Genomic DNA, 227,516 nt, shown 5'->3' with positions numbered 1-227,516 from the left:
CGTGCCGTCGTCGCGAATGCACATCCACCGGCCGCCCGCATTGGGGTTCGGGAAGGTGATGTCGATCTCCCGAGCGCCATGCGACAGGCTGTTATCCACTAGGTCGGCCACGGCGCTGGGCAGGCTGTGCCCGGCACGAGCCAGGATCTTGAAGAGACCGAGCGGGTCCGGTGCGGCGTCATCGTCGTCGCGGTTGTTGTCGTTTTCTTTTTGTGACGTCACGGACACGGTTTCTGCCTCCTGGAATACCTGCGGGAAGTGATCCGAGAGCACTGCTTGGCAGTGCTGGCCTTCATCACCGTACAACGCGATCATTGCGGATTTGCCGAGACGGGTGCTCTCTCCATGGCCGAGGATCGAAGAGCAGGCTGGGTGGTCTGCTGGGATGACAACCCAGGATGCATTGGCCGGGGTGGTCGAGGCGTCAACCACCATTGCGAACAGAACGCCTGGGTCGACGAAACTGTAGAAGCAGCTTTTCGGGCAATCGCCCTCGAATCTCCAATTTTTGTGCTGCCGCTTGAGCCATGAAGCAATCTCAACCACGGTAACTTCGTCTTCGAGACGCCGGCAGGTGATTGCGATGGTGTCAGGGGTCTCTGCTGAAGGAAAAACCCTGTTGACGACGTCCAAGTCGAAGTTGATGGAACGCTGCTTGGCGCGTTCCTTCCCCTGACGGCGGTACTCATGAAACATGCCGAGTTCGGAATGAGTCAGCAGTCGGAGAATGGTGAACTTCACTTACTGCCCTCAGTAGTCTTGATTTGTGATTGCTCCAAATCGAACAGTGCTACACGCATGTCCAGTGTCTCCGGCGCCCCCAAGCACTCCCGCATTCCACGAGCGATAGCATATGCAAAGAGCGGTGGCACGGCGTTGCCGATCTGCTTGAATGCCGGGTTCATCGTTCCTTTGAAAACGAAACCGTCAGGGAATGACTGGAGCCGCGCAGCCTCACGGACGGTGATGGTGCGTGCCTGTTTCGAGTCGAAGTGGATGTGGGAATAGGAGTCCTTGCCGAGGTGCGCCATCAGCGTACGTACCGGGGCATCGGGGCGGAGCTTCCACCACTTATTCGGAAACTTTCCCGGATCATACGGGATGCGCCAGGACTTAATGTATGTGCTGACGTCTGCGTTTCTCGGGTCGGTGGGCAAACCGAGTCTCCTGCGGTCGGCAAGCCAGTTCGCAATTTTCTGCTCTACATAGGCATGCACCTGCGGGTACTCCCAGCCAGGCTGAATCTCGGCGAAGATCTTGTAGTCGCGCGGCAGATACCGAAAAACATGGCCAGTCGTAGCCTTGGTCGTAAATCCTTGCCACTCCCGCATAAGGCGCGAATAGGCAGTCGACGGTTTTTTTGCTGTGTACTCGACAGGTTCTGACGGGTCTTTCGCCCCGCGACGAATGGCTCCCGAGCGAAGCATTTCTTCGGCGTACAGGTGCGGCAGATCCGCTAGCGCATCAGAGGCTGATGTGGCCGCGGGAGAGTCGGGAGCTGGATCGGGAATCCAGCGGTGGTGCGCTGAGCCTTCGGCTTTGATAACACGCCTCGCAGCATTCTTGGAGCTGGTGTAGCCGGATGGCAGAACCAAGTGGTGCGTTGGCACCGGAAATTTTGGCTTGATGCCGGTCGAACGATGGAAGCCTACCAAAATCATGCGTTCCCGTATCTGCGGAACGCCGTACCAGACGGAATTCAGCAGTGTGTAGGCTACGTCGTAGCCTTCTTCGGCAAGGCTTTTGGAAACAAGCTCGGCAACATTGGTGCCGCCATGGTTGAGGATGTCTGGTACGTTCTCCATCAGAAGCGCAACGGGCTTTGTCGCCCGGATGAATGCGACGTAGCGCTCCCACAGGCTGACTCGTCCATCCACCAGGAAGGCTTCGTCTGCGGTCACCTCTTCGCGCAGGCGGGCCTGCTCGCGGAGCTTAGCCCGGCCTACACGGGCGAACGCCTGACAGGGTGGCCCGCCGACGAGGACATCGATCTGATGGTCCGTGGCGCCCTGCAGTCCGAGATCGCCAAAGACGGTTTCTGCGGTTTCGGCTACCGCGTCGCGCGGGGCGTGATGCGCTTCCTTGTCACCCCCGACCGAGCGCGAGCCGAAGTTGGCTCCGTGCGACTTCGCAGCCCACGGGTCCATTTCGATCGATGCGACCGGTGTAAATCCGGCGGTCAGGAAGCCAAGAGATATGCCGCCACAGCCTGCGAACATGTCCATGTAGCGGATTTCGCCGCTTTCCTGAATATGCTGCAGCTTGCTACGGATCAGCTCGTCGTCTGGGGTAGAGGCGCGGGAATTCTTGCCAGTCGAGGTGGACAGGTCTGCATCCAGAGTAATGGGTTTTTCGTAGGTATTGCTGGGCTGCGATTTGTGCAGCTCGGTTTGGATGGACATCCGGTATCTCTCATAGGGAACATGCGCCAAGACCAGCTGCACGAAGCGCAGAAGGACGGCAGCTCAGGCCTGCTCATACCACACGGCGCAGCCCGACTTGACGAATTGTCAACCGGACGCCAAATGCTACATCGTGTCAGAGTGTAATGAAAATGCCGCGAGGTGTCGCCTTTGCAGGTTGCGTGAACCTTTATGAGTACATCAGTTTTGCCCGTATATTATCTGTTTTCCGTGTTCGCAAGTCGTGTGTCAAGCTCGATTGATTCAACGCGGATGGTGCCGAGACTAAATTGATCACGGAACACCCGTCCGACAGGATTAGGAGCTCGGCACCGACATCCGCGGATATTTGGTCCCGGAAAAGGCTCTGATGGATATCGTTTCTGCTGATACCAAGAAGGTATCCTGCGACAAGGGCAAGGTTACCTTGGGTTGTTCATGGACATAGTCAGCAGAGAAGTCAGGTCTCGAATGATGGCGGGCATCCGCTGCAGCGATACATTGCCAGAGATGAAGGTCAGGAAGCTGCTTCATCGGCACGGCTTCAGGTATCGCTTGCATCAGCGAAATCTTCCTGGCAAACCCGATATCGTACTCCCTCGTCACCGGGTCTGCATCTTCGTTCATGGTTGCTTGTGGCACAGGCATCCGGGCTGCAGATACGCCACGAACCCAAAGACCCATGAGGACTTTTGGCAGACGAAATTCGATCAGAACGTGAAGCGTGACATCAGGAACCGAGATGAACTGCTCAGGTCAGGCTGGCGAGTAATCGAGCTCTGGGAGTGCGGAATACGCGGACCGGAAACAGGGATGAACTGGCTTCTGGAAACGATCATGGACTACACCCAAAAATACGTCTCTTGGCCCAATTTCTCCGGCCTGCTAGTCCCGGGCGATCAGCTTACAGTAATCTGAGCCTGTCGGTTTTCAGCACTCGATCTCCAAACACTCCAACAAATAGTCTTCAAAGCAGTCTTTTCTCCTTGCGATAAGGGCGATGGTGTCCAAAATTTCGGCGCAGATCGATTCTTGGCCAACCAAGCTATCTCTTAGCTACCCAGCCATCTGAGTGCTCAAGAATTCGGGCGAATAGCCATCATGGCAGGCAACCTTTATGATGTCAGATTGGTTGCGCCACCTATCCAGGCCGAGTCGCCACCTCATTAAGATCGAGAAAAATCATAGGTGAACGGAAACACTCCAGTACGCCTTTACCCCCAACGAAATCCGAAGGATCTGATTTATGCGTCGCACTGGTACCCTAAACTTTTTTGAAATCGAGAAGTGCGGCCTGTACGGCTTTGTTTCGGACAACTGTTATGGGCTCGAAGCGGAGGTCGTACTTGAGGCCATCAAAAACTGGGTGAGCGGTCGATCTTTCAAAACCACAGTGCCGTGGGACGACTCTGCAAAATCGAAAAGCGTGAATTGCTACTGTCATGACGTCTATAAAGATGAGGCAACCGGAGACTTCCTGTTCGTTCTATGGAAATCTGATCCAGAAAACGACAAGTCCATGGTCGGAGTCAAATTAGACAGCAGTGGAAATTTGAGTAAGTTCCTCAAGCCAGAAACCGGTGCAGACCAAAAGGATGTCATTTGGGGGCACCCAAGCTATTATTGGTTCATACCAAGTAAAAAATACATGGTTTCTGTAAAATTTGAAAATTCGCGCTGCGACTCAGAAATGGTTCACGACTGGCTGAATGGCTGTGTAAACTTCAGAGTTAAGTTTCCCGGCATCAAGACCAAAGAGGAAGTCAAAGCGTCAGGTCAAGACAAAGCGTTTACCAGGGTATACTTCGATGTAAAAAGACAGGTGATAGAGGCCGCCGAAGGCACAGGGGCGAAACCTACCCAAGACACCTCACAGGATGCTGCTAACAAAACTACCACCAAGGCAGATGACGAGTTTAAATACAAGGTGACATTTAAATACAAAGCAGCACTAAAAATATTCTCCACCACCGACGCCAAAATTAACGAAATCGCACATACCACAAAATACGTACTAAATAGAAAACTCGTTCCTACTTATGCAAAAGATGAAGTTCTTGAGGGATGGGTTGGCGGTATGTCTCGTATCCCTGTGGTATCAAAATTATTCAGTCGCCCCAGACAAAAAATCAAAGAAAACTTAAAAGTAGAGCTTAAGATAGAGACATCACCGAGCAAGGCTGAAATTCTAGATATTATTGCTTCCAGTGGAGATATGGATGCAGACGGCTGGGAAAAAGTTGGATTCATGGATCAGAACTCACGTGTAACATGGGCACAAGAGTATCGCCTCACCGACTCAATTTCGATCGAGGACGGCGGCAGGGATGTTATTCCAGCGGCAACCTTGTTTGACTACTTAGCGCCTAAGCGAGCAGAATATATAGCAAGCATTGCCAAGCAAAAAGAACTTGAAGATGCAGCACAAGCGGCCCTGGTGGCTGAAGACCAAGCCTCAGCGGAGGTAAACAGTGCAGAAACGGCATGAGTGGTCACTCTATATAGCCATCCCTGTTCTTGTATTTTTTGGACTATTTTTCCTTGTAAAATGGTCTGCGATATCTGTTAGTTATGCCGATATAAAAGACTATGGTGGAGCACTGCTAAATGTGTCTGGATGCGTATTCACCATTATGGGGATATGGGTAGCATATTTATATCCGGACGCGTTAATCCGAATAACTTCCGACAACGTTTCCAGTGCGGACTTCAGCGAAGCACAGGAGAACTCCGCCAGACTAAAAACTATGGTAGGGAGCATAATAATTTCCGCCTTAGTCGCAATGGCAATCATCTATGTTCTTCTCGGAAAAACGCTTATATCCAGCACCGCCTTCTATCACACCCATCGTATGGATATAAAGTATTTTGCAATAACGATCATAATTTACGCAACTCTATTGCAAACCCTATCGGTCTTCTACGTCATCCGTTCAAACTTTCTGTTTCTCATAGAGTTTCATGAGAAAAGAGTTAGACGCGAACGGGACGACGACGCCTGAGGCTTGCGTCTTCGCGGCACCTGCGACGCAACTGCTAGCTGGTAGTCAAGGGCATAAAGGAGGCCGCAGCCCGCGCAACGTGGTGAGCAGAAACGGGGGGACTTCATGGCGACGCGACTCTTGACCTACACAGAAAGCGCAAACTACTAGAAGGGTATGGGGACTCCCCATACCCTTCGTATCTAGGGCGATCCCTAGGCTAAGGGCGCGCGATTTTGATCTTGCCAGCGTGTTGACACTTACAGAAGAGTTTTAATCGAAAAATGGCTATGTAGGCCACATGACCGCGACTTTTTGCGGAATAGGTTTACGAGCAGGCTCGTACAGCCCTCAGCAATCGCTATCAGAAGCCTAGGTTCCGCTGATCCGAAGTACGACTATCGAATTGAGCTTTGATCGATGTAAGGACAGGAATTATAAAGAAATTCGCGAAAAGGTATTCCAATAAAAATTCAATCATAAATAATCGATTAAAATCATAAAGTTACGCAAGCAGTTCAAATTACCCCGGTCCCAATTCGAAGCATCAACAAAACCCGCCAAGTGCGGGTTTTGTTGATGCTTCCGTTTGGAAAAGCGCCGCCCAAGGGGCTTCGGAATTTTCCTGCAAGATATCGCGCCATTGGTGAACTGGCGCAGCCAACCTCACAACGCTACCTTCTTTCAGCCGCTGCTCATCAGCGACTGGCTTTGACAGGCCGAAAAGTGTAACCTTTCACACCCTTTGATAAGACGGCATGCTCGGCATGTCCGGTCTCGTTCATGGTGGCTGTGCGTGGGGCATCTTCGGGTGCGCCGGGTTCCTACACTTCCGGTCTGTCAACCCGCGTACAGCTGCCACCCAATCCTGTTTGACAGCAGGGGGCGGTAGCTCCTTAAACAGTGTGGGAGCTTCACTATGAAAAAGATCAACCCAAATCCCCCTTCAACCACCCTCTTCACCCTCGCCCCCGACATCCCCTGCGAAACCCTGCTGATCCAGGCCAGCGAAACCCTAGCCTCAATCAACGCCATGACCACCGACCTGGCCTTTGAATTCGAAGGGGCCAACCGTCACAAGCTACTGGCCACTCAACAATTGGTGGTGCTAGGCGAGTTGTTGGTTGAGCGGGTACTGGTACTCACCCAAAACACCCAAACGCCCCAGTAATCAAAAAAAGGCCGAGGCCCATTCAGCGCCTTGGCCTTTTCGTCCTATTTGCACACCCATTCACAAAATATTCAGAAACACCAACAGATACTAGCCTATTGCAATGACCACTCCCCCAAACGGTCCTCCTGCCCTGGTAGCCACACCCTATGACGCGCCCCGCTCCCCTACTGTTCTTGCTGGTTGGTTTGCTGTTCTTCTTCGCCCTAGGCAACCACGAACTCCAAGGCTCCACCGAAGCCCGCGTCGCCGGGATCGCCATGGCCATGCATCTGGACAATGACTGGGTAATTCCGCGCCTGTTTCGCGAGCCTTTCCTAGAGAAACCACCCCTGAGCCTATGGCTCGACGCCGGTGCAATCCGTCTGTTTGGCGGCACCACCTGGGCCGTGCGCCTGGCATCGGCGTTTGCCGGGTTGTTCAGCGTGATGCTGTTCTACGGGATGCTGCGCCAATTCGGCCGGCCCAAGACGCTGGCGTTCAGCGCCGCGCTGGTCCTGGCGACCATGGCCAGTTTTTGGGGCAATGTGCGCGGTGTGGGTGAAGACGCTTTGCTCACCCTCGGTGTGACGACCGCGTTGCTGGCGTTCTACCAAGCCATGCGGCCCGAACGCCAAGGCGCTAGCGTGTGGCCGTGGGCGCTGTTTACTGCCGGGATGGTGATCGCCACCCTGAGCAAAGGAGTGCTGGGCCTGGCGATGCCGGGCATTGTGATTTTTGTGTACCTGGCTGTGACCAGTGTGATGGACAAGCGCCTGCGCATCGGTGACTGGCTCAAGCCTGGGTTGTTCACCTTGTTGGCGTTGGTGCCGCTGATGATCTGGCTGGCTTTTTTGTTCCAGCGCGGTGGCATGCAGGCGGTGGGCGAGGTGTTGTGGACCAATAGCGTCGGGCGGTTCAGCGGCTCGTTTGTCGAGGCCGGGCATTACGAGCCGTTTTACTACTACATCGCCAAACTACCCGAGGCGTTTCTGCCGTGGAACATCCTGGTGTATCTGGGCCTGTGGCATTTCCGTAAAAGCCTGATGCGCAATCGCTACCGCCTGTTTTTCAGCCTCTGGCTGGTGGCGCAGTTCACCCTGCTGACGCTGGCCTCCAGCAAACGTACCGTCTACCTGATGTCACTCACCCCGGCCGCCGCGGTGCTGGCCACGGAATATGCCTATGTGTTGCTGCAATGGCTGAAAGATCGCAAGCTAGGCCTGTACCGCTATCACAGGCCCGTGATCGTAGGCGTATTCACCGTGCTCTTTGCCAGCTACCTGAGCGCGGCGTTCTGGTTTGCGCCCAAGGCCGACAAGCGTGAGTCATTCGTGCCGGTGATCAGCCAGATCCAGGCATTGCAGGCAGAAGGTCGAGAAGTGGCGATGTTCCAGCCGAACGAACGTATCTCCGGCGCTGGGGTGTTCTACATGCAGGGCTACGTGCCGATTCTGCAAACCGAGCCCGAACTGCGTGCCTTCCTCACCGCCAGGCCGGGCAACGTTGCGTTGCTCGATCACACCAATGGGCTGAATGAGAAGGTAACCGTCATCAAGCAGATGGCGATCAGCCGCCAGCCTTACTACTTCGTCGAACAGTAAGGCCGGCGCGGTGCATCAATGCTTGGTGAGCTTGTCGAGGTAACCCATGGCAAACGCCGATACCACGAAGGTCATGTGGATGATCACGTACCACATCAGGTGATCCGGATCGACGTTCTTGGCATCCATGAAGATGCGCAGCAAGTGGATCGAAGAAATCGCCACGATGGAGGCCGCCACTTTCATCTTCAGGGACGAAGAGTCCATGGTGCCCAGCCAGTTGAGCTTTTCTTTGTTTTCGTCGATATCCAGCTGCGAGACGAAGTTCTCGTAGCCCGAAATCATCACCATCACCAGCAAACCGCCCACCAGTGCCATATCGATCAACGACAGCAGCAGCAGGATCACCTCGGCTTCCAGCATGGTGAAGATGTTAGGGATGACGTGGATGATTTCCTGGAAGAATTTCAGCGCCAGGATCAGCAACCCCAGGGACAACCCGAGGTAGATCGGCGCCAACAGCCAGCGTGAAGCGTACATAGTATTTTCGATAAAGCGTTCCATGGGATCTCACACAGCTTGGCTAGAAATGGCGGCGAGTATACCAGCCGCTACAAGTCACCTGTAACCACGACAAAACTGACCCAGGCAGCATCTGTAAGAGAATTTTTCTGATAGTGTCGAGCCCATCAAATCGGCTCAATGACGTCGAACAGGAAAACTCAGATGATGGATGTGCGATCCCCTTTGGCCAGCATCGGCCTGTTCGCGGCGTTGTTGATTGCCAGTGGCTGCTCCCCCAGTGATGAGAAAAAACAAGCCAGCCTCGAAGAGAAAACCGCCAAGTTCGAGCAGTCGCTGGACGCCATCCAAGACCCCAAGCTGCGCGACGCCATCGGCGACCTTGGCGGCTCGCTGTTGTTACTGGAACGGGCGCAGGCCAAGCTCGCGACCAAACCCATCGAGGCCGAGTACGGCGAAGACACCCTGGCCCTGCTCAAGCACTACCCCACGCCCCAGGCGCTGGTGGACACTTACATCAATGGCCTGTTCGTGCTGCGCAGGGCCTCGCACTCCGACTATCTGACGGATTTGCAGCCGGTCTTTCCGTTCAGCTTCAACACGCTTGAGCAGTTCCCGTTCCCCCACGGCCTGGAATGGCAGTCGGTGACCTTGAGCAACAACAAAGTCATCCCCTTTCAGCCGGAGTGGTCGGAAACCGATCCCGGCATCCAGCTCAGCCCCAGCAGCTCCAACCTGACCAACCCCGATGACCTGACGGTGACCTACCCGTTCATCGAAGGCATCGAGACGGAGAATAAAAGCCAGCCGCAACCCGTCAGCCTCAAGGGCGCGATCGAGGTGGTCGCACCGGGCAAGGTGCTGACCTTCGACTTATCGAAAAAGGACGTAGGCCACACGCGCACCGAGGGCACTATCACCCTCAAGCTGCTGCTGCTTGAAAAGAACTACGCCGAAATCGAGCTGACCAATAGCGCACCGTTGGCCCCGGACGTGGGCGATGAGTCTCCCAACCCATTGCTGCTACAGGCGCGGGACAGTACCGGGCAATTCCTCACCCGCTCAGGTTCGATCAATGAAAACGCCGCACAGGTGACGTTCTATGAGAAGCAACTGGCCGAGATGCAGAAGCAGAAGGTCTGGTCTGACGCGTTCGAAAAACAGCTCACCGACGCGCAAAAAGCCTTCGAACACAAACAGAGCAGCCATTACGCCAAGGTGTATTTCAATGGCCTGATCGACAACCTACAGGTCAACATGCTGGATTTTTCCACGGCCACCCTCACCCGCAAGGACCTCGACCTGCCGGTGATGCGTTTCGACAAAAACAGCCTGCAACAAACCGTGCAGGCCTTGCCGATGCCGGTCACCGTGTATGACGACGGCGCCGCCAGCTGGCTCAAAGACGCGTCGATGACCGAAGACCAGCTGAAAAACAGCGTCACCATTAGCCAGTCCACCGAAGACGCCAGCGCAGCGCATATTGAGTTCGATCACCCCTTCACTTTCAACGACGACCTGGTGGGCGCCGAACGCAACAGCAGCGAATCACCGGTGACCTTTTTCACCGCCGACGACAAGGGTGAGCGCGGCGAGCCTATCGAGTTGCCCACTGAGGCCTTTGAACTGAACCCGAGCCGGGGCACCCTCACCTACGACCTCAACCTGTTCCCGGAGAACCCGGCCTTTGTGGTCGGCTCGATTCCGTTGTTCCTGGCCAATATCGAGAAAGCCACGGTGGACGTGAGCAAGTTGCCCAAGGGGCTGACACTCAAGGACAACGCGCTGGTCGTCGACCAGAAGGACTTCCCGTCCGACAGCTGGCGCTTCTACGCCAAGGACGCCAGCGGCAACTACCTCAAGGAAATTCTCGGCGTAAGCCACCGCGCCGAGGAGTACGGCACGGCCACCTTTGATGTGCATTATTTCTACGGCCAGCCGACGACGCTGGAAACCTACCAGCGCACCGACCTGACTACCGTGCAATATGGTTTCGAGGTCAAGCTGGACAAACCCCAGGCTCAATAGCCGTCAGTGCTGGGTGTCACTGAGGCCCTGCGAGCGCCCACCGTTGAGCTGTCGCAGATGGGCCTGCATGTGCAGGCACCAGATCTGCGGGTCGCCCGCTTTCTCATAGCCGTGCAGCGTCAGGTTGTCGACGATGGATTCGAGCATGGTTTCTGCCACAAAAGGCCCGGGGAACGGGCCTTGGGACTTGATGGTGGAAGGCTGTTCGCCGGTCATGCCGGCGGCAAACAACAGCGTCCACATCCCGTTATCCCCCGCGAGAGGGCGAATGGAGCATTCGATACGGGTGATCAGGCCCAGGCACTGGCGGGTAAGGCAAAGGCTGCGCGGCATGGCGGCGACCCTCGGTAGATCGGTGTTCAACCTCAACGCTCGGCGAGGCTGTCTCTATCCTGCGACTCCTGTAGAGATCCCTTGAGCAGAGAATAGAAGAAAACCGCGATAAACCAAGGTTGTAGGGACCAACGGGCGTTGGCCCTCAAACCCTGAGTCAATTTCATGACAGCTGCACCCGAAAGCACTGCTGTCCCATTGTGGGAGCTGGCTTGCCTGCGATAGCGGTGTGTCAGTCAACAGAAGTGTTGGCTGTGAATCCGTCATCGCAGGCAAGCCAGCTCCCACATTGGTCCTGCATCACGCCAAAAACTCAGGTGGGCTTGGCTTCGGCCAACGCCTGCTGCGCCAACTCCTTCTCCGCCTCCTTCAAGTCTTCTTCGCTGATCATCTCCGCAATCACCCGCAAACGCTCCACCACCCGCGCATTCACCGAGCCTTCCGGGAATTGCCCTTCAGCATCCGGCTCACCCGCCGGCTCGCCCACCAGCAGGCTCAAGGCCTCGTCCGCCTGGCGTACCGCGTAGATATGGAACTGCCCAGCGCGCACGGCCTGTAGCACCTTCTCATCCAGCATCAAGGTAGCGACGTTGGCCTGGGGAATGATCGCCCCTTGCTCACCGGTCAAGCCGCGAGCCTCGCAAAGACGGAAGAAGCCTTCGATCTTCTCGTTAACCCCACCCACCGCCTGCACTTCACCAAACTGGTTGATCGAGCCGGTAATGGCAAAGCACTGCTTGAGCGGCGTCTTCGACAGAGCCGAGATCAGGGTGCACGCCTCGCCGAGGGACGCACTGTCACCGTCCACATAACCGTAGGATTGTTCCAGCGCGATACTCGCCGAGATCGCCAGCGGGAATTCCTGGGCATAACGGCTGCCCAGGTAACCGGTGAGGATCATCACGCCCTTGGAGTGGATCGGCTGGCCGAGGTTGACCTCACGCTCGATGTCGACGATACCGCTGCCGCCCGGGTACACCGTGGCAGAAATGCGCGCCGGCACACCGAAGGCCGAGTCCCCGACTTCCAGCACTGTCAGCCCGTTGCACTTGCCCACGGCGGCACCGGCGGTGTCGATGAGGATCACGCCAGCGAGCATGTCGTCGAGAATCCGCGCCGACACCCGCCCGGTACGCGTGGCCTTGGCCTTGAGCGCCCGTTCGATATGGCCGGCATCGGTCATTTCGTCACCTGCCAGGTGGCGAATGAAATCCGCCTCGCTGACCAGTTGGAACAAATCCCCAATACGCGCCGACAAACGGCCCTGATGCTCCGCCAACCGTGCGCTGTAAGTCGCCAGGCGCGCCACCGCATCCGAGGTCAGCGGCGCCATGCCTTCTTCCGAGGTGCGGGTTTTGAGCAACTGGGCGAACTGCTCCAGGCTTTCGTCGACCATCGGGATGTCTTCGTCGAAGTCCACCAGTACGCGGAACATCTCCTGGAAGTCCGGGTCGGCGTCCTGCAACGCGTAGTACAACTGGCGCGAACCGATGATGATGACCTTGACCTGCAACGGGATCATCTGCGGGTTGAGGGTCACGGTGGCCAGGCGGCCCAGCTCGCCCAGGGGCGATTCCATCTTCAGCTTGCGCGATTGCAGCGAGCGCTTGAGGGCGTCCCACACAAACGGCTCGCTGAGCATCTTCTCGGCTTCCAGGATCAGGAAACCACCGTTGGCGCGGTGCAGAGCCCCCGCACGCAGCTGGCGATAGGTGGTGTACAGCGCGCCTTGGTCGGTGCTGTATTCGATACGGCCGAACAGGTTGTCGTAGGTCGGGTGCGGTTCGAATACCACCGGGGCGCCGCCGTTGACCGGGTGGCCCACCACCAGGCTTGGGCAATATTGCTCTTCGAGCAGCTTGCGGGCCTGGGCGTCGGTCTTGGCGTCATCCACCAATTGCTCGACCACGGTCTTGAGCAGGTACACCTGCATGGCTTGCAGGTAACCGCACACGGCGGCGTTCTCGGCGTATTTTTCCGACAACGGGGCGAGCAAAGGCTGCAGGGCGAGGGTGATGGTTTCTTCGTTGAACTGCCGCAGTTGGTTGTTCGACTCGCGCTTCCACTGCGGCAGGCTGGCCAACTCTTCGTTGAGGCGTTCTTCCAGCTCGGAAATATCCGTGTGGAAGCGCTCACGATCGGCTTCCGGCAGTTGCGAAAACTCGGCTTCATCCAACGCCTTGCCGTCGAGCATAGGGGTGAAGGCGATGTTGGTGCTGTCGCGATACAGCGCCACGTCCTTTTCCAGCGCCAGGCGCTCGATCACGTCCAGGGCCTTGTCGTAACGCTGGTTGAAAGCACGGTCGATGGCGCTTTTGCGCTGTTGGTAGGTCGGGTGTTCGAAGACCGCAGGGAAGGTCGCCACCAGGTTATCGATCAAACCGTTGATGTCGCTGATGAACGCCGCTGCGCCGCCGGCCGGCAACTCCAGCGCACGCGGCTCGCGAGGCTCATCGAAATTATTCACGTAGACCCAGTCGGCCGGGGTCTGCAGGCGTTTGCCTTCGGCTTTCAGGTAGCGTTTGACGAACGAAAAGCGACCGGTTCCCGGTTCGCCCATGACAAACACGTTGTAACCGGGGCGTGGCATCGCCACACCGAACTGCAAGGCTTCAACCGCACGTTCCTGGCCAAGCACACCGCGAAAGGGCTCCAAATCATTGGTGGTCGAGAAGCTGAACTGTTCAGCGGAGAAAGGGCGAGTCAGCGCTTCGGGCGCTAGACGCAAGCTGGCAGCAACAGGATCAGGCATCGGGCTTCCTTACATCAGGCGGGGCAGATGACGGCATTCTGGCTCCCGGTCACGCGCTCTGGCAAGGCGCGCCTTGAGGAAAGCGTAGACCGGGGTTCCGTCCTACAAAAAAATCGCGATAACTCTGATTGTTTTATAAAAACACACGGAACCCTTGGAACGTGCCTAAACTCCAAACTGCGCGGGTTGGACTAATAACCGATCCCTCAGGGCGCTGCGACGCGCCTGAACCCTTGTCCATTGGTTTGCACACAAAGAGAACAAAGCTATGAAACGGATCCTTCTCGGTACTCTCTTCACCGTCGTCTCCCTCAATGCAATGGCAGAAGCACCAGGTGGCCCGAACTGCGGTTGGGGCAACATGTTGTTCGAAGGCCAGCGCGGTACTCCGGCTCACTTCCTGGCTTCCACCACCAACGGCACTTCGGGTAACGCCACCTTCGGCATGACCTCGGGCACCAACGGTTGCAGCACCAACAGCGCGCTCTCCTATGGCGGCAAGTCCTGGATTGCCATGAATGGCATGATGAACGAGCTGTCCGAAGACATGGCCAAGGGTAACGGCGAAGCGCTGACCACCTACGCCGTGGTACTGGGCGTGGCTCCAGAAGACCGCGAGCACTTCGCGGCCGTGACCCACGAACACTTCCAGCAAATCTTCAGCAAGGCTGACGTCACCGCTGACGACGTGCACAACAACACCATTGCGGTACTGAAAAGCGATTCCCGCCTGGCGAAATACGCTACCCAGGCTTAAGCTCGACCGACCCGCGCCTGCCCAGGCGCGGGTTTTATTTTTGGGCCCGCCTCCCCTTTGGGTCTCACTTTTTCCGACTTAAGTTGCCCCTATGCTCAAACGCTTTGCCTGGATGGCACTCTTCGCCTGCGCCCCGCTGTACGCGGCACCGCATATTGATGATCAACGTTTGCAGCAATTGGCCAACGATCCGTTCTGGCTTTCCCTGGGTCATTACGAGGCCGGCAAAATCAGTGGCTGGCGCAGTTATGTCAGCGAAAAGAAATTCTTCCTTGCCGCCGACGGTGCCCACCACCCGGACGCCGAACTCAAGGCCACCGTTGAAGCGCTCTACGCTCCGGCGAGCCTCGGTGAAAAACACGCCCAATGCGTTTACCCCGCCCGTACCCGCTGGCTCAAGGATCAGTTGCACCTCGCTGACCTGCCCGCCGTGGACTGCGCAGAATTCAAGCAATGGTTCAAAGACGTCGCCCCTCACAGCGCGGTGATGATCTTCCCGGCGGCCTACCTCAACAGCCCGTCGTCGATGTTCGGCCATACTCTGCTGCGTATCGACCAGGCTGATGTACAGAGCAACAATACCGCCCTGCTCAGCTATGCGATCAACTTCGGCGCCTATATCGAAGGCTCGGACAACAGCATCCTGTACGCCTGGAAGGGCCTGATGGGCGGCTATCCCGGTCTGTTCGCGCTGGTGCCATACCAAGAGAAACTCTCCGAATACCGTAGCCTTGAGAACCGCGACCTGTGGGAATACCGCCTCAACCTCACCCAGGTCGAGACGGAGCGCATGGTCGAGCACGTGTGGGAACTCAAGCAGATTCAGTTCGACTACTTCTTCTTCGACGAAAACTGCTCCTATCGCCTGCTCGAACTGCTGCAAGTCGCCCGCCCCGGCCTGCGCCTGACCGAGCAATTTCCGCTGACCGCCATCCCTACCGACACGGTCAAGGCCGTCAAGGAAGCAGGGCTGGTGGAAAAGATCGACTACCGCCCCTCCCGCGAGCGCGAGCTGCTGGAGCGTGCCAAGCCGCTCGACAGTGACGAACAACAGTGGGTACTCAAGGTCAGCGATGACCAAAAGCAATTGCAGGAACCCGCGTTCAAGGCCCTGCCCCGCGAGCGTCAGGCTCTGATCATCGACGCCGCCTACCGCCTGGGCCGCTACCGCGCCAATGGCCTGGAGCGCGACACCGCTCGCTCCCAACGCAGCTTCGAACTGCTGCGTGCCATCAACCAGAACCCTGCGCCCGACTTGAAGATCGAGCCGCCCGGCCTACCTGAAAACGGCCACGAGTCGCGCACCTGGCAAGCCGGTATCGGCACCCGAGGCGACAAGGCTTACGGCGAATACGGCCTGCGTATGGCCTACCACGACCTCAACGACAACGCTGAAGGCTTCCCCCTCGGCGCGCAGATCGAAATTCTGCAAATGAAGCTACGCCAGTACGAAGGCAACCACTGGCAACTGCAACAACTGGACCTGGCCACCATCCGCTCCCTGACACCGCGCAACGCCCTGCTGCAACCCTGGTCATGGCAAGTCACCGGCGGCCTGGAGCGCGTACCCGGCAAACACGACGACGAAACCCTCGTCGCCCACGTCAACGGCGGCGCCGGCGGCACCTGGCAACTGCGCGACGACATGCTCGGCTTCGCCCTGGGCACCGTGCGCGTTGAACACAACAACGATTTCAGCGAGGCCATCTCACCGGCTGCCGGGTTCAACACCGGCGTGCTGTGGAGGAACCCACTGGGTAACCTGAGCCTGGAAGCCAAGGGGGACTTCTTCACCAATGGCGAAGTGCGCCGTAGCATCAGCCTGAACCAGCAGTGGGAGCTGTCCCGCAACCTGGGCTTGCGGCTGAGTGCACAGCGCGAGTACAGCCACTTGTCGACACCGGTAAATGAAGTGATGCTTGAAGTGAAGTGGTATCACTACTAACTGATGCCTCCCACATTTAGTCCGCATTTATTCAGTTTCATCCCAAGGAGCTCCACCAACATGGTTGTTACCTGCACCACCCTCGAACAAGTCCGCAGCAACATCGACCGCCTCGACCAACAAATCGTCACCCTGCTGGCCGAGCGCGGCCAATTCGTGTCCCAGGCCGCCCATTTCAAAAAAGACACCGACAGCGTCAAGGCGCCCCAGCGGGTCGAACAGGTCATCGCCAAAGTGCGGGGCCTGTCCCACACAGTCGGCGCCAATCCAGATGTCACTGAGCAGGTGTACCGCGCAATGATTTCGGCCTTTATCCAGCAGGAACTGGCTGAGCATGCGGCTATTCGCAAATCAGTCGAAAATTAACAAATTTATTCTTTGAGAAAGAAATTCTATACGCCACCTATAAGTCACTGATTAAAAAGCCAGAAATCCCTGGGGTTTTTTTAGCTTTTTCAAGGGGCTGTAAGTTAGCGCTGCTGGCACCTCGCTTTATGAGGATTTGTGTCTAGTCTCGGGTAGCAATCAAATTGCCACCACCTCTAAACACGGATCCTTACAGGTAAGAGGCTTGCCATGGAATTTTTTGAAAAGCTCATCAGTCTGGCAGCAAAAGTTCGGCTGCAAGGCCCCGCCATTCAAACAGAAGAAGCGACAAAAAATGCTTTCGTAATGCCCTTTATCAATACCGTACTGGGTTACGACGTATTTGATCCGCAAGAGGTGATGCCTGAGTTTGTCTGCGACGTCGGGACAAAAAAAGGAGAAAAAATCGACTACGCGATTATGAAAGACGGCGAAGTTCAAATACTCATTGAGTGCAAAAAGATCGGTGAGTCACTCAGCATCAATCACGCCTCACAGCTCTTCCGATACTTTCACGTCACCAGCGCAAGAATCTCAATCCTCACCAACGGCCAGGTCTATCGATTTTTTACCGACTTGGACGCCCCCAACAAAATGGACGAGAAGCCATTTCTTGAGCTGGACCTGTTAGACATCGACGAATACTCCGTGCCTGAATTAATCAAGCTCACCAAGTCAGCATTCGACGTTGATTCAATCATCAATGCTGCTGGAGAGCTGAAATATGTCAGCCAGCTGAAAAAGCTCATAGGCACGCAGGTCAGCAAGCCAGAAGATGACTTCGTAAAATTCTTCGCATCCCGCGTTTACGAAGGCGTCATCACACAAAAGGTACGAGAGCAGTTTTTCGAACTGACACGCAAAGCGCTGGCGCAGTTTCTGAACGACCAGATCAACGATCGACTCAAGTCCGCGATGAGCGGGGCCATCCAGCCAACTATGGCCTCAATGCCCGTCGCAAACAGCGCAAATTCAGACGCACAAGACAGAGATGAGTCAGAAGACAAGATTCTGACGACCCTGGAAGAGCTGGAGGGTTATCACATTGTTCGAGCTGTTGTGCGTTCGGTAGTCGATGCCAAACGGATTGTTCAGCGAGATACCCAAAGCTATTTTGGAATACTGTTGGACGACAACAATCGCAAGCCGATTTGTCGTCTTCACTTCAATCGCAGCCAAAAATACCTCGGCATCTTCGATGAGGAGAAAAACGAAACTCGGCATGCGATTTCATCCATTGATGACATTTACGAGTACTCCGATCAACTGAAAAAGACCGTGGGTTATTACGAGTCATAAAACCCGGCACAGATCAAAATGTGGGAGGGGGCTTGCTCCCGATAGCAGAGTGTCAGTCAATAAATACTGGGCTGACACACCGCCATCGGGGGCAAGCCCCCTCCCACATTTGGTCTGCGTGTATCCAGACACTCATCGCCGCCCAACACCTTTCTCACCTCCCTTTCACACCTCCCCGACAAATCCCCATCTAGACTCTCCCCATCAGCCGTGAAACGGCTAGGGAGTACGCCATGTGGCGGTATGCGGTATTGCTGTGTGCGGTGATGTGGCTGGCGGGTTGCCAGTCGACCCATCAGGATTTATTGGCCAAGGGTTATCCCCCGGCCTTTGCCGATGGCTTTGATGACGGGTGCAGCAGCGGTCGCCAGGCCGCCGGGGTGATCACGGGTGAGTTTCGCAAGAACGTACCGCGCTATCTGAAGGACCGTGAGTACGTCGAAGGCTGGGAAGACGGCTTTCGCCAGTGTAAGGCCATGCGCGAAAACGAAGAGCTGCGCGACTACAAAAACAACCACTGGGACGACCGTGAACGCGCCTGGCAACAGGAAAAGGACCGCGACGCCGCCAAGGCTTATCGCTCGCAATAGGTCGCTTTCAGACATCCATCGAAACTAAAGCGCGGCGAACATGGCCCAAACTCCATTGAGGGAGATCACCATGAGCCGAGCTTTTGTAAACGAGGACAACGCCGCCGCCCAGGCTGACCAGCCGGTGGAGCGCCAAGTCAGTGAACAGCCCAACCGCGTTACCGCGCAGGGGTTGGCGCAGTTGCAGGCCAAGGTTGCGCAGTTGCAGCACGAATACAGCATCGAATCCGCCAAGGACGATAAACAGCGCCAGGCTGACCTTGAGCGGGATTTGCGTTATTTCAACCAGCGAGTGCAAAGCGCTCAGGTGGTGGCACCGGCCACGTCCACCAACAAGGTGCAGATCGGCAGTTGGGTGACCTTCGCCAACGAGCAGGATGAGCAGCAACGCATTCAGTTGGTGGGCGAAGACCAGGCCGATGCCACCGCAGGCCTGATCAACTGGGGTTCGCCTCTGGGCCGCGCATTACTGGGGGCCCAGATGGGTGACGAGGTGCTGTGGAAGCGCCCCGTCGGCGATCAAATGATCGAAGTGCTGCGCATCGAGCCCGAGGTTTAGACGATGCCTTGGGCCAGCATCGCATCGGCGACTTTCACGAAGCCTGCGATGTTCGCGCCTTTTACGTAGTTGATGCGGCCGTTTTCTTCGCCGTAGTGTACGCACGCGTGGTGGATCGACTGCATGATGTGGTGGAGCTTGCTGTCCACCTCACCGGCGGTCCACAGCAGGCGCATGGCGTTCTGCGACATTTCCAGGCCACTCACGGCGACGCCGCCGGCGTTGGAGGCCTTGCCCGGTGCGAACAAAATACCCGCCTCGATAAAGATATCCACAGCCTCCAACGTGGTCGGCATGTTGGCGCCTTCGGCCACGCAGATGCAGCCGTTGCGCAACAAGGTACGGGCAGCTTCGCCGTCGAGTTCATTTTGGGTCGCACACGGCAGCGCGATGTCGCAGGCCAATTCCCACGGCGTTTTGCCTTTGCGGAATTCCAGGCCAAAACGTTCGGCCAGCTCGCTAATACGTCCGCGCTGGACGTTTTTCAGCTCCAGCAGAGCCGACCACTGCTCTTCGGTCAAACCGCTTTCGGCGTACAGGGTGCCCTCGGAGTCAGACAGCGAGATCACTTTGCCGCCTAGGTCCATGACCTTGCGCGCCGCGTATTGCGCCACGTTGCCAGAACCGGACACCGCCACGCGCTTGCCTTCAACTTTCTGGCCGTTGCGCTTGAGCATTTCTTCGGCGAAGTACACGCAACCGAAACCGGTGGCTTCCGGGCGAATCAGGCTGCCGCCGTAGGTCATGCCCTTGCCGGTCAGCACGGAGGTGAACTGGTTGCTCAGGCGCTTGTACTGGCCAAACATAAAGCCGATTTCGCGGGCGCCCACGCCGATATCGCCTGCTGGCACGTCCACGTCTGCGCCGATATGGCGATACAACTCGCTCATGAAGGACTGGCAGAAGCGCATCACTTCGGCGTCGCTCTTGCCCTTGGGGTCGAAGTCCGAGCCGCCTTTGCCGCCGCCCATGGGCAGCGAGGTCAGGGAGTTTTTGAAGGTTTGCTCGAAGGCGAGGAATTTAAGTACGCCCAGGTTCACCGACGGGTGGAAGCGCAAACCACCTTTGTACGGGCCAATGGCGCTGTTCATCTGGATGCGGAAACCGCGATTGACCTGGACCTTGCCGTGATCATCCACCCACGAAACCCGGAAGGTAATCGCGCGTTCCGGCTCGCAGATGCGCTCCAGGATGCCCGAGGTCAGGTAGTGGGGGTTGGCTTCGAGAAACGGCCACAGGCTGCGTAGGACTTCTTCCACCGCTTGGTGGAATTCAGGCTGGTCAGGGTCGCGTTTCTTGAGGCGGGCGAGGAAGGATTCGACGGATTCGATCATGAAAAGTCTCGGCAGATTTTTAGTTTTTAACGGAGATTGAGCCGGACTTTATCAATTCGTTTCGCACTGCGACAGGGCGGAATGTCGCTTTTGTGAATTTAAATGGTGCATTGGATATAACTGTATCCAGTTTTACAGGGGTTTATGCACTTAAAAGGGGATTTCAAAGTCAGGTAATGCACCAGCAAATAAATCGCTATCGGGAGCAAGCCCCCTCCCACATTTGACCGAGTATATCCGCAGCGACGCGATCAAATGTGGGAGCTGGCTTGCCTGCGATAAATACACCTCGGTCCATCTGAAAAACACGCAAAAAAAACGGAGCCCGAAGGCTCCGCTCTTTCAAACCAACCTAAATCAGGCCAGTTTCTTGTGACGCACGCGGTGCGGCTGGGCAGCAGCTTCACCCAAGCGCTTCTTACGATCCGCTTCGTACTCGGTGTAGTTACCTTCGAAGAACACCGCTTGGGAGTCGTCTTCGTACGCCAGGATGTGGGTCGCGACGCGGTCAAGGAACCACCGATCGTGAGAGATCACAATGGCGGCGCCCGGGAAGTCCAGCAGGGCTTCTTCCAGCGAACGCAGGGTTTCAACGTCGAGGTCGTTGGATGGTTCGTCGAGCAGCAATACGTTGCCGCCCTCTTTCAAGGTCAAGGCCAGGTGCAAGCGACCACGCTCACCGCCGGACAGGTCCTTGACGAACTTCTGCTGATCGCCGCCCTTGAAGTTGAAACGACCTACATAGGTGCGCGACGGGATTTCATAGTTGCCGATGCGGATCTGGTCGGAGCCGTCGGAAATCTGTTGGAACACAGTCTTGCTGCCGTCGAGGTCTTCGCGGCTCTGGTCTACACAAGCCAGTTGCACGGTTTCGCCGACTTCGATGGTGCCGGAGTCTGGAGTTTCCTTGCCCATCAGCATGCGGAACAGCGTGGATTTACCCGCACCGTTACCACCGATAACGCCGACAATCGCGCCTTTTGGCATGGAGAACGACAAATTGTCGATCAGCACACGGTCGCCATAGCCTTTGGAAACGTTCTTGAACTCGATGACCTTGTCACCCAGGCGCGGGCCGGCCGGAATGTAGATCTCGTTGGTTTCCGAACGCTTTTGGAATTCCTGCGATTGCATTTCTTCGAAGCGTTGCAGACGAGCCTTGGATTTGGACTGGCGGGCCTTGGCGCCTTTGCGCACCCACTCCAGTTCTTCCTTCATGGCTTTTTCGTGAGCCGATTGCTGCTTGGATTCAGCCGCCAGACGATCGGACTTGGCTTCCAGCCAACCGGAGTAGTTGCCCTCGTAAGGGATACCGGCGCCACGGTCGAGTTCCAGAATCCAGCCAGCGACGTTGTCCAGGAAGTAGCGGTCGTGCGTGATCGCAACCACGGTGCCTGGGAAGTCGTGAAGGAAATGTTCCAGCCAGGCGACGGAATCGGCGTCCAAGTGGTTGGTCGGTTCGTCGAGCAGCAGCATGTCAGGGGCCGACAGCAGCAGGCGGCACAGGGCCACACGGCGCTTCTCACCACCAGACAGGAATTCAACCTTGGCGTCCCACGCTGGCAGGCGCAGGGCATCGGCGGCGACTTCCAGTTGGCGCTCCAGGTTGTGACCGTCGCCAGCTTGCAGGATGGCTTCGAGCTTGGCCTGTTCGGCGGCCAGCTTGTCGAAGTCGGCGTCTTCTTCGGCGTAAGCCGCGTAGACCTCGTCCAGGCGGGCCTGGGCGTTCTTGATCACGGCGACGGCTTCTTCAACCACTTCGCGCACGGTCTTGGTTGGGTCCAGGATCGGCTCTTGCGGCAGGTAGCCGATGTTCAGTTCGGGCATCGGGCGGGCTTCGCCTTCGAACTCGGTGTCGACGCCGGCCATGATTTTAAGCAGCGTGGACTTACCCGAACCGTTGAGGCCGAGCACGCCGATCTTGGCGCCGGGGAAGAAGGACAGCGAAATGTTTTTCAGGATTTCCCGCTTCGGTGGAACAACTTTTCCCAGCCGATGCATGGTGAAGACGTATTGAGCCATGGTAAACCTAGCGTCAGTGACTGATGAATTAAGTGGGGCAAGCCCGTGCCAGGCCATGCGCCGCGCGGGCCGTTGACGATGATCAATGCCTGCGTGCGGAAAAAGCCTGAGTGTCTGGGGCTGGAACGCCCCCGCGTAACCGGCAAAGCTACCTGAATGCGCTTGGTCAGTCCAGCCAAGCGGGGCTGGCACTTTGCCACAAGTCAAGGCATGCTAGCCGCCCTCCGGGCGTCCGGCTTATAGTGCACGTCGCGCGCCAGTCCAGCCAAACCGCAGGATCACAGCTTGTCCAAAGTCACGCCGCCAACTCCCTTGCGCGCCGCTCATATTGCGCCGGGAGCGCCCCTGCACGGCACCCTTAAAGGCGCATTGGCGACGCTCGTCCTCATGTTGCTCGCGTTATTGTTCTGGCAACTGCTGGATCAACTGCAACAAAACCAGAAAAACCAGCAGCAATACACCATCGACTACAGCGCCGACCTGGCTGAACAGATCAGCCTGAACATGGCCCTCAGCGCAAAAATCGCCCTGAACCTGCTGCCGATGGTCGAACCGCCGCGCGACAGCGAACAGCAACAAGCCCTGATGCACACCTTGCAGCGCTCGCTGCCGGAACTGCGCAGCATCGCCCTGCTCGCTCCCAGCGGTGCGATGATCAGCGACAGCGCTACCGACAGCCAGGACAGCGCCTGGCTTGAGGAGTTGGTACAACGCAGCCACTCCCAGTCCTATTACCTGAGCAACAACAGCGACGGCACCCTCATCTATTTATTGCTGCACCAGCCCAGCGGTGGCTCAAAAGTGTACTGGGTGCTGCGCCTGGCCCCCAACTACCTGGTCAGCCTCACCCGCCAGGACGGCCAGGGCCAGCGCCCGATGTGGGCCATCGAGAATCGCCTTAACCACCGCGTCATCAGCCGTGACAGCGGCATGCCAGCCCAGTGGGCCGGCGCCCTCACCCCGGATGAGCTGAATAAAAGCGTACTGGTCACGCCCCTGAGCAAAAGCGACTGGCAATTGCGCGGGTTGTTTGACCGTACCGCCGTGCTGGAGCAACTGTTGCCGGCGTTTATCGGTAAATGCCTGCTGGGTCTGGCGTTTTCGCTGATCCCCGTGATCGTGCTGCTCAACATGCGCCGCCGTCAGCGCCAGGTGCATGAGGGCCGGCGGCGTTATCAGGATATTTTCGAAGGCACCGGCGTGGCGCTCTGCGTACTGGACCTGTCGGGCCTCAACGCGTTCTTCGCCAAGGCTCACCTCCAGACCCGTGCGCAACTGCACGCCTGGCTGGAGGATAACCCCCTCGCACGCCGGCAACTGCTCAAGGAACTGCGCATCACCGAGGTCAACCAGGTCGCGGTTCGCCTCTTGAACGTAGGCTCCTGCGAAGAAGCGTGGGAACGCCTGATCGATGATTGCCCGCGCAACGCGACGTCCATTGGCTACCAGATACTGGAAGCCTTCCTGAGCCAACAGAACCAGCTTGAACTGGAAATCCAGCTCAAGGACCTGGCCGGCAACGATCAATACCTATGGCTCGTGATGCGCCTGCCCGAGCAGCAGGATGACTTCAAGGCAGTCATCCTCAGCATCAGCGATATCACCAGCCGCAAGCTGATCGAGCTGTCGCTGGTGGAGCGTGAGAGTTTCTGGTCGGACGTGGTGCGCACCGTGCCCGACCACCTCTATGTGCAGGACGTGATCAGCCAGCGCATGATTTTCAGCAACCACCATTTGGGCCACACCCTCGGCTATAACAAAGCCGAACTGCAACAAATGGGCGAGTACTTCTGGGAAATCCTGCTGCACCCCGAAGACGCCGAGTATTACCACGACTTGCGCCAACAACAGCGACAAGCCGGCTACGCCACCCAACTGCAATGCCAACTGCGCTTTCGTCACCGCAACAACCAGTGGCGGCGCTTTGATATCCGCGAGCAAGCCTTGGCCCGCGACAAGTCGGCCCAGGTCACTCGCATCATCGGCGTGGCCAAAGACATCACCGACCAGATCGAAGCCAGCGAATCCCTGCGCGACAGCGAGCAGCGCTACCGGATGCTGGCCGAAAGCATCAGCGACGTCATCTGCTCCACCGACAGCAAGCTGGCGCTCAACTACATCAGCCCGTCGGTCAATGCCGTATTGGGCTATGACGTGGACTGGGTGTTCAAGAACGGCTGGCAGTCGATCATCGCCAACCCGCAGCAACTGAGCGGCATCTACAGCTTGGTGGAGCAAGTGAGCCGCGCACTCAGCGATACCGAGGCACTGAACAAGCTGCGCGATGAAGTGCACACCCAGCTGTATCTGTTCGACTGCCTGCGCGCCGATGGCCGCAAGGTGCCGATCGAGTTGCGCCTGGTGCTGGTGTGGGACGAGCACGGCGCGTTCGAAGGTATCCTCGGCGTAGGCCGCGATATCAGCCAGCAGCGCCGCGCCGAGAAAGACCTGCGCATGGCCGCCACCGTATTCGAGCACTCCACCTCGGCGATCCTGATCACTGACCCGGCGGGTTATATCGTGCAGGCCAACGAGGCCTTCAGCCGAGTCAGCGGCTACGCCGTGGCGGACGTGCTCGATCAGTTGCCCAACATGCTCACCGTCGACGAGCAACAGGAAGCCCACCTGCGCTACGTGCTCAAGCAATTGCACCAGCACAGCACGTGGGAAGGCGAAGTGTGGCTCAAGCGCCGCAATGGCGAACATTACCCGGCCTGGGTTGGCATTACCGCCGTGTTCGACGACGAAGGCGACTTGGCCAGCTACGTGTGCTTCTTCAGTGATATCAGCGAGCGTAAGGCCAGCGAACAACGCATCCACCGCCTGGCTTACTACGACGCCCTGACCCACCTGCCCAACCGCACGCTGTTCCAGGACCGCCTGCACACCGCGTTGCAGTCGGCCGAGCGACAGAAGTCGTGGGTGGTGTTGATGTTCCTCGACCTCGACCGCTTCAAGCCGATCAACGACTCCCTGGGCCACGCTGCCGGCGACCGCATGCTCAAGGAAATGGCCACGCGCCTGCTGGGCTGCGTCGCCGAAGACGACACCGTGGCGCGCATGGGCGGCGACGAGTTCACCCTGCTGCTGCAACCGCGGGTCAGCCGCGAAATGGCGCTGAACCGTGCGATCCACGTGGCCGAGCAGATTCTCGCGAGTCTGGTGAAACCGTTTGTGCTCGAAGGCCGCGAGTTCTTTGTGACCGCCAGTATCGGCATCGCCCTGAGCCCGCAAGACGGCAACGAGCTGAGCCAACTGATGAAAAACGCCGACACGGCGATGTATCACGCCAAGGAGCGCGGCAAAAACAACTTCCAGTTCTACCAAGCGGACATGAACGCCAGCGCCCTGGAGCGCCTGGAGCTGGAAAGCGACCTGCGCCATGCCTTGGACCAAGACGAGTTCGTGCTCTATTACCAACCGCAATTCAGCGGCGACGGCAAACGCCTGACCGGCGCCGAAGCCCTGCTGCGTTGGCGTCACCCGCGACGCGGCCTGGTGCCGCCGGGGGATTTCATCCCGGTGCTCGAAGAACTGGGCCTGGTGGTGGACGTGGGCGACTGGGTGATCCGCGAGGCCTGTCGCCAGCTCAAGACCTGGCACCAAAACAAAGTGCGCGTGCCGAAAGTGTCGGTGAACATCTCAGCGCGGCAGTTCTCTGACGGCCAACTGGGCACACGCATCGCCACCATCCTCAAGGACACCGGCCTGCCGCCGGCATGCCTGGAGCTGGAGCTGACCGAAAGTATTCTGATGCGCGAAGTCAACGAAGCCCTGCACATCCTCGACAGCCTGAAAAACCTGGGCTTGAGCATTGCGGTCGATGACTTCGGTACGGGTTACTCGTCGCTTAACTACCTCAAGCAGTTCCCTATCGACGTGCTGAAGATCGACCGCACCTTCGTCGATGGCCTGCCCTCCGGCGAGCAGGACGCGCAGATTGCTCGGGCGATTATCGCCATGGCCCACAGCCTCAACCTGGCGGTGATCGCCGAGGGTGTGGAGACCCATGAGCAGCTCGACTTCCTGCGTGAGCATGGTTGCGACGAAGTGCAGGGTTACCTGTTTGGGCGGCCGATGCCGGCGAGTCAGTTTGAGGCGCAGTTCAGCAATGATGCGCTGTTCATGTTCGACTGATCCTCTGCTGTGGGGCTGATGGCCTCATCGCAGGCAAGCCAGCTCCCACACTTGGAATGCGTTCCCCTATGGGAGCCGGGCTTGCCCGCGATGAGGCCCTTACAGCCACCGCCCATCCCCAGATGAGCCCCACTTGTCCGCGACATGATGTCCTTTCATATGCCATCTAAAACCCATTGGGTTAGAATGCCCTCCTTTTCTGCCCCCGATCCTTGAGGACCGCCATGTTCAGCCGTGATTTGACTATTGCCAAGTACGACGCCGATCTCTTTGCCGCCATGGAGCAAGAAGCCGTGCGCCAGGAAGAGCACATTGAGCTGATCGCTTCGGAAAACTACACCAGCCCAGCGGTCATGGAGGCTCAGGGTTCGGTTCTGACCAACAAGTACGCTGAAGGCTACCCAGGCAAGCGCTACTACGGCGGTTGCGAGTACGTCGACGTCGTTGAGCAGTTGGCCATCGACCGTGCCAAAGAGCTGTTCGGCGCCGATTACGCCAACGTTCAGCCGCACGCCGGCTCCCAAGCCAACAGCGCCGTGTACCTGGCCCTGCTGCAAGGCGGCGACACCATCCTGGGCATGAGCCTGGCCCACGGCGGTCACCTGACCCACGGCGCCAGCGTTTCGTCCTCGGGCAAGCTGTACAACGCCGTTCAATACGGTATCGATGCCAACGGCCTGATCGACTACGACGAAGTCGAGCGCCTGGCGGTTGAACACAAGCCGAAAATGATCGTGGCCGGTTTCTCTGCCTACTCGCAGATCCTGGACTTCCCACGCTTCCGCGCTATCGCTGACAAGGTTGGCGCTTACCTGTTCGTCGACATGGCTCACGTAGCCGGTCTGGTCGCCGCTGGCGTCTACCCGAACCCGGTGCCGTTCGCTGACGTCGTGACCACCACCACCCACAAGACCCTGCGCGGTCCACGTGGCGGCCTGATCCTGGCTCGCGCCAACGCCGAGATCGAGAAGAAGCTGAACTCCGCGGTATTCCCAGGCGCACAGGGTGGCCCGCTGGAGCACGTGATCGCCGCCAAAGCGATCTGCTTCAAAGAAGCCCTGCAGCCTGAGTTCAAGACCTACCAGCAACAAGTGGTCAAGAACGCCCAGACCATGGCCAGCGTGTTTATCGAGCGCGGCTTTGACGTGGTGTCCGGCGGTACTGAAAACCACCTGTTCCTGCTGTCACTGATCAAGCAGGACATTTCCGGTAAAGATGCTGACGCTGCCCTGGGCAAAGCCTTCATCACCGTGAACAAAAACTCCGTGCCAAACGACCCACGTTCGCCGTTCGTCACCTCCGGCCTGCGCTTCGGCACCCCGGCTGTGACCACTCGTGGCTTCAAGGAAGCAGAGTGCAAGGAACTGGCTGGCTGGATCTGCGACATCCTGGCAGACCTGAACAACGAAGCCGTGATCGACGCAGTACGTGAGAAGGTCAAGGCCATCTGCAAAAAGCTGCCGGTGTACGGCGCTTGATTGCAGTTGCTTGAATGAAAAGCCCGGCTCTTGAGCCGGGCTTTTTTATGCCTGAAAACACTGCTTTGCCAACCTGAAATGCAATCAAACATGTGGGAGGGGGCTTGCTCCCGATAGCAGAGTGTCAGGCACTTACCTGTCACTGACACACTGTCATCGGGAGCAAGCCCCCTCCCACATTGGATTGCATTTCAAGTCAGGGTTGATAGAGGCGCTGGAAGCCTTCGCGGATTTTGTCTTCCGGCAACTCATCGGCAATAAACACGATCACACTCTCCCGCGCCTCGCCCTCTTCCCATTCCGTGTCCCAATCAAAACCGTACAGCTTCAGCACGCCCTGAAACACCATGCGCCGATCTTCCCCGGCAATGTTCAGTACGCCTTTGTAGCGCAGCAGTTGCTTGCCATGGTCTTCCAACAGCTCGTTCATAAACTCGCTGAGGCGGTCGATATCCAGCGGCTGATCGGTGCGCAGCACCAGGCTGGAAATACGGTCGATGGACGGCGCAGCGCTGACCGGGCGCAGGCTCATGCCGGCGTTGAGGTTGAAGCCGCGCACGTCGAGCAGTTCCGCCAGATCGATGTTGCCGTGATCCGCCACACGAATCGGCGCGCGGCGGTTGATGCGGGTCAGGCGCTCACTCAGCGCATCGAAGGTCGCGTCGTCCACCAGGTCACGCTTGCTCACCAACAAACGGTCGGCGAAGCCGATCTGGGCCTGGGCGATGGTTTGGGTCAGGTGGTGCTCGGCATGGGCCGCGTCTACCAGGGTGATGATGCCGTCGAGGATGTAGCGCTCGCGCAGTTCCTCGTCGATGAAAAAGGTCTGCGCAACGGGCGCAGGGTCGGCCAGGCCGGTGGTCTCGATCACCAGGCGGTCGAAGGCGATCTCGCCGCTGTCCAGGCGTTCGAGCAGCAGGTACAGGGCTTTGGTCAGGTCGGTGTGGATGGTGCAACACACACAGCCGTTGGACAGGGTCATGACTTGCACCGGCTCAGCGCCCAGCAGTTGGGTGTCGATACCGGCGTCGCTGAATTCGTTTTCGATCACGGCGATTTTCAGGCCGTGCTCGGCTTTGAGCAGGTGGCGCAGCAAGGTGGTTTTGCCGGCGCCGAGGAAGCCGCTGAGGATGGTGACCGGGATGGGAGAGGACAAAGAAATTCTCCTTGAAGAAACACAGAAACAAATGTGGGAGGGGGCTTGCCCCCGATAGCAGTGTGTCAGGCACTTATCTGGCACTGACATACCGCTATCGGGGGCAAGCCCCCTCCCACAGGGGATATAGCATTAACTCAACAGCACTTAGGCCCACCCTTACCACCGTAACGGGCTTCCTGACGCTCCCGGAAGAACGCCTTGTAGTCCATCATCGGCTTGTCCGGGTGCTTGGTTTGCATATGCTCGACGTACGTGTCGTAGTCGGGCATGCCGACCATCAGGCGGGCGGCCTGACCGAGGTATTTCCCGAGACGACTGATGTCATTGAACATGATTGCAATCCTCTATCACGCGTCCGGCTGGGCCTGGAACGGGGCTTCTTTATCCGTACGTTCTTTGTTGCCCCAGGCAGCGACGCCAACCTTGAGCGCATAGAACAGGATGCTGAACACCACGAACAGGAACAGCGCCGTCAGCGTTGCGTTGGTGTAGGCGTTCCAGATCACGTGCTGCATCTGGTCGATGCTCTTGGCCGGGGCCAGGATCTGGCCGTTAGCCAGCGCATCGCTGTACTTCTTGGCCAGCGACAGGAAGCCAATCGCCGGGTTGGCGTCGAACAGCTTGATGAAGCCCGCCGTGGTGGTGCAGATCAGCAGCCATACCGCTGGCAGCATCGTCACCCAGATGTAGCGCTGGCGCTTCATTTTGATCAGCACAACGGTGGCCAGCATCAGCGCGATACCTGCCAGCATCTGGTTGGAGATACCAAACAGCGGCCACAAGGTGTTGATCCCGCCCAGTGGGTCGATCACGCCTTGGTACAGCAGGTAACCCCACATCGCCACGCAACCTGCGGTGGCGATCAGGTTGGCCGTCCACGACTCGGTGCGTTTGAGCGCAGGCACGAACGAACCCAGCAGGTCTTGCAGCATGAACCGGCCAGCACGGGTGCCCGCGTCAACTGCCGTCAGGATGAACAGCGCTTCGAACAGGATCGCAAAGTGGTACCAGAACGCCATGGTGTTTTCACCCGGCAGCACACTGTGCAGGATCTGCGCGATACCTACCGCCAACGTCGGCGCACCGCCGGCACGCGCCAGGATGGTGGTTTCACCGATGTCATGGGCAACGGCAGACAGCGCCTCAGGCGTAATCGCAAAGCCCCAGCTGCTGACGGTTTGCGCAACAGTGACGACGTCAGAACCGACGACCGCAGCCGGGCTGTTCATGGCGAAGTACACGCCTGGCTCGATCACCGACGCGGCAACCATGGCCATGATGGCGACGAACGACTCCATCAACATGCCGCCATAACCGATGTAACGCGCATGGCTTTCGTTGGCCAGCAACTTCGGCGTAGTGCCCGAAGAGATCAGCGCATGGAAACCCGAGACCGCGCCACAGGCGATGGTGATGAACAGGAACGGGAACAGACCGCCCTTCCACACCGGCCCGGTGCCGTCGATGAACTGGGTCAACGCAGGCATTTTCAGGTCTGGCATGGTGACCAGAATGCCGATCGCCAGGGCGATGATGGTGCCGATTTTCAGGAACGTAGACAGGTAGTCACGCGGTGCCAGGATCAGCCATACCGGCAGTACTGCGGCGACGAAACCGTAACCGATCAGCATCCAGGTGATTTGAATGCCGGTAAACGTGAAGGCCTTGGCCCAGACCGGGTCAGCGGCAATCTGCCCGCCCAGCCAGATCGAACCCAGCAGCAACAGCACGCCGATGATCGAAATCTCACCGATGCGGCCCGGGCGGATGTAGCGCATGTAGATGCCCATGAACATCGCAATCGGGATGGTCGCCATCACCGTAAAGATGCCCCACGGGCTCTCTGCCAGGGCCTTGACCACGATCAGCGCCAGCACCGCGAGGATGATGATCATGATCAGGAAGCAGCCAAACAGCGCGATGGTCCCCGGGATGCGGCCCATCTCTTCGCGAACCATGTCCCCCAGGGAACGGCCATTGCGACGAGTGGACAGGAACAGCACCATGAAGTCCTGCACCGCACCGGCCAGCACCACGCCGGCAATCAGCCAGAGCGTGCCGGGCAGGTAACCCATTTGCGCAGCCAGTACCGGGCCGACCAGCGGGCCTGCACCGGCAATCGCCGCAAAGTGGTGACCGAAAAGAATGTGTTTGTTGGTCGGCACATAGTCCAGACCGTCGTTGTTGATCACTGCGGGGGTGGCCCGCCGTGGATCGAGTTGCATCACGTTATTGGCGATGAACAGGCTGTAGTAGCGGTATGCAACCAGGTAGATGGCCACCGCAGCGACCACAATCCACAAGGCGTTGATCGCCTCGCCGCGGCGCAAGGCCACTACGCCTAGGGCGCACGCTCCTACGATTGCCAGCACCAGCCAGGGTAAGTGGCGTAGCAGGCTATTATTATTTTTCATTTTTATATTCCAGCCAGGGTGGACAGAAAGGACAGCCGTTCCGAGTTTAGCGCTGTTGGCCCTAAAGGCCACCCCCCTACGTTGGTCTAGAGCCTTCTGCGGGCAAAAAAAGCAGAAATAAATGCTGGGTAATGGCTAATAGCTACAATCCCCTTATCCACAGAGGGTTTGACCATGACCGAACACGCGTCTGATCGTCGCCGTTTCCGCAGGATCGCCTTTGACGCCACGACCGAACTTGGGCAAAACGGCCGGGAATGGCCGGTGCAATTGGTGGATTTGTCGCTCAAGGGCTTGTTGGTGCAACGGCCCGAGCCGTGGCTTGGGGACAGCACCCAGCCATTTGATGTGGATATCCACCTGGATGCCGAGACCGACGTGCGAATGCAGGTGCGACTGACCCATGATGATCACGGGCAGTTGGGGTTTGTGTGTGAGCACATTGATTTGGATTCGATCAGTCATCTAAGGCGCTTGATCGAGTTGAATCTTGGAGATGAGGAAGAGCTGCACCGGGAGTTGGCGGCATTGCTGGAGATCTAGCAGCCAACATAGGTCAACATGTGGGAGGGGACTTGCTCCCGATTGCAGTGTGTCAGTCAATATATATGTGTGACTGACACCCCGCTACCGGGAGCAAGCCCCCTCCCACATTAGTATTACGGTGTTGCTAAGTTATTCGAACAACGCATCCAACGCCTGCTCCAGGCGCGTCACGCCGATAATCTTGATCCCCTGCGGCGATTCTTTCGGCGCATTACCCTTAGGCACGATGGCCCGCTTAAAGCCATGCTTGGCCGCTTCCTTCAAGCGCTCCTGCCCGCTCGGCACCGGGCGCACTTCACCCGACAAACCCACCTCACCAAACACCAGCAGGTCATGGGGCAATGGCCGGTTGCGCAAACTCGACATCACCGCCGCCATCAACGCCAGGTCGGACGCGGTCTCCAGCACCTTGACCCCGCCCACTACGTTAAGGAACACGTCCTGGTCGTGGGTGGGAATGCCGCCATGGCGGTGCAATACCGCAAGCAACATCGCCAACCGGTTCTGATCCAGGCCCAAGGTGACACGCCGCGGGTTGGCCAAATGGCTGTCATCCACCAGCGCCTGCACTTCCACCAGCATTGGGCGAGTGCCTTCCCACGTCGCCATCACCACACTGCCTGGCACTTCTTCCTGGGCGCGCGTCAGAAAAATCGCCGAAGGGTTGGAGACTTCTTTCAGCCCCCGGTCCGTCATGGCAAATACGCCCAACTCGTTGACCGCGCCAAAGCGGTTCTTCACCGCTCGCAACAAGCGCAGACGGCCATCGGACTCACCCTCGAAATACAACACGGTGTCGACCATATGCTCCAGCACCCGAGGCCCGGCCAGCGCGCCCTCTTTGGTCACATGGCCTACCAGGAAGATCGCCGTGCCGCTCTGCTTGGCATAGCGCACCAGCAGCGCCGCACTCTCACGCACCTGAGACACGCCACCCGGCGCCGATTGCAGTTGCTCGGTAAAAATCGTCTGGATCGAGTCGATCACCATGACCTTGGGCTTTTCGATACGCGCCGTGGCGATGATGCTTTCAATGCAGGTTTCGGTCATGACCCGCAGTTGGTCCTGGGGCAAGCCCAGGCGACGGGCGCGCATGGCCACTTGCTGCTGGGATTCCTCACCCGTGACGTACAGCGCCGGCATGCGGCTGGCGATGCTGCACAGGGTTTGCAGCAGGATGGTCGACTTGCCGATGCCGGGGTCACCGCCGATCAGCACCACCGAGCCGTCCACCAGGCCACCACCGAGTACCCGGTCCAGTTCACCAGAGGCGGTGGAGAAGCGCGGGATCTCTTCGACGCTGACTTCAGCCAGGGTCTTGATCTGCGCCTGCTGCCCGGTCCAGCCAGCACGGCCGGTGGGGGCCGCCGCGCCGCCGCTTTCGATCATGGTTTCAGTCAGGGTGTTCCACGCACCGCACTCGGTGCACTGGCCGGCCCACTTTGGAAAGGTCGCGCCGCACTCTGTGCAGCCGTACATGCGCTTGGCCTTTGCCATTTGAGAACCTCCAACCGAAAAACCGCGATGATAGCTCAGCGCGGCGCCTGGGTCCGGATTTCACCGCTGGCCAATCGTGAAGCACTGTTGCCGATGGGGTCTTCGGCGTTGAGATCGGCGCCCTTGGCCTTTAACGCATCCAGCAACTCGACACGCTTGAACAGCCCGGCGTACATCGCGGCGGTCTGCCCGGCGCCATTGCGTTGATCGGGGTTGCAGTCGGTAGCGAGCAGGCGCTGGGCGATTTTAAGCTCGCCCTTGAAGATAGCGCCCATCAATGCGGTGTTGCCGCGTTTGTCCTGCACGCAGGCGTCGGCTCCCGCCTCAAGCAGACGGGCCACAAACGGCCCCTGGCCGTGGTAGGCCGCGAGAATCAAAGCGGTGTAGCCCTTGTCATCCTGGGTGTTGAGGGCATAGCCGGAGTCGATAAAGGTGTTGAGCATGTCGAGGTCGCCACGGCGGGCGGCGTCGAAATAGTAGTCCTGTAACTGGGCCTTGAGTGCCACCGGGTCAGGAGACTCGGCATGGGCAATAAAGGCCAGCATGGCCATCAGCAGGCCGATAGAAATGCGCATGGTTGTTTCTCCTGCCAGGACCGACGCCCGATCAAGGGCGCCGGCCGTCACCGACGGATCAGTCCGTCAGTTTGTCTGCCAACGCTTTCACACGCGCAAGGTCACCCTTGGCGACCTTGGCCACGCCGGTGCCGTATTCCGGGTCTGCCTTGTAGAGGAACGACAGAATGATGTGCTTGCTCTCGTCATCGGTGGTGGCCAGGGAGCCGCCGAAGTTTTCGATCAAGTCCTGACGCTCTTTCTTACTGTAGGAGCGGTACAAATCACCGGCCTGCTTGAAGTTCTGCTCAAGCTGGATCTTCGCCTGCTGGGTGCTGCCCGACAGTGTTGATTGGCTGTAACGCGCCGTTTGTGGCTCTTCCCGTGGCTCAAGACGGCTTGGCTGGTAGTTCACGCCGCTGCTGGTCTTGCCCAGGTTCATCGCCCCGTCCTGATTACCGTTGTTCACCGTCACCCGTGGTGCATTGATCGGCAGTTGCAGGGCATTGGCGCCCAGGCGATACATCTGGGTGTCGGCATAGGAAAACACCCGACCTTGCAACAGGCGGTCTTCTGACGGCTCGATGCCCGGCACCAGGTTGGCCGGGGCCATGGCCACTTGCTCGGTCTCTTGGAAGACGTTGGCCGGGTTGCGGTTCAGCACCATTTGCCCGACTTTGCGCTCGGGCACGTTCGGCCAGATTTTGGTGGCGTCCAGCGGGTCGAAGTCGAACTTGGCCAAGTCTTCAGGCTTGAGCACTTGCACGTACAAGTCCCACTTGGGGAAGTCGCCTTTGTTGATGTGCGTGACCAGGTCGTTGGTCATATGGCTGTAGTCGCGGCCCTGCACCTCGGTGACTTGCTTGGGGTCGAGGTTGTTGATGCCTTGCAGGCTCTTCCAGTGGAACTTGACGTAGTGCACCTCACCCTTGGCGTTGATCAACTTGTAGGCGTGCACGCCGTTGCCGTCCATTTCCCGGTAGCTGGCCGGGGTGCCGGAGTCGGAGTACAGCTCAGTCAACGTGCGGGTGGCTTCGGGTACATGGGAGAAGAAATCGAAGCGCCGGGAATCGTCATCCAGGTTGGTGCGCGGGTCTGGCTTGAAGGCGTGGACCATGTCCGGGAACTTGATGGCATCGCGGATAAAGAACGTTGGGAAGTTGTTACCTACCAGATCCCAGTTACCGTCAGCAGTGTAGAACTTGGTGGCGAAACCCCGTGGGTCGCGCAGGGTTTCCGGGGAATGGTTGCCGTGCACCACAGCCGAGAAACGCACGAACACCGGCGTCGCCTCACCTGCGGCAAACACCTTGGCCTTGGTCAGGTCGCTCAGGTTGTCGGTGACGGTAAAGGTGCCGTGGGCGCCGGTGCCACGGGCGTGCACGACGCGCTCGGGGATGCGCTCGCGGTCAAAACGCTGCAGCTTCTGGATAAGCTGCACATCCTGCAGCAGCACCGGGCCATTGGCGCCGGCGGTTTGCGAGTTTTGGTTGTCACCTACAGCGGCGCCGTTATCGCGGGTCAGGTTGGCGGCTTGCACCGACAGGGAAAGCAGGCTGGCGGTGACCAATAGCAGCGCAGTTCGCGCTGAAACAGGCCCACGGCTCATTGGGTTCTTCATCGAGATTTCCTCTGGTTTTTCTAGTGCACATTCAGTTGTGCTTACCAGAGGCTAGAGGCCCAGGCCGCAGAAGATAAATAGAAAAGCCGTACCAGCCCGATTAATAAAATAGTGTGGTAACCCACTGAATTTACGCGTAATTCGCGCGCGATTGATGGCACTTTGCAAACTATTTGCGATTTAATGTGTCGATAAAAACTAACAGTGTTAACAGTTGTTTCGGGCAAGCCCTCTACGACTGAATTACACTGAGCCCCACCCTTCTCATCTGTAACAAGGAATAACCTATGGGCGTGATCAGTGAGTTCAAGGCCTTCGCGGTCAAAGGTAATGTGGTCGACATGGCCGTCGGTATCATCATCGGCGCCGCCTTCGGCAAGATTGTTTCCTCGTTTGTAGGCGACGTGGTGATGCCACCCATCGGCCTGTTGATCGGTGGCGTGGACTTCGGCGATTTGGCGATAACGCTCAAGGCAGCGCAAGGCGATGTGCCTGCGGTGGTGCTGGCGTATGGCAAGTTCATCCAGAGCGTGATCGATTTTGTGATCGTCGCGTTTGCGATCTTCATGGGTGTGAAGGCAATCAACCGCCTGAAGCGTGAAGAGGCTGTGGCGCCAAGCCTGCCGCCGACGCCGACCAAAGAAGAAGTGTTGCTGGGTGAGATCCGTGATCTGCTCAAGGCACAGAACGACAAACCGCTTTAACCAAAGCGAGTTTGGAAAAGGCGCCTGCATGAGGCGCCTTTTTTATTACCAGTAGTTTTCCACCGCCACCTGGCCAGGTCGTCGGCTCAGGCTCAGTTGCAGGTCGCGCTGCTTGAGCAGTTGGCGCGTGTCATCGACCATCTGTGGGTTACCGCAAATCAGCACGCGGGAATGTTCCGGAGTCAGCTCGACGCCAGCGGCACGTTCCAGCTCGCCATTTTCGATCAGCGTGGTAATGCGCCCATTCAGCGCGCCGGGGTGTTGTTCGCGGGTGACGATGGGAACGTAGGTGAACTTGTGCGCGTACTCGGCCAAATACTCGCGCTCGCCCAATTCATTGATCAGTGATTGGTAGGCAAGCTCCTTGGCCTCCCTGGCGCTGTACACCAGGACGATACGCTCGAATTTCTCCCAGACCTCGAAGTCCTGCAGGATCGACAGGAACGGCGCCACCCCGGTGCCGGTGCCAAGCATCCACAAGTCGCGCCCGTCGACAAACCGGTTCAATGTCAGGAACCCAGTGGCCTGGCGCTCAACCATCAAGGTATCACCCACGCGCAGGCGACTCAGCTCGCTGGTGAACTCCCCGCCCGGCACGACAATCGAGAAAAAGTCCAAGTGTTCGTCAAACGGTGAGGACACCACGGAATAGGCGCGCCATACGGTGCTGCCATCGGCCTTGGTCACGCCCAGACGCACGAACTGGCCCGCGGTGAAACGAAAGCCCGGATCGCGTGTGGTGCGCAGGGTAAACAGGCTGGGGGTCAGCGATTGCACATCAAGCAAGGTCTGGCGGGTAAATTTCTCAGCACTGGCCGTCATGGGGGCCTCCGTTCTACAGGTGCCCTAGTGTCCCTCAAAGTGGCTCGTGGAAACACCTACGGTTGGTAGTGGCATCATGCAAGCATTCAATAGTGGCTTTTTAGTTGCACTGCAAATCAATTCGCTATTAACGCTATCACTCGCATTACATACACTCCGTCATTTGATGCTTGCAAACGACTCAAGCTACTAATAACTCTCCACATTCAACTAAACGCTTACCAAGCCAACTAACGTTCGCGCCAAAAAACATTTAAACCGTGGTTCACAATAACGAAATTTTCCTCTCGCAATGTAGCCGTTGTCCTACACTCATTTCCGTGCAGCTTTGGGGTTAAGGACGTACCCAAATCGCGGAAATCCATGGAGAGTTACCGATGCTTAACTGGCGCAATACACGGCTCCCCAAACTGGAAGGCGAGAACGAGATCACCAGTGTATTTGAAATGGTCATCAACAAAACGTATGAGCTTGGCTTCCAATACTGTTCCTTCAAGATGAGTTCTCAATTACCCCAAAAACAAACCAAACCGATTGATCTCAACAACTACCCCAATGAATGGTCCGCACTGTATAGCCAGGCACACTTTTTCGATGTGGACCCTGTCGTCAAACACTGCAAGAACTCGGTACTGCCGATTGTCTGGGAGGAAAACACATTCAAAGACACCCCAAGCCTATGGTCCCTGGCGAATACCTTAGGCGTAAACGTGGGATGGACCCAAGCCGTGCATGATTTCCAGGGGGTGTTCAGCATGCTGACCCTGGCGCGTCGCGAGGGGCGGGTCAGCCCGGAAGAACTGTACGAAAAAGCCGGCCATGTATTGTGGTTGTGCCACGCAATGCATGCGGTTGTGGTGCGCAAATATGCTGAAAAACCCGACGCCAGCCCTGCCTGTAAATTGACGCCTAGAGAACGGGAAATTCTCATGTGGTCAGGCATGGGCAAGACGGCTGCGGACATTGCCAGAATCCTGTGCCTGTCCGAACGCACAGTGGGCTTTCATATCTGCAGTTGTTTCAAAAAGTTGGGCGTCAACAACAAGATCGCCGCAGTACTCAGTGCCGCTCGCAGCGGGATTATTTAAACGGCGCAGAAACACTGCATGTAATCCCTCTGAAAAAAACGTAACATTTACGGCCAATTCTGAGTGTTGAGTAGCCCCACCAGGGTGCAACCGTCGTTCACTCAGACTGTCCGGCTGGCCGCCGCCGGGCCCCCATCGTTGACCCAGAGCCTCCCTCGCCATGCCCCTGCTCGAAAGCCCCTTCGCCCAGCTCGATCTGATCCGCCAGCCAGAGCAACATAACGATCCGCTGCAAGCCTTCGATGCGGCCGACGAGTATTTGCTCGCCTACCTGGCCGAGCAGCAACCAAACGCCACCACGCGCGTGCTGGTGCTCAACGACAGTTTCGGCGCCTTGGCTGCCAGCCTTGCAGACCACGTGCAGGTAACCTCCAGCGGCGACTCATGCCTGGCGGCCCTGGGCCTGGAGAAAAACCTGGTGCGCAACGGCAAGGCCTTTGATGCCGTACCGTTCGTGCCTGCCAGCCAAGCGCCGAGCGGGCCGTTTGACCGGGTGCTGATTCGCGTCCCCAAAACCCTGGCGTTGCTGGAAGAACAACTCATCCGCCTGCAAGGCCAACTGGCGCCAGGTGCCGAAGTCGTCGCCGCAGCGATGATCAAGCATTTGCCACGCGCAGCAGGCGAATTACTGGAACGCTACATCGGGCCGATGCACGCCTCGCTTGCAGTGAAGAAGGCGCGCCTGTTGATCGCCACCGTCGCCGATCGCCCCGTGGCAGTCTCGCCCTACCCGACCCGCTACACGCTGGACACGCCAGCCATCGAGCTGCTTAACCACGCCAACGTGTTCTGCCGCGAGGGCCTCGACATCGGCACCCGCGCCTTCCTGCCGCACCTGCCAAACAACCTGGGCAGCGCCCGTGTGGCCGACCTGGGTTGCGGCAATGGTGTATTGGCGATTGCCAGCGCACTGCAAAACCCCGACGCGCAGTACACGCTGGTGGACGAATCCTATATGGCCGTGCAATCGGCGACCGACAACTGGCTGGCGGCGCTGGGTGAACGCGATGTCACCGTGCGCGCTGGCGATGGCCTGGCCGGCCAGGAAGCCGATTCGCTGGACGTGGTGTTGTGCAACCCGCCGTTCCACCAACAGCAGGTAGTGGGTGACTTCCTCGCCTGGCGTATGTTCCAACAGGCACGGGAAGCCCTGGTGGTGGGCGGCGCGCTCTATATAGTCGGCAACCGTCACTTGGGTTATCACACCAAGCTGGCGCGCTTGTTCCGTGGCGTCGAGCAAGTGGCCACCACGCCAAAATTTGTCATCCTCAAAGCGCGCAAATAAAAAAAACCCTGCCGCTCTCGCAAGGGGCAGGGTTGAAAGCCGGGCCACAAAGCCCGGGTGGGATATCAGTGGGTGGTCAGGCCTGCCGCATTCATAAACATGCGCATCAGGCTGGCCACGACAAACAGGGCCAGCACGCTGCCGGTCCAGATCATCGCCAGCCACCCCAGGCGCCGCCACAACGGCTGTTTCTCGGCCTGTTCGATCTCGTGCAACGTAGGTTTGCCAGACATGAGACGCCCCTCCTAGTGGTAACCATCTTCGTGGGTAACCTTGCCGCGGAACACGTAGTAGCTCCAGAAGGTGTAGCCCAGGATAAACGGGATGATGAATAACGTGCCCACCAGCATAAAGCCCTGGCTTTGCGGCGGCGCGGCGGCGTCCCAGATCGAGACCGATGGCGGGATGATGTTCGGCCACAGGCTGATCCCCAAACCGCTGTAGCCCAAGAAGATCAACACCAGCGTCAGCAAAAACGGCGTGTAGTGCGCATTACGCGCCACGGCGCGAATCAACCCGTACAAGGTCACCAGCACCAAAATCGGCACCGGCAGGAACCAGAACAGGTTCGGCAAGGTAAACCAGCGCGAGGCGATTTCCGGGTGGGTCAGCGGTGTCCAGATGCTCACGACGCCGATCACTGCCAGCAGCGCATAGGCCAGCGGCCGCCCCAGGTTGTGCATCTTTTCCTGCAACGGGCCTTCGGTCTTCATGATCAGCCAGGTGCAGCCCAACAACGCGTAAGCCACGATCAACGCCACGCCGCAGAACATCGTGAACGGCGTTGCCCAATCCAGCGAGCCGCCAGCGAACTGGCGATCCACCACCGGGATGCCATCGATAAACGCCCCCAGTGCCACGCCCTGGAAGAACGTCGCCGCCAGCGAGCCGCCGATAAACGCTTTATCCCACAGGTGCCGCTTGTGGTCTTTGGCCTTGAAGCGGAACTCAAACGCCACGCCCCGGAAGATCAGGCCGATCAGCATCAAGATCAGCGGCAGGTACAACGCCGACAACACCACCGAATAGGCCAGCGGGAAGGCGCCGAACAGCGCCGCACCGCCCAGTACCAGCCAGGTTTCGTTGCCGTCCCACACCGGGGCGACGGTGTTCATCATCACGTCACGGTCGACTTTGCCGGGGATAAACGGAAAGAGAATGCCGATACCCAGGTCGAAGCCGTCCATGACCACGTACATCATGATGCCGAAGATGATGATCACGGCCCAGATCAGCGGAAGATCAATACCCATCTCAATTCCCCTTGTGCTGGATGTCAGCGTGATCGTCTTCGGTGCCATCATCGGCAGCCGACAACGGACGGGCTGGCGTGCGTTTCTGGCCAGGGCCACCGTGGGTTGGCTCGGTCACGTCATGGGCCACAGGGCCTTTGCGCACCAGGCGCATCATGTAGCCAAGGCCCGCGCCGAACAGCGCGAAGTACACCACCACGAACAACACCAGGGTAATAGTCATCTGCGCCAGGCTATGCCCGGACGACGCATCCGCCGTGCGCATCAAACCGTAGACCACCCACGGCTGTCGGCCGATCTCGGTGGTGAACCAGCCGGCGAGAATCGCGATCAGGCCGGACGGCCCCATCCACAGCGCCAGGTACAAGAACGGCTTGGACGTATACATCTTGTCGCCCCGGCGCAGCCACAGGCTGAACAAACCGGTGAAGATCATCAAGAAGCCCAGGCCGACCATGACCCGGAACGACCAGAACACGATGGTCGAGTTGGGGCGGTCTTCAGGCGGGAACTCCTTGAGGGCCGGCACCTGTTTATCCAGGGAGTGAGTGAGGATCAGGCTGCCCAGGTACGGAATCTCGACAGCATATTTGGTTCTTTCCTCTTTCATGTCCGGCCAGCCGAACAGGATCAACGGGGTCGGCTCATTGCCGATGTTTTCCCAGTGGCCTTCAATCGCGGCGATTTTCGCCGGTTGGTGCTTCAAGGTATTAAGGCCATGGAAGTCACCGATCACCGCCTGGATCGGCGCGACGATCAGCGCCATCCACATCGCCATCGAGAGCATTTTGCGGATGGCCGGGCTGTCCTTGCCGCGCAGCAAATGCCACGCTGCCGACGAGCCGACGAAAAACGCAGTCGCTACGAACGCCGCTGTGGCCATGTGCGCCAGGCGGTAAGGGAACGACGGGTTGAAGATCACCGCCAGCCAATCGGTAGGAATCACGCGGCCATCGATGATTTCAAAGCCCTGGGGCGTCTGCATCCAGCTGTTGGACGCCAGAATCCAGAAGGTCGAAATCAACGTACCGACGGCCACCATGACCGTGGAGAAGAAGTGCAGCTTGCGCCCCACCTTGTTCCAGCCAAACAGCATCACCCCGAGGAAACCCGCCTCAAGGAAGAACGCCGTGAGCACTTCATAGGTAAGCAGCGGCCCGGTGACGGCGCCGGCGAAGTCCGAGAAGCGGCTCCAGTTGGTGCCGAACTGGTAGGCCATGACCAAACCTGAGACCACGCCCATGCCGAAGTTGACGGCAAAGATCTTCGACCAGAAATGGTAGAGGTCACGGTAGGTGTCGTTGTGGGTCTTGAGCCACAAGCCTTCCAGCACCGCGAGGTAACTGGCCAGGCCGATGGTGATCGCCGGGAACAGGATGTGGAACGAGATGGTGAATGCAAATTGAATTCGGGCGAGATCTAGCGCCTCCAAACCGAACATATGTCTTCCTCTGTCAGGTAATACCGGCTGCTGGCGGGAGCCTGCACCCACTGCCCCCACGGATATGGAGTCTGGCGAATTTCAATTCGTTTCTTTTTTAACTCACCACGTAGGGAATCTGGCCCTGAGGCCGCCAGAGCAATCCCTGGGGAGGTTTTGATCTGGATCAAGCATTGCTGAAAGAGTAGTCCGGTTTTCGCTGTAGGACGGCGTGGTCTTTTGCCGCGTGACAGACTGCCTCAGCTCAGTTGTTGCAACTATCTGTTACAACTTAGTGATAATCTCGGTGCTCCCTCCGGCCTTGACCTGAACTCCCGATGCCTAGTGAACCCGTGTTGCTGTTGCGTCACCACCGCCCTTTCATCGCGTTCTGGCTGGCACGTATCTTCACCGCCAGCGGCTTCCAGATGCTCACCGTGGCCATTGGCTGGAACCTCTATCAACTAACCGGCAATGTGCTCGACCTCGGTTTGGTGGGTTTAGTGGAGTTCGTACCGCGCGTGCTGTTTATGCTGCACACCGGGCATGTTGCCGACCGCTATGAGCGACGCAAGGTCGCTGCCATCTGCCAGACCGTGCAGGCGCTGATTGCGCTTTCGCTGGCCATCGGCGGCCTGACCGGCAACGTGACCCGCGAGATGATATTTATCCTCGCGTTCCTGCTTGGCGCTGCGCGCTCATTTGAAATGCCTACCACCCAGGCCATGCTGCCAAGCATTGTGCCCAGTGCGTTATTCCCGCGGGCGGTGGCCTCGTCGCAATCGGCCCAGCAGTTGGCAACCATCGTCGCACCGGCCTTGGGCGGTTTGCTGTATGCGTTTGGCAGCGTGTGGGTGTATGGCCCCACCGTGGTGCTGTACCTCATTGCCTGTGTGCTGACCCTCAACCTGCCCGCCCGCCAGACCCCGCTCAACAAAGGCAAGGCCACCCTGGATTCGCTGCTGGCCGGCATCCGCTTTATCCGCAGTCGCCCGGACATCCTCGGCGCCATCTCCTTGGACCTGTTCGCCGTGCTGCTGGGCGGCGCCACTGCATTGCTGCCGGTGTTCGCCAAGGACATCCTGCTCACCGGCGCCTGGGGCCTGGGCCTGCTGCGCTCGGCGCCAGCGGTGGGGGCGTTGTTGATGTCGCTGTGGCTGGCGCGGTTCTCGGTGGACCGCAAAGTCGGTCGCGTGATGTTCACCGCCGTGGGTGTATTCGGCGTGGCGACCATTGCGTTCGGCCTGTCCACCTCGTTCTGGTTTTCATTGGCGGTGCTGGTGGTACTGGGCGCGGCAGACATGATCAGCATGGTGATCCGCGCGTCGTTCGTGCAGTTGGAAACGCCCGATGAAATGCGCGGGCGGGTCAGTGCGGTCAACGGCTTGTTTATCGGCGCGTCGAATCAGTTGGGGGAGTTTGAATCGGGGATTACCGCCCATTGGTTTGGCACGGTGCCCGCGGTGGTGATGGGTGGGATTGGTACGTTGGTGGTGACGGGGGTGTGGATAAAGTTGTTCCCCACCTTGGCGAATCGGGATCGGATGCATGTTCCGTTGGAAGAAACCATCAAGCCCACCACCTAACTCAATATGGCAATAAGGCCAATGTGGGAGGGGGCTTGCTCCCGATAGCGATGTGTCAGTCAGCATTTGTGCCAGCTGACCCACTGCAATCGGGGGCAAGCCCCCTCCCACATTTGGATCTCCATAATCTGGAAAATCGGGTTACAACACCTTATCCAAGGTGATGGGAAAGTCCCTTACCCGCTTGCCAGTGGCGTGATACACCGCATTCGCCACCGCCGCCGCCACCCCGACAATGCCGATCTCGCCCACGCCCTTTGACCCCAATGCATTCACGATCTCGTCGTGTTCCTCCACAAAAACCACGTCAATCTCGCCGATATCGGCATTCACCGGGATGTGGTATTCCGCCAGGCTGTGGTTCATGAAACGCCCCAATTGATGGTCGGCCTGCGTCTCCTCATGCAAGGCCATGCCGATGCCCCACACCACGCCGCCGAGAATCTGGCTGCGGGCCATCTTCGGGTTGACCACGCGCCCCGCTGCAATGGCGCTGACAACACGGCTGACCTTGATGGTGCCCAGGTCTTCGTCTACCCGCACTTCGACGAACACCGCCGAGTGAGTGGCGGTTGAATACCCTTCGCGTTTTTTGTCGGGCTCGCTGTCGACCTGTACTTCAAGCGCGTCTTCGCCTGCGTCCTTGACCAGCTGTGCCAGCGACACACTCACATCGCCGGTATGCAGTTGGCCGTCTTCAAAGCGCAAGGCCTCGACGTCCTTGAACACGGGATAGGTCTGCCTGGCGACTTCCAGCAACTTGGCATTAAGCGCTTCACAGGCTTGTTGCACAGCCGTACCGACCGAAGAAACGGTAAACGAGCCGCCCTGCAAGGGTGCGGTCGGCAATGAAGAATCGCCGAGCAGAAAGGTGACGTCTTCGACCGCCACGCCGCTGGCCTGCGCGGCAATCTGGGTCATCACCGTATAAGTGCCGGTGCCGATATCGGTGGTGGCGCTGCTCACCGTCAGCTTGCCTTGGGCGTCGATACGCGCCTTGGCGCTGGCCTTCATCTGCATGGCTTCCCACACGCCGCCGGCCATGCCCCAGCCTATCAACTGGCGGCCGTCGCGCATGCTGCGCGGTTCCGGATTGCGCTGCGACCAACCAAAGCGCTCGGCGCCTTCGCTGTAACACTCGCGCAGGGCCTTGCTGGACCAGGGCTGGTCTTCGTTTTGATTGCGCTCGGCGTAGTTGATCAGCCGCAGCTGTACCGGGTCGAGCCCTAACGCGCAGGCCACCTCGTCCATGGCACATTCCAGGCCGATTACGCCGAGGGCGGCACCGGGGGCGCGCATGTCCAACGGCGTGAACACATCCAGCGGCACCAGGTTGTAGGTCAGCTGCACGTTATCGCAGTGATAGAGCATGCCGCTCCATTCCACCACGTGCTCGCTAAAGTCCTCGAAACGCGAGGTCTGGCCGATGGCGGTGTGGCCGAGCGCGAGTAACGTGCCGTCGGCCGCGGCACCCATTTGCAGACGCTGCAAAGTGCGCGGGCGATAGCCGAAGGTGAACATCTGCTGGCGAGTCAAAGTCACGCGCACCGAGCGTTTCAGCGCCAAAGACGCCATCACCGCCAACGGCAACTGGTACTGCGGGCGCAGGCCAGAGCCAAATGCGCCGCCCACGAAGGCGGCAAAGATGCGTACCTGGCTTTTATCCAGGCCGAAGACTTTTTGCACATAGGCCTGGCAGTTCTGCGGGCCTTGGGTTTTGTCGTGGATATGCAGGCTGCCATCGGCTTGATACAGCACGGTGCTGGCGTGGGGTTCCATGGGGTTGTGGTGTTCGACCGGGGTGCTGTAGTGCAGATCGAGGCTGACGGCGGCCGCATTCCATTGGGCCTGGAAGTTTCCACGTGGCGCGGGCGGCGTTTGCGGCGAGGGGTGCGCGTGTGACTGTTGGGCGACCAAATCGGTGTCAAAGGCTTCGGCTTCGTATTCGATCTGCACCAGGGAGCCCGCATGCCGCGCCAGCTCCAGATTGTCAGCAATCACCAGCGCCAGGGGCTGGCCGCTGTACAGCACGCGGTCATTGTACAGCGGGCGAAACGGCGAGCCATCCGCCGCATCGTCATCAGCGAAGGCCTCGTCGTAACTGGCGATCTTGGGGCGATTGAGGTGACTGAGCACCCTCACCACGCCCGGCAGCGCGAGCGCCCTGGACGTATCGATACTGATCACGCGACCCTTGGCAATGTTGCTGGACACCACACTGCCATGCAGCAAGCCCGCTTCGGGAAACTCACCGGCATAGCGTGCCTGGCCGGTGACTTTGAGCAGACCGTCGACACGGTCCAATGGTTTGCCGATGGCAGTCATGGGCGGTCTCCTGCGACAGCGGCGTCACTTAATGCACGGATGATTGCGCGGCGCGCCAACTTGATCTTAAAGCCGTTGTGTTCCAAGGGCTCGGCGTCTTGCAGCAGGGCGTCGGCGGCGTGGCTGAAGGTTTCGCGGCTGACCGTCTGGCCAATCAGCGAAGCCTCTACCGCACGGTCACGCCAGGGTTTGTGGGCCACACCGCCAAGGGCCAGGCGCGCGTCGATAATCTGGTCGCCGTCCAACTCCAGGGCGGCGGCGACAGACACCAGGGCAAAGGCGTAGGAGGCGCGGTCGCGAATTTTCAGGTAATTGCTGTGAGTGGCCAGGTTGTCGGCGGGCAACTCAATGGCGGTGATCAGTTCATCGTCGGCCAGCAGGTTGTCGCGCTGGGGCGTGTCGCCGGGCAGGCGATGGAAGTCGGCGAACTCCATAACCCGAGCACCTGCGCGGCCTTGCACATGCACGCGCGCCTCCAGCGCAGCCAGGGCCACGCACATATCCGAGGGGTGAGTGGCGACGCATTGGTCGCTGGCGCCGAGAATCGCGTGGATGCGGTTCAGGCCGGTACGCGCCGGGCAGCCGCTGCCGGGCTCGCGTTTATTGCAGGGCACGGCGGCGTCGTAAAAGTAGTAGCAACGGGTACGCTGCAACAGATTGCCGCCGGTGCTGGCCATATTGCGCAGTTGCGGCGAGGCGCCGGCGAGGATCGCTTGGGACAACAACGGGTAACGCTGCTCGATCAGCGGGTGCCAGGCCAGGTCGGCATTGCTGACCAATGCGCCGATGCGCACACCTCCGTGGGCGGTTTCTTCCACTTCGTGCAACGGCAGGCCGGTGATGTCTATCAGGTGCTCGGGACGGCTGATGTTTTCTTTCATCAAGTCCAGCAGGTTGGTGCCGCCGGCGATAAAGCGCGAAGCGGCGCTGCTCAGGTGCACGGCTTCGTGCACATCCACGGGCTTGCTGTACTGGAAGGGGTTCATTGCTCACCTCCCAACACGACATCTTCAATGGCGTCACGGATGTTGCCGTAGGCACCACAGCGGCACAGGTTGCCGCTCATCAGTTCCTGGATTTGCGCAGTGTCGTGGGCGCGACCTTCGTTCATCAGGCCCACGGCAGAGCAGATCTGCCCGGGGGTGCAGTACCCGCATTGGAAGGCGTCGCGCTTGATAAAGGCTTGCTGCATCGGGTGGAGCACGTCGCCGCTGGCCAAGCCTTCGATGGTGGTCAACTCAGCACCGTCGCACATCACCGCCAACGTCAGGCAGGCGTTGACGCGTTTGCCATCACGCAGCACGGTGCACGCGCCGCATTGGCCGTGGTCGCAGCCCTTTTTGCTACCGGTCAGGTCGAGTTGTTCACGCAGCAGGTCCAGCAATGTGGTCCAGGGCAACACATCCAGTTGGCGATCCTCGCCGTTGAGGCGCAGGCGAATCGGGTGACTGACGAACGGCTGGGCCGCCGCGCCGTTGGGAGTTGCGCTCATAAACACCTCACGGGTTGGTGTACATCCGCGGCGTTCAGGAAAGTCGCCGTCTCAGGGGTACGACTGCCCGGTGTTATGAGCGTTCAAGGGGATTGATCAGCGGATATTGAGCATCGTCTTCAAGGTGTTCTGCGGGCCGTTGATGGACGAATTGGTGTATTCGAACCAGCCCGGGGCCTCGACATTCAGGTCAAATACATAGATGTAGCCCATCAACGTACCCGCGCCGTTGCACACCTGGCTGATGCTGCCGACCTGGCACACCGGCGTGCGTTGCCCGTTGAGCACGGCGCCATCGAATTTGCCCACAGGGTTATTGCCCAGGCCCACTTCCATCACCGACACCTTGGTGGGCCCACGGTGCGTGCACATTTGCGTGCCCTGCGCTCGCTCCGGAATGGTTTCGGTGCAACCCGCCGATTCGACCTTGAACACCCGCACCTCGCTCAAAGGCGGTGCAGTCGCGCTCCACGCCGGTGCTGCGCCGAGCCACAGGCCAATAATGGGGATCAGAGCTAGACTCCACGCGGTGGCTTTTTTCATGTGGGCGGCGACCTTGGTTTAAACGTCGGCGCAGTATGCCTCAAGGCCCCGGCTGCTGGTATCATGCGCCGCTTTTTCCGATCCTCTCTGAAACCAAAGGCGCTTGGCGCAGTTTGTGCTTTGACTTAGAGGTCAACAAATCACGACGCAAAATAGCGTCACAGGGAGCCGGCATGCTGGAAAAGCTGTTTCAACTCAAAGCCCACAACACCAATGTGCGCACCGAGATTCTCGCGGGTATCACCACATTCCTGGCCATGGCCTACATCCTGTTCGTGAACCCGAGCATTCTGGGTGAGACCGGCATGGATAAAGGCGCGGTGTTCGTCGCGACCTGCCTGGCCGCCGCCATTGGTTCGACGGTGATGGGCCTGATCGCCAACTACCCGATCGCGCTGGCACCGGGCATGGGCCTCAACGCGTTTTTCACTTATACCGTGGTGCTGCACATGGGCCACACCTGGCAAGTTGCGCTGGGGGCGGTCTTTATTTCGGCGGTGCTGTTCTTCCTGCTGTCGATCTTCCGCATTCGCGAGTGGATCATCAACGCCATCCCCCTGCCCCTGCGCTCGGCAATTGCTGCCGGTATCGGCCTGTTCCTGGCGCTGATCGCGCTTCATAACGCCGGTATCGTGGTGAGCAACCCGGCCACCATGGTGGGCATGGGCGACCTGAAACAACCGGCGCCGATCCTGGCCACCCTCGGTTTTGTGCTGATCGTCGCGCTGGAAGCCCTGGCCGTACGTGGCGCCGTGCTGATCGGCATCCTGGCGGTAACCATCGCGTCCATCGTGCTGGGCTTCACCCCGTTCATCGGCGTGACCTCGATGCCGCCATCCCTGGCGCCGACGTTCTTGCAGCTGGATATCAAGGGCGCGCTGGACATTGGCCTGGTCAGCGTGATCTTCGCTTTCCTGTTCGTAGACCTGTTCGATAACTCCGGCACCCTGATCGGCGTCGCCAAGCGCGCCGGCCTGATGGGCAAGGACGGCCACATGCCGAAAATGGGCCGTGCGCTGATCGCCGACAGCACCGCCGCCATGGCCGGTTCCCTGCTGGGCACCTCGACCACCACCAGTTACATCGAATCGGCTGCGGGCGTGAGCGCCGGTGGCCGTACGGGTTTGACCGCCATCGTGGTGGCGATCCTGTTCCTGCTGGCCTTGTTCTTCTCGCCACTGGCTGCCAGCGTGCCGGCCTACGCCACCGCACCAGCGCTGCTGTTTGTGGCCGTGCTGATGACCCAAGGCCTGGCCGAGATCGACTGGGATGAAATCACTGTTGCAGCGCCGGTGGTGATCACCGCCCTGGCGATGCCCTTCACTTACTCCATCGCCAACGGCATCGCCTTCGGTTTCATCGCCTGGACCGCCATCAAGCTGCTTTCGGGCCGCTACCGTGAGCTGAACCCGGCGCTGGTGATTCTGTCGATTCTGTTTGTGATCAAGCTGGGCTGGTTCAACGCATGACTTTTGACGCCGCAAGCTACACCGCTCAACTGCAAGACAAGGTCACGCGCTTGCGTGACCTGCTCGCCCCGTTCGATGCACCCGAGCCGCAGGTATTTGACTCGCCGCTGCAGAACTTCCGCCTGCGGGCGGAGTTCCGCCTCTGGCGCGAAGGCGGTGAGCGCCACTACGCGATGTTTTCCAAGGACGACAAGCGCACGCCGATCCTGATCGAAGAGTTCCCCATCGCAAGCCTGCGCATCAACCAGTTGATGCCGCAACTCAAGGCCGCCTGGCAAGCCAGCGCCGCCCTGAGCCACAAGCTGTTCCAGGTGGAGTTCCTCACCACCCTGGCCGGCGATGCGATGATCACTCTGTGCTATCACCGCCCACTGGACGAGCACTGGCACACCGCCGCGAACAAGCTCGCCGCTGACTTGAACGTGAGCATCATCGGCCGCTCCAAGGGCAAGCGTGATGTGATCGGCCATGACTATGTAGTGGAAAAGCTCGACGTCGGCGGGCGCACCTTCAGCTATCGCCAACCCGAAGGCGCGTTCACCCAGCCCAACGGCACGGTGAACCAGAAGATGCTCAACTGGGCGTACGAGGCCCTGGGCGATCGCCCGGATGACTTGCTTGAACTGTACTGCGGCAATGGCAACTTCACCCTGCCGCTCGCGACCCGCGTGCGCAAAGTGCTGGCCACCGAGATCAGCAAGACTTCGGTGAACGCAGCACTGAGCAACCTCGATGAAAACGCGGTAGATAACGTCACCCTGGTGCGCCTCTCTGCCGAAGAACTCACCGAGGCGCTCAACGAAGTGCGCCCGTTCCGTCGCCTACAGGGCATCGACCTGAAAAGCTACGAATTCGGCAGCGTGTTCGTCGACCCGCCGCGCGCCGGCATGGACCCAGACACCTGCGAACTGACCCGCCGCTTCGACAACATCCTGTACATCTCCTGCAACCCGGAGACGTTGGCGGCGAACATTGCGCAGTTGCATGACACGCACAAGATTACGCAGTGCGCGATGTTTGACCAGTTTCCGTGGACGCATCATATGGAGTCTGGGGTTCTGTTGACCCGCCGATAAATCCGCCAGACGCCATAGGTCAAAAATGTGGGAGGGGGCTTGCCCCCGATGACGGTGTACCAGTCTATATATTCGGTAACTGACACACTGCAATCGGGGGCAAGCCCCCTCCCACATTGGATCTTCATGCATCCGTTGGATCGGTGTTTTCAGGAACATCCTTGCGCGGCCGCCCGCCTTTTTTACCATTGGCTCGTGCAGCGGCAGCCTTGGCCGCACTGCTCTTGCGACCGTTGCGCGCTGCTACAAGGCTGGTGGCCAGGTCCATCAGGGGTTTGCTGGTGGCGATCAGGCCCGTGACCGAAACATCCAGGTCCTTGGCCTCACAGCACAGTGCCTTGCCGCCAAAGCCGACCTCCAGTTGCTCAAAGTCCTCCAGGGAAAACCCCTCGAACTCGGGCAGGCCGGCCACCGGGAGTACAACCCGACTGCCGTCGCTGAAGCCGATGGAAATGCAGTTGTCTTCATAACGCACGGAGCTGGCGCGGGCATAGAGGTGCCGTGTCTTGCGCCCACGGGCGATTGCCTTGTCGATGTCGGCCTCAGTGATCGGTCTACTGGGCACAACCTTGGCTTTTACGATTTGTTTCATAAATCAATCTCCACAAAACCCGGTGCCCTGACGAGGTTCAAAATTGTTTTCTGCCTTACAACATCGTGCCGGGCACGTGCGATCACATAAACACCACGCCGAATGATCAACCCGGGCAATACCTCGCGGGTTTCCCAATCCCAGGAATGATTCTCCAGGCAAACCGTTTGCAGTTTTTCCCACCAGATCCTGCGTGCTCGCGCCAAGTAGTGCCGCTGAGCTATCGCCTCGCATAGTCCCACCAGCACCGCAGCGGGTGGCCGCCTCCGTTCTGGGTCCACATCCCACAACTCCACATCGGCATTCAGAAAACTGAAACGAAAACGCGCATCCCATTCGTAACCCCTCACGTGTACATGGGGCGGGCAATGCTCATCCCTGAAAAAGACTGAAATCACATATCCTTTGTAAGCGCCTACTCGCATCGTAACCCATCTGTTAGGTTATTTTCCGCCAGGTAACAATTTCCCTCTGCCACCCGACAACCGGCTCCATTTCCCCGAACCTGTTTCACAGACTAGTAAGCACAAAAAACCCGGCGAATGCCGGGTTGTAACCACTCATGCCGATGGCTGGAAATACCCTGCCAACGCCCGCAAGTCCTGCTCGCTCAGCAACCCCGCGTAATACTTCAACTGAATCCTCGCCAATAAATACGCATGCCGCGCAGTGGCCAGGTCGCGGCGGGCGGTGAAGAGTTGTTGCTCGGCGTCGAGCACGTCGAGGTTGACCCGCTCACCGCCGCTGACGCTCTTTTTGGTCGCGGTGACCAGTGCGGTGGCAGAGCTGACGGCCATTTCATAGGCGCGCACTTTGGCCGCGCCGCTGGTGTTGAGGTTGAACTGTTTGCGCAACTCCACCAGCGTGGCCGAGGTGTGGGCGTCCAGTTCAAACTGGGCCTGGGACAGCTGGTTCGCCGCCTGGCGCGTGGAGGCCGACACCGAGCCGCCGGCAAACAGTGGCAGGCTCACCTGGATGCCGACGCTGTTGGTGTCGTACTTCTGGTTGTAGCTGCTTTCTGAATCGGAATTGGTCTGTCGGCTGGTGGCGTACAGACTGACCTTGGGCAGGTGGCCGGCGCGCTTGCGCTCGACCTCATAAGAAGCCACGTCCAACGCATGGTGCTGGGATTTGAGCTCGGGGTTGTTGGCCATGGCCATTTCGCGCCAGGTTTCAAAACGGTTGGGTTCCAGGGGCGCAATCTCAAACTGCCGGGTCAGGGGTGCCAGTTCTTCGATCTGCAAGGGCTGGCCGACGATGGCTTCCAGTTCACGCAAAGCGCTGTCCTGGGCATCCTGTGATTCGATTTCTTCAGCCTGGGCCAGGCTCAAGCGCGCCTGGGTTTCCAGCACATCGGTACGCGTGCCTTCGCCGCCTTTAAGCAGCCGGTCATTGAGTTGCAGGCGTTCGGCAAAGGCGCGTTTCTGTGCACGGCTCAACTCAATGCGCTCCTGGGCCAACAGCGCCTGGCTGTAGGCACTGAGCACACGCACCGCCAACTCCTGACTCTTGCCGCGAAAGCGCTCATCGGCCATCAATGCCTGGGCGGTGCCTTGGCGAAAGCGCGCATAGGCTTCGTAATCCACCAGCGGTTGCTGCAAGGTCAGGGTCGACGCATAGCTGCGGTAGTCGCGGTCGCTGGTGACATCCCCCGCCGTCACTTCAGACTCATTGCGCGAATTGTTGTAGCTCCATGACAGGTTCGGCAGCAACGCCGAGCGGCCAATCACACGGTTCTCTTCGCCGGCCTCGCGCTCCTGGATGGCCGCCTGAAAGGTCGGATCATTGCGTAGGGCTAAATCATAGGCGTCCAATAAACCCAGGGCGTGCACCGCCGGGGTACAGCTCAGACACAGGGTAAACAGCAGCGCCTTCATTCTTCCACCAAGGCCATGTGAGTACGGTCCAGCAGGGGTTTGAACAGGTAGTTGAGCATCGAGCGTTCGCCGGTCTTGATGAAGGTTTCCACCGGCATACCAGGGCGTATCTGCACACCGTCCAGTTGCTGCATGCCGGCCGCGCTGACCTGGGCGCGCACGGTGTAATACGGCTCGTCGGTGCGCTCATCCACTTGGCGATCGGCAGACACCAGCGTCACCTCGCCGGCGACGCGGGGCGTGGTGGCCTGGTTGAACGCCGGGAACATCAGCTCCACCGCCAGGCCTGGATGCACTTTGTCGACCATCTGCACGGGCACCCGCGCCTCTACCAGCAGCGCTTCGCCTTGGGGCACGATGTCCATCAGGACCTGACCGGGCTTGATCACGCCACCTTCGGTGTACACATCCAGGCCAACGACAACGCCGGACGCTGGCGCACGCACCAGGCTGTTGGCCAGTTCGAACTCGGCCGAGGCCAGGCGATTGCGCAAGTCATCGCTGCGGGTGCGGGTTTCGGCCAATTGGCCGCGCAGGTCTTTCTGAAAGTCTTCGCCGAGCTGGCGGATGCGCAGGCGCAGCTCCGTGATTTGGCGTTGCAACAGGCCGATGCGGCCGTAGTCCTCGGCGATTGCGCCGTCGATCTGCGAGTACAGGCGCTCGCTGTCGAGCAGGCGATTGCGCGGAATGTAACCGTCGCGCGCCAAGTCCCGCAGGCCTTGCAGCTGCTCATTCAAGGCCGCCCGTTGCTGCACCTTGCTGGCCTGGGAATCCCGCGTGCCGCGCAACTGCGCCTCGGCACCGGCGATGGTTTCGCGCAGGCCTTGTTGCTCGGTGGCCAGGGCCTGGGCACGGCTGCTGAACAGCTGGCGTTGCAGGCTCAAGGTGCCCGCCGCCTGCGGGTCGTTGAGCAGCGCCGGCTCGAAGGTGATAGCCGACAACCCTTCACTTTCCGCACTCAAGCGCGCTTCGCTGGCCAGGGATGCCAGGTACTGACTGCGCAGCGACTGCATCTGCCCGCGCAACGGGGTTTCCTTCAAGCGCAGCAACACTTGGCCGGCACTGACCACGTCACCGTCACGCACATCGATACGCTCGACGATGCCACCGGCCGGGTGCTGCACGGTCTTGCGGTGGCCCGAGACCATGACCTTGCCCGACACCGCCACGCCCTTGTCCAACGGCGCCAACGCAGCCCAACCGATAAACCCGGCAAAACCACCCAGCACCAACCACCAGCCCAGCCGTGAATACTTTTTGTCATCCAGCGCCAGCACATTGCTTGGCGGGGTGCTGACAGGCACCGGTTTACTCACGCTCATGCCTGTTTTCCTTCACCGAGGCGATAGCTCATGGTCGACACCGGTTTGGTGGCGGCCGGTTTCTGCCGTGCCTCCAACACCCGCGCCGTCGGCCCAAAGGCCTGCAACTGGCCTTCCTTGAGGATCAACAATTGGTCGGTCAGGCTCAGTACGTTGGGTTTATGGGTGATCAAAATCACCGTGCGGCGCTGCTGCTTGAGCTGGGCAATGGCCTGCAGCAAGGCCTGTTCGCCCACTTCGTCGAGGTTGGAATTCGGCTCATCCAACACAATCAACGCAGGCAACCCATACAGCGCACGGGCCAGGGCCACGCGTTGCCTCTGGCCGCCGGACAAACCGGCGCCGCCCTCCCCCAGTTGGGTGTCGTAGCCTTGGGGCAGTTGCAGGATCAGCTCATGCACGCCAGCCATGTGTGCGGCGCCAAGCACCTTGTCAGCGTCCACCTCGGCAAACCGCGCGATGTTGTCAGCGATGCTGCCGGCAAAGAGTTGGATGTCCTGGGGTAGGTAGCCGATGTGCGGGCCGAGTTGCTGTTTGTCCCATTGGGCAAGGTCGGCACCGTCCAGCCGCACCTTGCCGGACAACGGCGCCCAGGCCCCCACCACGATGCGGGCCAGCGTAGATTTGCCACAGCCCGACGGCCCGATCACCCCCAGCACCTGCCCCGCCGGCAGAGTGAAACCCAGGTTCGCCAGCGCCGGTCGACGGCTGCCGGGGGCGCAGGCGCTGACTTGCTCCACGCTCAATTGCCCCTTGGGCACCGGCAGGCTCATGCGCGCCGGCCGTGCCGGGCTGGCTTGCAGCAATTGCGACAACCGATCGAAGGCCAGGCGCGCCGAACCCCATTGCTTCCAGACGCCGATCAGTTGGTCGATGGGGCTGAGCACCCGACCCATCAGGATGGAACCGGCGATCATCATCCCCGGCGTGATATCACCCTGCACCGCCAGCAACGCGCCCAGCCCCAGCACCAGAGACTGCAATGCCAAGCGCACGCCCTTGGACCACGCGGTGACGGCGGCGGTCTTTTCACTGGCCAGGTTCTGTTGGGCGAGAAAGGCCTGATGCTGTTCGAACCAGCGGGCGCGCAACGTGGCAAGCATGCCCATGGCCTCGATGGTGTCGGCATTGCGCAGATTGGTCGTGGCCTGCTGGCTGGCGCTGATCGACAGCTGGCTCGCCAGGGCCATGGGCGCCTGGCTTACGCGATGGTTGATCCACGCCAGCACCATCAACATCACCGCGCCGCCCAATGCCAACAGGCCAAGCCACGGGTGGAACAGGAAGATCACCAGCAAGTACACCGGGAACCACGGCGCATCGAAAAACGCGAACAACGCCTGGCCGGTGGCGAACTGGCGCAAGGTCGTCAGGTCATGCAGGGCCTGGCCCGCCGCCTGGGTGCCGCCTTTGAGTTGCGCTTCGAACGCGGCGTCGTACACCCGCTGGTTCAAGCGCATGTCCATTTGCGTGCCGAGGCGGATCACCACCTGGCTACGCACCCACTCCAACGCCCCCATCAGGCCGAACAGGCCAAGGATCATCAGCGTCAGCATCAACAGGGTCATCTGATTGCCCGAGGCCAACACCCGGTCGTACACCTGCAACATGTACAGCGCCGGGGCCAGCATCAGCAGGTTGATCACCGCCGAGAACAGGCCGATGTTGAAGAAGCCACTTTTATAGGCCGTGAGAGCGGCCAGGGTTTCGTTGCCGGCGTGGCGCATCTGGGGATTCTCGAAGGGTTGAGCGGGCAGCGTCGCCGCGTTGACAGGCGAGACGGCGCTGCGCAGAATTCGGCACCGCTGCGGCCTGAAGTTTTAGAAGGCTCGGCCGCAGCGGTGTGTCATGCGGCGAATGGGAGAGCGATCTTCCATTCGCTTTTTTATGGCATCAGGCGGCCAGGGCGAAGTCCTGAGGCACGTCTTGCACGCCCACCAGGGCTACGTCGGAAGCAGCGACCACAGCCGTGTCCAGATGCGCCACGCCGGCTGTCGCCAGTTGATCGAACGTGGAGTTGATCGACAGGCTTGGGTCGATGTCCTTGAGCAGAGCATCGATCGCCGAGGCCAGTGCCGAGCTGTCGCCGCTCATCAGGCCATAGATGATCTGGTGCACCTGGCCATCACGGCCTTCGGATTGCAGGCTCGACAGGCCCAGGTCAGTGAAGCTGACTTCCTGGTGAGTGATGGTGTAGCCACCGGTGGTAGCGCCGCCCGCCAGAACACTGCCCAGGTTCAGGGCATCGAGCGAACCCCACAGGGTGTGCGCAGGCGGGTTGAACAGGGTGTAGTGCAGGTCGCCATCAGCGACAACGGCCGCGTTGCTGACCGTGCTCGACACGCCATATTGGGTGCCGTCAAACGGGCCAGGGTTGAAACCACCGGTATTGGTACCCTCTTTGACCGAACCTTCACGGTGGTTCAGGTCACCAAAGAACGCCGACCAGTCGCTCAGGTACTCGGCAACCGTGTTAGCGCCGTAGGTCGTGCTGTATGAAATAGAAATGCTCATGCAAAACTCCAAGTCATGGGGTGGTATCTACGCAGCAAGCCGGTGCCTGCTGCGGTTTGCCCTTCAGTGGGCAAATTCGCTCAGAACTGATATTCAACGGTGCCTTGCAGCGTGCGCCCGCGGCCCAGGGTGAAGGCCAGCACATCGCCCAGCGGCACCAGGTAGGCGCGGTCGGTGACGTTTTCCATGGCTAGGCGCAGGGTCAATTGGTCGGTGGCGCGGTAGCTGCTGTAGAGGTCGTAGACGGTGTAGGGCTTCCAGTCGGCGGGGTAGACCCCGGTTTGCGAGGTGGTCACACCGACGCCGCCTTTGACGTAATAACCGGCGCTGTAGCGGGCACGCACGCCGATATCCAGCGAGCGCTCGAAGAAGCGCGCACCCAGCGTCGCGGTGCCGCGGTCCATCGGCATGTGTTCGGAGGAGCCCAGGATGGCGTTGCAGCTCTGGGCGCCATTGGCCACATCATCGGGCACCATCGCCACCACCGGCGGACGGGGGCCTGTCCCGCTCTGAATCTTGGTAACACCGCCCAACCACGCGGTCTGGCTACAGAACTTGTTGCTGCCGAGCATGCGTGTGTAGTTCAACTGGCCGTAGGCAAAGCCTGCGTCGTAATCGAATTGGTACTCGAGGCCGCGAAAACGGGTGGTCTCCAGGTTGTTGACGTACGCCGCGTTGCCGATATTGGCGATGCCATAACCGGGCGGCTGCACGCCGAGGGCCATATAGGAGAAGTCATCCACGCGGGTATTGAAGTAGGACACCTTCATGCCCACGCGGTCACCGGCCAGCAGCAGGTCTTCCTTGAGCACATTGAAGCCGAGCTCCCACGCCGTGGATGTCTCGGGCTTCAAGTAGGGGTTGGGCAGAATCGACTCCGAGCCCCCGCCATGGGGCCGCCCGCTGACCAGCGACTCGGTGACCGCCGGCGGGCGCCAGCCCTTGCCATACGTGGCGAAGAGTTGCAGCCACTCGACACCCGGCTTGACCGACAGGCCAAAGGTCGGCGAGAAATGCCCTTCTTCCCGGTCCACGTCATAGGTCATGGGTAAACCGATCTGCCGGGTGGTGCCAATGATGAACGTACGGGTGTTCAAGCCGGTTTCCCCCCGCAGCCGATAGCGGTCGTAACGCAGCCCGGCATTGAGGTTCAGCCAGTTGTCATAGTCGTAATCCAGGCGCGCAAACAGGCTGCCCATCGCCCGATCACCTTCGGGGGTGATGCTTTCGGCGGCCGACGCTTCCACCGCCGAATCGGCGGCGACCGCTTGGTTGGAGTCTGGCCGAACCTTGTCGTAGAAAAACTCCAGCCCGTAGTTGGCCTTGAGCACAGACAACTCACTCAAGCCAAAGGTCGAGGTGTTCTGCGCCTGGAAACCATAGGTATTGGTTTGATAGGTGACCTCGTAGCCCTTGGTGCTGCCACGGGTCAGCGTGGTCTGGTCATTGCGGGTATCGACGTAATAGAGCTTGGCCTTGAAATCGATCAGCGGGTTGTCTGGCGTGTAGCTGTAGTCCAGCGCGAAGTTCTGCGCCGTGACGTTGCTGCTGCCGAGTTTTTCCCATAACTGGGCTTTTTCGGCGCTCATCATGTTGACGTCGTCGTAGCCCACCTCGGTGGTCAGGTAGCTCAGTTGCAAGCGCTGATCGACCGGCAGATTAATGCCAAGCTTGAGCAGGCGTGAGCGCATCACCGAGCCGGTGTATTCGACGGTGGAGTTCTTGATGCGGTCCTGGCTGGCCGGCAGGAAGGAGCTGCCCGTGCGCAGGTCGCCAATGCTGCCTCGGGTACCGGGGTTGTAATCACCGAGGTGGCGCTCACTGGCAGCCACCAGCATGTCCCACACATCGGTGCCTACGGCAAACGCCGAGCTGCCGATAAAATGCGTGCCGTTGCTGCGCCCGCCAAGCCCCGTGGTCATGCGGATGCGCCCGCCGACTTCCTTGCCATCCTTGAGCAGGTCGGCCGCCTCGATGGTGCGAAAGTTGGCCACGCCACCAATCACACCGGCGCCGCCCATTGTGGACGTCGCACCCTTCTCGATGACCACCTCGGAGAGCAATTCCGAGTCGACATACAGCGTGCCATTGCGCTGTTGGTGACCACTTTGCTGATAATTCTGGCGCATGCCGTCCACCGACATGTTGACCCGACCGTAGTCCTGGAGGCCGCGAATATTTACCGACAGGCCTGGGTCTTGCTGGCTGACCGCCGAGTACACGCCCGGCGCTTCTTCAAGCATCTCGGCGGCATGGCGCGGCGGGTTGCGGTCCAATTGCTCGCGCCCGACCACGCTGACCGAATGGGGTGATGAATACACCCAGTCGTTGGGGCGCATGCCCGTGATCGTGGTGGTCGCCAGGGCCAAGGCCGCGCCGCTTTCTTCGACGCGGGTCAGGGTGACCTGGCGCTCGCCAGTGAAGCGGTATTCCACGGGCGCATTGCCCAACAACCGCGCCAACCCTTCCTGTACGCCGTACTGCCCCTTCACCGCCGTGCTGTGCAAGCCTGCCAGGCGCTGGCTGTCGAACAACACTTGCAAGCCTGCTTGATCGGCAAACGTCAACACGGCACTGCCGAGGGCTTGTGCAGGGATATCGATCATCAGCACCGCGGCTTGGGCAGCATTGGCCTGCGGCTGCGCGGCATACACGGGAGCGGTTGCGGCAAATAGCCCCAAGTGGATGGCCAGGGCCAACCGGCTACCGGTGATACGCCCCCTGTTGAGTGCTGACATTTCTTGTTTCCCTGCGCTAAGCGATTTTTGTTTATGCGAATGCTTCTCACCTAGCAAGACGTGCGACGCGCAGGAAGTCAGTAAGGTTTTTTGGAAAGTTTTTGAGAAAGGGGTTTTGAACAGGTGGGAGAAGGCCTCCCACCGGGGTGTTTCAATAGATCAGGCTAAGGCCTGCGAGGTCCAAGCGTTGCACTTGAAGCTCCTGGGTCAGGGTGGCAAGCGCTGTGTCGAGCATGTCGAGGCGGAACACGCCGCTGACTTCGCGCTCGCCCAACGCCGAGTCGGTCAATACGACGCGGCCTGGGCGGTAGTGGTTGAGTTGCTCGATCACCTTGGCCAGCGGCTGGCGATCAAAAATCAACACACCGCGTCGCCAACTGGTGGCGCGCTCCACATCGAGTTGATCAAGGGGCACCACGCCTTCCTGCGGGCTGTAGCGCGCCGCTTGACCTTCCTTGAGCACCCTGTCTGCCGGCCCCTTTTGGGGAGTGGCCTGCAACGTGACCTCCACGCTGTGCTGCAACACACCGACCCAGGCCTGACGATCCGCCTCGCGCTCCACCACAAACCGCGTACCCAGCGCCCGGGTCTGGCCCCCAGCGCTCTGTACCACGAACGGCCGGGTTTCCTGGCCCACCATGGGCGCCACATCAAAAATTGCCGAGCCTTGGATCAGGCTGATGCGCCTTTGCACGCCGTCGTAATCCAGGCGGATGGCGCTGGCGGAATCGAGCTCGACCTTGCTGCCATCGGCCAGCTGCACGGTGCGCACTTCGCCTTTTTGGGTCACGTAGTCGGCTTGCATGCGCAGCAAGGCATCCGGCCCGCGCACCCAGCCAACGCCGGCCACCACCACGACCAACGCAACGGCAGCCGCTCGCTGCCAAGGCTTTCGGCGTTTGGAGCGACGCACGGGCATCGCTGCCGCCGCCGGGCGCTGGCGGTGTACCGGCTCATCTTTATGCACCTCGCCCAAGGCCGCCCAGGTCTGCTCGGCAAAGCGCAACGCGGCTTCGTGACGGCTGTCGCAGGCGATCCACTGCCGCAGCTCGGCCTGCTCCTGTTCGGTCAGGGCACCGGCGTGCAGGCGCACCGCCCACTCGGCGGCCGCCTCGGTAATGCTGTGCTGTTGCGGACCCTGGCTATTCACGTGTGAATCTCGAATTTTTCGTTATGTAACGCTGTGACGTCTGACCTGGCGTATTTCGGTAATTCATTCGTCGGATGGCGCCACCTCGCCTTCCTGCAAGCGCTGCATCACATAGGCCAGGGCCTTGGCCAGGTGCTTCTGCACGGAGCTGTCAGAGATGTCCAGGTGCCGGGCGACCTGGGCGTGAGTCATGCCTTCAATGCGGTTAAGGCGGAAAATCTGCTGGGTGCGTTCTGGCAACTCTGCCAATGCCTGCTTCAATGCCTGCCGCTGTTGCTGCGCCATTGCCTGAGCCTCCAACCCGGCCACGTCATCTTCAATCTCGGCCAGCGCCTCGTGGGGCACGGAGTCTGTCTTGCGCCGCGCTTCCTGGCGAATATGGTCGATCAGCAGATTGCTCGCCGTTCGATAGAGATAGCCCTGGGAGTTGTCGATGCGCTCGCCGGCCGGTTTTTCTGCCAGGCGCAGGAAACTCTCCTGCACCAGGTCTGCGGCCAACTGCGGGTCCCGTACCTTGCGGGCCAGATACCCGCGCAGGGTATCGGCATGCTTGAGAAACAGGCCCTTGAGATCCACGTCCGACAAACCGACTCCCTGGAACGTAAAGGAAACAGGCGGGCATCTTAAGCGTTGTCGAGAATGATTTTCAATTGATATCTAATCTGATTCTACCGTATGAAAGGTCTGATTAGGTGTTCGGTAATCGAACAGATCCGCCGTGACCAATTGACCAAATTAACTAACCAGTACATTTTATCCCCACAACAAACAAGAACAGTGGAGATACCCCCATGCAGCCCATCGTGCTGGTGCTCAACGGCCCCAACCTCAACCTGCTCGGCACCCGCGAACCCGCCACTTACGGCCATGAAACCCTGGCCGACGTCGCCGCCCTGTGCGGGCGCAGCGCAGAAAAACTCGGGTTGAACATCGAATTTCGCCAAACCAACCACGAAGGCGAACTGTTGGACTGGATTCACGGCGCCCGTGCCCGTTGCGCCGGTATCGTGATCAACCCGGCAGCTTGGACCCACACGTCGGTGGCGATTCGCGACGCGTTGGTAGCCAGTGAAGTGCCGGTGATCGAAGTGCATTTATCCAACGTGCATGCCCGCGAAGCGTTCAGGCATCACTCGTTTGTATCGCCCATCGCCAAGGCGGTGCTGGCCGGGTTTGGCAGCCATGGCTATCACCTCGCCCTGGAGCATTTCAGCCAGGTGTTGAAGGGATGAAGCCGCGCATTCTCGCGGGCCTGATCGGCGCCGGCATCCAGGCCTCCCGCACCCCGGCCCTGCATGAGCAGGAAGGCGACGCCCAAGGCCTGCGCTACCTGTATCGCCTGATCGACCTTGAGCCCCTGCACCTGGACATCAACGCCCTGCCCGATCTGCTGGACGCCGCCGAGTTGATGCACTTCACCGGTTTGAATATTACCTACCCGTGCAAGCAGGCGATCCTGCCGCTGCTCGATGACTTATCTGACGAAGCGCGCGGCATTGGCGCGGTCAACACTGTGGTGTTCAAACACGGCAAACGCATTGGCCACAACACCGACTGCCTGGGTTTTGCCGAAGGTTTTCGGCGCAACCTGAATGATGTGGCACGCCGCCGCGTCGTACAGATGGGTGCCGGTGGCGCAGGCGCGGCGGTGGCCCATGCGCTGTTGGCAGAAGGCGTGCAGCACTTGAGTATTTTCGACGTCGACCCCGCCCGTGCCCACGACTTGGTGGATAACCTCGCCCAGCGTTTCGGCAGCGGGCGCGCTCAGGTCGGCAAGCACTTGGAAAATGCCATGGCCGAGGCCGATGGTTTGGTGAATACCACACCGATGGGCATGGCTAAATTGCCAGGCACGCCGGTGCCAGCGGCCTTGCTAAGACCCGAACTGTGGGTGGCTGAGATTGTGTATTTCCCGCTGGAAACCCAACTGCTGCGCGACGCCCGCGCCTTGGGTTGCCGCACGCTGGATGGCGGCAATATGGCGGTGTTTCAGGCGGTGAAGGCGTTTGAGCTGTTCAGCGGTGAGGCGCCGGATGCAGGCAGGATGTTGGCGCATTTTCAGAGCATGAATACTTAGCTGGCGAAATGAAACTCAAAATGTGGGAGGGGGCTTGCCCCCGATGGCGGTGGGTCAGCCAACACATCTGGTGACTGACACACTGCAATCGGGGGCAAGCCCCCTCCCACATTTGATTGCATTTCAATGCCGAGATTTTCAGGCCTGCAGGTAACGCATCACCGACTCACAAATCATCTCCCGATGCCGCTGCTTAATCACCTCATCCGACAGCTCGATCTGAAAAATCTCACTGAACGTATGGCGGTTGGACACCCGGTAAAAGCTGAACGAGTTGATCAGCAGGTGCACGTCCAAAGGCTCCAGCCCTTCCCGGAACAAACCCAGCTCGGCACCACGGCGCAGCGTTTCCCCCAGCCCTTCAAGGATCTTGCTGTTCATCGCCTTGATCGTGTCGGTGCGCTTCACGTACTCGGCATTGTGGATATTCTCGATGCTGACAATGCGCACGAAATCCACATTCTGGTCGTGGTGATCAAAGGTGAACTCCACCAGGCGCCGGATCGCTTCGCGCGGTTCCAGGGCGGTGAGGTTCATGCGGGTTTCGGTGTTGCGAATGTCGCCGTAGAGCTTCTCCAGCACCTCGACGTACAACTGCTCCTTGCTGCCGAAGTAGTAATAGATCATGCGCTTGGAAGTGTGGATGCGCTCGGCGATGGCATCCACGCGAGCGCCGGAAAGGCCCTGCTGGACAAACTCGACGATGGCTTCCTGGAGTATGTTTTCGCGAGTCTTTTCCGGGTTGTTCTTACGACTCTTACGGGGTGCCTCGGCGGTCATGGTGCGCTCACAGCCAGTGTTATGCAGGCGCTGATTATGGGCCGCGATGCTCCCCGAAGGAAGCACCCGGCCAGCCCTTATAAACGCGCCTGGCGCGCCGCGCCGCTGCGCGATTTGGCCATCGCCGCCAAGCGCACCGCCACGTTGGCCGCACCGTAACCGGCATAGCCGTTCTTGCGCTGGATGATCTCGAAGAAAAACCGCCCTTCGAACGGCTCGGTGTACACATGAAACAGCTCACCGCCCTGGGCGTCGCGGTCGTACAGCACGTTGTAGTACGCCAACTCGCTGAGGAACTCATCGTCGAAATCGAAGCGTGCCGCCAGGTCGTCGTAGTAGTTGAGCGGGATATCCAGCAACGGCACACCCGCCTCTTTCGCCCGGCGCACCTCGGCGAAAATGTCCGCGCAGTCGAAGGCAATGTGGTGCACGCCCGAGCCGCGATAGCTCGATAGGGCGTGGGAAATGGCCGTGTTGCGGTTCTCGGAGATATTCAGCGGCAGGCGAATCGAGCTGCAACGGCTGCGCAGTGCGCGGCTTTTCACCAGGCCGTAGGGGTCGGGCAGCACCACTTCGTCATCGGCTTCGAAATCCAACAGGCTCTTGTAAAACAGCACCCAGCTGTCGAGGCTGTCGGCCGGCAGGGCCATGGCCATGTGGTCGATGCGCAGCAGGCCACCGCTGGAAGCTGAAGAGGCTTGCAGGTTGAAGTCGGTGTCATAGATCCCGCCTTCGTTCTGGTCCACCAGGTAAATCAGGCTGCCATCCGGCGCACGTACGGCGGCCAATTCCAACTCGTTCGGCCCGACCAACCCGCGATAGGGCTGCCCCTTGTAGGCCACCGCTCGTTCCAGGGCCTTGGCGCTGTCTTTGACCCGCACGGCCGTGGCGCACAACGACGGCCCGTGGGCTTCAAAAAAGTTGTGGGCGAAAGAATAGGGTTCGCAATTAAGGATCAGGTTGATATCGCCCTGGCGAAGCAGGCTTACGCTCTTGGAGCGATGCTGCCCGGCCTTGACGAAACCCAGGCGTTCCAGCCACAGGGTCAGCTTGGCGCCCAGGCTCTCATCCACGGCGAATTCGAGGAACTCAATGCCGTCGTACTCGCTTGCGGCCGGGGTATCAAACAGAATCTCGACCGGTTGCGCTGGCGCTTCCTGTTTCAAGCGCTCGCGGGTTTTCTCTTCCAGGTACAGCAAGGAACGCAGGCCGTCCGCCGCATTCGCACGGGTAGGCGCGGCACGAAAACCGTCGTTGAAAATCTCCAGGGACAACGGCCCGGTGTAGCCACTCTTGATGATCGGCGCCAGGAAGCCTGCCAGGTCAAACTCGCCTTGCCCTGGGAAGCAACGGAAATGCCGGCTCCACTCCAGCACATCCATGGCCAAAATCGGCGCGTCGGCCATTTGCACAAAGAAGATCTTGTCGCCCGGGATGTCGGCGATGGCGCTCGGGTCGCCTTTGAGGGACAGGGTGTGGAAGCTGTCGAGCAACACACCAAGGGCCGGGTGATCAACCTGACGCACCAAATTCCACACCTGCTGCCAGGTGTTCACATGCTTGCCCCAGGCCAGCGCTTCATAGCCAATGCGAAGGCCACGGCGGCCAGCGTGTTCGGCCAGCAGGCTCAAGTCATCGAGTAGAATGCGCTCGTCGCCGACACTGTCGGCCGACGCGTTGCTGCACACCAGCACCAGGTCAGTGCCCAGTTCCTGCATCAGGTCAAACTTGCGCTCGGCACGCTCCAGGTTGCGCGCCAGGCGGTCGCGGCGGCAGCCTTCAAAGTCGCGAAACGGTTGGAACAAGGTGATGGCGATGCCGAGGTCGGCACACATCTGCCTAACTTCGCGCGGGCTGCCGTCGTAATACAACAAGTCGTTTTCGAAGATCTCAACCCCATCGAACCCGGCGGCGGCAATGGCTTCGAGCTTTTCTGGCAGGGTGCCGCTCAAGGACACAGTGGCAATGGAACGTTGCATGGGCGACTCCCGGCAATTGTTGTTTATGGCAAATTATTCGCCCCCAGCCTGGCGGCAGCAATTAAAATGTACGAACCGGTTAGTTTTTGGTGCGATTATCGAACACTTTGCCTGTTTGGCGAATTGACGATTTTTTAACCACTGCGCACCATCCACCCCGTAACCAGCGTTAAAAAAAGACCCAGAACACACCATAAAAATTTCAAAAAAAACGGGTACGACCTCATGCCTCTGCAAAATTCCGCCCTGGCCGCGCGCCCCGGCACCCCGCACGCCGGCATCGGCGACAAGATCCGCGGCGCCCTGGCCGTGGGTAAAACCCGCTGGGGCATGTTGGCCCTGGTGTTCTTTGCCACCACCCTGAACTACATCGACCGCGCCGCCCTGGGCGTGATGCAACCGATCCTGGCCAAAGAAATGAGCTGGACGGCGATGGACTACGCCAACATCAACTTCTGGTTCCAGGTTGGCTACGCCATCGGCTTTGTGCTGCAAGGCCGCTTGATCGACCGGGTAGGCGTCAAACGCGTGTTCTTCTGCGCCGTGCTGCTGTGGAGCCTGGCCACTGGCGCCCACGGCCTGGCAACGTCGGCGGTGGGTTTTATGGTCTGCCGCTTTATCCTCGGGCTGACCGAAGCCGCCAACTACCCGGCCTGCGTCAAGACCACACGGTTGTGGTTCCCCGCCGGTGAGCGTGCGGTGGCCACTGGTATCTTCAACGCCGGCACCAACGTGGGCGCGATGATGACGCCGATGCTGCTGCCGTTGATCCTGCACGTGTGGGGCTGGCAGGCGGCGTTCCTGTGCATGGCGTCGCTGGGTTTGATCTGGCTGGTGTTCTGGGGGTTGAAGTACTACAACCCGGAAGACCATCCCACCGTTAAACAATCCGAATTGGACTACGTGCAACAACACGTCGAGCCAGAACAACCAGGCGTGCCGTTCAGCCGCATCCTGCGCATGCGCGGTACCTGGGCGTTCGCGATTGCCTACGCGCTGACCGCGCCGGTGTTCTGGTTCTACCTGTACTGGCTGCCACCGTTCCTGAACCAGCAATACAACCTGGGCATCAACGTGACCCAGATGGGTATCCCGCTGATCATCATCTACCTGACCGCCGACTTCGGCAGTGTAGGTGGGGGCATTCTGTCGTCGTTCCTGATCGGTCGCGGCATGAACTCGATCAAGGCGCGGCTGCTGTCGATGCTGCTGTTTGCCTGCTGCATCGTCGGCGTGGTGATGGCGGCCGGTTCGAGCCAGCTGTGGGTTGCAGTGTTTGCCATCTCCCTGGCGATTGGCGCGCACCAGGCCTGGACGGCCAACATCTGGAGCCTGGTGATGGACTACACGCCCAAGCACATGATGAGCACGGTGTTTGGCTTCGGCGGCATGTGTGCGGCCATCGGCGGCATGTTCATGACCCAGATCGTCGGCCACATCCTCACCGTGACCAACAACAACTACACCGTGTTGTTTACGCTGATCCCGGCGATGTACTTCCTGGCGCTGACCTGGATGTACTTCATGGCGCCGCGCAAGATCCCTACCGTAGACCTTTGATCTACCGACGCCGCTGCTGCCAGGCAGCGGCCAACCCGCTCATGCAAATCACCCCGATGCCGACCACCGTGGTCACGTCGGGGGTATGACTGAACACCAGCCAGCCCAACAACCCCGCAAACACGATCTGGCAGTAGCCAAACGGCGCCAGCAAGGCCGGTGCCGCGAAGCGGAACGCCTGGGTCAACATCAAGTGCGCGGTCATCCCGCAGGTGCCCAGCGCCAGCATCAATACGCCATGCCACAGCGTGGGGATCTGCCAGAAGAACGGCACCATCGCACTCATCACCAAGGTATTGCACAGCCCGGCAAAGAAGTTGCTGGTGGTGGGCGTGTCGACCTTGCTAAGGATGCGCGTAAGCAATTGGTAAAAGCAGAAGAACAACGCCGAACACAGCGGCAGCAATACCGCAGGCGTGAACAGCTCGCCGCCGGGGTGGATGATGATCAGCACACCGACAAAGCCGCAGATCACCGCCAGCCATTGGCCACGGGTGACGTGCTCGCCGAGCAGGGGCACCGACAGGGCGGTCACCAGGATCGGCGCCAGGAAGTTAACCGCCGTGGCTTCCGCCAACGGGATGTAGTGCAACGCCGCCGTAAAGAACAGGCTTGTGCCCAGCAGGCATAAAGCCCGCACCACCTGCATGCCCGGCCGCTTGCTGCGCAGTACGCGCAAGCCCGATTGCGGCAGGAAGATCCCGGCCATCAGCAAGGTGTGCACCATGTAGCGCGCCCACACCACCATCACGATCGGGTAGAACCCCGCGAGGTATTTGGACAAGGCGTCGTGGCTGGAGAACAAAAACGTCGCCAGCACAATCAACAGGATGCCTTTGAAAGGGTGGTTGACGCCGGAAAGCGGGGTACTGACTGTCATCGAATTCTCTGCGTGGCGCACGATGGGACTCAACCCGGTAATCTAGCAGCCGGGCGTGGGTCTGCCCCAAGAGCATAACCAAACACCGTGCGAACAGCGCACTAAATCACGGGAGAGAAGTCCAACGGTTCACGTTGATCGCCCTATTGCACACTTTTTAACCAAGGCCTTGCCGCGATGAAAAAATTCCTCTTTGTTCTGTCTGCCCTTGCCCTGCTCACCGCTTGCGACAAAGCAGCGAAAGAAGCCCCTAAACCTGCGCCCGCTTCGGTGCAGGCGACCCTGGTGCCCGAAACCCCGCCCACCGATAAATGGGTCGGCAAGTGGATCGGCGTCGAAGGCCTCAACCTGACCATCGCCAAAGACGACAGCATCGGCCGCGGGCACTACATCCTCACCATGCAGTACGGCCTCGACGCCGATGACTCGGGCACCTTCAAAGGTGAAGCGGCCGAAGACGGCATCGCCTTCACCCGCCCGGACGGCCCGCAACTGCTGCGTGCCGGTGACGGTGCTGACACCGGCCTGAAATGGCTGGCCGATAAAAAGGACTGCCTGGTCGTGGCAAGCGGCGAAGGCTACTGCCGCTAATAGCGTCCATACTCAACCCTTGTGGTGAGGGAGCTTGCTCCCTCACTACACGACACAGAACGCACATCAAGAGGACCGCCCCCATGCTATGGAAAAAAGGCCGACGCAGTGACAACGTGGTGGATGCCCGCGATGGCGGCGGCGGTGGTGGTGGCATGCGCTTTGGCGGCGGCAAGGGCCTGAGCCTGGGGGCGATTTTGCTGATCGTCGGCATTGGCTGGATCACCGGCCAAGACCCGCTGCAGATTCTCGGCCAGCTCACCGGCCAGATGGAGCAGGCACCGTCCGTCAGTACCCAGACCCGCCAGGCACCACCAGCCAACGACGAACAAGCGGATTTCGTGCGCGCGGTGCTCGGCGATACCGAAGACACCTGGGCCCAGGTGTTCCAGGAAAACGGCCTGGCCTACAAGAACCCGAAACTGATTCTGTTCCGTGGCCGCGTGAATTCCGCCTGCGGTGGCGCTACCTCGGCCAGCGGCCCGTTTTATTGCCCGGCCGACCAGCAGGTGTACCTGGACCTGGATTTCTTCCGGGAAATGTCCCAGCGCTTCCAGGCCGCCGGCGATTTCGCCCAGGCGTATGTGATCGCCCACGAAGTCGGGCACCACGTGCAGACGCTGTTGGGTATCTCGTCGAAAATCCAGGCGGCGCGCCAGCAAGGCCGGCAGATGCAAGGCGACGGCGGCCTGTTGGTACGCCAGGAACTGCAAGCCGACTGTTTCGCGGGTGTGTGGGCCAACCGCGCGCAAAAGCGCCTGAACTGGTTGGAGCCCGGCGACATTGAAGAGGCACTGAATGCGGCCAACGCCATCGGCGATGACCGTTTGCAACAACAGGGTCAAGGCCGCGTCGTGCCAGACTCGTTTACCCACGGCACCTCGGCGCAACGCGTGCGCTGGTTCAAGACCGGCTTCGCCCAGGGCCAGATCACTCAATGCGACACCTTTTCCGCCAAGAGCCTTTAAATGAAGAAACGATTGGGGTTGTTGCTGGGCTTGCTGGTCACCGGCTCCGCCTTGGCCGGCGGGCACCACGTTAACGAAACCGGTCTCGATCGCTTCCCCCTCAAGGCTGGCGATCTCAGCCTGGGGTTGAGCCAGGACTGGCGCCAGCCACTGCCCAACGTCACACGGGCGTTGATCATCGTGCATGGTCGCCTACGCGACGCGCAGACCTATCTGGAAAGCGGCGAAAAGGCTGCGCAGAATGCCGGGCAAGCAGCCAACACCCTGGTGATCGCGCCAAGGTTTCTGATTGAGGCGGATGCAAAGCACGAGCATCTGGACAATCAGTTGCTGCGCTGGACCGACAACGGCTGGATGGCCGGCGAGCCCTCCACCGGCCCGGGCCACATCAGTTCCTACGGTGCCCTTGATCAAATCATCAAGCACCTGGGCAACCGCAAGCTGTTCCCGGCGTTGAAAGAAATCGTGGTGGCTGGGCATTCCGGGGGTGGCCAGGTGGTGCAGCGCTTTGCCCTCACCAGCCACGAGCATCCCAAGCTGCAAAGCGAAGGCATTGGCCTGCGGTATGTGGTGGCAAACCCCTCGTCGTACGCCTACTTCACCCCGCAGCGCCCGGTGAAGTTCGACGCGGCCACCTGCCCCAGTTTCAACGACTGGAAATATGGCCTGAACAACCTGCCCGCTTACGCCAAAGGCCAGAGCCCGGCGCAGCTTGAGCAGGCGTATGTGTCACACGACATCACTTATTTGCTGGGCCAACAGGACACCGACCCGAATCATCACGCGCTGGATAAAGGCTGTGAGGCAGAGACTCAAGGCGCGTATCGGCTGATTCGTGGGCACAACTATTTTGACTACCTCAAGCAGCGGCATCCGCAGTTGGGGCAGAGGTTGGTGGAAGTGCCGGGGGTGGGGCATAACGGGGATGGGATGTTTACGTCGCCTGAGGGGCAGAAGGTGTTGTTTCCCCAGTAATCCCTGAAGAAACCGGCTCAAAATGTGGGAGGGGGCTTGCCCCCTCCCACATTTGATCTTCACTGATTGGGCTGGATCATCCGACGCAGCACCGAGCAGTCCTCGGCATGCCAATCCGCCAACTCCGGCCACGGGTTCTGCGGCAAGTTGACCAACACCGTCCGCGCCCCCGCCGCCCGGCCGCAATCCAGGTCAAAGCGGTAATCGCCGACCATCACCATCTCGCTCGGCGCCACATCCCACGCCGCTGCCAGTTTCTGCAGCCCATCCGGGTCGGGCTTGGGCTGCGCATCATCACGGCCCAACACATCCTCGACGGCAAAGCAGTCCGCCAGGCCAATCGCTTGCAGGGTCACGTGGGCCAACTCCCGCGCATTGCGGGTCAGGATACCCAAGCGATAACCCCGTGCGGCCAGCTCACGTACCAGTTCCACCGCGCCTTCGGCGGCGACCGAGCCCAGCGCCAACTCGCGCTCATGCTCCAGCAACCACGCATGCTTGGCCGCCGCCACGTCCGCCGGCAGCGCCGCCAGATGGGTGAGGATGTCATCCTCGGGTGGAATCTCCAGCGCCACGCGAATCGCCGCAAAGTCATGCACGGCAACCGTGAGGGTGCCGTCCATGTCAAATACCCAATGTTTAACGTCGGTCAGGCTCATGCCCAATCCTTGCGATGACGGATCAAGCCTTCCTGGGTCACCGAGGCCACCAGTTGCCCGGCGCGGTTGTACACGCTGCCACGGGAAAACCCACGGGAATTGCCGGCCCACGGGCTGTCCATGGCGTACAGCAACCAGTCGTCGGCGCGCAGGTCGGCGTGGAACCACAGTGCATGGTCGAGGCTGGCGACCTGCATATCTTTTTGCCACACGGTCTTGCCATGGGGCAGCAGCGAGGTGGTCAACAAGCCGAAGTCGGAGGCGTAGGCCAGCAGGTATTTATGCAACGCAGGCGTGTCGGCCAGCGCGCCGTCAGCACGAAACCACACGTACTTGACCGGGTCGGACGGCTGCGGGTTGAACGGGTCTTTTTCGGTCACCGGGCGCACTTCGATCGGTTTGGGGCACAGCAGCTTGTCGCGCATATGCTCGGGAATCAGGTGCGCGCGCTGCTGGGTCAGTTCCAGCTCCGAGGGCAGGTTTTCCGGGCCGACCACCACGGGCATGGTGGTCTGGTGGTCAAACCCTTGCTCGTCGTATTGAAACGACGTGGTGCAGGTGAAGATCGGGTGGCCCTTCTGAATCGCCGTCACGCGGCGCGTGCTGAAACTGCCGCCGTCACGCACGCGGTCCACCGAATACACCACCGGCAACGCCGCATCGCCAGGGCGCAGGAAATAACCGTGCAGGGAATGCACGTGCCGCGCTTCTTCTACGGTCTGGCTGGCGGCCGACAGCGACTGGCCAAGCACCTGGCCGCCGAACAGTTGGCGAAAACCCAGGTCCTGACTGCGGCCGCGAAAGAGGTTTTCCTCGATCGGCTCCAGGGTCAGCAGGTCAACCAGATCTTCCAATACTTGGCTCATAGAGCAACTCCTAAATCTATGGGGCATTCCGGGCTGCTTATCCGTGCAGCGTGTCCAACCATTGGGCGCGGGTGATGCAATACAAAACATGATGGCGCAGCGGGTCATCGGCTGCGACCTTGGGGTGTTCAAAATCTGCCTGGGGATCGTAATGCATACCGATGGCCTGCATGACTTTTTGTGATGGCAGATTGGCCTCGGTGGTGAAGGCGACAATTTCATCCAACTGCGCGCGGTCAAAACCACAGCGTAATGCCGTCCAGGCCGCCTCGCTGGCGTACCCCAGGCCCCAGTGCTCGCGGGCCAGGCGCCAGCCGATTTCCACCGCAGGGGTGAAGGCTGCGTCGAAGCTGACATGCTGCAAGCCGGTCAGGCCGATAAATTCGCCAGTGTCCTTGCGCTCCAACGCCCACAAGCCAAAACCGTACTCGGCGAAGTGCCCGCGAATGCGGCCGATCAACGCAGCACTCTCCAGGTGGCTCAACTTGGCCGGGAAATAGCGCATCACCTGCGGGTCGGCGCACATGCGTGCAAATTCCGGCAAGTCGCTGTCACGCCATTGGCGCAGCACCAGACGTGCGCTTTCAAGTTCCAGTATCGGCTCCATGGGTCCCCTCCCTTGCCATGTGCGTGAGTGTACAACGCGGGTAAGATGCGTCGCAGGTTCCCGTCAGAAAATCCCATGCCTTTGCCACTGATCTACCACGATGACTACAGCCCTGAGTTCCCGGCGGACCATCGCTTCCCCATGGACAAGTTCCGCCTGTTGCGTGACCACTTGGTGTCCAGCGGGCTGACCGAAGACAGCCAACTGCTGCGACCGCAGGTGTGCCCGCCCGAGATTCTGGCCCTGGCCCACGACCCCGGCTACATCGAGCGCTACATGGGCGGCGAATTGTCCCGCGAAGACCAGCGCCGTCTCGGCCTGCCGTGGAACGAAGCCCTGGCCCGGCGCACTGTGCGTGCTGTGGGCGGCTCGATCCTGGCCGCCGAACAGGCGCTGGAACACGGCTTGGCCTGCCACCTGGCGGGCGGCACCCATCACGCCCACTACGATTACCCGGCCGGCTTTTGCATCTTCAATGACCTGGCGGTGATCAGTCATTACCTGCTGGCCAGCGGCCGGGTCAACCGCGTGCTGATCTTCGACTGCGACGTGCATCAAGGCGACGGCACTGCACGTATCCTGCACGACACGCCCGACGCCATCACCGTGTCGCTGCACTGCGAGAAAAACTTCCCCGCCCGCAAGGCCCAGAGCGACTGGGACATCCCACTGCCCATGGGCATGGGCGATGCCGACTACCTCAAGGTGGTGGACGACGCCCTCAACTACCTGCTGCCGCTCTACCAACCCGACCTGGTGCTGTACGACGCCGGCGTCGATGTGCACAAAGATGACGCGCTCGGTTACCTCAAGCTGACCGACCAAGGTGTGGCCGACCGCGACGAACGCGTGATGCGTCACTGCCTGGGCCGCGACATCCCGGTGATGGGCGTGATTGGCGGCGGTTACAGCAAAGACCGACCGGCCCTCGCCCGCCGCCATGGCATCCTGCACCACAGCGCGCAGCGGGTGTGGGCGTCATCAGGCTGTCATTGAGCTGTGGGTGTTACCCACAATGCCTGTGGAACGGCCTGTGGATAACTTGAGCGTAAGCGTCCAAGAGGCAACACCCACATGGTCTGTAGGAAGTTGTACGTTTTTTGATCAGGCGTTTGCGCTCTCGTCGGGTAGAATGCTCGCCCTGTTTATTCGACCGTAGCCCTCGCCATGCCCCAGACCACTGCTCACCACGTCACCATCATCGGCGGCGGCCCCGCCGGGCTGATGGCCGCCGAAGTCCTGAGCCAGGCGGGCGTGCGGGTGGACCTGTACGACGGCATGCCTTCGGTGGGGCGCAAATTCCTGCTGGCGGGCGTGGGCGGCATGAACATCACACACTCCGAAGCCTACCCGGCGTTCTTGTCGCGCTACGCCGAACGTGCACCGCACATGGCGCCGTTGCTGCGGGGGTTTGGCGCCGAAGCGTTGTGCGAATGGATACATGGGCTGGGCATCGAAACCTTTGTCGGCACCTCTGGCCGCGTGTTTCCGACCGATATGAAAGCCGCTCCCCTGCTGCGCGCCTGGCTCAAGCGTTTGCGGGACCAAGGCGTGGTTATCCACACCCGGCATCGTTGGGCAGGCTGGAATGCGCAGGGTGATTTACTTATCCACAGCCCGGACGGCGAAAAAACCGTCCGCAGTGATGCAGTCCTGCTGGCCCTCGGCGGCGGCAGTTGGTCGCGCTTGGGTTCCGACGGCGCTTGGCTCAAGTCGCTGGAAGACCGAGGCGTGCCCTGCGCCCCGCTGCAACCAAGCAATTGCGGTTTTGAGGTGTCGGGCTGGAGTGAATTGATGGTCAGCAAATTCGCCGGTGCCCCCCTGAAAAATGCGGCGATCGGTCTGGGCGACGACAAACCGCGCCTGGGCGAATGCGTGATCACCGCCACCGGCATCGAAGGCAGCCTGATCTACGCACTGTCGGCGCCGATTCGTGAAGCGATCAACCAAACCGGTTCGGCCGCGGTGCATATCGACCTGTTGCCGAGCAAGCCTGTGGACAAAATCCAGGCTGCCTTGGCCAAGCCACGGGGCTCACGCTCGATGAGCAAGCACTTGCACAGTCAATTGGGGTTGGATGGGGTGAAGGCGGCGCTGTTGCGTGAGTTGGCACCGGCTGAACATTTCAACGATCCGGCGCAACTGGCGGTGGATATCAAGGCGCTGCCCCTGACCCTGGTGAAAACCCGGCCGATGGATGAGGCGATCAGTACCGCGGGCGGCGTGCCATTTGAGGCGCTGGATGAACGCTTGATGCTCAAGCAATTGCCGGGGGTGTTTTGTGCGGGGGAGATGCTGGATTGGGAGGCGCCGACCGGGGGCTACTTGCTGACCGGGTGTTTTGCCAGTGGGCGGGCGGCTGGGCGGGGGATGCTGGAGTGGCTTAAAGGCTGAGATCTTTGTTGGATTCAAGGCCGCCATCGGGGGCAAGCCCCCTCCCACACTTGATTTGTGAATACCTTCAAATGTGGGAGGGGGCTTGCCCCCGATGGGGCCATCAGCCCCACCGCAACATCACTTCTTCTTACGCGGCCCAGTATTAAACACCGGCACCTTGCGCACCGGTTTGATCGAAGGCTCCACTGGCGCCGACTCCCCGCTGTCCACCCACTTGCCCAGGTTGCGCTTACCGCCACCGCCGGACGTTTTAGGCTTCTTCGGTTTTTTCGGCTTCTTCACCACCTGCCCGCTGGCATCGGTGTCGGGCACGCGGTGTTCCGGTTCGAAATCCTGCTCCATGTGGCGAGCCAACGTCTGACGGGTCAACATCTCGATGGCCGACAGCATGTTCACTTCATCAGCGCACACCAGGGAAATTGCCTCACCGGTGTTGCCCGCACGACCGGTACGGCCGATACGGTGGATGTAGTCCTCGGCCACAATTGGCAGGTCGAAGTTGACCACCAGCGGCAGGTCTTCGATATCCAGGCCACGGGCGGCCACGTCGGTGGCGACCAGGATCTGCACATCGCTCGACTTGAAACGGTCCAGCACACGCTGGCGCGTGGCTTGGGGTTTGTCGCCGTGGATGCCATCGGCGTTGATGCCCAGGCCCTGCAACTTATCCACCAGCGCATCTACGCCGTTACGGGTCTTGGCGAACACCAGCACTTGTTTCCAACGGCCTTTGCGCATCAGGTGCACAAACAGCTCCGGCTTGCGCTTTTTGTCGACCGGCACCACCCACTGCTTCACGGTGTTGGCGGCGACGTTGCGCGGGCTGACTTCGATGCTCAGCGGGTCGTTGAGCATCTGCCCGGCCAGCTGGCGGATGTCATCGGAGAAGGTCGCAGAAAACAGCAGCGTCTGGCGCTTTTTCGGCAGCATGCGGTAGATGTTTGCCAGCTCTTCCGAGAAGCCCAGGTCGAGCATGCGGTCGGCTTCGTCCAGCACCAGGGTTTGCAGCTGGTTGAGTTTCAGCGCGTTCTGGCGGAACAAGTCGATCAGGCGACCCGGCGTGGCGACCAGAATGTCGACGCCCTTGCGCAGCTTCATCATCTGCGGGTTGATGCTCACGCCGCCGTACACCGCGTAAGTGGTGAGCGGCAGGTTTTGCGCATACTCGGCGACGCTGGCGTGCACCTGCTCGGCCAGCTCGCGGGTTGGGCACAGAATCAGCGCGCGTGCCGAGTTGGCGGCGACTTTCGGCCCTTCCATGGTCAGCAGTTGCAGCAACGGCACGGCAAAACCTGCGGTCTTGCCGGTGCCGGTCTGGGCCGCAGCCATCAGGTCGCGACCGGCCAGCACCGCCGGAATGGCTTGCGCCTGCACCGGCGTCGGGGTCTGGTAGCCAAGCGTCTCAAGGGCGCGCAGCAAGGGTTCGATCAGGCCAAGGGTGGCGAAAGTCATGTGTTTACCGTAGGAAAATTCAGCGCAAGGAACGCAATGGGGCGCAGTTTACCTTATTTCCGGCTTCGGCTTGCGCCACTGGGGCAGGCTGATCAACAGCACCGCGCTGATGATCACCAGCATCGCCAAGGCCTCTTCCATACCAATGGTTTCGCCCACGAAGACGATACCCAACAACACCGCCACCGCCGGGTTGACGTAGGCATAGCTGGTCGCCGCCGCCGGGCGCACGTGCTTGAGCAGGTACATATAGGCGTTGAAGGCGATGATCGAGCCGAATACCGCCAAGTAGGCCAAGGCCAGCCAGCCTTCTATCGGCGGCATGGCGTGCAGACGTTCGCCGCTCAGCGCGCTGCCGATCAGCAGTGTCACACCGGCCACCAGCATTTCTGCGGCACTGGCCATGGCGCCCTGGGGCAGCGGCAGGCGTCGGCTCCACACCGAACCAAAGGCCCACGAGGCCGCAGCAAATAGCAGCAAGGCCGCGCCGGTCGGGCTTGATTGCAGGGTGCTGCCCATGTTGAGCATGGCGATGCCTGCAATCCCCAGAATCACCCCGGCCCATTCCAGACGCGTATTACGCGCCCCCCAGAAATAGCCGCAGAGCAAGGTGAACAACGGCACGGTCGCAACCGCCAGCGCGGCCACACCGGACGACACCCCGGAGTGCTCGGCCAATGTCACGCCGCCGTTGCCGAAGGTCAGCAGCAAAATGCCGATCTTGGCCGCGGCCTTCCACTGCTCCCAGGTCGGCGCCGGCGCCCCGCGCCAGCGCAAAAATACGTACATCGCCGCACCGGCCATCAGAAAGCGAATCCCGCCCAACATCAACGGCGGCCAATACTCCACGCCAATGCGGATCACCAGGTAGGTGGAACCCCAAATCACATACAGCGCAAAAAAAGCGGCGATCAACGGTAAGGGAAAGCGACGTGGGCCAGGCATTGGGTGGCTCTATGGCAGTAGAAGAGATGCATATTCTAAAAAGGCAGGTGATTAAACATAAGTTACAAAACCTGTTTAAACCGCCAATACACTTTTCAAAGCATGGTTATGAAGGCTATAAACCATGCTTTCGAAAGCCACGCGCAACTGGAGCCTTATCATGGACAAATACGACCGCATGCTCCTAAGCGCCCTGCTCGAAGACGGCCGGGCTTCTTTCGCCCAACTGGCGCGTACGGTAAACCTCTCGGCCCCGGCCGTGGCTGAGCGGGTGGCTAAGCTGGAAGCCAGTGGCGTAATCACCGGTTACCAGGCCAAGGTGGACCTGTCCAAAGTCGGCTTGCCGATCCAATGCGTGATCGAACTGCGCCTGACCAATCACGGCAGCCAGAAGGTCTACGACGAATTGAGCAAGATCCCCGAGCTGACCGAATGCCATCGGGTCACGGGTGATCCGTGCGTGATCATGCAGGCGGCGGTGGGGTCGATGCCGGAGTTGGAAGACCTGATTAACCGGGTGGCGAAGTTTGGGTTCAGCAAGACCTCGATTATTTTGTCGAGTGCGATAGAGCGGCGGGTGCCATTGGGGCAGTTGGAGGCCAATGGCAAAAGTGGCAACTGACCCGCCACCATCGGGGACCGCGTAGGGCATGAACAACGCGGTCAAATGTGGGAGGGGGCTTGCCCCCGATGGCAGTGTGTCAGCTAAAGATGAGCTGACTGATCCACCGCTATCGGGGGCAAGCCCCCTCCCACATTTAGAGCTTTATCATTCTTGAATGCGGGCTCGGGCTCAGAACCCGCGATGTTTCTTGAGGTGCTCGTTGATCTTCGCCGCCGGCACTTTCTGCAAGGTGCACAGCAGGTCATGGGACAGTTCGCGCAAGCCGTGGGTGCCGCGCAACTCCTGCGCCAAATGGGCGGTCAAGTTCGCGGCCATCTCCGCATCCGCCATCGCCCGGTGAGCCTTGCCGGTGTGGGGCAGCTGGGCAAAGGTGTTCAGCGTGCCGAGCTTGTGGTTCGGCGCTGTCGGCATCAAGCGTCGCGCCAGTAACAACGAACAGGCAAATTTCTGCAGACGGGTGCGGCGGATCAGGCCCAGTTCGAAGTCCCAGAACTTCTGGTCGAACGCGGCGTTGTGCGCCAGCAATGGGGTGGTGCCGACGAACTCGTTGACTTCGTTCATCACCCGCTCGGCCGGCGGCGCAGCGCGCAGCATGGCGTTGCTGATGCCGGTGAGTTGTTCGATGAAACCGGGGACGCGCACGCCTGCATTCATCAGGCTCTGGTAGCGGTCCACGATCTGACCACGTTCGAGGATGACCACCGCGATTTCCGTGGCGCGACAGTGGCTGCTCGGGGTAATGCCAGTGGTTTCAAAGTCGATGACCGCTATACGTTCCAAACCTGTTCCAACTCCGTCTAATCAATTTATTTGAGCAGCAATGCGCCTTCAATCGGCACGTAGCGGCTGGCGGCGCGTATCAGTGAGTTCGCCGTCAACCCCGGTACGCCATAGGCCACGGCTTCGACGCCATGTTTTTGGATGATACGGTCGAGCAGCATGTCGAAATCACCGTCACCTGAGGCCAGCACGATCTCGTCGACATGGTCGGCGGCGTCCATGATGTCGAGGGTGATGCCCACGTCCCAGTCGCCCTTGGCCGAGCCGTCGCTGCGCTGGATGTAGGGCTTGAGCTTTACCGTAAAGCCCAGGTTGCGCAGGATCTGCTGGAACTGCTGCTGCTTACTGTCGCCACGGTCGATGGCGTAGGCATACGCCTCGACGATCTGCCCGCGCGAGCTGATGTCAGCCCACAGGGCGGCGTAGTTGAAGTGGCAGCCATACGCCTGGCGTACGGTGTAGTAGAGGTTTTGCACATCGGCGAACACTGCAATTTTTTTCACCGCACTTCCCCATGACAGCCACTTGGACGCCGGGCGCAAAGGCCCGCAAAGGCGCCAGTATGCCAGCCATGGGAACGTTTCCGAGAAAAATCAGCCCGAAGCGACGAAGCGCCTCGGGCCTCATCGTGTCAGACGAAGGAATCGTCGTCGCCGAAAGAAGAGGAGTCGTCGGAATAATCGCTGTCGGCGAAGCTGTCCGAGTTGTTGCTGCCCCAGTTGTCATTGCCGGCGAATTTCTGATCATCGTTGCCCCAACCGCCTTGGTCGCTGGCCGGTGCGGGTTGCTCGATGATTTCTTCTACGACCTGCGGTTGCTGGTTGTGGTGGAACAGGCTGCTGATGCCTTCGGCCAACAACACACCACCCGCCACGCCAGCGGCGGTTTTCATCGCGCCGCCGAGAAAGCCGCTGCCAGCCGGTGCAGCAGCGGGAGGCTGTTGATAACTTTGTTGCGGCGCAGGCTGCTGGTTAAACGATGGCCGCGTCGGCTCACGCCAGCCGCCGCCAGAAGCTGGGGTTTGTGCCGGTTGCGAATCGCGAGAAGCCCCGCCGCCAAAAATGCTCGACAAGAAACCACCGCCGCTCGAAGGCGCCGGCGCTGAGGACTTGGCCCGCTGCAACTCGTCTTGCAACTGCTGGATCTGCTGCGCCTGCTGCTTGTTCTGCGCGTCGAGGCTCTTGAGCGCGTGTTCCTGCACCAAAATCGACTGGGTCATGTAGTACCCGGCCGCCGGTTGGCGCGTCATGTGCTCCTTGATCCGCGCTTCTGCCTGGGCGTCGCGGGGGGCTGAATCCGTTTCGGCTTGTTGCAACCGTGAAAACAGTCCATCGATCAGGGTTTGCTCTTCGCTGTTCATGGCGACCTCGTTAGATTGCCGGTAAAAATCGTGGCCCCGCCTGCAATCAGGCTAAGGTGCAATCCAGTTATGGGGGTGTTACCAGTTGTTTCAATAGTCTTTACTCAAGGTTTACGTTTGCGTACCCAAGGTCACGATCGGTTAAAGTGTCGCCCTTGCATTTAGGCCTGTGATGAACCTGATGAATCCGTTAGACGTACTGCGCGACTCCTTGCGTTTCACCCTCGGCAACCTGGGCGCTATCGTTCAGTTGTGCCTGCCGTTGGTGATCCTCGAAGCCCTGCTTCAACAGGTGCTCAACCACGTGGTCGGCGCGGATGCCTTCCCCGGCTATAGCGTGGTAGTGGGGTTGTTGGTGTACCCGTTGTACACCGGCGCGCTGATCCTGTTTCTCGACGCCCGCACCCGTGGCGAGTCGCCGCGCACCAAGGATGTGTGGGCCATGGCCCTGACGCTGTGGCCGCGTTTCGCCCTGCTGACGGCCATGAGCACGCTGCTGATTTTGCTGGGGCTGTCGCTGTATTTTCTGCCGGGTCTGTTTCTGATGGTGGTATTGGCCTTTGCCGAATACCTGCTGGTGCTGCGCGGCATGCCGGCGCTGGAGGCGATGAAGGAAAGCATCCGCCTGAGCCGTGGGCATTTCTGGCGAATCCTGCTGTGCCTGCTGTGCGTGATGACGCCGCTGTGGCTGCTCAAAGGCGCCAGCGTCGCGGCCTACCCTACCCCGGCGCCATTGCTCGGGCTGGTGATGGACAGCGCCCACAGCTTCCTGCAACTGTTCACCAGCGTGGTGCTGTTCCGTTTATTCATGCTGATCGGTGGTGATGCCGACGCACGGTGATATGCTCCGTGCCACCTCTGAAACGCTATAAGCCGAGCCGATGACCCGTTTATTGCGCATAACCTTGTTGGGCCTGTTGATTATCGCAGGCCTACTCGCCACTCTCATTTACAGCCTGACCTGGCGCCCCGAGCCCAAGCAAACCTTGCCCGTGAGTTGCGTGGCGCCCCGTGCGCCGACGCTGTTGCCGGGCCAGGCGCTCAAGGTCATGACCTGGAACGTGCAATACCTGGCCGGTAAAAACTACGTGTTTTGGTACGACACCGCCGATGGCAAAGGCCCCGACGACCGCCCCACCGTGGAAGACATGGCCGCCAGCCTCGACGAAGTGGCGCGGGTGATTCGCGACGAACAACCCGACATCCTGCTGCTGCAAGAACTCGACGAAAACGCCAAGCCCTCCCACTACCAAGACCAGCTTGCCCTATTGCAAGAACGCTTGGTCGACCTCTACCCCTGCAGCGCCCAGGCCTTCGACTGGAAAGCCGATTTCGTGCCCAACTGGCATATCTTCGGCAGCGTCGGCCGCAAACTGGCGACCCTCAGCCGCTACCAGATCGAACACGCCGAACGCCTGCAATTGCCGGTTTCGCCCACCAACGTCATCAGTCGCCAGTTCCAACCCAAGCCCGCCTTGCTGCTAACGTACCTGCCGCTGAGCGATGGCGGCCAGTTGGCCGTGCTCAACACCCGCCTGGACGGCGATGCCCCGGGGCGCAGTGCCGTGTTGGAGCAAGTGCAAACCACCGTCAAGTTGCTGGATAAATTCGAAGGCCGTGGCACACCCTGGCTGATCGGCGGGGATTTCAACCTGCTGCCCCTGGGGCAATTCCTACGCCTGGATGCAGGCAAACGCGGGCAGTATTCGCCGGACAGCGAGCTGCACCTGCTGTGGGACAAATACCCGATGATCCCCAGCAACAGCCAATCGAGCGGCATCGACCGTGAGAAATGGCTGACGAACTTCCCCAACGACCCCAGCGTCGATGGCCCGGATCGCACCGTCGACTATCTGTTCTACAGCCCGCGCATCAAGCGGGTGGAAGCCAAGGTGCGACAGGACGACACCCTGCGCATTTCCAATCATCTTCCGGTGATTGCGCGCTTCCTACTGCCGACCTTGTAATGCACCGCACATTGTCCTCTAAAAGGGGACAATGAATCCCGAACCAGCCTAATTGTCTCTCACTCGATCAGGCCGTAAATTTACTCCCAAGCCAGCACGCAGACAGCCAGAGGCGCTGAAGCGGCCTCCCCCTTCCAATACTTCAAGTGAGCGCAAACCACATGAACACTTTCAAAAAAGCCCTGACCGCCACCCTGCTCGCCCTGTCCATCGGCAGCGCCTATGCCGCCGACACCGCAGTGCCCGAGCACCAGACCCAAGCGTTTCTCAACGCACTGGCCGCCGGCGGCGGTCGCCCGCTGGAGCAACTGAGCCCCAAGGATGCCCGTGCGGTGCTGACCGGCGCGCAGAACTCGGTGAAGGTGGACATGTCGGGCATTGAAGTCCGCGACAAGACCATCAAGGCCGATGGCCAGGACCTCAAGCTGACCATCGTGCGCCCCGCCAACGTCAAGGGTGAGCTGCCGGTGTTCATGTACTTCCACGGCGGCGGCTGGGTGCTCGGCGACTACCCAACCCACGCCCGTCTGATTCGTGACCTGGTAGTAGGCTCTGGCGCCGTGGCGGTGTATGTCGACTACACACCATCGCCAGAAGCGCACTACCCGACGGCGATCAACCAGGCCTACGCCGCGACCCGTTGGGTAGCTGAGCATGGCAAGGAGATCAACGTCGATGGCAGCCGCTTGGCGGTGGCCGGCAACAGCGTCGGCGGCAATATGGCGGCGGTGGTTGCGCTGAAGGCCAAGGAACAGAACGCGCCGAAATTGCGCTTCCAACTGCTGTTGTGGCCGGTGACCGATGCCAGCTTCGACACCCCGTCGTACAAGCAGTACGCCGAGGGCCACTTCCTGACCAAAAACATGATGAGCTGGTTCTGGGACAGCTACACCACCGACGCCAAGCAACGTGCCGAGATCTACGCCTCGCCATTGCGGGCCACCAATGCGCAACTGACCGGCCTGCCACCGGCACTGGTACAAACCGCTGGGCTGGATGTACTGCGCGATGAAGGCGAGGCCTATGCCCGCAAGCTGGATGCGGCCGGTGTGGACGTGACGGCGGTACGCTACAACGGGATGATCCATGACTACGGCTTGCTCAACCCGCTGAGCAGTATTCCGGAAGTCAAAGCAGCCATGCGTCAGGCGGCGGGTGAGTTGAAGGCTCACCTGAACTGATAGCCCAGTTAAAAATCCCGCGTTGATCGCGGGATTTTTTATTTGCGCGGTTTTATTCGCGCAGTGGGTTCGGCAATCAACGGATCATCCGGCCAGTAATGTTTCGGGTACCGCCCCTTCAGATCCTTCTTCACCTCGATGTAGGTACTGCGCCAGAAGTTCGCCAGATCTTGCGTCACCTGCACCGGCCGGCGCGCCGGGGACAGCAGGTGCAATTTCACCACCTGGCGCCCGCCGGCAATGCGCGGGGTGTCTGCCAGGCCGAACAGTTCCTGCAAACGCACCGCCAGAATCGGCGGCATTTCGCTGTAGTCCAAACGCACCGATGAGCCCGACGGCACTTTCACATGCTGCGGCGCCAGATCATCCAGGCGTTGGGGCAGCGGCCAGGGCAGCAGGTTGTGCAGGAAGCTGGAAATATCCAGATTACTGAAATGGCTCAGGCGCGAAACTTTACCCAAATAGGGCATCAGCCAGTGTTCGAGGCTGTCGAGCAAGGCGTTGTCGCTGATGTCAGGCCATTCGCTGGTTTTGCCGCTGTCGAGGTGGCGTAGCAGCATGACGCGAGCTTGCCATTGGCGCAGTTCGGGCGTCCACGGCAGCAGCTCCAGCCCTTTGCGGCGCACCAGGTTGACCAGCGCCTGGCTGCGGGCGGATTCGTCCAGGCCCGTGAGCGGTTCGCGGCTGAGCACCAGTTCGCCGACTTTGCGCTGGCGCTCGGCGCGCAGCACGCCTTCGCGTTCGTCCCAGTCGAGCTGATCGACGTTGCGCACTTGCTCGGCGAGTACCGTGTCGAACAGCGCGGGATCAAAATCCGCTGCCAGGTAGATACGCTCTTCGCGCTGGCCCTGGCGGCTACCGAGGTCGGCGATGACCAGCCAGGGTTGTTTCATCAGGCTGTCGGCTTCGGCAAACAGCGCGGCGCGGCCGTTGGCCAGGCGATATTCAGCGCCGCCGGGGCGACGCTGTTGAGCGACGCGGTCGGGGTAAGCCAACGCCAGCAAGGCCCCAAGCCATCGTGGGTGATCAGGGTCGGTCACGGGTTGCTTGGCCTGACCTCTCAGATAGCCGCGATATTGCCGCGCCAGTTGTTTGGCCCGCTGCACACCGCCTTGGGTGCCGCGTGCACGCTCCTCACCGGACATCAGCGCCAGGCGACTGTGCAGGTCCGCGCCGCCACCGCGCAAGATATCGCGCTCCCCCAGCAGCGCGGCCACATCACACGCCGTCGCCGCCAGGCCCAGTTCCTGGCCGCGTAACAATAGATGGCCGATACGCGGATGGGCCGGCAGTTCGGCCATTTTCTGGCCATGGGCGGTGAGTTTGTCGTCATTCAGGGCGCCCAGTCGCACCAGCAAATCCTGGGCCTGGGCATAGGCGGCGGTCGGCGGCACATCGAGCCATACCAGTTGATTAGGCGTGACGCCCCAGCGCGACAACTGCAAAGCCAAACCTGCGAGGTCGGCGGCCAGGATTTCTGCACTGCTGTAGGCAGTCAACCCTTCATGCTGGTCTTCGGACCACAACCGATAACACACTCCCGGCTCCAACCGCCCTGCCCGGCCAGCACGTTGGGTGGCGCTCGCACGGGAGATACGCTGAGTGTCGAGGCGGGTCATGCCGCTGCCGGGGTCGAAACGCGGCACCCGCGCCAGCCCGGCATCGATCACCACGCGCACGCCGTTGATGGTCAGGCTGGTCTCGGCGATGTTGGTGGCCAGCACCACTTTGCGTTTGCCTGCGGGCGCTGGGTCGATGGCGGCGCGCTGGGCATTCAGGTCCAGCTCGCCATGCAGCGGGCATAACAATACGTCAGCGCGATCGCCAAGGGCGTCAGCCAACTGCTGGTTGACCCGACGAATCTCCGCCTGACCCGGTAGGAAAACCAACACACTGCCGGTTTCGTCCTGCAGGGCGTCGAGGATGGTTTGCACCAGCCGTGGCTCGATAAACTCCCCGGCCTGATAAGGCCGGCCCCAGCGCATCTGCACCGGGAACATGCGCCCTTCACTGCGCAGGATCGGCGCGTTACCCAGCAAACCGGCCAGGCGCTCGCCTTCGAGGGTGGCGGACATCAGCAGGATTTTCAGCGGTTGCTCATCACGAAACAGGTCACGGCCGTTGAGGCTCAGGGCCAACGCCAGGTCGGCGTCGAGGCTGCGTTCGTGGAATTCGTCAAAGATCAGCAGGCCCACGCCGTCCAGCGCGGGGTCATCCTGCAAGCGCCGGGTGAGGATGCCTTCGGTGACCACTTCGATGCGGGTGTTGGGGCCGACTTTGCTGTCGAGGCGAATGCGATAGCCGACGGTTTCGCCGACCTTTTCACCCAACTCGCTGGCCAAGCGTTCGGCAGCCGCGCGGGCAGCGAGGCGGCGGGGTTCGAGCATCAGGATGGTCTGCCCGGCCAGCCATGGCTCGTTCAATAATGCCAAAGGCACGCGGGTGGTTTTACCGGCGCCGGGCGGCGCTTCCAGCACGGCTTCATGGCGACTCGCCAAGGCGTCACGCAGGGCGGGTAAAACATCATCGATCGGCAACGAATTCATACTGGCTCCAAAGCAGAGCGGCGAGTATAACGGCGAACTGCTGAGTGCCGGCGCTGGTCATAGAAACACCGCTGAGCCGGGCGGTGAACACTGTCCTAATGTGGGAGGGGGCTTGCTCCCGATAGCGGTGTATCAGTAACAAATAAGTTGCCTGACACACTGTCATCGGGAGCAAGCCCCCTCCCACATTGGTTCAGTGTCGCCCGGTAGATCTAGCTTATAGTCACCTTTAAACATGTTCTGGAGATTCCCCCATGCGTATCGCTTCCCGTGTCATCGGCGGTGTCCTCGCCGTCACCCTGTTGAGCCAACTGACGGCCTGCGGTTCGATCTTCTTCCCCGACCGCCGTGGCCAGATCGACGGCAAGATCGACCCCACCGTAGTCGTGCTCGATGCCATCGGCCTGTTGTTCTACGTGATCCCTGGCCTGATCGCCTTCGGTGTGGACTTCGCCACCGGCGCCATCTACTTCGAGCCGGGCAAGACTGCCCAGGTCGACCCGGCAAAACTCCATGAAGCCATCGGCGCCGACGGCAAGGTCGACAACGTCAAGCTGCAAACCATCATCCAGAAAGAAACCGGCCACCGCCTGCCGCTGGACGACCCGCGCATGATCCAGTTCAAGGGCAGCGTGCAACAACTGGCAGCCCTCGGCCTGAAGTCGGCTGCCTAAGCCATGACCAGCAGCCCCGAACACGCCAGGCTGTTACGCCTGGCCACGCGCGCTTCGGTGGGCGTGGCCTGTGCGCTGATTATCACCAAGGCCATCGCCTGGTGGCTCAGCGGCTCGGTGAGCATGCTCGCCGGGTTGACCGACTCGCTGCTGGACGGCGTGACCTCGCTGCTGAACCTGGTCGCGGTGCATTACGCCCTGCGCCCGGCGGACGACGATCACCGTTACGGCCATGGCAAGGCGGAATCGTTGTCGGGCATGGCCCAGGCGCTGTTTATCGCCGGCAGTGCGGTGTTGATCGCGTTCCAGGCCTATGACCGCTTGCAGCATCCGGAGCCCGTAGGCGCACCGTGGTTGAGCATTGGCGTGATCATCTTTTCGCTGGTGCTGACGGTCGCGCTGCTGATGCTGCAACACCGGGTGATCCGCGAAACCGGCTCCAACGCGGTACGCGCCGACTCCCTGCATTACCGATCGGACTTGATGCTCAACGGCAGCATCCTGGTGGCCTTGGTACTGGCGGGTTTCGGTTTTCATCAAGTGGACGCCTGGTTCGGCCTGGGTATCGCCGCCTACATCTTGTGGAGCGCGATCCAGATCGCCCGTGAAAGCTTTGCGGTATTGATGGACGAGGAACTGCCGCCAGACGTCAGCCAGCACATGCTGGAACTGGCCCGTGGCGTACCCGGAGTGTTGGGCGCCCATGACTTGCGCACGCGTATTTCGGGCAGCCACTGGTTTGTGCAGCTGCACCTGGAGTTGCCGGGGGAATTGACCTTGTCAGTGGCCCACGGCATCAGCGACCAGGCCGCCGATGCCATTCACCACGCCTACCCACGTGCCGAAGTGCTGGTGCACGCCGACCCGCGGGAAGTGGTCACTGGCAACACGCCTTAGTACTGCACCTGATAACCGCGACTGCTCAGGCAGTTGCCCTGAGCCTGGCGGTAGGTTTGCACCACCGCCGGGTCTGGGGCGTAGGTGACTTGCTGCGGGTCGAAACCGCTTTGCTGCACGGCCCAGCGATAACAGTCGTAACCATCCTGCTGCACCTGGGCCGGTGATTGGCCGTTGGCGGGGTAAGCGACCACGTCATAGCCATTGCCTTGCGGCGCCGGTTGGGCCACCGGCACTTCGGTCGGCGGTTGCACCACCACGTACTGCTGGGAGCTGGTTTCGTAGGTGTAATAGGCACCGGCGGCGAGGAAGAACAGCGCGCTGCCCACCCACACTTCCCGCGCGTAATCGGGCAGGTATTGCACGCGAATGCCATACGGCGGCCTTACCACGACATAACGCGGGCCTTGCGGGCGATACCAATAGCCGCCAGAGAAGAAGTAGTCCTGGCCACGGTAAGGCACGCGGTAGTTGCGGTCGGGGAAGCGGTCGATCACGTAGCCGGGGCGGTGCTGCGGGCCAGGGCCCCAGCCATTGCCGTGACCATCCGGGCGGCCCGGCCAGCGGTTGTCGCCAGGACGGTTATTGTTGTAACCGCCGCCATTGTTACCCGGACGCGAACCTGGGCCCCCGGCTTCCCAATGCTGATTACCGTCATTGCGGCGCGGGATATCGCGGTAGTTGCCCTGACGCGGCTCCTGGGTTTGGCGCACGGTATCGGGGCGACTCTGGATCGGCAAATTGTTCGAGGGCTGCGGCGCAGGTCGCGGCTGTTCGGCATTTTGTGGGCGGCCTTGCCACTGCCCGCCGTTGCGCTGCTGTTGCTCGGCCCGCTCAAACTGCTGATTCTGCGGGCGCGCCTGGGCGTTCTCGGGGCGAGGCGCTTGCTGCTGGCGCGGCTGATTGTTGCCTTGCCCTCTTTCATGCTGACCACCGCCTTCAGGACGCGGCGCGTTATCACGCTCGTCGGCCAACACGTGGTTGCCAACGGCGGCCATCAGCAAACCTACACCTGCCAAACGCCAGATGCGCTTCATGCTATTCCTCACTGCGGTTTAGGGCCTGTTCATGAGACTGGAAAAGCACGGCCCGGTTCTCGGACAGGTTATCAGTCACGCGAAACTTTTTCGCAGGCATAAAGAAAGGGGTGACCCGTCGGCCACCCCTTGAGAACTTCGTCCTGGCTCAACGCTTGTGGCGTTGGCTCACCTCACGCCGCCTTCTGGGCAGTGTGCAGCCTGGAGGCCGGCTCAACCCTGCTGGGGTGGCGGCCGCAGCGGGCCTGATTGGGCGAGCTGCTTTGGACTGTTGTCCAGGCGGTGATTCTGTTGATAAAGATACCTGCCCGCGCCTGACGGATGATTGCGAAGATTGCGTCAATAAACAGTGCTTGCGCAATTTTTAACCCTTCATGGATAATTCACCGCAATAGTTACGACAAAGGCCAACCCAATGAGCAAGCTTGACCGATACGACCTGAGTATTTTGGCGGAATTGCAGCGCGACGCGAGGATCTCCAACCAGGAGTTGGCTGAACGTATCGGCCTGTCGCCGTCACCGTGCTCGCGCCGGGTCAAGCAGCTGGAGGACGATGGCTACATCGCCCGCCAGGTCGCCCTGCTCGACCGCAAGATGCTCGGCCTGAGCCTCACCGCCTACGTGCTGATCGGCATGGACCGGCACACCCCGGAGCGTTTCGAGAACTTCGAAGCGGCCATCCGCACCCTGCCCCAAGTGCTGGAATGCAGCCTGGTGACCGGGATGGATGCCGACTATCAGTTGAAAGTGGTGGTGCCGGATATGGATCACTACCAGAAGCTGCTGCTGGGGCATTTGACGCGTATCGACGGTGTGACCAGTGTGCGGTCGAGTTTTGTGCTGAACCAGGTGCTCAATAGCACCGAATTGCCACTGACTCACCTGCGCACTTGAAATCAATGCAGGACAAATGTGGGAGGGGGCTTGCCCCCGATAGCAATCTGTCAGTTGATGCATGTGTTGACTGACACACTGCAATCGGGGGCAAGCCCCCTCCCACATTTTGACCGTGCACGACGTAGGTCAATATAGCGCCTGCCACGCTGCCTTATACTTCCCGTCTGTATTGTCGGAAAAATACCCCATGAACAACATCGACCCCGCCCTCTTCGAAGAATGGATGATGACCGGCCTGGTCACGATCCTGATCATTTTCATGGGCTTTATCGTCTGGGACCTGGCAAAGAAGTCCAAAGCCGGTCGCTTTGGCTCGTTCATCCTGTTTTTCGTGCTGGGGCTGGGCGTGGCCGCGTTCATCATTAAAAGCGTGGTGATTGGCCTGATCGAGTCCGGCGCACTATAGGCGCGCCGGTACTTCCTTCCACTGGCCCTGGTCCAGGCCATCGATTGACCAATCCCCAATGCGCACGCGCACCAGGCGCAGCGTCGGCAAGCCCACCGCTGCGGTCATGCGTCGTACCTGGCGATTGCGCCCTTCACGAATCACCAATTCCAGCCAAGACGTGGGCACGCTTTTACGAAACCGTACCGGCGGGTTGCGCGGCCATAACTCGGGCTCATCCAACTGCCGAGCCTCGGCAGGCAAGGTCATACCGTCGTTCAATTCCACGCCATCGCGTAGGCGCTGCAACTGTTCTTCGGTGGGTTCGCCTTCGACTTGCACCCAGTAGGTTTTCGCCAGTTTGTGCTTGGGGTCGGCAATCCGCGCCTGTAGCTGGCCGTCATTGGTCAGCAGCAGCAAACCTTCGCTGTCACGGTCCAGGCGGCCTGCCGGGTAGATGCCGGGGATATCGATAAAGTCCTTGAGGGTCGCGCGCCCGCCTTCGTCGCTGAACTGGGTCAGCACGTCGAAGGGTTTATTGAACAAGATCAGCTTGGGCTCGGCCGGCGGTGCCTTGGCAACGCGGCGCGCAGCGGAGTACGGGGGTTTCACGCCAGGGCGGCGCGAATCGGGGCGAGTAGGACGGGACATGGCAAAGGAACATCTAACGGTCAGGACCGACAATGCTAGTGGCCTGACCGTTAAATAACCATCCCAACCGCTTAGCGGAACGGCGGCTCGTCGAAGCTGCGCAGTTTGCGCGAGTGCAGCGAGTTGAGCTCGGTGCGCAACAGATCCACTGCCTCGATGCCGATCTTCAAGTGCTGGCTGACCGCACGCTCATAGAACGCGTTAGCCGAGCCGGGCAGCTTGATTTCGCTGTGCAGCGGTTTGTCCGACACACACAACAAGGTGCCATACGGCACGCGCAGTCGATAACCTTGGGCCGCGATGGTGCCGCTTTCCATGTCCACGGCCACGGCGCGAGAGAGGTTGATCAGCGGTCGTTCCTGGGCCCAGCGCAGCTCCCAGTTGCGGTCGTCGTAGGTCAGCACGGTGCCGGTGCGCAGGCGCTTTTTCAGCTCTTCGCCTTTTTCGCCGGTGACGTTGGCCGCCGCTTGCTGGAGCGCCATCTGCACTTCCGCCAGGGCCGGGATCGGGATGTTCGGCGGCACCACGCGGTCGAGAATCCCGTCGCGGCGCATATAGGCGTGGGCCAGTACGTAGTCGCCGATGGTCTGGGATTGGCGCAGGCCGCCGCAGTGGCCAATCATCAACCAGCAATGCGGACGCAGCACGGCCAGGTGGTCGGTGATGTTCTTGGCGTTGGACGGGCCGACGCCAATGTTTACCAGCGTCACGCCGTGGCCGTCGGTGGCTTGCAAGTGATACGCCGGCATCTGGTAACGATGCCACACCACGCCTGCGGCAATGGCCGACGCTTCGCCGTGGTCCATGCTCTTGTCGATCACCACGTTGCCCGGCAGCACCATGCGGATAAAGCGCGGGTCGCTGCGCAGTTGTTCAAGGCCATGCAGGATGAACTGGTCGACATAACGGTGGTAGTTGGTCAGCAGAATCCACGGCTGCACATGGCGCCAGTCGCTGCCGGTGTAGTGCACCAGGCGGCGCAGGGAGAAGTCCACACGAGCGGCATCAAACAATGCCAGGGGCAGCGGGTCGGTGTTTTCCCAGTCGTACAGGCCATCGGCGATGCCATCGGTGGCGGCCGACAGGTCGGTGCTCGGGAATACGCGGGCCAGGGTGGCGGCGGTCACGCCGGAGCCGGCCAGTTCGTCGCCCTGCTCCACCACATACGGGTATGGAATGTTCTGTTGGCTGACGCCCACTTCCACCGTCACGGTGAAGTCGTGCATCAGCGGCACCAGTTGTTCCAGCAGGTATTTACGGAACGCGGCGGGATGGGTGACGGTGACGCTGTAGGTGCCCGGCAACTGGACCTTGGCATACGCCCGGGTGGTCTGTGGGACTTCGCCGTGGCAGTGGTAGGTCAGGCGCAGCTCTGGGTAGCGAAACAGCGCGCGTTGCTCGGCGTCGGGCTCGACGCGGTCTTTGAGGTATTGCTTGAGGGCCTGGTTGAGCGCGCCGGTAGCCCGCTCATGCAGGGCCGCCAGCCGGTCGACGGCTTCTTCGGCGGTTTGAACGACAACAAAAGCTTCGGTCACGGTAAGCATCCTGTGTTCTGACGTGCAGGCCTTTATCTTGCCTGTATCCCGGCCCTACTGAAACACCGGAGTTGGAATGCAATTATTAATGTGGGAGGGGGCTTGCCCCCGATGGCTGAGTGTCAGCAAGCCTATACATAGCTGACACACCGCTATCGGGGGCAAGCCCCCTCCCACACTTGGACCACATTTACATAGACACAGTGGGCGTGGCGCGAGCGACGATAGCCTCAACATTCACCCCGCGTGGCAAGGTGCCATACACGCGACCAGACGACTCACCAAGACGACTGGCAATAAACCCATCACTCACCGCCCCATTCCCCGCCTCCAGCAATAGCTTGGCCTGCAATGCCAGCGCAATATCCTCGGTCAACTGCCGCGCACGGTACTGAATATCCTGGGTATCCATAAACGCCGACTTCAACTGCTCGATATGCCGCGCCAGACGCTTGTCACCATGCCCATCCCCCAGTTCGACAAACAACGCTTCCAACACGCCCGGCTCTTTGGACAGGGCCCGCAGCACGTCCAGGCACTGCACATTGCCGGAACCTTCCCACGTCGAATTCACCGGCGCCTCACGGTACAGGCGCGGCAGGATGCTGTCCTCGACATACCCGGCACCGCCCATGCACTCGGCCGCTTCATTGATCATGGCCGGGGCACGCTTGCAGATCCAATATTTGCCCACCGCCGTCACCAATCGAGCGAACTTGGCTTCTTGTTCATCCCCCAAGTGGTCCAGGGCGCGACCCATGCGCATGCTCAACGCCAACGCGGCTTCGCTTTCCAGGGCCAGGTCGGCCAGCACGTTTTGCATCAACGGTTGCTCGCTGAGTACACGGCCACCTACCGAACGGTGAGCACAATGATGGCTGGCCTGGGTCAACGCCTGGCGCATCAAGGCGCTGGAGCCGACCATGCAGTCGAAGCGGGTCATGGCGACCATTTCGATAATGGTCGGTACGCCACGGCCTTCTTCGCCGATCATCCAGGCCAGGGCGCCACGGAACTCCACTTCGCTGGAGGCGTTGGAGCAATTGCCGAGCTTGTTTTTAAGGCGCTGGATGTAGAACTCGTTGCGCGTGTCATCCGGGCGATGCCGGGGCAGCAGGAAGCACGTGAGGCCTTTGTCAGTCTGGGCCAGGGTCAAGAACGCATCACACATGGGCGCCGAGCAGAACCATTTATGGCCCACCAGCTCATAGGCTTGGCCCGGCCCGCCAGCACCCACCGGGTAGGCACGGGTGGTGTTGGCGCGCACATCGGTGCCGCCTTGCTTCTCGGTCATGGCCATGCCGATAGTGGCACCGCTTTTATAAGCAATGCCGACATTGCGCGGGTCGTAGTGCGTGCTGAGGATTTTCGGCAGCCAGGTATCAGCAAGGTCTGGTTGCAGGCGCAGGGCCGGCACGCAGGCAAAGGTCATGGTCAGCGGGCACCCGGTGCCGGCTTCGGCTTGGCTATGCAGATAGGTCAAGGCGGCGCGCGCCACATGGGCGCCGGGTTGCGGATGGGCCCAGGGCAGCGACGGCAGGCCGTGCTCGACGGCGGTGCGCATCAACTCATGATAGGCCGGATGAAACTCCACCAGGTCGATACGATGGCCGTAACGGTCATGGCTGCTGAACACCGGTTTGTTCTGGTTCGCCAGGAACCCGGCCTCCATCAGCGGCCCGCCGGCCAGTGCACCGTAAGCCTCCAGGCGCCCTTCGGCCCAGCCCGCGCCAAAGCGCCGCGCCCAATCTTGAAGGGGCACGTCAATGCGGTAAAGGTTGGTGCCGTCCAGGGACGGGGGCTGGTTGGTGACGTCGTGGGTTTCGGCGAACTGATGCAGGTTCATGACGGGCCTCCTGGAAAAAGGCCGCATTCAGTTGAGGCCCGAATTTCAGTTAAGCACCGTCACCCGGCTTAAAAAAGTGACATACGCGCCTAATGTCCGGCGCTTTCGCCCTCTATCGAGCACAGCAAGCGGCGCTCCAGCACGGCTTGCAACGCGTCGAAACGCACCGGTTTGGCCAAGCGGTCAGTAACGCCAATACCGTGGCAGTGTTCACGCTCCGACACCGTCAGCGACGAACTCAAGGCAATCACCGGCAACTCGCCGCAGCCCGGCAACGCACGGATCTGACAGCACAACGAGAAGCCGCCTTCAGGTATGTCCAATAACACTGCGTCGAATCTTTCCGCCTGCAAGGCCGCCAGTGCGTTGGGGCCGCTGTCTGCGGCTTTCACCCGGTACCCGAGCTTGAGCAACATGCCGCGCACCACTAATTGGCTGACGCTGCTGTCATCGACCAACAGCACTGCGCAGTCCTGGGGGGCGCGCTGCTGGTCGAGCGCCTGCTTAGGCTCCGGCGGTACAGGGCTGGCCTCCATTTCCAGCTGGAAACGGCTGCCCTTGTGCGGCTCAGAATGATGGGTGAGGCGCCCGCCCAGCAGTTCGATCAGTTGTCGGCAGATGGCCAGGCCGATTCCCAGCCCGCCGTATTCGCGGGTGGTGGAGCCATCGAGTTGGAAGAAACGTTGGTACAGGGTCGCTTCATCGAGGTACGCAAAGCCGATACCGGTATCGGTCACAATAAAACTCAGGCGCAGGCCACCATCACTTTGGGGCACGCCCACAACGCGCAGGCGCACAGAACCTTCGTGGGTGAACTTGAAGGCATTGTCCAAGAGGCAGTCGAGGCACTGCGTCAGCTTGTCGGCATCGCCAATCATGCGATCCGGCAGCTCAACGGCGACATCGATGGAAAACTCCAGGCCCTTGCTTTGAGCGCTGGCGGTGAACTGCTGGCGCAGGGTATGGAGCACACCGCGCAGGCTGAACACCTGAGGCTGGGCACTCAGACGCGCGGCCTGTAATTCGGTGAGGGTGAGGATGCCATTGACCATGCGCATCATGTCCCGGGCCGAACCGGCGGCGGTTTGCTGGTACTGCGCAAGGTCAGTGTCCAGGGGCACGGTCTGCATCAGTTCGAGGGAGCCAATCACCCCGTTCATGGGCGTACGCAGTTCGTGGGTCAAGGTGGCGAGGAACTCATCCTTGAGCCGGTTACTGCGGGCCAGCTGCTGGTTGAGCACTTCCAGTTTCTGGCTGGCGTCAAACAGGATCTGCGCCTGTTGCTCGCGCATGCTGTTGATGCGGTCTGCCAGGGCCAGGGACAGCAATGCGACTTCGATGGCCGAACCGATCTGGCTGGCGTACATGGTGAGGAACACGTTGGGCAGGTAACCCAGCACCATCAACGTATTGACCACCCCGCCCAGCAAAAACGCCGACCAGGCAATGATGAAATACCGCGCCATGCGCTGGCCACACAGCCAGGCCTTGATGGCGGCAATGAAGATGGTCACGGTAAACACCAGCGCCAGCCCGGTGGCCAGACGCAGGGCCACCGCGTAGCTGGTCAGCAGGGCCAGGGCCATCACCACTGCGCCACAGGCCGCCAGGGCCAGCAGAATGCGATCAAGCCAACGACTGTGCTGCGCGGTGTGCAGGAAGCTGCGGGCGAACAGGCTGCCGAACAGCGCCGCCGAACCGATCAGGAACGGCACCGCCGCGTTCGTCCACCAAGGGTTATTGGGCCAGAAGTACTCGGTGGCAACGCCGTTGACTGAGAGCTGGTAGAGACCAAACGAGGCGATATAGAAGATGTAATAGAGGTAGCTGGTGTCGCGCACGCTTAGGTAGATGAACAGGTTGTAGATCAGCATCCCCAGCAATACGCCGTAGATCGCGCCCAGCACATACAGGCGCAGGGGCTGCTCTTCGAGGTAGGCAGTGCCGGCCCAGAGGGTCAATGGCGCCTGGATGGAGCCTTGGCTTTGCAGGCGCAGGTAAACCGTTTCTTGCTGATTGGGTACGAAGTTGAGCTTGAACAGGTAATTGCTCTGACGCACCTCACGGCTGGAAAAAGGTAACGCGCTGCCGGTGCGGGTAGCCAGCCGATAGGTGCCCGTGCCGTCATTTTGGTACAGGTCCAAATGATTCAACGGCGGGTAGGCCAGCTCCAGAAACCACGTGCGTGGTGCACGAGGGTCTTTGGCCATGTAATGCAGATCGACTTTGAGCCAGAACACCGAGCGCGAATAGCCGGCGTTAAGGGTGGCTTTGTCATGGGGTTTGAATTGCCCGGCATACGTGGGGGAACTGACTTCGGCGATGGTGAGGGCGTCAGTCGGGTCTTCGAGCACTTGCATGACTCGGCCCAGCGGCAGGCTGCGCGTGTTCTGGTCGAACTCGACGGCGCTGGCGAGCATCGGCAGCCCGCACAACAATAAAATCAGCAAATAGCGCATAGAGCCCCAGCGTGGCCTGCCCGGTCATGTCAAAAAGCCCCCCATTCCTTTTGAGAAGACGTAAACCGGCAATACAGTTAATGGTGGTTTGGATCCACTCTAGCATAGCCACTAAAGGCTATTGGACACCATCGAAATAATTTTTTGAAAGGCTCTAGATCGGGGCTTTCAGCGCTTTTAACCACCCCTGAAAAGCGCCAGAAAAGCGTCACCCCACACGTAAAATTCAACCATCGCCAGACATCCACGCAAAAAGCGTTTGGTGGTAAGCTCGCGCACCATGAATATCTACAGCTCTCGCCCCGTTGTTCTATGTCTCTCCGGCCATGATCCCAGTGGTGGCGCCGGCTTGCAGGCAGATATCGAAGCCCTGCTCGCCCAGGGCTGCCATGCGGCTCCGGCCGTCACCGCGCTGACCGTGCAAAACACGGTCAATGTCAGCGATTTCCGCGTACTCGACCGCGAGTGGGTACTGGCCCAGGCCAACGCCGTGCTTGGCGATTCCGAAGTGGCGGCGGTCAAGCTGGGCATGCTCGGCTCCACCGCGATGGTCGACACCGTGGTCGAGCTGCTGCAGGCGCACCCGCACTTGCCGGTGGTGTGCGACCCGGTGCTGCGCGCCGGTGGCGGTGGCAGCCTGGGCAAGGATGAAGTCGGTTATGCGATGCGTGAGCGGTTGTTCCCGCTGTCGCTGATCGCCACGCCGAACCTGCCAGAGGCGCGCATCCTCGCCGAGCTGCCCGAAGGCACGGCGGACGAATGCGCCGCCAAGCTGCTGCCGTTCATCAAGCACCTGCTGATCACCGGTGGCCATGGCGACGAGCACGAAGTGCACAACCGTCTCTACAGCCGCGATGGCACGCAGCAGACCTTTACCTGCCAGCGCCTGCCCGGCAGCTATCACGGTTCAGGCTGCACGCTGGCCAGCGCACTGGCCGGTCGCATCGCCCAAGGCGAAGGCCTGGTGAGCGCGGTGCAATCGGCGCTCAACTACACTTGGCGCACCCTGCGCGACGCCGAACAACTCGGCCAGGGCCAGTTTGTGCCGCGCCGATTGCCGCTGGATTTCTGCTCGTAAGACTTTAAGAGGCCTGCCCGATGAAACTACGTGGCCTTTACGCCATTACCGACAGCCAACTGTTGTCCGGCAAATTCCTCGCCTACGTCGAAGCGGCGTTGGACGGTGGCTTGACCCTGCTGCAATACCGTGACAAGAGCGGCGACGAAGCCCGGCGCCTGCGTGAAGCCGAGAAGCTGCGAGAACTGTGCTCACGCTATAAAACCCAGCTGATCATCAACGACGACGCCGAATTGGCCGCGCGCCTGGGCGTCGGCGTGCACCTGGGCCAGACCGACGGCCCATTGACCCCAGCCCGTGCGCTGCTGGGTTCCAAGGCGATCATCGGCGCCACTTGCCACAGCCAGATCGAACTGGCCGAGCAAGCTGCCAAAGAAGGCGCCAGTTATGTCGCGTTCGGTCGCTTCTTCAATTCAAACACCAAGCCTGGCGCCCCGGCTGCCACCGTCGAGATGCTGGCCCAGGCCCGTGCGCGGTTGCAGCTGCCAATCTGTGTGATCGGCGGCGTCACCCTGGAGAACGCCGAGCCGCTGGTGGCCCATGGTGCTGACTTGCTGGCGGTGGTCCACGGCCTGTTTGGCGCCGACAGCACCCAGGAAGTCACGCGTCGTGCCCGCGCCTTTAACGACCTTCTTAAGATTTGATTTTAGAGAGCCTCCTCATGTCCCGTTCAGAAACCCTGTTTGCCAATGCCCAGAAACACATCCCCGGCGGTGTGAACTCCCCCGTGCGTGCGTTCAAGAGCGTGGGCGGCACGCCGTTGTTCTTCAAGCACGCCGAAGGCGCCTATGTCACCGACGAAGATGACAAACGCTACGTTGACTACGTGGGTTCCTGGGGGCCGATGATCCTCGGCCACAGCCACCCGGACGTGCTGGACGCGGTACGCAAGCAGCTGGAACATGGCCTGTCCTACGGCGCCCCGACCGCTATGGAAACCGAAATGGCGGACCTGGTCTGCTCAATCGTGCCATCCATGGAAATGGTACGCATGGTCAGCTCCGGCACCGAAGCCACCATGAGCGCGATCCGTTTGGCCCGTGGTTTCACCGGCCGCGACAGCATCATCAAGTTCGAAGGCTGCTACCACGGTCACTCCGACAGCCTGCTGGTCAAGGCCGGCTCCGGCCTGCTGACCCAAGGCGTGCCAAGCTCGGCGGGTGTACCGGCCGCCTTTGCCAAACACACCCTGACCCTGCCGTTCAATGACATCGCAGCCGTCGAGCAGATGCTCAATGAAGTGGGTCAGGACGTGGCGTGCATCATCGTCGAACCCGTGGCCGGCAACATGAACTGCGTACCGCCGGCGCCGGGCTTCCTCGAAGGCCTGCGCGAGCAGTGCGACAAGCACGGCGTGGTGCTGATTTTCGACGAAGTGATGACTGGCTTCCGCGTGGCCCTCGGTGGCGCCCAGGCACACTACGGCGTCACGCCAGACCTGAGCACCTTCGGCAAGATCATCGGTGGCGGCATGCCGGTGGGCTGCTTTGGCGGCAAGCGCGAGATCATGCATCACATCGCGCCGCTGGGCCCGGTGTACCAGGCGGGCACGTTGTCGGGTAACCCGCTGGCCATGGCTGCCGGCCTGACCACCCTGCGCCTGATCAGCCGCCCGGGGTTCCACGCCGAGCTGACCGACTACACCACCCGCCTGCTGGATGGCCTGCAACAACGCGCCGACGCGGCCGGTATCCCGTTTGTTACAACCCAGGCGGGCGGCATGTTTGGCCTGTACTTCAGCGGCGCCGACGATATTGTCACCTTTGATGACGTGATGGGCAGCGATGCCGACCTGTTCAAGCGCTTCTTCCACCTGATGCTGGAAGGCGGCGTGTACCTGGCGCCAAGCGCGTTCGAAGCCGGTTTCACGTCGATCGCCCATGGTGAAGCTGAATTGAAGCTGACCCTCGATGCCGCCGAGCGCGCGTTCGCCGCACTGAAGTAAAAAGGCTGCAAAAATCAGACACCGCGCCGAACGGTGTCTGATTTGCTACTTTGCTGACAGAGATTTCCGAGTTTTTTCGAGAAATCACCTGCAATCCGGCAGATAAGTTGCCCAACCAGCAGAAAAACGAGTAAAGACTTTGTAAGCAGAGGCCTGCTTATTTCATAATGCGCGCTTATTGGACCCCCCGAGGGTCCGCGTGCCCCGTCAGAGGTAAGTCGATTCCCATGAAACGCACCGGCCGCACCCTGGTTCTGGGCTGCCTGTTGCTCCTTCAGCCGCTGCTGGCACATGCACAAGCAGGCGGCAACTCGTTGTTAATCCCAGCGATGGGTCGTTGCACCCTCAATACCCAGCCAGACAGCCAGGCCGAAGCCTTGAGCGCGTGCCAGAAACAGGCCGACGGCGGGGATGCGCAGGCGCAATACGAGTTGGGCGAGTACTACCACGACGCTAAAAACCCCGCCCGCGACCTCAACAAAGCGTTGAGCTACTTCGAAAAAGCCTCGTTGCAGGGCCACGCCGAAGCTCAATTCAAGCTGGGCACCATGTTTTTCCATGGCGAAGGCGTGCCGGCCAATAACGTTCAGGCGTATATCGTGCTGAAGATGGCGGCGGTCAATGGTGCAGAGGATGCGCTGGATACGGCCGATGAAGTGGCCGAGCATATGCAGCGGGATGAATTGGAAGTGGCGACCCAGGTGCTGGGGCAGATTTTTCGTAACTATTTGCAGGAATTGCAGAGTGCGGATGGGCGTTCGCCGTTCTCACCCTTGCCTTGAATACAGCTAAACCCTTCTACCGCTATCGCAGGCAAGCCAGCTCCCACATTTTGATTTGTGAACACAATCGAATGTGAGAGCTGGCTTGTCGGGTCGCCGCATCGCTGCGATGGGCACACTACTGTCTTAAGCCCTACTTCTCAGGCATAGGCATCGGAAACGGCATCACATTGCTCACGCCCCGAGCCTCGCTGATCTTCGGCGTCCCCAAACGCTCCACCTCATCAATGCGCACAATCGAATGCATCGGCACAAAACTGCGCACCACACCTTCGAACTGCGCCTTGAGCTTCTCTTCGCCCGGGTCGACGACCAACTGAGTGCGCTCGCCAAAGACGAACTCTTCCACTTCCAGAAACCCCCACAGATCGCTCTGATAGATCTGCTTGGCGTACATTTCGAACACCTGGCCCTGGTTGAGGAAAATCACCTTATAGATTGGAGCTTCACGTTTGGTCATGGTGGGCGGATAACACATCGGGGATATAAAAGAGGGCGCGAACTATAGCATGGCACCCGATGCACAACGCTAGGAACCAATGGGCATGCCCCCTATAATGCGCGGTTCTTTACCACCAGTTGACGATCCCCATGGCCAAGAAGCTTTACATCGAAACCCACGGTTGCCAGATGAACGAGTACGACAGCTCGCGCATGGTCGATCTGCTGGGCGAACATCAGGCCCTGGAAGTCACCGCCCGCGCCGAAGATGCCGACGTGATCCTGCTCAATACCTGCTCGATCCGCGAGCGGGCCCAGGACCGTGTGTACTCCCAGCTGGGCCGCTGGCGTGAATTGAAACTGGCCAACCCGGAGATGGTGATTGCCGTCGGCGGTTGCGTGGCCAGCCAGGAAGGCGCCGCGATCCGCGACCGTGCGCCCTATGTCGACGTGGTCTTCGGCCCGCAGACCCTGCACCGCTTGCCGGAAATGATCGACGCCGCCCGCGCCACCAAGCTGCCGCAAGTCGACGTGTCATTTCCTGAAATCGAAAAATTCGACCATTTGCCCGAGCCCCGCATCGACGGGCCGAGCGCCTATGTGTCTGTGATGGAAGGTTGCAGCAAGTACTGCACCTTCTGCGTGGTGCCCTACACACGTGGTGAAGAGGTCAGTCGGCCATTTGACGACGTGCTGTCAGAAATCATCCACCTGGCCGAAAACGGCGTACGCGAAGTGACCCTGCTGGGCCAGAACGTCAACGGCTATCGCGGCCAGACCCATGACGGGCGTCTCGCTGACCTGGCGGAGCTGATTCGCGTGGTGGCTGCGGTGGACGGTATCGAGCGCATTCGCTACACCACGTCCCACCCGCTGGAGTTTTCCGACAGCCTGATCCAGGCCCACGCCGAAGTGCCGGAGCTGGTCAAACACCTGCACTTGCCGGTGCAGTCGGGCTCGGACCGCATCCTGGCGGCAATGAAGCGCAACCACACGGCCCTGGAGTACAAATCCAAACTGCGCAAATTGCGTGCGGCGGTGCCGGGTATCTGCATCAGTTCGGACTTTATCGTGGGTTTCCCTGGCGAAACCGAGAAAGACTTCGAGCAGACCATGAAGCTGATTGAAGACGTCGGTTTCGACTTCTCCTACTCGTTCGTCTACAGCCAGCGCCCCGGCACCCCGGCCGCCGACCTGCTGGACGAAACCCCGGAAGCGCTGAAAAAAGAGCGCCTCAACGCGCTGCAACACCGGTTGAACCAACAGGGTTTCGAGATCAGCCGACAAATGGTCGGTTCGGTGCAGCGCATCCTGGTCACCGACTACTCGAAGAAAGACCCGGGCGAGTTGCAGGGCCGTACCGAGAACAACCGGATCGTCAACTTCCGTTGCGACAACCCGACTCTGATCGGCCAGTTTGCCGATGTGCACATCGATGCGGCCCAACCGCACTCGTTGCGCGGGTCGTTGATCATCTGATCTCACAACCCGGCAGACAAATGAAGATCAAATGTGGGAGCTGGCTTGCCTGCGATAGCGGTGTAACAGCCAGCATCTATTTTGGATGTGCCGGCCTCATCGCAGGCAAGCCAGCTCCCACAGGAGTTCTTCATTGTTATTGAGAACAAGGCCAGCCCATTTAAGTGCTTTCGCACACCGGCGGCTGGCGTTATTCTCTATTTCACTTAAACAGCCAAAGGGCGGCTAAAAGCGACCTTGAACGCACCCACAGTAGAACCCCATCGTTTTCTCCTCGAGCCGTTTGAGGCTCGCCGTTTCGCCAACCTGTGCGGACAGTTCGACGAGCACCTGCGCCTGATCGAACAACGCCTGGGCATCGAGATCCGCAATCGCGGCAATCAGTTCGAGCTTATTGGTGAGACCCAATCCACTCAATCCGCAGAAAACCTGCTGCGCCGCCTCTACCGCGAAACCAAGGGTAGCGAACTGTCGCCAGAAACCGTGCACCTGTATTTGCAGGAATCGGCGGTGGAAGACTTGGCCAACAACCCAGTGGCCGAAGCCAGCGTGGCCCTGCGTACCAAAAAAGGCATGATTCGCCCAAAGGGCTTGAATCAGCAGAAGTACGTCAAGGCAATCCTCGGTAACGATATCAACTTCGGCATCGGCCCCGCCGGTACCGGCAAGACCTACCTGGCCGTTGCCTGTGCAGTGGATGCCCTTGAGCGCGAGCAAGTGCGCCGCATCCTGCTGGTGCGCCCGGCAGTCGAAGCGGGCGAAAAGCTCGGTTTCCTGCCCGGCGACCTCGCACAAAAGATCGACCCGTACCTGCGCCCGCTCTACGACGCGCTTTACGAGATGCTTGGCTTTGAATACGTGGCCAAGCTGATCGAGCGTCAGGTGATCGAGATCGCCCCGTTGGCCTACATGCGCGGTCGCACCTTGAGCAACAGTTTCATCATCCTCGACGAAAGCCAGAACACCACGGTCGAGCAGATGAAGATGTTCCTGACCCGCATCGGGTTCGGCTCCACGGCCATTATCACCGGTGACATTACCCAGGTTGACCTGCCCAAGGGCACGAAATCGGGTTTGAGCCATGTGATTGAAGTGCTTAAGGACGTGCCGGGCATCAGCTTCACGCACTTCTCGCCCAAGGATGTGGTCCGCCACCCGCTGGTGCAGCGTATTGTCGAGGCCTATGAGCGCTTCGAACACCGTGACGATGGTTTGTCCAAGGACGCTCGCCGCGATGCTTGAGCTCGACCTGCAGATGGCCACCGAAGCGCCCGCCCCCAGTGAAGAGCAGTTCCGCCAATGGTGCGCCCTGGCACTGCGCCAGCGCACCGCGGACTCGGAACTGACCATTCGCCTGGTGGACGAGCCCGAAGGCCGCGAACTGAACCACACCTGGCGCCAGAAAGACTACGCGACCAACGTGCTGTCCTTCCCCGCTGACGTACCCGATGAGTTACTGGATATTCCCTTGCTGGGTGATCTGGTCATCTGTGTCGAGGTGGTCGAGCGCGAGGCGAGGGAACAAGGCAAGGAACTTGAGGCCCATTGGGCCCATCTAGTCATCCACGGCTGCTTGCATCTCTTGGGTTACGACCATATAGACGATGACGAAGCCGAAGAGATGGAAACACTGGAACAAACGTTGCTTGCAGAATTGGGTCATCCAGACCCTTACGCAGATGACGAAAACTAAGACACTCAACTGAAACAACAAAGGATTTAGAGTAATCGCTATGAGCGAAGACCGATCGAGCAACGGGCAGAAGTCATGGCTGGGTAAACTGACCCAGGCTTTTGCCCACGAGCCGAAAAACCGCCAGGAGCTGCTTGAGCTCTTGCGCGAGGCCCATCAGAACAAGTTGCTGGACAGCGAAGCGCTGGCCATCGTCGAGGGCGCCATCCAGGTGGCTGACCTGCAAGTACGGGACATCATGGTCCCGCGCTCGCAGATGATCAGCATCAAGGCGACCCAGACTCCACGGGAATTCCTCCCGGCCGTGATCGACTCGGCGCACTCGCGCTACCCGGTGATCGGTGAAAGCCATGACGACGTCATGGGCGTCCTGCTGGCCAAGGACCTGCTGCCGCTGATCCTCAAAGAGAATGGCGACAGCTTCAACATCAAGGACCTGCTGCGTCCTGCCACTTTCGTGCCCGAATCCAAGCGCCTGAATGTGTTGCTGCGTGAATTTCGCGCCAACCACAATCACATGGCCATTGTGATCGACGAATACGGCGGCGTGGCCGGCCTGGTCACGATTGAAGACGTGCTGGAACAGATCGTCGGCGACATCGAAGACGAACACGACGTCGAAGAAGACAGCTACATCAAGCCACTGCCCAGCGGTGACTTCCTGGTCAAGGCCCTCACGCCGATCGAGAACTTCAACGAGTTCTTCGACAGCGAATTCTCCGACGATGAGTTCGACACGGTCGGTGGCCTGGTGATGAGTGCGTTCGGGCATCTGCCAAAACGTAACGAAACCACCGAGATTGGTGCTTATCGCTTCCGCATTCTCAATGCGGACAGCCGTCGTATCCACTTGATCCGCCTGACCCCAATCGCCCGTTAAGGACTGAAATGCGCCGTCTCACCGCTCCCGGCTGGCCCGGTAATCTGCTGGCCGTGGTGGCCGGTGCTATCACCACCCTGGCGCTAGCGCCGTTCGACTTGTGGCCGTTTGCACTGGTGGCCGTCGGATTGTTCTATATCGGGCTGCGGGAACTGAGCCCACGCCAGGCCTTGGGCCGTGGCTGGTGTTTTGGTTTCGGCCTGTTTGGTGCCGGTACCAGTTGGATCTACTACAGCATCCACCACTTCGGCGGCGCTTCGGTGCTGCTGGCGGGGTTCCTGATGCTGTTGTTCACCGCCGCCATCGCCTGGTTCTTCGCCCTGCCCGCCTGGTTGTGGGCGCGCTGGCTGCGTCGCAATGAGGCACCGTTGGCGGATGCGCTGACCTTCGCTGCCCTGTGGGTGGGCCAGGAAGCGTTTCGTGGCTGGTTCCTGACCGGCTTCCCTTGGTTGTACTCCGGCTACAGCCAACTTGATGGCCCACTGACTGGCCTCGCGCCACTGGGCGGGATGTGGCTGATCTCCTTTGCCCTGGCGCTGACGGCGGCCTTGCTGTGCAACCTGCCGCGTCTGTTGGCGGGCAAGCGCAACGCATTCATCGGTGCGGCCCTGGTGCTGCTGGTTGCGCCATGGGTCATTGGCCTGGCACTCAAGCACCACGCCTGGACCGCCCCTTCCGGCGCCCCACTGACCGTGGCCGCGATCCAGGGCAACATCGAGCAAAGCATGAAGTGGGACCCGGAACAGCTCAATGCGCAACTCGCGCTGTACCGCGACATGAGCTTCAGTTCCAAACCGGTTGACCTGCTGGTATGGCCAGAAACGGCAGTGCCTGTGCTCAAGGAATCGGTGGAAGGCTACCTGGGCATGATGGGCAAATTCGCCGCCGACCGGCATACCGCGCTGATCACTGGCGTGCCGATCCGCCAGGAAGTGCATCACCAGAAGCGCTACTTCAATGGCATCACCGTATTGGGTGAAGGCGATGGCACTTACCTCAAGCAAAAACTGGTGCCGTTCGGCGAGTACGTACCGTTGCAAGACATGCTGCGCGGCTTGATCGCCTTCTTCGACCTGCCCATGTCCGACTTCGCCCGCGGCCCTGCGGACCAGCCGATGCTGCAAGCCAAGGGCTATCAAATTGCGCCATTCATTTGCTACGAGGTGGTGTACCCGGAATTCGCCGCCGGCCTGTCGGCCCAGAGTGACCTGCTGCTGACCATCAGCAACGACACCTGGTTCGGCCGCTCCATCGGCCCGCTGCAGCACCTGCAAATGGCGCAGATGCGTGCACTGGAAGCCGGCCGCTGGATGATTCGCGCCACCAACAATGGCGTGACCGGGTTGATCAACCCGTTTGGGCAGATCACTGCGCAGATTCCGCAGTTCGAACGCGGGATTCTTTATGGTGAAGTGGTGCCGATGCACAACCTCACGCCGTACCTGCAATGGCGGTCGTGGCCGTTGATTATTGTGTGTTTGGCATTGTTTGGCTGGGCGCTGCTCGCATCGCGCATGTCCAAAACTGTCTAACAGACCAACACAAAACCACATGTGGGAGGGGGCTTGCTCCCGATGAGGGCGTGTCAGTGATACATCTTTGACTGACACCCCGCCATCGGGAGCAAGCCCCCTCCCACATTTGCCCTGCGGCGTTACTTATAAAAGAGTCGGTAACCCACCTGCCCCACCGCTTCATTGATCAACTGCCCGCTGCGCCAAACCGATACGAACTCCGGCATCCAACCGCCCAGCGGCCGTGCGTTGTCCACGCCTAGGAAACCCACTGGCGCCGGTACAACGGTGAAGCCAGCCTGTTCAAAACTCCACACCGAACGCGGCATATGCCAAGCCTGCGTCACCACCACTACGCGCTTGATGCCCTGGGGCAATAGAATCTCAGCACTCATCTGCGCGTTTTCCCAGGTGGTGCGGCTGCGCTCCTCTTTCCAGCGCACGGTCACGCCGAAGTCGTCCTGCATCGATACCGCCATCAACTCTGCCTCGCTGGGTGGCGTACCGTAATGCAAACCCCCGGTGGTCAGCACCGGCAGGCCAGACGCCTTGGCCAATCGCGCAGCATAACGCTCACGTTCAAGGCCTACGCCGGTGGGCTGGTCAGTACCCCACGCCGGGTCGCCGCGCTCACGGCCCGAGCCCAATACAACAATGGCGTCGGCGCGCTGGGCGAGCGTTGCCCAGTCTTCTCGGGCCAACGCAGGCTCTGTCTCCAGGGCACGCGCGCCCCACTCCACCATGACCGGCAGGCTCATCAACCCCATGCCGCCAAAGCCAAGGGCAAAGCACAATGCTGCCAAGCGCGGCCGACTGCGGCGAAACCACCAGGCAAGCGCCAGCATCAGCAAGAGGATGCCGGGCGGCAAGAGCAATTGTTTGATGAAATAACGAATAGGCATCGGGCATCTCCATTGATGCCCGAAGCCTAAGGTGTAACGGGGTTTAGCGACAATCTTTACAGTGACATGGTGCTGTTCAGGGGGGAGTGAATTACTTGTAGCGGGCGGACCGGAGCTTTTCCGGGCCACGACCGGCCGACAAATCCTTGAGCCACACCACCTTGGCTGAGTGCGTAGGCTCCTGGATTGGCGGGGTTGCCACCCAGGGAGACGCACCGCGCCCATTGCGTTCCAGATAAGCCTTGATCAGTTCCAGCTCTGCGCGACTCAAGCCACGCAGTTCCAACTCCACAGGCCGCTCATCACGCAATCGGCCTGCCGTTCTGGCTGCATCCAATGCACGACCCAATCGGTCGATCAGTCCTTCGTAGATTTGCGGTTTCGTTGCCATTCGCTGCGATTCAACCATCCCCTCACCTCATTGAAGAAAGACTTGCTCCCCAATAAACAGCGTAGTCCCCATGGCTGCGCGCGCCTGATGCCGCGACAGACGGCCCATGCCGTGTAATCAGGGTTTCCCTCGATAGAGTGGGGTCATGTATGCTACGGCGCTTCCTGTAACTCCACTTCCCGCAGGGTTTGGGCACGGACGCGCCGCTTTTTGGTGTCGATCAACCCGAGCACTGCACCGAAGAGGATTAGGCCACCCCTATTCAGTTCAAAAGTAGCCATGCACGAACAATATCAGCCCCGTGAAATCGAAAATGCCGCCCAAACCTTCTGGGACGAGCAAAAGTCCTTTGAAGTCAGTGAACAGCCAGGCAAGGAGACTTTCTACTGCCTATCGATGTTCCCTTACCCCAGCGGCAAGCTACACATGGGGCATGTGCGCAACTACACCATCGGCGACGTGATTTCCCGCTACCAGCGCATGCAAGGCAAGAACGTCCTGCAACCCATGGGTTGGGACGCCTTCGGCATGCCGGCAGAAAACGCCGCGATGAAAAACAACGTAGCGCCCGCCAAGTGGACCTACGAAAACATCGCCTACATGAAGACCCAGCTGCGCAGCCTGGGCCTGGCGGTGGACTGGTCCCGCGAAGTGACCACCTGCAAGCCGGACTACTACCGCTGGGAACAATGGCTGTTCACTCGTCTGTTCGAAAAAGGCGTGATCTACAAAAAAAGCGGCACCGTAAACTGGGACCCGATCGACCAAACCGTACTGGCTAACGAGCAAGTGATCGACGGCCGCGGCTGGCGTTCCGGCGCGCTGATCGAAAAGCGCGAAATCCCGATGTACTACTTCAAGATCACGGCCTACGCCGATGAGCTGCTGTCGAGCCTCGACGACCTGCCGGGCTGGCCTGAACAGGTCAAGACCATGCAGCGCAACTGGATCGGCAAATCCAAGGGTATGGAAGTGCAGTTCCCGTACAACGTCGATTCCATCGGCGTGGCGGGTGAGCTGAAAGTCTTCACTACCCGCCCCGACACTTTGATGGGCGCGACTTACGTCGCCGTGGCCGCCGAGCACCCGCTGGCCACCCAAGCCGCACAGAACAACCCTGAGCTGCAGGCGTTCATCGCCGAATGCAAAGGCGGCAGCGTGGCCGAAGCCGACGTCGCCACTCAAGAGAAAAAAGGCCTGCCGACCGGCCTGTTTGTTGAGCACCCACTGACGGGCGAAAAGTTGCCGGTATGGGTCGCCAACTACGTGCTGATGCACTACGGCGATGGCGCTGTAATGGCAGTGCCGGCCCACGACGAGCGCGATTTTGAATTCGCCGTCAAATACAGCCTGCCGATCAAGTCCGTGGTGCGCACCAGCTCCGGTGACACCAACCCGGCGCCTTGGCAGGACGCCTACAACGAACACGGCACCCTGATCAATTCCGGCGAGTTCGACGGCCTGGACTTCCAGGGCGCCTTCGACGCCATTGAAGTCGCGCTGATCAAGAAGAACCTGGGCGCCTCGCGCACCCAGTTCCGCCTGCGCGACTGGGGCATCAGCCGCCAGCGCTACTGGGGCTGCCCGATCCCGATCATCCACTGCGAAAGCTGTGGCGATGTGCCCGTGCCAGAAGACCAATTGCCGGTCGTGCTGCCAGAAGACGTAGTGCCGGACGGCGCAGGCTCGCCATTGGCGCGCATGCCCGAGTTCTACGAATGCAGCTGCCCGAAATGCGGCCAGCCTGCCAAGCGTGAAACCGACACCATGGACACCTTCGTCGAGTCCTCGTGGTACTACGCCCGCTATGCCTCGCCGCATTACGAGGGTGGCCTGGTCGAAAAATCCGCAGCTGACCATTGGCTGCCGGTAGACCAGTACATCGGCGGTATCGAACACGCCATCCTTCACCTGCTGTACGCACGCTTCTTCCACAAGCTGATGCGTGACGAAGGCCTGGTGAGCTCCGACGAGCCGTTCAAGAACCTGCTGACCCAAGGCATGGTGGTCGCCGAGACTTACTATCGCCGCGAAGCCAACGGTGCCTTCACCTGGTTTAACCCTGCCGATGTCGAGCTTGAGCGCGACAGCAAAGCCAAGGTTATCAGCGCCAAGCTGATCGCCGACGGCCTGCCGGTAGAGATCGGCGGCACCGAGAAGATGGCCAAGTCCAAGAACAACGGCGTTGACCCTCAATCGATGATCGACCAGTTCGGCGCCGACACCTGCCGCCTGTTCATGATGTTCGCTTCGCCACCAGACATGAGCGCCGAATGGTCCGACTCCGGCGTCGAAGGCTCGCACCGCTTCCTCAAGCGCGTCTGGCGCCTGGCCCACGCTCACATCAGCCAGGGCCTGCCGGGCACACCTGACGTAGCCGGCCTGGCTGACGAGCAGAAAGTCATTCGCCGCAGCATCCACCTGGCCATCAAGCAAGCCAGCCAGGACGTGGGCCAGAACCACAAGTTCAACACCGCCATCGCCCAAGTGATGACGCTGATGAACGTGCTGGAAAAAGCCCCGCAAGTGACTGAGCAAGATCGTGCGCTGATTCAGGAAGGCCTGGAAACGGTCACCCTGCTGCTGGCGCCAATCACGCCGCACATCAGCCATGACCTGTGGAACCGCCTGGGCCACACCGGCGCCGTTATCGACGCCCGCTGGCCGGTACAGGATGACAGCGCCCTGGTTCAGGACACGCTGCAACTGGTGATCCAGGTCAACGGCAAACTGCGTGGCCAGATCGACATGCCTGCCAGCGCTACCCGTGAAGAAGTCGAAGCCGTCGCACGCGTCAATGAGAACGTGCTGCGCTTCACCGAAGGCCTGACGATCCGCAAAGTGATCGTGGTGCCTGGCAAACTGGTCAATATCGTCGCTAGCTAATCGGATCGGGCGTGGGGCTCAAGCCCCGCGCCGAACAAAGCCTTCAGGGCCTCGATAAGGCCCACATGGTTTCAAGGGGAGCAACAAAATGATCAAACGCAACCTGTTGGTTATGGGTCTGGCCGTCATGCTGAGCGCTTGCGGCTTCCAGCTGCGCGGCACCGGCACCAACGAACTGGCGATCAAGGAACTGGACGTCAGCGCCCGCGACGCCTACAGCGAAACCGTGACCCAGCTGCGCCAGGTACTTGAGAACAGCGGTGTTCACGTTTACACCGGCGCGAGCTACAAGCTGTTCCTGGCAAACGAGAAACTAAGCCAGCGCAACCTGAGCTACGCCAGTGCCGGCCGTGCGTCTGATATCGAACTGAGCACCGTGCTGAGCTTCGAAATCCAGGGCCGCGACCACCTGCCGCTGATGAGTGACAATATCCAGGTGCAGAAAGTCGTCAGCCATGACGGCAACAACCTGGTGGGCTCGGACACCGAAATACTGCAAGTGCGCAAAGAAATGCGTCGTGAACTGGTGCAACGCATGGTCCTGCGCCTGTCGATGCTGACGCCTGAGCAACTGGCAACCTTGCAGCAGCGTGCTGACGACAAGGCCAAGGCTGACGCCGATGCGGCGAAAGCGGCTAAAGAGTACGAAGACAACACGCCGAAACAATCGCCTGTTGAAGTCCCTGTCGAGTAAGCCAGACGGGGCGCCCCAAGCGCCCCGTTTACCCCGCCTATGAAACTCGCCCCCGCCCAACTCGCCAAACACCTGCAAGGCGCCCTTGCGCCTGTCTATATCGTCAGTGGGGATGACCCGCTGCTGTGCCAGGAAGCCGCCGACGCTATTCGCATCGCCGCACGCCAGCAAGGTTTCGATGAGCGCCAGGTGTTCGCTGCCGACGCCAGTTTCGACTGGGGGACGCTGCTGCAAGCCGGTGCGAGCATGTCGCTGTTTGCCGAAAAACGCCTGCTGGAACTGCGCCTGCCTTCGGGCAAGCCAGGCGACAAGGGCGCGGCCGCCTTGATGGAATACTGCTCGCGCCCCGCCGAAGACACGGTGCTGTTGATCAGCCTACCCAAGCTCGACGGCAGTGCGCAGAAAACCAAGTGGGGCAAAGCCCTGGTGGAAGGCGGGCAAACCCAGTTCATCCAGATCTGGCCGGTGGACAGCAACCAGTTGCCGCAATGGATTCGTCAGCGCCTGTCCCAATCGGGGTTGTCGGCCACCCAGGACGCGGTAGAGTTGATCGCTGCCCGGGTCGAGGGCAACTTGCTTGCCGCCGCCCAGGAAATCGAAAAACTCAAGCTGATGGCCGAAGACGGGCAGATCACCGTCGAAACCGTCCAAGGCGCAGTGGCTGACAGTGCACGTTTTGATGTGTTCGGGCTGGTGGATGCGATCCTCAACGGCGAGCCCGCCCACGCCCTGCGCATGCTTGTAGGCCTGCGCGGCGAAGGCGTGGAGCCGCCGGTGATCCTATGGGCCCTGGCCCGTGAGCTGCGGGTACTGGCCAATATTGCGTTGCAATACAGCCAGGGCACGCCGCTGGATAAATGCTTCAGCCAGGCCCGACCACCGGTCTGGGACAAGCGCAAACCCTTGATGAGCAAAGCCCTGCAACGACACTCGGCGCAACGCTGGGCGCAACTGTTGCTGGAAGCGCAGCGCATTGATGCGCAGATCAAGGGTCAGGCGGCGGGCTCGCCGTGGATGAGCTTGAGCCGTTTGTCGTTATTGATGGCCGGGCAGCGGCTGACTCTGCCTGCCGAATAAAATCGTCCAGACAATGCATTTCCCTGTGGGAGCTGGCTTGCCTGCGATAGCGGTGGGCCAGCTTGCATCTATTGCACTGACACACCTCAATCGCAGGCAAGCCAGCTCCCACATTAACTGTGCCCACTTCATATTGTGAAAACGCCTACATATCGCCGGGCTTTACAGCCGCCAAACTTCGGCAGATCATTTGCGCCGCTACCCCCACCCAAGCGAGTACAAACCATGAGCAAAAAGCCATCCAAGCATGGCCCCAACAAGGCCAAATCCATCATCGCCCAGCCACTGTTCCGCAGCCGCCAAGAACGCGCCGGCAAGGGCAAAGGCAGCTACCGCCGCGAAGCCTTCCAGTCTAATAGCTGGGAGGCTTCTTACTTTCTGGCTGCCTGAAGGCAAGCGCCCCTCTGGCATGATAAGGTCTGCACCTGATTTGTAATCCCTGGACCTGTGCATGCCCTCTTGTCTTTCCCGTCGTTGGCACCTTCGCCAATTGATCGCTGCCTCCAGCCTCATTCTGCTCGTCGCCTGCGCGGAAAAACCTACCGCTGCCGACGCTCAACCCCTACCCAAGCTCCAAACCGCCCCCGTGGTAGCGCCCGCTGTCGTGGCCCCACTGGCTGTGGACAATCTTGATATCCAGCCGACCCAGACCTTCGCCGAATGGCAGGCGGGCTTTCGCGAACAAGCCTTGAAAGCCGGGATCACCCCCGCGGTCTTTGACAACGCCTTCGCCAACGTCACGCCCGACATGGCCGTGATTCGAGCCGACCGCAGCCAACCGGAATTTTCCCGACCGGTGTGGGAATACCTCAACGGCGCGCTCTCCCCGGTGCGGGTACGCAACGGCCAAGCGCTGCTGGTGAAATACGCCGATATCCTGCAAAGCATCGAGCAACGGTATGGCGTTGATCGCCAGGCGCTGGTCTCGGTGTGGGGCATGGAAAGTAACTTTGGGCAGTTCCAGGGTAATAACTCGGTGATTCGCTCCCTGGCGACTCTGGCCTATGAAGGTCGTCGCCCAGCGTTTGCCCAAGCGCAACTGCTGGCGGCGTTGCAGATCATCCAGCACGGCGATATCCAGGCCGACCAGATGAAAGGCTCCTGGGCCGGCGCCATGGGCCAGACCCAGTTCATCCCGACCACCTATAACACCCACGCCGTGGACTTCGATGGCGACGGTCGCCGCGATATCTGGAACAGCCCGTCCGACGCCCTCGCCTCCACCGCACACTACCTGCAAAGCTCCGGCTGGCAGAAAGGCCAGCCGTGGGGTTTTGAGGTGAAGCAACTGCCGTCGAATTTCGATTACGCCCTGGCTGATGGCGGCGTGCGCAAGACCGTGGCCGAGTGGATGAAGCTGGGTATCCAGCTGCCATTTGGCGCCAGCATGCCGCCAAACGTCGACCAATTGTCAGCGGCTCTGCTGCTGCCAGCGGGTTACCGTGGCCCTGCGTTTCTGGTGCTGGATAACTTCCGCGCGATCCTCAAGTACAACAACTCGTCGTCCTACGCGTTGGCGGTTGGGCTGCTGTCGGAACGCTTCGGCGGCGGCGGTGTGATTCGTGGCGATTGGCCAAAGGATGAGCTGCCGCTGAGTCGTTCCCAGCGCATTGATTTGCAGACGGCACTGAGCGCCAATGGTTATGACGCGGGCAACCCGGATGGGATTATCGGTGCCAATACGCGCAAGGCGATTCGGGCGGCGCAGCAGGCGCTGGGTTGGCCGGCGGATGGGTATCCGACGGTGAAGCTGTTGGAGTCGTTGCAGAACCGTTAGTCCGCTGTAAGGCGACTACCGCTATCGCAGGCAAGCCAGCTCCCACATTTGATCGAGTTCCAAGTTTGGAATGCAGTCAAATGTGGGAGCTGGCTTGCCTGCGATAGCGATCTAACGGGCAACAACTATTTAAAGACCACATCCTGCTCCAGCACCAACTGCTGCTCCCCCGCATCCAACCTCACCAACGCCCCCATCGGCAGTGTCAGGTTCGGGTCACAATGCCCACTGCGCCACCCCGCCAACACCGGAATGCACAACGGCTCAAAGGTTTGCTTGAGCAAGTGCTCCAACGCCGCTTTATCCACACCCGCCACATCCCCCACCAACACGCCGGCAATCTGAACCAGCTTGCCCGCCAAGTGCAGGTGCGTCAGTAGACGGTCTATCCGATAGATCGGCTCGTTGACGTCTTCGATCAGCAAGATGATGCCTTCTGCGTCGATCTCAAAACGCGTGCCCATCACCGCCGCAATCATCGACAGGTTGCCCCCCAGCAAACGCCCACAGGCGATGCCTGGCGCAAGGGTGGTCAACGGGTAGGCCACCGGGTGCGCAAGCACGCTGCCAGCACGCAGATCACCACGCAGCATGCTGAGCAGCGAGTACTCGGTAGGTTGCTGTTTATCGCCCAGCAGGTCGGCATTGAGCATGGGGCCGTGGAAGGTCACAAAACCGGCGTACCGGCTGATGGCCAGGTGCAGAGCGGTGATGTCGCTGTAACCCACGAACGGCTTTGGGTTGGCCCGCAGCAGGTCGAAGTCCAGACGGTCGAGCAGGCGTGGCGTACCGTAACCGCCGCGCAGGCAGAAGATCGCGTCGATTTCAGGGTTGGCGAAGGCGGCATGCAGGTCGCGCAGGCGTACTTCATCGCTGCCGGCGAGGTAGCCGTCGCGTTCGTAGACGCCGGTAAAGATGCGCAGGTCGTAGCCACGGGCGCGCATCCATTGGCCGGCTTTTTCGACGTCCAACGCGGCAGGGCCGGCGGGGGCGATCAGGGCGATGGTGCCCTCGGCACGCAGTGCGGGTACGGCAGCGGACATACACGAATCTCCTGATCAGCACTAAACCAAATGTGGGAGGGGGCTTGCCCCCGATGTCGGTGTATCAGCACCAAATCTGCTGACTGACACACCGCTATCGGGGGCAAGCCCCCTCCCACATTGGACCTGCGGTGTTACGCAAATCGGTGTTAAGAAACCAAACTCGCCTTGACCAGCTTGGCCTGCTCGTCAGCGTGGTACGACGAGCGTACCAGCGGGCCCGACGCCACGTTCTTGAAGCCCATTTTGTAACCTTCCTCGGCGAACCAGGCGAAGGTGTCCGGGTGCACAAAACGTTGCACCGGCAAGTGGCTGCGGGACGGTTGCAGGTATTGGCCCAGGGTCAGCATGTCGATGTCGTGTTCGCGCATGCGCTTCATGACTTCGATGACTTCTTCGTCGGTCTCGCCCAAGCCCAGCATCAGGCCGGATTTGGTCGGGATGTGCGGCATCATCTGTTTGAATTTTTGCAGCAGGGTCAGCGACCACTGGTAGTCCGAACCCGGGCGCGCGGCCTTGTACAGGCGCGGCACGGTTTCAAGGTTGTGGTTGAACACATCCGGCGGCTCGGCGGCGGTGATTTCCAGCGCGACGTCCATGCGGCCGCGGTAGTCCGGCACCAGGGTTTCGAGCATCACGTTCGGCGACAGCTTGCGGATTTCGCGGATGCAGTCGGCAAAATGCTGGGCACCGCCGTCACGCAGGTCGTCACGGTCTACCGAGGTGATCACTACGTATTTGAGTTTCAGGTCGGCGATGGCGATGGCCAGGCTTTCTGGCTCGTTGACGTCCAGTGGCTTCGGTCGGCCGTGGCCAACGTCGCAGAACGGGCAACGACGGGTGCAGATGTCACCCATGATCATGAAGGTGGCGGTGCCGCCGGAGAAGCACTCCCCCAGGTTCGGGCAGGAGGCTTCTTCGCACACGCTGTGCAGCTTGTGTTTGCGCAGCAGGGCCTTGATACGGTCGACTTCCGGCGAAACCGGGATGCGTACGCGAATCCAGTCTGGTTTCTTCGGCAGTTCGGTAGTCGGAATGATCTTCACCGGGATGCGTGCAACCTTCTCGGCGCCGCGCAGCTTGACGCCGGCTTCGACCTTGGCACGCGGGGCCGGGGCCGGACGGTCAGTAACGTCCACCGTCGGGATCATGGTTTGCACTGCATCAGTAGTCATAATCAGTCGATTCCGCCCGTAAGGGTCGTCTGCTCAGCATAGTCGAGGTGTTTGACGAGCTGCGCACGCAGCCGGGCACTAACCTCGGCAAATTTAATCGGTGTGGCGTGTTCGCTCAGTTGGGTCATTGCCAAACCGGCGTACCCGCACGGGTTGATGCGCCGGAAGGGCGCCAGGTCCATGTCCACGTTCAGGGCCAGGCCATGAAAGGAACAACCGTGGCGAATCCTTAAGCCCAGGGAGGCGATTTTCGCGCCATCCACATAGACACCGGGTGCATCAGGCTTGGCCGCGGCGCTGACGCCGTAACTGGCCAACAGCTCGATCAGGCAAGCCTCCATGCGACTCACCAAGTCGCGCACGCCGAAACCCAGCTTGCGCACATCCAGCAACAGGTATGCGACAAGTTGTCCGGGGCCATGGTAAGTCACTTGGCCACCTCGGTCGACCTGCACCACCGGAATATCCCCCGGAACCAACAGGTGCTCGGCCTTGCCGGCCTGACCCTGGGTGAACACCGGCGGGTGTTCCACCAGCCAGATTTCATCGGGGGCCGAACTGCCGCGCTCGTTGGTAAAGCGCTGCATGGCGTGCCAGACGGGCTCGTAGGCCATCTGGCCGAGCTCGCGAAAGCCCAGTACCTGAGGCATCACAACACCATGTGCACGAAGCCGGTGGCCCGCAGTTCGCTGTTGATGTTGTAGAGCTGGTCTTGATCAATCGCAACGATGTGCAACTGGATCGTGGTGTATTTGCCGGTCGAGCTGGAACGCTCATCCACACGGTTGTCGTTGATCGTGGCGTGTTTACGCACGATCGCAAGGATCAGGTCTTTGCGACCTACGCCAGTATCGCTGATCACCTTGATGGGATAGTCCACCACCGGAAATTCGATTTTAGGCGCCTTTACTTCGGTATCGGTCATGGCGTAACGGCCTCGTAAGCGTATGCCTTGGCGACGACAAAACCCCGCGCCTGTTCAACGCGGGGCCTTGCAGATGCACTGTATCAGTTGAACAAGCCGTAGAAGAATAGACGGATGCTATCCCACACGCGGCGGAAGATACCACCTTCGTCGACGGCGTCCAGAGCGATCAGGTCGGCGCTGTGCACCACCTTGTCGTCCAGCTTCACTTCGACTTTACCGATCACGTCACCCTTGGCAATCGGGGCAACCAATTGTGGGTTCATGGTCATGCTGGCAGCGAGCTTTTTCAGCTGGCCTTTAGGCATGGTCAGGGTCAGGTCTTCAGCCAGGCCGGCCTTGACTTGGGAGGTAGCACCCTTCCAAACCGGCGCGGTCGCAAGCTCTGCACCCTTCTGGTAGAAGGTCTGGGTTTCGAAGAAACGGAAGCCGTAAGTCAGCAGTTTTTGCGTCTCGGCCGCACGGGCCTGCTCGCTGTTGGTGCCAAATACCACGGCAATCAGGCGTTGGCCGTCACGTACCGCGGATGACACCATGCAATAGCCGGCCTCGTCGGTGTGGCCGGTTTTCAGACCATCGACGGTCTTGTCGCGCCACAGCAACAGGTTACGGTTAGGCTGCTTGATGTTGTTCCAGAAGAATTCCTTCTGGGAGTAGATCGCGTAGTGCACCGGGTCAACGCGGATGATCGCGCGGGCCAGGATCGCCATGTCGTGAGCCGACGAATAGTGCTCAGGGTTTGGCAGGCCGGTCGGGTTCATGAAGTGGCTGTTGGTCATGCCCAGGTCGGCGACCGTCTTGTTCATCATGTCGGCAAACGCGTCTTCGCTGCCGGCGATGTGCTCGGACAGGGCCACGCTGGCGTCGTTACCGGACTGGATGATGATGCCGTGCAGCAGGTCGCTCACAGTTACCTGCGAGCCCACCTTGATGAACATCCGCGAACCGCCGGTGCGCCAGGCGTTTTCGCTGACGGTAACCGGGTCGTTTTCGCCGATCTGGCCGCGACGGATTTCCAGGGTCGCGATGTAGGCAGTCATCAGCTTGGTCAGGCTGGCTGGGGGCAGACGCTGGTCACCGTTGCTCTCGACCAACACGTTGCCGCTGGCGGCATCCATGAGGACCCAGGCCTTGGCAGCCAGTTGCGGGGAGGCTGGCACCATTTCAACCGCCCAGGCGGCCGGGGTGATGATCAGCGAAAGAAGCAGGCACGTGCGTTTGGCTAAGGTGGTGATGTTCATCCGTCTCTCGAAATTGCTTATGGAAACTTGCCCTCGCGGGCAAAACTATTCAGACAGCCCGCTAGCAGACTGTCACGTGTTCGGTTGCCCGCTCACCCCTTGCCCCTGGGTTTTTATTGTTCAACGAGCCAACAACCACAGTTCAAGCCCGCGCACGAGCCAGAACCATCAATCTTTTTTATTCGGCGGTGACCACGCTGGGTTGCCCCAGGTTGGCCATGCGCACGCTGTTCTGCACTTGGGCGACTTCACTTGGCGAACCGATCGGGCCCATGCGTACGCGGTGCAGGGTCTGCTGGTTACGCACGATGGAGCTGATGAAAACCGGCGCGCTGACCATGCCGCTGAGCTTGGACCTTAACAGTTCTGCCGCATCCGGGTTGGCGAATGCGCCGACCTGCAGGTATTGGCCACCAGCCATCGAAGCGCCAGGCGCTGCACGGGGCACGGCCACCGTATCCGGCGCGTGCTGTGCCGGTGGCGGCGTCCACTGTTCGATCTTGCCGGTGGAAGCGGTCACTTGTGGCTGCTGGGTCTGCGGCTCGTTAAGCATCAACGGCGCCGGCTTGCCACGCTGGGCCCAGTACTGCGCCGGGTCGATGCCTTCGACCTTGACCCGCGCTGTGCCCGTTTCGGCGTAGCCGAGTTTCTTCGCAGCGGCGTAGGACAAGTCGATGATGCGGTCCGAATAGAACGGCCCACGGTCGTTGACCCGCAGGATCACGGTGCGGTTGTTGTCCAGGTTGGTCACCCGTACATAGCTGGGCAGCGGCAAGGTCTTGTGGGCCGCGCTCATGCCATACAAGTCATACACTTCGCCATTGGCGGTGTTTTGGCCATGAAACTTGGTGCCATACCAGGACGCCGTACCCGATTGCACGTAGGTCTTGGATTCTTGCAGCGGGAAGTAATTCTTGCCCAGCACGGTATACGGGTTGGCCTTGTACGGCCCGGTGTGCAGGGTCGGCGTGGCATCCGGGATCTTCGAGACGTCCACATCCCACCACGGCGCGCCGTCTTTGTGAGCGCGGTTGATGTCCAGGCCCGGCTGGGAACGTACGGCGGTGCCGCCCTTCTGGGCCGGAGCACGGCTGGTGGAGCAACTGACGATCAGCAGGGACAACGCGGCGAACGCCACCAGCTTGAGCGGTTGTTTGATCGGCGATACCCGCATTACTTGTTGCCCCGTGCTTGGACCAGCATGTCTGACAGCTGATGCACGGCCATGGCGTACATCACACTGCGGTTATAACGCGTGATTGCGTAGAAATTCTTCAGGCCCATCCAGTATTCAGGGCCGTTTTCGCCTTCGAGGCGAAACGCCGTGACCGGCATATCGTCAGGCAGCGCATTCTGACTCGACCAGCCCAGCGCCCGCAACTCCCCGACCGTTTTGGCCGGCTCGATGCCCTGGGTCAAGCCTTCATCGGCGCGATCACCGGTGACATCGGCGCGGATCACCACCGGTTCGCCCGCTACCCAGCCATGGCGCTTGAAGTAGCTGGCCACGCTGCCGATGGCGTCGTCGGGGTTGCTCCAGATATTGATATGGCCGTCGCCGTCGAAATCCACCGCATAGGCGCGGAAGCTGCTCGGCATGAACTGCGGCAAGCCCATGGCACCAGCGTAGGAGCCTTTAAGCGTCAGCGGGTCGACTTGCTCTTCACGGGCCAGCAGCAGGAATTCGCGCAGCTCTTTACGGAAGAAGTCGGCGCGTGGCGGGTAATCGAAGCCCAGCGTCGACAACGCGTCGATCACTCGATAACTGCCGGTATTGCGGCCGTAGAAGGTTTCGATGCCAATGATTGCGACGATCACCTGGGCCGGTACGCCGTATTCCTGCTCGGCGCGGGCCAGCACGGCTTCGTGCTGGCGCCAGAAATCCACGCCACGGGCCACGCGGGCGTCGGTGAGGAACATCGGGCGATATTCCTTCCACTGTTTGACGCGCTCGGCCGGCCGGGAGATGGCGTCGAGGATCGCCTGTTTTTTCTGCGCCTCGCGGAACACGCCCATCAGTTGTTCACCGGCGAAACCGTAGTCGCGGGTCATCTCGCCGACAAACTCGGCGACCTGGGGTGAACCATCGTAGTCACCGGCCTGCGCCTCTTGCGTTGCACCCAGCAGGCCAATCAGGCCCATCCAGGACGCATGCCGAGTCGCCCAGCCGCGCATTACTTGCATTGACATCTTCACCTTATTCAAACCTGTGCGATCCATTTGCGATGCGTATGAATCGACATCAAAACCCCAAACGCTGACAGCAATGTCACCAGCGAAGTTCCGCCGTAGCTAATGAATGGCAACGGCACCCCAACCACCGGCAGCAGGCCACTGACCATACCGATGTTGACGAAAACATAAACAAAAAACGTCATGGTCAAGGCACCGGCCAGCAGTTTGCCGAACAGCGTCTGCGCCTGGGCGGTAATCACCAGGCCACGACCAATCAACAGCAGGTAGATCAGCAGCAGTGCGCAAATGCCCACCAGGCCGAACTCTTCGCCCAACACCGCAATGATGAAGTCGGTATGGCTTTCTGGCAGGAAGTCCAAGTGCGATTGGGTACCCAGCAGCCAGCCCTTGCCGAACACGCCGCCCGAACCGATGGCCGCCTTCGACTGGATGATGTTCCAGCCGGTGCCTAGCGGGTCGCTCTCAGGGTCGAGGAACGTCAGGATTCGCTGCTTCTGGTAGTCGTGCATAAAGAAGAACCACATGGCGATGGCCACGGGCACGGCGGCTGCCAGCACGCTGAGGATCCAGCGCCAGCGCAAGCCCCCCATAAACAGCACGAATGCACCACCAGCCAGAATCAGCAGCGATGTACCCAAGTCGGGCTGGCGCACGATCAGAATGAACGGCACGCCGATCAGCATCAGGCTGATGCCCACGTGCTTGAGCTGCGGCGGCAAGGTGCGCTTGGACAGGTACCAGGCGATGGTCGCCGGCATCAAGATCTTCATGAATTCCGACGGCTGGAAGCGGATTACCCCCGGAATGTTGATCCAGCGGGTCGCGCCCATGGCGTTGTGGCCCATGACGTCCACCACCACCAGCAGCAACACACCAGCAACGTAACCCAGCGGCACCCAGCGCGCCATAAAGCGCGGTTCCAATTGGGCAATCACCACCATCGACAGCAGGCCCAGGCCGAACGACGAGGCTTGCTTGATCAGCAGGTCCCAGTTCTTGCCACTGGCGGAATACAGCACGAACAGGCTGCCGGCCGCCAGGGTCAGCAGCAGGATCAGCAACGGGCCATCAATGTGCATACGCTGCAACAACGTCGCACGGCGACGCATCACATCTTCGCTTGAGAGGATGCGGTCAAAATTACTCTTCACTGGCCGTAACCTCGGTGCTTGAAGGGGGGCCGCCATATTCGGGCTTGAGCCGGCCGTCGTCGGCCAACAGCCAGGCGTCGAGGATCTGACGCACCACAGGCGCGGCAACGCCGGAGCCGGACTCACCGTTCTCGACCATCACCGCCACGACGATTTTCGGGTCATCCGCCGGGGCAAAGCCGACAAACAAGGCGTGGTCACGGTGACGCTCTTGAACCTTGGTGCGGTCATATTTCTCGCCCTGCTTGATCGCGACGACCTGGGCGGTACCGCTCTTGCCGGCAATGCGGTATTGAGCACCGATCGCGGCCTTGCGCGCGGTGCCACGGGCACCGTGCATCACCTGCTGCATACCATGGTTGACCTTGGTCCAGTCGGACGGGTCACGCAGCACGATGTCCGGGATCGGGTTGTCATCCACCGGCTTTTCGCCTTCGATGGTCTTGGCCAAGTGCGGGCGGTTCCAGATGCCTTTATTGGCCACCAGTGCCGTGGCCTGGGCCAACTGCAATGGAGTGGCCTGCATGTAGCCCTGGCCAATCCCAAGGATCAGGGTTTCGCCCGGGAACCACGCCTGACGACGGGTTGCGCGTTTCCACTCCCGAGATGGCATCAGGCCAGGGGATTCTTCGAACATATCCAAAGAGACTTTCTGACCAAGCCCGAACTTGCCCATATAGGCAGACAGGCGGTCGATGCCCAGCTTGTGGGCCAGGTCATAAAAATAGGTGTCGTTGGAGCGCATGATCGCGGTGTCCAAGTCGACATAGCCGTCACCGGTGCGGTTCCAGTTACGGTATTTGTGATCGTAGTTGGGCAGCATGTAGTAGCCCGGGTCGAACACCCGGCTCGATGCGGTCACGACGCCTGCGTCGAGGCCGGCAATCGCCACCGCCGGTTTGATCGTCGAACCCGGCGGGTACAACCCGCGCAACACCCGGTTGAACAACGGCCGGTCGATGGAATCGCGCAACTCGGCGTAGGCCTTGAAGCTGATGCCGGTGACGAACAGGTTGGGGTCGAAGCTTGGCTGGCTGACCATCGCCAGTACTTCGCCAGTTTTCGGGTCCAACGCAACGACGGCGCCACGTCGACCACCGAGGGCCATCTCGGCGGCCTCCTGCAGCTTGATGTCCAGGCTCAGCACGATGTCTTTGCCCGGCACCGGGTCGGTGCGTTTGAGCACCCGCAGCACGCGGCCACGGGCGTTGGTCTCGACCTCTTCGTAACCCACCTGGCCGTGCAGCTCGGGCTCGTAGAAACGCTCGATGCCGGTCTTGCCGATATGGTGGGTGCCGCTGTAATTCACCGGATCGAGGCTTTTAAGCTCTTTCTCGTTGATGCGCCCCATGTAGCCGACGGAGTGGGCAAAGTGCGGCCCTTGCGGGTAATGCCGCACCAACTGCGCCACCACTTCCACACCCGGCAAACGGAACTGGTTCACCGCGATCCGTGCGATCTGCTCTTCAGTCAGCTCAAACAGGATCGGCACCGGCTCAAAAGGCCGGCGCCCCTGCTTCATGCGCTTTTCGAAGATCACCCGATCTTCCGGTGTCAGTTGCAGCACCTCCACGATCACATCGAGGATCTGCTGCCAGTCGCCAGACCGTTCGCGGGTCATGCTCAGGCTGAAGCTTGGCCGGTTGTCTGCCACTACCACGCCATTGCGGTCGAAGATCAGCCCCCGGGTCGGCGGAATCGGCTGCACATGCACCCGGTTGTTTTCCGACAACGTGGAGTGATACTCGTACTGGATCACCTGCAGGAAATACAGGCGCGCAATCAACACCCCGATCAGGCCCACCACCAAAAACGCACCAAATACCACGCGAGCGCGTACCAGACGTGCGTCTTTCTCGTGGTCCTTGATGCGGATCGGCTGGGTCATCGAAAGGGGCGCAGACTATTTGTGGTAAGGGTGCCCGGACAGGACTGTCCAGGCGCGATACAGCTGTTCACCGATCAGAATCCTTACCAACGGGTGCGGCAATGTCAGCGCCGACAGCGACCAGCGCTGATCGGCCCGCGCACAGACTTCCGGCGCCAGCCCCTCGGGGCCGCCCACCATGAAGTTGACGGTGCGCGAATCAAGGCGCCAGCGATCCAGCTCCACCGCCAATTGCTCGGTGCTCCAGGGTTTGCCGTGCACTTCAAGGGTAACGATGCGCTCGTTGGGGCCGACCTTGGCCAACATGGCTTCGCCTTCCTGACGGATAAAGCGCGCCACATCGGCATTCTTGCCCCGGGTATTGAGCGGTATCTCTACCAGTTCCAGCGACAGCTCAGCGGGCAGACGCTTGGCATACTCGTGCCAACCTTCTTCCACCCACTTGGGCATGCGTGAACCGACAGCAATCAGACGCAGGCGCACAGCCGTTCCTTATTCCTGGTCTTTGTTCAGCTTGTCGAAGTGCGCATGGCCCACTTCCGGGCTGTGGTGCTTGCCGTCGGCGGCACGGCTCTGCTCGGCGCCTTTCCACAGACGTTCCAGGTCGTAGAACTGACGGGCGTTGGAGGTCATCATGTGAACGATCACGTCGTCCATGTCCAGCAGCACCCAGTCGCTGTCGCCTTTGCCTTCTTCACCCAGTGGCTTCACGCCTTGGGCTTTAACGGCTTCACGGACCTTGTCGAGCATCGCGCCGATCTGACGGTTCGAAGTACCGGTGGCGATGATCATGAAATCGGTGATGCTTTGCTTGTCGCGCACGTCCAGCACCTGGATGTCCTGGGCTTTTACGTCTTCCAGGGCAGCCACGGCGACTTTTACCAGCGCTTCGCCAGCCAGCTCAGGACCAACGTGGGCTTCTACTGGCAGCGGGGCGCTTTTGAAGGTGCCTTTGCGCTTAACTTTGCTTACGTCTTTGTTCGTCATATAAAACTCGTTTTGCTCGTATGTTCGGGCGCTCGCTGCACGATTGTTCGTGCGTTCAAGCGCGCCTTTTCAGTTCGACGCACGGTAAAGCCCGTGCGCATCGATGTAGGCCAGGACCGCGTCAGGCACCAGGAAACGTACCGACTTACCGCTGGCCAGCAGTTGACGGATCTGGGTGGCAGACACCGCAAGCGGGGTCTGCCAGACGAATGCAATATTCCCGTTCGGCCCGGTCAGGGCCAAGGGGTCACTTACCGACCGCGCGGCCAGCAGGTTGCGCAAGGCATCCGGCGGTTCGCTGTCGGCATCCGGGCGTTGCAAAACCAGGATGTGGCAATGCTGGAGGAGTTCCTCCCAGCGATGCCAAGAGGGCAGGCCGCAAAATGCGTCCCAGCCCAAAAGCAAAAACAACTGGTCATCAGCGGCCAACTCGGCGCGCATCAGCTCCAGGGTGTCAACAGTGTAGGACGGTTTATCGCGCTTGAGCTCACGGTCGTCCACCACCAACGGCGGTATGCCTTCAACGGCAAGGCGCACCATTTGCAGGCGTTGTTGCGGCGACACCTGCGGTGTATCGCGGTGCGGCGGCCGAAAATTGGGGGTCAGGCGCAACTCATCCAGCGCGAGGGCATCCGCAACTTCCAGGGCACTGCGCAAATGGCCGATGTGCACTGGGTCGAAGGTACCGCCGAGCAGCCCGATGCGTTTAGCCATCAAGTGCGCACGTGACCGTCGCCAAACACCACGTACTTCTCGCTGGTCAGGCCTTCAAGGCCTACCGGGCCGCGGGCGTGGAGCTTGTCGGTGGAAATACCGATCTCTGCGCCCAGGCCGTACTCGAAACCGTCGGCAAAGCGCGTCGAGGCGTTGATCATCACCGAAGCGGAATCCACTTCGTTGAGGAAGCGCCGTGCATCGCTGAAATGCTCGGAAACAATGGCGTCGGTGTGCTTGGAACCGTAGGTATTGATGTGCTCGATGGCCTCGTCCAGGTCATCAACGAGCTTGATCGACAGGATCGGTGCCGTGTACTCGGTGTACCAGTCCAGCTCGGTGGCTTCGATCACGTCTGCGCCCAGCAGCGCACGGGTACGCACGCAGCCGCGCAATTCCACACCTTTGTCGCGATAGATGGCAGCCAGCGGCGGCAGCACGCGCTCGGCGATGCCGGCGTGCACCAACAGGGTTTCCATGGTGTTGCACGGCGCGTAGCGGTGGGTCTTGGCGTTGTCGGCGATGCGAATCGCCTTGTCGATGTCGGCGGCGATGTCGATGTACACGTGGCACACGCCGTCCAGGTGTTTGATCACCGGCACCTTGGCATCGCGGCTGACGCGCTCGATCAGGCTCTTGCCACCGCGCGGCACGATCACGTCGACGAATTCGGGCATGGTGATCAGCGCGCCAACGGCGGCGCGGTCGGTGGTTTCGACCACTTGCACCACTTCGGCAGGCAACTCGGCCACCGCCAGGCCCTGCTGGATGCAGGCGGCAATGGCACGGTTGGAATTAATCGCCTCGGAACCGCCACGCAGGATGGTGGCATTGCCAGACTTGAGGCACAGGCTCGCGGCGTCGATGGTCACGTTCGGGCGCGACTCATAAATGATGCCGATCACGCCCAATGGCACGCGCATCTTGCCCACCTGGATGCCGGACGGCAGGTAGCGCATATCGCGGATTTCACCGATGGGGTCAGGCAGCTTGGCCACCTGACGCAGGCCTTCGATCATGTCGTCGATACGTGCCGGGGTCAGCGCCAGGCGGTCCAACAGGGCCGGTTCCAGGCCATTGGCGCGGCCGTTGGCGAGGTCTTGCTCGTTGGCGGCGGTGAGCTCGGAGCGCGAGGCATCCAGAGCATCGGCGGCCGCCAGCAGGGCACGGTTCTTCTGCGCAGTGCTCGCACGGGCGATCAACCGCGAGGCCTGACGGGCAGCGCGACCCAGGCGGGTCATGTAGTCAAGAACGGACTCAGTCATGGTCAGGGAGTCTTGGCAGGGAGGAAAGCGGCAGATTATAGCTGTGACGCCGCTCGACTGACAGCGGTGAGGGGCGGATGGTCGAAATGAACTGTAAAAACATGGCGTTCAGCCGTAATTAAGCGGGGAGTTGTTATTATTCCGTCACATTTAGCCGTATTAACCCCTGACCGCCATGCCCACTCCTGCCCCCCAAAGCCCCGCCAGCGCCTTGCCCGACAGCTTCTTCGACCGTGACGCGCAAATACTTGCGCGCGATTTGCTCGGAAAAGTCATACGCCATCGCGTCGGCGAAATCTGGCTTTCGGCGCGAATTATTGAAACCGAAGCCTATTACGTGGCCGAAAAAGGCAGTCATGCCTCACTCGGCTACACAGAAAAGCGTAAGGCTTTGTTTCTGGATGGTGGTCACATCTACATGTATTACGCCCGTGGCGGTGATTCGCTGAACTTCAGCGCGCAGGGGCCAGGCAATGCCGTGTTGATCAAATCGGCTTATCCGTGGGTCGATGAATTGTCCGGCCCGGCGAGCCTGGCGCAGATGCTGTTGAACAACCCGGCGACCAATGGGAGCCCGCGCCCGTCGCAAAAGCTGTGTGCTGGCCAGACATTGCTGTGCAAGGCCTTGGGGTTGAAAGTGCCGGTGTGGGATGCCAAGCGCTTCGATCAGGAGTCGCTGTACGTTGAAGATGTGGGCCAGACACCGGTTCAGATCATCCAAACCACCCGCCTGGGCATTCCCAGCGGGCGCGATGAGCACTTGATGTACCGCTTTGTGGATGCGGGATATGCGCCTTATTGCACACGGAACCCGCTGCGCCGGGGCCAGGTCGAAGGCCGGGATTATTTTTTGTTGTGAACCCGCTCGCCGCAACACAGCGAACCCCATGTGGGAGGGGGCTTGCCCCCGATGGCGGTGTACCAGTGAAGGGATGTTTGGCTGACCCACCGCTATCGGGGGCAAGCCCCCTCCCACATTTTAAGATGGAGTTGAGTGTATGGGCCCATGGCTCGATAGCATTACCGGCTGGCTGACCCTGAACCCACAATGGCTCGCGGTGGCGGTGTTTATCGTCGCCTGCGTGGAATGCCTGGCCATCGCCGGACTGATCGTGCCGGGCACGGTGTTGTTATTTGCGATAGCAGCCCTGGCTGGCAGCGGCGCGTTGTCGTTGAGCGAGACCCTGTTGCTGGGCTTTCTCGGCGGCTTGCTGGGCGACGGGGTTTCCTACTTTCTTGGCCGACATTTCCACCAAAACATTCGCCGCCTGCCCGGCTTGCGCCACCATCCGGAGTGGATGAACGGCGCCGAAACCTACTTCCACAAGTACGGCATTGCCAGCCTCTTGGTAGGACGCTTCATCGGCCCGCTGCGCCCCATGCTGCCGATGGTAGCCGGCATGTGCGACATGCCCTTCCCACGCTTCGCCGCCGTAAGCATTCTGGCCGCCGCCGGCTGGACGGTGGCCTACTTGCTGCCGGGCTGGGCCACCGGGGCTGCGTTCCGCCTGCCGTTGCCGGAAGGTTTCTGGCCGGAAGCGGGGATTGTCGCCGCGTGCATCGCGGTCTTGCTGGGCCTGAGCTTGAACAGCGGCCTGCGCGGCCATCGTCGCGCCACCTTGTGGATCGGCTGCGCCAGCCTGACGTTGTTGATCGCACTGTTTATCGGCTACCCGCACCTCAACGATTTCGACCAGGGCCTGAGCGCCTTGGTGCAGGAACACCGCAGTGCCTGGCTGGATCGCACCATGGTGATGGTGACGCAGCTGGGTGAGTTCAAGAAAATGTTCGTCGCCAGCGCCATATTTACTGCACTTTTGTTGCTGGCACGCCAATGGCGGCATGCACTGTTCGTGGGCGCCACACTGGCGGGCGCAGCGGTGATCAACACCGGCACGAAGCTGTTTTTCGCACGTGGTCGCCCGGAAATTCTTACAGACCCACTGACCAGTTTCAGCATGCCCAGTGGGCATGCGTCGGGGGCATTCGCGTTTTTTCTGGCGCTGGCGGTACTCGCCGGTTGCGGTCAACCGACGCGACTGCGCATGACTTGGCTGCTGCTGGGCTGTATCCCTGCGGCGTTCATTGCGCTGTCGCGGGTCTACCTGGGCGCCCATTGGCCGACGGACATTTTGGCCGGTACCTTATTGGCAATGGCGGTGTGTGCGTTCAGCCTGACCGTTATCCAACACCGTAGCCCGTTACCACCGATGTCGCAAAAAGCCTGGTGGCTGGTATTACCCGCCGTTGTCGCGGTGTTGGGCTTCATCGCCTTTACTGGCACGCCCCACGCCTTGCTGCGATATGCCTATTAAGTGAACAACTCACCCTGCAACTCGTCGAGCAACATCTGGATCGCATCCAGGCGTTGCTGCGGGTCGTCGAGTTGCAGCAGGTCGACCTTGTCGGCCTCGGTAAACGGCAGCAGATAGGCCAGTTGATTGCCCAGGGCCTGTTGACCATCGGCGTGGCTGCCCATGTCCAGCGAGGCGACCATGGGGTGTTCGGCCAACGCCTGGAGCAGGGCCAGCAGGTCGGCGTCTTCTTCTTCCAACGCTTGATCGGGCAACTCTTCCAGCCATTGCACCTCGGCCACGAGGAGTTGGTCCTTCTGCACACCGGCATCGCGCACGCGGAACCGCCGACCACCCTCGACACGAATGCCCAAAAGGCCGTTGTCCTGCTGCTTGAAGTCACGGATCAGCGCTTCACAACCAATCAACGCGTAGCCGTCCGGGGCCGCGCCCACTTCACTGCCGTCGAGGATGCACACCACACCGAAGCTTTCGCCCTTTTTCATGCAGCGGCTGATCATGTCCAGGTAGCGCGCCTCAAACAGCTGTAAATCGAGGGTGCAGCCAGGGAACAGCACGGTATTGAGCGGGAACAGCGCCAGACTCATAAAGGTTTCCTTAAACCCGATTTAAACGATCACCGACACGGCCAACGGCAGGAACACCGCCGTGGCCACGCCCATCAGACTCATGGCCAGCGCCGCAAAGGCGCCGCACTCTTCGCTCTCTTGCAACGCCACCGAGGTGCCGACGGCGTGAGCCGTCATGCCCAGCGCCATGCCCCGTGCTTCGGGGCTGTGCACACCCAAGCGGGATAAAATCGCCGGGCCGAGCATCGCCCCCACGACCCCGGTAATCAGCACAAACACCGCCGCCAATGCCGCCACGCCGCCGATCTGCTCGGCCACCAGCATGGCAATCGGTGACGTCACCGACTTGGGCGCCATGGTCATCAGCATCATGTGCTCGGCACCAAACCACCAGCCCAGCAGCACACACAGGCCGGTGGCCAACACGCCACCTACCACCAGCGTAGTAAAAATCGGCCAGAACAATTGGCGAATGCGCCGCAGGTTCAAATAAAGCGGCACCGCCAGGGCGACCGTCGCCGGGCCCAGCAGGATGCCCATGATCTCGGTGCTCTTGCGGTATTCGGCGTAACTCAGGCCACAGGTGAGCAAGATGCCGATCACCAGCAACATGGAAACCAGCACCGGCTGCAGGAAAATCCAGCGGGTTTTCTCGAACGCCGCGAGTACCAACTGGTAAGCGCCAAGGGTGATGCCGATACCGAACAAGGGGTGATGAATCACCGCCGTCCACGCACCGTGCCAGTCGACGATCATTGATCCTTCTCCTTGCGCTTGACCATCTGCTGCATCAGCACGCCGACAAAGCCCATGGCGATCACCAGCGACAACACCAAGGCGCCGACGATGGCCCAGAAATCCGCCAAGATGTCTTTGGCATACACCATTACCCCAACGGCAGGTGGCACCAGCAGCAACGGTAAGTATCGCAACAGGCTGCTGGCTGCCAGGCTCAAGGGCTCGCCGACTTCACCGTTCCAGATCAAAAAGCCGAGCATCAGCAGCAACCCGATAATCGGCCCTGGCAAGATCGGCAACAGCAAATGATTGAGCGCCGTGCCGATCAATTGGAACAGCACCAGCCATGTCAGCCCACGTAACAGCATCCGTCCTCTCCCCCTCTCAACGTGCCCGCATTATAAGCATGCCCGCCCTATGCACCGGCATTCGCCAAAAGCATGGTGGCTTGACCGGCCTCATTGCTCATGATGATCTACATTGGATCTCGCACACTTATAAAAACCGATGAACCCAGGAGAGACGCAATGCCCTATGTACCTGTAGCGCAGCTCAACGATTATGTCGGCAAGGAACTGGGACGTTCCGAATGGCTCACCATCGACCAGGACCGCATCAACCTGTTCGCAGAAGCCACTGGCGATTATCAGTTCATCCACGTCGACCCGGTCAAGGCCGCGCAAACCCCGTTTGGCGGCACCATCGCCCATGGGTTCCTGTCGCTATCGCTGATCCCCAAGCTGATTGAAGACATCCTGATCATGCCCGAAGGCTTGAAGATGGCGGTCAACTACGGCCTGGACAGCGTACGGTTTATCCAACCGGTGAAAGTCGACTCCAAGGTACGCCTGCACGTCAGCCTCACCGACGCCACCGAGAAAAAACCTGGGCAATGGCTGCTCAAAGCCGTATGCACCCTGGAAATCGAAGGCCAGGAGAAACCTGCCTACATTGCCGAGTCGCTGTCACTCTGCTTCGTGTAGGCCCGCCCCTGTGGCGATGCATCAAAACTCGCCACAGGCTGTGTAAATTTATGTATGTACCTCACGGCTGCGGCATACTCGGCGCTCAATTACCCGGATCCCGCTATGCGCCCACTCGCCCCCCTTGCCCTTGCCCTGTTGCTCACCGCTTGCGGAGATGGCGAATCGCTGTTGCCGCCCGATGCGCGCCTGCCCGATGGCGGCCGCTACCGGGGCGATGTGGTCAATGGCTTGCTACAAGGCGAAGGCCGTGTGGACTACCCCAACGGCAGTTGGTACGCCGGCCAGTTCGACAACGGCCAGTGGCACGGCCAGGGCGAATGGCATGGCAGCAATGGCGAAGTCTATAAGGGCCGGTTCCAGCAAGGCCTGTTCGACGGCCAGGGCAGCCTGACCACGGCGGGCAGCCACTATGTGGGCGGCTTCAAGAACGGTCGACGCAACGGCGAAGGCACCCTCAAAGAGGGGCAAATGACCTATCGCGGCGAGTTCAAGAACGACCAGTATTCCGGCCTCGGCCGCCTGGAACTGGCCGACGGCAGTCAATACCAGGGCCAGTTCGCCCACGGCAAACCCAATGGCGAAGGCCAGCGCAACGACGACAGTGGCAACCAGTTCAGCGGTCACTTTGTGGACGGGCAACTGGAGGGCAATGGCAACTTCAACAGCGCCGATGGCGATATCTATGTCGGCCAGTTCAAACAGAACCAGCTCAACGGCAAGGGCCGCTACGAAAACGCCGACGGCGACGTGTGGATCGGCCAATTCAAGGAAGGCGCCCTCAGCGGTAAAGGCGAGTTGATCGGCGTGGACGGCAGCCACTATGTCGGCCAGTTCAGCGACTGGCGCTTCACCGGCGAAGGTCGCCTGAACCTCACCGATGGCAGCTTCTATATTGGCGGCTTCGACAGCGACAGCTATCAGGGCCGAGGCACTCTGGTGCTGACCGACGGCACCGTACAGGCCGGCACCTGGGTCAACGGCATGCGCGTGCGTGATGCCGACGGCAAGTTGCTGCCCGACCCGCTGGAAATCGGCGTACTCGCCCAGGGCCACCTGCTGGATGCGGCACTCGCCGCGGTGCCCGCCTCCACCTCCGCCGTCGAGCTGTACACGCTGGTGCTGGCTGGCGATGGTAAACAAAGCGTGTTCCTGCGCGAAGCCGATTACGTCAGCAACATGCTCGCCACCCGCTTCGGCGCGCGCGGGCAGATCCGCCTGGTCAACCACCGCGACCACATCGCCGACCGCCCGCTGGCCACCCGCGAAAGCCTGCGCCGCGCCGTGCAGACCCTGGCCGAACGCACCGGGCCCGAAGACCTGGTGTTCATCTACATGACCAGCCACGGTACCCATGAGCACGAACTGGTGCTCGACCAGCCGCGCATGGAGCTGGCCGACTTGCCCGCCGATGAGCTGGCCGCCGTGCTCGCGCCGCTGAAAAACCGCGACAAGGTCATCGTGATTTCCGCCTGTTACTCCGGCGGTTTTATCCCGGCGCTCAAAGACGAACGCACCTTGATCATGACGGCCTCCCGTGCCGACAGAGTGTCCTTCGGTTGTTCCGAGGAAGCCGACTTTACCTACTTTGGCGACGCCCTCTTCGCCCAAGCCTTCAACCAGACCGATGACCTGCAACAAGCCTTCAAACTGGCGCAACTGCATGTGAGCGAACGCGAGCAGGCAGACAACTTCGAAGCTTCCGAGCCGCAGATCTGGGCCCCCAAGGGCGTCATCGCCCACTGGCAACTTTTACGCAAGCAGCAGGCACGAAAGGCGCTCGAAAGCGTCTCAATGAATAGCAAGGAAGCCAAAGGCAACTAAGCTGTAACGTGTAACAAGGGGGAAACACTATGTACCTGACACCTCAGCATATCCTGCTTGCCGGCGCCTCTGGCCTCACCGGCGAACACCTGCTCGACCGCTTGCTCAACGAACCCACGGTCACCCGCGTGCTGGCGCCCAGCCGCAAGCCTCTGGCCGAACACTCGCGCCTGGAAAACCCGGTGGGCGACCCGGCGGTGTTCCTGCCGCAACTGAGCGGCCAGGTCGACCTGGCCTTCTGCTGCCTGGGCACCACCATTAAACAAGCCGGCTCGGAAGCGGCGTTTCGCGCCGTGGACCTGGACATGGTCGTGGCCTTCGCCCAGCGCGCACGGGAGATGGGCGCACGGCACCTGGTGGTCATCAGCGCGATTGGCGCCGACCCGAAATCCTCGATTTTCTACAACCGCGTCAAAGGGGAGATGGAGCAGGCGCTCAAGGCTCAAGGCTGGCCGCAACTGACCATCGTCAGGCCGTCACTGCTGCTGGGCGAGCGACTGGAGCCTCGCCTGGCCGAGCAACTGGCCGGGCCGTTGTCGCGGCTGATTCCGGGCAAGTACCACGGCATTGAAGTCTGCGAACTGGCCCGGGCCATGTGGCGCCTGGCACTGGAAGAGCAAGATGGGGTGCGGGTGGTGGAGTCGGATGAGTTGCGCAAGCTCGGCAAGTAACCCGGTCTAAAGACCAGGCATAGATCCAAATGTGGGAGGGGGCTTGCCCCCGATGGCAGAGTGTCAGTTAACAGATTTGTTGACTGACCCACCGCTATCGGGGGCAAGCCCCCTCCCACATTTGATTTATGTCTATCAAAAGATAGGGGTTACAACCCGCCTGTCGCGTTGAAGCCAACCCCAAGCACCGTTAACACCGACAGCGGCAACAGCAGCGTGTCGAGCAACGCACTGGCCGGTAGATCCACATGGGGATAACTCGGCGCCTCGGCACCAAACCGGTCCTTGGCACAACACCCGCCATTGATCGCATACAGATCCAGCCGCGTGCCGGCATACACCACCGGCGCACCGGGTTGCGCCGCGTCCAGCGTGCGCGCGGTGGCGCAGCCTGCCAGGTGCAGCGCCAGCAGAATCATCAGCGCCTTATTCATCGCTGCTCAAATGGTGTTCGCCCCAACGTGGCAGCATGTCTTGGGGGATATTGAGCAGGTTTAGAATGCGCGCCACCACAAAGTCCACCAAGTCATCGATGGTTTGCGGCTGGTGATAAAAGCCCGGTGATGCCGGCAAAATCGTCACGCCCATGTTCGACAACTTGAGCATGTGCTCCAGGTGAATACTCGAATAGGGCGCCTCACGCGGCACCAGGATCAACTGGCGACGCTCCTTCAAGGTCACGTCCGCTGCGCGCTCGATCAAGTTGTTGCAGGCACCGGTGGCAATCGCCGACAAGGTGCCGGTGGAACACGGCACCACCACCATTGCCGCAGGCGCCCCGGAGCCCGAGGCCACGGGCGACATCCAGTCTTCTTTGCCGTAGACCTTGATCTGCCCCGCCGCCGCACCGGTGTATTCGGTGAGGAAGGCTTGCATCATCTGCACCTTGGGCGGCAGCGCCACATCGGTCTCGGTGGCCATCACCAATTGCGCAGCCTTGGAGATCAGGAAGTGCACCTCGCGGTCTTCGCGCACCAGGCAGTCCAGCAGGCGCAAGCCATAAGGCGCACCCGATGCGCCGGTCATCGCCAGGGTGACGCGTTCCGGGCCGCTCATTTGAGCGCCTCGGCCAATTTGCCGTGCAGGCCGCCAAAACCACCGTTGCTCATCACCACCACGTGGGTGCCGGGCGTGGCGAGTTGCTTGACGTGTTCGATGATGCCGTCGATAGAGTCGCAGACCTTGGACGGCACGGTGCACAGCGCCGCAATCGCTGGCAGGTCCCAGCCCAGGTTAGCGGGCGCATACCAAACCGCCTGATCGGCGTCGTTGACGCTTTCTGGCAGGCCATCACGGTGCGCGCCCAGCTTCATGGAGTTGGAACGCGGCTCGACAATGGCAATGATCGGCGCATCGCCCACGCGTTTGCGCAGGCCATCCAAGGTAGTGGCAATGGCAGTCGGGTGGTGGGCAAAGTCGTCGTAGATGGTAATACCGTTCACATCGGCGACTTTTTCCATGCGCCGCTTCACGCTTTTGAATGCGCTCAATGCTGCGACGCCCATGGACGGCACCACGCCCACATGCCGTGCGGCTGCCAGGGTGACCAAGGCGTTGGCGACGTTGTGCTGGCCGGTCATGTCCCAATCAACGATGCCTTGGGCCTCACCTTCGAACAACACTTCAAATCGGGAGCCGTCTTCACTGAGCAACTTGACCTGCCACTGCCCGCCAGCGCCGGTGGTTTGCACCGGGGTCCAGCAGCCCATGTCGATCACACGCTGCAAGGCCGGCTCGGTGGTCGGGTGAATGACCAGGCCTTCGCTCGGGATAGTGCGCACCAAATGGTGGAACTGGCGCTCGATGGCCGGCAGATCCGGGAAGATGTCGGCGTGATCGAACTCAAGGTTATTCAGGATCGCCGTGCGCGGGCGGTAGTGGACGAACTTGGAGCGCTTGTCGAAGAAGGCGCTGTCGTATTCATCCGCCTCAATCACGAAAAACGGGGTGTCACCCAAGCGGGCTGACACGGAGAAATTCTGCGGCACGCCACCAATCAGGAACCCCGGGCTCATGCCGGCATGTTCAAGCACCCAGGCCAGCATGCTGCTGGTGGTGGTCTTGCCGTGCGTACCGGCCACCGCCAGCACCCAGCGGCCTTGCAGCACGTGGTCCGCCAGCCATTGCGGGCCAGACACATAAGGCAAACCTTTATTGAGCACGTATTCGACCGCAGGGTTGCCACGGGACATGGCATTGCCGATCACCACCAGATCTGGCACCGGGTCGAACTGCGACGGGTCGTAGCCCTGGGTCAACTCAATGCCTTGGGCTTCGAGTTGCGTGCTCATGGGCGGGTAAACGTTGGCGTCTGAGCCTGTGACATGGTGGCCAAGCTCCTTGGCCAGCACCGCCATCGAGCCCATGAACGTACCGCAAATACCGAGAATATGAATGTGCATAGTCGACCTCGTAAACATCGAGGCAGGTTAGCGCAGGGGGGCGAAAATCGCACCCTTTAGCTGAGGGCGTGACGTGCGATGCCATGCCTGCGCAGCTTGCGGTACAGGGTGTTACGGCTGACGCCCAACTGCTCGGCCGTATGGCTCATGTGCCAGCGCTGCTGTGCCAATACCGCCAGCAGCGCCAGACGCTCGGCATCGTCCAGTGGCGACTCCAGCGGTTTGGCGTCACCGCCCATTGCCGGGCGAGCCTGGCGAATCAGCGCGGGTAAATCGCCAAGGGCCACACGCCCCTCATCACACAACGCCACCAGCGTTCGCAGCACCGTGCGCAGTTGACGCACGTTGCCCGGCCAGGCAAAAGCCAACAGCGCCCCGCGCGCCGCCGGGTCGAGCAACACCGTCTCGCCGCTAGCCTCCTGCGCCAACAAGAAGTCCAGCAGTTGGGACTTGTCACTGCGCTCGCGCAAGGGCGGCAAGCCAACTTCCAGACCATTGAGGCGGTAGTACAAATCCTCGCGAAAGCTGCCGTCCTGCACACGCTCCAGCAAATTGCGGTGAGTCGCGCTGATAATCCTGACGTTGACGGCCTGAGGCTCGCCGCCGAGGGGCACCACCAAGCGGTCCTCCAGCACCCTTAATAGACGGGTTTGCAGCGCCAGCGGCATGTCGCCGATTTCATCCAGGAACAACGTGCCGCCGTCGGCTTGTTGCAACTTGCCCTGCATGCCCTCTTTACGCGCGCCGGTAAAACTGCCGCCGCGATAACCAAACAGCTCGCTTTCGATCAGGCTTTCGGGGATGGCGGCGCAATTAAGGGCCACGAATGCCTTGTCGGCACGCTGGCTCGCCTGGTGTACGGCCTTGGCGAAGGCTTCTTTGCCGGAGCCGGTTTCGCCATTGATCAGCAAGGGCACGTCTCGCTCGAATACGCGCAGTGCCTTGCTGAAATCCTGCTGTAGCGCCGGGTCGCCCAGGCAGATGCCAGGCAGTTGCGGCCGGGCAGATACAACGGGCTTGATCATGGGTGCCGGCGCACTACGCGCCTGGCCGCGCAAGGCGGCAAACAGCTGACGACCATCACGGGTACGCAGCGGCCAACTGGCGGTGGCATTGACGCTGGCGCGGCCGAGCAATTGGTCCAGGGAGCATTCGAATAGCGCTTCCACCGGTTGCCCAAGCAGGCCGCCGCGCTGTTGCCCCAGCAGGCTCAGCGCACTCTGGTTCACGGCGCAAATGCGCCCTTCGCCATCGAACGCCACCAGACCTTCACTGAACAGGCCCACAGACTCGGCTTGCAGGTGGAAGCGCAGTAACCAGTGGTTTTCATAGTGACGCAGGAAATAACAGCTCTCGATCATCTTCGCCGATAAGTTCACCAGCGCCATGGTGTGGAACTGGCTCTGGCGCGACACGGCTTCGCGCGCCGACGACACATCCAGCACCGCCAGCAAGTCGCCATGGGGGTCGAACACCGGGCTCGCCGAACACGTCAGCCCGGTGTGGCGCCCGCGAAAATGCTCATCACGATGAATCGTCAGCGACTGGCGTTCTACCAGGCAGGTGCCAATGCCGTTGGTGCCTTCGCAGGCCTCGCTCCAGTCGGCGCCGAGCCAGAGCCCGGCACGCTCAAAGATCTTGCGCTCGGAAGGCGCGGTCACACAGTTGAGGATCACGCCACGGGCATCGGTGAGCAGCACTGCATGACCGGCACCGGAAAGCTGCTGGTGCAGGCTGTTCATCTCGCTGCCGGCGATGTGCAGCACTTGCTGCAAACGCTCGCGGCTTTCCAGCACGCGGCCGTGCTCAAGCACCGTGGGAGCAAGCGTTTGCGCAGGGTCGAGGTGGTAGTCCTCCAGGCAGCGCAGCCACGAGCGGGCGATGGACGGGTCGCTCGATGGGTCGCGGCCATGGGCCACGGTGAGGACTTGCTGGGCATGGCGCGTGAAATGATCGTTGTGCATTTCTTATTATTCTCCCTGCGTGAGAATGCCCAGCATCCCCCAGGCACTCGACCAATGCAATCCCGGCCAGACCCACCGGTCACAGCCTGTCCCGTTTATGGCACAAACTGTCACACCTGCTGTATCGCCCCTGCCACAGCAACGCCTTGCAACAAAGCCCAACCCCTTGATTTACCTGGCCCTCAACGCACTGGCCCAACCTTTGCTCTACGCTTTGTATGCGCTTGCTGCGCTGCACTCCCAATAAACATAAGAGCCAGGAGATACCCATCATGCGTTACGCACACCCCGGTACTGAAGGCGCCATCGTTTCGTTCAAGGCCAAATACGGCAACTACATCGGTGGCGAATTCGTTGCGCCGGTCGATGGCAACTATTTCACCAACACCTCGCCGGTCAACGGCAAGCCGATTGCTGAATTCCCGCGTTCCACCGCCAAAGACATCGACAAAGCGCTGGACGCTGCCCATGCCGCCGCCGACGCCTGGGGCAAGACCTCGGCCCAGGACCGCTCACTGGCCCTGCTGAAAATCGCTGACCGCATCGAACAGAACCTAGAACTGCTGGCCATTACCGAAACCTGGGACAACGGCAAGGCCGTGCGTGAAACCCTCAACGCCGACATCCCACTGGCCGCTGACCACTTCCGTTACTTCGCGGGCTGCATCCGCGCCCAGGAAGGCACCAGCGCCGAGATCAACGAGCACACCGCGTCCTATCACTTCCACGAGCCCCTGGGCGTTGTCGGCCAGATCATCCCGTGGAACTTCCCGATCCTGATGGCTGCCTGGAAACTCGCCCCGGCCCTGGCCGCCGGTAACTGCGTGGTGCTCAAGCCCGCCGAACAAACCCCGCTGGGCATCAGCGTGTTGATGGAAGTCATCGGCGACCTGCTGCCACCCGGCGTGCTGAACGTGGTGCACGGCTTCGGCAAAGAAGCCGGTGAGGCCCTGGCCACCAGCAAGCGCATCGCCAAGATCGCCTTCACCGGCTCGACGCCAGTGGGCTCGCACATCATGCATGCGGCGGCCGAGAACATTATTCCGTCCACCGTTGAACTGGGCGGCAAGTCGCCGAACATCTTCTTTGCCGACATCATGAAGGCCGAGCCGACCTTTATTGAGAAAGCAGCCGAAGGTTTGGTGCTGGCGTTCTTCAACCAGGGCGAAGTGTGCACCTGCCCTTCCCGCGCGTTGGTAGAAGAGTCGATCTACGACGACTTCATGAAGGTCGTGATGAAGAAAATCGAGTCGATCAAACGCGGCGACCCGTTGGACACCGACACCATGGTCGGCGCCCAAGCGTCGGAGCAGCAGTTCGACAAAATCCTGTCCTACCTGGAAATCGCCAAGGGCGAAGGCGCGCAATTGCTCACCGGCGGCAAGGTCGAGAAGCTCAGTGGCGACATGGAGGGCGGCTATTACATCCAGCCGACCCTGCTCAAAGGCACCAATGAAATGCGCGTATTCCAGGAAGAAATCTTCGGCCCGGTGGTGAGCATCACCACCTTCAAGGACGAAGCCGAAGCCCTGGCGATCGCCAACGACACCGAATTCGGCCTGGGCGCCGGCGTGTGGACCCGTGACATCAACCGCGCCTACCGCATGGGCCGGGCGATCAAGGCGGGCCGCGTATGGACCAACTGCTACCACCTGTACCCGGCGCATGCTGCGTTTGGTGGGTACAAGAAGTCGGGTGTGGGGCGTGAGACGCACAAGATGATGTTGGATCATTATCAGCAGACTAAAAACTTGCTGGTGAGTTACGACATTAATCCGTTGGGGTTCTTCTAACCAACACCCCCCTCCCACATATGAAATGCAATTAAAAATGTGGGAGGGGGCTTGCCCCCGATAGCTATGTTTCAGTGAAATAAATTTGCCTGACACACTGCCATCGGGGGCAAGCCCCCTCCCACATTTGAGCATTCACATATTTAGATCTTCATAAGTACTTGGCAATTGCATTCGGCACAAAGAGGCCGAGTTAAAAAACAATAACAACGAAAGGTACTTCCCCATGCCTAGCGAACCGACTGGCTCTTCCGTCGATTTCGAAAAAGTCGACTCCCAATACTTTCAACAACGCGAACTTAAAAAAGGCGCCGCCGGCTGGGTGCTATTAGTGGGCCTTGGTGTTGCCTACGTTATTTCCGGCGACTACGCCGGTTGGAACTTCGGCCTGGCCCAGGGTGGATGGGGCGGTATGTTCCTCGCCACCTTGCTGATGGCCACGATGTACCTGTGCATGTGCTTCTCGCTGGCCGAGTTGTCTTCGATGATCCCCACCGCCGGCGGCGGCTACGGCTTTGCCCGCAGTGCGTTTGGGCCGTGGGGCGGGTTCCTGACGGGCACCGCCATCCTGATCGAATACGCCATCGCCCCCGCCGCCATTGCGGTATTTATCGGTGCCTACTGCGAGTCGCTGTTTGGTATTGGCGGCTGGATGATCTACCTGGCGTTCTACATCATCTTTATCGGCATCCATATTTTTGGTGTCGGTGAGGCGTTGAAGCTGATGTTTGTGATCACCGCCGTCGCTGCAATCGCACTGGGCGTGTTCCTGGTGGCGATGGTGCCGCACTTTAATGTCGCCAATTTGCTGGACATTCCGGTGACCGAAGCCAAGGGCGCCAGCACCTTCCTGCCGTTTGGCTACGTCGGCGTGTGGGCAGCGATTCCTTATGCGATCTGGTTTTTTCTCGCCGTCGAAGGCGTGCCCCTGGCGGCTGAAGAAACCAAGAACCCGAAACGCGACCTGCCGCGCGGCTTGATCGGCGCCATTGTGGTGCTGACCAGTTTTGCTCTGTTGATCCTGGTGATTGCACCGGGCGGCGCGGGCACCTACGCGCTGATCAAGTCTGGCAACCCGCTGGTGGAAGCGCTGGCGTTGTCCTACGGCGGCTCAACGTGGATGGGCGGGTTCGTCAACCTGGTAGGCCTGGCTGGCTTGATCGCGAGCTTTTTCTCGATCATCTATGCCTATTCGCGGCAGATCTTTGCACTGTCCCGCGCTGGTTACCTGCCGCGCAAATTGTCCCAGACCAACAAGAGCAAGGCGCCGGTTCTGGCCTTGGTGATCCCCGGCATCATCGGTTTTGGCCTGTCACTGACCGGCCAGGGTGACCTGCTGATTCTGGTAGCGGTGTTTGGCGCGACCATTTCCTACGTGCTGATGATGGCGGCGCACATTACGTTGCGCATCCGTCGCCCCAAAATGGACCGTCCATACCGCACACCGGGTGGCATTTTCACCTCGGGCGTCGCCTTGGTACTTGCTTGCGTGGCCGTGGTTGCGGGCTTCCTGGTCGATCCACGCGTGGTGATTGGCGCGGCGATCATCTATGGAGTATTAATTGCTTACTTTGCTTTCTACAGCCGGCATCACTTGGTAGCAGGCACGCCCGAAGAGGAATTCGCGGCGATCCAGGCCGCAGAGGCCGCCTTGCACTAACTGCCGTAAACCTCGACGGGGGCCGTTGCTCCCGTCGTCAAGGAGACACTGTATGGCAAGCTTTTCCCACGCGGTGGGTACACAAACCTACCGCTTCGACAGCCTCAAGGACGTGATGGCCAAGGCCAGTCCCGCACGCTCCGGGGATTTTCTCGCCGGTGTAGCGGCGCAGAACGATGGCGAGCGGGTGGCGGCGCAGATGGCGCTGGCCAACATCCCGCTCAAGCACTTTCTTGAGGAAGTGCTCATCCCCTATGAAAGCGACGAAGTCACCCGGCTGATCATCGACACCCACGATAAACAGGCGTTTGCAGTGGTCAGCCACCTGACCGTCGGCGGCCTGCGCGACTGGCTGCTCAGCGACGCTGCAGATGAAATCAGCCTACGAGCATTGGCGCCCGGTCTTACACCGGAGATGGCAGCCGCCGTGTCCAAAATCATGCGCGTGCAAGACCTGGTACTGGTAGCGCAGAAGATCCGCGTGGTCACGCAGTTTCGCGGCACCATGGGCCTGCGCGGGCGCTTATCTACACGCCTGCAACCCAACCACCCTACGGACGAGCCCGCCGGCATTGCCGCGAGCATTCTCGACGGCCTGCTCTATGGCAACGGCGACGCCATGATCGGCATCAACCCGGCCACCGACAGCATTGCCTCGATCTGCGCAATGCTGGAAATGCTGGACGCGATCATCCAGCGCTACGAAATCCCAACCCAAGCCTGCGTGCTGACCCACGTCACCACCTCCATCGAGGCCATCAACCGTGGCGTGCCGCTGGACCTGGTGTTTCAGTCGATTGCCGGCACCGAAGCGGCCAATGCCAGTTTCGGCATCAACCTGAACGTGCTGCAAGAAGGCTACGACGCAGGTTTGAGCCTGAACCGCGGCACCTTGGGCCAGAACCTGATGTATTTCGAAACCGGCCAAGGCAGCGCCTTGTCGGCCAATGCGCACTTTGGCGTCGACCAGCAAACCTGCGAAACCCGTGCCTACGCCGTGGCCCGACATTTCAAGCCGTTCCTGGTGAATACGGTCGTAGGATTTATCGGCCCAGAGTACCTCTACAACGGCAAACAGATCATCCGCGCCGGCCTCGAAGACCACTTCTGCGGCAAGCTGCTGGGTGTGCCGATGGGTTGCGATATCTGCTACACCAACCACGCCGAAGCCGACCAGGACGACATGGATACCCTGCTGACCCTGCTGGGCGTGGCCGGGATCAACTTCATCATGGGCATACCCGGCTCCGACGACATCATGCTCAACTACCAGACCACGTCGTTCCACGACGCTCTGTACGCCCGGCAAACATTGGGCTTGAAGCCTGCGCCGGAGTTTGAACAGTGGCTGGCGAAAATGGGCATCTTCACGCAAGCCGACGGCAAGGTACGCTTCGGCAACAGCCTGCCACCGGCGTTTCGCCACGCCTTGGCGCAATTGGGATGAAGGAGCCGCCTGTGCAACTCGACCTACCCGACAACCCGTGGCTGGAACTGCGCCGCCTGACCCCGGCGCGTATCGCCCTGGGCCGCACCGGCACCAGCATTCCCACCAGCGCACAGCTGGATTTTCAATTTGCCCACGCCCAGGCACGGGACGCGGTGCACCTGCCGTTCGACCATGCGGGTATCAGTAGCCAGTTGGCCGAACGCGGGCGTGACAGCTTGTTGCTGCACAGCGCTGCGGGCGACCGACATCTATACCTGCAACGCCCGGACTTGGGCCGGCGCTTGAGCGATGAGTCAGCCCAGTTGCTGCGCGATCATGCGGCGGCCAATCCTGGCGGTGTGGATTTGGCGGTCGTCGTGGCTGACGGTCTGTCGGCGCTGGCGGTGCATAAACACACCTTGCCGTTTCTGACCCGCCTGGAAGAGCAGAGCAACGCAGATGGTTGGTCGTTATCACCGGTGATTCTGGTGGAACAGGGCCGCGTGGCAGTGGCCGATGAAGTGGGCCAGTTGCTCGGGGCCAAGATGACTGTGATCCTGATCGGCGAACGGCCAGGGCTCAGTTCGCCGGACAGTTTGGGGCTGTATTTCACCTACAACCCCAAGGTCGGCCTTACCGATGCGTATCGCAACTGCATCTCTAATGTGCGTTTGGAGGGTTTGAGTTATGGCATGGCGGCCCATCGTTTGCTGTACTTGATGCGAGAGGCGTGTCGTCGCCAGCTGTCGGGAGTCAATCTCAAGGATGAGGCGCAGGTTCAGACCATCGAGTCGGATGACCCTGACCTGATGAAGGGTAACTTCCTGCTTGGCCCACCGCGGGACTGATACCCGCACGATTGCGCTTTTTCGAGTGTTTAGGCAGCATCAAGTCACGGCCGCTCGCGTGGTCATACCCCTTTGGAAGTTGAGGCCTGGCATGCGGATCACTCAAGCGACCCTGGAACACCTGGACCTGTTGACCCCGTTGTTCGTCAAGTACCGCGAATTTTACGGGGCCCTGCCCTTCCCGGACTCATCGCGCGCCTTCCTGGAAAAGCGCCTGCGCCGTAAAGAGTCGGTGATCTACCTGGCCCTGGCCGATGATGACGACAAGAAACTGCTCGGGTTTTGCCAGCTGTATCCGAGCTTTTCGTCGTTGTCGCTCAAGCGTGTGTGGATTCTCAACGACATCTACGTCGCTGAAGACGCCCGCCGGCAATTGGTAGCCGATAACCTGATGCGCACGGCGAAGAAGATGGCCAAGGACACCCATGCAGTTCGGCTGCGGGTGTCTACCAGCAGCGACAATGAGGTGGCGCAGAAGACGTATGAGTCGATTGGGTTTCGTGAGGATACCGAGTTCAAGAACTACACGTTGCCGATTAGCGAAGACTGAAACCCAACCCCCAGAACACCACTGCCTCAATGTGGGAGGGGGCTTGCCCCCGATGGCGGAGTATCAGTTAGACAATTTGTAACTGTCACTCCGCCATCGCGGGCAAGCCCGCTCCCACATTTGGTTCTGTGATGCCCAGGGGACCGATTACTACGACATCCCCCGCTACAAAACCAACAGGCTTTTCACCTCTCAATCCGTATAATGCGGACCTTTCAGGGCTGTAAGAAATGCGGCATACATCTGTAGCCTTACTTACCCTCGCGTCCGCACTGGCCTGCTGAGCCGGGCCATTCACACAGGTGCCATCCATGGATTTCAACCCGCTCGACCTTATTTTGCATCTCGATGTCTACCTCGACATGCTGGTCACCAATTACGGTCCGTGGATCTACGCCATTCTGTTCCTCGTTATCTTTTGCGAAACCGGCCTGGTGGTGATGCCGTTCCTGCCGGGTGATTCATTGCTGTTTATCGCAGGTGCCGTAGCAGCGGGCGGCGGCATGGACCCGGTGTTGCTGGGCGGCCTGCTAATGCTGGCGGCGATTCTCGGTGACAGCACTAACTACGTAATCGGGCGAACGGTGGGCGAGCGCTTGTTCAACAACCCGAACTCGAAAATCTTCCGCCGCGACTACCTGCAGAAAACCCACGACTTCTACGACAAGCACGGCGGCAAAACCGTAACCTTGGCGCGTTTCCTGCCGATCCTGCGCACCTTTGCACCGTTCGTCGCCGGTATCGCCAGGATGCCTTACCCGCGCTTCTTCGGTTTCAGCGTGCTGGGCACCATCCTATGGGTCGGTGGCCTGGTGACCTTGGGCTACTTCTTCGGCAACGTGCCGTTTATCAAGAAAAACCTGTCGCTGCTGGTGGTGTTCATCATTCTGCTGTCGCTGGTGCCGATGATCATCGGCGTGTTCCGCAGCCGTTTTGGTCGCACCTCCTCCGAAGCCAAGCCGCAGTAACCTGCGATGTGGTCCCTGAGCGCCTGGCGTCGCCGGCGCCTGCTGGCCAAGCACCCGATTGCCGATGACACCTGGCAACGGGTGCGCCACCACCTGACCTTCCTCGACGGCCTCAGCGCCGAGCAAGACCAATGGTTGCGCGAAGCCTGCGTGGTGTTCCTCGCCGAAAAACATCTGACCGCCCTGCCGGGCGTCGAGCTGCATCAGGAACAACGCCTGCTGCTCGCCGCGCAGGCTCAACTGCCGCTGATGAACCTCGGTGATCTCGACTGGTACCAGGGCTTTCATGAAATCGTGCTGTACCCCGACGACTTCGTCAGCCCCCAGCGCCATCGCGACAGCAGCGGCATCGAACACGAGTGGGACGGCGAGCACAGTGGTGAAGCCTGGCAACAGGGCCCGGTGATCCTCGCCTGGCCCGGCGTATTGGCCAGCGGCAACTGGGAAGGCTACAACCTGGTCATCCACGAACTGGCGCACAAGCTCGACATGCTCAACGGCGACGCCAACGGCCTGCCGCCGCTGCACAACGACATGCGCGTGCAGGAGTGGGCCAGCGTGATGCAAAGCGCCTACGACGACCTCAATCGCCAGCTCGACGCCCACCCGGAAGCCGACACCGAAATCGACCCCTACGCGGCCGAAAATCCGGCGGAATTCTTTGCCGTGACCAGCGAGTATTTCTTCAGCGCCCCGGATTTACTCGTCCATAGTTATCCACAGGTGTACGCCCAACTCAGCCGCTTTTATCGCCAGGATCCCCTGGCCCGCCTGCTCCAACTGCAAGCCAGCGACCCACGCTATCAGCCGCAAGGCGAATGACCGTACGACGTCTGGCGCATGGCATCGGCGCCAGAATGTGCCTATAATCGCCGCCACTTTTAGGCCAATCCGGCCAAGTTTCTTGGCCAATTAACGGGGGCAACGCCCAATGAGCTACAGCAAGATTCCGGCTGGCAAAGACCTGCCGAACGACATCTACGTCGCCATCGAGATTCCGGCCAACCACGCGCCGATCAAATACGAAATCGACAAAGACAGCGACTGCCTGTTCGTTGACCGTTTCATGGCCACCCCGATGTTCTACCCGGCCAACTACGGTTTTATCCCCAACACCCTGGCTGACGACGGCGACCCCCTCGACGTGCTGGTTGTAACCCCTTACCCGGTTACCCCAGGCTCGGTTATCCGCGCTCGCCCAGTCGGCATCCTGAACATGACCGACGACGGCGGCGGCGATGCCAAAGTTATCGCGGTACCTCACGACAAGCTGTCCCAGCTGTACGTGGACGTGAAGGAATACACCGATCTGCCGCCACTGCTGCTGGAACAGATCAAGCACTTCTTCGAGAACTACAAAGACCTCGAAAAAGGCAAATGGGTGAAGATCGACGGTTGGGGTGATGCAGAAGCCGCCCGCGCCGAGATCATGAAATCGGTTGCTGCCTACAAAGGCTGATACCGACTACTCATTGCCCCCGGCAATTGAAAAAGCCCCGATCATTCGGGGCTTTTTTTGTGGGAATAAATAAACGATAAGTTCATTAACTTATAATTTTCGTTTAAAAAACTTTAGAATCCGAACTATCAAGCTACAACTAAGCAAAGCCCTACATGCGCAACTCAACGCATGGTTTATTTGATCTGTTTTTCCGGCCAGTAAACTCTGCGTTTATGAATACATCAGGTGATCGCTTAAAAGCGCTATTACGGGAAGTGCATCTTTCCGCCTCCGACTTCGCCAAGAACCGCAACGTCACGCCTCAACACGTGAATAATTGGTTCAAACGCGGCGTGCCCATGGGCCGACTCAACGAGTTCGCAGAACTGTTGTGCGTCTCCAGCCGCTGGCTTCGCACCGGCGAAGGCCTCAAACACCCACCGGCCAACTTCCTATTGGTAGAAGGCCCGGAAACCCGACAAGGACTGCCCACCACCCGCGAAGGAAGCGGCCAATACCTCGCAGGCCCCGCCTGCCATCCGGAAAAACCTGACGTGGAGGTCCCCCTCCATCCCACCTTTACCTCAGCCGAACGCATCCGCATTTCCCTGCACAGTCTCCAAACCCTAAACGTCAACCCCGACCGCGCACTGGGCGCCTACATGGTCGACAACAGCATGACCGACATCATCCAACAAGGCGCCACCCTCGCCTTCGACCGAGGCCGCACCCAGATCATCGACGGCGAAATCTACGCCGTCGAACACGACGGCATGCTACGCATCAAATACCTCTACAACCGCCCCGGCGGCGGCGTACGCATGCGCAGCCACAACGCCAGCGAACACCCCGACGAGTACCTGAACCACGAAGAACGCTTCGAACAAAACTTCAAAGTCGTGGGCTGGGTGTTCTGGTGGTCCACCCTCAACAACCGCCGCCCGCCGGTACCGTTGGATGAGCATTTATTGGGCTGGGAAGGCTCTAATACGGATGCGGAGGTGGGCATTTGAAATGAATGTGGGTATCATGCGGCCCACATTTGGCAGGGGGTTGCTTCGCGCTATCCACCCTGCTCGGCGAAGCGGAGAAGTCCCCGCGGGTGCCCCTACTATTCAGCCTGACGCAATGTGGGCTGAGCGATTTGAAGGCTGCTGAGGTTTGTCAAAAACAAGCTGAAGCAGTCAGCGAGAAGCCGGCCACAAGCCGGCTTTTTAATGCCTGAAAAACCAATACCCGCGACTACATTCCAGCGCTGCGCCTGCTCGCTGCATACCCCCCTGTGCTCCACATTCAGCGACCCACTGCGTCAGCACCATCATGTAAAGGGTTTCAAAATCCGTAAACCACGACTGTCTCTTTCAGGTTGACGGTATTACACGCGCGACCCGATTTATCACTTTCACACAGCCCATTAATCTATGCCCATGTTGAACGCAACGCCCTAATCCACTTAAACAAAAAAGGATTCAACCATGAGCACTCCAACCTACAACCGCCTCAACAAAGACGACGCCGTAGTTCTGCTGGTCGACCATCAAACCGGCCTGATCTCGCTGGTGCAGGACTTCTCCCCCAACGAGTTCAAAAACAATGTGCTCGCCCTGGCAGACCTGGCCAAGTTCTTCGAACTGCCAACCATCCTCACCACCAGCTTCGAACAAGGCCCCAATGGCCCGCTGGTGCCAGAGCTGAAAGAGATGTTCCCGGACGCGCCGTACATCGCTCGCCCTGGTCAGATCAACGCGTGGGACAACGAAGACTTCGTCAAGGCGATCAAGGCCACCGGCCGCAAGCAGATCATCATTGCCGGTGTAGTGACGGATGTGTGCGTGGCGTTCCCGACACTGTCGGCGCTGGCGGAAGGGTTTGATGTGTTTGTGGTGACTGATGCGTCGGGCACGTTCAACACTACGGTGCAGCAGGCCGCGTGGAGTCGCATGACCCAGGCCGGTGCACAGATGATGAACTGGTTCTCGGTGGCGTGTGAGCTGCATCGCGACTGGCGCAACGATATTGAAGGCCTGGGCAACCTGTTGTCCCAGCGGATTCCCAACTATCGCAACTTGATGAATGGTTACTCGGCGCTGACGGCTCGCAAGGACTAATCCACTAGGTTTCACACACCAAGCCTGCCCTAAAAAGCAGGCTTCTTACTGTGCGAGAGACAATTGGCCCGCTTGACTCTCCCCTATACAGCACCCCCTACCCTGAGATCCCGATTTCAGGACCTCCCTCATGCCCCACCGCATACTCATCATCCTTGGCCACCCCTCAACAACCAGCTTCTGCGCCGCCCTGGCCGACACCTACACTCGCCATGCAAAATCCGCAGGCCACGAAGTGCGCGTCCTGAACTTGGGTGATCTTACGTTCGATCCCGTCTTGCACCATGGCTACACCCAAATCCAACCCTTGGAACCGGACCTGCTCTGCGCCCAATCCGACATTCTCTGGGCCACTCACCTCACGTTCGTGTTCCCCATTTGGTGGGGTGGTATTCCCGCCTTGATGAAGGGTTTTCTCGACCGCATCTTCCTACCCGGCTTTGCCTTTAAATACCGTGCCGGCAAGGCATTCCCCGACAAGCTGCTTGTTGGCAGAACCGCGCACTTGTTGGTGACCCTGGACACGCCGCCATGGTATTACCGCTGGTTCTACCGCATGCCGGGCATCCATCAGATGCGCAAGACCACCTTGGCGTTTTGTGGCATCAGGCCGACCAAGACATTGCTGTTCGGGCCGGTGTTGGGCTCTACTGCGACGCAAAGGACCAAGTGGCTGCAACAGGCTGGCCTACTCGCAGGAAAAGGGAGTTTTCATGTACATCGGCAAAGCCGCGCAATTATCGGGCACGACCATCAAGACGATTCGTCACTATGAGGCGATCGGGCTGCTGCCGGTGCCGCAGCGCCTGGGGCAGTACCGGGTATATACAGAGCAATGTGTCGAGCGGCTGATGTTTATCAAGTGCGCGCAGCAGTTGGGGTTCAAGCTCAAGGAATTGCAGGAGATTCTGCAGGACCGTCATGACGCTGCATTGCCCTGGGATCGGGCTGAACACATCATCGCCAACAAGAAGCAGCAACTCGCGACCCAAATTGCGCATTTACAGAACATGCACTCAGGGTTACAGGCGTTTGAAACTCAGTTGAAAACGGCACAAGGCCAATGCACGTTGAACACCTGACGTTCTTGCGACAACTTCTCATTAGCACTACCATCGCGTTCCCCAACTTCCCCAGAGCGGCGCCCTTCGCCATGCCTGAAGACCCCGGCAATCGCAACCTCGGCCCGCTCTACCGCCGTCACCGCAGCGAACTTCTGGCCTACCTGACTCGCCGGGTGAATTGCCGCGAAACCGCCAATGATCTGTTGCAGGACGCGTTCATTCGCTTGATGAACAGTGAAGTGGCGAAGATCGGCAACGTGCGCGCCTTTTTGTACCGTATCGCTAATAACCTGAGCATCGACCATGCGCGGCGCAACCGTGTGCGGGGGATCAGCGATGAGCAGGAGTTGCAGGACTTGCCCGGCAACGCCGACCCACAAAACAGTGCGATTGCCGGAAACACCCTGGAGCATTTGCAGCGCTTGATTGATGGGCTACCCTCGCCCACCCGTGAAGTGTTTCTGCTGGCTCGGGTTGAACAGCTGAGCTACAAGGAGATCGCCATTCGCCTGGGCCTGGATGCCCGTGCGGTCGAGCGGCATTTGAACAAGGCCATGGCCCATTGCGCCGCGGTCCTGCACGCCAACGAGTCCCGATGAATAATCAGCCAAGCCCCTCATCTTCCGAACGTGATCAGCAAGCACTGGATTGGTGGACCCGTCTGCGCAACGAAACCATCACCGCCCAACAGCGTGCTGCTTTCGAGCTGTGGCGGGCGGACCCGCTCAATGCCAACGCCTATCAGAACGTAGAGATGCTCTGGAAACTGCTCGAACGACCCGCCCACGCCGTGCGGCACAGCGAACGGCAGCGGCCGGCGTCACGTCGGGCGATCTATGCGGCGGCAGCCTGTGTGTTACTGGCCTTTGCCACACTGATGCTGATGACCCCTCCGCTGAGCACGTGGGGCAGCGACTACGCCACCGCCGCGGGCCAGCAACAGGTCATTACCCTGGCCGACGGATCGCAGCTGCACCTGGATACCGACAGCGCCGTGGATATCACGCTCAACCGCGATGAACGACGCGTTCACCTGCTGCGCGGCCGAGTTTTCCTGGAGGTGGTCCACGACGGCCGGCCGTTTGTGGTGCGCTCCGGCGACACGCGGGTACAGGTGCTGGGCACCGCGTTTGCCGTCAGCCACGGGGCGGACGAGGATGATGTCACGCTGCTTCGCGGCCGCGTCGAGGTGATGGCCGGCGGCAAGCATCAGCCGTTGCAACCCGGCGAACAACTGAAGGTCATCAACGGCCAGATCCAAGCGCCGGTCGCGGTCGACGCTGATCGCTTGCTGGCCTGGCGCAATGGCCAGCTGCAGGTACGCAATGCGCCGCTACGAGACGTGCTGGACGAGTTGATGCGCTATCAGGGTGGCCATGTGGTCTGGCTTGATGACCAAGCCGCCCAACGCCCCATCAGTGCCAGCTTCAATCTCAAGCAAATCGACAGCGCACTCGATGCCCTGATCAGCGCGCAAAAATTGCGCACCACTGCCCTCACCCGCCGAGTGCTGATCGTGCGCGGCTAAGGCCGCAAAAATTATTTTCTTCTCCCACGGTAATTTGGATTTCTGCTGCGTCTCACCCCGCACATAGGAAGCATTATCATTTATAACTCGGGGGAGGATGCATGCAGTATTCACAGGTCGCAGGCTTCAAACACTTACCCTTGCTGGTCGCCCTGATGGCCGCCGGCATGCCGCTTTCATTCGTCCAGGCCGCTGAGCCTGCGGTAAACGAAGCAGGCGGCCAGCGCGTGAGTTTCACGATCGCCGCACAATCGCTCACCGACGCGTTGGACGTATTCGCCCGCCAAAGCGGCTACCAAGTGATCTACGACGCCGCGCAAGCCACGGGGCTGCGCTCCACCCAATTGAGCGGCGAACATACGCCCCAGCAAGCGCTGACCATTCTCACGCGCGGAACGGGCGCCCGTTATAGCCAACCGAACGCCAGCAGCTTTGTAATTGATATTCCGGCCAACGTCGGCGACACGTTGCAGTTGTCGCCCGTGAGCATCTCTGGCAAGGCGCCCGGCTCTACCACTGAGGGCACCGGTTCGTACACCACGCAATCGTCCAGCAGCTCCAACCGCCTGAACATCGCACTCAAGGAAACGCCACAGTCCGTCACGGTGATCACCCAACAGCGCATCGCCGACCAAAAGCTGTCAAACCTCACCGATGCGATGGAAGCCACCTCCGGTATCACCGTTGTACGCGAAGGCCAAGGTGCCGACTCTGACGCTTACTACTCACGCGGTTTTGCCATCAGCAATTATGAAGTCGACGGCGTACCCACCTCGTCGCGCATGGACAACTACACCCAGAACACCGCCATGTACGATCGGATCGAAGTGGTGCGCGGCGCCACCGGCCTGATCAGCGGCATGGGCCAGCCGTCCGCGACCATCAACCTGATTCGCAAACGCCCCACCGCCACGCCCCAAGCCAGCATCAGCGGCGAAGCCGGCAGCTGGGACCGTTATGGCACATCCGTTGACGTCTCCGGCCCGCTCAACGACGCCGGTAATATCCGAGGCCGCATGGTGCTGGACTACAAAAACCAGCATTCCTGGGTCGATCGCTACAAACAGGACACCCAACTGGTCTACGGCATCAGCGAGTTTGATCTGAGCGAAACCACCCTGTTGACCCTGGGCTTCAGCTACCAGACCGTGCACACCAACGCGCCACCTCGCAGCGGTTTTCCACTGTTCGATAGCGCCGGCGGGCGCACAGACTTCAAGCGCTCCTTCAATACCGCTACCGATTGGTCATTTTACGATCACGACCAGACCAGCTATTTCGCTTCGCTAGAGCAGCAGTTCGACAACGGTTGGAGCGCCAAGCTCGATTTCACCCACACCGACAATCAATACGACTCGGCGATCAGCTATCTGTACGGCGACATCGACCCGGCCACCGGGCTCGGCGCCGCCGTACTGCCCAACAAATTCAAGGGTAACCCTAAGCAGAACGCCGTTGATGTGTATGTCACCGGCCCCTTTGAACTGCTGGGGCGCGAGCATGAGTTGATCGCAGGCGTGCAGCTATCGCAGATCCGCAACACCAACGCGCCTGACTACGGAGGCTGGATGCGCGGCGGCTACGACGGCAGCATCGGGCCCGTCTACGAATGGGACGGCAGCGCGCCAAAGCCAAATTTCGAGAAAAAAGGTGAAGAGGACTTCAAGGAAAACCAGTACTCGGCCTACCTCACCTCGCGCTGGCACCTGAATGACGCCACCAGCCTGATCCTGGGCGGACGACTGATCAATTGGAAGCAGACTGACGACGTGACCTACACCGCGGCCGGTTACGACGACATCCATTTGGATCGTGAAGAAAACGGCGTATTCATCCCCTACGGCGGCATCGTCTATGACCTCAGCGATAGCTGGTCGGTGTACGCCAGCTACACCAAGATCTTCAACCCGCAAAGCGACCAGACCGTGACCGGCTCCTACTTGCCGCCGCTGGAAGGCACTGGCTACGAGCTGGGGGTCAAGGGCAGCTTCAATGACGACATGCTCAATGCCAGCCTGGCACTGTTCAAACTGGAGCAGGACAACCTCTCACAGCCCGACGGCAACAAGCTGACCCCCACACAATTCCAGGCCTACACTGCTGTGCAAGGCACCACGACCCAAGGCGTCGAGTTGGAACTCAACGGCGAACTGGCCCGAGGCTGGAACATCGCCGGCGGTTATACCTACAGCGTCAGCACCGATGCGGATGACCAGCGTATTGCCACGCAAATCCCCCGCCACAGCGTGAAGATGTTCACCACTTACCGCCTGTCCGGCCCACTGGACAAACTCACTGTCGGCGGCGGCTTCAACTGGCAGAGCAAAACCGGCTTCGACCTCAAGTACTACACCCAGGACAGCTACGCCGTGGCCAACCTGATGGCGCGTTACGAGATCACGCAAAACCTTTCGGCGTCGCTGAATCTCAACAACGTATTCGACAAAGAGTATTTCAGCACCACCAGTGCCGGGGTATATGGGGCGCCACGTAACGTGATGACGGGGTTCAAGTATGACTTTTAAAGGTGGCTAGACTGGACCATGAGCCGAATAGACCACACAGTCGGCTCATTAAATGAGCCGAATGGCGTCCATGATCGGCGCACTTCTTCGGGTATTGCGCCATGGACCACCCATTCTGGACCTGGCAATACGAAGATCGGCCACACGTTCACTGGCAACCAGGCCGCCTGGCGGTCTTGTTGCTTGAGTGCGGGCACGCTCAGGGCAAGCTGCTGGGCATGCTCGGCACCGTCAGGCACTATCACATCAATCTCATGGACGATTGAACCACCCCCGCTCATTTGCCCCAAATCCCCATGTCTGCTAGTGTCGCGCCGGTTTACCGTCTACCGGAATAGCCGCCATGGCCCGCAAAAAAGTTGCACTCGATTTCGAACAATCCCTCGCCGACCTGCAAACCCTGGTCGAGCGTCTGGAGAACGGCGAGTTGTCGCTGGAAGACTCGTTGACAGCGTTTGAGCAAGGCATCGGCCTGACCCGCGACTGCCAGAGCGCCTTGGCGCAGGCGGAGCAGAAGGTGCAAGTGCTGCTGGAACGTGACGGGGAGTTGGCCGAAGAGCCTTTCGATGCGGAACAACCCGAATGATCGACGCGTATCAGGCCAGTAGCCAAGCGCGGGTCAATGCGGCGCTGGAACCCTTGTTTGTTGCGCCAAGCCCCGAATTGAACCGCCTCTATGAAGCCATGCGCTACAGCGTGATGAATGGCGGCAAGCGCGTGCGCCCGTTGCTGGCGTATGCCGCGTGTGAAGCGTTGGGCGCGCCTGCCGAGCAGGCCAATGGCGCGGCGTGTGCGGTGGAGTTGATCCACGCCTATTCCCTGGTGCATGACGATCTGCCGGCGATGGACGATGACGATCTACGTCGCGGCCAGCCCACCACCCACAAAGCCTTTGACGAAGCCTGCGCAATTCTGGCCGGCGACGGTCTGCAAAGCCTGGCGTTCAGCGCACTGCTGGACCCAACGCTGAGCAGCGTCAATGCCGAGATCCGCTTGCGCATGGTCACCACCCTGGCCGTCGCTGCTGGCCCCGCTGGCATGGTCGGCGGCCAGGCCATCGACCTCGGTTCGGTCGGCCAGAAGCTCGATCAACAGGCCCTGGAATACATGCACCGCCACAAGACCGGTGCGCTGATCGAAGCCGCCGTGCAGCTCGGCGCCCTGGCCAGCGGGCGCGCCGGAGCCGAACACTTGGCCGCGCTGAAGACTTATTCGCGCGCCATCGGCCTGGCCTTCCAGGTGCAGGACGACATTCTCGACGTCGAAAGTGACACCGCCACCCTGGGCAAACGCCAAGGTGCTGATATCGCACGGGACAAGCCGACCTACCCAGCCCTGCTCGGGCTCGACGCGGCCAAGGCCTATGCCCTGGAACTGCGCGACCAGGCTCTCGACGCCCTGCGACCTTTCGACGCGGCCGCCGAGCCGTTGCGCGACCTGGCGCGGTTTATCGTCGAACGTCGGCACTGATCACAGCGGCCATTGCGGCCGCATATCGGCCAAGTTCGGCGCTCTGCGTGGGCAGTTTGCAATGCTTGAGGTAAACTGCCGCCTCTTCTATACCTATAACGATTCGCCTGATGCCCACGACGTTTCAAGAGATTCCCCGCAAGCGCCCGTCCACGCCCCTGCTCGACCGTGCTGTCATGCCGGCCGGCCTGCGCCGTCTGGGTGAAGCCGAGCTGGAAACCCTGGCCGATGAGTTGCGCCTGGAATTGCTCTACACGGTCGGCCAGACCGGTGGGCATTTCGGCGCTGGCCTTGGCGTCATCGAGCTGACCATCGCCCTGCATTACGTGTTCGACACCCCGGACGACCGGCTGGTGTGGGACGTGGGCCATCAGGCGTATCCGCACAAAATCCTTACGGGTCGTCGTGAGCAAATGGGCACCCTGCGCCAGAAGGACGGCATTGCCGCCTTCCCGCGCCGCGCCGAGAGCGAGTACGACACCTTTGGCGTCGGCCACTCCAGCACCTCCATCAGTGCAGCGCTGGGCATGGCTATTGCCGCCCGCCTGCAAGGCAGCGACCGTAAGGCGATTGCCGTGATCGGTGATGGCGCGCTGACCGCCGGCATGGCCTTCGAAGCGCTGAACCATGCACCGGAAGTCAACGCCAACATGTTGGTGATCCTTAACGACAACGACATGTCGATCTCGCGCAACGTCGGTGGCCTGTCCAATTACCTGGCAAAAATCCTCTCCAGCCGCACCTACGCCAGCATGCGCGAAGGCAGCAAGAAGGTGCTCTCGCGTCTGCCTGGCGCGTGGGAAATTGCCCGGCGTACCGAAGAATATGCCAAAGGCATGCTGGTGCCCGGCACCCTGTTCGAAGAGCTGGGCTGGAATTACATCGGCCCGATCGACGGCCACGACCTGCCAACCCTCATCGCCACGCTGCGCAACATGCGTGACCTCAAGGGCCCGCAGTTCCTGCACATTGTCACCAAGAAGGGCAAAGGCTTCGCCCCGGCGGAAGTCGACCCGATTGGCTACCACGCCATCACCAAGCTGGAACCTGTAGACGCCCCCGCCGCTGCGCCGAAAAAGGCCAGCGGGCCGAAGTATTCCGGTGTGTTCGGCGAATGGCTGTGCGACATGGCTGCCGCCGACCCACGCCTGGTGGGCGTTACGCCTGCGATGAAGGAAGGCTCCGACCTGGTGGCGTTCAGCGAGCGTTTCCCGCTGCGCTACTTCGACGTGGCGATTGCCGAGCAGCATGCAGTCACCTTCGCGGCTGGCATGGCCTGTGAGGGCGCCAAGCCGGTGGTGGCGATCTACTCGACATTCCTGCAGCGTGGCTACGACCAGTTGATTCACGACGTGGCAGTACAGAACCTCGACGTGCTGTTCGCCATCGACCGCGCAGGTTTGGTGGGCGAAGACGGCCCGACCCACGCCGGTAGCTTCGACTTGTCCTACCTGCGTTGCATCCCCGGCATGCTAGTGATGACGCCGAGCGACGAGAACGAACTGCGCAAGATGCTCAGCACCGGCCACCTGTACAACGGCCCGGCCGCCGTGCGCTACCCGCGTGGCAACGGCCCGAATGCGGTGATCGAGAAGGACTTGGCGCCTATCGAGATCGGCAAAGGCATCGTCCGTCGCCAGGGCAGCAAGACTGCGTTCCTGGTATTTGGCGTGCAATTGGCCGAAGCCTTGAAAGTCGCCGAGAAGATCGACGCCACCGTGGTCGACATGCGGTTCGTCAAACCGCTGGATGAAGCGCTGGTGCGCGAAATCGCCGGTAGCCATGAGCTGCTGGTGACGGTCGAAGAAAACGCCATCATGGGTGGTGCCGGTGCGGCGGTCAGCGAGTTCCTGGCGCGGGAGAACATTCTCAAATCGGTGCTGCATTTGGGCCTGCCGGATGTGTATGTCGAACATGCCAAGCCGGCGCAGATGCTGGCTGAATGCGGGTTGGATGAAGCCGGGATCGAGGCATCGGTGCGCGAACGCATGGCGCTATTGGGCCTGTAAACCGGGATCAAAAATGTGGGAGGGGGCTTGCCCCCGATAGCGGTGGTTCAGTGAACGATACTGAGACTGACACACCGCAATCGGGGGCAAGCCCCCTCCCACATTTGGTTTGTGTGTGCCTCAAATACTATGGACAGCCCATGAAACGCCTGTACCTCGCCCTGCTGCTTGTGCCCGCCCCCGAACTGTTCGCCGACACACGCGACCAAGCGCTTAACCTCCCCGACGTCGTCATCAGCGCCAACCGCCAGGTGCAGGCGCGCAACGACAGCAGCGCCGCCAACAGCGTCTTCACCCGCGACGACATCGACCGCCTGCAACCCACCAGCGTCACCGACCTGCTCAGCCGCGTACCCGGCGTGCAAGTGGCGCAAACCGGCGGGCGCGGCAGCTTGCCGGGGATCTTCATTCGCGGCACCAAGGCCGCCCAGAGCCTGGTGCTGGTGGATGGCCAGCGCATTGCCAATGCCACCTCCGGTGACAGCGGCCTGCAATTTTTGAGTGTCGACCAGATCGAGCGGGTGGAAGTGCTGCGTGGCTCACGCTCGGTGATCTACGGCAGCGACGCCATTGGCGGGGTTATCCAGATTTTCACCCGACGCAACGCACAAACCGGCGTGCACCCGCGCTTGCACCTGGGGTTCGGCAGCAACCACACCTGGGAGCGCAGCCTGGGCCTGTCGGGCGGCGATGAGCGCACCCGCTTCAACCTCGGCGCCAGTTTGGATGAAACCCAGGGCATCAACTGGACCCATGAGTCGTTTTCCAGTGATGGCGACCACGATTCGTATCGCAACAAGTCGTTAAGTCTGAACCTCAGTCACTCGTTGAGCGATGACGTCGAAGTCGGCTTCAACCTGTTAGATGGCCGGGGCAAGTCCGAGTATGACAACCCATTCGGGCGTTTCATCAGCTTCACTGAGTCAGTCGGCCAAAAGCCCTACACCGACTACACCGTGAGCAGCGCCAGCGGTTATATCGACGCCAAGCTCAACGAGCGCTGGCAAACCCGCGTGGAACTGGGCCACAGCGAAAATCGTGACAAAAAACGCGATGACCTGAGCGACAGCAGCAGCGCCTTCAACACGTACCGCGACTCGGTGAACTGGCAGCACGACCTGACCCTGGATGAGCGCAACAGCCTGATCCTGGGCGCCGATTGGTATGAAGACCGCGTGCACGCCAGCACCGACTTCGACCAGGACAGCCGCTGGAACCGTGCGGTGTTTATCCAGCATCGCTTTGCAGCCGACACGTTCTCTACCGAGCTGGGTCTGCGCCACGACACCAACCAACAGTTCGGCAGGCAAAACACCTGGAGCGGCACGCTGACCGTACCGCTCAACCCGAACAACGACGTGCTGCTGTCCTACAGCGAAGGCTTCCGCGCGCCGAGCTTCAACGATTTGTACTACCCCGACAGCAGCAACCCCAACCTCAAGCCTGAGCATTCAAAAAGTTACGAACTGCAATGGCGCAGCCAGCTAACCGACACCACGCGCCTGGAAACCTCGCTGTACCGTACCGATCTCAGGGATGCAATCGTCGCGCAGCCAGCGGACTTCTATATCCCGCACAACGTCGCGTCCGCCCGTATCAACGGTTTCGAGGCCGCCCTCAAGCAAGAACTGTTCGGCTGGCAAGGCAACCTGGGGCTCTCGGTCATCGACCCGCGTGACCGCGACAGCGGCCACACCCTGGCCCGGCGAGCGCGGCGTACATTGAGCCTGGACCTGGATCGGCAGTTCGACAAGCTGGGGCTCGGCGCCACTTGGCAGGCGGTCAGCACGAGTTATGACGACGAAGCGAATGCTCATCGCTTGGCGGGCTATGGCTTGCTGGGATTGCGCAGCAGTTGGGCGTTGAACCGGGAAGTGCTGCTGTCAGTGAAGGTGGATAACCTGTTGGACAAGGCTTATGCGCGGGCGATGTACAGCTATCAAGATCCGGGGTTTGAGGTGAATCAGCGGTATCGGGAGCAGGGGCGGGTTTGGATGTTTGGGGTGACGTGGACGCCTGAGATCTGAATTGGCTGTACCGGCCTCATCGCAGGCAAGCCAGCTCCCACATTTGGAATGCGTTCCCCTGTGGGAGCTGGCTTGCCTGCGATAGCGGTATCAAGGTTTCGGCGATATCACCTGACACAACCGCCCCACCGCCTCCAGCATCTGCCCACTTGGCCGCTCCAATCCCTTGTCCGGCACCAGGCGCACGCGCGGCGCCATCGTTGGCCAAACCTTCCAGGCCTCCAGCTGCGCCTGATCCCCCACCAGTATCAGCTCAGGATCACGCTGCAACACCGACTCGATACTCACCTGCGGCGCAGGCAACTTGAGGTCATCGAACACATTACGCGCACCGCAAACACTCAACGCATCGCTGATGATCTGCCCACCGCCCACGGTGTACAGCGGCTGGTTCCACACCTGATAAAACACCCGCAGCGGCTGCGCCCGTTGATAGCGCTGGCGCAACTCGGCCAGGCGCTGGCGCAATTGCGCGGCTAATTGGCGACCGGCGTCAGCACGGCCCAATTGCTCGGCGATGGCCTGTACCTGGGTGGTGAGTTGCTCAAGGCTATGGGGTTCTGCGACGTAGACGGGAATATTCAGGCGCTGCAACTGCTCGCGCTGGGCCGGGCCGACGCTGCCGGGCCAGAGCAAAATCAAGTCGGGGTTGAGGCTGAGCAAGCGCTCCATATCCAGCTGGCCGTACTGCCCGACTGACGGCACTTGAGCCAATTCCACCGGCCGCTCACCGCCATCAAGCACGCCGACCAGCAGGTTGGCAGCGCCCAGTTCAACCACGATTTCAGACAGTGACGGCGCCAAACTCACGACGCGCTCGGCCGCCATTGCCTGGGCACTCAACGCCAGCAGCAGAACGCCCAGCCAGCGGCGCATCATCCCAGTTGACGGGGGATGCGGTAGAGGTAGAACAGCACCAGGGTCGACAGCGCCAGCAGAAACAACGGCACCGCTTCGAGGCCGACGAATACCGCCAGCGCACCGATCCAGGCGGGCGCGGCAGCCACCAACAAGGCGGTACGTCGACGGGCCGCCAGGGTGATCCAGGCAGCCGGTTCTTCGGGGGTATCGAGGGCTTTGGAAGTGGCGATCAACGCGTGTTTATAGCCGTTGAAGTAGCGCAGGCTGAGGAACATCGAGGCCACGCCGGCGATAAAGAACGGCATGGCCAGCACTGGCAGCAGGGATTGGGCTTGGCCAAACACCAGGTTGAGTACAAACAGGGGGAGCAACGCCAGGGCCAGGTACTGCCACCAGTTGAAGGACAGTCGCCGTTTCACCTGGCCACGGGTCACGCGCGGTCGACCTCGCCCTGGTGCTCGTTGCCCATCATGTGGTCGAGCTTGCTGGCCTTGGTGGCCAGGTAGAGTTTGTTGTGCGGGTTATGCCCGGTGTGCAGCGGCACGCGCTCGGCCACGGTGATGCCCATGTCGGTCAACGCTTTGACCTTGCGCGGGTTGTTGGTCATCAGGCGCAGGGATTTAACCCCCAGGTGTTCGAGCATCGGCAGGCAGATCGCGTAGTCACGCTGGTCGGCGGCGAAGCCCAGGCGCTCGTTGGCCTCAACCGTGTCGGCGCCGCCGTCTTGCAGCTCGTAGGCACGGATCTTGTTCATCAGGCCAATGCCCCGGCCTTCCTGGCGCAAGTACAGCAACACGCCACGGCCTTCACGGGCGATGGCGCGCATGGCGGCTTCCAGTTGCGAGCCGCAGTCGCAGCGCTGGCTGAACAATGCGTCACCGGTCAGGCACTCGGAATGCACGCGGCCAAGCACCGGCGCGCCGTCAGCGATGTCGCCCAGGCTGAGCACAACGTGCTCGCGGCCGGTGGCTTCTTCGAGAAAGCCGTTCATGGTGAACGTGGCAAAAGGGGTAGGCAGCTTGGAAGCGGCGACGAAAACGACGGGCACCGTGTGCTCCTGATTTCAGTTTTTACAAAGGCGGCCATTGTAACAGCACGTTCCTACAGACGCTTAAGCTGAATTATCGCTGATAAAGATCAATAGGTTCGATTGGCCTTCATCCTGGTTCTATGCAAGTCAGAACGGATAGGGCTGTTTCCAGCGCTCGAAAATCGGCTTCAACTCGCCGCTTTTCACCAAAGCCTCCATGCGCTGATCGAAAACCGCCATCAAGCCCTTGCCCCGTTCATTGTCGGCAAAACCCACGTACAGCGGCAGTTCAGCGACGTGGGTCAAGCGGAACTGGGAGGGGTCACTCGCTTGCTTGAGGACTTCGGTAACCTCAGTCAAGGCATCGATGTAAAAGTCGGCCCGAGCGTGCTGCAACATCGAAGGGATGCCATCACGACGCTCAATCTGGTTAAAGCGGCGCACATTGGGCAAGTAGTCCTCGTACTTGTAGCCGCGCACCCAAGCCAAGCGGTAATTGCCCAGCGTCGCGCTGGTGGGCACTGGCGCGCTGGCCAACCCGAGTGCGTAAATGTGGTCCGAATCGTAGTTCCAGCGCGGGAACAACACCCCCTTGGCTTCATCGCGATAGGCGCCGACCCAGCCATCCACCTCACCGCGCTGGGCCAGGCCGACCGAGCGTGTGTAGGGTTCTGTACGGGTTTGCAGGGTGATCCCGGCGGGTTCGAAGACCTTGCGCAGCACATCCCAAGCGAGGCCGCCGCCGTCGGCGTTGGTGTAGTCGTCCCAGGCTTCACTGGCCAATAGCACCTTGCCAGGCACCGGCACTTCATCGGCCTGTGCCCACGATATGAAGGCGCACAACACTACCAACAGCCAGCGGCGCACATCCATGGGGAAAACCTCCTACTGCGCGATGATCGTATAGAGGGTAGCGCAGGTCGCCGGCTTACGGCGTCTCGCGAAAATGCTGATAGCCACGGATGGCAGGTGTGATGTCTTGCCCGCTGGCATCCAGCAACGTCACTCCCTGCCCCGCTGCAACCCGGCCAATCACGTGTACCGGCCAGCCGTCGGCCTGCAACGGCGCCAGTTCGGCCGGCGGCAGGGTAAAGGCCAGAACGTAGTCATCGCCCCCGCTCAAAGCCGCCACCCGCGCCGCCTCATCACCGACAAACGCCAGCAACGCCTTGGACAATGGCAACTGCTGACGCTCGATCAACAAGCTGACAGCCGAAGCCTTGGCGATATGCCCGCAATCGGCCAGAAGCCCGTCGGAAATATCCATCGCAGAGGTCGCCTTGCCCCGCAACGCCAACCCGAGGGCCAACTGCGGTTGTGGCGACCAGTAATGGGCCAACAACGGCTCGGCGATGGCGGCGTCGGCGCTGCGCTCGCCCAATACCAACGGCAAGGCCCCAGCGGCATTGCCCAACTCACCGCCCACGCACAGCAGGTCACCCGGCTGCGCACCGCTACGGGTCAACGCTTGACCGGCCGGCACACGGCCGAACACGGTCATGGTCAGGCTCAGCGGCCCCCGCGTGGTATCGCCGCCCACCAGGCCGACGCCGCAGCTTTGCGCCATCAGGTTCAAACCCTGGGCATAGCGTTGCAACCAATCGGCATCAACCGTCGGGGTGGTGAGAGCAAGGGTGAACGCGAGGGGGTGGGCGCCCATGGCGGCCAGGTCGCTCACGGCCACGGCCAACGAGCGCTGACCGAGCAGGAACGGGTCGCAGGGGTCGGCAAAATGCACCCCGGCCACCAACGTATCGGTAGAGATTGCCAGTTGCTCCCCAGCGGGGAGCGCCAGCAGGGCGCAGTCGTCGCCGATCCCCAGGGCAATGCCTTCGCCGCCCTGCGCACAAGGCGCGGCGGCGAAGTATTTACGGATCAGCTCAAACTCGCCCATTCAGGACTCAAGCGCCGGTTAGCGCTTGTACGCCTTCACTTCGGCTTCGCGCAGGCGCGGAGCCAGCTTGTCGAGTACGCCGTTGACGAACTTGTGGCCGTCGGTCGAACCGTAGACTTTCGCCAGCTCGATACCTTCGTTGATGACCACACGGTAAGGCACGTCGACGCGCTTGAGCAGCTCCCAGGTGGACAGGCGCATTACGCACAGTTCAACCGGGTCGAGTTCTTCGATGGTCAGGTCCAGGCAAGGTGCCAGGGCCGTGTCGATCTCGGTCAGGTTGGCATGCACGCCGTGCAGGATGTCGTGGAAGTACGGGAGGTCGGCAAATGTGAAATCGTTGTCGACGCGAAACTGTGCTTCGATTTCGTTCAACGACGTACCCGCCAGGTGACGCTGGTACAGCGCCTGGGTCGCCAACTGACGAGCAGCGCGACGCTTCTCGTTTTTGGATGGCTTGCCAGCATCGGCTGGACGTGGCTCACGCGGGTTGAAGTTGTCGCTCTCGTCGGAAATCACTTGGCCTCCAACTGCGACAGCAGGCTGACCATTTCCAGGGCAGACAAGGCAGCTTCAGCGCCTTTGTTACCGGCCTTGGTGCCGGAACGCTCGATGGCTTGCTCGATGGAGTCTACGGTCAGTACGCCGAAAGCGACCGGCACGCCGAACTCCATGGACACCTGGGCCAGGCCCTTGGTGCATTCGCCAGCCACGTATTCGAAGTGCGGAGTACCGCCACGAATAACCGCGCCCAGGGCGATGATTGCCGCGTATTCACCCTGCTGAGCAACTTTTTGCGCAACCAGTGGAATTTCGAAGGCGCCAGGGGCACGGATGAGGGTGATGTCGCTTTCGCTCACACCGTGGCGAACCAGGGCGTCCACGGCACCGCTTACCAGGCTTTCAACCACGAAGCTGTTGAAGCGGCCAACTACCAGGGCGTAGCGGCCTTTGGGGGCGATGAAGGTACCTTCGATGGTCTTCAGGGTCATTCGACAAATCTCTTAAAGAGCGGGGACGCGAAAAGTGCGTCCCTTAGTGATGATTTAACCGCGAACAAGGGGCAAACAGCGCCGGCCTTTATTCGGAGGGCACGTATTCTACAACTTCCAGATCGAAACCGGATATCGCATTAAATTTCATTGGTGCGCTCATCAGGCGCATTTTGCGCACACCGAGGTCCCGCAGGATCTGCGAACCGGCACCGACGATGCTGTAGGTGGTCGGTGTTTTCACCGGCGCCGAGTCGGCGGTTTCGCGGATATGCGCCAGCAATACATCGCCATCCAACGGGTGACCGAGCAACAGCACCACACCGCTACCTGCCTCGGAGACCGCAGCCATGGCGGCTCGCAGGCTCCAACGGCCCGGTTGTTTTACCATCAGCAGGTCGCGCAGCGGGTCCATATTGTGCACGCGCACCAAGGTCGGTTCGTCGGCGCAAATGCTGCCCAGGGTCAGGGCCATGTGCACGTCGCCTTCGACTGAATCACGGTAGGTCACCAAATTGAATTGGCCCAGTTCGCTGTCCAGTGGCTGCTCGGCAATCCGCTGAACGGTACGTTCGTGGATCATCCGGTAGTGAATCAGGTCGGCAATGGTGCCGACTTTGATGTTGTGTTCGGCGGCAAAGGCTTCGAGTTCGGCGCGACGGGCCATGGTGCCGTCGTCGTTCATCACCTCGCAGATCACCCCGCACGGCTCGAAACCGGCCATGCGCGCCAGGTCGCAGGCGGCTTCGGTGTGGCCGGCGCGGGCCAGGGTGCCGCCCGGTTGGGCCATCAGCGGGAAGATGTGGCCGGGGCTCACGATGTCTTCGGCCTTGGCGTCCTTGGCGGTAGCCGCTTGCACGGTACGCGCGCGGTCAGCGGCGGAGATGCCGGTGGTGACGCCCGTGGCGGCTTCGATGGACACGGTGAACTTGGTGCCAAACCCCGAGCCATTGCGCGGCGCCATCAACGGCAGCTTGAGCAACTCGCAGCGCTCGCGGCTCATGGGCATGCAGATCAGCCCACGGGCGTGCTTGGCCATGAAGTTGATGTGCTCAGCCTGGCACGCCTCGGCGGCCATGATGATGTCGCCTTCGTTTTCGCGGTCTTCGTCATCCATCAGAATGACCATCTTGCCTTGGCGGATGTCTTCAACCAGTTCTTCGATGCTATTGAGCGCCACGGGGCACCCCCTTGGTCAGGATTTCAGGTAGCCGTTTGCGGCCAGAAAACTTTCAGTGATGTTGCTACCGGTTGGCTCTGCGGCCTTATCGCCCAATAACAGGCGCTCCAGGTAACGGGCAAGCAAGTCGACTTCCAGGTTCACCCGGCGACCTGGCTGGTAAGACGCCATGATGGTTTCGCTGAGGGTGTGGGGAATGATGGTCAGTTCAAATTCGGCGCCATTCACGGCGTTCACGGTCAGGCTGGTGCCATCGACGGTGATCGAGCCTTTGTGGGCGATGTACTTGGCCAGTTCCTTCGGCGCACGAATTCGGAATTCGACTGCACGGGCGTTCTCGCTACGCGCTACCACTTCGCCGACGCCATCGACGTGACCGCTGACCAGGTGACCGCCCAGGCGGGTGGTAGGTGTCAGGGCTTTTTCCAGGTTAACCGGGCTACCGGCCTTGAGGTCGTTCATCGCGGTGCAGTCCAGGGTTTCCCGGCTGACGTCGGCGGCAAAGCCATTGCCCGGCAGCTCGATGACGGTCAGGCACACGCCGTTGATGGCGATGCTGTCGCCCAGTTTGACGTCGCCGAGGTCGAGCTTGCCGGTTTCAACCGACAGGCGCACGTCGCCGCCCTTTGGGGTCATTGCACGAATGCTGCCGATGGATTCGATGATGCCGGTGAACATGGCCTTCTCCTGGAATACGGTACGGGGCGCTTGAGCGCCCGGTCAGAATTATACGCTCGCTGGTGATACCGGGACGGCAGTGACTCGCCAGTCGTCGCCCACAGCGCGCATTTCAATGATCTTGAGTTGGGGAGCGTCGGCCAGTTTCTCAAGCGGCCAGTCCAGCAAAGGCCGCGCGGCGGAGCCGAGGAACTTGCCGGCGATGAAAATCACATATTCGTCTACCAGGCCTTGCTGGGCGAAGGCACCGGCGAGGCTTGGGCCGGCTTCCACCAACACCTCGTTAACACCACGGGCCGCGAGGGCGACCAGGGCCGAACGCAGGTCGACTTGACCTTCGACACCCGGTACCACCAGGCACTCGGGGCCGCGGGGGAATTGGTTTTCCGGGGTGACGCAGGTGATGACCAATGCCGGGCCGGCCTTGAAGAACGGCGCGTTCAGCGGCACCCGCAGGCGGCCGTCGATCAACACGCGCAATGGCGGGCGCGACATGGCCAGGGCGGTGGTTTCGGCATCGAGCCCCAGTTCGGCGGCGCGTACGGTGAGGCGCGCACCATCGGCCAGCACGGTATCGGCGCCGGTCAGCACTACGCTGGCCTCGGCACGCAAACGTTGCACGGCGGCGCGGGCGGCCGGGCCGGTGATCCACTGGCTTTCGCCGCTGGCCATGGCGGTGCGACCGTCCAGACTCATCGCCAGCTTGACCCGCACAAACGGCAAGCCGTGTTCCATGCGCTTGAGAAAGCCGGGGTTCAGCGCGCGCGCTTCACTTTCCAGCACACCGCTGCGGGTCTCGATCCCGGCTTGGGCCAAGCGCTGCATGCCCCGCCCCGCCACTTCCGGGTTCGGGTCCTGCATACCGGCCACCACACGTGCCACACCTGCGCTCACCAGCGCATCGGCGCACGGCGGCGTACGGCCATGGTGGCTGCAAGGTTCGAGGGTCACGTACACCGTCGCGCCACGAGCCTTGTCGCCAGCGGCGCGCAGGGCGTTGGGCTCGGCATGGGGTTCGCCGGTGCGCTCGTGCCAGCCTTCGCCGACAATCTGCCCATCGCGCACAATCACGCAGCCCACCCGTGGGTTGGGGTGGGTGGTGTACAGGCCCTTGCGCGCCAGTTCCAGGGCACGGGCCATGTAGTGGGCGTCAAGCACAGCTTGTTCGGCAGACGGTGGGTTCATTGTTTGGCAGGCTCTCGGGCCAGGCGGTCGATCTCTTCGCGGAACTCATTGAGGTCCTGGAAGCGTCGATACACCGAGGCGAAACGGATATAGGCAACTTCGTCGAGCTTTTGCAGCTCGCCCATCACCAGTTCGCCCACCACCAGGCTCTTGACCTCGCGCTCGCCGGTCGCCCGCAGCTTGTGCTTGATGTGCACCAGCGCCGCTTCGAGGCGCTCGACACTCACCGGGCGTTTTTCCAGGGCACGCTGCATACCGGCGCGCAGTTTTTCTTCGTCGAAAGGTTGGCGGCTGCCGTCGGACTTGATCAGCCGTGGCAACACCAATTCGGCGGTTTCGAAGGTGGTGAAACGTTCACCGCAGGCCAGGCATTCGCGCCGGCGACGCACTTGATCGCCCTCGGCGACCAGACGCGAGTCAATGACCTTGGTGTCGTTGGCACCGCAGAAGGGACAGTGCATGGTGGCAGGCAACAAAAAAAGGGAGGGCCATGGTAGCGCATCCCTGTGGCAAGACAAGCCATAGCCTTTACGGTATATAGGCAGGCTTATATGTTTCTTTATTTTCACGTCACGGATTTTGCCCTTCCTGGAGCCGTACATGCAGTTACGACCACTTGTTTTGCTTGCCCTGTTCAGTGTTCTGGTCGCCTGTAGCAGCGAAGCCCCCAAGCCTGCCGCCCCTCAACCCACGCCGGCCCAAGAGAAAAAAGTGCCGGGTATTGAAGACCTCGGCCCGTTGCCGGCGTATCAGCGTGAAATCAGCGGCAGCCTGACGAATGTGCCCGCCGGTGCCGAAGTCGAGATGGCGCTCCTGGTGATCGACGACCGTTCGCGCCCACAACAACTGCTCGCCAGCAGCGTGCTGACCGGCAACGGTAAACCCTTGGCCTTCCGCCTGCGCTTCAACCCCGAAGCCTTCCCGGCCGGTGCGCGGGTTGAATTGCGTGGTCGCGCCAGCCAATCCGGCCAGTTGATCCTGCACCTGCCCCCTGTGCGTATCACCCAGGCAATCACCCAAGCTACCGGCCCCCTGCAGCTCGACAAGGCGCCATGACGCCACCGCTGGCCCTGCAAGCGGCGCTGAGCGAATTGATCGGCGACGCCCACCTGGTGCCCTGCCCGCTGCCGGGCACCGAGTTGTCATTATGGCTGCTGGATGCCGACAACATGGACCGCGCCTTCAGCCCCGAAGAAACCCGGCGCATCCTGCACGAGCCGCCCTACTGGAGTTTTTGCTGGGCCAGCGGGCTGGCGCTGGCACGCTACCTCGCGGCGAACCCCGAGTGGGTTGCCGGCAAGCGCGTGCTCGATTTCGGCGCAGGCTCCGGTGTGGCCGCAATCGCCGCCGTCAAGGCGGGCGCACTGGAAGTGGTGGCTTGCGATCTCGACCCTCTGGCGCTGGCTGCCTGTCGGGCGAACGCCGAACTCAATGGCGTGGAGCTGGGCTATTCGGCAGACTTTTTCGCCGAGACCGACCGCTTCGACCTGATCCTGGTGGCCGACGTGCTGTACGACCGCGCCAACCTGCCGCTGCTGGATCAGTTTCTCAGCCGTGGCCGGGAAGCGCTGGTGGCGGACTCGCGGGTGCGGGACTTTCAGCATGCGGATTATCAGCGGCTGGAGATCCTGGATGCGCTGACGTTGCCGGACTTGGCCGAGCCATGGGAGTTTCGCAAGGTGAGTCTGTACCATTCGCAGCGTCCTTGAGGCCATCGCGGGCAAGCCCGCTCCCACACTTGACCACACTCCCCTGTGGGAGCGGGCTTGCCCGCGATAGCAATCGTCGGTTCATCACGCTTTCAGCCAACTGCGCCAGCCCTTATAGTTCCCCCCATTCCCGCTTTATTCGAGACGCGCCATGAGTCAGCCCACCCCGTACATCTTCGATGTCACCACCGCCAATTTCGAACAGGCAGTGATTCAGAACTCTTTTGAAAAACCCGTACTGGTGGATTTCTGGGCCGAGTGGTGTGCGCCGTGCAAGGCGTTGATGCCGTTGCTGGCGAAGATTGCCGAGAGTTATCAGGGCGAGTTGCTGCTGGCCAAGGTCGATTGCGAGGCTGAGCAGGACATCGTCGCGCGCTTTGGCATTCAGAGCCTGCCCACGGTGGTGCTGTTCAAGGATGGCCAACCGGTGGACGGCTTTGCCGGCGCGCAGCCGGAGTCGGCCGTGAGGGCGATGCTGGAGCCGCATGTGCAGATGCCACCGCCAGCGGCGGCAGACCCGTTGGAGCAGGCCCAGGCGCTGTTTGCGGACGGTCGCATCAGCGATGCAGAAGCCGTGCTGGTCGCGCTGCTGGGTGAGGACAACACCAACGCCGCGGCGCTGATCCTCTACGCACGCTGCCTGGCCGAACGCGGCGAGTTGGGCGAAGCCCAGGCCGTGTTGGATGCGGTCAAGAGCGACGACCACAAAGCCGCCCTCGCCGGCGCCAAGGCGCAGATCACCTTCTTGCGCCAGGCCGCCGACCTGCCGGACACCGCCGAGTTGAAAAGCCGCTTGGCGCAAAACCCGCAGGACGACGAGGCAGCCTACCAACTGAGCATCCAACAACTGGCACGCCAGCAGTACGATGCGGCGCTTGAAGGCTTGCTCAAGTTGTTTATCCGCAACCGCAGCTACAGCGAAGGCTTGCCCCACAAGACCTTGCTGCAGGTGTTTGAGCTGCTGGGCAATGATCACCCGCTGGTCACGGTGTACCGCCGCAAGTTGTTTGCTGCGCTGTACTAATCGCCGACCCAGCTGTACAGCGGCGTATCCCCGCCGCTGGCCACTTTCACCTTGGCGCTATGGCGCAGGCGCACCAACAGGCGCTTGCCCGCCGAAGCATCGCCGGCCAGGCCTTCGAGTTGATCGAGCAGTTCCAGGCCGCTGAGCTGCCCGGCTTTGCGCAGTAGGTCCTGGGCGTTCTGCCACAGATCCTCATCCTGTTTGGCTGGCGCCGCTGCCGGCGCCGCGCTGGGTGCTGGCGTCGCCTGTAATTGCGCGCCCAGCTTCGCCCAATCGCCGTCATCGAGCTCCAGGGTCAAGTCCACCGGCAGGTCACCGACGGTTCCACGAATTCGCAACATCGTCCTTCCTCCCGCAGTTTTTCTGACGGGCATGCTCCCATGCGGCTTGCGCAACGCCAAGCGTGCGGTCAAACTCTCGGGCTTATTGTTATAAGATCACATAACAAAACCTTCATCTTCTGGAGCCGCCCCATGCGCCGTCTGTTGCTCGCTTTGCCGTTTGCCCTGCTGCCACTGGCGGTTGCCCACGCCCATGAAGACCACGACCATGAACATGGCAGCTTGGGCGCACACGAACATGGCGTCGGTCGCCTCAATGCCGTGTTGGACGGCCAAGCCCTGGAGCTGGAACTGGACAGCCCGGCGATGAACCTGGTGGGCTTCGAACACCTGGCCACTACTGCGGCCGACAAAGCCAAGGTCGCGGCGGTACGCAAGCAGCTGGAAAACCCAGTGGCCCTGTTCAACCTGCCCAAAGGCGCCGGTTGCGTGGTCAGCACCCAGGAACTCAACAGCCCGCTGTTTGGCGACAAACCTGAAGCCGACCATGACGACGATGATGACCATGACCACGACGCCAAAGGCGGCGAGCATCATCACGACCACAGTGAAATCCACGCGCACTACCAGTTCACCTGCACCACGCCGACTGCGCTGAGCAACCTCGACCTGACCCAAGTGTTCAAGACCTTCCCCGCCACCCAGAAAATTCAGGTACAACTGATCGGCCCGAGCGGCCAGCAAGGTGTTGAAGCAACGGTATCGGCAGCTACCGTTAAATTCTGATGTGAACATGCGGTCAATGTGGGAGCTGGCTTGCCTGCGATACGGGCGCCGCGGTAAATCAGACACACCGCAGCGATGCCATCGCAGGCAAGCCAGCTCCCACAGGGGTCCAGCGCCACTTTTGCAAACTAGCCAGCAGGCGATACTGATTTCCCATGACCCAAGCACTGATCGAACTGTCTGACCTGGGCTTCAACTGGCCCGGTCACCCGCAGTTGCTGGACATCCCCACCTTTCGCCTGGAAGCGGGAGAAACCCTGTTTCTCAAGGGCCCCAGCGGCAGTGGCAAAACTACACTACTGGGCCTGCTTGGTGGTGTGCAGAAGCCCAGCCAAGGCAGCATCCGCCTGCTCGGCCAAGAGCTGACCGAGCTGACGGCCGGCGCCCGCGACCGGTTTCGCGTCGACCACACCGGCTACATCTTCCAGCAGTTCAACCTGCTGCCATTTCTGTCGGTGCGCGAGAACGTCGAGTTGCCGTGTCACTTTTCCAAGCTGCGTGCGCAACGGGCAAAGCAGCGTCACGGCAGTGTCGATAAGGCCGCTGCAACCTTGCTTGCCCACCTGGGTTTGAAAGACAAGGACTTGCTGGAACGTCGCGCCGATTCACTCTCCATCGGCCAGCAGCAAAGGGTTGCCGCTGCTCGTGCGCTGATCGGCCAACCGGAACTGGTCATCGCCGACGAGCCCACCTCGGCGCTGGACTACGACGCTCGCGAAGCCTTCCTGCAACTGTTGTTCGCCGAATGCCGCGAGGCAGGCGCCAGCCTGTTATTTGTCAGCCACGACCAAAGCCTGGCCCAGCTGTTCGACCGCCACCTGTCGCTGGCCGAACTCAATCGCGCCGCCACGCCCGCAGAGGTTTGAGATGTATCTGTTCCGTCTAGCCATGGCCAGCCTGGCTAACCGCCGTTTTACCGCGACGCTTACCGCGTTCGCCATCGCCTTGTCGGTGTGCCTGCTGCTGGCGGTTGAGCGGGTGCGCGTCGAGGCGCGCAATAGTTTCGCCAGCACCATTAGCGGCACCGACCTAATCGTCGGCGCCCGCTCTGGCTCGGTAAACCTGCTGCTGTACTCGGTGTTCCGCATCGGCAACGCCACCAATAACATCCGCTGGGACAGCTTCGAGCACTTCGCCGCCAGCCCCCAGGTGAAATGGGCGATCCCGATTTCCCTCGGCGACTCCCATCGTGGCTACCGCGTCATGGGCACCAACGAGTCGTACTTCGAGCACTACCAATACGGTCGCAAGCAAAACCTGGAGCTGGCCAACGGCCGCGCCTTCGCCACCGATCCGTTCGAAGTGGTACTCGGCGCCGAAGTGGCCGAAGCCCTGCACTACAACCTCGGCGACAAACTGGTACTGGCTCACGGCGTGGCCGTGGTCAGCCTGGTCAAGCACGACGATAAACCCTTCACCGTGGTCGGCATTCTCAAGCGCACCGGCACGCCCGTGGACCGCACACTGCACATCAGCCTCGGCGGCATGGAAGCGATCCATATCGACTGGCATAACGGCGTGCCCGCCCAGGGCAAAGGCCGTGTCAGCGCGGACCAGGCGCGCAACATGGACCTCACGCCGCAGGCCATCACCGCCTTCATGCTCGGCCTGAACAACAAGATTTCTACCTTCGCCCTGCAACGGGAGATCAACGAATTCCGTGGTGAGCCAATGCTGGCGATCCTGCCGGGGGTGGCGCTGCAAGAGCTGTGGAGCATGATGGGCACCGCTGAAAAAGCGCTGTTCGTGATCTCGCTGTTCGTGGTGCTGACCGGTCTGATCGGCATGCTCACGGCGATCCTCACCAGCCTCAACGAGCGTCGGCGTGAGATGGCGATTTTGCGTTCGGTGGGCGCACGCCCCTGGCATATCGCAACGTTGCTGATCTTTGAAGCCTTCGCCTTGGCGTTGTCAGGGGTGGTGGCGGGCGTTGGCCTGCTCTACGTGTGCATCGCTGCGTCACGCGGTTACTTGCAGGCCAATTACGGCCTGGACCTGCCGATGGCCTGGCCCAGCGAATATGAATGGACCCTGCTCGTCGGTATCCTGGCCGCTGCGCTGTTGATGGGCAGCGTGCCCGCGTGGCGCGCTTATCGACAATCACTGGCCGATGGCCTGTCCATACGTTTATGAGGAAGGCTGCGATGCGTCGTGCGCTGTTTGCATTGTTATTGCTGGTGGGCGTGCCCGCGTGGGCCGAGGAGCAGCCCAAGGATTTGTCGTGGCAAGAGATGATCCCGGCGGATGCACCGCCGGAAGTGCCCAATATGAAACCGCTGCACGACCTGTCGAACATGGCCGATGCCTTGTCGGTCGAAGCAGCGCCGGCGGCCAAGCAAGACCTGCCCAACGCGCCAGTGGTACAGGCCCTGGACGGCAAGCACATCCGCCTGCCGGGGTACATCGTGCCGCTGGAAGTCAGCGAAGAAGGCCGCACCACTGAATTTTTGCTGGTGCCGTATTTCGGCGCGTGCATCCATGTGCCGCCACCGCCGTCCAACCAGATTGTGCATGTCAAAAGCGAAGTCGGCGTGAAGCTCGATGAGCTGTACCAGCCGTATTGGATCGAAGGCGCGATGCAGGTCAAACCCTCCAGCAGCGAACTGGCCGACGCCGGTTACCAGATGGAAGCCGAGAAGATTTACATGTACGAGCTGCCCGAATAAGGCTGATCGCCCTTTCATTGAGCTGAGTCAAAAGACCGAGCGGAACGATCTTTACCATTGGACCTACAACTTTTAAACGTCCTTTGGAGCTCCCATGAACAAGTCTCTGCTCGGCGCGTCCCTCTTCGCGCTCGCCCTCGTCGCCCCCGTTGCACACGCTCACGAAGCGGGCGACATTCTGGTTCGCGCCGGTGCAATCACCGTGAACCCGAAGGCTGACAGCGGCCACGTCAAGGTTGACCAGGGCCCGCTGGCGGGCACCAACCTGGGCGGCAAGGCGACCATGAGCAGCGACACCCAACTGGGCCTTAACTTCGCCTACATGCTGACCAATCACGTCGGTATCGAACTGCTCGCCGCCACACCGTTCGAGCATGACGTGAAGATCAAGGGCACCGCCCTCGGTGCCGCCAACGGCAAGCTCGGCACCCTGAAACACCTGCCGCCGACCCTGAGCGTCGTGTACTACCCGCTGGACAACAAGTCCGCGTTCCAACCCTACGTCGGCGCCGGTATCAACTACACCTGGATCTACGACGAACACGTGGGCAGCCGCGCCCAGGGCGAAGGCTTCAGCAACTTCAAGGCTGAAAACTCCTGGGGTTGGGCCGCGCAGATCGGTGCGGACTACATGATCAACGATAAATGGATGATCAACGCCCAGGCGCGTTATATCGACATCAGCACCAAGGCTACCGTGGAAAACAACGCCGTGGCGCCAGGCACGCGTGCCAAGGTCAATGTGGACGTGGACCCGATGGTTTACATGGTGGGTATTGGTTACAAGTTCTAACTGAGATCCAACAAACACCGCATAGCAAATGTGGGAGGGGGCTTGCTCCCGATAGCGGGTTGTCAGTCACTGATTTATTGACTGATTCACCGCTATCGGGAGCAAGCCCCCTCCCACATTTGGCTCTCTATTTCTTCAGGTATGGCGGTAGTAACGGTCCAACAACGCCGGCAACCCCGCCCGCCACGCCCGTGGCTTGATACCAAAAGTGTGCAGGATCTTCTTGCAAGCCAGCACCGCATGTTGCGGCTCATCGCTCGCATCCGGCCGTGCCGCGTGGGCCTGGGCGGTGGGCGATTCAATGGCCAGCGGGTGGTAGTTGCGCGCTTCGGTGAGGATCGCCTGGCCCAGCGCCAACGGCGTGGTCGCCTCTTGGCCGGCGTAGTGATAGGTGCCCCACAGCGGCGCCGCGCAATCCAGTTGCTTGAGCACCGAGATGATCACTCGCGCGGCATCGTCGACCGGCGTCGGGTTGCCGCGACGGTCATCGGCCATTAGTAATTCATCCGGCTTTTCGGCCCGGGCCAGGAAGCGGCCGAGGGTACCGTCGACACTGTCATCCAACAACCAGCCAAACCGCAGCAACACATGTTGCGGGCAGGTGGCGCGCACGCTCTGCTCGATACGCCATAACGCCTGGCCGCGCTGGCCCAAGGGCACCGGCTCGTCTTTCTCGCTATAAGCGGTGGCGCGGGAGCCATCGAACACGCGATAGCTGGAAGGTTGCAACAAGGTAATGGTGTGGTGCTGGCACAGTTCAGCCAGGCGTTCGATGGCGAACTCCTGGGAAGCCAGGCGGGTTTCGCTGACAGCTTCGGCCTGGAACCAGTCGAAATAGTAGGCGAGGTTGATCAACGCATCGGGACGGGTGTCGTCGAGCAATTGGGTAAGGCTCGCGGCATCCCAGCCGTCTTGGGGCGGTTTGGGTGCGAGGAAACCGATATCTTCCTCTGCACCGAGGCGAATCAGCGCCTGCCCGAGGGCATTCCCGCCGCCCAGTAACATAAGGCGCATTCGCATAGATTAAGCAGGCCCGGTCAGTGTGGAACGATGGCTATTTAAGTAGTTGCCTGAATCGTTGCATTTTGCGGGTTTGTAGCGCAACCGTCACGGATTAACTATCTTCGCCCCGGTATCCAAGGGTTCATGCTCAAGGGCCGCTCGCTGGGGCACCACAACCTGCTGTGGATAAGTCTGCGCGAACTGCACCTCGGCGCAGTTATCCACAAGCTTTTTCAGCCGTTGGTTAAAGGCCCGACTCACCGCATATTGCCCCCCCGACACCGTGCGGAACTGCGCCGTGAGCACCACGCCATTGAGGTCCATCTTGTCGACGCCAAACACCTCCAGCGGCCCTTGCAGGTTGTACTTGAGAAACACATCGTCGCGAATCGACTGCCCCGCCTCGCGGATTAACTCCACGGCTTTATCCACATCGGTTTCGTAGGTGAACTGTACCGAGAAGAACGCATAGGCAAATTGCCGCGATTGGTTGGTGACCGCCTTGATCTGCCCGAACGGCACCGAATGCACAAAGCCTTTGCCGTCGCGCAGGCGCAGGGTGCGGATGGTCAGCCCTTCGACCGTACCGGCATGGCCCGAGTCGAGCACCACCCAGTCGCCGATCGACAGGGTGTCTTCGATGATGATGAACAGGCCGGTGATCACGTCCTGCACCAGCTGTTGCGAGCCGAAACCGATGGCCAGGCCGACCACGCCCGCACCCGCCAGCAGCGGCGCGACGTTGATGCCCAGGTTGGCCATGGTCGTAATTGCACAGATCACCACCAAAATGATCTTCACCGCATTGCGCACCAGCGGCAGGATGGTTTTCACCCGCGTGCTGGGCTGGCGATTGGAGCGTTTGTTTACCGGGGGTTTCAGCGCTTCCTGAATTGCCGTGTCGAGCACCACCCAAAACAGCCAGGTCATCAGCAGGATCAAGCCGATGCTGCTAAGGGAGTCGCTGATCGCCCGGCCAATGGAGTTGCGCTCGGCGAACTCAAACAGCGACACCCCCCAGATACGCCCGAGAATCTCGATAAACGCGATGGCCATCGCAATGCGCAAAATCGCGTGCAGCAGGCTCAGGAAGCGCTCTTTGTAGGCACTGCTGCGCTGAATCGCCACCTGGCTGCGGGACTTGAACAGATGCTGCAACACCGTACTCAGGAAAACCGTACCAATCAGCAAGATCGTGGTGAACAGCGCACACCGCAAAGCCTTCTGGTTATCGTCGCCAGCGCCGATCAAGTTGATCGCCGAGACCAACACCATCAACAGGATCGGCCAATACCACAACCCCGAAAATACCCGCAGCGACTGTTGCAGCGCCGGGTGTTTGAGGCGCTGGGCCAACGGCCGATTGCGAATCAAATGGGCCACCGGCCGGCGCAGGCGCACCACCAGCACGCCAAAGATCACCGCCGCAAACAGGCCGGTGAAGACCGCAACACTGCTGGTGATATTGCCGCCCAATTGCCGGGCGATCTGCGGGCTGGTCAATGCGTCGCTGAGGGCCGCGAGGAAGCCGATCAGAAACAGCGGCTTGGGGCAGTAGTCGCGAATAATCTGCACCGCCGGGCGCTTGTGCCCGACGTTGAACATAACGATGACGCACAACAGCATCGACGTGGAAAAGATGCCGCTGCTGGTGGCATAGGCGAAACACAGCGCCAACGCACGGCCTATCGAGGTCGGCAGAAAGTGGCTGACGTAGAGGGTCAATGGCAGGCAGATCAGCGCGGGGATCGTGTAGGGCACCACATAACCGAGCACCCCTTGCAGGCGCTCGCGTTGCTCGATAAAGCCACGTCGGTTCAAACGCTGCACGATAAAGCGCCCGAGCAACGTCAACACGGTGAAGGCGCCGATCCACACGCCCGACAACAGCAGAAAGTTACCGGCCACGGTCCAAGGCGAACGCTCGGACGTCTGATCCACCAGCCGCCCGACTTCATCTGCCGCACGATCGGCACGCAAGCGCCAGGCGTCGATAAGGTTCTGGTTGAGGTCGAGTTTGTCTTGCACGCTGTCGATGCTGGAGCTGATAGCGCCGAGCAACCCGCCCTCTACCAGCAATTCCGGCTGAGCGGGTGCTTCGGGCTCCGGCGCGGTGGCAGCGGCTTGCAGCGCACCGCTGCCACAAAACAGCAGCGCACCGAGCAGTAACGCAGTCTTGAGATTGAGCAAAACACCGGGCTCCTTACAGAAGGGTCTGTAAGGAACTGACGGGTTTAAGGCTTGATCGTTCCCCGATGTCGTCATGTTTATGCCGTCTGTAGGACGCCGGAAACTTTCCGCCAAAAATCACAGTCAGCCATAAACGGGGGCCAGGCCCCCACTCTCTCTCAGGAGCAACCATGGCTGCGATTCCCGACGCGGTGCCCATCACCCCCAGCGTCGCCATCACTCGCTTCACGGTGCTGACGGTCAATATCCATAAGGGCTTTACCGCCCTGAACCGGCGATTCATCCTGCCCGAGCTGCGTGAAGCGGTGCGCAGTGTGGGCGCCGACATGGTGTTTTTGCAGGAAATACACGGCACCCACGAACGCCACCCGCAGCGTTACAGCGACTGGCCGAATATGCCGCAGTATGAGTTCCTCGCCGATAGCATCTGGCCGCAGTTCGCCTACGGGCGCAATGCGGTCTACCCCCATGGCGATCATGGCAACGCGGTGCTGTCAAAATTCCAGATCGTGCGCTACGACAACCTTGATATCTCCCAAAGCGGCCATGAAAACCGTGGCTTGCTGCATTGCGTGCTGCGCCTGCCGGGCACCGGGCAAGAGGTGCACGCGATCTGCATCCACCTGGGCCTGCGCGAAGTGCACCGCCAGCAGCAATTGCGCTTGCTGGAACAGCGCATCAGCGAGATCCCGGCCGATGCGCCGCTGGTGGTGGCCGGCGATTTCAATGACTGGCGCCAGAAGGCCGACCTGAGTCAGAGCGGCCTCAGGGAAGTGTTTGTCGAAACCCACGGCAAGCCTGCACGAACCTTTCCCGCGCGCCTGCCATTACTGCCGCTGGACCGCATTTATGTGCGCAACCTGAAGGTGCACAACCCCCGCGTGCTAACGACTCGGCCATGGTCCCATTTGTCGGACCATGTGCCCCTCTCGGTGGAGATCGAGCTATGAACGTCGCCGTGGAACACATCGCCACCGACCAGCCGCCGAACGAAGCCAAGGCCCGCGACCTGGATTACGGCTGGCAAAGCGGCAATCAGGTGCAGTTGCTGGAGAACGGCGAGGCGTATTTCCCCGCTGTGTTTGATGCCTTGCGCGGGGCGCAGCGCGAGATTTTGCTGGAGACCTTTATTGTATTCGAAGACAAGGTCGGCCATGAGCTGCAGCGCATTCTGATCGACGCCGCGCAACGGGGCGTAAAAGTGGTGGTCAGCCTCGACGGCTTTGGCTGCGGGGAGTTGAGCCCAGGGTTTCTCGGTGAATTGGCGGATGCCGGGGTGACCGTGCAGATGTTCGACCCGGCCTCCAAGACATTCGGCATTCGCACCAACTGGTTTCGCCGCCTGCATCGCAAGATTGTGGTGGTGGACGCGACTGTGGCGTTTATCGGTGGGATCAATTTCTCGGCCGACCACCTGGGGGACTTCGGCCCCGAAGCCAAACAGGATTATGCCGTGCAGGTGACCGGCCCGGCGGTGGCCGACCTGCATCATTTTGCCCTGGCCCAAAGCGGCCGCCAGGTGCGCACGCGGCGCGGTTGGCGGCGGCGCCAGCAACGGCCTTCAGCGTGGTCGACCGATAACGGCGACGGGCTGGTTCGCCTGATCTATCGCGACAATGTGCAACACCGCGACGACATAGAAGAAGCGTATATCCACGCGTTGAGCCAGGCGCAAAACCGCGTGGTGATCGCTAACGCGTACTTCTTCCCGGGCTACCGTCTGCTGCGAGAGATCCGCAACGCTGCGCGGCGTGGCGTGCAGGTGCAATTGATCATGCAGGGCCAACCCGACGTGCTGCTGGCCAAGCTGGCGGCGCGCATGCTCTATGACTATTTGCTCAAGGACGGCGTGGTGATCCACGAATATTGCCAGCGCCCACTGCACGGCAAAGTCGCGCTGGTGGATGACGAGTGGAGCACCGTGGGTTCAAGCAACCTCGACCCCTTGAGCCTGTCGTTAAACCTGGAAGCCAACGTGCTGATTCGCGACCGTGCGTTCAATCAACAGCTCTTTGAACGCTTGCAAGTCCTCGCCCACGACCACTGCCAGACCATGCCGGAAAACCGCAAGCCGAGGTTATGGCTCTGGCGACTGACCGTAGGCTTTTTGGTGTTTCATGTGATGCGCCACTTCCCGGCGATGACCGGTTGGTTGCCCGCGCACAAACCGCGTTTGAAGCCATTTGAGGGCCAGGTCCATGACCTCTGAAAGCCGTTTCAAACGTTGGAAGAAACCACTGACCGTGGTGTTCTTCCTGGCGCTGATTGTGTTGTTCACCCTGCTCGCCCGGCGCATCGACTGGAGCGAAGTGGTGCAGACCCTGGCTGACTTCAAACTGCGCACCTTGCTGATTGCAGGTGCTGTGACGCTGTGCAGTTTTCTGGTGTATGCCAGCTTCGATCTGATCGGCCGCACCTACATCCGCCAGGATCTGACCTGGAAGCAAATCTTGCCGGTGGGCATCATCAGCTATGCGTTCAACCTCAACCTGAGCGCGTGGGTGGGCGGCATTGCCATGCGCTATCGGCTGTATTCGCGGCTGGGGGTGAGCACCGGCAATATCGCCAAGATCCTGGGCTTGAGTTTGGCGACCAATTGGTTTGGCTACATGGCGCTGGCCGGGGTGATTTTCAGCAGCGGCCTGGTAACCATGCCGCCGGGTTGGAAGATCAGTACCGTTGCATTGCAGGGTATTGGCGCTGTGTTGGTACTGCTCAGCCTCGGTTATTTGGCGGCCTGCCAATTTTCGAAAAAACGCGCGTGGTCGGTTCGCGGCATGGAGATCAACCTGCCATCGGTGCGCATGGCCTGCTTGCAGTTGGCGTTGGGTGCGCTGAACTGGTCGCTGATGGCGGCGGTGATCTTTACGCTGCTGCCGGCCAAGTTGGATTATCCGTTGGTGCTGGGGGTGTTGCTGATCAGCGCCATAGCGGGCGTGATCACCCATATCCCGGCCGGGCTTGGGGTGCTGGAAGCGGTGTTTATCGGGTTGCTGCAACATGAGGCGTCGCGGGGCAGTCTGCTGGCGGGGTTGATTGCTTACCGGGCGATCTACTTTATTTTGCCGTTGCTGATTGCGTTGGTGATGTACCTGGGGGTGGAGGCCAAGGCGAAGGCGTTGCGGGTTAAAAAGGCGCCGGCTTGAGATTGGGGTGACTGGTCTGGCGCTATCGGGGGCAAGCCCCCTCCCACAGGGGAATGCATTCTCATGTTGGAATACATTCAAATGTGGGAGGGGGCTTGCCCCCGATGGCAATTTCAAGAACACCCTAATTATTGAGCCTGGATAATGCTCAACCGCTCTCCCACCACCATCTCGGTAATCCAGTCCACCAGGATCGAGGTATACGCCTGCTGCGACACCGGATCGCTCAGCGAATGATCCGCCCCATCGATAATCCGATGGGTCAGTGAGTGAGTCTGCTGGCACGCCGCACGGTAGCTCATGATCGTGGCATGGGGCACGTGGTCGTCGGTCTCCGATTCGACGATCAAGACATCCCCGGTAAATTTCGCGCAGGCATGCAAGGCCCTATTGGTCTCGGCGTTTACCAGCGTACTGCGGTAATCCATCAGGTCGATCTTGTCCAAATCACGCTTGGGCTTGAGCCATTCCTGGTCGCGGTACAGCGCCGGCACCCGCAGTGCCAGCCAGCGCACCGGGCGTAGTGTGGTGAGAATCGCCGCTAGGTAACCGCCATAACTGGTGCCCACCACCGCCACGGCTGAAGTGTCGATGGCCGGGTGAGACAGCAGCCGGTCGTAGGCCGCCAACAGGTCGCGCAAGTTGTCTTCGCGGGTAACGCGTGACAGCGGAATACCGGTGCCAGCATGGCCGCGCAGGTCGAACGTCAGGCACACACATCCCAAGCCGGCAATGCCCTTGGCGCGCTCAAGGTCGCGCTCCTGGCTACCGCCCCAACCGTGCACAAACAGCACACCGGGGACTTTGGATTTGGGGCTCAGGAAGGTGCCGCTCATCTGTTCGTCGTCGATATCGATCGCAATGCTTTCGCTTCTAGCCGTCATAAGATTTAACCGTCACGTACTTGAGAAGAAAGTCGCTGTTTTCGGCCGGGCCGCGGTACACCTCGATGGCATCCGCGGGCAGCGCCTGGTCCACGTAGGTCTCTACCGAGGACACATGAATCGCGCGCAAGCCCGGGTTGTTGATAAAACTTTGCAGCGCCGCGACCTCCGCGCTGCTGGCCCCGCCCATGCGCCAGGATTGCTCGAGCACGCCGCTGCGGCGTTGGCCCTTGCTGTCGAGGCCTTGGGCGATGTCGTAATTACGCCGTGAAGCATAGAAGCCTGGGTAAGCTTCATCAGCCGCCCTGTCGAACACTTGGGCTTGCTGGATGGCCAGGCGCACGTCTTCGGGCAAGCCGAGTGTGAGCAGGTCCTCGTAGTAGCCCGGCACCACCAGCAGGTTGGAGCCGCCGTAGACGTCTTCGCCCTGCCCGTCCTGAGTCAGGTATTGCTCGCCGCAGTAGCTGATGACGTGATCGCCAATGAAGCTTTGACCGACGCTGTGGGTGATCACATCCTGCAGGTCTTGCTCAAACACTACGCCCTCGTTGAAGAGTTTTCCCGCATCGGGCCGCGCCAACACGGCGTCGAGTTCCTTGAGGTTGTGGATAACTTCCTGGCCGCGCCCGGCGCAGGCGTGCACGGGTTTCAGACGCACGGGGCCGCAGTCGAGCAAACGAGTGGCGGCGGGCCGGGCGTCCTCGAGGGCGAAAACGCTGAGCCCCTTCAACACCACTTTTCGAACACGCTCGCAAAACAGCGGCGACCAGCCTTCAGGGGCGCTTGCCTGCGGGCTGAGCAGCCCATGGCTAATCGCTTTGGTGGCGATGAAATCGTGATCGACATAGCCGCCCCATAGATCCTCGGGGCCTTTTATATGAAGTGCGCGGGCTTGAGCGGGGCCTACCAGGGTTTGCGTGGGCAACAGGTACAACTCGCGATTCGCATGCAGATCAAGATCGTAGCTGCCGCCAAACTTGAGCCCGAGGATCTGCGCCAGCCAGCGCGCCAGGGCGCGATTGGTTTCGACCTCGTGCAGGGGCGCGCCATCTCGCGTGGAGTGGGCCACCACCAGCTTCTTGCGTTGGATTGGGGTCATGCGTCCCCCTTGGCTATCAGGCCATTAGTGTAGGAGGAAAGGTGCAGGGATCAGGCCAAGGCGCTGTGGATAAAGAAGACTTCAAAATCAGTCAGTTGTTGAAAAAGCGATGGCAGTTGGCCTGTCTTATTCTGCACGACGACGCTTTTTTTGGCCGTGTTCTGCACGATTCAAACGCCAAAACGGCTGCGGTAGTCGCTGGGGGCCAAGCCCGTGATCTTCTTGAAGATCACACGAAAGGCGCTGGGGTCTTGGTAGCCCACGGTCCAGGCGATATGGTCGATGGTGCCGTTGGTGAATTCGAGCATTTGCCGGGCCTTGCCCACGCGCAGGTGTTGGCAGTATTCGGTGGGTTTCAAGCCTGTGGCCGTGCGAAAGCGGCGCAGGAAGGTGCGTTCCTCCAACCCAGCTTCTTGCGCCATGGTGGCGACAGACACCTCCACTGCTCCGCTGGCTTGCAACCAATGCTGAACCTTGAGAATCGCGCCGTCGCCATGGCCGAGGATCGGCGCGAAGTTGCTGCCGCACTGGCTGGCGCTATCACTGTGCTCGATCACCAGGAAACGCGCGGTGTCGGCGGCGATGCTCGGCCCCATCAGGCGATCCACCAGGCGCAGGCCCAGTTCGGACCAGGCCATCAGACCGGCGGTGGTAATCAGGTCGCCGTCATCGACGATGGGTTTATCTGCTTCCAAGCGCACATTGGGGTAAAGGGTCGTGAAGGATTTTGCCGACGACCAGTGGGTGGTGGCGCTGCGCCCATCCAACAAACCACTGCGCGCCAGCATGATTGAACCGATGCACACACCGCCCAGCACCGTGCCTGTCGCGTGTTGCTGGCGAAGCCATTCAAGCAGTGCGGGCGGCGCTTGTTCTTCGGTGAATTCGCCAATCGAGGGCGGCACCAGCACGGCCATCATCGGTTGCTCGGGACCGGGATGGCTGTCGAATACCCGTGCAGGTTTGCCGGTGGCGTCTACCTGCCAATGGCTGACCCGCAACAGGGGAAGTTGCGCGGACTGATGCTCGGCGGCAATGCGGTTGGCCACGCCAAACAGGTCGGTCAGGCCATGCACGGCGGCCAGTTGTGCCCCTTGGTAAATCAACACGCCCAGCTCAACGACCGCCATTGTCAGTTTTCCCCCTGTTATTGTCGGTGCAGCCAATCCCCAATGCAGGCGCCAGCTAAGATACTGGGGCCCATCAACCCATCACGAGGCAATACCCATGGCCAAGCAAGCGCTCATCCTAATCGATATCCAGAACGACTACTTCCCCCAGGGCAAGTGGCCACTTGACGGAGTGGAAGCCGCAGCCGACAAAGCAGCCAAAGTGCTGCAGGCGTTTCGCCAGGCTGGGGATGCGGTGATTCACGTGCGCCACGAGTTCACCTCCGAAGACGCGCCGTTTTTTACCCCAGGCTCCGAGGGCGCACACCTGCATGGCAAGGTACTGAACGAAGGTAATGAGCCGGTAGTGCTTAAACACTTTGTGAACGCGTTTCGAGAAACCAATCTACGCGCCCTGCTGGAACAACGCAGCATCACCGAACTGGTGGTGGTCGGCAGCATGAGCCATATGTGCATCGATGGCGTGGTGCGGGCGGCGGCCGATCTTGGCTACACCGTCACGGTAATTCATGACGCGTGCGCCACTCGGGACTTGGAATTCAACGGGCAGGTGATTCCGGCGGCGCAGGTGCACGGGGCGTATATGGCGTCACTGGCCTTCGGGTATGCGGGCGTGGTGTCGGCAGATGACTATCTGAAGGCGCAAGCGGCGGCGGCATGACCACCACTTGTCTTGTTGGGGTTAGCGGACAGCGATGATGAACAGGCGTGGGAATGGCAGCAATACGGTGCCATCGGCCAAGGCTGGGTAAGCCTGGGTAATCCGCGCCTGGTATTCCTGTAGGAATGCGGTTTTTTCAGCGTCGTTTAACGGCGCGAGGTATGGCCTCAGTGCGGATGCCTTGAACCACTCTACCACGGCGGCGTGGTCGGCCAGTGGATGCAGATACGTAGTGCGCCACACATCAACAGTGCTGCAATGTTTGCTCAGCAGTTCGTAGTAGTAGCTCGCGGCGTGGCGTTCGTTGTGTTTCACCGCACCGATTTTGGCGGCCCACGGGCCATCGGCCGCGACTTCGCGAGCAAGACGGTGGGCGGGCTCGTCGAGATTGTCCGGGGTTTGCACCGCCAGCGTACCGCCCGGTGCCAGTTGGTTGACCAGATGCGGATAAAGCGTGGCGTGATCTGGCAACCATTGCAGGGAAGCGTTGGCCAGGATCACATCCAAGGGTTGCGCCGGGCTCCAGGCACCGATATCAGCCAGCTCGAAGTTCAGCGCCGGAAGGCGTTTGCGGGCGTCGGCCAGCATGTCGTCGGAGCTGTCCAGGCCGGTGACCTGGGCCGCGGGGAAACGTTCGGCCAGCACTTGGGTGGAATTACCAGGGCCGCATCCCAGATCAACCGCATTGCGCACCTGGGTGTTAGCAATCGCCGCGATCAAATCACGGACGGGACGGGTGCGCTGTTGTTCAAACAGTGTGTATTGCTTGGCAGACCAGGTCATCGCGGCGTTCCTTCCTTTTAAGGGGGGAGCACAGCCTAAATCTTGTAACCTTGCAGAACAAACACAGCGTAGTTTTCAGACAGGGCAAGTACAGCCGAAATGAATCAAAGGTGAGCAACCTCCAGACGCCTTCCGACCACGTCCCCACGTTGAAATGCAGCGATGGCCTTATCGATATCTTCCTGCCGCTCAGGGAAAAACTCGATCACCCACTCACGGATTCTCCCCAGCAACCCGTCGTCGCGCTTCATTTCACGCTTTAAGTGCACTGCGTAGCCATAAGAAAGCGTTAACACGTCGTCCGGCGCAAAAAAGCGCAACCACTTGACCATGGCTTCCACATCACCACCAAAATTCAGTAACAAATCGAGGCACCGGATTAGCTGCGCCGACGCATTGTGTAACGTGTAATCAGACATCATGACGCAAGCGCCGCAATGCTCACCGGCAATCTCTTCCAACAGTTCGAAGCCGCTGTCATCCAACTCGTCAGCATCATCCAGACTGATCGCCCCCTGGCCTGCCCTATCACGCTCAGCCAGGAGAAATCTGATTGCGCCGCTGCCCACTTCAACCACGAAAAAAAACACAGGAAGAGGCGAGACAGAAAGGTAGTTTTCGGTGCTTTGCTTAAGCGTGAGTTTTCGCAAGATCTTGCGGGAGCCTTTTACTTGAACCTTGAAGATGATCCCCGTTGCATCGCCACTCGGGCTGAACACTTCAACCTCGCCATCGATGCCGTAGTCTTTGTCTTTTTCCAGCCTGCGATATACCCACCCCCTGGCAGTAATAGCCCGTTCCACCAAAGCCTCCGCCAGATTCCCAATGATGTGAGAGGCTGGCCGTTTCGGTAACGTCATCATTGCTAATGTGATCTCCATCCAAAATCGGCTTTTATCATACAAAGCACAGCGTGGGCAGCTGTGCAGGTTTCACTTTTCCCCGCCAAATAAAAAGCCCCGGATGCTTATGCACCGGGGCTTTCAGGGTAAAACTTTACGCCCTGATTCTGGGCTATATCCTAGAACGGGATATCGTCATCAAAGCTGTCGAAATCCGGAGCCGGTTGCGGAGCAGCCTGCTGTGGCGCTGGACGCGACTCACGCTGAGGCTGCTGGCTTGGCTGCGGACGCGACTGCTGTGGGCGAGGCGCCGAGTTGGACATGCCGCCCTGGCCCTGTTGGTCGCCCTGTGGACGGCCGCCCAGCAATTGCATGGTGCCTTGCATGTCGACCACGATTTCGGTGGTGTAACGCTTGATACCGTCTTTTTCCCACTCGCGGGTTTGCAGCTTGCCCTCGATGTAGACCTGCGAACCTTTACGCAGGTATTCACCGGCGATCTCTGCAACCTTGCCGAACATCGACACACGGTGCCATTCGGTTTTCTCGACCTTCTGGCCGGTTTGCTTGTCGGTCCACTGTTCGCTGGTCGCCAGACTCAGGTTGGTCACGGCGTTACCGTTAGGCAAGTAGCGAACTTCGGGATCCTGGCCGCATGTACCGACCAATATGACTTTGTTAACCCCACGGGCCATAACGTTCTCCTAGGCTGGGCGCGCTGTCGGCACTGGGTTGACCAGTTGCTCAAGCGTCGCGCGATCCAATAATTCGGTGTCCAATTTGATGTAGATGGCGGCTTCTTCGGCGATCACTACCGCATCTGTTACCCCAACAACGGCCTTCAGGCGCTCTACCAGGCCGGCTTCACGAATTGCTTCGGGCGACAACGGCAGGCGCAGGCTTGTGACGTATGGAGGTTCGCGCATGGTAACAGCAAAGGCCAACCAAAGTGCAGCAAGGCCAGCGCATCCGAGGAACACAACCGACAAACCGCCATGCTGGAACATCCAGCCACCCATGATGCCGCCCAGTGCAGAACCCAGGAACTGGCTGGTGGAATACACCCCCATTGCCGTGCCCTTGCCGCCGGCCGGTGAAACCTTACTGATCAGCGAAGGCAACGAAGCTTCCAGCAGGTTGAACGCGGTGAAGAACACCACCGTGCCGATTACCAGTGCCCGCAGGCTATCGCCGAACTGCCAGAAGAATAGTTCAGTGAGCATCAATGTCGCGACGGCGCCGATTAGCACATGTTTCATCCTGCGTCGTTTCTCGCCATAGATGATGAACGGGATCATGGCGAAGAACGAAATCAGCAGTGCCGTGAGGTAGACCCACCAGTGCTGTTCCTTGGGCAGGCCGGCTTTTTCCACCAGCGCCAGGGGCAAGGCGACGAAGCTGCACATCAGCATCGCGTGTAATACGAAGATACCTAAATCGAGGCGCAACAGGTCGGGATGCTTGAGCGTCGGCAACAATGCCTTGCGCGCAACGCCCGATTCTCGGTGCTGCAACGTGCCGGTAGAGCGCGGCACCATAAATGCGACGATCACGATACCGAACAACGCCATGCCGCCGGTGGCCAGGAACAAGCCATGCAGACCGAACGCGCTGGTCAATAGAGGCCCGACCACCATGGCGACGGCAAACGACAGGCCGATAGTCATGCCGATCATGGCCATGGCCTTGGTGCGGTGCTGTTCGCGAGTCAGGTCTGACAGAAGCGCCATCACGGCTGCCGAAATCGCCCCGGCCCCCTGTAGGACGCGGCCAGCAATCACGCCCCAGATCGAATCCGATTGGGCGGCCAACACACTGCCAAGGGCAAACACGATCAACCCCAGGTAAATCACCGGGCGGCGGCCGATGCGGTCGGAAATGATCCCAAACGGAATCTGGAACAGCGCTTGAGTCAGACCATAGGCGCCAATGGCCAGGCCGATCAGCGCGGGGGTTGCACCTGCGAGATCCATTCCATAGGTCGCCAGCACGGGCAACACCATGAACATGCCAAGCATACGGAAGGCGAACACCAGGGCCAGACCGCTTGCCGCTCGGGTCTCGCCGCTACTCATGCGTTCGCTGTGGGGATCGTGCATGGAAAAACCTCGTGTGAACCGGCGGCGATTCTACCAGTCCCATCGATTGAGAGGGTATATGCGGCGCTTTGCCGCGCAGCTTTCATGTAAGGCTGCACCCGGCACTTTGGCAGTGTATATTCATCCAGTCTTTAGCCGTATACTCCGGCATTATTTACGCCCGCCGTGCGAGGCCATCTTGGACAAGATCCTGATTCGTGGGGCTAGAACCCACAACCTGAAGAACATCGACCTGACCCTGCCCCGGGACAAGCTGATCGTCATCACCGGCTTGTCCGGCTCCGGTAAATCGTCCCTGGCGTTTGACACGCTGTATGCCGAAGGCCAGCGTCGCTATGTGGAATCACTGTCGGCCTACGCCCGCCAGTTCCTGTCGATGATGGAAAAACCCGACGTCGACACCATCGAAGGCCTGTCGCCGGCGATCTCCATCGAACAAAAATCGACCTCCCATAACCCACGCTCCACCGTGGGCACCATCACCGAAATCTACGACTACCTGCGCCTGCTGTATGCGCGCGTGGGTATTCCCCGTTGCCCTGATCACGATATTCCATTGGAAGCCCAGACCGTCAGCCAGATGGTCGACCTGGTGCTGGCCCAGCCGGAAGGCGCCAAGCTGATGTTGCTGGCACCGGTGATTCGCGAGCGCAAGGGTGAACACCTTTCTGTTTTCGAAGAGCTGCGGGCGCAGGGTTTTGTGCGAGCGCGCATCAACGGCAAGCTCTATGAGCTGGATGAAGCCCCGAAACTCGACAAACAGAAGAAGCACTCCATTGATGTGGTGGTCGACCGCTTCAAGGTGCGGGCTGACCTGCAACAGCGCCTGGCGGAGTCGTTCGAGACCGCGTTGAAGCTGGCTGACGGTATTGCGCTGGTGGCGCCGATGGACGACGAGCCGGGCGAAGAGATCATCTTCTCCGCACGTTTCGCCTGCCCAATCTGCGGGCACGCCATCAGCGAGCTGGAACCCAAGCTGTTTTCCTTCAACAACCCGGCTGGCGCATGCCCAACCTGTGATGGCTTAGGGGTTAAGCAGTTTTTCGACATCAAGCGCCTGGTCAATGGCGACCTGACGCTGGCAGAGGGGGCGATACGTGGCTGGGACAGACGTAACGTCTATTACTTTCAGATGCTTGGGTCGTTGGCATCCCACTATAAGTTCAGCCTGGAAGTGCCCTTCAACGAATTGCCAGCCGAGCAGCAGAAAGTCATCTTGCATGGCAGCGGCTCGCAGAATGTTGACTTCAAGTACCTGAACGACCGGGGCGACATCGTCAAACGCTCCCACCCGTTCGAAGGGATTGTGCCGAACCTGGATCGCCGCTACCGCGAGACAGAATCGGCGAGCGTACGCGAAGAGCTGGCGAAATTCCTCAGCACCCAGCCTTGCCCGGATTGCCGGGGCACTCGTCTGCGTCGTGAAGCGCGGCATGTGTGGGTGGGTGAGAAGACACTGCCGGCGGTGACCAACCTGCCGATTGGCGATGCCTGTGAGTACTTTGGTGGACTGAAGCTGACGGGGCGCCGTGGAGAAATTGCCGACAAGATCCTCAAGGAAATTCGTGAGCGGTTGCAGTTCCTGGTCAACGTCGGCCTCGATTACCTGTCGCTGGACCGTAGTGCCGATACGCTATCCGGTGGTGAGGCGCAGCGTATTCGTCTGGCCAGTCAAATTGGTGCCGGGTTGGTGGGCGTGCTGTACATCCTCGATGAGCCGTCGATTGGCCTGCACCAGCGGGATAACGATCGCCTGCTGGGCACACTGAAACACCTACGGGACATCGGTAACACCGTGATTGTGGTGGAGCACGACGAAGACGCGATTCGCCTGGCAGATTACGTAGTTGATATCGGCCCCGGCGCGGGCGTGCATGGCGGGCATATTGTGGCCGAGGGCACACCGGCCGAAGTCATGGCGCACCCCGATTCCTTGACCGGCAAATACCTGTCTGGCCGTGTGAAGATCGAAGTACCGGCCAAGCGCACGCCGCGTAACAAGAAGCTTGCGTTGCACCTCAAGGGCGCGCGTGGCAACAACCTGCGTAATGTGGATCTTGAGATCCCCCTGGGTCTGCTCACCTGCGTCACCGGTGTTTCAGGCTCGGGTAAATCGACGCTGATCAACAATACGCTGTTCCCGCTGAGTGCCACTGCCTTGAACGGCGCGACGACCCTGGAAGCCGCAGCGCACGACAGCATCAAGGGCCTGGAGCATCTGGATAAAGTAGTCGACATCGACCAGAGCCCAATTGGCCGCACACCGCGCTCAAACCCGGCGACGTATACCGGGTTGTTCACACCGATTCGCGAACTGTTTGCAGGCGTGCCGGAGTCCCGCTCACGGGGCTATGGGCCAGGTCGTTTCTCGTTCAACGTCAAGGGCGGGCGTTGCGAAGCGTGCCAAGGCGATGGCTTGATCAAGGTTGAGATGCACTTCCTGCCAGACATCTACGTGCCGTGTGATGTGTGCAAGAGCAAACGCTATAACCGTGAAACGCTTGAGATCAAGTACAAGGGCAAGAACATCCACGAAACGCTGGAGATGACGATCGAGGAAGCTCGGGTGTTCTTCGATGCGGTGCCGGCGCTCGCGCGCAAGCTGCAGACGCTGATGGACGTGGGCCTGTCGTATATCAAGCTGGGGCAATCGGCGACCACGTTGTCCGGCGGTGAAGCGCAACGGGTGAAGCTGTCGCGTGAGCTGTCCAAACGTGACACAGGCAAAACCCTGTACATCCTCGATGAGCCGACCACTGGCCTGCACTTCGCGGATATCCAGCAGTTGCTGGACGTATTGCACCGACTGCGCGACCACGGCAACACGGTGGTTGTGATCGAGCATAACCTGGACGTGATCAAGACGGCCGACTGGCTGGTAGACCTTGGGCCTGAGGGCGGTTCCAAGGGCGGCCAGATCATTGCGGTGGGTACGCCGGAGCAGGTCTCCGAGATGCCGCAATCCCATACCGGTTACTACTTGAAACCGTTGTTGGAACGCGACCGGGCCTGATTTATAGGCCCCAATGAAAAGCCCCTGTCACTTCGCAGTGACAGGGGCTTTTTTGTAACCGGGAATCAGAACTGCGATTGCAGGTAATTCTCCAGGCCGATCAGCTTGATCAGGCCCAACTGCTTTTCCAGCCAGTAGGTGTGATCTTCTTCGGTATCGTTCAGTTGCACGCGCAGAATTTCGCGGGTGACATAGTCGTTGTGCTTCTCGCAGAGCTCGATGCCCTTGCACAGTGCGGCACGCACCTTGTACTCCAAGCGCAAGTCGCTGGCGAGCATCTCAGGCACCGTGGTGCCGGTATCCAGGTCGTCGGGACGCATACGCGGCGTGCCCTCGAGCATCAGGATACGGCGCATCAGTGCGTCGGCGTGCTGTGCCTCTTCTTCCATTTCGTGGTTGATACGCTCGTAGAGCTCGGTAAAGCCCCAGTCTTCGTACATGCGCGAATGGATGAAATATTGGTCACGAGCTGCCAGTTCGCCCGTCAGCAACGTGTTGAGGTAATCGATTACGTCGGGGTGACCTTGCATCGCCCTACATCTCCCTACTTGAAAGTCAGTAGTTTGAACCATGATGACCCGCAGGTCACGGGATCAACGGCAGAAAAGTGAACATTTCCTGAGAGAAGTGGCTGAAATAACGCAAAAACCGCCCAAATGAGGGCGGTTCTGCTTATCGTTTAGAGTCAGTTAAGCGATACACCCAGTGCCTTTGCGATTGCTTCTCCATAAGCCGAGTCGGCCTTGTAGAAGTGCTGCAATTGACGCTGAACCACGTCACTGGAAACACCGCTCATTGCCCCGGCGATGTTGCTGGTGAGCAAGGCTTTCTGCTCGTCACTCATCAGGCGGAACAGTGCGCCGGCGTGGCTGTAGTAGTCAGTGTCCTCGCGGTGATCGTAGCGATCAGCAGCGCCGCTAAGGGGCAAGGCAGGCTCGGCATACTGCGGTGCTTGCTTGGGTGCATCCGCGTAGCTATTTGGCTCGTAGTTGGGGGCGGCACCGCCGTTACTGCCGAATGCCATCGAACCGTCGCGCTGGTAGCTGTTCACCGGGTTGCGCGGCGCATTCACCGGCAATTGCTGGTGGTTGGTGCCAACGCGGTAGCGGTGGGCATCTGCATAAGCGAATACACGACCTTGCAGCATACGGTCCGGTGAGAGGCCGACGCCTGGAACCATATTGCTTGGGCCGAACGCAGCCTGCTCAACTTCAGCAAAGTAGTTCTGTGGATTGCGGTTGAGTTCAAGCTCGCCCACTTCGATCAACGGAAACTCCTTCTGCGACCAGGTTTTGGTCACGTCAAACGGGTTTTCGTAATGAGCGTTGGCCTGGGCCTCGGTCATGATCTGGATGCAGACACGCCATTTCGGGAAATCACCGCGCTCAATCGCACCGAACAGATCGCGCTGAGCGTAATCCGGATCGCTGCCTGCAAGACGTGCCGCCTCAGCTGGCGCCAAGTTCTTGATACCTTGTTTGGTTTTGTAGTGCCATTTCACCCAATGACGCTCGCCGCTGGCGTTGATCAGGCTGTAGGTGTGGCTACCGAAGCCGTGCATGTGGCGGTAGCCATCAGGGATGCCACGGTCAGAAAAAAGAATGGTGACCTGGTGCAGCGCCTCTGGAGAGTGCGACCAAAAGTCCCACATCATTTGCGCACTTTTCAGGTTGCTTTGCGGCAGGCGCTTCTGGGTGTGGATAAAGTCGGGGAATTTCAGCGGGTCACGGATGAAGAACACGGGGGTATTGTTGCCCACGATGTCCCAGTTACCCTCTTCAGTGTAGAACTTCAAGGCGAAGCCACGCGGGTCACGCTCGGTGTCCGCAGAACCACGCTCACCGCCTACGGTGGAGAAACGCAGAAACGTCGGAGTCTGCTTGCCAACAGAGGCAAATAGGTTAGCGCTGGTGTATTGGGTAATGTCTTTCGTCACCGTGAACGTACCGTACGCTCCCGAACCTTTAGCGTGCACACGGCGCTCAGGAATGTTTTCACGGTTGAAGTGAGCAAGCTTCTCGATCAGATGAAAATCGTCGAGCAGCAACGGGCCACGAGGGCCAGCGGAGCGGGAGTTCTGGTTGTCCGCAACGGGAGCACCGCTGGCGGTGGTAAGGATTTTATTCTGGCTCATGTGCGTATTCCTCAGGTCGGGCTTGGAACTGCCGGCTAATCGGCTTGGTGGAGAGTATTGATCATCAACATGACACCCACAAATTCATTAAATTGCAGGCTTCAATAGAAAATTACTACCAACAACTCCAGCATCCATAGTGCTGAGCACTACCTTGGGAAGCTTGTACAGATGGCGCTTTTATTACGCGCACAAAAAACCGGGCACAAGGCCCGGTTTTTCGTTGCAGACTGTCGTCTTACTCGGCGCTTACAGCTTCGCCGGCAGTAGCACGATCAACCAACTCGACGTACGCCATAGGCGCGTTGTCGCCAGCGCGGAAGCCGCACTTGAGGATGCGCAGGTAGCCACCCTCACGGGTAGCGTAACGCTTGCCCAGGTCGTTGAAGAGCTTACCAACGATAGCTTTCGAACGAGTACGGTCGAAAGCCAGACGGCGGTTAGCCAGGCTGTCTGTCTTGGCCAAAGTGATCAGCGGCTCAGCAACGCGACGCAGTTCTTTAGCTTTCGGCAGTGTAGTTTTGATCAGCTCGTGCTCGAACAGCGACACCGCCATGTTTTGAAACATGGCCTTGCGGTGCGAGCTGGTACGGCTCAGGTGACGACCACTTTTACGATGACGCATGGTTCATTCCTTACCAAACTCACGTTCGGTGATTACGACGATCAGGCAGTCGCCTTGTCGTCCTTCTTAAGACTTGCAGGCGGCCAGTTGTCGAGGCGCATGCCGAGGGACAGACCGCGGGAGGCCAGAACGTCCTTGATTTCAGTCAAGGATTTCTTGCCCAGGTTCGGAGTCTTCAACAGTTCTACTTCGGTACGCTGAATCAGGTCGCCGATGTAGTAAATGTTTTCCGCCTTAAGGCAGTTAGCCGAACGTACAGTCAGTTCCAGATCGTCAACCGGGCGAAGCAGGATCGGATCGATCTCGTCTTCCTGCTCGATTACCACTGGTTCGCTGTCACCTTTGAGGTCGACGAACGCAGCCAACTGCTGTTGCAGAATGGTTGCAGCGCGGCGAATAGCCTCTTCAGGATCCAGAGTACCGTTGGTTTCCAGATCAATAACCAGCTTGTCCAGGTTAGTACGCTGCTCGACACGGGCGTTTTCCACCACGTATGCGATACGGCGAACCGGGCTGAACGAAGAGTCAAGCTGCAAGCGACCAATGCTGCGGCTTTCGTCTTCATCGCTCTGACGCGAGTCGGCCGGTTCATAACCACGACCACGAGCTACGGTGAGCTTCATGTTCAGGGCGCCGTTAGACGCCAGGTTAGCGATTACGTGATCGGGGTTAACGATCTCGACATCATGATCCAGCTGAATATCGGCAGCGGTAACCACCCCCGAACCCTTCTTCGACAAGGTCAGCGTAACTTCGTCACGGCCGTGCAGCTTGATAGCCAGACCTTTAAGGTTCAACAGGATTTCAATTACGTCTTCCTGTACACCTTCGATGGCGCTGTACTCGTGGAGCACACCGTCAATCTCGGCCTCGACTACTGCACAGCCGGGCATTGAGGACAACAGGATGCGGCGCAGCGCGTTGCCCAGGGTGTGGCCAAAACCACGCTCGAGAGGCTCGAGAGTGATCTTGGCGCGGGTTGGACTGACAACCTGCACATCAATGTGGCGGGGTGTCAGGAACTCATTTACCGAAATCTGCATGGATGCACCTATTTTCTAGCCCTTACTTGGAGTAGAGCTCGACAATCAGGCTTTCGTTGATGTCGGCGGACAGATCACTGCGAGCAGGAACGTTCTTGAAAACGCCCGACTTCTTCTCAGTGTCTACTTCTACCCATTCTACGCGGCCACGTTGGGCACACAGATCGAGAGCTTGGACAATGCGAAGTTGGTTTTTTGCTTTCTCGCGAATCGCGACCACGTCACCAGCACGAACCTGGTAAGACGGGACGTTAACGGTTTGGCCGTTTACGCTTACGGATTTGTGCGATACCAGCTGACGGGATTCGGCACGAGTCGAACCAAAGCCCATACGGTATACAACGTTGTCCAGACGGCATTCGAGCAGTTGCAGCAGGTTTTCACCGGTTGCACCTTTTTTGCCAGCAGCTTCTTTGTAGTAGCCGCTGAACTGACGCTCGAGAACGCCGTAGATACGACGGACCTTCTGCTTTTCACGCAGTTGGGTGCCGTAGTCGGACTGGCGACCGCGGCGTTGGCCGTGGATACCAGGTGCTGCTTCAATGTTGCACTTCGATTCGATCGCGCGCACGCCGCTCTTCAGGAAGAGATCGGTGCCTTCGCGACGAGCGAGTTTGCATTTTGGACCAATGTAACGAGCCATTCTTTACAATCTCCTGGATTACACGCGGCGCTTCTTCGGCGGACGGCACCCGTTGTGCGGGATTGGCGTCACGTCGGTGATGCTGGCGATCTTATAGCCACAGCCGTTCAAAGCACGGACAGCAGACTCACGACCTGGACCTGGACCTTTGACGTTAACGTCGAGGTTTTTCAGGCCGTATTCCAGCGCAGCTTGACCAGCACGTTCAGCAGCTACTTGAGCAGCAAACGGGGTGGACTTGCGGGAACCGCGGAAACCCGAACCACCAGAGGTAGCCCAAGACAGCGCGTTACCTTGACGGTCGGTGATGGTCACGATTGTGTTGTTAAAAGATGCATGGATGTGGGCGATGCCATCAACCACTGTCTTTTTAACTTTTTTACGAGGACGAGCAGCAGGTTTTGCCATGATAATTTTCCTGTCGATTCGCTGGGGCGATTACTTGCGGATCGGCTTACGCGGACCTTTACGGGTACGCGCGTTAGTCTTGGTACGCTGACCGCGTACTGGAAGACCACGACGATGACGCAGACCGCGATAGCAACCGAGGTCCATCAAACGCTTGATTTTCATGTTGATTTCGCGACGCAGGTCACCTTCAGTGGTGAACTTCGCCACTTCGCCACGCAGCTGTTCAATCTGCTCGTCGCTCAGATCCTTGATCTTAGCGGCTGGGTTTACCCCAGCAACTGCGCAAATTTTCTGCGCAGTAGTGCGACCAACACCATAGATGTAGGTCAGCGAGATAACAGTGTGCTTGTTATCTGGAATGTTAACGCCTGCAATACGGGCCATTCAGTGGGACTCCAATTGACAGCTACCTACGCCCCGGAAGCCAAGAAATAGGGCGCGAGATAATATCGCTGTAATAACAAATAATCAACCCGGCAGCGCACTAGCTGCCGGGCTTCAAGCGGATCACACTCAGCCTTGGCGCTGTTTGTGACGCGGTTCCGCGCTGCAAATTACTCGAACAACACCTTCGCGGCGAATAATCTTGCAGTTACGGCACAGCTTTTTCACCGATGCACGAACTTTCATCACCAACTCCTCGAACCTTATGGGTACTCAGCGCAACATGCCGCTGCCGTAGCCCTTCAGGTTGGCTTTCTTCATCAGGGATTCGTACTGGTGCGAAACGAGGTGCGATTGTACTTGGGACATGAAGTCCATCACAACCACGACGACGATCAGCAACGAGGTCCCGCCAAGGTAGAACGGAACGTTTGCTGCAACCACCAGGAACTGGGGCAGCAAGCACACGGCCGTCATATATAGAGCACCGAACAGGGTCAAACGAGTCAGAACGCCATCAATGTAGCGCGCAGACTGCTCACCTGGACGGATGCCCGGAATAAAGGCACCGGACTTCTTCAGGTTTTCCGCTACGTCTTTCGGATTGAACATCAACGCCGTATAGAAGAAGCAGAAGAAAATAATCCCTGCACTAAACAGCAGAATATTCAACGGCTGACCAGGAGCGATCGACTGAGAGAGGTCCTGCAGCCAGCCCATATTTTCAGACTGACCAAACCAGGTACCCAACGAAGCCGGAAACAGCAAAATGCTGCTCGCGAAAATTGCCGGAATAACACCGGCCATATTCACTTTCAGCGGCAAGTGGCTGGTCTGCGCAGCGAAGACCTTACGGCCCTGCTGACGCTTGGCGTAGTGAACAGCAATTCGACGCTGGCCACGCTCAATGAACACCACAAAACCGATAATCGCTACTGCCAGCAAACCGATGGCAACCAGAGCGAAGATATTGATATCACCCTGACGTGCAGACTCGAAAGACTGCCCGATTGCTCTCGGAAGACCGGCGACGATACCTGCGAAAATCAACATCGAGATACCGTTACCAACACCACGCTCAGTAATCTGCTCACCCAGCCACATCATGAACATCGCACCAGCCACAAACGTGGATACCGCGACGAAATGGAAGCCAAAGTCACCAGTGAACGCAACGCCCTGCCCTGCCAGACCAACGGACATGCCGATAGCTTGGACCAAGGCGAGGACGACAGTGCCGTAGCGGGTGTACTGGCTAATCTTGCGACGGCCAGCTTCACCTTCCTTCTTCAACTGCTCCAGCTGCGGGCTGACGGCGGTCATCAGTTGCATGATAATCGATGCCGAAATGTACGGCATGATCCCCAGTGCAAAGATGCTCATCCGTTCCAGCGCGCCGCCGGAAAACATGTTGAACAAGCTAAGAATGGTCCCCTCATTCTGTCGAAACAGGTCTGCGAGTCGGTCCGGGTTGATACCTGGAACCGGGATGTGTGCGCCTATTCGGTAGACGATAATCGCCAGGAACAGAAAACGCAGACGAGCCCAAAGTTCAGACATACCGCCTTTGCCGAGCGCTGAGAGAGCACCTTGCTTAGCCATTTATTCCTCGAACTTGCCGCCAGCTGCTTCGATAGCCGAACGCGCACCTTTGGTGGCGCCGATTCCCTTGCCGATAGTGACAGCGCGAGTCACTTCACCGGACAGCATGATTTTCACACGCTGTACGTTGACGTTGATCACGTTGGCATCTTTCAGGGTCTGCACAGTAACGATGTCGCCTTCCACTTTAGCCAGCTCGGACAGACGCACTTCTGCGCGATCCATGGCTTTCAGGGAAACGAAACCGAACTTAGGCAGGCGACGATGCAGCGGCTGTTGACCGCCTTCAAAGCCTGGAGCGATGGTGCCACCGGAACGGGAGGTTTGACCTTTGTGGCCACGGCCACCAGTCTTACCCAAACCGCTACCGATACCACGGCCCGGACGATGCTTTTCGCGACGGGAACCCGGCGCTGGACTCAGATCATTGAGTTTCATCGATTAACCCTCTACACGCAGCATGTAGTAAGCCTTGTTGATCATCCCGCGATTCTCGGGAGTATCCAGGACTTCTACAGTGTGACCGATGCGACGCAGACCCAAACCTTTAACACACAGTTTGTGGTTAGGGATGCGGCCGGTCATGCTTTTGATCAGCGTTACTTTAACGGTAGCCATGATCAGAAGATCTCCTTGACAGTCAGACCACGCTTAGCAGCGATGGACTCAGGAGATTGCATAGCTTTCAAACCTTTGAAAGTGGCGTGAACCACGTTTACCGGGTTAGTCGAGCCGTAGCACTTGGCCAGAACGTTCTGAACACCAGCAACTTCGAGGACAGCACGCATAGCGCCGCCAGCGATGATACCGGTACCTTCAGAAGCAGGCTGCATGTACACCTTCGAAGCGCCATGGGCGGACTTCATTGCGTACTGCAGCGTGGTGCCGTTCAGATCAACTTGGATCATGTTGCGACGAGCAGCTTCCATTGCCTTCTGGATCGCAGCAGGCACTTCACGCGACTTGCCACGGCCGAAGCCAACACGGCCTTTACCATCACCAACCACGGTCAACGCGGTGAAAGTGAAGATACGGCCGCCTTTAACGGTTTTGGCTACGCGGTTAACTTGAACCAGCTTCTCAATGTAGCCTTCGTCGCGCTTTTGGTCGTTATTTGACATAACTTAGAACTCCAGCCCAGCTTCACGAGCAGCATCAGCCAGCGCTTTCACGCGACCGTGGTACTTGAAGCCAGAGCGGTCGAAAGCCACTTGCGAGACGCCGGCGGCCTTAGCACGCGTAGCGACCAGCTGGCCAACCTTAGTGGCCGCGTCGATGTTGCCAGTGGCACCATCACGCAGTTCTTTATCCAAAGTCGAGGCGCTTGCCAGGACTTTGTTGCCGTCGGCCGAGATGACCTGGGCGTAGATGTGCTGCGACGAGCGGAACACGCAGAGACGCACGACTTCGAGTTCGTGCATTTTCAGGCGTGCTTTGCGAGCGCGACGCAGTCGAGTAACTTTTTTGTCGGTCATTTGCTATGCCCTACTTCTTCTTGGCTTCTTTACGACGGACGACTTCGTCCGCGTAGCGCACACCTTTGCCTTTGTACGGCTCTGGTGGACGGAAGTCGCGGATCTCAGCGGCCACTTGACCTACCAGCTGCTTATCGATGCCCTTGATCAGGATATCGGTCTGGCTAGGGGTCTCAGCGGTGATGCCTTCCGGCAGTTCGTAATCCACTGGGTGCGAGAAGCCAAGGGCCAGGTTCAAAACCGTGCCTTTTGCTTGCGCTTTGTAACCAACACCGACCAGCTGGAGCTTACGCTCGAAGCCTTGGCTTACGCCTTGGACCATGTTGTTTACCAACGCACGCGTGGTACCGGCCATTGCGCGAGTTTGTTGATCGCCATTGCGAGCAGCGAAACGCAGCTCACCAGCTTCTTCAACGATCTCAACGGACGAATGGATGTTCAGTTCAAGAGTACCCTTGGCACCCTTCACCGAAAGCTGTTGGCCTGCGAATTTGACTTCGACACCGGCTGGCAGCTTAACGGGGTTCTTAGCGACGCGAGACATGCTTATCCCCCCTTAGAACACAGTGCAAAGAACTTCGCCGCCGACACCGGCAGCGCGCGCAGCACGATCCGTCATCACACCTTTGTTGGTGGAGACGATAGACACGCCCAGACCGCCACGAACTTTCGGCAGATCTTCAGCGGACTTGTACTGACGCAGGCCTGGACGGCTAACGCGCTTCACTTCCTCGATGACCGAACGGCCTTCGAAGTACTTCAGCTCGATGGACAGCAGTGGTTTGATTTCGCTGCTGATCTGATAACCCGCAATGTAGCCTTCGTCTTTCAGGACTTTGGCAACAGCTACCTTCAACTTGGAAGATGGCATGCTCACGACGGACTTTTCAGCCATCTGGGCATTACGGATACGAGTTAGCATGTCCGCTAACGGGTCCTGCATACTCATGGGCTAGACGCTCCTAATACAAAAAAATTAGCCTTGCGGCTACATATTGTCGCCGAGAATCTCCGCGTAAAAAACACGGGCTCAGGCGAGCCGCGTATTTTAGACACACTCCGGAAATGAAACAAGCCCCAAAAGGGGCTTGTTCCAGATTCAAGGTCACCGGCGGTCGTTATATTGCGATCCCAACCACCTGGACGCTGAAAGTACTTACCAGCTGGCTTTAACCAGACCCGGTACGTCACCACGCATTGCCGCTTCACGCAACTTGTTACGGCCAAGGCCGAACTTGCGGTAAACGCCGTGTGGACGACCAGTCAGGCGGCAGCGGTTACGCATGCGCGCAGCGCTTGCGTCACGTGGCTGCTTCTGCAGTGCAACTGTAGCTTCCCAACGCGCTTCTGGACTTGCGTTCAGATCAACGATGATTGCTTTCAGTGCTGCACGCTTCTTGGCGTACTTGGCAACCGTGAGCTGACGCTTCAGCTCGCGGTTTTTCATGCTCATCTTGGCCATGGTCCTACTCCAATCAGTTGCGGAACGGGAATTTGAAAGCACGCAACAGGGCGCGACCTTCATCATCGTTCTTGGCAGTGGTGGTCAGGGTGATGTCCAGACCGCGGAGAGCATCGATCTTGTCGTAGTCGATTTCCGGGAAGATGATCTGCTCTTTCACGCCCATGCTGTAGTTACCACGACCATCGAAGGACTTGGCATTCAGGCCGCGGAAGTCGCGAACCCGAGGCAGGGAGATCGACAGCAGACGATCCAGGAATTCGTACATACGCTCACGGCGCAGGGTCACTTTGACGCCGATCGGCCAACCTTCACGGACTTTAAAGCCAGCGATGGATTTGCGAGCGTAGGTCACAACGACTTTCTGGCCGGTGATCTTTTCCAGGTCAGCAACAGCGTGCTCGATGACTTTTTTGTCGCCGATCGCTTCGCCCAGACCCATGTTCAGGGTGATTTTGGTAACGCGCGGAACTTCCATCACGTTCCCAAGCTTAAGTTCTTCCTTAAGCTTAGGGGCGATTTCCTTCCGGTAAATCTCTTGTAGTCGTGCCATGGTCTAATCTACCTAGCAGTGTTCAAGCATCAACCGCTTTTTGGGTCGACTTGAAGACACGAATTTTCTTACCGTCTTCTACTTTGAAACCAACGCGGTCAGCCTTGTTGGTTTCGCCGTTGAAGATGGCGACGTTAGAAGCATCCAGCGGAGCTTCTTTCTCGACGATACCGCCCTGCACGCCCGACATCGGGTTAGGCTTGGTATGACGCTTAACCAGGTTCAGACCACCGATAACCAGACGGTTATTAGCGAGAACCTTAAGCACCTTACCGCGCTTACCTTTGTCTTTGCCGGCGATCACGATGATCTCGTCGTCACGACGAATCTTTTGCATGTCGGATCTCCTTACAGCACTTCTGGGGCGAGCGAGACGATCTTCATGAACTTCTCAGTACGAAGTTCACGGGTCACTGGCCCAAAGATACGGGTGCCGATCGGCTCTTGCTTGTTGTTCAGAAGAACAGCAGCGTTGCCATCAAAGCGGATAATGGAGCCATCAGCACGGCGAACGCCGTGACGAGTGCGGACTACAACAGCAGTCATCACTTGGCCTTTTTTCACTTTACCGCGAGGAATTGCTTCCTTGACGGTAACTTTGATGATGTCACCGATACCAGCGTAACGACGATGGGAGCCACCCAGCACCTTGATGCACATAACACGGCGAGCGCCGCTGTTATCGGCCACATCGAGCATGGATTGAGTCTGAATCATATAATTTCTCCGACCCCTAGTCCTTAGACTTCCACAGCGCGTTCGAGAACATCAACCAGTGCCCAAGACTTAGTCTTGGCCAGCGGACGAGTTTCACGAATAGTGACTTTGTCGCCGATGTGGCACTGATTGGTTTCGTCGTGCGCGTGCAGCTTAGTCGAACGCTTAACATATTTACCGTAGATCGGGTGCTTAACGCGACGCTCGATCAAAACGGTGATGGTTTTGTCCATCTTGTCGCTGACAACACGGCCAGTCAGCGTACGGACAGTCTTTTCGGCTTCAGCCATGATCACTTACCTGCCTGCTGGTTGAGCACAGTCTTCACGCGAGCGATGTCACGCTTAACTTGCGAGAGCAGATGAGACTGCCCCAACTGGCCAGTTGCTTTCTGCATACGCAGATTGAACTGGTCGCGCAGCAGGCCGAGCAGTTGCTCGTTCAGCTGCTGTGCGGATTTTTCACGAAGTTCATTCGCTTTCATCACATCACCGTCCGTTTAACAAAGGCGGTGGCGAGCGGCAGCTTTGCAGCAGCCAGGGCAAAAGCCTCACGCGCCAGCTCTTCAGTTACACCCTCGATTTCATACAGGACTTTGCCTGGCTGAATCTGGGCTACCCAGTATTCCACGTTACCCTTACCTTTACCCATCCGAACCTCGAGAGGTTTTTTGGAGATCGGCTTGTCCGGGAATACACGGATCCAGATCTTGCCGCCACGTTTTACGTGACGGGTCAGAGCACGACGCGCTGACTCGATCTGACGAGCGGTGAGACGACCACGAGCTACAGACTTCAGCGCGAACTCGCCGAAGCTGACTTTGCTACCGCGCTGAGCCAGACCACGGTTGTGGCCTGTCATCTGCTTGCGGAACTTCGTACGCTTTGGTTGCAACATTTGGCGTACCCCTTACTTAGCAGCTTTTTTACGAGGCGCTGGTGCTTGTGGTTTCAGTTCTTCTTGGCGACCACCAATTACTTCGCCTTTGAAGATCCAAACCTTTACACCGATCACACCGTAAGTGGTGTGAGCTTCGTAGTTGGCATAGTCGATGTCGGCACGCAGGGTGTGCAGTGGCACACGACCTTCGCGATACCATTCAGTACGTGCGATTTCAGCACCGCCGAGACGACCGCTCACTTGGATTTTGATGCCTTTGGCACCAATGCGCATGGCGTTCTGTACGGCGCGCTTCATAGCACGACGGAACATTACGCGACGCTCCAGCTGCTGAGCTACGCTCTGCGCAACCAGCATACCGTCGAGCTCCGGCTTACGGATCTCTTCGATATTGATGTGCACAGGCACACCCATTTGCTTGGTCAGGTCCTGACGCAGTTTCTCAACATCTTCACCTTTCTTCCCGATAACGATACCTGGACGAGCGGTGTGGATGGTGATACGTGCAGTTTGTGCCGGACGATGGATATCGATACGGCTTACGGACGCGCTTTTTAGTTTGTCTTGGAGATACTCACGCACCTTCAGATCAGCGAACAAGTAGTCCGCATAAGTCCGACCGTCTGCGTACCAGACGGAGGTGTGCTCCTTGACGATTCCCAGGCGAATGCCAATGGGATGTACTTTCTGACCCATCTCTTCGACTCCGTTACTTGTCAGCAACCTTGACAGTGATATGGCAAGACCGCTTGACGATGCGATCAGCACGGCCTTTGGCACGTGGCATGATGCGCTTCAGCGAACGCCCTTCGTTGACGAAAACGGTGCTGACCTTCAGGTCATCAACGTCTGCGCCTTCGTTATGCTCGGCGTTGGCTACGGCCGACTCCAGCACTTTCTTCATGATCTCGGCGGCTTTCTTACTGCTGAAAGCCAACAGGTTGAGCGCTTCGCCCACCTTCTTCCCGCGGATCTGGTCGGCGACCAAGCGGGCTTTCTGGGCGGAGATTCGAGCGCCCGACAACTTAGCGGCTACTTCCATTTCCTAACCCCTTAACGCTTGGCTTTCTTGTCTGCCACGTGCCCACGATAAGTGCGGGTACCGGCAAACTCGCCCAGTTTGTGGCCGACCATGTCTTCGTTAACGAGAACTGGGACGTGTTGACGACCGTTGTGTACTGCGATGGTCAGACCGACCATTTGTGGCAGGATCATCGAACGACGCGACCAGGTTTTAACTGGTTTGCGATCGTTCTTTTCCGCCGCCACTTCGATCTTCTTCAGTAGGTGAAGATCAATAAAAGGACCTTTTTTCAGAGAACGTGGCACTGTCGTATCCCTCTATTTACTTGCGACGACGGACGATCATTTTGTCGGTACGCTTATTACCACGAGTCTTCGCGCCCTTAGTCGGGAAGCCCCATGGCGATACCGGATGACGACCACCAGAGGTACGACCTTCACCACCACCGTGTGGGTGGTCAACCGGGTTCATGGCAACACCACGAACGGTTGGGCGAACGCCACGCCAGCGTTTGGCACCAGCTTTACCCAGCGAACGCAGGCTGTGCTCGGAGTTCGAGACTTCGCCCAGGGTCGCGCGGCATTCAGCCAGCACTTTACGCATCTCACCAGAACGCAGACGCAGGGTCACGTAGACACCTTCACGAGCGATCAGCTGAGCCGAAGCACCAGCGGAACGAGCGATTTGCGCGCCTTTACCTGGCTTCAATTCGATGCCGTGTACGGTGCTACCAACTGGAATGTTACGCAGTTGCAGAGCGTTGCCCGGCTTGATCGGTGCCAAAGCACCTGCGATCAGCTGGTCGCCAGCGCTCACGCCTTTAGGGGCGATGATGTAGCGACGCTCGCCATCTGCGTACAGCAGCAGAGCGATGTGAGCAGTACGGTTTGGATCGTATTCGATACGCTCGACAGTGGCAGAGATGCCATCTTTGTCGTTGCGACGGAAGTCGACCAGACGATAATGCTGCTTATGGCCACCACCAATGTGACGAGTGGTAATACGACCATTATTGTTACGACCACCAGTCTTCGATTTTTTCTCGAGCAGCGGTGCGTGAGGAGCGCCTTTATGCAGCTCCTGGTTGACCACCTTGACCACAAAACGGCGGCCAGGGGAAGTCGGTTTGCATTTAACGATTGCCATGATGCACCCCTTCCTTACTCAGCACTGCTGCTGAAATCGAGATCTTGGCCTGGCTGAAGGGAGATAACTGCCTTCTTCCAGTCATTACGCTTGCCCAGACCGCGAGCAGTGCGCTTGCTCTTACCCAGAACATTCAGGGTAGTAACACGCTCTACTTTCACGCTGAACAGGCTTTCGACGGCCTTCTTGATTTCCAGCTTGGTTGCGTCAGTTGCAACCTTGAAAACGAACTGGCCTTTCTTGTCAGCCAGAACCGTAGCCTTTTCGGAAACGTGCGGGCCAAGCAGAACTTTAAATACGCGTTCCTGGTTCATCCCAGCAGCTCCTCGAATTTCTTCACGGCCGACACGGTGATCAACACCTTGTCGTATGCGATCAGACTAACTGGATCGGAACCTTGCACGTCACGTACATCAACGTGTGGCAGGTTACGAGCAGCCAGGTACAGGTTCTGATCAACAGCTTCAGACACGATCAAAACGTCGGTCAGGCTCATGTTGTTCAGTTTGCCCAGCAGATCTTTGGTCTTTGGACTTTCAACAGCGAAGTCTTGAACCACGACCAGACGATCAGTACGCACGAGTTCAGCAAGGATGGAGCGCAGTGCTGCGCGATACATCTTCTTGTTGAGCTTCTGAGAGTGATCCTGTGGACGAGCTGCGAAAGTGGTACCGCCGCCACGCCAGATTGGGCTACGGATAGTACCGGCACGAGCACGGCCAGTGCCTTTCTGACGCCAAGGGCGCTTACCGCCACCACGTACGTCGGAACGGGTCTTTTGCTGCTTGCTACCTTGACGGCCGCCGGCCATGTAGGCCACGACTGCTTGGTGAACCAGCGTCTCGTTGAATTCGCCGCCAAATGTCAGTTCGGAAACTTCGATCGCTTGAGCGTCATTTACATTTAATTGCATGTCAGCTTCCCCTTAACCGCGAGCCTTGGCCGCTGGACGTACAACCAGGTTGCCGCCAGTAGCGCCAGGAACAGCACCCTTGACCAACAACAGATTGCGTTCAGCGTCGACGCGCACTACTTCGAGGGACTGCACGGTCACGCGCTCAGCGCCCATATGACCGGACATTTTTTTGCCCTTGAATACACGACCAGGAGTCTGGCACTGGCCAATAGAGCCCGGGACGCGGTGGGAAACGGAGTTACCGTGAGTGTTGTCTTGGCCACGGAAATTCCAACGCTTGATCGTACCCTGGAAGCCTTTACCTTTGGACTGACCGGTTACATCAACCAGTTGACCAGCGGCGAAGATTTCAGCGTTGATCAGATCGCCAGCCTGGTAGTCGCCATCTTCAAGACGGAACTCCATAACAGTACGACCAGCTGCAACGTTTGCTTTAGCGAAGTGACCCGCTTGAGCAGCAGTCACACGCGAAGCACGACGCTCGCCGACAGTGACTTGCACTGCACGATAGCCATCGGTTTCTTCAGTTTTGAACTGGGTGACGCGATTCGGTTCGATCTCAATGACCGTGACCGGAATGGAGACACCTTCTTCGGTGAAAATACGGGTCATACCGCATTTACGACCGACTACACCAATAGTCATGTTGTAAACCTCATGAGTGTACGGGGCTTTCACCCGCTATGGCCGCCCATTTCAGAGCGTTACACGACTAAGACCCAAGTCTTAGCCGAGGCTGATCTGTACTTCCACACCGGCCGCCAGATCAAGCTTCATAAGTGCATCAACGGTTTTATCCGTTGGCTGGACGATGTCCAGTACGCGCTTATGAGTACGGATCTCGTACTGGTCACGCGCGTCTTTGTTGACGTGCGGGGAGACCAGAACGGTGAACCGCTCTTTACGGGTAGGCAGTGGAATTGGACCACGCACTTGTGCACCAGTACGTTTCGCGGTTTCCACGATTTCCTGGGTGGATTGGTCGATCAGGCGATGGTCAAAAGCCTTCAACCTGATACGGATTTGCTGATTTTGCATTGGATTTCAGACTCCGGCTGCTATTCCCAGCGAGCGCAATACGCCCGTTAAAAGGAGGCGCAATTCTATAGACGCCCCAGATAGGTGTCAACCCAATAAAAAAAGCCCCCGCTAGGCGGAGGCTTTTTTCAAGTCATCACTTATTAAGCGATGATTTTGGCTACGACGCCAGCGCCGACGGTACGACCGCCTTCACGAATAGCGAAACGCAGACCATCTTCCATTGCGATGGTTTTGATCAGGGTGACAACCATTTTGATGTTGTCGCCTGGCATTACCATTTCAACGCCTTCCGGCAGTTCGCAGTTACCGGTCACGTCAGTGGTCCGGAAGTAGAACTGTGGACGGTAGCCTTTGAAGAACGGAGTGTGACGACCGCCTTCTTCTTTGCTCAACACGTACACTTCAGCTTCGAAGGTAGTGTGCGGCTTAACCGAGCCTGGCTTAACCAGAACCTGGCCACGCTCAACGTCGTCACGCTTGGTACCACGCAGCAGAACGCCGCAGTTCTCGCCTGCACGACCTTCGTCGAGCAGCTTACGGAACATTTCAACACCGGTGCAGGTGGTGACGGTGGTGTCACGCAGACCAACGATTTCCAGCGGGTCTTGAACGCGAACGATACCGCGCTCGATACGACCAGTCACAACAGTACCGCGACCGGAGATCGAGAACACGTCTTCGATTGGCATCAGGAATGGCTTGTCGATAACACGAACTGGATCTGGGATGTAGCTGTCCAGAGTCTCTACCAGTTTACGAACGGACGTGGTGCCCATTTCGTTGTCATCTTTGCCTTCCAGAGCCATACGAGCGGAACCGATGATGATCGGAGTGTCGTCGCCTGGGAAGTCGTAAGTGCTCAGCAGATCGCGCACTTCCATCTCAACCAGTTCCAGCAGCTCAGCGTCGTCTACCAGGTCAGCCTTGTTCAGGTAAACCACGATGTACGGAACGCCAACCTGGCGGGACAGCAGGATGTGCTCACGGGTTTGTGGCATCGGACCATCAGCGGCCGAGCAAACCAGGATCGCGCCGTCCATCTGGGCAGCACCGGTGATCATGTTCTTCACATAGTCAGCGTGACCTGGGCAGTCAACGTGAGCGTAGTGACGGATCAGCGAGTTGTATTCAACGTGCGCGGTGTTGATGGTGATACCACGAGCTTTCTCTTCTGGTGCGCTGTCGATTTTATCGAAATCAACGATTGCGGAACCGAAAACTTCGGAGCAAACGCGAGTCAGAGCAGCAGTCAGAGTGGTTTTACCGTGGTCAACGTGACCGATGGTGCCAACGTTGACGTGCGGTAGGGAACGATCAAATTTTTCTTTAGCCACGACAATTAACTCCTTGCCTAAAGGACTGAATCAGCCTTGTTTTTTGGATACAGTTTCAGCGATGTGCGCCGGAGCTGTGTTGTATTTTTTGAATTCCATAGAGTAGCTTGCGCGACCCTGGGACATGGAGCGAACGTCGGTCGCATAACCGAACATCTCACCCAACGGAACCTCGGCGCGAATCACTTTGCCGGAAACCGTGTCTTCCATACCCAAGATCATGCCGCGACGACGGTTAAGGTCGCCCATGACATCACCCATATAGTCTTCAGGTGTAACAACTTCTACCGCCATGATTGGCTCAAGCAACTCACCACCGCCCTTCTGGGCCAGTTGCTTGGTTGCCATGGAGGCAGCCACCTTAAACGCCATCTCGTTGGAGTCGACGTCGTGGTAAGAACCGTCAAAAACGGTTGCTTTCAGGCCGATCAGCGGATAGCCGGCAACAACGCCGTTCTTCATCTGCTCTTCGATACCCTTCTGGATAGCAGGGATGTATTCCTTAGGAACAACACCACCTACTACTTCGTTCACGAATTGCAGACCTTCCTGACCTTCGTCAGCAGGAGCAAAACGGATCCAGCAGTGACCGAACTGACCACGACCGCCGGACTGACGAACGAACTTGCCTTCGATTTCACAGTTCTTCGTGATGCGCTCACGATAGGAAACCTGAGGCTTACCGATGTTGGCTTCGACGTTGAACTCTCGGCGCATCCGGTCAACCAGGATGTCCAGGTGCAACTCGCCCATGCCGGAGATGATCGTTTGACCAGTCTCTTCATCAGTTTTAACGCGGAAAGATGGATCTTCCTGAGCAAGCTTGCCCAGAGCGATACCCATTTTTTCCTGGTCATCCTTGGTCTTAGGCTCTACGGCAACCGAAATAACCGGCTCCGGGAAGTCCATGCGAACCAGGATGATTGGCTTGGCAGCGTCGCACAAGGTTTCACCAGTGGTGACGTCCTTCATGCCGATCAGGGCCGCGATGTCACCAGCGCGTACTTCCTTGATCTCTTCGCGGGCGTTTGCGTGCATCTGCACCATACGGCCCACACGCTCTTTCTTGCCTTTAACCGAGTTGATCACGCCGTCGCCGGATGCCAACACGCCCGAGTAAACGCGGACGAAGGTCAAAGTACCCACGAATGGGTCGGTAGCGATCTTGAACGCCAGAGCCGAGAACGGCTCGCTGTCGTCAGCATGACGCTCCATCTCTTCTTCTTCGTTATCAGGGTTGGAACCCTTGATAGCTGGAATGTCGGTTGGAGCCGGCAGGTAGTCGATAACGGCGTCGAGAACCAGGGGAACACCCTTGTTCTTGAAGGAAGAACCGCAAACAGCCAAGACGATCTCACCAGCGATAGTACGCTGACGCAGAGCGGCCTTGATTTCCACGTTGGTGAGCTCTTCACCTTCGAGGTATTTGTTCATCAGCTCTTCGCTGGCTTCGGCAGCAGCCTCAACCATGTTGTTGCGCCACTCGTCAGCCAGTTCCTGAAGCTCTTCAGGGATAGGCTTACGAACAGGAACCATACCTTTGTCGGAATCATTCCAGTAGACCGCTTCCATGGTGATCAGATCGATCTGACCCTGGAAGTTATCTTCGGAACCGATAGCCAATTGGATTGGCACCGGGGTGTGACCCAGACGCTGCTTGATCTGACCGATCACGCGCAGGAAGTTGGCACCAGCACGGTCCATCTTGTTTACGTAAACAAGACGTGGAACGCCGTATTTGTTGGCTTGACGCCATACGGTTTCCGACTGAGGCTCAACACCCGAGGTACCGCAGAACACAACGACAGCGCCGTCGAGTACGCGCAGGGAACGTTCAACTTCAATGGTGAAGTCTACGTGGCCCGGGGTATCGATTACGTTGAAGCGATGCTCGTCTTTGTACTGCTTCTCGGAACCTTTCCAGAAGGCGGTAATAGCAGCAGAAGTAATGGTAATACCACGCTCCTGCTCCTGAACCATCCAGTCTGTGGTCGCGGCGCCGTCATGCACCTCGCCCATTTTGTGACTTTTGCCGGTGTAAAACAGTACGCGCTCAGTGGTGGTGGTTTTACCAGCATCCACGTGAGCAACGATACCGATGTTACGGTAGCGGCTAATCGGAGTAGTACGAGCCATAAAGCCCTCGCAAAATTAGTGAAGCTAAGATTAGAAGCGGTAGTGCGAGAAAGCTTTGTTAGCTTCAGCCATACGGTGCACGTCTTCACGCTTCTTAACAGCAGCACCTTTACCTTCAGCAGCGTCCAACAGTTCGCCAGCCAAACGCAGAGCCATAGACTTCTCGCCACGCTTACGGGCGAAGTCTACCAACCAGCGCATTGCCAGAGCGTTACGACGGGACGGGCGAACTTCAACCGGAACCTGGTAAGTAGCACCGCCTACACGGCGCGACTTCACTTCGACCAGCGGAGCGATGGCGTCGAGAGCTTTCTCGAAGATTTCCAGGGGGTCGCTGTTCTTGCGTTCTTTAACCTTTTCCAGCGCGCCATAAACGATACGCTCGGCAACGGCTTTCTTGCCGCTTTCCATCACGTGGTTCATGAACTTGGCCAGGATTTGGCTTCCGTATTTTGGATCGTCAAGCACTTCGCGCTTGGCTGCTACGCGTCTTCTTGGCATGGATAAGCCCTCAAACGGTCTTCAGGTTCGCTCGGAATCGGTGCCCTTTCGGGACGCCTCCGACCTTACTCTTATCGACTCAGAAAATAAGATGATTCAGTTTTACAAAAAGCCGCTACTACTTAGGCTTCTTGGTACCGTACTTCGAACGACCCTGGTTACGACCTTTAACGCCGGAGGTATCCAAGGAGCCGCGTACGGTGTGGTAACGAACACCTGGCAAGTCTTTTACACGACCGCCGCGGATCAGTACCACGCTGTGCTCTTGCAGGTTGTGACCTTCACCACCGATGTACGAGGAAACCTCGAAACCGTTGGTCAGGCGCACACGGCATACTTTACGCAGTGCCGAGTTAGGTTTTTTCGGCGTGGTGGTATACACACGGGTGCATACGCCACGACGTTGCGGGCAGTTCTGCAGCGCAGGTACGTCGGATTTCTCGACGATACGCTTACGCGGCTGACGTACCAGCTGGTTGATAGTTGCCATCTACTAGCTCCACTGTTGTCTTGCGACGCTATTGTCTTGCAAGAAAAGCAAAATGGCAGGAACGAATTCCCGCCAAATTTAGGGGTACAAGAGTCTAAAGAGGATCTTGCCCCCAGTCAAGGCAAGGCCCCGACCTCCCCTCTCGTCGAACCGGGGCAAAATTGCCTCGATCCGACGAATGGGGCTGCCAGGGCCCAGACTTATTTATCGCAGAACTCAGTTACCGCTTGAGTTCAGCGCTTCGGTCAGTGCAGCTTCCACTTCACTGGCGCTTACGCGCAGCGGCTTGTCAGCTTCACGGCGACGCTTGCGCTCGCTGTGATAAGCCAAACCGGTACCCGCTGGGATCAGACGACCCACAACCACGTTTTCTTTCAGGCCGCGCAGGTAATCGCGCTTGCCAGTTACCGCTGCTTCGGTCAGTACGCGAGTGGTCTCCTGGAAGGAGGCCGCCGAGATGAACGACTCAGTGGACAACGACGCCTTGGTGATACCCAGCAGTACGCGAGTGAACTTGGAAACGAATTTCTCGTCGTTCGCCAGGCGCTCGTTCTCTACCAGTACGTGAGTCAGTTCCATCTGGTCGCCCTTGATGAAACTGGAATCGCCGGATTCAGCGATTTCAACTTTACGCAGCATCTGACGCAGGATGGTCTCGATGTGCTTATCGTTGATCTTCACGCCTTGCAGGCGGTAAACGTCCTGGATCTCGTTAACGATGTACTTGGCCAGCGCACTCACACCCAGCAGACGCAGGATGTCGTGTGGATCGCTCGGGCCGTCGGAGATAACTTCGCCGCGGTTTACCTGTTCGCCTTCGAAGACGTTCAGGTGACGCCACTTAGGAATCAGCTCTTCGTACGGATCGGTACCGTCGTTCGGGGTAATGACCAGACGGCGCTTGCCCTTGGTCTCTTTACCGAACGCGATGGTGCCGCTGACTTCAGCCAGAATCGACGCTTCTTTCGGACGACGAGCTTCGAACAAGTCGGCAACACGCGGCAGACCACCGGTGATGTCTCGAGTTTTCGAAGTTTCTTGCGGGATACGCGCGATAACATCACCGATCGCGATCTTCGCACCATCCGCTACACCGACCAGGGCGTTGGCTGGCAGGAAGTACTGAGCGATTACGTCAGTGCCTGGCAGCAACAGATCTTTGCCGTTGTCATCGACCATCTTCACGGCAGGACGGATGTCTTTACCGGCAGCTGGACGATCTTTCGCGTCGAGTACTTCAATGTTGGTCATACCGGTCAATTCGTCAGTCTGACGCTTGATCGTGATGCCTTCTTCCATGCCCACGTAGGTCACGGTACCTTTCATTTCGGTAACGATTGGGTGAGTGTGCGGATCCCACTTGGCCACGATTGCGCCAGCGTCGACCTTGTCACCTTCTTTAACCGAGATCACAGCACCGTACGGCAGCTTGTAACGCTCACGCTCACGACCGTAGTCATCAGCGATTGCCAGCTCACCGGAACGGGACACAGCAACCAGGTGGCCATCCACTCGCTCAACGTGTTTCAGGTTGTGCAGACGGACAGTACCGCCATTCTTTACCTGAACGCTGTCGGCTGCGGAGGTCCGGCTTGCCGCACCACCGATGTGGAACGTACGCATGGTCAGCTGGGTACCTGGCTCACCGATGGACTGGGCAGCGATTACGCCGACCGCTTCACCGATGTTCACCTGGTGACCACGAGCCAAGTCACGGCCGTAGCACTTGGCGCAAATGCCGTAGCGGGTTTCGCAGCTGATCGGCGAGCGAACGATCACTTCGTCGATGCTGTTGAGTTCGATGAACTCGACCCACTTCTCGTCTACCAGCGTGCCGGCAGGAACGATGATTTCTTCGGTGCCTGGCTTGAATACGTCACGGGCGATCACTCGACCCAGTACGCGTTCGCCCAACGGCTCTACAACGTCACCGCCTTCAATGTGCGGAGTCATCAGCAGGCCGTGCTCGGTGCCGCAGTCGATCTCGGTAACAACCAAGTCTTGTGCAACGTCTACCAGACGACGAGTCAGGTAACCCGAGTTAGCGGTTTTCAACGCGGTATCCGCAAGACCCTTACGAGCACCGTGAGTGGAGATGAAGTACTGAAGTACGCTCAAACCTTCACGGAAGTTCGCAGTAATCGGCGTTTCGATGATGGAACCGTCCGGCTTGGCCATCAGGCCACGCATACCGGCGAGCTGACGGATCTGCGCAGCAGAACCCCGTGCGCCCGAGTCGGCCATCATGTACATCGAGTTGAAGGACTCTTGATCAACTTCCACGCCGTGACGGTCGATAACCTTCTCTTTCGAGAGGTTGGCCATCATCGCCTTGGAAACTTCGTCGTTCGCCTTCGACCAAAGGTCGATTACTTTGTTGTACTTCTCGCCCTGGGTTACCAGGCCGGAGGCGTACTGGCTTTCGATCTCTTTCACTTCATCGGTAGCAGCACCGATGATCTGGGCTTTTTCATCCGGGATAACGAAGTCGTTAACACCGATGGAAACGCCGGAGATGGTCGAATAAGCAAAACCGGTGTACATCAACTGGTCAGCGAAGATCACGGTCTCTTTCAAACCAACCACGCGGTAGCACTGGTTGATCAGCTTGGAGATCGCCTTTTTCTTCATCGGCAGGTTGACGACGTCGTACGACAGACCTTTTGGCACAACTTGATACAGCAACGCACGGCCGACAGTAGTGTCGACGATACGGGTGCCGCTCACGCTGCCGCCGTCACGGTCGTTGACGGTTTCGTTGATCCGCACTTTGACCTTGGCGTGCAGTGCGGCTTCGCCGGCACGGAACACACGGTCAACTTCTTGCAGGTCAGCGAATATACGGCCTTCGCCCTTGGCGTTGATCGCTTCACGGGTCATGTAGTACAGACCCAATACAACGTCCTGCGACGGAACGATGATTGGCTCACCGTTGGCTGGCGACAGGATGTTGTTGGTCGACATCATCAACGCACGCGCTTCCAACTGGGCTTCCAGTGTCAGCGGTACGTGCACGGCCATTTGGTCGCCGTCGAAGTCGGCGTTGTACGCAGCACAGACCAGAGGGTGCAGCTGGATAGCCTTACCTTCGATCAGTACCGGTTCAAACGCCTGGATACCCAGACGGTGAAGGGTCGGTGCACGGTTGAGGAGAACCGGGTGTTCACGGATCACTTCGGCGAGAACGTCCCAAACCTCTGGCAGTTCGCGCTCGACCATTTTCTTGGCCGCTTTGATAGTGGTCGCGAGACCGCGCATTTCCAGCTTGCCGAAAATGAATGGCTTGAACAGCTCAAGTGCCATTTTCTTAGGCAGACCGCACTGGTGCAGACGCAGGGTCGGGCCTACGGTAATTACCGAACGACCGGAGTAGTCAACACGCTTACCGAGCAAGTTCTGACGGAAACGACCTTGCTTACCCTTGATCATGTCAGCCAAGGATTTCAGAGGACGCTTGTTGGAACCTGTGATAGCGCGGCCACGACGACCGTTGTCGAGCAAGGCGTCGACGGCTTCTTGCAACATACGCTTTTCGTTGCGCACGATGATGTCCGGAGCGGACAGATCGAGCAGGCGCTTCAAGCGGTTGTTACGGTTGATCACGCGGCGGTACAGGTCGTTGAGGTCGGACGTCGCGAAACGACCACCGTCCAACGGTACCAGCGGACGCAGGTCTGGCGGCAGAACCGGCAGAACGGTCAGCACCATCCACTCTGGCAGGTTGCCGGAACCCTGGAAGGCTTCCATCAACTTCAGACGCTTGGACAGCTTCTTGATCTTGGTTTCGGAGTTGGTTTGCGGAATCTCTTCGCGCAGACGACCAATCTCGTGTTCCAGGTCGATAGCGTGCAGCAGTTCACGGACAGCTTCGGCACCCATGCGGGCATCGAAATCGTCGCCGAACTCTTCCAGCGCTTCGAAGTACTGCTCGTCGTTCAGCAGCTGACCTTTTTCAAGGGTGGTCATGCCTGGATCGATAACGACATAGCTCTCGAAGTAGAGAACGCGTTCGATATCACGCAGGGTCATGTCCATCAGCAAGCCGATACGGGACGGCAGCGATTTCAGGAACCAGATGTGGGCAACCGGCGAAGCCAGTTCGATGTGCGCCATGCGCTCACGACGAACCTTGGCCAGTGCAACTTCAACGCCGCACTTCTCGCAGATCACACCACGGTGCTTCAAGCGCTTGTACTTACCGCACAGGCACTCGTAATCCTTTACCGGGCCAAAGATCTTGGCGCAGAACAGGCCGTCACGTTCAGGTTTGAACGTACGGTAGTTGATGGTTTCCGGCTTTTTAACTTCACCGAACGACCACGAACGGATCATCTCAGGCGATGCCAACCCAATACGGATGGCATCGAACTCTTCGACTTGACCCTGGTTTTTCAGCAAATTCAGTAGGTCTTTCAAGGCCTTTCCTCCTGGCGGAGCAGAGAGCGGGCAAAACAGCCCCGCTCTCGATTCGCGTCACGTGTTATTCGGTTTCCAGATCGATATCGATGCCGAGGGAACGAATTTCTTTGATCAACACGTTGAAGGACTCGGGCATGCCCGGCTCCATACGGTGATCGCCGTCCACGATGTTTTTGTACATCTTGGTCCGGCCGTTCACATCGTCCGACTTCACTGTGAGCATTTCTTGCAGAGTGTAAGCAGCACCGTATGCTTCCAGTGCCCAGACCTCCATCTCCCCGAAACGCTGACCACCGAACTGAGCCTTACCACCCAGCGGCTGCTGGGTAACGAGGCTGTACGAACCGGTAGAACGAGCGTGCATCTTGTCGTCTACCAAGTGGTTCAGCTTCAGCATGTACATGTAGCCAACAGTAACCGGGCGCTCAAACTTGTTGCCGGTACGGCCGTCGAACAGCTGCATCTGGCCGCTTTCTGGCAGGTCTGCCAGTTTCAGCATGGCCTTGATTTCGCTTTCCTTGGCACCGTCGAACACCGGGGTAGCCATTGGAACGCCGCCACGCAGGTTCTTCGCCAGGTCCAGGATTTCCTGGTCGGAGAAGGTGTCCAGCTCTTCGTTGCGACCGCCGATCTCGTTGTAGATCTCGTGCAGGAACTTACGCAGGTCTGCGACCTTGCGCTGCTCTTCGATCATACGGTTGATCTTCTCGCCCAGACCTTTGGCCGCGAGGCCCAGGTGGGTTTCAAGGATCTGACCAACGTTCATACGCGAAGGTACGCCCAACGGGTTGAGGACGACGTCGACCGGGGTGCCATTGGCATCGTGCGGCATGTCTTCAACCGGCATGATCACGGAGACCACACCTTTGTTACCGTGACGACCGGCCATCTTGTCGCCCGGCTGGATGCGACGACGGATTGCCAGGTAAACCTTGACGATTTTCAGCACGCCTGGAGCCAGGTCATCGCCCTGCTGCAGTTTGCGCTTCTTGTCTTCGAACTTGTCGTCCAGCAGACGGCGGCGATCAACGATGTAGGCCTGAGCCTTCTCGAGCTGCTCGTTCAGAGCATCTTCAGCCATGCGCAGTTTGAACCACTGACCATGCTCCAGACCGTCGAGGATTTCGTCGGTGATGTCCTGACCTTTCTTCAGACCTGCGCCGCCTTCAGCCTTGTGGCCTACCAGAGCGGAACGCAGACGTTCGAAGGTCGCGCCTTCAACGATACGGAACTCTTCGTTCAGGTCCTTGCGGATCTCGTCGAGCTGGGTCTTCTCGATGGACAGTGCACGAGCATCACGCTCAACGCCGTCACGGGTGAAGACCTGTACGTCGATGACAGTACCCTTGGTACCGGTAGGTACACGCAGGGAAGTGTCTTTAACGTCGCTGGCTTTTTCACCGAAGATGGCACGCAGCAGTTTTTCTTCCGGAGTCAGTTGGGTCTCGCCTTTCGGAGTGACCTTACCAACCAGGATGTCGCCTGCGCCTACTTCAGCACCTACGTAAACGATACCGGCTTCGTCCAGTTTGTTCAGTGCAGCTTCACCCACGTTCGGGATGTCTGCAGTGATTTCCTCAGGCCCAAGCTTGGTGTCACGCGCCACACAGGTCAGTTCCTGAATGTGGATCGTGGTGAAGCGGTCTTCTTGAACAACACGCTCGGACAGGCAGATGGAGTCTTCGAAGTTGAAGCCGTTCCATGCCATGAACGCAATGCGCATGTTCTGACCCAGTGCCAGCTCACCCATATCGGTGGACGGGCCGTCGGCCATGATGTCGCTACGCTGAACGCGATCACCCTTGCTCACCAGCGGACGCTGGTTGATGCAGGTGTTCTGGTTCGAGCGGGTGTATTTGGTCAGGTTGTAGATGTCGACACCGGCTTCGCCAGTTTCAACTTCGTCATCGGCAACACGAACCACGATACGGCTTGCATCAACGGAGTCGATCACGCCGCCACGACGAGCCACGACACAAACGCCGGAGTCACGGGCTACGTTACGCTCCATGCCGGTACCTACCAGCGGCTTGTCAGCACGCAGGGTCGGTACAGCTTGACGCTGCATGTTGGAACCCATCAACGCACGGTTGGCGTCATCGTGCTCCAGGAACGGGATCAGCGACGCTGCGACCGAAACTACCTGCTTCGGCGAAACGTCCATCAAGGTGACGTCTTCCGGCGCCTTGACGGTGAACTCGTTCAAGTGACGAACAGCTACCAGCTCGTCGATCAGGACTTTCTTGTCGTTCATCGTGGCCGAAGCCTGAGCGATCACGTGATCAGCTTCTTCGATGGCGGACAGGAACACGATCTCGTCGGTGACCAGAGCGTCTTTCACCACACGGTACGGGCTCTCAAGGAAGCCGTACTGGTTGGTGCGCGCATAAGCGGCCAGGGAGTTGATCAGACCGATGTTCGGACCTTCCGGCGTTTCGATCGGGCAAACACGACCGTAGTGCGTCGGGTGTACGTCACGAACTTCAAAGCCAGCACGCTCACGGGTCAGACCGCCCGGGCCCAGTGCAGATACACGGCGCTTGTGGGTGATCTCGGAGAGCGGGTTGTTCTGGTCCATGAACTGCGAGAGTTGGCTGGAACCGAAGAACTCTTTCACCGCCGCAGCCACTGGCTTGGCGTTGATCAGGTCTTGCGGCATCAAGCCTTCGCTTTCAGCCATCGACAGACGCTCTTTGACCGCACGCTCAACACGTACCAGGCCAACGCGGAACTGGTTCTCAGCCATCTCGCCTACGCAGCGAACACGACGGTTACCCAGGTGGTCGATGTCATCGACGATGCCTTTGCCGTTACGGATGTCGACCAAAGTCTTCAGGACCGCAACAATGTCTTCCTTGCACAACACGCCCGAACCTTCGATCTCGGTACGACCGATACGACGGTTGAACTTCATCCGGCCGACCGCAGACAGGTCATAGCGCTCAGGGCTGAAGAACAGGTTGTTGAACAGGGTCTCGGCAGCGTCTTTGGTTGGCGGCTCGCCAGGACGCATCATGCGATAGATCTCGACCAGCGCTTCCAATTGGTTGCTGGTGGAGTCGATCTTCAGAGTATCGGAGACGAACGGACCGCAGTCGATATCGTTGGTGTACAAGGTCTCGATGCGGACAACCTGAGCCTTGGCGATTTTAGCCAGGATCTCGGTGTTCAGCTCGGTATTGCACTCAGCCAGGATTTCGCCTGTCGCCGGGTGAACGATGACCTTGGCGGTAGTGCGACCCAGGACGTAGTCCAGAGGCACTTCCAGCGACTTGATACCGGCTTTCTCGATCTGGTTGATGTGGCGCGCAGTAATACGACGACCAGCTTCAACAATCACCTTGCCATTTTCGTCCTGGATGTCCAGCACGGCAATTTCACCACGCAGACGCGAAGCGATCAGCTCCAGCTTGAGGGTCTCGCCGCTCAGGCTGAATACGTTGGTGGTGTAGAAAGCGTCCAGCACTTGCTCAGTGGTATAACCAAGCGCGCGCAGCAGTACCGAGGCAGGCAGCTTGCGACGACGGTCGATACGCACGAACACGCAGTCTTTCGGGTCGAACTCGAAGTCCAACCACGAACCGCGGTACGGAATGATCCGCGCGGAGTACAGGAGTTTACCGGAGCTGTGCGTCTTGCCGCGGTCGTGGTCGAAGAACACGCCCGGGGAACGGTGCAGCTGGGAAACGATTACACGCTCGGTACCGTTGATTACGAAGGTACCGTTTTCAGTCATCAGTGGGATTTCGCCCATGTAGACTTCTTGCTCTTTGATGTCCTTGATCGCTTTGTTCGACGACTCTTTGTCGAAAATGATCAGACGGACTTTTACCCGCAAAGGTACGGCGTACGTAACACCGCGCAACACGCATTCTTTGACATCAAATGCCGGTTCGCCCAGGCGATAACCCACGTACTCCAGCGCAGCATTGCCGGAGTAGCTGATGATCGGGAAAACGGATTTGAAGGCCGCATGCAGGCCCACGTCGCGGAACTGATCTTTGGTCGCTCCCGCCTGCAAGAATTCACGATACGAATCCAGCTGGATAGCCAGAAGGTACGGGACATCCATGACGTCCGGCAACTTGCTAAAGTCCTTGCGGATACGTTTTTTCTCAGTATATGAGTAAGCCATCAGCGTTCCCCAGCTTGGTCACCTGCTTGTTTGGCCCCTCCGACGGGAGCAGCCAGAAAATCTCGCAAACCCCATGGTTTGCACCACCGCTTCGGGTGGCTACAGCACGTTAATGGCGGCGACCTAGTCGGCAGCCAAGAACGGAAAAAGGCCGGTGGCAAGAGCCACCAGCCATCAGCCTTCAGCTTAACGCTTGGGCTGGAGACGCAAGGTCGATGCTTACTTCAGCTCGACTTTAGCGCCTGCTTCTTCCAGAGTAGCTTTGGCTTTGTCAGCGGCGTCTTTCGACACTGCTTCCAGAACCTGGGCAGGAGCGCCGTCAACTACAGCCTTGGCTTCTTTCAGGCCCAGACCGGTCAGCTCACGAACTGCCTTGATCACGTTTACTTTCTTCTCGCCAGCTTCCAGCAGCATGACGTTGAATTCGGTTTGCTCTTCAGCAACAGCAGCAACAGCGGCTGGGCCAGCAGAAGCAGCGGCAGCGGAAACGCCGAATTTTTCTTCGAAAGCTTTGATCAGCTCAACAACCTGCAGAACCGACATTTCAGCTACGGCGTTGAGGATATCGTCTTGGGAGATAGACATTGCTGTATTTCCTGAATTGGGGGACGGCCTACTCGGCCATCGAAATAAACAAAAATACGCGAGAGAAGATGCTCAGCCTTAGGCTGCGGCGGCTTCTTTTTGCTCGCGAACTGCGGCCAGAGTACGAGCCAGCTTGCTGGTAGCGCCTTGAATCACGCTCATCAGCTGCGAAATAGCTTCGTTACGGGTCGGCAGTGTTGCCAGTACGTCGATTTGGTTAGCTGCGAGGAACTTGCCCTCGAACGCAGCTGCCTTGATCTCGAACTTATCCTGACTCTTGGCGAATTCCTTGAACAAACGGGCAGCAGCGCCTGGATGATCTTTGGAGAACGCGATCAGAGTCGGGCCGGTGAACACGTCGTTGAGGACACTGTATTCAGTGTCAGCAACAGCGCGCTTGAGCAGGGTGTTACGTACAACACGTACGTATACGCCAGCTTCACGAGCCTCTTTACGGAGTCCGGTCATAGCGCCTACTGTCACACCACGGGCATCAGCCACGACAGCGGACAGAGCAGCTTTGGCAGCCTCGTTGACTTCAGCGACGATGGCCTTCTTGTCTTCGAGATTAATTGCCACGGGTTTAACTCCTGCTTGTTACCGTTTCATCTGGCCGAGGCCGGATGTCGTTTTGGTGTCTGATTCGGTAAGGAACCGGGAGCACCATCTGCGTAGGCTTGAGGTTTAAGACTTGCGTCGCCTACGGTCTTGGATAGCCCCCGCCAGGCAGGGACCCCAATTTTTTCAATTGGCGCAATCTCTCACGCCAATTTATGTCTTATACGTCCAGCGAGCCTTGGTCGATGACCAGACCTGGGCCCATAGTGGTGCTCAGGGTAACGCGCTTGACGTAGATACCTTTCGAGGAAGCCGGCTTGATACGCTTCAGATCAGCGATCAGGGCTTCAACGTTTTCCTTCAGCTTGACGGCGTCGAAACCGACTTTGCCAACGGAAGTGTGGATGATGCCGTTTTTGTCGGTGCGATAACGAACCTGACCAGCCTTGGCGTTTTTAACCGCGGTAGCTACGTCTGGCGTTACGGTGCCGACTTTAGGGTTAGGCATCAGGCCACGTGGACCGAGGATCTGACCCAACTGACCTACAACGCGCATTGCATCCGGGGAAGCAATAACTACGTCGTAGTTCAGGTCGCCGCCTTTCATTTCGGCAGCCAGGTCGTCCATACCAACGCGATCAGCGCCGGCGGCCAGAGCAGCTTCAGCTGCCGGGCCTTGGGTGAAGACAGCTACACGTACAGTCTTGCCAGTACCGTGTGGCAGCACAGTAGCGCTACGAACGACTTGGTCGGATTTACGTGGGTCTACACCCAGGTTTACAGCAACGTCAACGGACTCGCTGAACTTGACAGTCGACAGCTCGGTCAGCAGGGCAGCAGCGTCTACAAAGTTGTAGGCCTTGCCTGCTTCGATTTTGCCGGCGATAGCCTTTTGGCGCTTGGTCAGCTTAGCCATTACACACCCTCCACGTTAAGGCCCATGCTACGAGCAGAACCGGCGATGGTACGCACGGCTGCATCCATATCAGCTGCAGTCAGATCCGCGTTTTTGGTTTTCGCGATTTCTTCCAGCTGAGCACGAGTTACAGTGCCGACTTTAACGGTGTTAGGACGAGCGGAACCGCTAGTCAGACCAGCAGCCTTCTTCAGCAGAACCGAAGCCGGAGTCGACTTGGTTTCGAAAGTGAAGCTACGGTCGCTGTATACAGTGATGATCACTGGAGTCGGCAGACCTGGCTCAAGACCCTGAGTACGGGCGTTGAAGGCCTTGCAGAATTCCATGATGTTCACGCCGTGCTGACCCAGAGCCGGGCCGACAGGTGGACTTGGGTTGGCCTGAGCGGCCTTCACTTGAAGCTTGATGTAAGCGGTAATCTTCTTGGCCATGAGGCACTCCAATTACGGGTTCAAACGCCTCGAAAGGCTCCCCGGTTACTTGCGCGTTTATCCCAGTGACGACAAAACCCCACAGCCTAAGGCTGCGGGGTTGGGATGCTTGAACAGCTAGACCTTCTCGACCTGGCTGAACTCCAACTCTACCGGAGTAGAGCGACCGAAAATGAGCACTGCCACTTGGATCCGGCTCTTTTCGTAGTTAACTTCTTCGACGGTGCCGTTGAAATCAGCAAACGGACCATCTGTAACACGAACAACCTCACCCGGCTCGAACAACGTCTTCGGCTTAGGCTTGTCGCTACCATCAGCAACACGTCGCAGAATCGCTTCTGCTTCTTTGTCGGTGATCGGAGCAGGCTTATCAGCGGTACCGCCAATGAAACCCATAACACGAGGAGTGTCCTTGACTAAGTGCCAAGTACCTTCATTCATGTCCATCTGAACCAGCACGTAGCCAGGGAAGAACTTGCGTTCGCTTTTACGCTTCTGACCATTCCGCATTTCAACCACTTCTTCAGTGGGAACCAGAATTTCGCCGAAGCCATCTTCCATGCCTGCCAGCTTTACGCGCTCCAGCAAAGAGCGCATAACATGCTTCTCGTAACCCGAGTAAGCATGAACAACGTACCAACGCTTAGCCACGGGACACCCTTAGCCAACAATCAAGGAAACAAGCCAGCCGAGCAGGGAATCAAGCCCCCACAACAGCAACGCCATAACCAGAACAACAGCCACTACAATCAACGTGGTCTGCGTGGTTTCTTGGCGAGTCGGCCAAACGACTTTACGTATTTCGGTGCGAGCTTCCTTTACCAGCACTGCAAACGACTTACCTTTAGCCGTCTGCAAACCTACAAAGGCAGCTACAGCAGCAAGGGCAAGCAAAGCGAGTACGCGGTACAGGATCGGCGAAGCAGAATAGTACTGATTGCCAACAACGCCTACGACCACCAAGGCAACTACTGCTAGCCACTTGACCAGATCGAAACGAGAGCTTTGAGCTTCAGCCTTAGGAGTCATCTATGAAGATCCTGTGAAAAGAAAGCCAGATACACCACGTGAATCTGGCAGGTCAGGAGGGAATCGAACCCCCAACCTACGGTTTTGGAGACCGTCGCTCTGCCAATTGAGCTACTGACCTAAAACAAAATCAGGCCGACCATTATGCAGGCCTGAAAAAGACTTTACAACAACCAACCCCAACAGACTTGAAACCACCTGGCGCAAACGCCAGCAACACCAGAATCAAGCCGAGGCAGCTGTTAAAACAAAGGCAGATATTTTCATATCTGCCTTGTTATATGGAGCTCTTGAGCGGATTTGAACCGCTGACCTCACCCTTACCAAGGGTGTGCTCTACCAACTGAGCTACAAGAGCAAAACACCTTGCACAACCTGCAAACTTGGAGCGGGTAGCGGGAATCGAACCCGCATCATCAGCTTGGAAGGCTGAGGTTCTACCACTAAACTATACCCGCGGAGCTTGCAGCTCACGCTAAAAATGGTGGAGGGGGAAGGATTCGAACCTTCGAAGTCGTAGACGTCAGATTTACAGTCTGATCCCTTTGGCCGCTCGGGAACCCCTCCTAAGCGAGCCGGCATTTTACATCACGCCGACCTTCTGTCAAGCATTTTCTCATTTAAATTATGAGGTTAGCTGCATTGACGATCGCTTCACCCTGTTGACCTTAAAGGTCTTCACTGCGAAGCGGGCGCCATTCTATGCAAACTATTCGAGAGTTGCAACGCCTTCGCACAACATTATTTTATGTTTTAACTCATTGAATTCCTTAGCAAGGTTTTCAAAGGGCAGATCGTCCGCCAGGCGTCGGCTTTCAGGAGCGACACGAAGCCAATAGCCAGAGGCATCAGCAGCGCTAAGCAATTGAAGCTTGACCTTTATATCCAGGCTTATGAGCCGCTGCTCAATGGACTGCGCTTGACGCAGATCTGCAAAACCACCGATATAAAGACAGGTGTTTTGCCCTTCAGCGATCTTTGCTCGATCCCTTCGGGCGACCGCATCAGAGGACTCACTGAGGAGTCGGATATCCTGCTGAGAGCCCTTGTAGAGACTCAGAGGCGTTACATCTTTCGCACGCAACGGTGCTTCTTGCTGATGCCATATGTAGTAGAAGGCGTTGAGAACAAGCAGAAGCAGAAACAGCCAACGCATAAAAAACCTCAAGACAAAGGGCAAGCCATCGCCAGACCAACGAAAACCAGATCGGGAACGAGTCGCGCCTGCGGAACAGCATCCGAGACCAACTCAGCGTCACCACCCGTCAGGAACACAGTGAAGTCGTCCCCCCAATAGGTGCGCGCCAGCTCAAGCTGAGTCAGCACAAACCCCCTGAGCATCAGCGTACAGCCACGCTCCACAGCCTCAACCGTGGTGTGACCAGGAGAGAGGCACCCCAGCGCTCTTTCAGCGGCGGCATCGTCATACCGGATCTTTCGGGTATGAGTTCTCAACTGATTACGCATCAGCGGCATACCAGGACAAATGAAGCCGCCCAAATGCTCGCCATTTACCGCAATAAAGTCTGCAGTTGCCGCAGTACCAAAATCCAACACCAGGCATGCGCCAGACGCCAACTTGAATCCACCTAGCATCGCCAACCAACGGTCAAGACCAAGGCGCTCGAAATCCTCGTAGCCGTTTCGCACTCCGCCCATCTCTCGCGCAGGAGCTGCACAGGAAACGACCACCCCAAAGGCCCCCACCAGGGCGCCTACCAGCTTATCCGTCTCCTCCAGCGCCCTGACGCTTACCAAACGACAACGCGTGAGCAACAAACCGGGAAGCGTATTCAAACTATCAATTAACGCGATATCTGAGCCAACCACACCTTCAGCGCGGACCGTTGCACACCCCGACTCGAGCACGCGCCACTTGATAAAGCTGTTTCCACAGTCGAGCTCAAGAATCATCACGCAACCTCAGGCTTAGCTCACCGCCGCTGTATATTTTTTCAATCCCATCAACATTTAGACGCAATGCGCCTTGGCGATCCACGCCGAGCACTTCACCATCAATCTGGCTAGTTCCCGCGATAAGCGATACACGCCGACCTTGCCACAAGTGATTCTGCTCCCACTCCCGCTGGAACGCCGCAAAACCCGATTCCCTATGTCGCTCCAGATAGCTGTGCAATTGCGCACCCAACCGTGCGACCAGATGATTCCGATCAACAGCAGAGCCTGTTTCGAGCCGCACCGAAGTCCACTGCTGATCGACTTCCTCAGTTTTCTGCATATTCACGTTGATTCCGACCCCGATTACAACGTGACAGATGTCAGCTGGATCACCCACCAGTTCGAGCAAGATCCCGGCAATTTTCTTATCGGCCACAAGAACATCATTGGGCCACTTCAAGGCAGCCCCCTGAACTCCCGACTCACGTAGCGCCTGCATGACAGCAAGACCAACAACGAGACTTAAGCCCTCCAATTGCCGAAGGCCGCCCTCAATACGTAGCACGAGACTGTAATAAACGTTTTGGGCAAATGGACTGACCCACTTACGGCCACGCCGCCCCCGCCCTGCCGTTTGCTGCTCCGCAAGCACCAAAAACGGGGCGTTATGGCCACTGCTAACAAAACGCAAGGCCTCTGCATTAGTGGAGTCGGTTGTATCAAGAATATGTACAGGCCATGCCGAGGCAGGAGCATTCAGCAAGATAGACTCAGCATTCAAGAAAACCAATGGCGATGCCAACTGGTAACCCTTTCCGCGGACCTTGTGGATAGGCAGATTTAACTCAGCCTCCAGGTGCTGGAGCTGCTTCCACACTGCACTGCGGCTGACACCCAAAGCAGCGCCAAGCGCTTCTCCAGAGTGGAAATGGCCGTCTTTCAGTAGTTTTAACAACGTCAGCATGCAGGTATCGCCTCACAATGAGGCAGGCATAATAGCCATGCTCAAGGCCATTGCATAGAAATGGCGGACTTTAGCACCACGTAAAAACGCACCTTGTAGACAGACTTTTCTCGCGCCCAAAACAAAACCCCATCTGCTTTCGCAAATGGGGTTCTGGAATTTAATCTTGACGATGACCTACTCTCACATGGGGAAACCCCACACTACCATCGGCGATGCATCGTTTCACTGCTGAGTTCGGGATGGGATCAGGTGGTTCCAATGCTCTATGGTCGTCAAGAA

At 59.5% G+C, this 227,516-nt stretch carries 224 protein-coding genes, 4 tRNA genes and 1 rRNA gene (1 of these 229 running past the window's edge); 88 read left to right on the top strand and 141 right to left on the bottom strand.

Going from position 1 to position 227,516, the window contains the following annotated elements; translation table 11 throughout:
• Both ICY20_RS23495 and ICY20_RS23490 read right to left on the bottom strand, forming a co-directional pair.
• Positions 1–741, bottom strand: the start of a protein-coding gene (locus ICY20_RS23495; protein WP_324187961.1) for an ATP-binding protein. The gene continues 1,278 nt to the left of window position 1, outside the view; the window shows 741 of its 2,019 coding nt (coding positions 1–741); it begins with the start codon at positions 739–741; its stop codon lies beyond the left edge, outside the window.
• Positions 738–2,402 (bottom strand): DNA cytosine methyltransferase, encoded by a 1,665-nt coding sequence (locus ICY20_RS23490; protein WP_194938708.1) that lies wholly within the window; start codon positions 2,400–2,402, stop codon positions 738–740. The genes ICY20_RS23495 and ICY20_RS23490 overlap by 4 nt, the downstream gene beginning before the upstream one ends.
• 438 nt (positions 2,403–2,840) lie before the next feature.
• Between ICY20_RS23490 and ICY20_RS23485 the strand changes: the two genes are divergently transcribed.
• From ICY20_RS23485 to ICY20_RS23470, 4 genes are all read left to right on the top strand, one after another.
• Complete coding sequence (locus ICY20_RS23485; RefSeq protein WP_194938707.1) at positions 2,841–3,320, top strand: very short patch repair endonuclease; 480 nt, start codon at positions 2,841–2,843, stop codon at positions 3,318–3,320.
• Between the two features lie 328 nt (positions 3,321–3,648).
• Positions 3,649–4,890 carry a hypothetical protein gene (locus ICY20_RS23480; RefSeq protein ID WP_194938706.1) on the top strand — a complete coding sequence of 414 codons (1,242 nt, stop codon included), beginning with the start codon at positions 3,649–3,651 and terminating at the stop codon, positions 4,888–4,890.
• Positions 4,891–6,302: 1,412 nt separating this feature from the next.
• Positions 6,303–6,554, top strand: a complete 252-nt coding sequence (locus tag ICY20_RS23475; protein WP_194938705.1) for a DUF6124 family protein — start codon at positions 6,303–6,305, stop codon at positions 6,552–6,554.
• A 149-nt stretch (positions 6,555–6,703) separates the two neighbouring features.
• On the top strand, positions 6,704–8,137 hold the full coding sequence (locus tag ICY20_RS23470; RefSeq protein WP_194938704.1) for an ArnT family glycosyltransferase: 1,434 nt from the start codon (positions 6,704–6,706) through the stop codon (positions 8,135–8,137).
• A gap of 15 nt (positions 8,138–8,152) precedes the next feature.
• Here the strand turns inward: ICY20_RS23470 and ICY20_RS23465 are convergent, their stop codons facing one another.
• Positions 8,153–8,641 (bottom strand): TIGR00645 family protein, encoded by a 489-nt coding sequence (locus ICY20_RS23465; protein WP_105523340.1) that lies wholly within the window; start codon positions 8,639–8,641, stop codon positions 8,153–8,155.
• A 162-nt stretch (positions 8,642–8,803) separates the two neighbouring features.
• Here ICY20_RS23465 and ICY20_RS23460 point away from each other — a divergent pair, with 162 nt between their 5' ends.
• Positions 8,804–10,627, top strand: coding sequence for a hypothetical protein (locus tag ICY20_RS23460; protein ID WP_194938703.1), 1,824 nt, complete (start codon positions 8,804–8,806; stop codon positions 10,625–10,627).
• 3 nt (positions 10,628–10,630) lie between these two features.
• Here the strand turns inward: ICY20_RS23460 and ICY20_RS23455 are convergent, their stop codons facing one another.
• Positions 10,631–10,960, bottom strand: a complete 330-nt coding sequence (locus ICY20_RS23455) for a PA4575 family protein (protein WP_159956083.1) — start codon at positions 10,958–10,960, stop codon at positions 10,631–10,633.
• Between the two features lie 313 nt (positions 10,961–11,273).
• A complete protein-coding gene (locus ICY20_RS23450) occupies positions 11,274–13,712 on the bottom strand; it encodes a Lon protease family protein (protein ID WP_122512576.1) in 2,439 nt (812 codons plus the stop codon).
• 268 nt (positions 13,713–13,980) lie between these two features.
• On the opposite strand from ICY20_RS23450, the gene ICY20_RS23445 reads away from it, so the two are divergent.
• The 6 genes from ICY20_RS23445 to ICY20_RS23420 all read left to right on the top strand — a co-directional run bounded on the left by ICY20_RS23445 (position 13,981) and on the right by ICY20_RS23420 (position 19,228).
• Positions 13,981–14,469 (top strand): DUF3015 domain-containing protein, encoded by a 489-nt coding sequence (locus ICY20_RS23445; protein WP_122486175.1) that lies wholly within the window; start codon positions 13,981–13,983, stop codon positions 14,467–14,469.
• A 91-nt stretch (positions 14,470–14,560) separates the two neighbouring features.
• Positions 14,561–16,414 (top strand): Lnb N-terminal periplasmic domain-containing protein, encoded by a 1,854-nt coding sequence (locus ICY20_RS23440; protein ID WP_194938702.1) that lies wholly within the window; start codon positions 14,561–14,563, stop codon positions 16,412–16,414.
• 60 nt (positions 16,415–16,474) lie between these two features.
• Positions 16,475–16,780, top strand: a complete 306-nt coding sequence (locus ICY20_RS23435; protein WP_194938701.1) for a chorismate mutase — start codon at positions 16,475–16,477, stop codon at positions 16,778–16,780.
• A 210-nt stretch (positions 16,781–16,990) separates the two neighbouring features.
• The gene (locus ICY20_RS23430; protein ID WP_194938700.1) at positions 16,991–18,079 is read left to right on the top strand and encodes a type I restriction endonuclease; all 1,089 of its coding nucleotides are present in this window, start codon (positions 16,991–16,993) and stop codon (positions 18,077–18,079) included.
• Positions 18,080–18,312: 233 nt separating this feature from the next.
• Entirely contained in the window at positions 18,313–18,669 is a 357-nt protein-coding gene (locus tag ICY20_RS23425; protein ID WP_194938699.1) for a hypothetical protein, read from the top strand.
• Between the two features lie 70 nt (positions 18,670–18,739).
• Positions 18,740–19,228: a GreA/GreB family elongation factor gene (locus ICY20_RS23420; protein WP_194938698.1), complete on the top strand. Its 489-nt coding sequence runs from the start codon at positions 18,740–18,742 to the stop codon at positions 19,226–19,228.
• Here the strand turns inward: ICY20_RS23420 and gdhA are convergent.
• Positions 19,225–20,562, bottom strand: a complete 1,338-nt coding sequence (gene gdhA, locus ICY20_RS23415; RefSeq protein WP_194938697.1) for an NADP-specific glutamate dehydrogenase — start codon at positions 20,560–20,562, stop codon at positions 19,225–19,227. The two genes, ICY20_RS23420 and gdhA, sit on opposite strands and share 4 nt — an antisense overlap.
• A gap of 357 nt (positions 20,563–20,919) precedes the next feature.
• Positions 20,920–22,584 (bottom strand): energy-dependent translational throttle protein EttA, encoded by a 1,665-nt coding sequence (gene ettA / locus ICY20_RS23410; RefSeq protein ID WP_122486168.1) that lies wholly within the window; start codon positions 22,582–22,584, stop codon positions 20,920–20,922.
• Positions 22,585–22,869: 285 nt separating this feature from the next.
• Here ettA and ICY20_RS23405 point away from each other — a divergent pair, with 285 nt between their 5' ends.
• Entirely contained in the window at positions 22,870–26,721 is a 3,852-nt protein-coding gene (locus ICY20_RS23405; RefSeq protein ID WP_159956069.1) for a bifunctional diguanylate cyclase/phosphodiesterase, read from the top strand.
• Between the two features lie 224 nt (positions 26,722–26,945).
• Positions 26,946–28,199 (top strand): serine hydroxymethyltransferase, encoded by a 1,254-nt coding sequence (gene glyA, locus ICY20_RS23400; protein WP_053137906.1) that lies wholly within the window; start codon positions 26,946–26,948, stop codon positions 28,197–28,199.
• A gap of 196 nt (positions 28,200–28,395) precedes the next feature.
• Here the strand turns inward: glyA and yjiA are convergent, their stop codons facing one another.
• From yjiA to ICY20_RS23385, 3 genes are all read right to left on the bottom strand, one after another.
• Positions 28,396–29,355, bottom strand: a complete 960-nt coding sequence (gene yjiA, locus ICY20_RS23395) for a GTPase (RefSeq protein WP_194938696.1) — start codon at positions 29,353–29,355, stop codon at positions 28,396–28,398.
• Between the two features lie 137 nt (positions 29,356–29,492).
• On the bottom strand, positions 29,493–29,690 hold the full coding sequence (locus ICY20_RS23390) for a YbdD/YjiX family protein (protein WP_003176208.1): 198 nt from the start codon (positions 29,688–29,690) through the stop codon (positions 29,493–29,495).
• A 15-nt stretch (positions 29,691–29,705) separates the two neighbouring features.
• A complete protein-coding gene (locus ICY20_RS23385; protein WP_159937320.1) occupies positions 29,706–31,772 on the bottom strand; it encodes a carbon starvation CstA family protein in 2,067 nt (688 codons plus the stop codon).
• A gap of 174 nt (positions 31,773–31,946) precedes the next feature.
• On the opposite strand from ICY20_RS23385, the gene ICY20_RS23380 reads away from it, so the two are divergent.
• Positions 31,947–32,315, top strand: coding sequence for a PilZ domain-containing protein (locus tag ICY20_RS23380; protein WP_159956065.1), 369 nt, complete (start codon positions 31,947–31,949; stop codon positions 32,313–32,315).
• A 132-nt stretch (positions 32,316–32,447) separates the two neighbouring features.
• On the opposite strand, the gene radA is transcribed toward ICY20_RS23380, so the two are convergent.
• Genes radA through katB form a run of 3 tightly spaced genes read right to left on the bottom strand, consistent with a single transcriptional unit; the run spans position 32,448 to position 35,990 of the window.
• On the bottom strand, positions 32,448–33,815 hold the full coding sequence (gene radA, locus ICY20_RS23375) for a DNA repair protein RadA (RefSeq protein WP_194938695.1): 1,368 nt from the start codon (positions 33,813–33,815) through the stop codon (positions 32,448–32,450).
• Positions 33,816–33,850: 35 nt separating this feature from the next.
• The gene (locus ICY20_RS23370) at positions 33,851–34,390 is read right to left on the bottom strand and encodes an ankyrin repeat domain-containing protein (protein WP_194938694.1); all 540 of its coding nucleotides are present in this window, start codon (positions 34,388–34,390) and stop codon (positions 33,851–33,853) included.
• Positions 34,391–34,448: 58 nt separating this feature from the next.
• Entirely contained in the window at positions 34,449–35,990 is a 1,542-nt protein-coding gene (gene katB / locus ICY20_RS23365; RefSeq protein ID WP_194938693.1) for a catalase KatB, read from the bottom strand.
• A gap of 287 nt (positions 35,991–36,277) precedes the next feature.
• Here katB and mscL point away from each other — a divergent pair, with 287 nt between their 5' ends.
• The gene (gene mscL / locus ICY20_RS23360) at positions 36,278–36,694 is read left to right on the top strand and encodes a large-conductance mechanosensitive channel protein MscL (protein WP_017737414.1); all 417 of its coding nucleotides are present in this window, start codon (positions 36,278–36,280) and stop codon (positions 36,692–36,694) included.
• Between the two features lie 45 nt (positions 36,695–36,739).
• Here the strand turns inward: mscL and ICY20_RS23355 are convergent, their stop codons facing one another.
• Complete coding sequence (locus ICY20_RS23355) at positions 36,740–37,516, bottom strand: ferredoxin--NADP reductase (RefSeq protein WP_159956059.1); 777 nt, start codon at positions 37,514–37,516, stop codon at positions 36,740–36,742.
• Between the two features lie 377 nt (positions 37,517–37,893).
• Between ICY20_RS23355 and ICY20_RS23350 the strand changes: the two genes are divergently transcribed.
• Both ICY20_RS23350 and ICY20_RS23345 read left to right on the top strand, forming a co-directional pair.
• Positions 37,894–38,604 carry a helix-turn-helix transcriptional regulator gene (locus ICY20_RS23350; RefSeq protein WP_159956057.1) on the top strand — a complete coding sequence of 237 codons (711 nt, stop codon included), beginning with the start codon at positions 37,894–37,896 and terminating at the stop codon, positions 38,602–38,604.
• A gap of 160 nt (positions 38,605–38,764) precedes the next feature.
• Positions 38,765–39,889 carry a methyltransferase gene (locus ICY20_RS23345; RefSeq protein ID WP_194938692.1) on the top strand — a complete coding sequence of 375 codons (1,125 nt, stop codon included), beginning with the start codon at positions 38,765–38,767 and terminating at the stop codon, positions 39,887–39,889.
• A gap of 65 nt (positions 39,890–39,954) precedes the next feature.
• Here the strand turns inward: ICY20_RS23345 and ICY20_RS23340 are convergent, their stop codons facing one another.
• From ICY20_RS23340 to ICY20_RS23330, 3 genes are read right to left on the bottom strand one after another with little or no spacing between them, the layout of a single operon-like run.
• Positions 39,955–40,122 carry a DUF2474 domain-containing protein gene (locus ICY20_RS23340; RefSeq protein WP_010562540.1) on the bottom strand — a complete coding sequence of 56 codons (168 nt, stop codon included), beginning with the start codon at positions 40,120–40,122 and terminating at the stop codon, positions 39,955–39,957.
• Between the two features lie 12 nt (positions 40,123–40,134).
• Positions 40,135–41,142, bottom strand: a complete 1,008-nt coding sequence (cydB, locus tag ICY20_RS23335; RefSeq protein ID WP_159956053.1) for a cytochrome d ubiquinol oxidase subunit II — start codon at positions 41,140–41,142, stop codon at positions 40,135–40,137.
• Between the two features lies 1 nt (position 41,143).
• Positions 41,144–42,583, bottom strand: a complete 1,440-nt coding sequence (locus tag ICY20_RS23330; RefSeq protein WP_194938691.1) for a cytochrome ubiquinol oxidase subunit I — start codon at positions 42,581–42,583, stop codon at positions 41,144–41,146.
• 317 nt (positions 42,584–42,900) lie between these two features.
• Here ICY20_RS23330 and ICY20_RS23325 point away from each other — a divergent pair, with 317 nt between their 5' ends.
• Positions 42,901–44,148 carry an MFS transporter gene (locus ICY20_RS23325; RefSeq protein WP_159956049.1) on the top strand — a complete coding sequence of 416 codons (1,248 nt, stop codon included), beginning with the start codon at positions 42,901–42,903 and terminating at the stop codon, positions 44,146–44,148.
• A 141-nt stretch (positions 44,149–44,289) separates the two neighbouring features.
• Here the strand turns inward: ICY20_RS23325 and ICY20_RS23320 are convergent, their stop codons facing one another.
• The 4 genes from ICY20_RS23320 to ICY20_RS23305 form a co-directional block, all read right to left on the bottom strand.
• Positions 44,290–46,473, bottom strand: a complete 2,184-nt coding sequence (locus ICY20_RS23320) for a xanthine dehydrogenase family protein molybdopterin-binding subunit (protein ID WP_194938690.1) — start codon at positions 46,471–46,473, stop codon at positions 44,290–44,292.
• Positions 46,470–47,459 carry an FAD binding domain-containing protein gene (locus ICY20_RS23315; protein WP_194938689.1) on the bottom strand — a complete coding sequence of 330 codons (990 nt, stop codon included), beginning with the start codon at positions 47,457–47,459 and terminating at the stop codon, positions 46,470–46,472. Before ICY20_RS23315 ends, ICY20_RS23320 begins: the two co-directional genes overlap by 4 nt.
• The gene (locus tag ICY20_RS23310) at positions 47,456–47,965 is read right to left on the bottom strand and encodes a (2Fe-2S)-binding protein (RefSeq protein WP_159956043.1); all 510 of its coding nucleotides are present in this window, start codon (positions 47,963–47,965) and stop codon (positions 47,456–47,458) included. Before ICY20_RS23310 ends, ICY20_RS23315 begins: the two co-directional genes overlap by 4 nt.
• A 96-nt stretch (positions 47,966–48,061) precedes the next feature.
• Positions 48,062–48,508: a DUF4879 domain-containing protein gene (locus ICY20_RS23305; RefSeq protein ID WP_194938688.1), complete on the bottom strand. Its 447-nt coding sequence runs from the start codon at positions 48,506–48,508 to the stop codon at positions 48,062–48,064.
• A gap of 173 nt (positions 48,509–48,681) precedes the next feature.
• On the opposite strand from ICY20_RS23305, the gene ICY20_RS23300 reads away from it, so the two are divergent.
• A complete protein-coding gene (locus ICY20_RS23300; RefSeq protein WP_194938687.1) occupies positions 48,682–49,977 on the top strand; it encodes an NCS2 family permease in 1,296 nt (431 codons plus the stop codon).
• Positions 49,974–51,053, top strand: coding sequence for a tRNA (uridine(54)-C5)-methyltransferase TrmA (gene trmA / locus ICY20_RS23295; protein WP_194938686.1), 1,080 nt, complete (start codon positions 49,974–49,976; stop codon positions 51,051–51,053). The genes ICY20_RS23300 and trmA overlap by 4 nt, the downstream gene beginning before the upstream one ends.
• A 124-nt stretch (positions 51,054–51,177) precedes the next feature.
• On the opposite strand, the gene ICY20_RS23290 is transcribed toward trmA, so the two are convergent.
• From ICY20_RS23290 to ICY20_RS23250, 9 genes are all read right to left on the bottom strand, one after another.
• Complete coding sequence (locus tag ICY20_RS23290) at positions 51,178–51,645, bottom strand: DUF2442 domain-containing protein (protein ID WP_159956039.1); 468 nt, start codon at positions 51,643–51,645, stop codon at positions 51,178–51,180.
• The gene (locus tag ICY20_RS23285; RefSeq protein WP_159956038.1) at positions 51,642–52,070 is read right to left on the bottom strand and encodes a DUF4160 domain-containing protein; all 429 of its coding nucleotides are present in this window, start codon (positions 52,068–52,070) and stop codon (positions 51,642–51,644) included. Before ICY20_RS23285 ends, ICY20_RS23290 begins: the two co-directional genes overlap by 4 nt.
• Positions 52,071–52,205: 135 nt before the next feature.
• On the bottom strand, positions 52,206–53,522 hold the full coding sequence (locus tag ICY20_RS23280) for a TolC family outer membrane protein (protein WP_194938685.1): 1,317 nt from the start codon (positions 53,520–53,522) through the stop codon (positions 52,206–52,208).
• Entirely contained in the window at positions 53,519–54,844 is a 1,326-nt protein-coding gene (locus ICY20_RS23275) for an HlyD family type I secretion periplasmic adaptor subunit (protein WP_194938684.1), read from the bottom strand. The genes ICY20_RS23280 and ICY20_RS23275 overlap by 4 nt, the downstream gene beginning before the upstream one ends.
• Entirely contained in the window at positions 54,841–56,571 is a 1,731-nt protein-coding gene (locus tag ICY20_RS23270; RefSeq protein ID WP_194938683.1) for a type I secretion system permease/ATPase, read from the bottom strand. Before ICY20_RS23270 ends, ICY20_RS23275 begins: the two co-directional genes overlap by 4 nt.
• 166 nt (positions 56,572–56,737) lie before the next feature.
• Complete coding sequence (locus ICY20_RS23265) at positions 56,738–57,358, bottom strand: heme acquisition protein HasA (protein WP_194938682.1); 621 nt, start codon at positions 57,356–57,358, stop codon at positions 56,738–56,740.
• Positions 57,359–57,438: 80 nt separating this feature from the next.
• Complete coding sequence (locus ICY20_RS23260) at positions 57,439–60,096, bottom strand: TonB-dependent receptor (protein WP_194938681.1); 2,658 nt, start codon at positions 60,094–60,096, stop codon at positions 57,439–57,441.
• A gap of 151 nt (positions 60,097–60,247) precedes the next feature.
• Positions 60,248–61,246, bottom strand: a complete 999-nt coding sequence (locus tag ICY20_RS23255) for a FecR family protein (RefSeq protein ID WP_194938680.1) — start codon at positions 61,244–61,246, stop codon at positions 60,248–60,250.
• A gap of 63 nt (positions 61,247–61,309) precedes the next feature.
• The gene (locus ICY20_RS23250) at positions 61,310–61,831 is read right to left on the bottom strand and encodes an RNA polymerase sigma factor (protein WP_015886011.1); all 522 of its coding nucleotides are present in this window, start codon (positions 61,829–61,831) and stop codon (positions 61,310–61,312) included.
• Positions 61,832–62,037: 206 nt separating this feature from the next.
• Here ICY20_RS23250 and aroQ point away from each other — a divergent pair, with 206 nt between their 5' ends.
• Entirely contained in the window at positions 62,038–62,478 is a 441-nt protein-coding gene (aroQ, locus tag ICY20_RS23245; protein ID WP_159956026.1) for a type II 3-dehydroquinate dehydratase, read from the top strand.
• On the top strand, positions 62,475–63,323 hold the full coding sequence (locus tag ICY20_RS23240) for a shikimate dehydrogenase (RefSeq protein ID WP_159956024.1): 849 nt from the start codon (positions 62,475–62,477) through the stop codon (positions 63,321–63,323). Before aroQ ends, ICY20_RS23240 begins: the two co-directional genes overlap by 4 nt.
• Before the next feature lie 138 nt (positions 63,324–63,461).
• Here ICY20_RS23240 and ICY20_RS23235 read toward each other — a convergent pair whose 3' ends face one another.
• A complete protein-coding gene (locus ICY20_RS23235) occupies positions 63,462–64,103 on the bottom strand; it encodes a TetR/AcrR family transcriptional regulator (protein WP_159956022.1) in 642 nt (213 codons plus the stop codon).
• 77 nt (positions 64,104–64,180) lie between these two features.
• Positions 64,181–66,082, bottom strand: coding sequence for a 3-dehydroshikimate dehydratase QuiC (quiC, locus tag ICY20_RS23230; protein WP_159956020.1), 1,902 nt, complete (start codon positions 66,080–66,082; stop codon positions 64,181–64,183).
• Positions 66,083–66,307: 225 nt separating this feature from the next.
• Between quiC and ICY20_RS23225 the strand changes: the two genes are divergently transcribed.
• Positions 66,308–67,642, top strand: coding sequence for an MFS transporter (locus ICY20_RS23225; protein WP_194938679.1), 1,335 nt, complete (start codon positions 66,308–66,310; stop codon positions 67,640–67,642).
• Position 67,643: 1 nt separating this feature from the next.
• Here the strand turns inward: ICY20_RS23225 and ICY20_RS23220 are convergent, their stop codons facing one another.
• Complete coding sequence (locus tag ICY20_RS23220) at positions 67,644–68,522, bottom strand: DMT family transporter (protein WP_122512559.1); 879 nt, start codon at positions 68,520–68,522, stop codon at positions 67,644–67,646.
• A gap of 177 nt (positions 68,523–68,699) precedes the next feature.
• Here ICY20_RS23220 and ICY20_RS23215 point away from each other — a divergent pair, with 177 nt between their 5' ends.
• The 3 genes from ICY20_RS23215 to ICY20_RS23205 all read left to right on the top strand — a co-directional run bounded on the left by ICY20_RS23215 (position 68,700) and on the right by ICY20_RS23205 (position 71,056).
• On the top strand, positions 68,700–69,113 hold the full coding sequence (locus ICY20_RS23215; RefSeq protein ID WP_159956016.1) for a membrane lipoprotein lipid attachment site-containing protein: 414 nt from the start codon (positions 68,700–68,702) through the stop codon (positions 69,111–69,113).
• An 83-nt stretch (positions 69,114–69,196) separates the two neighbouring features.
• Complete coding sequence (ypfJ, locus tag ICY20_RS23210) at positions 69,197–70,081, top strand: KPN_02809 family neutral zinc metallopeptidase (RefSeq protein ID WP_194938678.1); 885 nt, start codon at positions 69,197–69,199, stop codon at positions 70,079–70,081.
• The gene (locus tag ICY20_RS23205; protein ID WP_194938677.1) at positions 70,082–71,056 is read left to right on the top strand and encodes an alpha/beta hydrolase; all 975 of its coding nucleotides are present in this window, start codon (positions 70,082–70,084) and stop codon (positions 71,054–71,056) included. It begins immediately after the preceding gene.
• 59 nt (positions 71,057–71,115) lie between these two features.
• On the opposite strand, the gene ICY20_RS23200 is transcribed toward ICY20_RS23205, so the two are convergent.
• The 3 genes from ICY20_RS23200 to ICY20_RS23190 are packed head-to-tail and all read right to left on the bottom strand — an operon-like array spanning position 71,116 to position 73,188.
• Entirely contained in the window at positions 71,116–71,715 is a 600-nt protein-coding gene (locus tag ICY20_RS23200; RefSeq protein ID WP_194938676.1) for an HAD family hydrolase, read from the bottom strand.
• Positions 71,712–72,581 (bottom strand): acyl-CoA thioesterase II, encoded by an 870-nt coding sequence (gene tesB / locus ICY20_RS23195; RefSeq protein WP_122486136.1) that lies wholly within the window; start codon positions 72,579–72,581, stop codon positions 71,712–71,714. Before tesB ends, ICY20_RS23200 begins: the two co-directional genes overlap by 4 nt.
• Before the next feature lie 37 nt (positions 72,582–72,618).
• Positions 72,619–73,188: a GNAT family N-acetyltransferase gene (locus ICY20_RS23190; protein WP_194938675.1), complete on the bottom strand. Its 570-nt coding sequence runs from the start codon at positions 73,186–73,188 to the stop codon at positions 72,619–72,621.
• A gap of 75 nt (positions 73,189–73,263) precedes the next feature.
• Between ICY20_RS23190 and ICY20_RS23185 the strand changes: the two genes are divergently transcribed.
• Both ICY20_RS23185 and ICY20_RS23180 read left to right on the top strand, forming a co-directional pair.
• Positions 73,264–74,184, top strand: coding sequence for a histone deacetylase family protein (locus tag ICY20_RS23185; protein WP_159956006.1), 921 nt, complete (start codon positions 73,264–73,266; stop codon positions 74,182–74,184).
• A gap of 171 nt (positions 74,185–74,355) precedes the next feature.
• Positions 74,356–75,582 carry a TIGR03862 family flavoprotein gene (locus ICY20_RS23180; RefSeq protein WP_194938674.1) on the top strand — a complete coding sequence of 409 codons (1,227 nt, stop codon included), beginning with the start codon at positions 74,356–74,358 and terminating at the stop codon, positions 75,580–75,582.
• A 120-nt stretch (positions 75,583–75,702) separates the two neighbouring features.
• Here ICY20_RS23180 and ICY20_RS23175 read toward each other — a convergent pair whose 3' ends face one another.
• Complete coding sequence (locus tag ICY20_RS23175) at positions 75,703–77,037, bottom strand: DEAD/DEAH box helicase (protein WP_194938673.1); 1,335 nt, start codon at positions 77,035–77,037, stop codon at positions 75,703–75,705.
• A gap of 48 nt (positions 77,038–77,085) precedes the next feature.
• Entirely contained in the window at positions 77,086–77,982 is an 897-nt protein-coding gene (gene yedA / locus ICY20_RS23170; RefSeq protein ID WP_159956000.1) for a drug/metabolite exporter YedA, read from the bottom strand.
• Between the two features lie 160 nt (positions 77,983–78,142).
• Here yedA and ICY20_RS23165 point away from each other — a divergent pair, with 160 nt between their 5' ends.
• Entirely contained in the window at positions 78,143–78,604 is a 462-nt protein-coding gene (locus ICY20_RS23165; RefSeq protein ID WP_159955998.1) for an Lrp/AsnC family transcriptional regulator, read from the top strand.
• 171 nt (positions 78,605–78,775) lie between these two features.
• On the opposite strand, the gene ICY20_RS23160 is transcribed toward ICY20_RS23165, so the two are convergent.
• From ICY20_RS23160 to ICY20_RS23150, 3 genes are all read right to left on the bottom strand, one after another.
• The gene (locus ICY20_RS23160) at positions 78,776–79,387 is read right to left on the bottom strand and encodes a 3'-5' exonuclease (RefSeq protein WP_159955996.1); all 612 of its coding nucleotides are present in this window, start codon (positions 79,385–79,387) and stop codon (positions 78,776–78,778) included.
• Positions 79,388–79,413: 26 nt separating this feature from the next.
• Positions 79,414–79,890 carry a LabA-like NYN domain-containing protein gene (locus tag ICY20_RS23155; RefSeq protein WP_159955994.1) on the bottom strand — a complete coding sequence of 159 codons (477 nt, stop codon included), beginning with the start codon at positions 79,888–79,890 and terminating at the stop codon, positions 79,414–79,416.
• A 128-nt stretch (positions 79,891–80,018) separates the two neighbouring features.
• Complete coding sequence (locus tag ICY20_RS23150; protein WP_159955992.1) at positions 80,019–80,747, bottom strand: DUF2076 domain-containing protein; 729 nt, start codon at positions 80,745–80,747, stop codon at positions 80,019–80,021.
• Positions 80,748–80,928: 181 nt separating this feature from the next.
• On the opposite strand from ICY20_RS23150, the gene ICY20_RS23145 reads away from it, so the two are divergent.
• The 3 genes from ICY20_RS23145 (at position 80,929) to ICY20_RS23135 (ending at position 83,895) form a co-directional block, all read left to right on the top strand.
• Entirely contained in the window at positions 80,929–81,588 is a 660-nt protein-coding gene (locus ICY20_RS23145) for a YciC family protein (protein WP_159955990.1), read from the top strand.
• Between the two features lie 40 nt (positions 81,589–81,628).
• Positions 81,629–82,714: an endonuclease/exonuclease/phosphatase family protein gene (locus tag ICY20_RS23140; RefSeq protein WP_159955988.1), complete on the top strand. Its 1,086-nt coding sequence runs from the start codon at positions 81,629–81,631 to the stop codon at positions 82,712–82,714.
• Between the two features lie 161 nt (positions 82,715–82,875).
• Complete coding sequence (locus ICY20_RS23135; RefSeq protein ID WP_194938672.1) at positions 82,876–83,895, top strand: alpha/beta hydrolase; 1,020 nt, start codon at positions 82,876–82,878, stop codon at positions 83,893–83,895.
• A gap of 38 nt (positions 83,896–83,933) precedes the next feature.
• Here the strand turns inward: ICY20_RS23135 and hrpB are convergent, their stop codons facing one another.
• Positions 83,934–86,441 carry an ATP-dependent helicase HrpB gene (hrpB, locus tag ICY20_RS23130; protein ID WP_194938671.1) on the bottom strand — a complete coding sequence of 836 codons (2,508 nt, stop codon included), beginning with the start codon at positions 86,439–86,441 and terminating at the stop codon, positions 83,934–83,936.
• Positions 86,442–86,695: 254 nt separating this feature from the next.
• Here hrpB and ICY20_RS23125 point away from each other — a divergent pair, with 254 nt between their 5' ends.
• Positions 86,696–87,115: a polyribonucleotide nucleotidyltransferase gene (locus tag ICY20_RS23125; RefSeq protein WP_159955982.1), complete on the top strand. Its 420-nt coding sequence runs from the start codon at positions 86,696–86,698 to the stop codon at positions 87,113–87,115.
• 3 nt (positions 87,116–87,118) lie between these two features.
• Positions 87,119–88,012, top strand: a complete 894-nt coding sequence (locus ICY20_RS23120) for a cation diffusion facilitator family transporter (protein ID WP_194938670.1) — start codon at positions 87,119–87,121, stop codon at positions 88,010–88,012.
• Here the strand turns inward: ICY20_RS23120 and ICY20_RS23115 are convergent.
• Positions 88,009–89,049: a DUF6515 family protein gene (locus tag ICY20_RS23115; protein WP_194938669.1), complete on the bottom strand. Its 1,041-nt coding sequence runs from the start codon at positions 89,047–89,049 to the stop codon at positions 88,009–88,011. The two genes, ICY20_RS23120 and ICY20_RS23115, sit on opposite strands and share 4 nt — an antisense overlap.
• A 415-nt stretch (positions 89,050–89,464) precedes the next feature.
• On the opposite strand from ICY20_RS23115, the gene ICY20_RS23110 reads away from it, so the two are divergent.
• Positions 89,465–89,944 (top strand): Lrp/AsnC family transcriptional regulator, encoded by a 480-nt coding sequence (locus ICY20_RS23110; RefSeq protein WP_017735654.1) that lies wholly within the window; start codon positions 89,465–89,467, stop codon positions 89,942–89,944.
• A 199-nt stretch (positions 89,945–90,143) separates the two neighbouring features.
• On the top strand, positions 90,144–90,353 hold the full coding sequence (locus tag ICY20_RS23105) for a DUF2788 domain-containing protein (RefSeq protein WP_025999909.1): 210 nt from the start codon (positions 90,144–90,146) through the stop codon (positions 90,351–90,353).
• Here the strand turns inward: ICY20_RS23105 and ICY20_RS23100 are convergent.
• From ICY20_RS23100 to ICY20_RS23085, 4 genes are all read right to left on the bottom strand, one after another.
• On the bottom strand, positions 90,348–90,983 hold the full coding sequence (locus ICY20_RS23100; protein ID WP_228758549.1) for a pseudouridine synthase: 636 nt from the start codon (positions 90,981–90,983) through the stop codon (positions 90,348–90,350). The two genes, ICY20_RS23105 and ICY20_RS23100, sit on opposite strands and share 6 nt — an antisense overlap.
• Before the next feature lie 71 nt (positions 90,984–91,054).
• The gene (gene amn, locus ICY20_RS23095) at positions 91,055–92,527 is read right to left on the bottom strand and encodes an AMP nucleosidase (protein WP_162240105.1); all 1,473 of its coding nucleotides are present in this window, start codon (positions 92,525–92,527) and stop codon (positions 91,055–91,057) included.
• A gap of 181 nt (positions 92,528–92,708) precedes the next feature.
• On the bottom strand, positions 92,709–94,364 hold the full coding sequence (locus tag ICY20_RS23090) for an acyl-CoA dehydrogenase family protein (protein WP_194938668.1): 1,656 nt from the start codon (positions 94,362–94,364) through the stop codon (positions 92,709–92,711).
• Between the two features lie 89 nt (positions 94,365–94,453).
• Positions 94,454–96,823 (bottom strand): hybrid sensor histidine kinase/response regulator, encoded by a 2,370-nt coding sequence (locus tag ICY20_RS23085; RefSeq protein ID WP_194938667.1) that lies wholly within the window; start codon positions 96,821–96,823, stop codon positions 94,454–94,456.
• Positions 96,824–97,103: 280 nt separating this feature from the next.
• Between ICY20_RS23085 and ICY20_RS23080 the strand changes: the two genes are divergently transcribed.
• From ICY20_RS23080 to ICY20_RS23065, 4 genes are all read left to right on the top strand, one after another.
• A complete protein-coding gene (locus ICY20_RS23080) occupies positions 97,104–97,901 on the top strand; it encodes a hydroxymethylpyrimidine/phosphomethylpyrimidine kinase (protein WP_194938666.1) in 798 nt (265 codons plus the stop codon).
• 20 nt (positions 97,902–97,921) lie between these two features.
• Complete coding sequence (gene thiE, locus ICY20_RS23075) at positions 97,922–98,545, top strand: thiamine phosphate synthase (protein WP_194938665.1); 624 nt, start codon at positions 97,922–97,924, stop codon at positions 98,543–98,545.
• Between the two features lie 17 nt (positions 98,546–98,562).
• Complete coding sequence (gene hemL, locus ICY20_RS23070; protein WP_159955966.1) at positions 98,563–99,846, top strand: glutamate-1-semialdehyde 2,1-aminomutase; 1,284 nt, start codon at positions 98,563–98,565, stop codon at positions 99,844–99,846.
• Positions 99,847–100,073: 227 nt separating this feature from the next.
• Complete coding sequence (locus tag ICY20_RS23065) at positions 100,074–100,628, top strand: tetratricopeptide repeat protein (protein ID WP_159955964.1); 555 nt, start codon at positions 100,074–100,076, stop codon at positions 100,626–100,628.
• A gap of 133 nt (positions 100,629–100,761) precedes the next feature.
• Here the strand turns inward: ICY20_RS23065 and ICY20_RS23060 are convergent, their stop codons facing one another.
• Positions 100,762–101,088, bottom strand: coding sequence for a DUF1820 family protein (locus tag ICY20_RS23060; protein WP_003236992.1), 327 nt, complete (start codon positions 101,086–101,088; stop codon positions 100,762–100,764).
• Between the two features lie 131 nt (positions 101,089–101,219).
• On the opposite strand from ICY20_RS23060, the gene miaB reads away from it, so the two are divergent.
• From miaB to lnt, 5 genes are all read left to right on the top strand, one after another.
• Positions 101,220–102,548 (top strand): tRNA (N6-isopentenyl adenosine(37)-C2)-methylthiotransferase MiaB, encoded by a 1,329-nt coding sequence (gene miaB, locus ICY20_RS23055; protein ID WP_159955962.1) that lies wholly within the window; start codon positions 101,220–101,222, stop codon positions 102,546–102,548.
• A gap of 237 nt (positions 102,549–102,785) precedes the next feature.
• Positions 102,786–103,790, top strand: a complete 1,005-nt coding sequence (locus ICY20_RS23050; protein WP_159955960.1) for a PhoH family protein — start codon at positions 102,786–102,788, stop codon at positions 103,788–103,790.
• Positions 103,783–104,241, top strand: coding sequence for an rRNA maturation RNase YbeY (gene ybeY, locus ICY20_RS23045; RefSeq protein WP_159955958.1), 459 nt, complete (start codon positions 103,783–103,785; stop codon positions 104,239–104,241). Before ICY20_RS23050 ends, ybeY begins: the two co-directional genes overlap by 8 nt.
• Before the next feature lie 40 nt (positions 104,242–104,281).
• The gene (locus ICY20_RS23040) at positions 104,282–105,121 is read left to right on the top strand and encodes an HlyC/CorC family transporter (RefSeq protein WP_005791724.1); all 840 of its coding nucleotides are present in this window, start codon (positions 104,282–104,284) and stop codon (positions 105,119–105,121) included.
• 8 nt (positions 105,122–105,129) lie between these two features.
• Positions 105,130–106,653: an apolipoprotein N-acyltransferase gene (gene lnt / locus ICY20_RS23035; RefSeq protein ID WP_194938664.1), complete on the top strand. Its 1,524-nt coding sequence runs from the start codon at positions 105,130–105,132 to the stop codon at positions 106,651–106,653.
• A gap of 122 nt (positions 106,654–106,775) precedes the next feature.
• Here lnt and ICY20_RS23030 read toward each other — a convergent pair whose 3' ends face one another.
• Positions 106,776–107,537 (bottom strand): YdcF family protein, encoded by a 762-nt coding sequence (locus ICY20_RS23030; protein ID WP_194938663.1) that lies wholly within the window; start codon positions 107,535–107,537, stop codon positions 106,776–106,778.
• A gap of 91 nt (positions 107,538–107,628) precedes the next feature.
• Positions 107,629–107,946 (bottom strand): hypothetical protein, encoded by a 318-nt coding sequence (locus ICY20_RS23025; protein WP_194938662.1) that lies wholly within the window; start codon positions 107,944–107,946, stop codon positions 107,629–107,631.
• A gap of 261 nt (positions 107,947–108,207) precedes the next feature.
• On the opposite strand from ICY20_RS23025, the gene leuS reads away from it, so the two are divergent.
• From leuS to ICY20_RS23000, 5 genes are all read left to right on the top strand, one after another.
• Positions 108,208–110,814 carry a leucine--tRNA ligase gene (leuS, locus tag ICY20_RS23020; RefSeq protein ID WP_194938661.1) on the top strand — a complete coding sequence of 869 codons (2,607 nt, stop codon included), beginning with the start codon at positions 108,208–108,210 and terminating at the stop codon, positions 110,812–110,814.
• Between the two features lie 88 nt (positions 110,815–110,902).
• A complete protein-coding gene (locus ICY20_RS23015; protein WP_194938660.1) occupies positions 110,903–111,508 on the top strand; it encodes an LPS-assembly lipoprotein LptE in 606 nt (201 codons plus the stop codon).
• 39 nt (positions 111,509–111,547) lie between these two features.
• Complete coding sequence (gene holA, locus ICY20_RS23010; RefSeq protein ID WP_194938659.1) at positions 111,548–112,585, top strand: DNA polymerase III subunit delta; 1,038 nt, start codon at positions 111,548–111,550, stop codon at positions 112,583–112,585.
• A 225-nt stretch (positions 112,586–112,810) separates the two neighbouring features.
• Positions 112,811–112,975 (top strand): alternative ribosome rescue factor ArfA, encoded by a 165-nt coding sequence (gene arfA / locus ICY20_RS23005; RefSeq protein ID WP_003176285.1) that lies wholly within the window; start codon positions 112,811–112,813, stop codon positions 112,973–112,975.
• A 61-nt stretch (positions 112,976–113,036) separates the two neighbouring features.
• Complete coding sequence (locus ICY20_RS23000; RefSeq protein WP_159955944.1) at positions 113,037–114,362, top strand: lytic murein transglycosylase; 1,326 nt, start codon at positions 113,037–113,039, stop codon at positions 114,360–114,362.
• A 125-nt stretch (positions 114,363–114,487) separates the two neighbouring features.
• Here ICY20_RS23000 and ICY20_RS22995 read toward each other — a convergent pair whose 3' ends face one another.
• The 13 genes from ICY20_RS22995 to ICY20_RS22935 form a co-directional block, all read right to left on the bottom strand.
• Positions 114,488–115,405, bottom strand: a complete 918-nt coding sequence (locus ICY20_RS22995; protein ID WP_194938658.1) for a S66 peptidase family protein — start codon at positions 115,403–115,405, stop codon at positions 114,488–114,490.
• A gap of 149 nt (positions 115,406–115,554) precedes the next feature.
• Positions 115,555–116,556 carry a lipoyl synthase gene (gene lipA, locus ICY20_RS22990; RefSeq protein ID WP_162493887.1) on the bottom strand — a complete coding sequence of 334 codons (1,002 nt, stop codon included), beginning with the start codon at positions 116,554–116,556 and terminating at the stop codon, positions 115,555–115,557.
• Between the two features lie 26 nt (positions 116,557–116,582).
• Positions 116,583–117,230, bottom strand: a complete 648-nt coding sequence (lipB, locus tag ICY20_RS22985) for a lipoyl(octanoyl) transferase LipB (RefSeq protein ID WP_159955940.1) — start codon at positions 117,228–117,230, stop codon at positions 116,583–116,585.
• On the bottom strand, positions 117,230–117,505 hold the full coding sequence (locus tag ICY20_RS22980) for a DUF493 domain-containing protein (RefSeq protein WP_122486100.1): 276 nt from the start codon (positions 117,503–117,505) through the stop codon (positions 117,230–117,232). The genes lipB and ICY20_RS22980 overlap by 1 nt, the downstream gene beginning before the upstream one ends.
• 83 nt (positions 117,506–117,588) lie before the next feature.
• A complete protein-coding gene (locus ICY20_RS22975; protein ID WP_159955938.1) occupies positions 117,589–118,746 on the bottom strand; it encodes a D-alanyl-D-alanine carboxypeptidase family protein in 1,158 nt (385 codons plus the stop codon).
• A 178-nt stretch (positions 118,747–118,924) separates the two neighbouring features.
• Positions 118,925–119,920: a septal ring lytic transglycosylase RlpA family protein gene (locus ICY20_RS22970; RefSeq protein WP_159955936.1), complete on the bottom strand. Its 996-nt coding sequence runs from the start codon at positions 119,918–119,920 to the stop codon at positions 118,925–118,927.
• Positions 119,920–120,930: a lytic murein transglycosylase B gene (gene mltB / locus ICY20_RS22965; protein WP_122512526.1), complete on the bottom strand. Its 1,011-nt coding sequence runs from the start codon at positions 120,928–120,930 to the stop codon at positions 119,920–119,922. The genes ICY20_RS22970 and mltB overlap by 1 nt, the downstream gene beginning before the upstream one ends.
• 17 nt (positions 120,931–120,947) lie before the next feature.
• A complete protein-coding gene (gene rodA / locus ICY20_RS22960; RefSeq protein ID WP_163001978.1) occupies positions 120,948–122,051 on the bottom strand; it encodes a rod shape-determining protein RodA in 1,104 nt (367 codons plus the stop codon).
• Between the two features lie 31 nt (positions 122,052–122,082).
• Positions 122,083–123,981, bottom strand: coding sequence for a penicillin-binding protein 2 (gene mrdA / locus ICY20_RS22955; protein ID WP_159955934.1), 1,899 nt, complete (start codon positions 123,979–123,981; stop codon positions 122,083–122,085).
• 15 nt (positions 123,982–123,996) lie between these two features.
• Positions 123,997–124,464, bottom strand: coding sequence for a 23S rRNA (pseudouridine(1915)-N(3))-methyltransferase RlmH (rlmH, locus tag ICY20_RS22950; protein ID WP_003176297.1), 468 nt, complete (start codon positions 124,462–124,464; stop codon positions 123,997–123,999).
• 9 nt (positions 124,465–124,473) lie between these two features.
• Positions 124,474–124,968, bottom strand: a complete 495-nt coding sequence (gene rsfS, locus ICY20_RS22945; RefSeq protein WP_065924878.1) for a ribosome silencing factor — start codon at positions 124,966–124,968, stop codon at positions 124,474–124,476.
• Between the two features lie 69 nt (positions 124,969–125,037).
• A complete protein-coding gene (gene nadD / locus ICY20_RS22940; RefSeq protein WP_017528942.1) occupies positions 125,038–125,682 on the bottom strand; it encodes a nicotinate-nucleotide adenylyltransferase in 645 nt (214 codons plus the stop codon).
• Positions 125,682–126,947, bottom strand: coding sequence for a glutamate-5-semialdehyde dehydrogenase (locus ICY20_RS22935; protein ID WP_159955932.1), 1,266 nt, complete (start codon positions 126,945–126,947; stop codon positions 125,682–125,684). Before ICY20_RS22935 ends, nadD begins: the two co-directional genes overlap by 1 nt.
• Positions 126,948–127,122: 175 nt before the next feature.
• On the opposite strand from ICY20_RS22935, the gene ICY20_RS22930 reads away from it, so the two are divergent.
• On the top strand, positions 127,123–127,806 hold the full coding sequence (locus ICY20_RS22930) for a DNA-3-methyladenine glycosylase (RefSeq protein WP_159955930.1): 684 nt from the start codon (positions 127,123–127,125) through the stop codon (positions 127,804–127,806).
• A 139-nt stretch (positions 127,807–127,945) separates the two neighbouring features.
• A complete protein-coding gene (locus ICY20_RS22925) occupies positions 127,946–129,262 on the top strand; it encodes a bifunctional DedA family/phosphatase PAP2 family protein (protein ID WP_194938657.1) in 1,317 nt (438 codons plus the stop codon).
• Here ICY20_RS22925 and ICY20_RS22920 read toward each other — a convergent pair.
• From ICY20_RS22920 to ICY20_RS22910, 3 genes are read right to left on the bottom strand one after another with little or no spacing between them, the layout of a single operon-like run.
• Positions 129,259–129,849 carry an LON peptidase substrate-binding domain-containing protein gene (locus tag ICY20_RS22920; protein WP_159955926.1) on the bottom strand — a complete coding sequence of 197 codons (591 nt, stop codon included), beginning with the start codon at positions 129,847–129,849 and terminating at the stop codon, positions 129,259–129,261. The genes ICY20_RS22925 and ICY20_RS22920 overlap by 4 nt on opposite strands.
• 21 nt (positions 129,850–129,870) lie before the next feature.
• Positions 129,871–130,587 (bottom strand): LrgB family protein, encoded by a 717-nt coding sequence (locus ICY20_RS22915; RefSeq protein ID WP_194938656.1) that lies wholly within the window; start codon positions 130,585–130,587, stop codon positions 129,871–129,873.
• On the bottom strand, positions 130,584–130,937 hold the full coding sequence (locus tag ICY20_RS22910; RefSeq protein WP_159955922.1) for a CidA/LrgA family protein: 354 nt from the start codon (positions 130,935–130,937) through the stop codon (positions 130,584–130,586). The genes ICY20_RS22915 and ICY20_RS22910 overlap by 4 nt, the downstream gene beginning before the upstream one ends.
• A 159-nt stretch (positions 130,938–131,096) precedes the next feature.
• On the opposite strand from ICY20_RS22910, the gene ICY20_RS22905 reads away from it, so the two are divergent.
• The 3 genes from ICY20_RS22905 (at position 131,097) to ICY20_RS22895 (ending at position 134,047) form a co-directional block, all read left to right on the top strand.
• The gene (locus ICY20_RS22905; protein ID WP_159955920.1) at positions 131,097–131,552 is read left to right on the top strand and encodes a MaoC family dehydratase; all 456 of its coding nucleotides are present in this window, start codon (positions 131,097–131,099) and stop codon (positions 131,550–131,552) included.
• Positions 131,553–131,657: 105 nt separating this feature from the next.
• Positions 131,658–133,376: a C13 family peptidase gene (locus tag ICY20_RS22900; RefSeq protein WP_159955918.1), complete on the top strand. Its 1,719-nt coding sequence runs from the start codon at positions 131,658–131,660 to the stop codon at positions 133,374–133,376.
• A 29-nt stretch (positions 133,377–133,405) separates the two neighbouring features.
• On the top strand, positions 133,406–134,047 hold the full coding sequence (locus tag ICY20_RS22895) for an oxidoreductase (RefSeq protein WP_159955916.1): 642 nt from the start codon (positions 133,406–133,408) through the stop codon (positions 134,045–134,047).
• Positions 134,048–134,196: 149 nt separating this feature from the next.
• On the opposite strand, the gene ICY20_RS22890 is transcribed toward ICY20_RS22895, so the two are convergent.
• Genes ICY20_RS22890 through ICY20_RS22875 form a run of 4 tightly spaced genes read right to left on the bottom strand, consistent with a single transcriptional unit; the run spans position 134,197 to position 138,413 of the window.
• Positions 134,197–134,481: a YceK/YidQ family lipoprotein gene (locus ICY20_RS22890; protein ID WP_159955914.1), complete on the bottom strand. Its 285-nt coding sequence runs from the start codon at positions 134,479–134,481 to the stop codon at positions 134,197–134,199.
• On the bottom strand, positions 134,474–135,103 hold the full coding sequence (gene ubiX, locus ICY20_RS22885; RefSeq protein ID WP_017735613.1) for a flavin prenyltransferase UbiX: 630 nt from the start codon (positions 135,101–135,103) through the stop codon (positions 134,474–134,476). The genes ICY20_RS22890 and ubiX overlap by 8 nt, the downstream gene beginning before the upstream one ends.
• Positions 135,100–136,449: a UDP-N-acetylmuramate:L-alanyl-gamma-D-glutamyl-meso-diaminopimelate ligase gene (mpl, locus tag ICY20_RS22880; protein WP_159955912.1), complete on the bottom strand. Its 1,350-nt coding sequence runs from the start codon at positions 136,447–136,449 to the stop codon at positions 135,100–135,102. Before mpl ends, ubiX begins: the two co-directional genes overlap by 4 nt.
• A gap of 56 nt (positions 136,450–136,505) precedes the next feature.
• Positions 136,506–138,413 carry a sigma-54-dependent Fis family transcriptional regulator gene (locus ICY20_RS22875; RefSeq protein ID WP_159955910.1) on the bottom strand — a complete coding sequence of 636 codons (1,908 nt, stop codon included), beginning with the start codon at positions 138,411–138,413 and terminating at the stop codon, positions 136,506–136,508.
• Positions 138,414–138,685: 272 nt separating this feature from the next.
• On the opposite strand from ICY20_RS22875, the gene exaC reads away from it, so the two are divergent.
• The 20 genes from exaC to ICY20_RS22775 all read left to right on the top strand — a co-directional run bounded on the left by exaC (position 138,686) and on the right by ICY20_RS22775 (position 159,833).
• Positions 138,686–140,206, top strand: coding sequence for an acetaldehyde dehydrogenase ExaC (gene exaC / locus ICY20_RS22870; protein WP_159955908.1), 1,521 nt, complete (start codon positions 138,686–138,688; stop codon positions 140,204–140,206).
• 226 nt (positions 140,207–140,432) lie between these two features.
• Positions 140,433–141,866: an ethanolamine permease gene (gene eat, locus ICY20_RS22865; protein ID WP_122486082.1), complete on the top strand. Its 1,434-nt coding sequence runs from the start codon at positions 140,433–140,435 to the stop codon at positions 141,864–141,866.
• A 52-nt stretch (positions 141,867–141,918) separates the two neighbouring features.
• Positions 141,919–143,313, top strand: coding sequence for an ethanolamine ammonia-lyase subunit EutB (locus ICY20_RS22860; RefSeq protein ID WP_159955904.1), 1,395 nt, complete (start codon positions 141,919–141,921; stop codon positions 143,311–143,313).
• The gene (eutC, locus tag ICY20_RS22855) at positions 143,310–144,143 is read left to right on the top strand and encodes an ethanolamine ammonia-lyase subunit EutC (RefSeq protein ID WP_159955902.1); all 834 of its coding nucleotides are present in this window, start codon (positions 143,310–143,312) and stop codon (positions 144,141–144,143) included. The genes ICY20_RS22860 and eutC overlap by 4 nt, the downstream gene beginning before the upstream one ends.
• A 91-nt stretch (positions 144,144–144,234) precedes the next feature.
• Entirely contained in the window at positions 144,235–144,693 is a 459-nt protein-coding gene (locus ICY20_RS22850; RefSeq protein WP_159955900.1) for a GNAT family N-acetyltransferase, read from the top strand.
• A gap of 311 nt (positions 144,694–145,004) precedes the next feature.
• Positions 145,005–145,661 carry a DedA family protein gene (locus ICY20_RS22845; RefSeq protein ID WP_122486079.1) on the top strand — a complete coding sequence of 219 codons (657 nt, stop codon included), beginning with the start codon at positions 145,005–145,007 and terminating at the stop codon, positions 145,659–145,661.
• A gap of 6 nt (positions 145,662–145,667) precedes the next feature.
• Entirely contained in the window at positions 145,668–146,483 is an 816-nt protein-coding gene (locus ICY20_RS22840) for a M90 family metallopeptidase (protein ID WP_194938655.1), read from the top strand.
• Positions 146,484–146,592: 109 nt separating this feature from the next.
• Positions 146,593–147,120, top strand: coding sequence for an inorganic diphosphatase (ppa, locus tag ICY20_RS22835; protein ID WP_049711351.1), 528 nt, complete (start codon positions 146,593–146,595; stop codon positions 147,118–147,120).
• Positions 147,121–147,335: 215 nt separating this feature from the next.
• Positions 147,336–148,115, top strand: coding sequence for a LexA family transcriptional regulator (locus ICY20_RS22830; protein WP_159955894.1), 780 nt, complete (start codon positions 147,336–147,338; stop codon positions 148,113–148,115).
• Positions 148,116–148,577: 462 nt separating this feature from the next.
• Complete coding sequence (ycaC, locus tag ICY20_RS22825; RefSeq protein WP_122486070.1) at positions 148,578–149,210, top strand: isochorismate family cysteine hydrolase YcaC; 633 nt, start codon at positions 148,578–148,580, stop codon at positions 149,208–149,210.
• A gap of 130 nt (positions 149,211–149,340) precedes the next feature.
• Positions 149,341–149,985, top strand: coding sequence for an NAD(P)H-dependent oxidoreductase (locus ICY20_RS22820; RefSeq protein WP_159955892.1), 645 nt, complete (start codon positions 149,341–149,343; stop codon positions 149,983–149,985).
• Positions 149,924–150,292, top strand: a complete 369-nt coding sequence (locus ICY20_RS22815) for a MerR family transcriptional regulator (RefSeq protein WP_159955890.1) — start codon at positions 149,924–149,926, stop codon at positions 150,290–150,292. The genes ICY20_RS22820 and ICY20_RS22815 overlap by 62 nt, the downstream gene beginning before the upstream one ends.
• A 71-nt stretch (positions 150,293–150,363) precedes the next feature.
• Positions 150,364–150,873, top strand: a complete 510-nt coding sequence (locus ICY20_RS22810) for an RNA polymerase sigma factor (RefSeq protein WP_159955888.1) — start codon at positions 150,364–150,366, stop codon at positions 150,871–150,873.
• Entirely contained in the window at positions 150,870–151,802 is a 933-nt protein-coding gene (locus tag ICY20_RS22805) for a FecR family protein (protein ID WP_159955886.1), read from the top strand. The genes ICY20_RS22810 and ICY20_RS22805 overlap by 4 nt, the downstream gene beginning before the upstream one ends.
• Before the next feature lie 101 nt (positions 151,803–151,903).
• Positions 151,904–154,327: a TonB-dependent siderophore receptor gene (locus tag ICY20_RS22800; protein WP_159955884.1), complete on the top strand. Its 2,424-nt coding sequence runs from the start codon at positions 151,904–151,906 to the stop codon at positions 154,325–154,327.
• A 101-nt stretch (positions 154,328–154,428) separates the two neighbouring features.
• Positions 154,429–154,593 (top strand): DUF4172 domain-containing protein, encoded by a 165-nt coding sequence (locus ICY20_RS22795; protein WP_228758548.1) that lies wholly within the window; start codon positions 154,429–154,431, stop codon positions 154,591–154,593.
• Between the two features lie 77 nt (positions 154,594–154,670).
• Positions 154,671–154,913, top strand: a complete 243-nt coding sequence (locus ICY20_RS22790) for an exodeoxyribonuclease VII small subunit (protein WP_003176346.1) — start codon at positions 154,671–154,673, stop codon at positions 154,911–154,913.
• The gene (gene ispA, locus ICY20_RS22785; RefSeq protein ID WP_159955880.1) at positions 154,910–155,797 is read left to right on the top strand and encodes a (2E,6E)-farnesyl diphosphate synthase; all 888 of its coding nucleotides are present in this window, start codon (positions 154,910–154,912) and stop codon (positions 155,795–155,797) included. Before ICY20_RS22790 ends, ispA begins: the two co-directional genes overlap by 4 nt.
• A 110-nt stretch (positions 155,798–155,907) precedes the next feature.
• A complete protein-coding gene (gene dxs, locus ICY20_RS22780) occupies positions 155,908–157,806 on the top strand; it encodes a 1-deoxy-D-xylulose-5-phosphate synthase (RefSeq protein ID WP_194938654.1) in 1,899 nt (632 codons plus the stop codon).
• A gap of 140 nt (positions 157,807–157,946) precedes the next feature.
• Positions 157,947–159,833 (top strand): TonB-dependent receptor domain-containing protein, encoded by a 1,887-nt coding sequence (locus ICY20_RS22775; protein ID WP_194938653.1) that lies wholly within the window; start codon positions 157,947–157,949, stop codon positions 159,831–159,833.
• A gap of 90 nt (positions 159,834–159,923) precedes the next feature.
• Here the strand turns inward: ICY20_RS22775 and ICY20_RS22770 are convergent, their stop codons facing one another.
• From ICY20_RS22770 to nrdR, 11 genes are all read right to left on the bottom strand, one after another.
• Positions 159,924–160,712 carry a cobalamin-binding protein gene (locus ICY20_RS22770; RefSeq protein WP_194938652.1) on the bottom strand — a complete coding sequence of 263 codons (789 nt, stop codon included), beginning with the start codon at positions 160,710–160,712 and terminating at the stop codon, positions 159,924–159,926.
• A complete protein-coding gene (locus ICY20_RS22765; RefSeq protein WP_122486063.1) occupies positions 160,709–161,128 on the bottom strand; it encodes a nuclear FMR1 interacting 1 family protein in 420 nt (139 codons plus the stop codon). The genes ICY20_RS22770 and ICY20_RS22765 overlap by 4 nt, the downstream gene beginning before the upstream one ends.
• Positions 161,125–161,742 carry a GTP cyclohydrolase II gene (ribA, locus tag ICY20_RS22760; RefSeq protein ID WP_095013680.1) on the bottom strand — a complete coding sequence of 206 codons (618 nt, stop codon included), beginning with the start codon at positions 161,740–161,742 and terminating at the stop codon, positions 161,125–161,127. Before ribA ends, ICY20_RS22765 begins: the two co-directional genes overlap by 4 nt.
• Before the next feature lie 129 nt (positions 161,743–161,871).
• On the bottom strand, positions 161,872–162,597 hold the full coding sequence (locus tag ICY20_RS22755) for a substrate-binding periplasmic protein (RefSeq protein ID WP_194938651.1): 726 nt from the start codon (positions 162,595–162,597) through the stop codon (positions 161,872–161,874).
• Positions 162,598–162,652: 55 nt separating this feature from the next.
• Positions 162,653–163,618 carry a thiamine-phosphate kinase gene (gene thiL, locus ICY20_RS22750; RefSeq protein ID WP_194938650.1) on the bottom strand — a complete coding sequence of 322 codons (966 nt, stop codon included), beginning with the start codon at positions 163,616–163,618 and terminating at the stop codon, positions 162,653–162,655.
• A gap of 18 nt (positions 163,619–163,636) precedes the next feature.
• Entirely contained in the window at positions 163,637–164,137 is a 501-nt protein-coding gene (gene nusB, locus ICY20_RS22745) for a transcription antitermination factor NusB (RefSeq protein WP_159955868.1), read from the bottom strand.
• Positions 164,134–164,610 (bottom strand): 6,7-dimethyl-8-ribityllumazine synthase, encoded by a 477-nt coding sequence (ribH, locus tag ICY20_RS22740; RefSeq protein WP_003194576.1) that lies wholly within the window; start codon positions 164,608–164,610, stop codon positions 164,134–164,136. The genes nusB and ribH overlap by 4 nt, the downstream gene beginning before the upstream one ends.
• Positions 164,611–164,698: 88 nt before the next feature.
• A complete protein-coding gene (ribBA, locus tag ICY20_RS22735; protein WP_159955866.1) occupies positions 164,699–165,790 on the bottom strand; it encodes a bifunctional 3,4-dihydroxy-2-butanone-4-phosphate synthase/GTP cyclohydrolase II in 1,092 nt (363 codons plus the stop codon).
• A gap of 15 nt (positions 165,791–165,805) precedes the next feature.
• Entirely contained in the window at positions 165,806–166,468 is a 663-nt protein-coding gene (locus ICY20_RS22730) for a riboflavin synthase (RefSeq protein WP_017736638.1), read from the bottom strand.
• Positions 166,469–166,516: 48 nt separating this feature from the next.
• Complete coding sequence (gene ribD, locus ICY20_RS22725; protein WP_159955864.1) at positions 166,517–167,653, bottom strand: bifunctional diaminohydroxyphosphoribosylaminopyrimidine deaminase/5-amino-6-(5-phosphoribosylamino)uracil reductase RibD; 1,137 nt, start codon at positions 167,651–167,653, stop codon at positions 166,517–166,519.
• Entirely contained in the window at positions 167,650–168,114 is a 465-nt protein-coding gene (gene nrdR, locus ICY20_RS22720; protein WP_185708644.1) for a transcriptional regulator NrdR, read from the bottom strand. The genes ribD and nrdR overlap by 4 nt, the downstream gene beginning before the upstream one ends.
• Positions 168,115–168,253: 139 nt before the next feature.
• Between nrdR and ICY20_RS22715 the strand changes: the two genes are divergently transcribed.
• The 3 genes from ICY20_RS22715 (at position 168,254) to trxA (ending at position 170,386) form a co-directional block, all read left to right on the top strand.
• Entirely contained in the window at positions 168,254–168,709 is a 456-nt protein-coding gene (locus ICY20_RS22715) for a YbaY family lipoprotein (RefSeq protein ID WP_194938649.1), read from the top strand.
• Positions 168,706–169,362: a class I SAM-dependent methyltransferase gene (locus ICY20_RS22710; RefSeq protein ID WP_194938648.1), complete on the top strand. Its 657-nt coding sequence runs from the start codon at positions 168,706–168,708 to the stop codon at positions 169,360–169,362. Before ICY20_RS22715 ends, ICY20_RS22710 begins: the two co-directional genes overlap by 4 nt.
• Before the next feature lie 151 nt (positions 169,363–169,513).
• A complete protein-coding gene (gene trxA, locus ICY20_RS22705; RefSeq protein WP_194938647.1) occupies positions 169,514–170,386 on the top strand; it encodes a thioredoxin in 873 nt (290 codons plus the stop codon).
• On the opposite strand, the gene ICY20_RS22700 is transcribed toward trxA, so the two are convergent.
• On the bottom strand, positions 170,383–170,727 hold the full coding sequence (locus ICY20_RS22700) for a hypothetical protein (RefSeq protein ID WP_159955853.1): 345 nt from the start codon (positions 170,725–170,727) through the stop codon (positions 170,383–170,385). The two genes, trxA and ICY20_RS22700, sit on opposite strands and share 4 nt — an antisense overlap.
• Positions 170,728–170,859: 132 nt before the next feature.
• Here ICY20_RS22700 and ICY20_RS22695 point away from each other — a divergent pair, with 132 nt between their 5' ends.
• The 5 genes from ICY20_RS22695 to ICY20_RS22675 all read left to right on the top strand — a co-directional run bounded on the left by ICY20_RS22695 (position 170,860) and on the right by ICY20_RS22675 (position 174,912).
• Positions 170,860–171,453, top strand: coding sequence for a DUF2796 domain-containing protein (locus ICY20_RS22695; protein WP_159955851.1), 594 nt, complete (start codon positions 170,860–170,862; stop codon positions 171,451–171,453).
• A gap of 155 nt (positions 171,454–171,608) precedes the next feature.
• A complete protein-coding gene (locus ICY20_RS22690; protein ID WP_194938646.1) occupies positions 171,609–172,319 on the top strand; it encodes an ABC transporter ATP-binding protein in 711 nt (236 codons plus the stop codon).
• 1 nt (position 172,320) lies between these two features.
• Positions 172,321–173,586, top strand: a complete 1,266-nt coding sequence (locus ICY20_RS22685; RefSeq protein WP_159955847.1) for an ABC transporter permease — start codon at positions 172,321–172,323, stop codon at positions 173,584–173,586.
• Between the two features lie 11 nt (positions 173,587–173,597).
• A complete protein-coding gene (locus tag ICY20_RS22680; RefSeq protein WP_159955845.1) occupies positions 173,598–174,119 on the top strand; it encodes a DUF3299 domain-containing protein in 522 nt (173 codons plus the stop codon).
• A gap of 94 nt (positions 174,120–174,213) precedes the next feature.
• A complete protein-coding gene (locus tag ICY20_RS22675; protein ID WP_159955843.1) occupies positions 174,214–174,912 on the top strand; it encodes an OmpW/AlkL family protein in 699 nt (232 codons plus the stop codon).
• Between the two features lie 135 nt (positions 174,913–175,047).
• Here the strand turns inward: ICY20_RS22675 and ICY20_RS22670 are convergent, their stop codons facing one another.
• Complete coding sequence (locus ICY20_RS22670) at positions 175,048–175,932, bottom strand: sugar nucleotide-binding protein (RefSeq protein ID WP_194938645.1); 885 nt, start codon at positions 175,930–175,932, stop codon at positions 175,048–175,050.
• A gap of 87 nt (positions 175,933–176,019) precedes the next feature.
• Positions 176,020–178,104, bottom strand: coding sequence for a mechanosensitive ion channel family protein (locus ICY20_RS22665; RefSeq protein ID WP_194938644.1), 2,085 nt, complete (start codon positions 178,102–178,104; stop codon positions 176,020–176,022).
• A 170-nt stretch (positions 178,105–178,274) separates the two neighbouring features.
• On the opposite strand from ICY20_RS22665, the gene ICY20_RS22660 reads away from it, so the two are divergent.
• The 3 genes from ICY20_RS22660 to ICY20_RS22650 are packed head-to-tail and all read left to right on the top strand — an operon-like array spanning position 178,275 to position 181,250.
• Complete coding sequence (locus ICY20_RS22660) at positions 178,275–179,054, top strand: endonuclease/exonuclease/phosphatase family protein (protein ID WP_159955839.1); 780 nt, start codon at positions 178,275–178,277, stop codon at positions 179,052–179,054.
• Positions 179,051–180,313 carry a cardiolipin synthase ClsB gene (clsB, locus tag ICY20_RS22655; RefSeq protein WP_194938643.1) on the top strand — a complete coding sequence of 421 codons (1,263 nt, stop codon included), beginning with the start codon at positions 179,051–179,053 and terminating at the stop codon, positions 180,311–180,313. The genes ICY20_RS22660 and clsB overlap by 4 nt, the downstream gene beginning before the upstream one ends.
• A complete protein-coding gene (locus tag ICY20_RS22650; RefSeq protein WP_159955835.1) occupies positions 180,303–181,250 on the top strand; it encodes a lysylphosphatidylglycerol synthase domain-containing protein in 948 nt (315 codons plus the stop codon). The genes clsB and ICY20_RS22650 overlap by 11 nt, the downstream gene beginning before the upstream one ends.
• Positions 181,251–181,378: 128 nt before the next feature.
• Here the strand turns inward: ICY20_RS22650 and ICY20_RS22645 are convergent, their stop codons facing one another.
• The 3 genes from ICY20_RS22645 to ICY20_RS22635 form a co-directional block, all read right to left on the bottom strand.
• Complete coding sequence (locus tag ICY20_RS22645) at positions 181,379–182,134, bottom strand: alpha/beta hydrolase family protein (protein WP_122486034.1); 756 nt, start codon at positions 182,132–182,134, stop codon at positions 181,379–181,381.
• Positions 182,124–183,233, bottom strand: coding sequence for a DUF3182 family protein (locus ICY20_RS22640; RefSeq protein WP_194938642.1), 1,110 nt, complete (start codon positions 183,231–183,233; stop codon positions 182,124–182,126). Before ICY20_RS22640 ends, ICY20_RS22645 begins: the two co-directional genes overlap by 11 nt.
• A 170-nt stretch (positions 183,234–183,403) precedes the next feature.
• Positions 183,404–184,363: a GlxA family transcriptional regulator gene (locus ICY20_RS22635; protein WP_194938641.1), complete on the bottom strand. Its 960-nt coding sequence runs from the start codon at positions 184,361–184,363 to the stop codon at positions 183,404–183,406.
• 97 nt (positions 184,364–184,460) lie between these two features.
• Here ICY20_RS22635 and ICY20_RS22630 point away from each other — a divergent pair, with 97 nt between their 5' ends.
• Positions 184,461–185,024, top strand: coding sequence for a cysteine hydrolase family protein (locus ICY20_RS22630; RefSeq protein WP_159955829.1), 564 nt, complete (start codon positions 184,461–184,463; stop codon positions 185,022–185,024).
• A gap of 21 nt (positions 185,025–185,045) precedes the next feature.
• Here the strand turns inward: ICY20_RS22630 and tam are convergent, their stop codons facing one another.
• From tam to ICY20_RS22610, 4 genes are all read right to left on the bottom strand, one after another.
• Entirely contained in the window at positions 185,046–185,807 is a 762-nt protein-coding gene (gene tam, locus ICY20_RS22625) for a trans-aconitate 2-methyltransferase (protein WP_159955827.1), read from the bottom strand.
• 104 nt (positions 185,808–185,911) lie between these two features.
• On the bottom strand, positions 185,912–186,670 hold the full coding sequence (locus ICY20_RS22620) for a DUF4365 domain-containing protein (protein ID WP_194938640.1): 759 nt from the start codon (positions 186,668–186,670) through the stop codon (positions 185,912–185,914).
• Between the two features lie 158 nt (positions 186,671–186,828).
• Positions 186,829–187,344, bottom strand: a complete 516-nt coding sequence (locus tag ICY20_RS22615) for a single-stranded DNA-binding protein (RefSeq protein ID WP_003232445.1) — start codon at positions 187,342–187,344, stop codon at positions 186,829–186,831.
• Positions 187,345–187,353: 9 nt separating this feature from the next.
• A complete protein-coding gene (locus tag ICY20_RS22610; protein ID WP_194938639.1) occupies positions 187,354–188,748 on the bottom strand; it encodes an MFS transporter in 1,395 nt (464 codons plus the stop codon).
• A gap of 178 nt (positions 188,749–188,926) precedes the next feature.
• Here ICY20_RS22610 and uvrA point away from each other — a divergent pair, with 178 nt between their 5' ends.
• Positions 188,927–191,761: an excinuclease ABC subunit UvrA gene (uvrA, locus tag ICY20_RS22605; protein ID WP_159955821.1), complete on the top strand. Its 2,835-nt coding sequence runs from the start codon at positions 188,927–188,929 to the stop codon at positions 191,759–191,761.
• A 65-nt stretch (positions 191,762–191,826) separates the two neighbouring features.
• Here the strand turns inward: uvrA and bfr are convergent, their stop codons facing one another.
• The 50 genes from bfr to rrf form a co-directional block, all read right to left on the bottom strand.
• On the bottom strand, positions 191,827–192,291 hold the full coding sequence (gene bfr, locus ICY20_RS22600) for a bacterioferritin (protein ID WP_029299402.1): 465 nt from the start codon (positions 192,289–192,291) through the stop codon (positions 191,827–191,829).
• Between the two features lie 155 nt (positions 192,292–192,446).
• A complete protein-coding gene (locus ICY20_RS22595) occupies positions 192,447–193,895 on the bottom strand; it encodes a catalase (protein WP_194938638.1) in 1,449 nt (482 codons plus the stop codon).
• A 238-nt stretch (positions 193,896–194,133) separates the two neighbouring features.
• Positions 194,134–194,520: a 50S ribosomal protein L17 gene (rplQ, locus tag ICY20_RS22590; protein ID WP_003176402.1), complete on the bottom strand. Its 387-nt coding sequence runs from the start codon at positions 194,518–194,520 to the stop codon at positions 194,134–194,136.
• Positions 194,521–194,561: 41 nt separating this feature from the next.
• A complete protein-coding gene (locus ICY20_RS22585) occupies positions 194,562–195,563 on the bottom strand; it encodes a DNA-directed RNA polymerase subunit alpha (protein WP_003176403.1) in 1,002 nt (333 codons plus the stop codon).
• 22 nt (positions 195,564–195,585) lie between these two features.
• On the bottom strand, positions 195,586–196,206 hold the full coding sequence (gene rpsD / locus ICY20_RS22580) for a 30S ribosomal protein S4 (RefSeq protein ID WP_003210056.1): 621 nt from the start codon (positions 196,204–196,206) through the stop codon (positions 195,586–195,588).
• 18 nt (positions 196,207–196,224) lie between these two features.
• A complete protein-coding gene (gene rpsK / locus ICY20_RS22575; RefSeq protein WP_002555466.1) occupies positions 196,225–196,614 on the bottom strand; it encodes a 30S ribosomal protein S11 in 390 nt (129 codons plus the stop codon).
• A 30-nt stretch (positions 196,615–196,644) separates the two neighbouring features.
• Positions 196,645–197,001: a 30S ribosomal protein S13 gene (gene rpsM / locus ICY20_RS22570; RefSeq protein WP_003194635.1), complete on the bottom strand. Its 357-nt coding sequence runs from the start codon at positions 196,999–197,001 to the stop codon at positions 196,645–196,647.
• Positions 197,002–197,130: 129 nt separating this feature from the next.
• A complete protein-coding gene (rpmJ, locus tag ICY20_RS22565) occupies positions 197,131–197,247 on the bottom strand; it encodes a 50S ribosomal protein L36 (RefSeq protein ID WP_002555468.1) in 117 nt (38 codons plus the stop codon).
• A 27-nt stretch (positions 197,248–197,274) separates the two neighbouring features.
• The gene (gene secY / locus ICY20_RS22560; RefSeq protein ID WP_003194637.1) at positions 197,275–198,603 is read right to left on the bottom strand and encodes a preprotein translocase subunit SecY; all 1,329 of its coding nucleotides are present in this window, start codon (positions 198,601–198,603) and stop codon (positions 197,275–197,277) included.
• Positions 198,604–199,041, bottom strand: coding sequence for a 50S ribosomal protein L15 (gene rplO / locus ICY20_RS22555; protein WP_003176407.1), 438 nt, complete (start codon positions 199,039–199,041; stop codon positions 198,604–198,606).
• A gap of 3 nt (positions 199,042–199,044) precedes the next feature.
• A complete protein-coding gene (rpmD, locus tag ICY20_RS22550) occupies positions 199,045–199,221 on the bottom strand; it encodes a 50S ribosomal protein L30 (RefSeq protein ID WP_003186033.1) in 177 nt (58 codons plus the stop codon).
• A gap of 2 nt (positions 199,222–199,223) precedes the next feature.
• Positions 199,224–199,724 carry a 30S ribosomal protein S5 gene (rpsE, locus tag ICY20_RS22545; RefSeq protein ID WP_003176409.1) on the bottom strand — a complete coding sequence of 167 codons (501 nt, stop codon included), beginning with the start codon at positions 199,722–199,724 and terminating at the stop codon, positions 199,224–199,226.
• Positions 199,725–199,727: 3 nt separating this feature from the next.
• On the bottom strand, positions 199,728–200,078 hold the full coding sequence (rplR, locus tag ICY20_RS22540) for a 50S ribosomal protein L18 (protein WP_003186037.1): 351 nt from the start codon (positions 200,076–200,078) through the stop codon (positions 199,728–199,730).
• 10 nt (positions 200,079–200,088) lie between these two features.
• Positions 200,089–200,622, bottom strand: coding sequence for a 50S ribosomal protein L6 (rplF, locus tag ICY20_RS22535; protein WP_003176412.1), 534 nt, complete (start codon positions 200,620–200,622; stop codon positions 200,089–200,091).
• A gap of 12 nt (positions 200,623–200,634) precedes the next feature.
• The gene (gene rpsH / locus ICY20_RS22530; protein WP_003176413.1) at positions 200,635–201,027 is read right to left on the bottom strand and encodes a 30S ribosomal protein S8; all 393 of its coding nucleotides are present in this window, start codon (positions 201,025–201,027) and stop codon (positions 200,635–200,637) included.
• 207 nt (positions 201,028–201,234) lie between these two features.
• A complete protein-coding gene (rpsN, locus tag ICY20_RS22525; RefSeq protein ID WP_159955817.1) occupies positions 201,235–201,540 on the bottom strand; it encodes a 30S ribosomal protein S14 in 306 nt (101 codons plus the stop codon).
• A 13-nt stretch (positions 201,541–201,553) separates the two neighbouring features.
• Entirely contained in the window at positions 201,554–202,093 is a 540-nt protein-coding gene (rplE, locus tag ICY20_RS22520; RefSeq protein ID WP_003194642.1) for a 50S ribosomal protein L5, read from the bottom strand.
• A gap of 22 nt (positions 202,094–202,115) precedes the next feature.
• On the bottom strand, positions 202,116–202,430 hold the full coding sequence (gene rplX, locus ICY20_RS22515) for a 50S ribosomal protein L24 (protein WP_003176416.1): 315 nt from the start codon (positions 202,428–202,430) through the stop codon (positions 202,116–202,118).
• An 11-nt stretch (positions 202,431–202,441) separates the two neighbouring features.
• A complete protein-coding gene (rplN, locus tag ICY20_RS22510; protein WP_002555479.1) occupies positions 202,442–202,810 on the bottom strand; it encodes a 50S ribosomal protein L14 in 369 nt (122 codons plus the stop codon).
• A gap of 23 nt (positions 202,811–202,833) precedes the next feature.
• Complete coding sequence (rpsQ, locus tag ICY20_RS22505; protein ID WP_003176419.1) at positions 202,834–203,100, bottom strand: 30S ribosomal protein S17; 267 nt, start codon at positions 203,098–203,100, stop codon at positions 202,834–202,836.
• Between the two features lie 2 nt (positions 203,101–203,102).
• Positions 203,103–203,294, bottom strand: a complete 192-nt coding sequence (gene rpmC / locus ICY20_RS22500) for a 50S ribosomal protein L29 (RefSeq protein WP_002555481.1) — start codon at positions 203,292–203,294, stop codon at positions 203,103–203,105.
• Positions 203,294–203,707 carry a 50S ribosomal protein L16 gene (gene rplP, locus ICY20_RS22495; RefSeq protein ID WP_003232424.1) on the bottom strand — a complete coding sequence of 138 codons (414 nt, stop codon included), beginning with the start codon at positions 203,705–203,707 and terminating at the stop codon, positions 203,294–203,296. Before rplP ends, rpmC begins: the two co-directional genes overlap by 1 nt.
• Positions 203,708–203,719: 12 nt before the next feature.
• Entirely contained in the window at positions 203,720–204,406 is a 687-nt protein-coding gene (gene rpsC / locus ICY20_RS22490) for a 30S ribosomal protein S3 (RefSeq protein ID WP_003176422.1), read from the bottom strand.
• Positions 204,407–204,419: 13 nt separating this feature from the next.
• Positions 204,420–204,752 carry a 50S ribosomal protein L22 gene (gene rplV / locus ICY20_RS22485; RefSeq protein ID WP_003103908.1) on the bottom strand — a complete coding sequence of 111 codons (333 nt, stop codon included), beginning with the start codon at positions 204,750–204,752 and terminating at the stop codon, positions 204,420–204,422.
• Between the two features lie 11 nt (positions 204,753–204,763).
• A complete protein-coding gene (gene rpsS / locus ICY20_RS22480) occupies positions 204,764–205,039 on the bottom strand; it encodes a 30S ribosomal protein S19 (protein ID WP_002555486.1) in 276 nt (91 codons plus the stop codon).
• Between the two features lie 16 nt (positions 205,040–205,055).
• The gene (gene rplB, locus ICY20_RS22475) at positions 205,056–205,880 is read right to left on the bottom strand and encodes a 50S ribosomal protein L2 (protein WP_003176423.1); all 825 of its coding nucleotides are present in this window, start codon (positions 205,878–205,880) and stop codon (positions 205,056–205,058) included.
• 14 nt (positions 205,881–205,894) lie between these two features.
• Positions 205,895–206,194, bottom strand: coding sequence for a 50S ribosomal protein L23 (rplW, locus tag ICY20_RS22470; protein ID WP_002555488.1), 300 nt, complete (start codon positions 206,192–206,194; stop codon positions 205,895–205,897).
• Positions 206,191–206,793, bottom strand: coding sequence for a 50S ribosomal protein L4 (gene rplD, locus ICY20_RS22465; RefSeq protein ID WP_003176424.1), 603 nt, complete (start codon positions 206,791–206,793; stop codon positions 206,191–206,193). Before rplD ends, rplW begins: the two co-directional genes overlap by 4 nt.
• 12 nt (positions 206,794–206,805) lie before the next feature.
• The gene (rplC, locus tag ICY20_RS22460; protein ID WP_003194649.1) at positions 206,806–207,441 is read right to left on the bottom strand and encodes a 50S ribosomal protein L3; all 636 of its coding nucleotides are present in this window, start codon (positions 207,439–207,441) and stop codon (positions 206,806–206,808) included.
• An 81-nt stretch (positions 207,442–207,522) separates the two neighbouring features.
• Positions 207,523–207,834, bottom strand: a complete 312-nt coding sequence (rpsJ, locus tag ICY20_RS22455; RefSeq protein ID WP_003186070.1) for a 30S ribosomal protein S10 — start codon at positions 207,832–207,834, stop codon at positions 207,523–207,525.
• A 143-nt stretch (positions 207,835–207,977) separates the two neighbouring features.
• Positions 207,978–209,171: an elongation factor Tu gene (tuf, locus tag ICY20_RS22450; protein WP_122486024.1), complete on the bottom strand. Its 1,194-nt coding sequence runs from the start codon at positions 209,169–209,171 to the stop codon at positions 207,978–207,980.
• Positions 209,172–209,201: 30 nt separating this feature from the next.
• On the bottom strand, positions 209,202–211,307 hold the full coding sequence (gene fusA, locus ICY20_RS22445) for an elongation factor G (RefSeq protein ID WP_122486023.1): 2,106 nt from the start codon (positions 211,305–211,307) through the stop codon (positions 209,202–209,204).
• Positions 211,308–211,337: 30 nt separating this feature from the next.
• Complete coding sequence (rpsG, locus tag ICY20_RS22440) at positions 211,338–211,808, bottom strand: 30S ribosomal protein S7 (protein WP_002555493.1); 471 nt, start codon at positions 211,806–211,808, stop codon at positions 211,338–211,340.
• Between the two features lie 118 nt (positions 211,809–211,926).
• Positions 211,927–212,298 carry a 30S ribosomal protein S12 gene (rpsL, locus tag ICY20_RS22435; RefSeq protein ID WP_002555494.1) on the bottom strand — a complete coding sequence of 124 codons (372 nt, stop codon included), beginning with the start codon at positions 212,296–212,298 and terminating at the stop codon, positions 211,927–211,929.
• A 216-nt stretch (positions 212,299–212,514) separates the two neighbouring features.
• Complete coding sequence (gene rpoC, locus ICY20_RS22430) at positions 212,515–216,714, bottom strand: DNA-directed RNA polymerase subunit beta' (RefSeq protein ID WP_194938637.1); 4,200 nt, start codon at positions 216,712–216,714, stop codon at positions 212,515–212,517.
• Between the two features lie 64 nt (positions 216,715–216,778).
• Entirely contained in the window at positions 216,779–220,852 is a 4,074-nt protein-coding gene (gene rpoB, locus ICY20_RS22425; protein ID WP_159955813.1) for a DNA-directed RNA polymerase subunit beta, read from the bottom strand.
• 219 nt (positions 220,853–221,071) lie between these two features.
• Positions 221,072–221,437 (bottom strand): 50S ribosomal protein L7/L12, encoded by a 366-nt coding sequence (rplL, locus tag ICY20_RS22420; RefSeq protein ID WP_076952597.1) that lies wholly within the window; start codon positions 221,435–221,437, stop codon positions 221,072–221,074.
• A 78-nt stretch (positions 221,438–221,515) separates the two neighbouring features.
• Positions 221,516–222,016, bottom strand: coding sequence for a 50S ribosomal protein L10 (rplJ, locus tag ICY20_RS22415; RefSeq protein ID WP_003176433.1), 501 nt, complete (start codon positions 222,014–222,016; stop codon positions 221,516–221,518).
• A gap of 199 nt (positions 222,017–222,215) precedes the next feature.
• Complete coding sequence (gene rplA / locus ICY20_RS22410; protein WP_003232403.1) at positions 222,216–222,911, bottom strand: 50S ribosomal protein L1; 696 nt, start codon at positions 222,909–222,911, stop codon at positions 222,216–222,218.
• The gene (gene rplK, locus ICY20_RS22405) at positions 222,911–223,342 is read right to left on the bottom strand and encodes a 50S ribosomal protein L11 (protein WP_003176435.1); all 432 of its coding nucleotides are present in this window, start codon (positions 223,340–223,342) and stop codon (positions 222,911–222,913) included. Before rplK ends, rplA begins: the two co-directional genes overlap by 1 nt.
• 117 nt (positions 223,343–223,459) lie before the next feature.
• On the bottom strand, positions 223,460–223,993 hold the full coding sequence (gene nusG, locus ICY20_RS22400; protein ID WP_003176436.1) for a transcription termination/antitermination protein NusG: 534 nt from the start codon (positions 223,991–223,993) through the stop codon (positions 223,460–223,462).
• A 9-nt stretch (positions 223,994–224,002) separates the two neighbouring features.
• Positions 224,003–224,371 carry a preprotein translocase subunit SecE gene (secE, locus tag ICY20_RS22395; RefSeq protein WP_003194658.1) on the bottom strand — a complete coding sequence of 123 codons (369 nt, stop codon included), beginning with the start codon at positions 224,369–224,371 and terminating at the stop codon, positions 224,003–224,005.
• A gap of 45 nt (positions 224,372–224,416) precedes the next feature.
• Positions 224,417–224,492: transfer RNA gene (locus tag ICY20_RS22390), tRNA-Trp, on the bottom strand.
• Positions 224,493–224,653: 161 nt separating this feature from the next.
• A tRNA-Thr gene (locus ICY20_RS22385) sits at positions 224,654–224,729 on the bottom strand.
• 26 nt (positions 224,730–224,755) lie between these two features.
• A tRNA-Gly gene (locus ICY20_RS22380) sits at positions 224,756–224,829 on the bottom strand.
• A 24-nt stretch (positions 224,830–224,853) separates the two neighbouring features.
• Positions 224,854–224,938: transfer RNA gene (locus ICY20_RS22375), tRNA-Tyr, on the bottom strand.
• A gap of 142 nt (positions 224,939–225,080) precedes the next feature.
• Positions 225,081–225,527 (bottom strand): hypothetical protein, encoded by a 447-nt coding sequence (locus tag ICY20_RS22370; protein WP_194938636.1) that lies wholly within the window; start codon positions 225,525–225,527, stop codon positions 225,081–225,083.
• Between the two features lie 8 nt (positions 225,528–225,535).
• Positions 225,536–226,285 (bottom strand): pantothenate kinase, encoded by a 750-nt coding sequence (locus tag ICY20_RS22365; RefSeq protein ID WP_194938635.1) that lies wholly within the window; start codon positions 226,283–226,285, stop codon positions 225,536–225,538.
• Positions 226,275–227,234: a bifunctional biotin--[acetyl-CoA-carboxylase] ligase/biotin operon repressor BirA gene (birA, locus tag ICY20_RS22360; RefSeq protein WP_194938634.1), complete on the bottom strand. Its 960-nt coding sequence runs from the start codon at positions 227,232–227,234 to the stop codon at positions 226,275–226,277. The genes ICY20_RS22365 and birA overlap by 11 nt, the downstream gene beginning before the upstream one ends.
• 164 nt (positions 227,235–227,398) lie before the next feature.
• Positions 227,399–227,514, bottom strand: a 5S ribosomal RNA gene (gene rrf, locus ICY20_RS22355).
• Positions 227,515–227,516: the final 2 nt, after the last annotated feature.

Source organism: Pseudomonas pisciculturae (genome assembly GCF_015461805.1).
Lineage (GTDB): Bacteria > Pseudomonadota > Gammaproteobacteria > Pseudomonadales > Pseudomonadaceae > Aquipseudomonas > Aquipseudomonas pisciculturae.
This window is presented reverse-complemented; position numbering and strand designations above follow the sequence as displayed.

Coding starts and splice junctions, on each gene's coding strand:
- ICY20_RS22370 (WP_194938636.1), bottom strand. CDS start 225,527: ATGCGTTGGCTGTTTCTGCTTCTGCTTGTTCTCAACGCCTTCTACTAC.
- ICY20_RS23420 (WP_194938698.1), top strand. CDS start 18,740: ATGAGCCGAGCTTTTGTAAACGAGGACAACGCCGCCGCCCAGGCTGAC.
- cydB (WP_159956053.1), bottom strand. CDS start 41,142: ATGGGTATTGATCTTCCGCTGATCTGGGCCGTGATCATCATCTTCGGC.
- ICY20_RS22685 (WP_159955847.1), top strand. CDS start 172,321: ATGTATCTGTTCCGTCTAGCCATGGCCAGCCTGGCTAACCGCCGTTTT.
- ICY20_RS23485 (WP_194938707.1), top strand. CDS start 2,841: ATGGACATAGTCAGCAGAGAAGTCAGGTCTCGAATGATGGCGGGCATC.
- ICY20_RS23445 (WP_122486175.1), top strand. CDS start 13,981: ATGAAACGGATCCTTCTCGGTACTCTCTTCACCGTCGTCTCCCTCAAT.
- arfA (WP_003176285.1), top strand. CDS start 112,811: ATGAGCAAAAAGCCATCCAAGCATGGCCCCAACAAGGCCAAATCCATC.
- mpl (WP_159955912.1), bottom strand. CDS start 136,449: ATGCACATTCATATTCTCGGTATTTGCGGTACGTTCATGGGCTCGATG.
- rplE (WP_003194642.1), bottom strand. CDS start 202,093: ATGGCACGACTACAAGAGATTTACCGGAAGGAAATCGCCCCTAAGCTT.
- ICY20_RS22980 (WP_122486100.1), bottom strand. CDS start 117,505: ATGACCGATACCGAAGTAAAGGCGCCTAAAATCGAATTTCCGGTGGTG.
- ICY20_RS23310 (WP_159956043.1), bottom strand. CDS start 47,965: ATGAGCGCAACTCCCAACGGCGCGGCGGCCCAGCCGTTCGTCAGTCAC.
- ICY20_RS23135 (WP_194938672.1), top strand. CDS start 82,876: ATGAACACTTTCAAAAAAGCCCTGACCGCCACCCTGCTCGCCCTGTCC.
- ICY20_RS22730 (WP_017736638.1), bottom strand. CDS start 166,468: ATGTTCACCGGCATCATCGAATCCATCGGCAGCATTCGTGCAATGACC.
- ICY20_RS22970 (WP_159955936.1), bottom strand. CDS start 119,920: ATGCGGGTATCGCCGATCAAACAACCGCTCAAGCTGGTGGCGTTCGCC.
- ICY20_RS22810 (WP_159955888.1), top strand. CDS start 150,364: ATGCCTGAAGACCCCGGCAATCGCAACCTCGGCCCGCTCTACCGCCGT.
- ICY20_RS22915 (WP_194938656.1), bottom strand. CDS start 130,587: ATGATCGTCGACTGGCACGGTGCGTGGACGGCGGTGATTCATCACCCC.
- ICY20_RS22930 (WP_159955930.1), top strand. CDS start 127,123: ATGCCCACTCCTGCCCCCCAAAGCCCCGCCAGCGCCTTGCCCGACAGC.
- fusA (WP_122486023.1), bottom strand. CDS start 211,307: ATGGCTCGTACTACTCCGATTAGCCGCTACCGTAACATCGGTATCGTT.
- ICY20_RS23260 (WP_194938681.1), bottom strand. CDS start 60,096: ATGTCAGCACTCAACAGGGGGCGTATCACCGGTAGCCGGTTGGCCCTG.
- ICY20_RS23185 (WP_159956006.1), top strand. CDS start 73,264: ATGCCTTTGCCACTGATCTACCACGATGACTACAGCCCTGAGTTCCCG.
- miaB (WP_159955962.1), top strand. CDS start 101,220: ATGGCCAAGAAGCTTTACATCGAAACCCACGGTTGCCAGATGAACGAG.
- tam (WP_159955827.1), bottom strand. CDS start 185,807: ATGACCTGGTCTGCCAAGCAATACACACTGTTTGAACAACAGCGCACC.
- ypfJ (WP_194938678.1), top strand. CDS start 69,197: ATGCTATGGAAAAAAGGCCGACGCAGTGACAACGTGGTGGATGCCCGC.
- rpsG (WP_002555493.1), bottom strand. CDS start 211,808: ATGCCAAGAAGACGCGTAGCAGCCAAGCGCGAAGTGCTTGACGATCCA.
- rpsE (WP_003176409.1), bottom strand. CDS start 199,724: ATGTCAAATAACGACCAAAAGCGCGACGAAGGCTACATTGAGAAGCTG.
- ICY20_RS23370 (WP_194938694.1), bottom strand. CDS start 34,390: ATGCGCATTTCTATCGGCCTGCTGATGGCCATGCTGGCCTTTATTGCC.
- ICY20_RS23225 (WP_194938679.1), top strand. CDS start 66,308: ATGCCTCTGCAAAATTCCGCCCTGGCCGCGCGCCCCGGCACCCCGCAC.
- ICY20_RS22365 (WP_194938635.1), bottom strand. CDS start 226,285: ATGATTCTTGAGCTCGACTGTGGAAACAGCTTTATCAAGTGGCGCGTG.
- radA (WP_194938695.1), bottom strand. CDS start 33,815: ATGGCAAAGGCCAAGCGCATGTACGGCTGCACAGAGTGCGGCGCGACC.
- ICY20_RS22845 (WP_122486079.1), top strand. CDS start 145,005: ATGGATTTCAACCCGCTCGACCTTATTTTGCATCTCGATGTCTACCTC.
- ICY20_RS23180 (WP_194938674.1), top strand. CDS start 74,356: ATGCCCCAGACCACTGCTCACCACGTCACCATCATCGGCGGCGGCCCC.
- ICY20_RS23205 (WP_194938677.1), top strand. CDS start 70,082: ATGAAGAAACGATTGGGGTTGTTGCTGGGCTTGCTGGTCACCGGCTCC.
- eutC (WP_159955902.1), top strand. CDS start 143,310: ATGAAGGAGCCGCCTGTGCAACTCGACCTACCCGACAACCCGTGGCTG.
- ICY20_RS23290 (WP_159956039.1), bottom strand. CDS start 51,645: ATGAAACAAATCGTAAAAGCCAAGGTTGTGCCCAGTAGACCGATCACT.
- rplR (WP_003186037.1), bottom strand. CDS start 200,078: ATGACCGACAAAAAAGTTACTCGACTGCGTCGCGCTCGCAAAGCACGC.
- rpsD (WP_003210056.1), bottom strand. CDS start 196,206: ATGGCTCGTTACATTGGTCCAAAATGCAAACTCGCTCGTCGCGAAGGC.
- ICY20_RS22830 (WP_159955894.1), top strand. CDS start 147,336: ATGAATACATCAGGTGATCGCTTAAAAGCGCTATTACGGGAAGTGCAT.
- ICY20_RS23300 (WP_194938687.1), top strand. CDS start 48,682: ATGCTGGAAAAGCTGTTTCAACTCAAAGCCCACAACACCAATGTGCGC.
- holA (WP_194938659.1), top strand. CDS start 111,548: ATGAAACTCGCCCCCGCCCAACTCGCCAAACACCTGCAAGGCGCCCTT.
- ICY20_RS22695 (WP_159955851.1), top strand. CDS start 170,860: ATGCGCCGTCTGTTGCTCGCTTTGCCGTTTGCCCTGCTGCCACTGGCG.
- ICY20_RS23100 (WP_228758549.1), bottom strand. CDS start 90,983: ATGTCCCGTCCTACTCGCCCCGATTCGCGCCGCCCTGGCGTGAAACCC.
- ICY20_RS23390 (WP_003176208.1), bottom strand. CDS start 29,690: ATGTTCAATGACATCAGTCGTCTCGGGAAATACCTCGGTCAGGCCGCC.
- rpsH (WP_003176413.1), bottom strand. CDS start 201,027: ATGAGTATGCAGGACCCGTTAGCGGACATGCTAACTCGTATCCGTAAT.
- ICY20_RS23175 (WP_194938673.1), bottom strand. CDS start 77,037: ATGACTTTCGCCACCCTTGGCCTGATCGAACCCTTGCTGCGCGCCCTT.
- lipB (WP_159955940.1), bottom strand. CDS start 117,230: ATGCCTCAGGTACTGGGCTTTCGCGAGCTCGGCCAGATGGCCTACGAG.
- ICY20_RS22595 (WP_194938638.1), bottom strand. CDS start 193,895: ATGAGCCAGAATAAAATCCTTACCACCGCCAGCGGTGCTCCCGTTGCG.
- ICY20_RS22895 (WP_159955916.1), top strand. CDS start 133,406: ATGTACCTGACACCTCAGCATATCCTGCTTGCCGGCGCCTCTGGCCTC.
- ICY20_RS23425 (WP_194938699.1), top strand. CDS start 18,313: ATGTGGCGGTATGCGGTATTGCTGTGTGCGGTGATGTGGCTGGCGGGT.
- trmA (WP_194938686.1), top strand. CDS start 49,974: ATGACTTTTGACGCCGCAAGCTACACCGCTCAACTGCAAGACAAGGTC.
- ICY20_RS23145 (WP_159955990.1), top strand. CDS start 80,929: ATGAATCCGTTAGACGTACTGCGCGACTCCTTGCGTTTCACCCTCGGC.
- mltB (WP_122512526.1), bottom strand. CDS start 120,930: ATGCAAGTAATGCGCGGCTGGGCGACTCGGCATGCGTCCTGGATGGGC.
- ICY20_RS23315 (WP_194938689.1), bottom strand. CDS start 47,459: ATGAACCCCTTCCAGTACAGCAAGCCCGTGGATGTGCACGAAGCCGTG.
- rplP (WP_003232424.1), bottom strand. CDS start 203,707: ATGTTGCAACCAAAGCGTACGAAGTTCCGCAAGCAGATGACAGGCCAC.
- aroQ (WP_159956026.1), top strand. CDS start 62,038: ATGCAGCCCATCGTGCTGGTGCTCAACGGCCCCAACCTCAACCTGCTC.
- lipA (WP_162493887.1), bottom strand. CDS start 116,556: ATGATCCCGACGGTGGACGTTACTGACCGTCCGGCCCCGGCCCCGCGT.
- ribD (WP_159955864.1), bottom strand. CDS start 167,653: ATGAACCCACCGTCTGCCGAACAAGCTGTGCTTGACGCCCACTACATG.
- ICY20_RS23455 (WP_159956083.1), bottom strand. CDS start 10,960: ATGCCGCGCAGCCTTTGCCTTACCCGCCAGTGCCTGGGCCTGATCACC.
- ICY20_RS22920 (WP_159955926.1), bottom strand. CDS start 129,849: ATGAGTCTGGCGCTGTTCCCGCTCAATACCGTGCTGTTCCCTGGCTGC.
- ICY20_RS23430 (WP_194938700.1), top strand. CDS start 16,991: ATGGAATTTTTTGAAAAGCTCATCAGTCTGGCAGCAAAAGTTCGGCTG.
- rplK (WP_003176435.1), bottom strand. CDS start 223,342: ATGGCCAAGAAGATTACCGCTTACATCAAGCTTCAAGTGAAGGCCGCT.
- ICY20_RS22715 (WP_194938649.1), top strand. CDS start 168,254: ATGCAGTTACGACCACTTGTTTTGCTTGCCCTGTTCAGTGTTCTGGTC.
- rplQ (WP_003176402.1), bottom strand. CDS start 194,520: ATGCGTCATCGTAAAAGTGGTCGTCACCTGAGCCGTACCAGCTCGCAC.
- ICY20_RS22635 (WP_194938641.1), bottom strand. CDS start 184,363: ATGGCGGTCGTTGAGCTGGGCGTGTTGATTTACCAAGGGGCACAACTG.
- ICY20_RS22585 (WP_003176403.1), bottom strand. CDS start 195,563: ATGCAGATTTCGGTAAATGAGTTCCTGACACCCCGCCACATTGATGTG.
- ICY20_RS23345 (WP_194938692.1), top strand. CDS start 38,765: ATGCCCCTGCTCGAAAGCCCCTTCGCCCAGCTCGATCTGATCCGCCAG.
- dxs (WP_194938654.1), top strand. CDS start 155,908: ATGCCCACGACGTTTCAAGAGATTCCCCGCAAGCGCCCGTCCACGCCC.
- ICY20_RS23040 (WP_005791724.1), top strand. CDS start 104,282: ATGAGCGAAGACCGATCGAGCAACGGGCAGAAGTCATGGCTGGGTAAA.
- ybeY (WP_159955958.1), top strand. CDS start 103,783: ATGCTTGAGCTCGACCTGCAGATGGCCACCGAAGCGCCCGCCCCCAGT.
- ICY20_RS22905 (WP_159955920.1), top strand. CDS start 131,097: ATGCCCTATGTACCTGTAGCGCAGCTCAACGATTATGTCGGCAAGGAA.
- ICY20_RS22670 (WP_194938645.1), bottom strand. CDS start 175,932: ATGCGAATGCGCCTTATGTTACTGGGCGGCGGGAATGCCCTCGGGCAG.
- quiC (WP_159956020.1), bottom strand. CDS start 66,082: ATGCAACGTTCCATTGCCACTGTGTCCTTGAGCGGCACCCTGCCAGAA.
- ICY20_RS23080 (WP_194938666.1), top strand. CDS start 97,104: ATGAATATCTACAGCTCTCGCCCCGTTGTTCTATGTCTCTCCGGCCAT.
- leuS (WP_194938661.1), top strand. CDS start 108,208: ATGCACGAACAATATCAGCCCCGTGAAATCGAAAATGCCGCCCAAACC.
- ICY20_RS23150 (WP_159955992.1), bottom strand. CDS start 80,747: ATGAACAGCGAAGAGCAAACCCTGATCGATGGACTGTTTTCACGGTTG.
- birA (WP_194938634.1), bottom strand. CDS start 227,234: ATGCTGACGTTGTTAAAACTACTGAAAGACGGCCATTTCCACTCTGGA.
- ICY20_RS23200 (WP_194938676.1), bottom strand. CDS start 71,715: ATGAGCCTGACCGACGTTAAACATTGGGTATTTGACATGGACGGCACC.
- ycaC (WP_122486070.1), top strand. CDS start 148,578: ATGAGCACTCCAACCTACAACCGCCTCAACAAAGACGACGCCGTAGTT.
- ICY20_RS23340 (WP_010562540.1), bottom strand. CDS start 40,122: ATGTCTGGCAAACCTACGTTGCACGAGATCGAACAGGCCGAGAAACAG.
- ICY20_RS23125 (WP_159955982.1), top strand. CDS start 86,696: ATGCGTATCGCTTCCCGTGTCATCGGCGGTGTCCTCGCCGTCACCCTG.
- rpsN (WP_159955817.1), bottom strand. CDS start 201,540: ATGGCCAAGATGAGCATGAAAAACCGCGAGCTGAAGCGTCAGCTCACG.
- exaC (WP_159955908.1), top strand. CDS start 138,686: ATGCGTTACGCACACCCCGGTACTGAAGGCGCCATCGTTTCGTTCAAG.
- gdhA (WP_194938697.1), bottom strand. CDS start 20,562: ATGATCGAATCCGTCGAATCCTTCCTCGCCCGCCTCAAGAAACGCGAC.
- ICY20_RS23165 (WP_159955998.1), top strand. CDS start 78,143: ATGGACAAATACGACCGCATGCTCCTAAGCGCCCTGCTCGAAGACGGC.
- rpsM (WP_003194635.1), bottom strand. CDS start 197,001: ATGGCCCGTATTGCAGGCGTTAACATTCCAGATAACAAGCACACTGTT.
- trxA (WP_194938647.1), top strand. CDS start 169,514: ATGAGTCAGCCCACCCCGTACATCTTCGATGTCACCACCGCCAATTTC.
- mrdA (WP_159955934.1), bottom strand. CDS start 123,981: ATGACCCAGCCGATCCGCATCAAGGACCACGAGAAAGACGCACGTCTG.
- ICY20_RS23270 (WP_194938683.1), bottom strand. CDS start 56,571: ATGCGCCACGCCGGCAACGAAACCCTGGCCGCTCTCACGGCCTATAAA.
- ICY20_RS22650 (WP_159955835.1), top strand. CDS start 180,303: ATGACCTCTGAAAGCCGTTTCAAACGTTGGAAGAAACCACTGACCGTG.
- ICY20_RS23090 (WP_194938668.1), bottom strand. CDS start 94,364: ATGAACCTGCATCAGTTCGCCGAAACCCACGACGTCACCAACCAGCCC.
- ICY20_RS22790 (WP_003176346.1), top strand. CDS start 154,671: ATGGCCCGCAAAAAAGTTGCACTCGATTTCGAACAATCCCTCGCCGAC.
- amn (WP_162240105.1), bottom strand. CDS start 92,527: ATGCTTACCGTGACCGAAGCTTTTGTTGTCGTTCAAACCGCCGAAGAA.
- hemL (WP_159955966.1), top strand. CDS start 98,563: ATGTCCCGTTCAGAAACCCTGTTTGCCAATGCCCAGAAACACATCCCC.
- tesB (WP_122486136.1), bottom strand. CDS start 72,581: ATGAGCCAAGTATTGGAAGATCTGGTTGACCTGCTGACCCTGGAGCCG.
- katB (WP_194938693.1), bottom strand. CDS start 35,990: ATGAAGAACCCAATGAGCCGTGGGCCTGTTTCAGCGCGAACTGCGCTG.
- ICY20_RS23325 (WP_159956049.1), top strand. CDS start 42,901: ATGCCTAGTGAACCCGTGTTGCTGTTGCGTCACCACCGCCCTTTCATC.
- ICY20_RS22640 (WP_194938642.1), bottom strand. CDS start 183,233: ATGACCCCAATCCAACGCAAGAAGCTGGTGGTGGCCCACTCCACGCGA.
- ribH (WP_003194576.1), bottom strand. CDS start 164,610: ATGACCCTGAAGACCATCGAAGGTACCTTCATCGCCCCCAAAGGCCGC.
- mscL (WP_017737414.1), top strand. CDS start 36,278: ATGGGCGTGATCAGTGAGTTCAAGGCCTTCGCGGTCAAAGGTAATGTG.
- ICY20_RS22680 (WP_159955845.1), top strand. CDS start 173,598: ATGCGTCGTGCGCTGTTTGCATTGTTATTGCTGGTGGGCGTGCCCGCG.
- thiE (WP_194938665.1), top strand. CDS start 97,922: ATGAAACTACGTGGCCTTTACGCCATTACCGACAGCCAACTGTTGTCC.
- ICY20_RS22800 (WP_159955884.1), top strand. CDS start 151,904: ATGCAGTATTCACAGGTCGCAGGCTTCAAACACTTACCCTTGCTGGTC.
- ICY20_RS23275 (WP_194938684.1), bottom strand. CDS start 54,844: ATGAGCGTGAGTAAACCGGTGCCTGTCAGCACCCCGCCAAGCAATGTG.
- ICY20_RS22775 (WP_194938653.1), top strand. CDS start 157,947: ATGAAACGCCTGTACCTCGCCCTGCTGCTTGTGCCCGCCCCCGAACTG.
- ICY20_RS23265 (WP_194938682.1), bottom strand. CDS start 57,358: ATGAGCATTTCTATTTCATACAGCACGACCTACGGCGCTAACACGGTT.
- rplL (WP_076952597.1), bottom strand. CDS start 221,437: ATGTCTATCTCCCAAGACGATATCCTCAACGCCGTAGCTGAAATGTCG.
- rpmD (WP_003186033.1), bottom strand. CDS start 199,221: ATGGCTACCGTTAAAGTAACGCTGATCAAAAGCATGACCGGCCGCATC.
- ICY20_RS22700 (WP_159955853.1), bottom strand. CDS start 170,727: ATGTTGCGAATTCGTGGAACCGTCGGTGACCTGCCGGTGGACTTGACC.
- ICY20_RS22935 (WP_159955932.1), bottom strand. CDS start 126,947: ATGACTGAGTCCGTTCTTGACTACATGACCCGCCTGGGTCGCGCTGCC.
- rplW (WP_002555488.1), bottom strand. CDS start 206,194: ATGAACCAGGAACGCGTATTTAAAGTTCTGCTTGGCCCGCACGTTTCC.
- ICY20_RS22910 (WP_159955922.1), bottom strand. CDS start 130,937: ATGCTGTTACGTGGGCTGACATGGCTGGTGCTGTTCCAATTGATCGGC.
- rpsQ (WP_003176419.1), bottom strand. CDS start 203,100: ATGGCTGAAGCCGAAAAGACTGTCCGTACGCTGACTGGCCGTGTTGTC.
- ICY20_RS23475 (WP_194938705.1), top strand. CDS start 6,303: ATGAAAAAGATCAACCCAAATCCCCCTTCAACCACCCTCTTCACCCTC.
- rplO (WP_003176407.1), bottom strand. CDS start 199,041: ATGAAACTCAATGATCTGAGTCCAGCGCCGGGTTCCCGTCGCGAAAAG.
- ICY20_RS23440 (WP_194938702.1), top strand. CDS start 14,561: ATGCTCAAACGCTTTGCCTGGATGGCACTCTTCGCCTGCGCCCCGCTG.
- ICY20_RS23465 (WP_105523340.1), bottom strand. CDS start 8,641: ATGGAACGCTTTATCGAAAATACTATGTACGCTTCACGCTGGCTGTTG.
- rplN (WP_002555479.1), bottom strand. CDS start 202,810: ATGATTCAGACTCAATCCATGCTCGATGTGGCCGATAACAGCGGCGCT.
- ICY20_RS23085 (WP_194938667.1), bottom strand. CDS start 96,823: ATGCGCTATTTGCTGATTTTATTGTTGTGCGGGCTGCCGATGCTCGCC.
- ICY20_RS22610 (WP_194938639.1), bottom strand. CDS start 188,748: ATGCACGATCCCCACAGCGAACGCATGAGTAGCGGCGAGACCCGAGCG.
- ICY20_RS22770 (WP_194938652.1), bottom strand. CDS start 160,712: ATGATGCGCCGCTGGCTGGGCGTTCTGCTGCTGGCGTTGAGTGCCCAG.
- ICY20_RS23385 (WP_159937320.1), bottom strand. CDS start 31,772: ATGAAAAATAATAATAGCCTGCTACGCCACTTACCCTGGCTGGTGCTG.
- ICY20_RS22900 (WP_159955918.1), top strand. CDS start 131,658: ATGCGCCCACTCGCCCCCCTTGCCCTTGCCCTGTTGCTCACCGCTTGC.
- eat (WP_122486082.1), top strand. CDS start 140,433: ATGCCTAGCGAACCGACTGGCTCTTCCGTCGATTTCGAAAAAGTCGAC.
- ettA (WP_122486168.1), bottom strand. CDS start 22,584: ATGGCTCAATACGTCTTCACCATGCATCGGCTGGGAAAAGTTGTTCCA.
- ICY20_RS23065 (WP_159955964.1), top strand. CDS start 100,074: ATGAAACGCACCGGCCGCACCCTGGTTCTGGGCTGCCTGTTGCTCCTT.
- rplD (WP_003176424.1), bottom strand. CDS start 206,793: ATGCAATTAAATGTAAATGACGCTCAAGCGATCGAAGTTTCCGAACTG.
- ICY20_RS23435 (WP_194938701.1), top strand. CDS start 16,475: ATGGTTGTTACCTGCACCACCCTCGAACAAGTCCGCAGCAACATCGAC.
- rpmC (WP_002555481.1), bottom strand. CDS start 203,294: ATGAAAGCGAATGAACTTCGTGAAAAATCCGCACAGCAGCTGAACGAG.
- rodA (WP_163001978.1), bottom strand. CDS start 122,051: ATGCGTCGCCGTGCGACGTTGTTGCAGCGTATGCACATTGATGGCCCG.
- rpmJ (WP_002555468.1), bottom strand. CDS start 197,247: ATGAAAGTTCGTGCATCGGTGAAAAAGCTGTGCCGTAACTGCAAGATT.
- rplB (WP_003176423.1), bottom strand. CDS start 205,880: ATGGCAATCGTTAAATGCAAACCGACTTCCCCTGGCCGCCGTTTTGTG.
- ICY20_RS23305 (WP_194938688.1), bottom strand. CDS start 48,508: ATGAAAAAAGCCACCGCGTGGAGTCTAGCTCTGATCCCCATTATTGGC.
- ICY20_RS22995 (WP_194938658.1), bottom strand. CDS start 115,405: ATGTCCGCTGCCGTACCCGCACTGCGTGCCGAGGGCACCATCGCCCTG.
- ICY20_RS23110 (WP_017735654.1), top strand. CDS start 89,465: ATGAGCAAGCTTGACCGATACGACCTGAGTATTTTGGCGGAATTGCAG.
- ICY20_RS22840 (WP_194938655.1), top strand. CDS start 145,668: ATGTGGTCCCTGAGCGCCTGGCGTCGCCGGCGCCTGCTGGCCAAGCAC.
- rpoB (WP_159955813.1), bottom strand. CDS start 220,852: ATGGCTTACTCATATACTGAGAAAAAACGTATCCGCAAGGACTTTAGC.
- yedA (WP_159956000.1), bottom strand. CDS start 77,982: ATGCCTGGCCCACGTCGCTTTCCCTTACCGTTGATCGCCGCTTTTTTT.
- ICY20_RS22875 (WP_159955910.1), bottom strand. CDS start 138,413: ATGCACAACGATCATTTCACGCGCCATGCCCAGCAAGTCCTCACCGTG.
- ICY20_RS23380 (WP_159956065.1), top strand. CDS start 31,947: ATGACCGAACACGCGTCTGATCGTCGCCGTTTCCGCAGGATCGCCTTT.
- ICY20_RS22860 (WP_159955904.1), top strand. CDS start 141,919: ATGGCAAGCTTTTCCCACGCGGTGGGTACACAAACCTACCGCTTCGAC.
- secE (WP_003194658.1), bottom strand. CDS start 224,371: ATGACTCCTAAGGCTGAAGCTCAAAGCTCTCGTTTCGATCTGGTCAAG.
- nrdR (WP_185708644.1), bottom strand. CDS start 168,114: ATGCACTGTCCCTTCTGCGGTGCCAACGACACCAAGGTCATTGACTCG.
- ICY20_RS23060 (WP_003236992.1), bottom strand. CDS start 101,088: ATGACCAAACGTGAAGCTCCAATCTATAAGGTGATTTTCCTCAACCAG.
- ICY20_RS22815 (WP_159955890.1), top strand. CDS start 149,924: ATGTACATCGGCAAAGCCGCGCAATTATCGGGCACGACCATCAAGACG.
- ICY20_RS23025 (WP_194938662.1), bottom strand. CDS start 107,946: ATGGTTGAATCGCAGCGAATGGCAACGAAACCGCAAATCTACGAAGGA.
- ICY20_RS22690 (WP_194938646.1), top strand. CDS start 171,609: ATGACCCAAGCACTGATCGAACTGTCTGACCTGGGCTTCAACTGGCCC.
- nadD (WP_017528942.1), bottom strand. CDS start 125,682: ATGGCTAAACGCATCGGGCTGCTCGGCGGTACCTTCGACCCAGTGCAC.
- rplA (WP_003232403.1), bottom strand. CDS start 222,911: ATGGCTAAGCTGACCAAGCGCCAAAAGGCTATCGCCGGCAAAATCGAA.
- ICY20_RS22710 (WP_194938648.1), top strand. CDS start 168,706: ATGACGCCACCGCTGGCCCTGCAAGCGGCGCTGAGCGAATTGATCGGC.
- rplV (WP_003103908.1), bottom strand. CDS start 204,752: ATGGAAGTAGCCGCTAAGTTGTCGGGCGCTCGAATCTCCGCCCAGAAA.
- ICY20_RS22660 (WP_159955839.1), top strand. CDS start 178,275: ATGGCTGCGATTCCCGACGCGGTGCCCATCACCCCCAGCGTCGCCATC.
- ICY20_RS23450 (WP_122512576.1), bottom strand. CDS start 13,712: ATGCCTGATCCTGTTGCTGCCAGCTTGCGTCTAGCGCCCGAAGCGCTG.
- ICY20_RS22795 (WP_228758548.1), top strand. CDS start 154,429: ATGGACCACCCATTCTGGACCTGGCAATACGAAGATCGGCCACACGTT.
- rplX (WP_003176416.1), bottom strand. CDS start 202,430: ATGCAAAAGATTCGTCGTGACGACGAGATCATCGTGATCGCCGGCAAA.
- ICY20_RS23030 (WP_194938663.1), bottom strand. CDS start 107,537: ATGCCTATTCGTTATTTCATCAAACAATTGCTCTTGCCGCCCGGCATC.
- ICY20_RS22755 (WP_194938651.1), bottom strand. CDS start 162,597: ATGGATGTGCGCCGCTGGCTGTTGGTAGTGTTGTGCGCCTTCATATCG.
- ICY20_RS23320 (WP_194938690.1), bottom strand. CDS start 46,473: ATGACTGCCATCGGCAAACCATTGGACCGTGTCGACGGTCTGCTCAAA.
- bfr (WP_029299402.1), bottom strand. CDS start 192,291: ATGCAAGGTCACCCCGACGTAATCGATTACCTCAACACGTTGCTGACG.
- ICY20_RS23350 (WP_159956057.1), top strand. CDS start 37,894: ATGCTTAACTGGCGCAATACACGGCTCCCCAAACTGGAAGGCGAGAAC.
- ICY20_RS23280 (WP_194938685.1), bottom strand. CDS start 53,522: ATGAAGGCGCTGCTGTTTACCCTGTGTCTGAGCTGTACCCCGGCGGTG.
- ICY20_RS23235 (WP_159956022.1), bottom strand. CDS start 64,103: ATGACCGCCGAGGCACCCCGTAAGAGTCGTAAGAACAACCCGGAAAAG.
- rpsC (WP_003176422.1), bottom strand. CDS start 204,406: ATGGGTCAGAAAGTACATCCCATTGGCATTCGCCTGGGAATCGTCAAG.
- hrpB (WP_194938671.1), bottom strand. CDS start 86,441: ATGAATTCGTTGCCGATCGATGATGTTTTACCCGCCCTGCGTGACGCC.
- ICY20_RS22805 (WP_159955886.1), top strand. CDS start 150,870: ATGAATAATCAGCCAAGCCCCTCATCTTCCGAACGTGATCAGCAAGCA.
- glyA (WP_053137906.1), top strand. CDS start 26,946: ATGTTCAGCCGTGATTTGACTATTGCCAAGTACGACGCCGATCTCTTT.
- ICY20_RS23355 (WP_159956059.1), bottom strand. CDS start 37,516: ATGACGGCCAGTGCTGAGAAATTTACCCGCCAGACCTTGCTTGATGTG.
- ICY20_RS22675 (WP_159955843.1), top strand. CDS start 174,214: ATGAACAAGTCTCTGCTCGGCGCGTCCCTCTTCGCGCTCGCCCTCGTC.
- ICY20_RS22820 (WP_159955892.1), top strand. CDS start 149,341: ATGCCCCACCGCATACTCATCATCCTTGGCCACCCCTCAACAACCAGC.
- ICY20_RS23000 (WP_159955944.1), top strand. CDS start 113,037: ATGCCCTCTTGTCTTTCCCGTCGTTGGCACCTTCGCCAATTGATCGCT.
- ppa (WP_049711351.1), top strand. CDS start 146,593: ATGAGCTACAGCAAGATTCCGGCTGGCAAAGACCTGCCGAACGACATC.
- ICY20_RS22645 (WP_122486034.1), bottom strand. CDS start 182,134: ATGACGGCTAGAAGCGAAAGCATTGCGATCGATATCGACGACGAACAG.
- rpsK (WP_002555466.1), bottom strand. CDS start 196,614: ATGGCAAAACCTGCTGCTCGTCCTCGTAAAAAAGTTAAAAAGACAGTG.
- ICY20_RS23490 (WP_194938708.1), bottom strand. CDS start 2,402: ATGTCCATCCAAACCGAGCTGCACAAATCGCAGCCCAGCAATACCTAC.
- ICY20_RS22620 (WP_194938640.1), bottom strand. CDS start 186,670: ATGATGACGTTACCGAAACGGCCAGCCTCTCACATCATTGGGAATCTG.
- rpsJ (WP_003186070.1), bottom strand. CDS start 207,834: ATGCAAAATCAGCAAATCCGTATCAGGTTGAAGGCTTTTGACCATCGC.
- ICY20_RS23115 (WP_194938669.1), bottom strand. CDS start 89,049: ATGAAGCGCATCTGGCGTTTGGCAGGTGTAGGTTTGCTGATGGCCGCC.
- rsfS (WP_065924878.1), bottom strand. CDS start 124,968: ATGACGAACAAAGACGTAAGCAAAGTTAAGCGCAAAGGCACCTTCAAA.
- ICY20_RS22890 (WP_159955914.1), bottom strand. CDS start 134,481: ATGAATAAGGCGCTGATGATTCTGCTGGCGCTGCACCTGGCAGGCTGC.
- rplC (WP_003194649.1), bottom strand. CDS start 207,441: ATGACTATTGGTGTAGTCGGTCGTAAATGCGGTATGACCCGTATTTTC.
- ICY20_RS22850 (WP_159955900.1), top strand. CDS start 144,235: ATGCGGATCACTCAAGCGACCCTGGAACACCTGGACCTGTTGACCCCG.
- ICY20_RS23285 (WP_159956038.1), bottom strand. CDS start 52,070: ATGCGAGTAGGCGCTTACAAAGGATATGTGATTTCAGTCTTTTTCAGG.
- ICY20_RS23480 (WP_194938706.1), top strand. CDS start 3,649: ATGCGTCGCACTGGTACCCTAAACTTTTTTGAAATCGAGAAGTGCGGC.
- ICY20_RS23120 (WP_194938670.1), top strand. CDS start 87,119: ATGACCAGCAGCCCCGAACACGCCAGGCTGTTACGCCTGGCCACGCGC.
- lnt (WP_194938664.1), top strand. CDS start 105,130: ATGCGCCGTCTCACCGCTCCCGGCTGGCCCGGTAATCTGCTGGCCGTG.
- ICY20_RS23190 (WP_194938675.1), bottom strand. CDS start 73,188: ATGGAGCCGATACTGGAACTTGAAAGCGCACGTCTGGTGCTGCGCCAA.
- clsB (WP_194938643.1), top strand. CDS start 179,051: ATGAACGTCGCCGTGGAACACATCGCCACCGACCAGCCGCCGAACGAA.
- ICY20_RS23220 (WP_122512559.1), bottom strand. CDS start 68,522: ATGACAGTCAGTACCCCGCTTTCCGGCGTCAACCACCCTTTCAAAGGC.
- ICY20_RS23470 (WP_194938704.1), top strand. CDS start 6,704: ATGACGCGCCCCGCTCCCCTACTGTTCTTGCTGGTTGGTTTGCTGTTC.
- ICY20_RS23215 (WP_159956016.1), top strand. CDS start 68,700: ATGAAAAAATTCCTCTTTGTTCTGTCTGCCCTTGCCCTGCTCACCGCT.
- secY (WP_003194637.1), bottom strand. CDS start 198,603: ATGGCTAAGCAAGGTGCTCTCTCAGCGCTCGGCAAAGGCGGTATGTCT.
- rpsL (WP_002555494.1), bottom strand. CDS start 212,298: ATGGCAACTATCAACCAGCTGGTACGTCAGCCGCGTAAGCGTATCGTC.
- ICY20_RS23460 (WP_194938703.1), top strand. CDS start 8,804: ATGATGGATGTGCGATCCCCTTTGGCCAGCATCGGCCTGTTCGCGGCG.
- ICY20_RS22975 (WP_159955938.1), bottom strand. CDS start 118,746: ATGAACATCACCACCTTAGCCAAACGCACGTGCCTGCTTCTTTCGCTG.
- ICY20_RS23015 (WP_194938660.1), top strand. CDS start 110,903: ATGATCAAACGCAACCTGTTGGTTATGGGTCTGGCCGTCATGCTGAGC.
- ispA (WP_159955880.1), top strand. CDS start 154,910: ATGATCGACGCGTATCAGGCCAGTAGCCAAGCGCGGGTCAATGCGGCG.
- ICY20_RS23240 (WP_159956024.1), top strand. CDS start 62,475: ATGAAGCCGCGCATTCTCGCGGGCCTGATCGGCGCCGGCATCCAGGCC.
- ICY20_RS22925 (WP_194938657.1), top strand. CDS start 127,946: ATGGGCCCATGGCTCGATAGCATTACCGGCTGGCTGACCCTGAACCCA.
- rplF (WP_003176412.1), bottom strand. CDS start 200,622: ATGTCTCGCGTCGCTAAGAACCCCGTTAAGCTGCCAGCCGGTGTCGAA.
- ICY20_RS22630 (WP_159955829.1), top strand. CDS start 184,461: ATGGCCAAGCAAGCGCTCATCCTAATCGATATCCAGAACGACTACTTC.
- ubiX (WP_017735613.1), bottom strand. CDS start 135,103: ATGAGCGGCCCGGAACGCGTCACCCTGGCGATGACCGGCGCATCGGGT.
- ICY20_RS22615 (WP_003232445.1), bottom strand. CDS start 187,344: ATGGCCCGTGGGGTTAACAAAGTCATATTGGTCGGTACATGCGGCCAG.
- ICY20_RS23330 (WP_194938691.1), bottom strand. CDS start 42,583: ATGTTCGGTTTGGAGGCGCTAGATCTCGCCCGAATTCAATTTGCATTC.
- ICY20_RS23140 (WP_159955988.1), top strand. CDS start 81,629: ATGACCCGTTTATTGCGCATAACCTTGTTGGGCCTGTTGATTATCGCA.
- thiL (WP_194938650.1), bottom strand. CDS start 163,618: ATGGGCGAGTTTGAGCTGATCCGTAAATACTTCGCCGCCGCGCCTTGT.